The 227,634-nt window shown below is 72.4% G+C and carries 212 protein-coding genes, 1 pseudogene and 1 riboswitch (2 of these 214 cut by a window edge); of the genes and pseudogenes, 139 read left to right on the top strand and 74 right to left on the bottom strand.

The features are described 5' to 3' along the window. Both Cs7R123_RS35305 and Cs7R123_RS35300 read right to left on the bottom strand, forming a co-directional pair. Positions 1-2,228, bottom strand: partial view of an FAD-dependent oxidoreductase gene (locus tag Cs7R123_RS35305; RefSeq protein ID WP_212833074.1) — the 5' portion only. 247 nt of this gene lie to the left of the window's left edge; only the first 2,228 of its 2,475 coding nucleotides appear in the window; it begins with the start codon at positions 2,226-2,228; the stop codon falls past the left edge of the window. Positions 2,229-2,275: 47 nt separating this feature from the next. Continuing rightward, positions 2,276-2,968 (bottom strand): TetR/AcrR family transcriptional regulator, encoded by a 693-nt coding sequence (locus tag Cs7R123_RS35300; RefSeq protein WP_212833073.1) that lies wholly within the window; start codon positions 2,966-2,968, stop codon positions 2,276-2,278. A 100-nt stretch (positions 2,969-3,068) separates the two neighbouring features. Here Cs7R123_RS35300 and Cs7R123_RS35295 point away from each other — a divergent pair, with 100 nt between their 5' ends. The 6 genes from Cs7R123_RS35295 to ispG all read left to right on the top strand — a co-directional run bounded on the left by Cs7R123_RS35295 (position 3,069) and on the right by ispG (position 10,441). Beyond that, positions 3,069-5,180: an MMPL family transporter gene (locus Cs7R123_RS35295; protein ID WP_212833072.1), complete on the top strand. Its 2,112-nt coding sequence runs from the start codon at positions 3,069-3,071 to the stop codon at positions 5,178-5,180. Positions 5,181-5,407: 227 nt separating this feature from the next. Then, entirely contained in the window at positions 5,408-5,989 is a 582-nt protein-coding gene (locus Cs7R123_RS35290) for a GNAT family N-acetyltransferase (protein WP_212833071.1), read from the top strand. 225 nt (positions 5,990-6,214) lie between these two features. Then, positions 6,215-6,802 (top strand): Uma2 family endonuclease, encoded by a 588-nt coding sequence (locus tag Cs7R123_RS35285; RefSeq protein ID WP_212833069.1) that lies wholly within the window; start codon positions 6,215-6,217, stop codon positions 6,800-6,802. 42 nt (positions 6,803-6,844) lie between these two features. After that, positions 6,845-8,044: a 1-deoxy-D-xylulose-5-phosphate reductoisomerase gene (gene dxr, locus Cs7R123_RS35280; RefSeq protein WP_374707061.1), complete on the top strand. Its 1,200-nt coding sequence runs from the start codon at positions 6,845-6,847 to the stop codon at positions 8,042-8,044. Continuing rightward, complete coding sequence (locus tag Cs7R123_RS35275; RefSeq protein WP_212833067.1) at positions 8,044-9,267, top strand: RIP metalloprotease; 1,224 nt, start codon at positions 8,044-8,046, stop codon at positions 9,265-9,267. The genes dxr and Cs7R123_RS35275 overlap by 1 nt, the downstream gene beginning before the upstream one ends. Before the next feature lie 7 nt (positions 9,268-9,274). Continuing rightward, complete coding sequence (gene ispG / locus Cs7R123_RS35270) at positions 9,275-10,441, top strand: flavodoxin-dependent (E)-4-hydroxy-3-methylbut-2-enyl-diphosphate synthase (RefSeq protein ID WP_212833065.1); 1,167 nt, start codon at positions 9,275-9,277, stop codon at positions 10,439-10,441. Between the two features lie 251 nt (positions 10,442-10,692). Here the strand turns inward: ispG and Cs7R123_RS35265 are convergent, their stop codons facing one another. Beyond that, positions 10,693-11,310, bottom strand: coding sequence for a PadR family transcriptional regulator (locus Cs7R123_RS35265; protein ID WP_374707060.1), 618 nt, complete (start codon positions 11,308-11,310; stop codon positions 10,693-10,695). Between the two features lie 120 nt (positions 11,311-11,430). Here Cs7R123_RS35265 and Cs7R123_RS35260 point away from each other — a divergent pair, with 120 nt between their 5' ends. Continuing rightward, positions 11,431-12,267, top strand: coding sequence for a DUF4081 domain-containing GNAT family N-acetyltransferase (locus Cs7R123_RS35260; RefSeq protein ID WP_212833063.1), 837 nt, complete (start codon positions 11,431-11,433; stop codon positions 12,265-12,267). A gap of 161 nt (positions 12,268-12,428) precedes the next feature. After that, positions 12,429-12,944: a hypothetical protein gene (locus Cs7R123_RS35255; RefSeq protein WP_212833061.1), complete on the top strand. Its 516-nt coding sequence runs from the start codon at positions 12,429-12,431 to the stop codon at positions 12,942-12,944. A 205-nt stretch (positions 12,945-13,149) separates the two neighbouring features. Here Cs7R123_RS35255 and Cs7R123_RS35250 read toward each other — a convergent pair whose 3' ends face one another. Then, positions 13,150-14,373, bottom strand: a complete 1,224-nt coding sequence (locus Cs7R123_RS35250) for an FAD-binding oxidoreductase (protein WP_212833059.1) — start codon at positions 14,371-14,373, stop codon at positions 13,150-13,152. A gap of 143 nt (positions 14,374-14,516) precedes the next feature. Between Cs7R123_RS35250 and Cs7R123_RS35245 the strand changes: the two genes are divergently transcribed. The 7 genes from Cs7R123_RS35245 (at position 14,517) to Cs7R123_RS35215 (ending at position 21,048) form a co-directional block, all read left to right on the top strand. Beyond that, entirely contained in the window at positions 14,517-15,860 is a 1,344-nt protein-coding gene (locus tag Cs7R123_RS35245) for a glutamine synthetase family protein (protein ID WP_212833057.1), read from the top strand. Between the two features lie 2 nt (positions 15,861-15,862). Then, positions 15,863-17,206 (top strand): aldehyde dehydrogenase, encoded by a 1,344-nt coding sequence (locus Cs7R123_RS35240; protein WP_244872508.1) that lies wholly within the window; start codon positions 15,863-15,865, stop codon positions 17,204-17,206. Between the two features lie 8 nt (positions 17,207-17,214). Further along, the gene (locus Cs7R123_RS35235; RefSeq protein ID WP_212833053.1) at positions 17,215-17,979 is read left to right on the top strand and encodes a 3-oxoacyl-ACP reductase; all 765 of its coding nucleotides are present in this window, start codon (positions 17,215-17,217) and stop codon (positions 17,977-17,979) included. A gap of 5 nt (positions 17,980-17,984) precedes the next feature. After that, positions 17,985-18,731, top strand: coding sequence for a gamma-glutamyl-gamma-aminobutyrate hydrolase family protein (locus Cs7R123_RS35230; protein WP_308442907.1), 747 nt, complete (start codon positions 17,985-17,987; stop codon positions 18,729-18,731). A 206-nt stretch (positions 18,732-18,937) separates the two neighbouring features. After that, positions 18,938-19,795, top strand: coding sequence for a type I methionyl aminopeptidase (gene map / locus Cs7R123_RS35225; protein ID WP_212833049.1), 858 nt, complete (start codon positions 18,938-18,940; stop codon positions 19,793-19,795). Continuing rightward, the gene (locus Cs7R123_RS35220; RefSeq protein WP_212833047.1) at positions 19,792-20,529 is read left to right on the top strand and encodes a VIT1/CCC1 transporter family protein; all 738 of its coding nucleotides are present in this window, start codon (positions 19,792-19,794) and stop codon (positions 20,527-20,529) included. The genes map and Cs7R123_RS35220 overlap by 4 nt, the downstream gene beginning before the upstream one ends. A 54-nt stretch (positions 20,530-20,583) precedes the next feature. Further along, entirely contained in the window at positions 20,584-21,048 is a 465-nt protein-coding gene (locus Cs7R123_RS35215; protein WP_244872346.1) for a nitroreductase/quinone reductase family protein, read from the top strand. A gap of 111 nt (positions 21,049-21,159) precedes the next feature. On the opposite strand, the gene Cs7R123_RS35210 is transcribed toward Cs7R123_RS35215, so the two are convergent. The 5 genes from Cs7R123_RS35210 to Cs7R123_RS35190 form a co-directional block, all read right to left on the bottom strand. Then, positions 21,160-23,922, bottom strand: coding sequence for an ABC transporter permease (locus Cs7R123_RS35210; protein ID WP_212833045.1), 2,763 nt, complete (start codon positions 23,920-23,922; stop codon positions 21,160-21,162). After that, positions 23,919-24,638 (bottom strand): ABC transporter ATP-binding protein, encoded by a 720-nt coding sequence (locus Cs7R123_RS35205; protein ID WP_212833043.1) that lies wholly within the window; start codon positions 24,636-24,638, stop codon positions 23,919-23,921. Before Cs7R123_RS35205 ends, Cs7R123_RS35210 begins: the two co-directional genes overlap by 4 nt. Then, a complete protein-coding gene (locus tag Cs7R123_RS35200; RefSeq protein WP_212833041.1) occupies positions 24,635-25,207 on the bottom strand; it encodes a PadR family transcriptional regulator in 573 nt (190 codons plus the stop codon). The genes Cs7R123_RS35205 and Cs7R123_RS35200 overlap by 4 nt, the downstream gene beginning before the upstream one ends. 69 nt (positions 25,208-25,276) lie before the next feature. Further along, a complete protein-coding gene (locus Cs7R123_RS35195) occupies positions 25,277-25,711 on the bottom strand; it encodes a ferritin-like domain-containing protein (protein WP_212833038.1) in 435 nt (144 codons plus the stop codon). Continuing rightward, positions 25,708-26,232 carry a hypothetical protein gene (locus tag Cs7R123_RS35190; RefSeq protein ID WP_212833037.1) on the bottom strand — a complete coding sequence of 175 codons (525 nt, stop codon included), beginning with the start codon at positions 26,230-26,232 and terminating at the stop codon, positions 25,708-25,710. Before Cs7R123_RS35190 ends, Cs7R123_RS35195 begins: the two co-directional genes overlap by 4 nt. A 209-nt stretch (positions 26,233-26,441) precedes the next feature. Between Cs7R123_RS35190 and rimP the strand changes: the two genes are divergently transcribed. From rimP to dapB, 20 genes are all read left to right on the top strand, one after another. Further along, positions 26,442-27,110, top strand: a complete 669-nt coding sequence (gene rimP, locus Cs7R123_RS35185) for a ribosome maturation factor RimP (RefSeq protein WP_212833035.1) — start codon at positions 26,442-26,444, stop codon at positions 27,108-27,110. After that, positions 27,107-28,165 carry a transcription termination factor NusA gene (gene nusA, locus Cs7R123_RS35180; protein WP_244872345.1) on the top strand — a complete coding sequence of 353 codons (1,059 nt, stop codon included), beginning with the start codon at positions 27,107-27,109 and terminating at the stop codon, positions 28,163-28,165. Before rimP ends, nusA begins: the two co-directional genes overlap by 4 nt. Before the next feature lie 15 nt (positions 28,166-28,180). Beyond that, entirely contained in the window at positions 28,181-28,501 is a 321-nt protein-coding gene (locus Cs7R123_RS41020) for a YlxR family protein (RefSeq protein ID WP_308442906.1), read from the top strand. Between the two features lie 211 nt (positions 28,502-28,712). Further along, entirely contained in the window at positions 28,713-31,841 is a 3,129-nt protein-coding gene (gene infB / locus Cs7R123_RS35170; RefSeq protein ID WP_212833033.1) for a translation initiation factor IF-2, read from the top strand. Positions 31,842-31,929: 88 nt separating this feature from the next. After that, positions 31,930-32,946: a TRM11 family methyltransferase gene (locus Cs7R123_RS35165; protein ID WP_212833031.1), complete on the top strand. Its 1,017-nt coding sequence runs from the start codon at positions 31,930-31,932 to the stop codon at positions 32,944-32,946. A 21-nt stretch (positions 32,947-32,967) separates the two neighbouring features. Further along, positions 32,968-33,261 (top strand): DUF503 domain-containing protein, encoded by a 294-nt coding sequence (locus tag Cs7R123_RS35160; protein ID WP_212833029.1) that lies wholly within the window; start codon positions 32,968-32,970, stop codon positions 33,259-33,261. Between the two features lie 137 nt (positions 33,262-33,398). After that, positions 33,399-33,884 (top strand): 30S ribosome-binding factor RbfA, encoded by a 486-nt coding sequence (gene rbfA / locus Cs7R123_RS35155; protein ID WP_212833027.1) that lies wholly within the window; start codon positions 33,399-33,401, stop codon positions 33,882-33,884. Next, positions 33,884-34,918 (top strand): bifunctional oligoribonuclease/PAP phosphatase NrnA, encoded by a 1,035-nt coding sequence (locus Cs7R123_RS35150; protein ID WP_212834909.1) that lies wholly within the window; start codon positions 33,884-33,886, stop codon positions 34,916-34,918. Before rbfA ends, Cs7R123_RS35150 begins: the two co-directional genes overlap by 1 nt. A gap of 62 nt (positions 34,919-34,980) precedes the next feature. Next, on the top strand, positions 34,981-35,385 hold the full coding sequence (locus Cs7R123_RS35145) for a hypothetical protein (protein WP_212833025.1): 405 nt from the start codon (positions 34,981-34,983) through the stop codon (positions 35,383-35,385). Further along, complete coding sequence (locus Cs7R123_RS35140) at positions 35,382-35,600, top strand: DUF6186 family protein (RefSeq protein WP_212833023.1); 219 nt, start codon at positions 35,382-35,384, stop codon at positions 35,598-35,600. Before Cs7R123_RS35145 ends, Cs7R123_RS35140 begins: the two co-directional genes overlap by 4 nt. 804 nt (positions 35,601-36,404) lie before the next feature. Then, a complete protein-coding gene (locus tag Cs7R123_RS35135; RefSeq protein WP_212833021.1) occupies positions 36,405-37,124 on the top strand; it encodes a hypothetical protein in 720 nt (239 codons plus the stop codon). Then, positions 37,121-38,497, top strand: coding sequence for an MATE family efflux transporter (locus Cs7R123_RS35130; RefSeq protein WP_212833019.1), 1,377 nt, complete (start codon positions 37,121-37,123; stop codon positions 38,495-38,497). The genes Cs7R123_RS35135 and Cs7R123_RS35130 overlap by 4 nt, the downstream gene beginning before the upstream one ends. A gap of 11 nt (positions 38,498-38,508) precedes the next feature. Further along, a complete protein-coding gene (gene truB, locus Cs7R123_RS35125) occupies positions 38,509-39,417 on the top strand; it encodes a tRNA pseudouridine(55) synthase TruB (protein WP_212833017.1) in 909 nt (302 codons plus the stop codon). Beyond that, positions 39,417-40,352 (top strand): bifunctional riboflavin kinase/FAD synthetase, encoded by a 936-nt coding sequence (locus tag Cs7R123_RS35120; RefSeq protein WP_212833015.1) that lies wholly within the window; start codon positions 39,417-39,419, stop codon positions 40,350-40,352. Before truB ends, Cs7R123_RS35120 begins: the two co-directional genes overlap by 1 nt. Before the next feature lie 60 nt (positions 40,353-40,412). Then, positions 40,413-41,981 carry a trypsin-like serine protease gene (locus Cs7R123_RS35115; RefSeq protein WP_212833013.1) on the top strand — a complete coding sequence of 523 codons (1,569 nt, stop codon included), beginning with the start codon at positions 40,413-40,415 and terminating at the stop codon, positions 41,979-41,981. An 81-nt stretch (positions 41,982-42,062) separates the two neighbouring features. After that, positions 42,063-43,442: a Fic family protein gene (locus Cs7R123_RS35110; RefSeq protein WP_244872505.1), complete on the top strand. Its 1,380-nt coding sequence runs from the start codon at positions 42,063-42,065 to the stop codon at positions 43,440-43,442. A 152-nt stretch (positions 43,443-43,594) separates the two neighbouring features. Beyond that, positions 43,595-43,864: a 30S ribosomal protein S15 gene (rpsO, locus tag Cs7R123_RS35105; protein ID WP_212833009.1), complete on the top strand. Its 270-nt coding sequence runs from the start codon at positions 43,595-43,597 to the stop codon at positions 43,862-43,864. A gap of 199 nt (positions 43,865-44,063) precedes the next feature. Next, on the top strand, positions 44,064-46,391 hold the full coding sequence (locus Cs7R123_RS35100) for a polyribonucleotide nucleotidyltransferase (protein ID WP_212833007.1): 2,328 nt from the start codon (positions 44,064-44,066) through the stop codon (positions 46,389-46,391). A gap of 162 nt (positions 46,392-46,553) precedes the next feature. Continuing rightward, complete coding sequence (locus Cs7R123_RS35095) at positions 46,554-47,786, top strand: pitrilysin family protein (protein ID WP_212834906.1); 1,233 nt, start codon at positions 46,554-46,556, stop codon at positions 47,784-47,786. A 76-nt stretch (positions 47,787-47,862) separates the two neighbouring features. Continuing rightward, the gene (gene dapB / locus Cs7R123_RS35090) at positions 47,863-48,618 is read left to right on the top strand and encodes a 4-hydroxy-tetrahydrodipicolinate reductase (protein ID WP_212833005.1); all 756 of its coding nucleotides are present in this window, start codon (positions 47,863-47,865) and stop codon (positions 48,616-48,618) included. 253 nt (positions 48,619-48,871) lie between these two features. On the opposite strand, the gene Cs7R123_RS35085 is transcribed toward dapB, so the two are convergent. Next, on the bottom strand, positions 48,872-49,444 hold the full coding sequence (locus tag Cs7R123_RS35085) for a GNAT family N-acetyltransferase (RefSeq protein WP_212833003.1): 573 nt from the start codon (positions 49,442-49,444) through the stop codon (positions 48,872-48,874). 50 nt (positions 49,445-49,494) lie between these two features. Between Cs7R123_RS35085 and Cs7R123_RS35080 the strand changes: the two genes are divergently transcribed. Next, positions 49,495-50,736 (top strand): glycosyltransferase 87 family protein, encoded by a 1,242-nt coding sequence (locus Cs7R123_RS35080; RefSeq protein WP_244872343.1) that lies wholly within the window; start codon positions 49,495-49,497, stop codon positions 50,734-50,736. Here Cs7R123_RS35080 and Cs7R123_RS35075 read toward each other — a convergent pair. Then, positions 50,641-51,234 (bottom strand): GNAT family N-acetyltransferase, encoded by a 594-nt coding sequence (locus tag Cs7R123_RS35075; RefSeq protein WP_212833002.1) that lies wholly within the window; start codon positions 51,232-51,234, stop codon positions 50,641-50,643. The two genes, Cs7R123_RS35080 and Cs7R123_RS35075, sit on opposite strands and share 96 nt — an antisense overlap. Before the next feature lie 109 nt (positions 51,235-51,343). Between Cs7R123_RS35075 and Cs7R123_RS35070 the strand changes: the two genes are divergently transcribed. Next, a complete protein-coding gene (locus tag Cs7R123_RS35070) occupies positions 51,344-52,561 on the top strand; it encodes a winged helix-turn-helix domain-containing protein (RefSeq protein ID WP_212834902.1) in 1,218 nt (405 codons plus the stop codon). After that, positions 52,558-53,055: a DUF2752 domain-containing protein gene (locus Cs7R123_RS35065; protein ID WP_244872342.1), complete on the top strand. Its 498-nt coding sequence runs from the start codon at positions 52,558-52,560 to the stop codon at positions 53,053-53,055. The genes Cs7R123_RS35070 and Cs7R123_RS35065 overlap by 4 nt, the downstream gene beginning before the upstream one ends. Before the next feature lie 441 nt (positions 53,056-53,496). Here Cs7R123_RS35065 and Cs7R123_RS35060 read toward each other — a convergent pair whose 3' ends face one another. Both Cs7R123_RS35060 and Cs7R123_RS35055 read right to left on the bottom strand, forming a co-directional pair. Next, the gene (locus Cs7R123_RS35060) at positions 53,497-54,306 is read right to left on the bottom strand and encodes a DUF4097 family beta strand repeat-containing protein (protein ID WP_212833000.1); all 810 of its coding nucleotides are present in this window, start codon (positions 54,304-54,306) and stop codon (positions 53,497-53,499) included. Positions 54,307-54,323: 17 nt separating this feature from the next. Then, positions 54,324-54,809, bottom strand: a complete 486-nt coding sequence (locus Cs7R123_RS35055; RefSeq protein ID WP_212832998.1) for a toxin-antitoxin system HicB family antitoxin — start codon at positions 54,807-54,809, stop codon at positions 54,324-54,326. Positions 54,810-54,996: 187 nt separating this feature from the next. Here Cs7R123_RS35055 and thyX point away from each other — a divergent pair, with 187 nt between their 5' ends. From thyX to Cs7R123_RS35030, 5 genes are all read left to right on the top strand, one after another. After that, positions 54,997-55,740 (top strand): FAD-dependent thymidylate synthase, encoded by a 744-nt coding sequence (gene thyX, locus Cs7R123_RS35050; RefSeq protein ID WP_212834898.1) that lies wholly within the window; start codon positions 54,997-54,999, stop codon positions 55,738-55,740. 41 nt (positions 55,741-55,781) lie between these two features. Then, positions 55,782-56,678, top strand: a complete 897-nt coding sequence (gene dapA, locus Cs7R123_RS35045; protein WP_212832996.1) for a 4-hydroxy-tetrahydrodipicolinate synthase — start codon at positions 55,782-55,784, stop codon at positions 56,676-56,678. A 119-nt stretch (positions 56,679-56,797) separates the two neighbouring features. Further along, positions 56,798-58,483 carry a ribonuclease J gene (locus Cs7R123_RS35040; protein ID WP_212834896.1) on the top strand — a complete coding sequence of 562 codons (1,686 nt, stop codon included), beginning with the start codon at positions 56,798-56,800 and terminating at the stop codon, positions 58,481-58,483. A 118-nt stretch (positions 58,484-58,601) separates the two neighbouring features. Then, complete coding sequence (locus tag Cs7R123_RS35035) at positions 58,602-61,061, top strand: DNA translocase FtsK (protein WP_212832994.1); 2,460 nt, start codon at positions 58,602-58,604, stop codon at positions 61,059-61,061. A 17-nt stretch (positions 61,062-61,078) separates the two neighbouring features. Then, positions 61,079-62,203 (top strand): low temperature requirement protein A, encoded by a 1,125-nt coding sequence (locus tag Cs7R123_RS35030; protein ID WP_212832992.1) that lies wholly within the window; start codon positions 61,079-61,081, stop codon positions 62,201-62,203. Between the two features lie 98 nt (positions 62,204-62,301). Here Cs7R123_RS35030 and Cs7R123_RS35025 read toward each other — a convergent pair whose 3' ends face one another. After that, positions 62,302-62,580 carry a hypothetical protein gene (locus Cs7R123_RS35025; protein WP_212832990.1) on the bottom strand — a complete coding sequence of 93 codons (279 nt, stop codon included), beginning with the start codon at positions 62,578-62,580 and terminating at the stop codon, positions 62,302-62,304. Between the two features lie 11 nt (positions 62,581-62,591). Next, positions 62,592-62,651, bottom strand: a riboswitch (guanidine-III (ykkC-III) riboswitch). A 159-nt stretch (positions 62,652-62,810) separates the two neighbouring features. Here Cs7R123_RS35025 and rimO point away from each other — a divergent pair. The 5 genes from rimO to Cs7R123_RS35000 all read left to right on the top strand — a co-directional run bounded on the left by rimO (position 62,811) and on the right by Cs7R123_RS35000 (position 66,995). Beyond that, on the top strand, positions 62,811-64,316 hold the full coding sequence (gene rimO / locus Cs7R123_RS35020) for a 30S ribosomal protein S12 methylthiotransferase RimO (RefSeq protein ID WP_212832988.1): 1,506 nt from the start codon (positions 62,811-62,813) through the stop codon (positions 64,314-64,316). A 10-nt stretch (positions 64,317-64,326) separates the two neighbouring features. Continuing rightward, positions 64,327-64,917: a CDP-diacylglycerol--glycerol-3-phosphate 3-phosphatidyltransferase gene (gene pgsA, locus Cs7R123_RS35015; protein ID WP_244872341.1), complete on the top strand. Its 591-nt coding sequence runs from the start codon at positions 64,327-64,329 to the stop codon at positions 64,915-64,917. Further along, positions 64,914-65,753, top strand: a complete 840-nt coding sequence (locus Cs7R123_RS35010) for an arylamine N-acetyltransferase (RefSeq protein WP_212832984.1) — start codon at positions 64,914-64,916, stop codon at positions 65,751-65,753. The genes pgsA and Cs7R123_RS35010 overlap by 4 nt, the downstream gene beginning before the upstream one ends. 80 nt (positions 65,754-65,833) lie before the next feature. After that, on the top strand, positions 65,834-66,337 hold the full coding sequence (locus Cs7R123_RS35005) for a nicotinamide-nucleotide amidohydrolase family protein (RefSeq protein WP_212834894.1): 504 nt from the start codon (positions 65,834-65,836) through the stop codon (positions 66,335-66,337). A gap of 205 nt (positions 66,338-66,542) precedes the next feature. After that, on the top strand, positions 66,543-66,995 hold the full coding sequence (locus Cs7R123_RS35000) for a helix-turn-helix domain-containing protein (protein ID WP_212832981.1): 453 nt from the start codon (positions 66,543-66,545) through the stop codon (positions 66,993-66,995). 229 nt (positions 66,996-67,224) lie between these two features. Here the strand turns inward: Cs7R123_RS35000 and Cs7R123_RS34995 are convergent, their stop codons facing one another. The 3 genes from Cs7R123_RS34995 to Cs7R123_RS34985 form a co-directional block, all read right to left on the bottom strand. Next, a complete protein-coding gene (locus Cs7R123_RS34995) occupies positions 67,225-68,004 on the bottom strand; it encodes an S-adenosyl-l-methionine hydroxide adenosyltransferase family protein (RefSeq protein ID WP_212832979.1) in 780 nt (259 codons plus the stop codon). Positions 68,005-68,046: 42 nt separating this feature from the next. Continuing rightward, complete coding sequence (locus Cs7R123_RS34990; RefSeq protein WP_212832977.1) at positions 68,047-69,222, bottom strand: acyltransferase; 1,176 nt, start codon at positions 69,220-69,222, stop codon at positions 68,047-68,049. A gap of 108 nt (positions 69,223-69,330) precedes the next feature. After that, complete coding sequence (locus tag Cs7R123_RS34985; protein ID WP_212832975.1) at positions 69,331-73,797, bottom strand: ATP-dependent helicase; 4,467 nt, start codon at positions 73,795-73,797, stop codon at positions 69,331-69,333. A gap of 243 nt (positions 73,798-74,040) precedes the next feature. Between Cs7R123_RS34985 and Cs7R123_RS34980 the strand changes: the two genes are divergently transcribed. Continuing rightward, positions 74,041-74,340, top strand: a complete 300-nt coding sequence (locus Cs7R123_RS34980) for a hypothetical protein (protein WP_244872340.1) — start codon at positions 74,041-74,043, stop codon at positions 74,338-74,340. 120 nt (positions 74,341-74,460) lie between these two features. Here Cs7R123_RS34980 and leuE read toward each other — a convergent pair whose 3' ends face one another. Both leuE and Cs7R123_RS34970 read right to left on the bottom strand, forming a co-directional pair. Further along, positions 74,461-75,117, bottom strand: coding sequence for a leucine efflux protein LeuE (leuE, locus tag Cs7R123_RS34975; RefSeq protein WP_212832971.1), 657 nt, complete (start codon positions 75,115-75,117; stop codon positions 74,461-74,463). A gap of 9 nt (positions 75,118-75,126) precedes the next feature. After that, positions 75,127-76,332 (bottom strand): bifunctional pyridoxamine 5'-phosphate oxidase family protein/GNAT family N-acetyltransferase, encoded by a 1,206-nt coding sequence (locus Cs7R123_RS34970; RefSeq protein ID WP_212834892.1) that lies wholly within the window; start codon positions 76,330-76,332, stop codon positions 75,127-75,129. 85 nt (positions 76,333-76,417) lie between these two features. Between Cs7R123_RS34970 and Cs7R123_RS34965 the strand changes: the two genes are divergently transcribed. After that, positions 76,418-77,749, top strand: a complete 1,332-nt coding sequence (locus tag Cs7R123_RS34965; protein WP_212832969.1) for an aminotransferase class I/II-fold pyridoxal phosphate-dependent enzyme — start codon at positions 76,418-76,420, stop codon at positions 77,747-77,749. A gap of 11 nt (positions 77,750-77,760) precedes the next feature. Here Cs7R123_RS34965 and Cs7R123_RS34960 read toward each other — a convergent pair whose 3' ends face one another. Further along, positions 77,761-78,192: a zf-TFIIB domain-containing protein gene (locus Cs7R123_RS34960; protein ID WP_212832967.1), complete on the bottom strand. Its 432-nt coding sequence runs from the start codon at positions 78,190-78,192 to the stop codon at positions 77,761-77,763. Positions 78,193-78,279: 87 nt separating this feature from the next. Further along, positions 78,280-79,167 (bottom strand): phytanoyl-CoA dioxygenase family protein, encoded by an 888-nt coding sequence (locus Cs7R123_RS34955; protein WP_212832965.1) that lies wholly within the window; start codon positions 79,165-79,167, stop codon positions 78,280-78,282. 358 nt (positions 79,168-79,525) lie between these two features. Here Cs7R123_RS34955 and Cs7R123_RS34950 point away from each other — a divergent pair, with 358 nt between their 5' ends. The 5 genes from Cs7R123_RS34950 to rny all read left to right on the top strand — a co-directional run bounded on the left by Cs7R123_RS34950 (position 79,526) and on the right by rny (position 86,250). After that, positions 79,526-80,851 carry an MFS transporter gene (locus Cs7R123_RS34950; protein ID WP_374707059.1) on the top strand — a complete coding sequence of 442 codons (1,326 nt, stop codon included), beginning with the start codon at positions 79,526-79,528 and terminating at the stop codon, positions 80,849-80,851. A gap of 138 nt (positions 80,852-80,989) precedes the next feature. Further along, positions 80,990-81,190, top strand: a complete 201-nt coding sequence (locus tag Cs7R123_RS34945; RefSeq protein ID WP_212832963.1) for a DUF3046 domain-containing protein — start codon at positions 80,990-80,992, stop codon at positions 81,188-81,190. Positions 81,191-81,384: 194 nt separating this feature from the next. Continuing rightward, positions 81,385-82,437: a recombinase RecA gene (gene recA, locus Cs7R123_RS34940; protein WP_212832961.1), complete on the top strand. Its 1,053-nt coding sequence runs from the start codon at positions 81,385-81,387 to the stop codon at positions 82,435-82,437. Positions 82,438-82,463: 26 nt separating this feature from the next. After that, positions 82,464-83,126: a regulatory protein RecX gene (locus Cs7R123_RS34935; protein ID WP_212832959.1), complete on the top strand. Its 663-nt coding sequence runs from the start codon at positions 82,464-82,466 to the stop codon at positions 83,124-83,126. Positions 83,127-84,393: 1,267 nt separating this feature from the next. Further along, the gene (rny, locus tag Cs7R123_RS34930) at positions 84,394-86,250 is read left to right on the top strand and encodes a ribonuclease Y (RefSeq protein WP_212832957.1); all 1,857 of its coding nucleotides are present in this window, start codon (positions 84,394-84,396) and stop codon (positions 86,248-86,250) included. Positions 86,251-86,300: 50 nt separating this feature from the next. On the opposite strand, the gene Cs7R123_RS34925 is transcribed toward rny, so the two are convergent. The 4 genes from Cs7R123_RS34925 to Cs7R123_RS34910 form a co-directional block, all read right to left on the bottom strand. After that, positions 86,301-87,191: an amino acid ABC transporter permease gene (locus tag Cs7R123_RS34925; protein ID WP_212832955.1), complete on the bottom strand. Its 891-nt coding sequence runs from the start codon at positions 87,189-87,191 to the stop codon at positions 86,301-86,303. 28 nt (positions 87,192-87,219) lie between these two features. Continuing rightward, the gene (locus tag Cs7R123_RS34920) at positions 87,220-87,894 is read right to left on the bottom strand and encodes an amino acid ABC transporter permease (protein WP_212832953.1); all 675 of its coding nucleotides are present in this window, start codon (positions 87,892-87,894) and stop codon (positions 87,220-87,222) included. Positions 87,895-87,967: 73 nt separating this feature from the next. Then, complete coding sequence (locus tag Cs7R123_RS34915) at positions 87,968-88,822, bottom strand: glutamate ABC transporter substrate-binding protein (RefSeq protein ID WP_212832950.1); 855 nt, start codon at positions 88,820-88,822, stop codon at positions 87,968-87,970. 110 nt (positions 88,823-88,932) lie between these two features. Then, positions 88,933-89,676, bottom strand: a complete 744-nt coding sequence (locus tag Cs7R123_RS34910) for an amino acid ABC transporter ATP-binding protein (protein ID WP_212832948.1) — start codon at positions 89,674-89,676, stop codon at positions 88,933-88,935. Between the two features lie 146 nt (positions 89,677-89,822). On the opposite strand from Cs7R123_RS34910, the gene miaB reads away from it, so the two are divergent. The 8 genes from miaB (at position 89,823) to Cs7R123_RS34865 (ending at position 99,608) form a co-directional block, all read left to right on the top strand. Beyond that, the gene (gene miaB, locus Cs7R123_RS34905; RefSeq protein ID WP_212832946.1) at positions 89,823-91,388 is read left to right on the top strand and encodes a tRNA (N6-isopentenyl adenosine(37)-C2)-methylthiotransferase MiaB; all 1,566 of its coding nucleotides are present in this window, start codon (positions 89,823-89,825) and stop codon (positions 91,386-91,388) included. 134 nt (positions 91,389-91,522) lie between these two features. Beyond that, entirely contained in the window at positions 91,523-92,656 is a 1,134-nt protein-coding gene (locus Cs7R123_RS34900; RefSeq protein ID WP_212832944.1) for an inositol-3-phosphate synthase, read from the top strand. A gap of 65 nt (positions 92,657-92,721) precedes the next feature. Continuing rightward, a complete protein-coding gene (locus Cs7R123_RS34895) occupies positions 92,722-93,573 on the top strand; it encodes an SCO3242 family prenyltransferase (RefSeq protein WP_212834888.1) in 852 nt (283 codons plus the stop codon). Beyond that, positions 93,570-95,081 (top strand): EboA domain-containing protein, encoded by a 1,512-nt coding sequence (locus tag Cs7R123_RS41015; RefSeq protein WP_308442904.1) that lies wholly within the window; start codon positions 93,570-93,572, stop codon positions 95,079-95,081. The genes Cs7R123_RS34895 and Cs7R123_RS41015 overlap by 4 nt, the downstream gene beginning before the upstream one ends. Further along, positions 95,081-95,929 carry a TatD family hydrolase gene (locus tag Cs7R123_RS34880; RefSeq protein ID WP_212832942.1) on the top strand — a complete coding sequence of 283 codons (849 nt, stop codon included), beginning with the start codon at positions 95,081-95,083 and terminating at the stop codon, positions 95,927-95,929. The genes Cs7R123_RS41015 and Cs7R123_RS34880 overlap by 1 nt, the downstream gene beginning before the upstream one ends. Beyond that, the gene (gene eboE, locus Cs7R123_RS34875) at positions 95,929-97,206 is read left to right on the top strand and encodes a metabolite traffic protein EboE (protein ID WP_212832940.1); all 1,278 of its coding nucleotides are present in this window, start codon (positions 95,929-95,931) and stop codon (positions 97,204-97,206) included. Before Cs7R123_RS34880 ends, eboE begins: the two co-directional genes overlap by 1 nt. Further along, a complete protein-coding gene (locus tag Cs7R123_RS34870) occupies positions 97,203-98,591 on the top strand; it encodes a nucleotide pyrophosphatase/phosphodiesterase family protein (protein ID WP_212834884.1) in 1,389 nt (462 codons plus the stop codon). The genes eboE and Cs7R123_RS34870 overlap by 4 nt, the downstream gene beginning before the upstream one ends. Positions 98,592-98,672: 81 nt before the next feature. Continuing rightward, the gene (locus tag Cs7R123_RS34865) at positions 98,673-99,608 is read left to right on the top strand and encodes an aldo/keto reductase (RefSeq protein ID WP_244872338.1); all 936 of its coding nucleotides are present in this window, start codon (positions 98,673-98,675) and stop codon (positions 99,606-99,608) included. A 278-nt stretch (positions 99,609-99,886) separates the two neighbouring features. Here the strand turns inward: Cs7R123_RS34865 and Cs7R123_RS34860 are convergent, their stop codons facing one another. Then, positions 99,887-101,569 carry a cellulase family glycosylhydrolase gene (locus Cs7R123_RS34860; protein ID WP_212832938.1) on the bottom strand — a complete coding sequence of 561 codons (1,683 nt, stop codon included), beginning with the start codon at positions 101,567-101,569 and terminating at the stop codon, positions 99,887-99,889. Positions 101,570-101,719: 150 nt separating this feature from the next. Next, positions 101,720-102,928, bottom strand: coding sequence for a DUF349 domain-containing protein (locus Cs7R123_RS34855; protein ID WP_212832936.1), 1,209 nt, complete (start codon positions 102,926-102,928; stop codon positions 101,720-101,722). A 237-nt stretch (positions 102,929-103,165) separates the two neighbouring features. Between Cs7R123_RS34855 and miaA the strand changes: the two genes are divergently transcribed. Next, the gene (miaA, locus tag Cs7R123_RS34850) at positions 103,166-104,092 is read left to right on the top strand and encodes a tRNA (adenosine(37)-N6)-dimethylallyltransferase MiaA (protein WP_244872337.1); all 927 of its coding nucleotides are present in this window, start codon (positions 103,166-103,168) and stop codon (positions 104,090-104,092) included. Beyond that, entirely contained in the window at positions 104,089-104,877 is a 789-nt protein-coding gene (dapF, locus tag Cs7R123_RS34845) for a diaminopimelate epimerase (RefSeq protein ID WP_212832932.1), read from the top strand. Before miaA ends, dapF begins: the two co-directional genes overlap by 4 nt. Before the next feature lie 148 nt (positions 104,878-105,025). On the opposite strand, the gene Cs7R123_RS34840 is transcribed toward dapF, so the two are convergent. Then, positions 105,026-106,450, bottom strand: coding sequence for an NAD-dependent malic enzyme (locus Cs7R123_RS34840; protein WP_308442903.1), 1,425 nt, complete (start codon positions 106,448-106,450; stop codon positions 105,026-105,028). A gap of 168 nt (positions 106,451-106,618) precedes the next feature. Between Cs7R123_RS34840 and hflX the strand changes: the two genes are divergently transcribed. Together hflX and Cs7R123_RS40935 are read left to right on the top strand one after the other, a co-directional pair. Beyond that, complete coding sequence (hflX, locus tag Cs7R123_RS34835) at positions 106,619-108,055, top strand: GTPase HflX (protein WP_374707058.1); 1,437 nt, start codon at positions 106,619-106,621, stop codon at positions 108,053-108,055. Positions 108,056-108,106: 51 nt separating this feature from the next. Continuing rightward, entirely contained in the window at positions 108,107-109,756 is a 1,650-nt protein-coding gene (locus Cs7R123_RS40935) for a hypothetical protein (protein WP_212832927.1), read from the top strand. A gap of 89 nt (positions 109,757-109,845) precedes the next feature. On the opposite strand, the gene lexA is transcribed toward Cs7R123_RS40935, so the two are convergent. Then, positions 109,846-110,583 (bottom strand): transcriptional repressor LexA, encoded by a 738-nt coding sequence (lexA, locus tag Cs7R123_RS34825; protein WP_212832926.1) that lies wholly within the window; start codon positions 110,581-110,583, stop codon positions 109,846-109,848. A gap of 454 nt (positions 110,584-111,037) precedes the next feature. Between lexA and nrdR the strand changes: the two genes are divergently transcribed. The 6 genes from nrdR to Cs7R123_RS34795 all read left to right on the top strand — a co-directional run bounded on the left by nrdR (position 111,038) and on the right by Cs7R123_RS34795 (position 117,495). Further along, entirely contained in the window at positions 111,038-111,568 is a 531-nt protein-coding gene (nrdR, locus tag Cs7R123_RS34820) for a transcriptional regulator NrdR (RefSeq protein ID WP_212832925.1), read from the top strand. 73 nt (positions 111,569-111,641) lie between these two features. After that, positions 111,642-114,455, top strand: coding sequence for a vitamin B12-dependent ribonucleotide reductase (locus tag Cs7R123_RS34815; protein ID WP_212832924.1), 2,814 nt, complete (start codon positions 111,642-111,644; stop codon positions 114,453-114,455). 449 nt (positions 114,456-114,904) lie between these two features. Continuing rightward, positions 114,905-115,246 carry a DUF1508 domain-containing protein gene (locus tag Cs7R123_RS34810; RefSeq protein WP_212832923.1) on the top strand — a complete coding sequence of 114 codons (342 nt, stop codon included), beginning with the start codon at positions 114,905-114,907 and terminating at the stop codon, positions 115,244-115,246. Positions 115,247-115,333: 87 nt separating this feature from the next. Next, positions 115,334-116,476, top strand: coding sequence for an epoxide hydrolase family protein (locus tag Cs7R123_RS34805; RefSeq protein ID WP_212832922.1), 1,143 nt, complete (start codon positions 115,334-115,336; stop codon positions 116,474-116,476). Positions 116,477-116,641: 165 nt separating this feature from the next. Further along, positions 116,642-117,004: a hypothetical protein gene (locus Cs7R123_RS34800; RefSeq protein ID WP_212832920.1), complete on the top strand. Its 363-nt coding sequence runs from the start codon at positions 116,642-116,644 to the stop codon at positions 117,002-117,004. Next, positions 117,001-117,495: a hypothetical protein gene (locus Cs7R123_RS34795; protein WP_212832918.1), complete on the top strand. Its 495-nt coding sequence runs from the start codon at positions 117,001-117,003 to the stop codon at positions 117,493-117,495. The genes Cs7R123_RS34800 and Cs7R123_RS34795 overlap by 4 nt, the downstream gene beginning before the upstream one ends. Before the next feature lie 132 nt (positions 117,496-117,627). On the opposite strand, the gene Cs7R123_RS34790 is transcribed toward Cs7R123_RS34795, so the two are convergent. Then, positions 117,628-117,939, bottom strand: a complete 312-nt coding sequence (locus Cs7R123_RS34790) for a tetratricopeptide repeat protein (RefSeq protein WP_212832916.1) — start codon at positions 117,937-117,939, stop codon at positions 117,628-117,630. Positions 117,940-118,131: 192 nt separating this feature from the next. Between Cs7R123_RS34790 and Cs7R123_RS34785 the strand changes: the two genes are divergently transcribed. Beyond that, the gene (locus Cs7R123_RS34785) at positions 118,132-119,031 is read left to right on the top strand and encodes a DMT family transporter (RefSeq protein WP_212832915.1); all 900 of its coding nucleotides are present in this window, start codon (positions 118,132-118,134) and stop codon (positions 119,029-119,031) included. Between the two features lie 379 nt (positions 119,032-119,410). Here Cs7R123_RS34785 and Cs7R123_RS34780 read toward each other — a convergent pair whose 3' ends face one another. From Cs7R123_RS34780 to Cs7R123_RS34770, 3 genes are all read right to left on the bottom strand, one after another. After that, the gene (locus tag Cs7R123_RS34780; RefSeq protein WP_374707056.1) at positions 119,411-120,709 is read right to left on the bottom strand and encodes a cellulose-binding domain-containing protein; all 1,299 of its coding nucleotides are present in this window, start codon (positions 120,707-120,709) and stop codon (positions 119,411-119,413) included. Between the two features lie 205 nt (positions 120,710-120,914). Then, positions 120,915-121,916: an aldo/keto reductase gene (locus Cs7R123_RS34775; protein ID WP_212832914.1), complete on the bottom strand. Its 1,002-nt coding sequence runs from the start codon at positions 121,914-121,916 to the stop codon at positions 120,915-120,917. A 141-nt stretch (positions 121,917-122,057) separates the two neighbouring features. After that, entirely contained in the window at positions 122,058-122,435 is a 378-nt protein-coding gene (locus Cs7R123_RS34770; protein ID WP_212832913.1) for a VOC family protein, read from the bottom strand. A 73-nt stretch (positions 122,436-122,508) separates the two neighbouring features. Between Cs7R123_RS34770 and Cs7R123_RS34765 the strand changes: the two genes are divergently transcribed. Beyond that, positions 122,509-123,042 carry a hypothetical protein gene (locus Cs7R123_RS34765; protein ID WP_212832912.1) on the top strand — a complete coding sequence of 178 codons (534 nt, stop codon included), beginning with the start codon at positions 122,509-122,511 and terminating at the stop codon, positions 123,040-123,042. A gap of 7 nt (positions 123,043-123,049) precedes the next feature. Here the strand turns inward: Cs7R123_RS34765 and Cs7R123_RS34760 are convergent, their stop codons facing one another. Then, positions 123,050-123,739, bottom strand: coding sequence for a metal-dependent transcriptional regulator (locus Cs7R123_RS34760; RefSeq protein ID WP_212832911.1), 690 nt, complete (start codon positions 123,737-123,739; stop codon positions 123,050-123,052). A 195-nt stretch (positions 123,740-123,934) separates the two neighbouring features. Here Cs7R123_RS34760 and Cs7R123_RS34755 point away from each other — a divergent pair, with 195 nt between their 5' ends. Genes Cs7R123_RS34755 through Cs7R123_RS34745 form a run of 3 tightly spaced genes read left to right on the top strand, consistent with a single transcriptional unit; the run spans position 123,935 to position 128,418 of the window. Beyond that, positions 123,935-124,762: a sulfurtransferase gene (locus tag Cs7R123_RS34755; protein WP_212834877.1), complete on the top strand. Its 828-nt coding sequence runs from the start codon at positions 123,935-123,937 to the stop codon at positions 124,760-124,762. Beyond that, positions 124,759-125,934, top strand: coding sequence for an acetoin utilization protein AcuC (locus tag Cs7R123_RS34750; RefSeq protein ID WP_212832910.1), 1,176 nt, complete (start codon positions 124,759-124,761; stop codon positions 125,932-125,934). Before Cs7R123_RS34755 ends, Cs7R123_RS34750 begins: the two co-directional genes overlap by 4 nt. A gap of 3 nt (positions 125,935-125,937) precedes the next feature. Then, entirely contained in the window at positions 125,938-128,418 is a 2,481-nt protein-coding gene (locus Cs7R123_RS34745; RefSeq protein WP_244872334.1) for a GNAT family N-acetyltransferase, read from the top strand. A 190-nt stretch (positions 128,419-128,608) separates the two neighbouring features. Here Cs7R123_RS34745 and sigB read toward each other — a convergent pair whose 3' ends face one another. After that, on the bottom strand, positions 128,609-129,604 hold the full coding sequence (gene sigB, locus Cs7R123_RS34740) for an RNA polymerase sigma factor SigB (RefSeq protein ID WP_212832909.1): 996 nt from the start codon (positions 129,602-129,604) through the stop codon (positions 128,609-128,611). A gap of 130 nt (positions 129,605-129,734) precedes the next feature. Between sigB and Cs7R123_RS34735 the strand changes: the two genes are divergently transcribed. Then, on the top strand, positions 129,735-130,520 hold the full coding sequence (locus Cs7R123_RS34735; RefSeq protein ID WP_212832908.1) for a sporulation protein: 786 nt from the start codon (positions 129,735-129,737) through the stop codon (positions 130,518-130,520). On the opposite strand, the gene dtd is transcribed toward Cs7R123_RS34735, so the two are convergent. Together dtd and Cs7R123_RS34725 are read right to left on the bottom strand one after the other, a co-directional pair. Continuing rightward, entirely contained in the window at positions 130,517-130,939 is a 423-nt protein-coding gene (dtd, locus tag Cs7R123_RS34730) for a D-aminoacyl-tRNA deacylase (RefSeq protein WP_212832906.1), read from the bottom strand. The two genes, Cs7R123_RS34735 and dtd, sit on opposite strands and share 4 nt — an antisense overlap. 87 nt (positions 130,940-131,026) lie before the next feature. Continuing rightward, the gene (locus Cs7R123_RS34725; protein WP_212834873.1) at positions 131,027-132,496 is read right to left on the bottom strand and encodes a methyltransferase; all 1,470 of its coding nucleotides are present in this window, start codon (positions 132,494-132,496) and stop codon (positions 131,027-131,029) included. 34 nt (positions 132,497-132,530) lie between these two features. Between Cs7R123_RS34725 and Cs7R123_RS34720 the strand changes: the two genes are divergently transcribed. From Cs7R123_RS34720 to Cs7R123_RS34710, 3 genes are all read left to right on the top strand, one after another. Then, positions 132,531-133,133, top strand: coding sequence for a VanZ family protein (locus Cs7R123_RS34720; RefSeq protein WP_212832904.1), 603 nt, complete (start codon positions 132,531-132,533; stop codon positions 133,131-133,133). Between the two features lie 3 nt (positions 133,134-133,136). Beyond that, a complete protein-coding gene (locus tag Cs7R123_RS34715; RefSeq protein WP_212832902.1) occupies positions 133,137-133,718 on the top strand; it encodes an HhH-GPD-type base excision DNA repair protein in 582 nt (193 codons plus the stop codon). A 101-nt stretch (positions 133,719-133,819) separates the two neighbouring features. Further along, a complete protein-coding gene (locus Cs7R123_RS34710; protein WP_212832900.1) occupies positions 133,820-134,686 on the top strand; it encodes an AraC family transcriptional regulator in 867 nt (288 codons plus the stop codon). Positions 134,687-134,695: 9 nt separating this feature from the next. Here the strand turns inward: Cs7R123_RS34710 and Cs7R123_RS34705 are convergent, their stop codons facing one another. Genes Cs7R123_RS34705 through Cs7R123_RS34685 form a run of 5 tightly spaced genes read right to left on the bottom strand, consistent with a single transcriptional unit; the run spans position 134,696 to position 137,992 of the window. Continuing rightward, entirely contained in the window at positions 134,696-135,157 is a 462-nt protein-coding gene (locus tag Cs7R123_RS34705; RefSeq protein ID WP_212832898.1) for a GNAT family N-acetyltransferase, read from the bottom strand. Then, entirely contained in the window at positions 135,157-135,504 is a 348-nt protein-coding gene (locus Cs7R123_RS34700; RefSeq protein WP_212832896.1) for a type II toxin-antitoxin system PemK/MazF family toxin, read from the bottom strand. Before Cs7R123_RS34700 ends, Cs7R123_RS34705 begins: the two co-directional genes overlap by 1 nt. Further along, positions 135,491-135,727, bottom strand: a complete 237-nt coding sequence (locus Cs7R123_RS34695; RefSeq protein ID WP_212832894.1) for a ribbon-helix-helix domain-containing protein — start codon at positions 135,725-135,727, stop codon at positions 135,491-135,493. Before Cs7R123_RS34695 ends, Cs7R123_RS34700 begins: the two co-directional genes overlap by 14 nt. Further along, the gene (locus Cs7R123_RS34690; protein WP_244872333.1) at positions 135,724-137,292 is read right to left on the bottom strand and encodes an MFS transporter; all 1,569 of its coding nucleotides are present in this window, start codon (positions 137,290-137,292) and stop codon (positions 135,724-135,726) included. Before Cs7R123_RS34690 ends, Cs7R123_RS34695 begins: the two co-directional genes overlap by 4 nt. A gap of 4 nt (positions 137,293-137,296) precedes the next feature. Further along, a complete protein-coding gene (locus tag Cs7R123_RS34685) occupies positions 137,297-137,992 on the bottom strand; it encodes an LppX_LprAFG lipoprotein (RefSeq protein ID WP_212832892.1) in 696 nt (231 codons plus the stop codon). A gap of 256 nt (positions 137,993-138,248) precedes the next feature. On the opposite strand from Cs7R123_RS34685, the gene Cs7R123_RS34680 reads away from it, so the two are divergent. Genes Cs7R123_RS34680 through Cs7R123_RS34670 form a run of 3 tightly spaced genes read left to right on the top strand, consistent with a single transcriptional unit; the run spans position 138,249 to position 145,618 of the window. Further along, positions 138,249-139,682 (top strand): diaminobutyrate--2-oxoglutarate transaminase family protein, encoded by a 1,434-nt coding sequence (locus Cs7R123_RS34680; protein WP_212832890.1) that lies wholly within the window; start codon positions 138,249-138,251, stop codon positions 139,680-139,682. 45 nt (positions 139,683-139,727) lie between these two features. After that, the gene (locus tag Cs7R123_RS34675) at positions 139,728-144,872 is read left to right on the top strand and encodes a Pls/PosA family non-ribosomal peptide synthetase (protein ID WP_212832888.1); all 5,145 of its coding nucleotides are present in this window, start codon (positions 139,728-139,730) and stop codon (positions 144,870-144,872) included. A gap of 11 nt (positions 144,873-144,883) precedes the next feature. Beyond that, a complete protein-coding gene (locus Cs7R123_RS34670) occupies positions 144,884-145,618 on the top strand; it encodes an alanyl-tRNA editing protein (RefSeq protein ID WP_212832886.1) in 735 nt (244 codons plus the stop codon). A gap of 3 nt (positions 145,619-145,621) precedes the next feature. On the opposite strand, the gene Cs7R123_RS34665 is transcribed toward Cs7R123_RS34670, so the two are convergent. The 3 genes from Cs7R123_RS34665 to Cs7R123_RS34655 form a co-directional block, all read right to left on the bottom strand. Further along, positions 145,622-145,993, bottom strand: a complete 372-nt coding sequence (locus Cs7R123_RS34665; protein ID WP_212832884.1) for a DUF3099 domain-containing protein — start codon at positions 145,991-145,993, stop codon at positions 145,622-145,624. An 89-nt stretch (positions 145,994-146,082) separates the two neighbouring features. Continuing rightward, the gene (locus Cs7R123_RS34660) at positions 146,083-146,991 is read right to left on the bottom strand and encodes a carbohydrate kinase family protein (protein ID WP_212832882.1); all 909 of its coding nucleotides are present in this window, start codon (positions 146,989-146,991) and stop codon (positions 146,083-146,085) included. Continuing rightward, entirely contained in the window at positions 146,988-147,911 is a 924-nt protein-coding gene (locus tag Cs7R123_RS34655; protein WP_212832880.1) for a pseudouridine-5'-phosphate glycosidase, read from the bottom strand. Before Cs7R123_RS34655 ends, Cs7R123_RS34660 begins: the two co-directional genes overlap by 4 nt. A gap of 110 nt (positions 147,912-148,021) precedes the next feature. Here Cs7R123_RS34655 and Cs7R123_RS34650 point away from each other — a divergent pair, with 110 nt between their 5' ends. The 4 genes from Cs7R123_RS34650 (at position 148,022) to Cs7R123_RS34635 (ending at position 151,852) form a co-directional block, all read left to right on the top strand. After that, positions 148,022-148,267 (top strand): DUF3039 domain-containing protein, encoded by a 246-nt coding sequence (locus tag Cs7R123_RS34650; RefSeq protein WP_212832877.1) that lies wholly within the window; start codon positions 148,022-148,024, stop codon positions 148,265-148,267. Between the two features lie 96 nt (positions 148,268-148,363). After that, a complete protein-coding gene (locus tag Cs7R123_RS34645; RefSeq protein WP_212832875.1) occupies positions 148,364-149,278 on the top strand; it encodes a ribokinase in 915 nt (304 codons plus the stop codon). Between the two features lie 27 nt (positions 149,279-149,305). Then, positions 149,306-149,962 carry a trimeric intracellular cation channel family protein gene (locus Cs7R123_RS34640; RefSeq protein WP_212832873.1) on the top strand — a complete coding sequence of 219 codons (657 nt, stop codon included), beginning with the start codon at positions 149,306-149,308 and terminating at the stop codon, positions 149,960-149,962. 168 nt (positions 149,963-150,130) lie between these two features. Further along, the gene (locus Cs7R123_RS34635; protein ID WP_244872332.1) at positions 150,131-151,852 is read left to right on the top strand and encodes a DEAD/DEAH box helicase; all 1,722 of its coding nucleotides are present in this window, start codon (positions 150,131-150,133) and stop codon (positions 151,850-151,852) included. Positions 151,853-151,911: 59 nt separating this feature from the next. Here the strand turns inward: Cs7R123_RS34635 and Cs7R123_RS34630 are convergent, their stop codons facing one another. After that, positions 151,912-152,145 (bottom strand): hypothetical protein, encoded by a 234-nt coding sequence (locus tag Cs7R123_RS34630; RefSeq protein ID WP_212834869.1) that lies wholly within the window; start codon positions 152,143-152,145, stop codon positions 151,912-151,914. A gap of 392 nt (positions 152,146-152,537) precedes the next feature. After that, positions 152,538-154,256, bottom strand: a complete 1,719-nt coding sequence (locus Cs7R123_RS34625) for an RNA polymerase sigma factor (RefSeq protein ID WP_280517344.1) — start codon at positions 154,254-154,256, stop codon at positions 152,538-152,540. Between the two features lie 239 nt (positions 154,257-154,495). On the opposite strand from Cs7R123_RS34625, the gene Cs7R123_RS34620 reads away from it, so the two are divergent. Beyond that, positions 154,496-155,293, top strand: a complete 798-nt coding sequence (locus Cs7R123_RS34620) for an inositol monophosphatase family protein (protein WP_212832869.1) — start codon at positions 154,496-154,498, stop codon at positions 155,291-155,293. Positions 155,294-155,364: 71 nt separating this feature from the next. Here Cs7R123_RS34620 and Cs7R123_RS34615 read toward each other — a convergent pair whose 3' ends face one another. Continuing rightward, a complete protein-coding gene (locus Cs7R123_RS34615; protein ID WP_244872331.1) occupies positions 155,365-155,895 on the bottom strand; it encodes a LytR C-terminal domain-containing protein in 531 nt (176 codons plus the stop codon). Between the two features lie 350 nt (positions 155,896-156,245). Here Cs7R123_RS34615 and Cs7R123_RS34610 point away from each other — a divergent pair, with 350 nt between their 5' ends. Further along, entirely contained in the window at positions 156,246-156,542 is a 297-nt protein-coding gene (locus tag Cs7R123_RS34610) for a DUF4193 domain-containing protein (RefSeq protein ID WP_212832865.1), read from the top strand. A gap of 173 nt (positions 156,543-156,715) precedes the next feature. After that, positions 156,716-157,564 (top strand): hypothetical protein, encoded by an 849-nt coding sequence (locus tag Cs7R123_RS34605; RefSeq protein ID WP_244872330.1) that lies wholly within the window; start codon positions 156,716-156,718, stop codon positions 157,562-157,564. Here the strand turns inward: Cs7R123_RS34605 and Cs7R123_RS34600 are convergent. Then, the gene (locus Cs7R123_RS34600; protein ID WP_212832863.1) at positions 157,561-158,064 is read right to left on the bottom strand and encodes a DUF3093 domain-containing protein; all 504 of its coding nucleotides are present in this window, start codon (positions 158,062-158,064) and stop codon (positions 157,561-157,563) included. The genes Cs7R123_RS34605 and Cs7R123_RS34600 overlap by 4 nt on opposite strands. A gap of 145 nt (positions 158,065-158,209) precedes the next feature. On the opposite strand from Cs7R123_RS34600, the gene dut reads away from it, so the two are divergent. The 4 genes and pseudogenes from dut to Cs7R123_RS34580 all read left to right on the top strand — a co-directional run bounded on the left by dut (position 158,210) and on the right by Cs7R123_RS34580 (position 160,927). Then, positions 158,210-158,665 (top strand): dUTP diphosphatase, encoded by a 456-nt coding sequence (gene dut / locus Cs7R123_RS34595; RefSeq protein ID WP_212832861.1) that lies wholly within the window; start codon positions 158,210-158,212, stop codon positions 158,663-158,665. A gap of 9 nt (positions 158,666-158,674) precedes the next feature. Further along, positions 158,675-159,430 (top strand): annotated as a pseudogene (locus tag Cs7R123_RS34590) (DUF3710 domain-containing protein); the annotation flags it as partial. A gap of 400 nt (positions 159,431-159,830) precedes the next feature. Beyond that, complete coding sequence (locus tag Cs7R123_RS34585; protein ID WP_212832859.1) at positions 159,831-160,220, top strand: OB-fold nucleic acid binding domain-containing protein; 390 nt, start codon at positions 159,831-159,833, stop codon at positions 160,218-160,220. Next, complete coding sequence (locus Cs7R123_RS34580) at positions 160,217-160,927, top strand: DUF3159 domain-containing protein (protein WP_212832857.1); 711 nt, start codon at positions 160,217-160,219, stop codon at positions 160,925-160,927. The genes Cs7R123_RS34585 and Cs7R123_RS34580 overlap by 4 nt, the downstream gene beginning before the upstream one ends. Before the next feature lie 137 nt (positions 160,928-161,064). Here the strand turns inward: Cs7R123_RS34580 and Cs7R123_RS34575 are convergent, their stop codons facing one another. Beyond that, positions 161,065-161,763, bottom strand: coding sequence for a TrkA family potassium uptake protein (locus Cs7R123_RS34575; protein WP_212832855.1), 699 nt, complete (start codon positions 161,761-161,763; stop codon positions 161,065-161,067). A gap of 6 nt (positions 161,764-161,769) precedes the next feature. After that, on the bottom strand, positions 161,770-162,432 hold the full coding sequence (locus tag Cs7R123_RS34570) for a TrkA family potassium uptake protein (protein WP_212832854.1): 663 nt from the start codon (positions 162,430-162,432) through the stop codon (positions 161,770-161,772). A gap of 108 nt (positions 162,433-162,540) precedes the next feature. Between Cs7R123_RS34570 and Cs7R123_RS34565 the strand changes: the two genes are divergently transcribed. The 14 genes from Cs7R123_RS34565 to Cs7R123_RS34500 all read left to right on the top strand — a co-directional run bounded on the left by Cs7R123_RS34565 (position 162,541) and on the right by Cs7R123_RS34500 (position 180,012). Then, the gene (locus tag Cs7R123_RS34565) at positions 162,541-164,565 is read left to right on the top strand and encodes an APC family permease (protein WP_212832853.1); all 2,025 of its coding nucleotides are present in this window, start codon (positions 162,541-162,543) and stop codon (positions 164,563-164,565) included. After that, positions 164,558-165,775, top strand: a complete 1,218-nt coding sequence (locus tag Cs7R123_RS34560) for a class I SAM-dependent RNA methyltransferase (protein ID WP_212832852.1) — start codon at positions 164,558-164,560, stop codon at positions 165,773-165,775. Before Cs7R123_RS34565 ends, Cs7R123_RS34560 begins: the two co-directional genes overlap by 8 nt. Positions 165,776-165,951: 176 nt before the next feature. Beyond that, positions 165,952-167,889 (top strand): 1-deoxy-D-xylulose-5-phosphate synthase, encoded by a 1,938-nt coding sequence (gene dxs / locus Cs7R123_RS34555; RefSeq protein ID WP_212832851.1) that lies wholly within the window; start codon positions 165,952-165,954, stop codon positions 167,887-167,889. 133 nt (positions 167,890-168,022) lie between these two features. Continuing rightward, a complete protein-coding gene (locus tag Cs7R123_RS34550) occupies positions 168,023-169,357 on the top strand; it encodes a hypothetical protein (protein WP_212832850.1) in 1,335 nt (444 codons plus the stop codon). Further along, positions 169,354-170,673 carry a PQQ-binding-like beta-propeller repeat protein gene (locus Cs7R123_RS34545; RefSeq protein ID WP_212832849.1) on the top strand — a complete coding sequence of 440 codons (1,320 nt, stop codon included), beginning with the start codon at positions 169,354-169,356 and terminating at the stop codon, positions 170,671-170,673. The genes Cs7R123_RS34550 and Cs7R123_RS34545 overlap by 4 nt, the downstream gene beginning before the upstream one ends. Positions 170,674-170,737: 64 nt before the next feature. Continuing rightward, positions 170,738-172,090 (top strand): PQQ-binding-like beta-propeller repeat protein, encoded by a 1,353-nt coding sequence (locus Cs7R123_RS34540; RefSeq protein WP_212832847.1) that lies wholly within the window; start codon positions 170,738-170,740, stop codon positions 172,088-172,090. 8 nt (positions 172,091-172,098) lie between these two features. Beyond that, positions 172,099-173,460, top strand: a complete 1,362-nt coding sequence (locus tag Cs7R123_RS34535) for a PQQ-binding-like beta-propeller repeat protein (protein ID WP_212832845.1) — start codon at positions 172,099-172,101, stop codon at positions 173,458-173,460. A gap of 219 nt (positions 173,461-173,679) precedes the next feature. Further along, complete coding sequence (locus Cs7R123_RS34530; protein ID WP_212832843.1) at positions 173,680-174,972, top strand: PQQ-binding-like beta-propeller repeat protein; 1,293 nt, start codon at positions 173,680-173,682, stop codon at positions 174,970-174,972. Positions 174,973-175,064: 92 nt separating this feature from the next. Then, positions 175,065-175,745 carry a response regulator transcription factor gene (locus Cs7R123_RS34525; protein WP_212832841.1) on the top strand — a complete coding sequence of 227 codons (681 nt, stop codon included), beginning with the start codon at positions 175,065-175,067 and terminating at the stop codon, positions 175,743-175,745. 20 nt (positions 175,746-175,765) lie between these two features. Next, a complete protein-coding gene (locus Cs7R123_RS34520) occupies positions 175,766-176,908 on the top strand; it encodes a HAMP domain-containing sensor histidine kinase (RefSeq protein ID WP_212834861.1) in 1,143 nt (380 codons plus the stop codon). Next, on the top strand, positions 176,905-177,297 hold the full coding sequence (locus Cs7R123_RS34515; protein WP_212832839.1) for a VOC family protein: 393 nt from the start codon (positions 176,905-176,907) through the stop codon (positions 177,295-177,297). The genes Cs7R123_RS34520 and Cs7R123_RS34515 overlap by 4 nt, the downstream gene beginning before the upstream one ends. A 92-nt stretch (positions 177,298-177,389) precedes the next feature. After that, complete coding sequence (locus Cs7R123_RS34510; RefSeq protein ID WP_212832837.1) at positions 177,390-177,830, top strand: PIN domain-containing protein; 441 nt, start codon at positions 177,390-177,392, stop codon at positions 177,828-177,830. A 351-nt stretch (positions 177,831-178,181) separates the two neighbouring features. After that, entirely contained in the window at positions 178,182-179,102 is a 921-nt protein-coding gene (locus Cs7R123_RS34505) for a glycoside hydrolase family 16 protein (protein ID WP_244872329.1), read from the top strand. Positions 179,103-179,109: 7 nt separating this feature from the next. Beyond that, the gene (locus tag Cs7R123_RS34500) at positions 179,110-180,012 is read left to right on the top strand and encodes a glycoside hydrolase family 64 protein (RefSeq protein ID WP_244872328.1); all 903 of its coding nucleotides are present in this window, start codon (positions 179,110-179,112) and stop codon (positions 180,010-180,012) included. Between the two features lie 110 nt (positions 180,013-180,122). Here Cs7R123_RS34500 and Cs7R123_RS34495 read toward each other — a convergent pair whose 3' ends face one another. Beyond that, positions 180,123-182,150 (bottom strand): 3-hydroxyacyl-CoA dehydrogenase NAD-binding domain-containing protein, encoded by a 2,028-nt coding sequence (locus Cs7R123_RS34495; RefSeq protein WP_212832831.1) that lies wholly within the window; start codon positions 182,148-182,150, stop codon positions 180,123-180,125. Then, positions 182,147-183,343, bottom strand: coding sequence for a thiolase family protein (locus Cs7R123_RS34490; protein WP_212832830.1), 1,197 nt, complete (start codon positions 183,341-183,343; stop codon positions 182,147-182,149). The genes Cs7R123_RS34495 and Cs7R123_RS34490 overlap by 4 nt, the downstream gene beginning before the upstream one ends. 168 nt (positions 183,344-183,511) lie before the next feature. Here Cs7R123_RS34490 and Cs7R123_RS34485 point away from each other — a divergent pair, with 168 nt between their 5' ends. Together Cs7R123_RS34485 and Cs7R123_RS34480 are read left to right on the top strand one after the other, a co-directional pair. Next, on the top strand, positions 183,512-183,835 hold the full coding sequence (locus Cs7R123_RS34485) for a PadR family transcriptional regulator (RefSeq protein ID WP_212832829.1): 324 nt from the start codon (positions 183,512-183,514) through the stop codon (positions 183,833-183,835). Beyond that, positions 183,832-184,866: a hypothetical protein gene (locus Cs7R123_RS34480; protein ID WP_212832828.1), complete on the top strand. Its 1,035-nt coding sequence runs from the start codon at positions 183,832-183,834 to the stop codon at positions 184,864-184,866. The genes Cs7R123_RS34485 and Cs7R123_RS34480 overlap by 4 nt, the downstream gene beginning before the upstream one ends. Here Cs7R123_RS34480 and Cs7R123_RS34475 read toward each other — a convergent pair. Beyond that, on the bottom strand, positions 184,761-186,134 hold the full coding sequence (locus Cs7R123_RS34475; protein WP_212832827.1) for a ribonuclease D: 1,374 nt from the start codon (positions 186,132-186,134) through the stop codon (positions 184,761-184,763). The genes Cs7R123_RS34480 and Cs7R123_RS34475 overlap by 106 nt on opposite strands. A gap of 265 nt (positions 186,135-186,399) precedes the next feature. Here Cs7R123_RS34475 and Cs7R123_RS34470 point away from each other — a divergent pair, with 265 nt between their 5' ends. Both Cs7R123_RS34470 and Cs7R123_RS34465 read left to right on the top strand, forming a co-directional pair. Next, positions 186,400-187,542, top strand: coding sequence for a S1C family serine protease (locus tag Cs7R123_RS34470; protein ID WP_212832826.1), 1,143 nt, complete (start codon positions 186,400-186,402; stop codon positions 187,540-187,542). A 53-nt stretch (positions 187,543-187,595) separates the two neighbouring features. Further along, positions 187,596-188,420 (top strand): hypothetical protein, encoded by an 825-nt coding sequence (locus tag Cs7R123_RS34465; protein WP_212832825.1) that lies wholly within the window; start codon positions 187,596-187,598, stop codon positions 188,418-188,420. Positions 188,421-188,502: 82 nt separating this feature from the next. On the opposite strand, the gene Cs7R123_RS34460 is transcribed toward Cs7R123_RS34465, so the two are convergent. Beyond that, positions 188,503-189,066 (bottom strand): DUF3000 domain-containing protein, encoded by a 564-nt coding sequence (locus Cs7R123_RS34460; protein ID WP_212832823.1) that lies wholly within the window; start codon positions 189,064-189,066, stop codon positions 188,503-188,505. 104 nt (positions 189,067-189,170) lie between these two features. Here Cs7R123_RS34460 and hemE point away from each other — a divergent pair, with 104 nt between their 5' ends. The 10 genes from hemE to Cs7R123_RS34410 all read left to right on the top strand — a co-directional run bounded on the left by hemE (position 189,171) and on the right by Cs7R123_RS34410 (position 202,146). Further along, positions 189,171-190,241 (top strand): uroporphyrinogen decarboxylase, encoded by a 1,071-nt coding sequence (hemE, locus tag Cs7R123_RS34455; RefSeq protein ID WP_212832821.1) that lies wholly within the window; start codon positions 189,171-189,173, stop codon positions 190,239-190,241. Next, on the top strand, positions 190,238-191,635 hold the full coding sequence (gene hemG, locus Cs7R123_RS34450; protein WP_212832819.1) for a protoporphyrinogen oxidase: 1,398 nt from the start codon (positions 190,238-190,240) through the stop codon (positions 191,633-191,635). The genes hemE and hemG overlap by 4 nt, the downstream gene beginning before the upstream one ends. Continuing rightward, positions 191,635-192,336 (top strand): hydrogen peroxide-dependent heme synthase, encoded by a 702-nt coding sequence (gene hemQ / locus Cs7R123_RS34445; protein WP_212832817.1) that lies wholly within the window; start codon positions 191,635-191,637, stop codon positions 192,334-192,336. The genes hemG and hemQ overlap by 1 nt, the downstream gene beginning before the upstream one ends. Positions 192,337-192,463: 127 nt before the next feature. Next, positions 192,464-193,522, top strand: coding sequence for a LacI family DNA-binding transcriptional regulator (locus Cs7R123_RS34440; protein WP_212832815.1), 1,059 nt, complete (start codon positions 192,464-192,466; stop codon positions 193,520-193,522). A 654-nt stretch (positions 193,523-194,176) separates the two neighbouring features. Beyond that, positions 194,177-195,529, top strand: a complete 1,353-nt coding sequence (locus Cs7R123_RS34435; protein ID WP_212832814.1) for an ABC transporter substrate-binding protein — start codon at positions 194,177-194,179, stop codon at positions 195,527-195,529. 86 nt (positions 195,530-195,615) lie between these two features. Next, positions 195,616-196,554, top strand: a complete 939-nt coding sequence (locus Cs7R123_RS34430; RefSeq protein WP_212832813.1) for a carbohydrate ABC transporter permease — start codon at positions 195,616-195,618, stop codon at positions 196,552-196,554. 11 nt (positions 196,555-196,565) lie between these two features. Continuing rightward, the gene (locus Cs7R123_RS34425; RefSeq protein ID WP_212832812.1) at positions 196,566-197,453 is read left to right on the top strand and encodes a carbohydrate ABC transporter permease; all 888 of its coding nucleotides are present in this window, start codon (positions 196,566-196,568) and stop codon (positions 197,451-197,453) included. A 90-nt stretch (positions 197,454-197,543) separates the two neighbouring features. Next, positions 197,544-199,169 carry an alpha-amylase family glycosyl hydrolase gene (locus Cs7R123_RS34420; protein WP_212832811.1) on the top strand — a complete coding sequence of 542 codons (1,626 nt, stop codon included), beginning with the start codon at positions 197,544-197,546 and terminating at the stop codon, positions 199,167-199,169. A gap of 166 nt (positions 199,170-199,335) precedes the next feature. Continuing rightward, a complete protein-coding gene (locus tag Cs7R123_RS34415) occupies positions 199,336-201,126 on the top strand; it encodes a glycosyl hydrolase family 28-related protein (protein ID WP_212832810.1) in 1,791 nt (596 codons plus the stop codon). Positions 201,127-201,153: 27 nt separating this feature from the next. Next, positions 201,154-202,146, top strand: a complete 993-nt coding sequence (locus Cs7R123_RS34410) for a LacI family DNA-binding transcriptional regulator (protein ID WP_212832809.1) — start codon at positions 201,154-201,156, stop codon at positions 202,144-202,146. A gap of 166 nt (positions 202,147-202,312) precedes the next feature. Here Cs7R123_RS34410 and Cs7R123_RS34405 read toward each other — a convergent pair whose 3' ends face one another. After that, entirely contained in the window at positions 202,313-202,750 is a 438-nt protein-coding gene (locus tag Cs7R123_RS34405; protein WP_212832807.1) for a GNAT family N-acetyltransferase, read from the bottom strand. 121 nt (positions 202,751-202,871) lie between these two features. Between Cs7R123_RS34405 and Cs7R123_RS34400 the strand changes: the two genes are divergently transcribed. From Cs7R123_RS34400 to Cs7R123_RS34390, 3 genes are read left to right on the top strand one after another with little or no spacing between them, the layout of a single operon-like run. After that, positions 202,872-203,654 carry an ATP-binding cassette domain-containing protein gene (locus Cs7R123_RS34400; protein WP_212832805.1) on the top strand — a complete coding sequence of 261 codons (783 nt, stop codon included), beginning with the start codon at positions 202,872-202,874 and terminating at the stop codon, positions 203,652-203,654. Positions 203,655-203,691: 37 nt separating this feature from the next. Then, positions 203,692-205,839: a YhgE/Pip domain-containing protein gene (locus tag Cs7R123_RS34395; RefSeq protein WP_244872326.1), complete on the top strand. Its 2,148-nt coding sequence runs from the start codon at positions 203,692-203,694 to the stop codon at positions 205,837-205,839. A 32-nt stretch (positions 205,840-205,871) separates the two neighbouring features. Next, positions 205,872-206,471: a TetR/AcrR family transcriptional regulator gene (locus Cs7R123_RS34390; RefSeq protein ID WP_244872325.1), complete on the top strand. Its 600-nt coding sequence runs from the start codon at positions 205,872-205,874 to the stop codon at positions 206,469-206,471. A 4-nt stretch (positions 206,472-206,475) separates the two neighbouring features. Here Cs7R123_RS34390 and Cs7R123_RS34385 read toward each other — a convergent pair whose 3' ends face one another. The 3 genes from Cs7R123_RS34385 to Cs7R123_RS34375 all read right to left on the bottom strand — a co-directional run bounded on the left by Cs7R123_RS34385 (position 206,476) and on the right by Cs7R123_RS34375 (position 208,352). Further along, the gene (locus Cs7R123_RS34385; protein WP_212832804.1) at positions 206,476-207,009 is read right to left on the bottom strand and encodes a hypothetical protein; all 534 of its coding nucleotides are present in this window, start codon (positions 207,007-207,009) and stop codon (positions 206,476-206,478) included. A gap of 241 nt (positions 207,010-207,250) precedes the next feature. Beyond that, positions 207,251-207,799, bottom strand: coding sequence for a hypothetical protein (locus tag Cs7R123_RS34380; protein WP_212832802.1), 549 nt, complete (start codon positions 207,797-207,799; stop codon positions 207,251-207,253). Between the two features lie 79 nt (positions 207,800-207,878). Beyond that, positions 207,879-208,352, bottom strand: a complete 474-nt coding sequence (locus tag Cs7R123_RS34375) for a MarR family winged helix-turn-helix transcriptional regulator (RefSeq protein WP_212832800.1) — start codon at positions 208,350-208,352, stop codon at positions 207,879-207,881. A gap of 91 nt (positions 208,353-208,443) precedes the next feature. Here Cs7R123_RS34375 and Cs7R123_RS34370 point away from each other — a divergent pair, with 91 nt between their 5' ends. Together Cs7R123_RS34370 and Cs7R123_RS34365 are read left to right on the top strand one after the other, a co-directional pair. Beyond that, positions 208,444-209,634 (top strand): FAD-dependent monooxygenase, encoded by a 1,191-nt coding sequence (locus tag Cs7R123_RS34370; RefSeq protein ID WP_244872497.1) that lies wholly within the window; start codon positions 208,444-208,446, stop codon positions 209,632-209,634. 32 nt (positions 209,635-209,666) lie between these two features. Beyond that, the gene (locus Cs7R123_RS34365) at positions 209,667-209,909 is read left to right on the top strand and encodes an SCO4848 family membrane protein (RefSeq protein WP_212832796.1); all 243 of its coding nucleotides are present in this window, start codon (positions 209,667-209,669) and stop codon (positions 209,907-209,909) included. Between the two features lie 103 nt (positions 209,910-210,012). On the opposite strand, the gene Cs7R123_RS34360 is transcribed toward Cs7R123_RS34365, so the two are convergent. Then, positions 210,013-211,071 carry a 3-deoxy-7-phosphoheptulonate synthase gene (locus Cs7R123_RS34360; protein WP_212832794.1) on the bottom strand — a complete coding sequence of 353 codons (1,059 nt, stop codon included), beginning with the start codon at positions 211,069-211,071 and terminating at the stop codon, positions 210,013-210,015. A 386-nt stretch (positions 211,072-211,457) separates the two neighbouring features. On the opposite strand from Cs7R123_RS34360, the gene Cs7R123_RS34355 reads away from it, so the two are divergent. Then, positions 211,458-212,120: a GntR family transcriptional regulator gene (locus Cs7R123_RS34355; RefSeq protein WP_212832792.1), complete on the top strand. Its 663-nt coding sequence runs from the start codon at positions 211,458-211,460 to the stop codon at positions 212,118-212,120. Here Cs7R123_RS34355 and Cs7R123_RS34350 read toward each other — a convergent pair. Continuing rightward, complete coding sequence (locus Cs7R123_RS34350) at positions 212,117-212,704, bottom strand: TetR/AcrR family transcriptional regulator (RefSeq protein ID WP_244872324.1); 588 nt, start codon at positions 212,702-212,704, stop codon at positions 212,117-212,119. The two genes, Cs7R123_RS34355 and Cs7R123_RS34350, sit on opposite strands and share 4 nt — an antisense overlap. Before the next feature lie 200 nt (positions 212,705-212,904). Here Cs7R123_RS34350 and Cs7R123_RS34345 point away from each other — a divergent pair, with 200 nt between their 5' ends. After that, on the top strand, positions 212,905-213,558 hold the full coding sequence (locus Cs7R123_RS34345; RefSeq protein ID WP_212832790.1) for an MBL fold metallo-hydrolase: 654 nt from the start codon (positions 212,905-212,907) through the stop codon (positions 213,556-213,558). Positions 213,559-213,566: 8 nt separating this feature from the next. On the opposite strand, the gene Cs7R123_RS34340 is transcribed toward Cs7R123_RS34345, so the two are convergent. Continuing rightward, positions 213,567-214,076, bottom strand: a complete 510-nt coding sequence (locus tag Cs7R123_RS34340; RefSeq protein ID WP_212832788.1) for a hypothetical protein — start codon at positions 214,074-214,076, stop codon at positions 213,567-213,569. 199 nt (positions 214,077-214,275) lie between these two features. Between Cs7R123_RS34340 and Cs7R123_RS34335 the strand changes: the two genes are divergently transcribed. The 4 genes from Cs7R123_RS34335 (at position 214,276) to Cs7R123_RS34320 (ending at position 216,244) form a co-directional block, all read left to right on the top strand. Beyond that, entirely contained in the window at positions 214,276-214,479 is a 204-nt protein-coding gene (locus Cs7R123_RS34335) for a hypothetical protein (protein ID WP_212832786.1), read from the top strand. A gap of 50 nt (positions 214,480-214,529) precedes the next feature. Beyond that, the gene (locus tag Cs7R123_RS34330) at positions 214,530-215,492 is read left to right on the top strand and encodes a phosphotransferase family protein (RefSeq protein WP_212832784.1); all 963 of its coding nucleotides are present in this window, start codon (positions 214,530-214,532) and stop codon (positions 215,490-215,492) included. Between the two features lie 101 nt (positions 215,493-215,593). Next, positions 215,594-215,866 (top strand): hypothetical protein, encoded by a 273-nt coding sequence (locus Cs7R123_RS34325; RefSeq protein ID WP_212832782.1) that lies wholly within the window; start codon positions 215,594-215,596, stop codon positions 215,864-215,866. An 84-nt stretch (positions 215,867-215,950) separates the two neighbouring features. Beyond that, entirely contained in the window at positions 215,951-216,244 is a 294-nt protein-coding gene (locus Cs7R123_RS34320) for a hypothetical protein (RefSeq protein ID WP_212832780.1), read from the top strand. 7 nt (positions 216,245-216,251) lie between these two features. Here the strand turns inward: Cs7R123_RS34320 and Cs7R123_RS34315 are convergent, their stop codons facing one another. From Cs7R123_RS34315 to Cs7R123_RS34300, 4 genes are all read right to left on the bottom strand, one after another. Continuing rightward, positions 216,252-217,025: a trans-aconitate 2-methyltransferase gene (locus Cs7R123_RS34315; RefSeq protein ID WP_212832779.1), complete on the bottom strand. Its 774-nt coding sequence runs from the start codon at positions 217,023-217,025 to the stop codon at positions 216,252-216,254. Positions 217,026-217,081: 56 nt separating this feature from the next. Beyond that, positions 217,082-217,498 (bottom strand): hypothetical protein, encoded by a 417-nt coding sequence (locus tag Cs7R123_RS34310; RefSeq protein WP_212832778.1) that lies wholly within the window; start codon positions 217,496-217,498, stop codon positions 217,082-217,084. Between the two features lie 22 nt (positions 217,499-217,520). Then, positions 217,521-218,111 carry a DinB family protein gene (locus Cs7R123_RS34305; RefSeq protein ID WP_212832777.1) on the bottom strand — a complete coding sequence of 197 codons (591 nt, stop codon included), beginning with the start codon at positions 218,109-218,111 and terminating at the stop codon, positions 217,521-217,523. Between the two features lie 74 nt (positions 218,112-218,185). After that, positions 218,186-219,604, bottom strand: a complete 1,419-nt coding sequence (locus tag Cs7R123_RS34300) for a SigE family RNA polymerase sigma factor (RefSeq protein WP_212832776.1) — start codon at positions 219,602-219,604, stop codon at positions 218,186-218,188. An 85-nt stretch (positions 219,605-219,689) separates the two neighbouring features. Between Cs7R123_RS34300 and Cs7R123_RS34295 the strand changes: the two genes are divergently transcribed. After that, entirely contained in the window at positions 219,690-220,091 is a 402-nt protein-coding gene (locus tag Cs7R123_RS34295; RefSeq protein WP_244872323.1) for an ArsC/Spx/MgsR family protein, read from the top strand. Here the strand turns inward: Cs7R123_RS34295 and Cs7R123_RS34290 are convergent. Together Cs7R123_RS34290 and Cs7R123_RS34285 are read right to left on the bottom strand one after the other, a co-directional pair. After that, positions 220,088-220,570 carry a DUF4231 domain-containing protein gene (locus tag Cs7R123_RS34290; RefSeq protein ID WP_212832774.1) on the bottom strand — a complete coding sequence of 161 codons (483 nt, stop codon included), beginning with the start codon at positions 220,568-220,570 and terminating at the stop codon, positions 220,088-220,090. The two genes, Cs7R123_RS34295 and Cs7R123_RS34290, sit on opposite strands and share 4 nt — an antisense overlap. A gap of 77 nt (positions 220,571-220,647) precedes the next feature. Continuing rightward, complete coding sequence (locus Cs7R123_RS34285; RefSeq protein WP_212832772.1) at positions 220,648-220,809, bottom strand: hypothetical protein; 162 nt, start codon at positions 220,807-220,809, stop codon at positions 220,648-220,650. Between the two features lie 94 nt (positions 220,810-220,903). Between Cs7R123_RS34285 and Cs7R123_RS34280 the strand changes: the two genes are divergently transcribed. Further along, positions 220,904-221,191, top strand: coding sequence for a type II toxin-antitoxin system Phd/YefM family antitoxin (locus Cs7R123_RS34280; RefSeq protein WP_212832770.1), 288 nt, complete (start codon positions 220,904-220,906; stop codon positions 221,189-221,191). Next, the gene (locus Cs7R123_RS34275) at positions 221,188-221,454 is read left to right on the top strand and encodes a type II toxin-antitoxin system RelE/ParE family toxin (protein WP_244872322.1); all 267 of its coding nucleotides are present in this window, start codon (positions 221,188-221,190) and stop codon (positions 221,452-221,454) included. Before Cs7R123_RS34280 ends, Cs7R123_RS34275 begins: the two co-directional genes overlap by 4 nt. A gap of 51 nt (positions 221,455-221,505) precedes the next feature. Here the strand turns inward: Cs7R123_RS34275 and msrB are convergent, their stop codons facing one another. Continuing rightward, the gene (gene msrB, locus Cs7R123_RS34270) at positions 221,506-221,907 is read right to left on the bottom strand and encodes a peptide-methionine (R)-S-oxide reductase MsrB (protein ID WP_212832768.1); all 402 of its coding nucleotides are present in this window, start codon (positions 221,905-221,907) and stop codon (positions 221,506-221,508) included. A 29-nt stretch (positions 221,908-221,936) separates the two neighbouring features. Here msrB and ligD point away from each other — a divergent pair, with 29 nt between their 5' ends. Further along, positions 221,937-222,959, top strand: coding sequence for a non-homologous end-joining DNA ligase (gene ligD / locus Cs7R123_RS34265; protein ID WP_212832766.1), 1,023 nt, complete (start codon positions 221,937-221,939; stop codon positions 222,957-222,959). A 41-nt stretch (positions 222,960-223,000) separates the two neighbouring features. On the opposite strand, the gene Cs7R123_RS34260 is transcribed toward ligD, so the two are convergent. From Cs7R123_RS34260 to Cs7R123_RS34240, 5 genes are all read right to left on the bottom strand, one after another. Continuing rightward, positions 223,001-223,444, bottom strand: a complete 444-nt coding sequence (locus tag Cs7R123_RS34260) for a DUF5615 family PIN-like protein (protein ID WP_212832764.1) — start codon at positions 223,442-223,444, stop codon at positions 223,001-223,003. Further along, positions 223,441-224,076, bottom strand: a complete 636-nt coding sequence (locus tag Cs7R123_RS34255) for a DUF433 domain-containing protein (RefSeq protein WP_212832762.1) — start codon at positions 224,074-224,076, stop codon at positions 223,441-223,443. The genes Cs7R123_RS34260 and Cs7R123_RS34255 overlap by 4 nt, the downstream gene beginning before the upstream one ends. A gap of 286 nt (positions 224,077-224,362) precedes the next feature. Continuing rightward, a complete protein-coding gene (locus tag Cs7R123_RS34250) occupies positions 224,363-225,895 on the bottom strand; it encodes an alpha/beta hydrolase (protein WP_374707055.1) in 1,533 nt (510 codons plus the stop codon). A 36-nt stretch (positions 225,896-225,931) separates the two neighbouring features. Further along, positions 225,932-226,996 (bottom strand): ATP-dependent DNA ligase, encoded by a 1,065-nt coding sequence (locus Cs7R123_RS34245; RefSeq protein WP_212832760.1) that lies wholly within the window; start codon positions 226,994-226,996, stop codon positions 225,932-225,934. A 144-nt stretch (positions 226,997-227,140) separates the two neighbouring features. Next, positions 227,141-227,634: the 3' end of a cell wall metabolism sensor histidine kinase WalK gene (locus Cs7R123_RS34240; protein ID WP_212832758.1), read on the bottom strand. It continues 1,207 nt past the right edge of the window; only the last 494 of its 1,701 coding nucleotides appear in the window; its start codon lies off the right edge, out of view — the gene reads right to left on this strand; its stop codon occupies positions 227,141-227,143.

Below are 227,634 nucleotides of genomic sequence, written 5' to 3'. Positions count from 1 at the left end.
TCCGGGTCGGTGACCAGGATCTGCAGCAGCCGCCGGGTCAGCGGCCCCGAGGCCTTCTTCGCCAGCACCGCCTCGCGCCCGATGAACCCGCCCGGCTTGTCCGGCGCGACCGCGAACCCGAGTCCCGCCTCCAGCACCGAGTCGGTGTTGTCGATGTCGTGCCCGTAGTCGCGGTACCCCTTCTCCATCCGCAGGCTGGACAGCGCCTTGAGCCCGGCGTGGCGCAGTCCGAGCGGCGCACCGGCGGCGACCAGCCGGTCGTACACGTACACGGCCTGCTCGGCGGGGATGTAGAGCTCGTAGCCGAGCTCGCCCAGGTAGGTGATGCGGATGCACAGGGCGCGGGCGAACCCGAGGTCGATCTCGCGCGCGTGCCGGAACGGGAAGGCCTCGTTGCCCATGTCCGTCGTGGTCACGGCGGCGAGCAGCTCGCGCGAGCGGGGCCCCTGGATGTTGATCTGGGCGTACGCCCCGGTGACGTCGGTCGCGAACGCGTGCGCCCCGGTCGCTTCGAAGTGCCGTCGCATCCGCGTCTCGACGTGCCGGTGCGCGGTGTCGGAGGCGACCACCCAGAACTTCTCGTCGTCGAGCCTGGTCACGGTCAGGTCGGCCTCCAGCAGGCCGTGCTTGTTCAACCACTGGGTGTACGTGATCTGCCCGGTCTCCCCGGCGACCCGGTTGCCCGACAGCCGATCGAGCGCCGCGGCGGCGTCGCGTCCCTGCACCAGGAACTTCGCCATGAACGACATGTCCATGAGGATGACGCCCTCACGGGCGGCCCGGTGCTCCTGCGCCCAGTTCTCGAACCAGTTCTGCCGGCCCCAGGACAGCTGCTCCACCTTCGGCTCGGCGCCCTCCGAGGCGTACCAGTCGGGGCTCTCCCAGCCGCTGACGTCCTTGAAGTAGGCGCGCTGCGCGGCCAGGCGCTCGTGGATGGGGGACAGCTTCGCCCCGCGCGCGGTGTGCATGGCCCGGCCGGGGTAGTGCGGCTCGTAGACCAGGCCCAGCGACTCGACGGTGCGCACGGCCCGGTATTCGGGGTTGCTCTGGTACCGGTGCAGCCGGTCGATGTTCATGCCGGTGACGTCGATGTCGGGGGAGCCGTCGAGGATCCAGTGCGCCAGGGCCCGGCCGATGCCGCCGCCGGTGAGGATGCCGATCGAGTTGAGCCCGGCCGCGACGAAGTAGTTCTTCAGCTCGGGTGCCTCGCCGAAGACCGGGGCCAGGTCGGGGGTGAAGCTCTCCGGTCCGCAGAAGAACTTGCGCACGCCGACCTCGGCCGAGATCGGGATGCGGGCCATCGCCTTCTCCAGGTAGGGCGCCATCCGGTCCCAGTCCGGGGGCAGCTCGCCGAAGGAGAACGTGTCCGGGATGCCGTCGACCTTCCAGGGCGCGCACAGCGTCTCGAACAGGCCGATCATGAGCCCGGCGCCCTCCTCGCGGAAGTAGCCGTACGACGACGGGTCCTCCAGCACCGGCAGGTCGCCGTGCATGCCCTCGATGGGCTCGGTGATCAGGTAGTAGTGCTCGGCGGCCTGGAGCGGGATGCTGACCCCGGCCTGCTCGCCGAGCTGGCGGGCCCACATGCCGGCGCAGTTGACCACGACGTCGGCCTCGATGTCGCCGTACGCGGTGCGTACGCCGGTGACGGTGCTGCCGCGCTTGAGCACGCCGGTGACGGCCACGCCCTCGATGATCCGTACGCCCTGGAGCCGCGCGCCCTTGGCCAGTGACATCGTGACGTCGACGGGGTTGGCCCGGCCGTCCTCGGCCACGTAGAACCCGGCGAGCACGTCGTCGGTGTTCGCGAGCGGGAACAGGCCCTTGACCTCGCCGGGCGAGATCTCCTGCACGTTCACGCCGCAGTGCCGGTTGAACGCCGACACGCGCCGGTACTCCTCCAGCCGGTCGCGGTCGGTGGCGACCTGCACGAAGCCGACCTGCTTGAGCCCGGTGGCCAGGCCGGTCTCGGCCTCCAGCCGGCTGTACAGGTCGCGGGTGTATTTGCGCATCTCGGTCGAGGTCTCCGACAGCGAGCCGAAGGTGACCATGAGCCCGGCCGCGTGCCAGGTGGTGCCGGAGGTCAGCCGGTCGCGTTCGAGCAGCACGACGTCCTTGCAGCCCATGTGCGCCAGGTGGTACGCGACCGAGGTGCCGATGACCCCGCCGCCGACGACCACCACGCGGGCGCGGTCGGGCAGGTGGGGGGCGAGTGTGTTGCTCGTCATAGCGGGCGAGCCTACCTTCCTGAGCCGTCAATCAGGCAACGGGCCGCTTACAGCGGCTTGACCTGCGCCGAGAAGAACGCGATCTCCGCTTCGAACAGCGGTTCGGTATCCACGCCGGTCCAGCTCAGCTGGTCGAACAGCTCGGCCGCGATCACGCCGTAGAGCCGGGTCCAGGAGGTCAGGAAGACGGCGGCGACCTCGACCGGCAGCTCGGGGAGATTGGGCAGGGCCTGGCCCAGGTGCGACAGGTCGACGTGGTCGAGGGCCGGCAGGCGGCCGTCGCGCCACAGCTCCACCATCGGCTCGATGAAGATGATCCCGAAGCGGGCGCCGGCGTGCTCCAGGTCGACGCACAGCTCGTGGAACTGCCCCACCCCCGGCAGCGGCGGCCCGAAGATCAGCGTCGCCTCGGGGCGGTGCGCCAGCGCCCACCGGCGCAGCTCGCGGGCCATCGCGATCAGGCGGGGGACCGCGTCGGCGGCGGGGCCGAGCGCGTCGCGGGCGGCCTCGCAGGCCTGGCGCAGTTCGCCGTAGAGGTCCGTGCACAGGTCGATGACCAGGGCGTCCAGGGCGGGGAAGTAGCGGTAGAGCGCGGCGGCGGTCATACCCATGTCGCGGGCGATGGCCCGCAGGGAGACGGCTGCCGGACCGCCCGCCACCAGCTGTGCCCGCGCCAGCTCCTTGATCTCGGCCAGGGTGCGCTCGCGCAGGCGTTCGCGCCGGTGTGAGGTGTCCGACATGAGGCTCCCTTGACTGAAGTGAACGTCGTCCGCGAAAGTAAACGGCGTTCACTCAACTGAGTGGCGTAAACAGCATACCGAACGTTCCGGGGAGGAACTGATGTTCGCGTGGTGGGGGCGCGCCGTCGTACGGCTGCGCTGGTGGGTGCTGATCGCCGCGGCCGTGGTCGTCGGCCTCGGCGCGACCTGGGGCGGGGCCGTCTTCAACGACCTGACCAGCGGCGGGTTCAACGATCCCGGCAGCCCGTCCAGCAGGGCGCAGGAGCAGATCACCGCGGCGCTCGGGCGCCAGAACATCGACGTGCTCGCGCTGTACAGCTCCGGCACGCTCACCGTCGACGACCCCGCCTTCAGTCAGGCCGTCGGCGCCGTCGCCACCGGCCTGACCGGCCGCACCGAGGTCACCAGCATCGTCACCGGCTACGCCCCGGGCGCACCGCCGGTCTTCTTCTCCACCGACCGGCACGCCACGTACGTCGCGATCCAGCTGCGGGACGGGGACGAGAACCACAAGCTCGACGACCTCGCGGCGATCGAGTCGGCGCTGCGGGCCGGCGGCGGGCTCACCACCGAGGTCGGCGGGCTCATCCCGTTCCTCGACGACGCCAACGAGCAGATCAGCCAGGACATCACCAAGGCCGAGCTGATCAGCATGCCGATCCTGCTGCTCCTGCTGGTGTTCATCTTCCGCGGCCTGGTCGCCGCCGCGACCCCGCTGTTCGTCGGCATCCTCGCCGTGCTCGGCGCGTTCACCGCGGTACGGCTGATCGCCCAGGTCACCGAGGTCTCCGTGTTCGCCGTCAACATCATCACGATGCTGGGGCTGGGCATGGCGATCGACTACGCACTGTTCGTGGTGAACAGGTTCCGGGAGGAGCTCGCCGCGGGGCGGACCTCCGCCGAGGCCGTGGCCGCGACGATCACCACCGCCGGGCGTACCGTCGCGGTCTCCGGACTCACCGTGGCGCTCGCGCTGGCCAGCCTGCTGATCTTCCCGATGGCCTTCCTCAAGTCCATGGCCTGGGGCGGCATGGCCGCGGTCCTCGTGGCCATGGTCGCCGCGCTCACCGCCCTGCCCGCCCTGCTCGCGGTCCTCGGCCCGAAGGTCAACGCGCTGCGCGTGCCGCTGCCGCGCCTGTTCCGCCCCAGGCCGCAGGCCGAAGGCGGCTGGGCCCGCATCGCGCGCAGCGTCATGCGCCGCCCGGTGCTGTACGCGCTCGGCGTCGCCGCCGTGCTGCTGCTCACCGCCACGCCGTTCCTGCGCGCCCAGTTCGGCGGGTTCGACGAGCGGGTGCTGCCCGAGGGCACCGAGTCGCGCACCGTCACCGCGCGGCTGGCCGACGAGTTCCCCGGCGGCAGCGCGGCCCCGATCAGCGTCCTGGTCACCGGCCCCGGCGCCGACGGCCTCGCCGTCACGATCAAGACGATCCCCGACGTGACCGACGCGCGGATCACCGCCCAGCGCGGCGACAGCACGCTGATCTCGGTCGCGTACCCGGGCGAGGCCGCGTCGCCGCTCGCCCGCGACGTGGTCAGGGCCATCCGCGACCTGCCCGCACCCGCCGGGGCCACCGTCATGGTCGGCGGGCGGCCCGCAGCCGACCTCGACCAGCTCGACACCATCGGGCAGCGGCTGCCGTGGATGCTCGGCATGGTCGCGCTCAGCACGTTCCTGCTGCTCTTCCTGGCCTTCGGGTCGGTGGTGCTGCCGCTCAAGGCGATCGTCATGAACGTGATCTCGATCGGCGCGTCGTTCGGCATCGTCGTGTGGATCTTCCAGGACGGGCACCTGTCCGACTGGCTCGGCTTCACCGTCACCGGGTTCCTGGAACCCGGCAACCAGGTGCTGATGCTCGCGGTGCTGTTCGGGCTCGCCACCGACTACGAGGTGTTCCTGCTGTCGCGGATCCGCGAGGAGTGGGACGCCACCGGCGACAACACCCAGGCGGTGGCGTCGGGGCTGCAGCGGACCGGCGGGATCATCACCGCGGCCGCACTGCTGCTGATGGTCGTGCTGGGCGGCTTCGCCACCGGGGGTACGACCACGATCAAGGTGCTCGGGGTCGGCATGGTCGTGGCCGTGGCCATCGACGCGGCACTGGTGCGCGCGGTGCTGGTGCCCGCGACGATGCGGCTGCTGGGCCGCTGGAACTGGTGGGCGCCCGGCCGCCTGGGCGCCGTCTACCGCCGCTACGGCCTCAAGGAGGCCTGACCGGCGCCGGTGATCGCTGTCTCCGGTCAGAACCCGCGCTCGCAACGCAGCTTCCGACCGCTGACAGCGATCACCACGCCCGAGCGGCGACTTGATCGGCGTTTCGGGTCATGAACTGGCGCTGGGGTGCAGGGAACGACCGCGAACAGCGATCACCGTGTTGCGCGGACCTGGCACCGGTGCGCGAGCCCGTTGGCATAGCGCGGCGGCGTGGCGATACTGCCCGGATGCGGGAAGAGGATGAAGGCGGGCGCGGCGGCGCCGTCGCGGAGACCGAGCGGCTGATCGTCCGGGAGTGGGCGGACACGCCTGCCGATGTCGACCGGACGTTCGACATCTACCGGCGGGACGAGGTCACCCGCTGGCTCGGCATGCCGGTCCCGCTGGCGACGCGCGAGCAGGCACAGGCCGCGGTCGTACGGCGCGTCGAGGGGTACGCGGCCCAGCCCGGCTACGGCCTGTGGGCGGTGCAGGTGCGCGGGTCCGGCCTCGTCGCCGGTTCCGTGGCGCTCAAGCCGCTGCCCGAGCCCGACGACGGCGTCCCCGGTGCGGGGGAGGTGGAGATCGCGTGGCATCTCCACCCCGACTCGTGGGGGCGCGGCTACGCCACCGAGGCGGCGCGGGCCCTGCTCGGGTACGCGTTCACCCGCCTGGCCCTGCCCGAGGTCCACGCCATCGCGAAGCCCGACAACGCCCCGTCCCTGGCCGTGATGCGCCGCCTGGGCATGACCCACCTCGGCCGCACCGCCCGCTGGTACGCCATGCCCGCCGAGCACTACGTCGCCCACCCGGCCGCCCTTACACCGTAGGCCGTAGGTAGTTCGTGCAGTTTCGGGGAAAGTGCACGAATGCGGCTCAAGATTCCCGCACTTTCCCCGAAACTGCACCAGCCGCTCTGGGCGAGCGCGCCAAGATCAGTGGTTTCGGTCAGAAGCTGCTGTTTTGGTGTCCGATGGGTGACAAATGACGGGTCGTAGTGAGCGCGGTTAGGCTGTGGGCAGCAGACTCTCCCGGCGGAAGGGGGTGGATTCGCCATGGCGGCACCGATACGGCTGCGCTTGGACCGCATCGAAGAACTGACCGAGGTCCAGGAATGGACCGGTGAACTGGCGCTGCGTCTGCTCCCGGAAACGAACGGCCCCAAAGTCGAGGTCTTCCACGGGAGTGTGATCGTGTCCCCGCACGCCAACATGGACCACCAGTCGATCATGCGCGAGATCGTCTACCGCCTTCATGCGGCGGCCCGCGCAGTCGGCTACTGGGCATATCCGGAGAACAACCTGCTTTCCGGAGATGACCTGTTCATACCCGACTTCGGGGTCTACAGGGTGTCGGGCGCGGGCCGGGTGTCGATGGACATCGCGGATGCGGTGCTGCTGGGGGAGATCGTGTCGCCGGGGAACCGGCGCAAGGACATCATCGACCGGCCCAAGCAGTACGCCGACGCCGGAGTGCCGTGGTTCCTGCGGGTCGAGTGCCACAACCGGGTGCCGTCGCTCGTGCTGCACGAGCTGATCGACGGCGCGTACCGGACGGTGGCCTCGGCTACCGCTGGATCGACGTTCGTGATGCGCGAGCCGTTCGCGTTCGAGATCGACCCCGCGGTGCTGCTCGACGAGTAGCCCGGCAGGGGGAGCGGCGGGCGGCTCGGCGAGAATGGGCTGATGGACCCCCGCGAGATAGTGCTGCTCGGCTCGACCGGCTCGATCGGCACGCAGGCGATCGACATCGTGCGCCGCAACCCGGACCGGTTCCGCGTCGTGGCCCTCGGGGCCGGCGGCGGCAACGTGGAGCTGCTCGCCGCGCAGGCGCTGGAGCTGGGCGTCGAAGCGGTCGGCGTGGCGAAGGCGACCGCGGCGCAGGATCTCCAGCTGGCGTTCTACGCCGAGGCGCAGCGGCGCGGCTGGTCGTCCGGGGACTTCAAGCTTCCGAAGATCATGGCTGGCCCGCAGGCGATGACCGAGCTCGCCGAGTGGCCCGCGGATCTGGTGCTCAACGGGGTGGTCGGCTCACTGGGCCTGGCGCCGACGCTGGCCGCGCTGAAGGCCGGGCGGCTGCTCGCCCTGGCCAACAAGGAGTCGCTGGTCGCGGGTGGCCCGCTGGTGCGCGCGGCGGCGGCGCCGGGGCAGATCATCCCGGTCGACAGCGAGCACTCGGCGCTGGCGCAGTGCCTGCGCGGCGGCTCGCGGGCCGAGGTGCGGCGGCTGATCCTGACCGCGTCCGGCGGCGCGTTCCGGGGTCGGCGGCGCGAGGAGCTGACCGGGGTCACGGTCGAGGAGGCGCTCAAGCACCCGACCTGGGACATGGGCCCGGTGGTGACGATCAACTCGGCCACGCTGGTGAACAAGGGCCTTGAGGTGATCGAGGCGCACGAGCTTTTCGGGATCTCGTACGACGACATCGAGGTGATGGTGCACCCGCAGTCGGTGCTGCACTCCCTGGTCGAGTTCACCGACGGGTCGACGCTGGCGCAGGCCAGCCCGCCGGACATGCGGCTGCCGATCGCGCTGGGCCTGGGCTGGCCGGAGCGGGTGCCGGGAGCGGCCGCGCCGGTCGACTGGACCCTGGCGCACAACTGGGAGCTGCGCCCGCTGGACACCGAGGCCTTCCCGGCCGTCGAGCTGGCCAAGGCCGCGGGCCGGGCCGGGCGGTGCCGTCCGGCGATCTACAACGCGGCCAACGAGGAGTGTGTGGCGGCTTTCACAGCCGGGCGGCTGCCGTTCCTGGCGATCGTCGACACCGTGGCGGAGATCCTCTCCGGTGCGCCGGACTACGACGAACCGGGTACGGTCGATGACGTGCTCGCCGCCGAGCACTGGGCGCGTACCCGGGCTCACGAACTGATCAAGGAGAAAGGTGCCTGATGACCTACCTCGTCGGGTTGCTCCTGTTCGCGCTGGCGATCCTGATCTCGGTCAGTCTCCACGAGGCCGGGCACATGAGCACCGCCAAGGCCTTCGGCATGAAGGTCACGCGCTATTTCGTCGGCTTCGGGCCGACGCTCTGGTCGTTCAAGCGCGGTGAGACCGAGTACGGCGTCAAGGGCATCCCCCTCGGCGGCTTCGTGCGGATCACGGGCATGACCCCGCAGGACGAGGACGCCGACGACGAGCGCGCCATGTGGCGCTACCCGGTGTGGAAGCGGACGATCGTGATGTCGGCCGGGTCGATGGTGCACTTCATCCTCGCCGCGGTCGCCCTGTTCTTCGTGGCGATCTTCTCCGGCCTGCCGAACCCGGCGCTGCCGCGCGGCAACGAGATCAACGCCCAGCCCGCCGTGCTGGACGTGCAGCCGTGCGTCGTACCGGCGCTGCCCCTGCGCGACTGCGCCGCCGGTGACCCCCAGAGCCCGGCCACCACGGCGGGCCTGCGCAACGGCGACCGCATCACCGCGGTGAACGGGACCGAGGTCGGCACCTGGGAGCAGGCGGTCGCGAAGATCCGGCCGCTGGAGGCGGGCAAGCCCGCGACCCTGACCGTCGTCCGCGACGGCGCGGTGCAGCAGGTGACGGTGACCCCGGCGGCGGTCGAGCGGAAGATGACCGACGGCAGCACCAAGAAGGTGTCGGCCATCGGTGTGGGCCTGACCCCGACCATCCCGTTCACGGTCCGCTACTCGCCCGGTGCGGCCATCGGCGCCTCGGCCGACTTCGCCGGGGTGATGGCGAAGGGCACCTTCGAGGCGATGAAGGAGTTCCCGCAGCGGATCCCGAACCTGTTCTCGGCCATCGCGGGCGAGGAGCGGGACCCGAACACCCCGATCAGCGTGGTCGGCGCGAGCCGGCTGGGCGGCGAGGCCGTCGAGAAGGGCCTCTGGGACGTCTTCTGGATGCTGTTCATCTCGCTGAACCTGTTCGTGGGCGTGTTCAACCTGCTGCCGCTGCTTCCCCTTGACGGGGGACATATCGCGATCGCCTGGTTCGAGAGAATCAGGTCATGGGTCTACGCTCGGTTGCGCAAGCCCGACCCGGGCCGGGTCGACTACTTCAAGCTCATGCCCCTGACCTACACGGTCATCCTGATCTTCGGTGCGTTCACGCTACTGACCGTCACCGCGGACCTCGTCAACCCCATCACGATCAAGTGAGAGAACTGTGACTGCGATCAACCTGGGTATGCCGGCCGCTCCTCCCGCGCCGCTCTCGCCCCGGCGCCAGAGCCGGCAGATCATGGTCGGCTCGGTGCCGGTCGGCGGCGGTGCGCCGATCAGCGTCCAGTCGATGACGACCACGCTGACCTCGGACGTGAACGCGACCCTGCAGCAGATCGCGGAGCTGACCGCGTCCGGCTGCCAGATCGTGCGCGTGGCCGTGCCGTCCCAGGACGACGTGGAGGCGCTGCCCGCGATCGCGAGGAAGTCGCCGATCCCCGTGATCGCCGACATCCACTTCCAGCCGAAGTACGTCTTCGCGGCGATCGACGCGGGCTGCGCGGCCGTACGGGTCAACCCGGGCAACATCCGGCAGTTCGACGACAAGGTCAAGGAGATCGCGGCGGCCGCCTCGGCGGCCGGGACGCCGATCCGCATCGGCGTCAACGCCGGTTCGCTGGACAAGCGCCTGCTGGAGAAGTACGGCAAGGCCACGCCGGAGGCGCTGGTGGAGTCGGCGCTGTGGGAGTGCTCGCTGTTCGAGGAGCACGGGTTCCGTGACATCAAGATCAGCGTCAAGCACAACGACCCGGTCGTGATGGTCAAGGCCTACCGGCTGCTGGCGCAGAAGTGCGACTACCCGCTGCACCTCGGCGTCACCGAGGCGGGCCCGGCGTTCCAGGGCACCGTCAAGTCGGCGGTGGCGTTCGGCTCGCTGCTGGCCGACGGCATCGGCGACACCATCCGGGTGTCGCTGTCGGCCCCGCCGGTCGAGGAGATCAAGGTCGGCACCGCGATCCTGGAGGCGCTGGGCCTGAAGGAGCGCGGCCTGGAGATCGTCTCCTGCCCGTCCTGCGGCCGCGCCCAGGTCGACGTGTACACGCTGGCCGAGCAGGTCACCGCCGCGCTGGAGGGCTTCCCGGCCCCGCTGCGGGTCGCGGTCATGGGCTGCGTCGTGAACGGTCCGGGCGAGGCGCGCGAGGCCGACCTCGGGGTCGCCTCGGGCAACGGCAAGGGCCAGATCTTCGTCAAGGGCGTGGTCATCAAGACCGTGCCCGAGTCGATGATCGTGGAGACGCTGGTCGAGGAGGCGATGAAGATCGCCGAGGAGCTGGGCATCGACCCGCTGGGCGACGGCGAGCCCGCCAGCCCGCTGGTGACCGTGCACTGAAGTCACGCGCATACGGCTGAGGCCGCTGGATCCGAGCTCGGATCCAGCGGCCTCAGCCGTATCGGAACCGGCCGGCGCGGTAGGCCGCAGCTGTCGTCACGCCTGGGCCGCCCCGCTCGCACCTAGCATTGACGCTGGCCTATCTAGAAGACAGATCTTGGAGAATCGTCTTCTAGATAGGCCAGCGTCAATGAAAAAACGGGTGACGGTGGGCGCGCGTGCCGTGGGGGCGCGCGGCCCGGGTCACGTGGTCACTCGGCGAGGATGCCGTACAGGCGGCGGCGGGCGTCGACCAGGACCTCCAGGGCCTGCTGGCGCTGGGCCTCGGTGCCGCTGACGCCGATCTGCCGCAGCGCCTCCATCAGCGCCACGCCCGCCTGACGGAACTCCTGGGCCTGGGCGATGTGGTCGGCGTCGAACTGCTGCCAGGGCTGGCGGCCGCCGTTGTCGGCGGTCTGCGCCGCCTCGGTCTGGCCGGCCTCGGTGAGCGAGAACCGCTTGCGGCCGCCGCTCTCCTCGCTGACGATCAGGCCCTCGTCCTCCAGCAGCTGGAGGGTGGGGTAGATCGAGCCGGGGCTGGGGCGCCATACGCCGCCGGTGCGGTTCTCCAGCTCGGAGATCATCTCGTACCCGTGCATGGGCCTTTCCTTGAGCAGGCCCAGGACCGCCGCGCGGACATTGCCGCGCCGTCCCCGGCCCCCGCCCCGCCCGTGGCCGCGCCCGCCGGGACCGAAGCCGCCGCCGAACGGCGGGCGCATCGGGCCGAAGGCGAACAGCCGGGGGTCGTGGTGGCCGTGGCGGTGGCCGTCGTGGCCGTGCTCATGGCGGTCGTGGTGGCGCATCCGGCGCTCGTGGTGGTGTCGCAACATGTCGTACCCCTATCGGTGATGTGTCGGCGATACGTTAACGATATATCGGCAACGTATCGGAACGCAAGCACTCTCAGGGTTACCCCTGGCATGGCGCGAAGATCTCACTAGGCTGTGGTCATGCTCACCCTCCCGGTGCGGCAGTTGGCCGAGGCTGACCGCGCCGCAGTGGAACGTCTCCTCGCGGCGAATCCGATCGCGGCGGCGCAGGTGGCTGAGCGGGTGGCCGTGCGCGGTCTGGGCTGGCGCGCAGACGGGCGGCTGTACGGGTACGGCGGCCGCCGCCAGCCCGAGGCGGTGCTCTGGTCGGGCGGCCAGGTGTCCCCGGTCGGCGCGAACGCCGCCGCGGTCGACGCGTTCGCCGACATGATCAGCGTGCAGCCGCGCGTGTGCGCGTCGCTGGTCGGCGAGGCCGAGTCGGTGCTCGCCATGTGGGAGCGGCTGCGCCCGAGCTGGGGGCCGGAACGGACGGTCCGCACCTGCCAGCCGCTGCTGGTGCTGGACACCATCCCGTCGGTCAAGCCCGACCCGCTGGTGCGCCCGGTGCGGCCCGACGAGGTGGACCTGGTCTTCCCGGCGTCGGTGGCGATGTACACAGAGGAGGTCGGGGTGTCGCCGCTGGGCGAGGACGGCGGGCGCGGGTACCGGGGGCGGGTCGCGGAGCTGGCGCGCGCCGGCCGGTCGTACGCCCGGATCGTCGACGGCCAGGTGGTCTTCAAGGCCGAGCTGGCCGTCGTGACCCGGCACACCGCGCAGATCCAGGGGGTATGGGTCGCGCCCGGACACCGCGGGCACGGCTACGCCGCCGCCGGGATGGCCGCGGTGGTGCGCGACGCGCTGCGCCGGGTCGCCCCGACGGTCAGCCTGTACGTCAACGACTACAACGCCCCGGCCCGCCGCGTGTACGACCGCCTCGGGTTCCGCCAGGTCGGCGTCTTCGCGACCGTCCTGTTCTGACACCGCCCCGATCATGGCGCCGCGGTTGCGGCGATGGAACTTCCACGCGCGCCACGCCGCAGTCACGACCCCGGGTATCGTGACTTTCGGCACTTCGGTAACTACTTTGGGTAACGATTGGTGCTGACCACATGTGACGGGCCGGCGAGGTGACAACCCCGATGGGGCGGATCGTTAAACAACTCTCTGAAACCACCACGAAGTACTACTGGTATCCCGGAGAGAAGCAGGAGTGGATCCGCGCCGTCATCGCCGTCGGCAGCGGCGGCGCCGCCGGAGCGCTGATGATGCTGCTCACCCGCGACAGCCTCGTCGCCGTGACCGTGGGCTGCTCGGTCTGCCTGGCCGTGGCCGGGTTCAACTTCGGGCGGCGCGACGCCAAGGCGCTCGGCGGGTTCCCGGACCTCAACGACAAGGCGGCCCGGCGGGCGGCGGTGGCGCACACGGGCCGGGCGGTGTGGCGGGCGAGCGTGCACGGGCTGGGCGGGGCGGTCGCGGCGATCGTGGTGCTGAACCTGCCGCACACCGGCTGGCTGGCCGACTGGCTGCTGCCCGTCGTGCCCGCCGTGGTCGGCGCGCTGGCCCACCAGACCGGCATGATCTGGTCCCAGCTCGCCAGCACCGTCGAGACCACCGGCCCCGCCGCCGCCCCCACCCCCAAACCCTCCACCGACTGACCGCGCGCTTTGGTGGCCAAGTTGCCGGGCAATCGGGGGAAGACGGCCCGTCTTTCCCCTGATTGCCCGGCAACTTGCGCGAGGGCCGGGGCGGCCGGCTCGCCGCCGCGATGGTGATCACGGTGGTGGGGTGGGGACACGCCGTCGAACACGGCCATAAGTTCATGATCGACGGGGTAGAGCGGGGCCGGGCCGGGGGCCGGGGTCAGGCGCGGCGGAGGGTGTCGAGGGCGCGGGTGGTGAGCCAGTCGCGGGTGGCGGCGGGTGGGCCGAAACGGTCGGGGAGCAGGGCGGCCAGGTCCCAGGTGGAGGTGCCGGTGGTGATCCATTCGGCCAGGTGGCGGCCGAGGCCGCCCGCGAGGGCCATGCCGTGGAGGCCGCCGCCGGCCGCGATCCAGAGGCCGGGCACGGTGGTCGGGCCGGCCACGGGGGCGCCGTCGGGGGTGTAGGCCTCGACTCCGTGCATGATCTTCGCCAGCCGTACCCGGGCCAGTTCGGGCATCCGGCGCTGGGCCAGCTCCCACAGCGGCGCGAACGCCGCCTCGTCCGGCTCGGCCAGCTCGCGCGCCTTGGCCAGGGGTTCGGCATCCCCGGCGGGCCAAACCGCGCGCGGGTCGGGGCGGCTGCCGCCCACGATCACGGCGCCGTTGGCGGCGCGCAGGTAGAACTGCTGCTCGGGCACCCGGCAGGTGGGGGTGCGGTCGGCGTCGAGCGCGGGATGCAGCACCTCGGTCACGCCGTACTGGTGCAGGACCGGCACCACGGGCACCCCGATCCCGGCCAGCGCGCCGATCGCGCCCGCCGCCGCCCCGGCCGCGTTGACCACGACCGGGGTCTCGATCACGCCGTCGCTGGTATGGACGGCGCGCACCGCCCCGCCGGTGGTGTCGAGGCCGGTGACCCGTACCCCCGTGCGGATGTGCACGCCGTGCGTCCGGGCGCCCGCGGTCAGCGCGTTGACGAAGTCCTTGGGCCGGACGAACCCTTCGCCGGGCAGCCACGCCGCCGCCTGCACGTCGGCCAGGTCCAGCCGCGGGGCCAGGCCCATGGTGGCCGAGGCGCCGCGCAGCTCCAGCGGCACGCCGAGTTCGTCGGCGCGGCGGGCCAGCCGCCGCAGCTCGTCGACGTGGGCGTGCGTCAGGGCCAGCCGCAGCCCGCCGACCGGCCGCCAGCCCGGGTCCTGCCCCGTCTCGGCGCGCAGCGTCGCGGCCAGCGCGGGCAGGTAGCCGGCCAGCCGGGTGTGCCAGGCCGGGCCGTCGGGGCCGCGCATCGCGGTGACGAACCCGGCGGTGTGCCAGGTCGTCCCCTCGGTCAGTTCGTGCTGCTCCAGCAGCACCGTGTCGCGCCAGCCGGCCCGGCCGAGATGGTAGGCCAGCGAGCAGCCGATGACGCCGCCCCCGATGATGACCGCCGGTGCACTCGCTCCCATTCGGTCAGTGGTAATCGATCGGCCCGCATAACGGAAGGGCTCGGTCACGATTTTGCACCGAGTGGGGTCCGCGGATGACGGCGCGGAGAACGAATCATGCAAGTGGTTGACGCCGGTCAGCCGTGCCGGTAGACCTGGGAGGCATGTGGTCGGTGGAGCGCCTGCGCGCGCTGGTCGAGGCGGGCGACATCGACACGGTGCTGCTCGCGATGACGGACATGCAGGGGCGCCTGCAGGGCAAGCGCCTGCACGCGTCCTACTTCCTGGACGAGGTGGTGGGGCACGGCAGCGAGGCGTGCAACTACCTGCTCGCGGTCGACGTCGAGATGACCCCGGTCGACGGCTACGCCGTCTCCGGCTGGTCGCAGGGGTATGGCGACTTCGTGCTCGCCCCCGACTTCGACACCCTGCGCCCGCTGCCCTGGCTGCCCGGCACCGCGCTGGTGCTGGCCGACGTGACGTGGCTGGACGGCAGCCCGGTGGTGCAGTCGCCCCGGCAGATCCTGCGCCGCCAGCTCGACCGCCTGGCCGAGCGCGGCCTCACCGCGTACGTGGGGACGGAGCTGGAGTTCGTCGTCTACGCCGACACGTACGAGCAGGCGGCCGCGAAGCGCTACCAGGGGCTGACCCCCGCCAACGGGTACAACGTGGACTACTCGCTGCTGGGCACCACGAAGGTGGAGCCGCTGCTGCGGGGCATCCGGCTGGCGATGGCCGGGGCGGGGCTGGCGCCGGAGAGCGCCAAGGGCGAGTGCAACCTCGGCCAGCACGAGATCGCCTTCCGCTACGCCGAGGCGCTCAAGACCGCCGATCAGCACAGCATCTACAAGCACGGGGCCAAGGAGATCGCCGCCGCGCAGGGCATGTCGCTGACCTTCATGGCCAAGCCGAACCAGCGCGAGGGCAACTCGTGCCACATCCACTTCTCGCTGCGCGATGAGGACGGCCGGCCCGTGATGGCCGACGGGCACTCGCTGAGCACGCTGGGGGAGCGGGTGCTGGCCGGGCTGCTGGCGACCACGACCGAGCTGAGCGTGCTGTACGCGCCGAACATCAACTCGTACAAGCGCTACCAGGCGGGCTCGTTCGCGCCGACGGCGCTGCGCTGGGGCCGCGACAACCGCACCTGCGCGCTGCGCCTGGTCGGGCACGACCACTCGCTGCGGGTGGAGCACCGCTCGCCGGGCGGCGACGTGAACCCGTACCTGGCGATCGCGGCGCTGGTCGCGGGCGCGCTGCACGGCATCGACCGGGAGCTGGAGCTGGAGCCGGAGTTCCGCGGCAACGCGTACGGCGACCCCGGCGCGCCCCGGATGCCCGCCACGCTGCGCGACGCGCTGATGCGCTGGGAGTCCTCGGCGGTGGCCCGGGACGCGTTCGGCGACGAGGTGGTCGAGCACTACGGCCACGCCGCCAAGGTCGAGCTGGCCGCCTTCGACGCGGCCGTGACGGACTGGGAACTGGTACGGGGGTTCGAGCGCCTGTGAAGATCGTCAATCCGGTCACCGAGGAACTGATCACCTCGGTCGAGCCGGTCGATGCGGCGGGCGTGGACGCGGCGGTGCGCCGCGCGGCCAAGGCCTTCGAGAGCTGGCGGCACGTGTCTCCGGGCGACCGGGCGCGGCTGCTGCGCCGCTTCGCGGCCGTGGTCGACGCGCACGTCGAGGAGCTGGCCCAGCTGGAGATCGACAACGCGGGGCACACGGTCGGCAACGCCCGCTGGGAGGCGGGCAACGTCCGCGACCTGCTGGACTACTACGCGGGCGCGCCGGAGCGGCTGTGCGGGCGGCAGATCCCGGTGGCGGGCGGCTGGGACGTGACGTTCCACGAGCCGCTGGGCGTGGTCGGCGTGATCGTGCCGTGGAACTTCCCGATGCCGATCGCGGCCTGGGGCTTCGCGCCCGCGCTGGCCGCGGGCAACACCGTGATCGTGAAACCGGCCGAGGCGACCCCGCTGACCGCGCTGCGCCTGGCCGAGCTGGCGCTGGCGGCCGGACTGCCCGAGGGCGTGCTCCAGGTGCTGCCGGGGCACGGCGAGGTGACCGGGCACGCGCTGGTGACCCATCCGGGCGTACGCAAGATCTGCTTCACCGGCTCGCTGGAGGTCGGCCGCCAGATCATGGCCGACTGCGCCGCCGACCTGACCCGGGTGACCCTGGAACTGGGCGGCAAGAGCAGCACCCTGCTGTTCGCCGACGCGGACCTGCCGGCGGCCGCCGCCGCACTGCCCGGGGCCGTCTTCGACAACGCCGGACAGGACTGCTGCGCCCGCTCCCGCCTGCTCGTCCAGCGCTCGGTGTACGACGAGTTCCTGTCCCTGCTGGAGCCCGTCGTGGCGGCCTGGCGCTGCGGCGACCCGCGCGACCCGGCGACCGGCATGGGGCCGCTGATCACCGCCGAGCACCGCGAGCGGGTCCGGGCCGGGGTGGGCGACGCCCGGGTGCTGATGCGCGGCGAGGCGCCGCACGGTCCCGGCTGGTGGCACCCGGCCACGGTGCTGGCCGCGGGCGCCCCCGGCGAGCCGCACTGGCAGCAGGAGATCTTCGGGCCGGTGCTGTCGGTGCTGCCGTTCGACGACGAGGCCGAGGCGGTCCGGCTGGCCAACGACACGCCGTACGGGCTGTCGGGCTCGATCTGGACCCGGGATGTGGGTCGGGCGCTGCGGTTGGCGCGCGCGGTCGAGGCCGGGGTGCTCAGCGTCAACTCGCACTCGTCGGTGCGCTACTGGACGCCGTTCGGCGGGGCCAAGCAGTCCGGCATGGGCCGCGAGCTCGGCCCGGACGCCCCGCTGGCGTTCACCGAGACCAAGAACGTCTTCATCGCTACGAGCTAAGGACACAGGTGCAGCGACTTCAGGACCGGGTGGCGGTCATCAGCGGTGCGGCCAGCGGGATCGGCGCCGCCACGGCGCGGCGTTTCGCGGCCGAGGGGGCGTACGTGGTCTGCGTCGACCTCGCCGCCGACGCGGGCAAGCGGATCGCCGAGGAGGTGGGCGGCGAGTTCGTGCAGTGCGACGTCAGCGACGAGGCGCAGGTGCGCGAGCTGTTCGACGGCGTCGCCGCGCGGCGCGGGCGGCTCGACATCGCGTTCAACAACGCCGGGATCTCCCCGCCCGACGACGACTCGATCCTCGACACCGGCCTGGACGCCTGGGAGCGGGTGATCCGGGTCAACACCACCAGCGTCTACCTGTGCTGCAAGTACGCGCTGCCGCACATGCTCGCCGCGGGCAAGGGCTCGATCATCAACACGGCGAGTTTCGTCGCCCTGATGGGCGCCGCGACCAGTCAGATCGCTTACACCGCGAGCAAGGGCGGGGTACTGTCGATGAGCCGGGAGCTGGGCGTGCAGTTCGCCCGGCAGGGGGTGCGGGTCAACGCGCTGTGCCCCGGACCGGTGGCCACGCCGCTGCTGATGGAGCTGTTCGCGAAGGATCCGGAGCGGGCGGCTCGCCGACTTGTCCATGTACCGATGGGCCGGTTCGCCGAGCCCGAAGAGATCGCGGCGGCGGTAGCCTTTCTCGCCAGTGACGATTCATCCTTCGTCACCGCCTCCCAGTTCATCGTGGACGGAGGCATTACCGGCGCCTACGTGACACCGTTGTGAGCGATGTGACCAGACCGTTGATCGGCATCACCACGTATGTGGAGAGTGCCCGCTTTTCCGTGCACGACACCAGGGCTGCGGCGGTGCCCTGGGCCTATGTGGATCAGGTGAGCCGCGCGGGCGGTCGCCCCGTGCTCATCCCGCCGCAGGCCGACGGCGGCGTCGAGGTCCTCGACGGCCTGGACGGCCTCGTCATCTGCGGCGGCGCCGACGTCGACCCCGCCCGCTACGGCGAGGCGGCCCACCCGACGGTGTACACCGACGCCCTGCGCGACGCCGGTGAGCTGCCGCTGGTCCGGGTCGCGTTCAAGACCGGGCTGCCGCTGCTGGGCATCTGCCGCGGCATGCAGCTGATGGCGGTCGCGGCGGGCGGCACGCTGCACCAGCACCTGCCGGAGACCGTCGGGCACGACGGGCACCGGCCGCTCGGCGCGACCAAGGTGTACGCGCACCACCCGGTGCGCTTCGCCACGGGGTCGCGGTGCCGGGAGATGTTCGGGGCTGAGGCGGTCGTGAACTCGTACCACCACCAGGGGGTCAAGGATCCGGGGCGGCTGGTGCCGACCGCGTGGTGCGTGACCGACAACCTGATCGAGGCGCTGGAGCACCCGGACCACCCGTTCGCGGTGGGGGTGCAGTGGCACCCGGAGGACATGGCGGCGCCGGACCTGTTCGAGGCGCTGGTGGGCGCCTCGGTGAACACCCACGCGGCCCGTACGGCCACCCGCACCGAGTTCTTCGCCACGGTCTGACCCACCACCCGCCACCCACCACCCCTACCGCAGCCCCGGGGCAGCGCCCCGGCAACCGCCCCGTTTTTCATAGACGTTGGCCTATGACGTCGAGAATGATCGACCGCCAGTCGATGTAATAGGCCAGCGTCTATGAAAAACGCGGGGTGGGACGGGGGAGGGTGCAACCGGGCGCGGGGGCGGGTGGCGGCGCTAGAGTTCATGGCATGAACGGCCGCGCGACGTTGACCCCAGGCAAGCTCTCCCCGTGGCGGGACGTCCCCGCCGCCATCCCGCGTCCCGAGTATGTCGGCCGCAAGGCGCCCAAGCGCTGGGACGGCCCGCTCACCCAGGACGCCGAGTCGATCGAGAAGATGCGGGTCGCCGGCCGGATCGCCGCCCAGGCGACCCAGCTCGCGGGCGAGCACTGCAAGCCCGGCGTGACCACCGACGAGCTCGACCGGCTGGTGCACGAGTTCCTCTGCGACCACGGGGCCTACCCGTCGACGCTGGGCTACAAGGGCTTCCCGAAGTCGTGCTGCACCAGCCTCAACGAGGTCATCTGCCACGGCATCCCCGACTCGACGGTGATCGAGGACGGCGACATCATCAACGTCGACGTGACCGCGTTCAAGGACGGGGTGCACGGCGACACCGACGCGACGTTCTGCGTGGGCGACGTGGCCGAGGAGGCCCGTCTGCTGGTGGAGCGTACGCACGAGGCGCTGATGCGGGCGATCAAGGCGGTTGCGCCCGGCCGCCCGATCAACGTCATCGGCCGCGTCATCGAGTCGTACGCCAAGCGCTTCGGCTACGGCGTGGTGCGTGACTTCGGCGGCCACGGCATCGGCCAGTCGTTCCACAGCGGACTGTTCATTCCGCACTACGACAACCCCGCCGCCGACACGATCATGGAGACGGGGATGACGTTCACCATCGAGCCGATGATCACGCTCGGCGGCATCTCGTACGAGACCTGGCGCGACGGCTGGACCGTGGTCACCAAGGACCGCCGCTGGACCGCCCAGTTCGAGCACACGCTGGTCGTCACCGAGGACGGCGCGGAGATCCTGACCCTGCCATGAGCACCGAGCACCCCTCCTCGGCCGCCCCGGCACCGGACGTCCCGCAGATCGACCACGAGCACGCCGACGTCTCGGGCGGCTGGCTGCGCGCGGCCGTCTTCGGGGCCATGGACGGCCTGGTCACCAACATCGGCCTGATCGCGGGCGTCGGCGGTGCCGGCGTCGCCGCGCACACCATCGCGCTGACCGGCGTCGCGGGCCTGGTCGCGGGCGCCATCTCGATGGGCCTGGGCGAGTACGCCAGCGTCCGCACCGCCAACGAGCAGATCGAGGCCGAGGTCGCCAAGGAGCGCCGCGAGCTGCACCGCAACCCGGTGGCCGAGGCCGACGAGCTGGCCCAGCGGTGGATCGACCGGGGCATCTCGCCCGACCTGGCCCGCCAGATCGCGCAGGACCTGTCCCGGCAGCCCGACGAGGCGCTGCGCATGCACGTACGCGAGGAGCTGGGCATCGACCCGGACAGCAAGCCGAGCCCGTGGACGGCGGCGATCTCGTCGTTCATCTGCTTCTCGATCGGCGCGCTGATCCCGCTGCTGAGCTACCTGCTGGGCAGCCACTCGCTCTGGCTGGCGCTGGGCATCGGCGGCGTGGGCCTGTTCACGGCCGGAGCCCTGACGGCTCGCTTCACCCGCCGCCGCTGGTGGTCCACCGGCCTGCGCCAGCTCCTGCTCGGCGCCGCCGCCGCGGGCGCCACCTACCTCATCGGCGACGCCATCGGCGTCAGCGCAGCCTGACCCCGAGGTAAGGAAGGGCGACTCTTTCCGAAAGATCCTCGCGTACGGCAGACTGTGCGCGTGCTGACCCGTCTCGCCCGTACCCTCGGACATCGCCGCTGGTTCGCCCGTATGGGCAAGGCGATCGTGCCGCTCGACCGTGCCGTCGCCAAGCTGACCAAGGGCCGCGTGATCGCGCTCGGGCTGATGCCGACGCTGGTGCTGACCACCACCGGGCGCAAGTCCGGGCAGCCGCGCAACCAGCCGCTGGTGTACGTCCGCGACGGCGAGAACTACGTGGTCATCGGCTCGAACTGGGGCCAGACCAGCCACCCGGCCTGGTCGGTCAACCTGCTCGCCAACCCCGACGCGACGATCACGCTCGGCGGCCGGGAGGTGCCCGTGCGCGGCGTGCTGGCCACGGGCGCGGAACGGGAACGGCTGTTCGGGCTGCTGCTGTCGGTGTGGCCGGCGTACCAGACGTACACCGAGCGCGCCGGCGACCGCGTCCTGCGCGTCTTCAGCCTCACCCCGCGCTGACCCACCCCGCCGGACCCGCGCTGAGAAGGGCACCTTCTACCTCGCAATGCGAGCCGACGAAGGTGCCCTTCCTTACCTCGGGACCCTCGCGTGGCCCGGGGCGAGAGCGGGTCAGAGGCGGCGTTCGGAGGGTAGGCGGGAGCGGGTGAGCAGGCCCGCACCGGCCATGGCGATCAGCGGCACCGCCATGACGATGGCCAGGCTGCTCCACGGCATGACCAGGTGCAGCGGACGGCCGCTGACGGTGAATCCGTTGGTGCTGTTCAGAGCCAGGATCAGCGCGTACGCCGTGCCCAGTCCCGCCAGCACGCCGAGCAGCGCCCCGAGGCCGGAGATGACGCCCGACTGGCTCAGCGACAGCGTGCGCCGCACCCTCGGGCTGGCCCCGACCGCGGCCAGGGTGACCAGGTCGGCGCGGCTGTCCGCGGCGGCCAGGCCGGTGGCGACCCCGGCGGCGCCGAGCGCGACCATCGCCGCGATCAGCCCCAGGATCCAGATGATCGGCTCCTCGCGGTAGCTCGGGCCGTTCTCGACGATGAGGCCGACGGTGTCGCGTTCGGCCAGCTCGTGCAGCGCCGAGCCGATCGCCTCGACCTGCGCGCCGTCCGGCGTCTGGCCGTCGGCGACGAACCCGTCGGGCCGCAGGCCGAAACCGAGCCGCTGGGCCAGCGCGGGCGGCACCATCACGGTGAACCCGCCGGTTCCGCCGATCACCATGCCGGGCACGCTGGTGGTCTGCAGCGTGTCGGGATCGCCGGAGAACTCGCCGTTGATCGGGCTCAGCGCCACCTTGCCGTCGACCAGGTACAGCGGGTTCGTGACCACGACCCCGCCGGCGGCCAGCACCCGCCGGGCGGCGGCGATGTCGTCCGCGGACGCCCCGCTCAACGCCGCCAGGGCGTCCCCGTCGTCGACGGCCATGAACGTGAACTCGTTGTAGCCCTGGTCGCCGCAGCGCGGGTCGGCGGCCATCGCGTCCCAGTCACGTCCGTCGTCGGTCTGGTACTGCTGGAACGGGCACCGGTTCGCGACCGGCAGGAACATCTCGATCCCGCACTGGCGCGTGGAGGCCGAGGTGTCGGGCTGGGTGGTCGGCGTCGGGGTCGGCGCGGGCGTGCCCGACGGCGCGGGTTGCGGCGTGCCCGAGGGCGCGGGGCTGGCCGCCGGGTCGGGCAGGGTCTGCCAGGCGCAGGTCACACCCTGGTACGGGTGCAGCCGTGCTTGCGGCACGATCCGCTGGACAGCGCTGCGGAGCCTCGCCCAGTCGGTGTGCTTGTCGGCGTCGCCGCCGGCGTACCGCACGCCGAAGTTGCCGACGGGCAGCACCGGGTCGTAGACGTCGATGGAATGCTGCCGCTCGCTGCCGACGAACGCCCCGATCGCCACCGCGCCCGCCACCGCCGCCATCACCGCGGAGATGGCCGGGGCGGCCGAGCCCCGGTTGCGGGCGGTGTCGCGCAGGGCGATCCGCGGGGCCAGCGGCAGCCACCGGCCCAGCCGGGAGATCAGGCCGACCAGGGCCGGGGTGAGCAGCACCAGGCCGAGCTCGCCGACGATCACGCCGGTGAGGATCGTCGTCGTACCCATGCTGGAAGCCGCACCGGCGATGGCGATGACCGCGCCCGCGGCCGCCATGACCAGGCCGAGCGCGATCCAGCGCTTGCGGGAGCGGGTCACGCCGCGCCGCCCGGCCAGCACCGTCACCACGTCCTGCCGGGCCGCGGTGAACGCGGGCACCATGGCGGCGAGCAGGCCGGTGCCGACCGAGAGCACGATGAGCGCCGCCTGGGCGGGCAGGAAGAGGCGCACGGCACCGGCGCGGGCGTTGACGAGATACTGCTCCACCAGCGGGCGCAGCAGCACGGCGAGCAGCATGCCGCCGAGGACGCCGCCGACTGCGGCCAGGGCGCCCAGCACCACCCCGTCGGCGAGCACGATCCGGCGCAGGTGGCCAGGGGTGCCGCCCGCGGCGGCGACGAGCGCGAGGTCGCGGCGGCGCCGCCGGGCGCCCACCGCGAACGCCGGGCCGGCCAGCAGCACGACCTCCAGGACGACCAAACCGAACACGATGACGCTGAAGGTGATCTGGTCGCCCTGCGAACTCTGCTCGACCTGGAACAGCGGGGGCGTCGCGGGCGGGTCGAGCACCACCGCCCGGCTGAGCGCGACGATGCCCTGCTGGTTCAGTTTCTGTACGTCCGGCCAGGTCAGCGGCGACGGGGTGTCGACCAGCCACGCGCCGCCCGAGACGACCTGGCCGGGCCGGAAGGCGATGTTGCCGCTCAGCGAGTCGGGGAACTCGACCAGCGCGGTGACCTTGAAGGTCCGGTCCGGGGAGACGGTGCGCACGGTGCCGCCGATGCCGACGCCGAGCCGGTCGGACGCCGCGGCGTCGATCGCGACCTCGTCGTCGTGCTGCGGCACGGTGCCGGAGACCAGGTTCACCAGGCCGCGGAGCATGGGCTCGGCCAGGTCGACGGCGTGCCCGTCGATGGTGCCGATGCCGGACGGTGTGCGCAGGTCGACCGGCGCGTCGGCGACCCGGGTCAGCCGCGACCCCGGCGGCAGGACCGCGAGCAGGCTCTCGGCCGTCACCGGCGCCTTCAGGGGAACGGACTCCTTGGCCGAGTAGGCCTCGTCGGTCGGGTTCTGCTCTAGCGGACCGTCGAAGTACTTGGAGAGGCGGGCGTCGGCCTGGCCCATGGTCCGGTCCAGTTGCTCACCGGGGCGCAGGTCGTGCATGTCGTACGTCGCGGCGGCGAACGACAGCAGCAGCACCGGCAGCCCGATCATGGCGACGACCAGCGCCGACCTGCCCTTGGCTCGGCGTGCCTCGCGGCGGGCGACCCGCAGCGCGGGGATCCACGACCTCATGCCGTCGTCTCCAGCAACTGCTCCGGCCGCGCCAGCGGGCCCGAGGTGTCCACGATGACGCCGTCGCGCAGGAAGACCACCCGGTCCGCCCAGCCGGCGTGCCGGGCCTCGTGGGTGACCAGCACCGCGGCCGCCCCGGCGTCGACGCGGGCGCGCAGCAGCCGCAGCACCGCCTCGCCGGTCTGCGAGTCCAGCGCGCCGGTCGGCTCGTCGGCCAGCACCAGCCGCCGCTGCCCGACCAGCGCGCGGGCGATGGCGACGCGCTGCTGCTGGCCGCCGGACATCTCGTCGGGGAAGCGGTCGGCGTACCCGTCCAACTCGACCTCGGCCAGGGCGGCCTCGGCCTGCGGGCGGGCCTTGCGGGCCGAGACGCCGTCGAGTTCCAGCGGCAGGGCCACGTTCTCGGCGGCGGTGAGGCTGGGCAGCAGGTTGAGCGCCTGGAAGACGTATCCGACGCGGTGGCGGCGCAGCCCGGCCAGGTCGCGGCGGCTGAGCGTGGACAGGGCCCGGCCCTCGACCAGCACCTCGCCGGAACCGGGGGAGTCCAGGCCGCCCGCCAGGTTGAGCAGGGTGGACTTGCCGGAGCCGGACGGGCCCATGACGGCGACGAGCTCGCCCGCGGCCACTTCGAGGGTGACGCCGCGCAGCGCGTGCACGGCGGCCTCGCCGCTGCCGTGGGTGCGGTGCACTTCACGCAACTCCAGGATCGGGGTCATGCCTGGGCCTCCCGGGCCGTCGCGGGGGTGTCGTCGTGGGTCGGGAGCGGCGCCGGCGGGCCTGGCCGAAATCGCACCAGCGCGGTCTCGCAGTGGTCGAGCCAGCGCAGCTCGGCCTCGGACTGGAAGATCATCGCGTCGAGCACGAGCCGCCAGGGCAGCTCGGCGTCGCCGCGCTTGAGCCGGGTGTACTCCTGTAGCGCGCGCATCGTGGCGGTGCGCTGGGTCTGCACCACCGCCCGGACGTCGACGCCCGGGGTCGTCAGCGCCAGCGCGAGCTTGATCGCCAGCTCGTCGCGGGGGCGGTCGGCGCGGGCGATCGGGGTGGCGAACCAGAGTGCGAGCTCGGTCCGGCCGGTGTCGGTGATCTCGTACGGCCGCTGCCCCCCGTCGTTCTCCGGCAGCGCCCGCACCATCCCGTCACGTTCGAGTCGGTTGAGGGTCGTGTAGACCTGGCCGATGTTGAGCGGCCAGGTGGACCCGGTGGAGTCCTCGAACTCCGCCCTGAGCTGGTATCCGTAGCGCGGCCCGCGTTCGAGCAGCGCGAGCAGCCCGTGCCTGATTGACATGACTACTGAGTATGCATACGCGGTATGGTCAGCGCAACAGTGTCCTAAAGAAGCAGGTCGCTGCGGGGGTTAGGCGGGGCGGCCGGGATAGGTGACGGTGACGGGGGTGAGGCCCGCGAGGCGGCGCCAGTGGGCACCGCGCACCGCCGCGTCGGTGTAGGCCGCCAGCACCTGCTTGCGCACCTCGCCCTCGGCCGGGGCCAGCGCGGCGCGCCACGTCGCCGCCACCCTGTCCTCGATGTACGCGGCGAGCTTCAGCGCCGACGGCTTGTCGGTGACCGGGAACGGCATCGCGTAGCCCGCCTGGGCGGCGGGCGGATCCACCTTCAGGGCCGCCAGCTGCACCAGCAGCGCGTCGCGCCGCACCCGGTGCCCCTCCTGGACGGTCCGGGCCAGCTCCTTGCCCGCCTTGTCCAGCAGCACGCCCAGCCGCCCGTAGGCGAAGATCGCGGCATATTCCGCCGCCAGTGCGGCGGCGAGCCGCTCGCCCAGCACACTGCTCACGGGACCAGCACCTCCAGGTGCGTGGCGCGGGCCACGGCGATCTCGCCGACCAGCGTGGCGCGGGCGGCGGTGGTGGACACGCACACCTCGGCGGCCTGCTTGCCGCCGTTCAGCTCGGCGGTGCGCAGCGCGGTGATCACTGCTTTGCGGTCCCCGGCGGCCGGGGCGAGGCTGGCCGGGCCGAACGCCTGCGCCGACGGGCGCGGGCTCATCACGGCGGTCAGCGCCTCGGCGTGCGCGCGGTGCGTCTCGCGCAGCGGGCCCAGCAGGGGGCCGAGGTCGGGCATGGCGGTCAGTGCCGAGTCGTACGCCGCGATCAGGGACCAGGTGCCCGCGAGCAGGCCGGTCAGCGCGTCCGGCGGGGGCGGGGTGTCGGGCCCGCCGCCGAGCAGGCCGCAGCCCGACGCGGTGACGAGCACGCCGCCCGCCAGCACGCCGGCCAGCACCCCGCCGCGCAGCAGGTCGCGCCGATTGGCCTGCGGCCCGCCCGGCCCGCTACGATCATCTGCCCGTGTCCGCACCGCGCCAGTCTTCCCGATGGCGGCATGCTTTGCCTAATGGCGCAGCCAAGAGCTTCCCATCAGGCATAGGCGGTTGCAGGCCGCTCAGTGTCTTCCGGAGCGAAGGCGGAGGAAGACACCGATTAAGGCCGCAGAGCCTATGCCGAGACAGCCCAGCTCGCGGGTTACGCTCTGCGCAGTCGACATATCACCGAGAGGGGTGCCCTCAGATGGCTCAGCGTGGTCGTGCCGCAGGTCGTCAGACGGGTCGTCCGTCCGCCCGGCCGGCCGCCGCGCCGCCACCGCGCACCCCCGCGCCCGAGCTCGCCGCCCGGCGCGCCCGGCTGCGCGAGGTGATCGAGCCGGTGGTCGCCGAGACGGGCTACGACCTGGACGACCTGACGCTCAAGCAGGTCGGCCGCAGGCACCTGGTGCAGGTGGTGGTCGACGGCGACGGCGGGGTCGGCCTGGACGCGATCGCCGAGGTCTCCCGGGCGGTCTCCCGGGCCCTGGACGAGGCGGAGGAGTCCGGCGTCGACCTGATCCGGGGCGAGTACCAGCTGGAGGTCTCCTCGCCCGGGGTCGACCGGCCGCTGACGCTGCCCAGGCACTGGGCGCGCAACGTGGGCCGCCTGGTCAAGGTGAAGGCGGGCGACAAGACGCTGACGGGTCGGATCACCGACGCCGACGGCGCGGGCGTGACGTTCGACGTGGACGGCAAGGTGACCGAGATCGCGTACGACGCGCTGGGGCCGGGCCGGGTGCAGGTCGAGTTCAAGCGGATGAACGAGATCTCCGATGAGGAGCTCGCCGAGTTCGGTGACGACGGGGACGACGACGAGTCGGACGACCTCGACGACGACGAGGCTGGGCCGGATGACGAAGGAGAAGAGCGGTGAACATCGATCTTGCGGCCCTGCGGGCGCTGGCACGTGACAAGGAGATCTCGGAGGAGACCATCCTCCAGGCGATCGAATCGGCGCTGCTCACCGCATACCGGCACACCGACGGCGCGCAGTCGCACGCCCGCGTCGAGATCAACCGGCACTCCGGCGCGGCCGTCGTGTTCGCGCAGGAGTACGACGCCGACAGCGGCGACATGGTGCGCGAGTGGGACGACACCCCGCACGACTTCGGCCGCATCGCCGCGATGACCGCCAAGCAGGTCATCCTGCAGCGCCTGCGCGAGGCCACCGACGAGGTGCACTTCGGCGAGTACGTCAACCGCGACGGCGACCTGGTGACCGGCGTCATCCAGGCGCACGAGAGCCGCACGGAGAAGGGCATCGTCTCGGTCGACCTGGGCAAGGTCGAGGCGGTGCTGCCGCAGTCGGAGCAGGTGCCGGGCGAGACGTACCCGCACGGCCAGCGGATCCGGTGCGTGGTCGTACACGTCGCGAAGAGCTTCCGCGGCCCGCAGGTGACGCTGTCGCGCTCGCACCCGGCGCTGGTGAAGAAGCTGTTCGCGCTGGAGGTGCCCGAGATCGCCGACGGCACCGTGGAGATCGCCGCGATCGCGCGTGAGGCAGGTCACCGTACCAAGATCGCGGTGCGCTCGAACGTGCCCGGGGTGAACCCGAAGGGCGCCTGCATCGGGCCGATGGGCCAGCGTGTGCGCGCCGTCATGAGCGAGCTGCACGGTGAGAAGATCGACATTATCGACTGGTCGGACGACCCGGCCGAGTTCGTCGGCAACGCGCTGTCGCCCGCCAAGGCGCTCAAGATCGAGGTGGTGGATCTGGCCGCCCGCGCCGCCCGCGTGACCGTGCCGGACTACCAGCTGTCGCTGGCGATCGGCCGGGAGGGCCAGAACGCCAGGCTGGCGGCCCGGCTGACCGGCTGGCGGATCGACATCCGGTCCGACGCGGCGGACGTGCCCGGCGGCGCCGCCCGGCCGCCCCGAAGCGGTGCTGATCACGAGACGGAGCCGGGCGGCACCCCCGTCTCCGCATAGGGGTAGACTTATTCGGTGGTACGACGCACGCGGCCCGCACCGCAAGCGGCGGCCTCATCTGTTACGCCTGTGCCACCTCCGGTGCGCACGTGCGTCGGGTGTAGGCAACGGGCGTCTGCTATCGATTTACTACGTGTCGTCGCGGTGGAGTCGGGTGCTGACCAGTTCAGCCTCCGGCCCGATCGACGGCGTGCGATGACCGGCCGCGGGGCGCACATCCACCCGACTGCGGCCTGTCTCGAGTCGGCGCTGCGGCGCCGCGCCTTCGGGCGTGCGCTGCGTATCGCCGGTGTCCTGGACACCGGTGAGTTGACCGAGGCGATCCAGGGGCCGTGAGGCCTGCTGGGTCACGATCCGATCCGAAGGATCGTCGCCACCATCACTGGCGGACCACCGTAGACGCAGCACCTGTGCAGCGTCTGAGGATCAGAGCAAGGTAGGAAATCGACATGGGCACACGATGAAGTCGCTGAAATGATCAGGCTTCAAGTGCACAAGTGAGGTCGTGGCGGGTCAGTGCCCGCGCGGCCTCGGAGTGAGGAGTGCAGTGGCAGGCAAGGCCCGCGTACACGAGCTTGCGAAGGAGCTCGGCGTCGAGAGTAAGGACGTTCTCGCCAAACTCAAGGAGATGGGCGAGTTCGTCAAGACCGCGTCGAGCACCGTGGAAGCTCCCGTCGCCCGACGGCTGAAGAACGCCTTCGCGGCAGGCTCCGGGGGTTCCTCCCCGAGCTCGTCGCATTCGGCACCGGCCTCGGCGGCGACCGCAGCGGAGACCACGAACGAACCCCGGGTGACGGCCAGGCCGGCGCCCCCCAAGAAGCCCGCGGTGGCGCCTTCGGTGATGAAGCCGAAGCCGCCCGTGTCGATGGTGCCGCCGACGCCGGTCGCTAAGCCGGCCAGCGCCCACGACATCGAGGTCGCGGCGGCCGAGGCGCGTGCCTCGGCGCTCAAGGCCGAGCAGGAGGCCGCGCGCGCGGCCCAGCAGGCTGCTCGCAGCCAGCGCGAGGACACCCCTCGCGGTGACGGCCCCAAGCCCAGCTTCATGCCGCCCCGCCCCGGCTCGTCCGCGGCAGGCGGAGCCCGTCCGGGAGCCCCGGCCGGGCGTCCCGGCGCGCCCGGCGGCGACCGCCGTGACGGGCGTCCCAGCGGCCCCGGTGGTGGCCCGCGTCCCGAGGGCGGTCGTGACCGTGACCGCGATCGCGGTGACCGTCCGGCCGGTCCGCGCGGCGAGGGCGGCAACCGTGAGGGCCGTCCCGGCGCTCCGGGTGGCAACCGTCCGCCGCGCAGCGGCGGCAACAACCCGTTCGGCATCTCGTCGGGCGGCGCGGCTCCGTCGCGTCCGTCCCCGGCGGGCATGCCCCGGCCGAACCCGGCCTCCATGCCGCCTCGGCCCAGCCCGGCCTCGATGCCGCCTCGGCCCAACCCGGCCTCCATGCCCAGCCAGCGCCCGGCCCGTCCGGGTGGCCCCGGCGGCGGCGCGGGTCGTCCCGGTGGCGGCGGCGGCGCGGGTCGTCCCGGTGGCGGCGGCGGTGGCTTCCGCGGCGGTCCCGGTGGCGGCGGCGGTGGCGGCGGCTTCCGTGGCGGTCCTGGTGGCGGCGGTGCCGGCACCGGCTTCCGTCCCGGTGGTGCTCCCGGCGGCGGTGGCGGCTTCCGTGGCGGTCCCGGTGGTGGCACCGGTGCCCCGCCCGCGGGCGGCGCAGGCCGTCCCGGTGGCGGTGGCGGCGCGGGTGGTCGCGGTCGTGGCGGCGGTGCCGCAGGTGCCTTCGGTCGTGGCGGCGGCAAGTCGCGCGGCCGCAAGTCCAAGAAGCAGCGGCGTCAAGAGTTCGACAACCTGTCCGCGCCCACGATGAGCTCGGGCGCACCGCGTGGTCAGGGCCAGATGGTCCGGCTGCCGCGCGGCGCCTCGCTGTCGGACTTCGCCGACCGGATCAACGCCAACCCGGGCTCGCTCGTCCAGGAGATGTTCAACCTGAACATCATGGTGACGGCGACCCAGTCCTGCACCGACGACGACCTGATGCTGCTCGGTGAGCACCTCGGCTTCGAGGTGCAGATCGTCAGCCCGGAGGACGAGGACCGCGAGCTGCTCGCGCGGTTCAACATCGACCTCGACGCCGACGTCGACGAGGAGCGTCTGGTCAGCCGTCCGCCGGTGGTGACCGTCATGGGTCACGTCGACCACGGTAAGACCAAGCTGCTGGACGCGATCCGGTCGGCGAACGTGGTCGAGGGCGAGGCCGGCGGCATCACCCAGCACATCGGCGCGTACCAGGTGCACGTCGAGCACGACGGTGAGGACCGCGCGATCACGTTCATCGACACCCCGGGTCACGAGGCGTTCACCGCCATGCGTGCCCGTGGTGCCCAGGCCACCGACATCGTGGTGCTGGTCGTCGCGGCCGATGACGGCGTCATGCCGCAGACGATCGAGGCGCTCAACCACGCCAAGGCGGCCGACGTGCCGATCGTGGTCGCGGTGAACAAGATCGACAAGCCCGAGGCCAACCCCGGCAAGGTGCGCCAGCAGCTCACCGAGTACGGCCTGGTCGCCGAGGAGTACGGCGGCGAGACCATGTTCGTCGACATCTCCGCCAAGAGCCGTCTCAACATCGACGGCCTCCTGGAGGCGGTGCTGCTGACCGCGGACGCGTCGCTGGAGCTGCTCGCTCCGATCGACGGCCACGCCCAGGGTCTGGCCATCGAGGCCCGGCTCGACAAGGGCCGCGGCCCGGTGGCGACGGTCCTGGTGCAGAAGGGCACGCTCAACGTCGGCGATTCGATCGTGGCGGGCAACGCCTACGGTCGCGTCCGGGCGATGCTGGACGAGAACGGCCAGCCGCTCGCCTACGCGGGTCCGGCCCGACCGGTCATGGTGCTCGGTCTGACCGCGGTGCCGGGTGCGGGTGACACCTTCCTGGCGGCCGACGACGACCGCACGGTGCGCCAGATCGCCGAGCAGCGCCAGGCCCGCAAGCGGGCGGCCGAGCAGGCGAGCCTGCGCGGCCGGGTGTCGCTGGAGAACCTGCTCGAGAAGATCAAGGAGGGCGAGCGCACCTCGCTCGACCTCATCATCAAGGGCGATGTCTCCGGCTCCGTGGAAGCCCTCGAGGACGCGCTGGTCAAGCTGCCGATCCCGGAGGAGATCCAGCTTCGGATCATCCACCGCGGCGTCGGCGCGATCACCGAGAACGACGTCAACCTGGCGTCCGCCTCGGCGAACTCGACCGCGATCATCATCGGCTTCAACGTGCGCCCGATGGACCAGGCCCGCGACCTGGCCGACCGCGCCGGTGTGGAGATCCGTTACTACACGGTCATCTACCAGGCCATCGACGAGATCGAGGCGGCCCTCAAGGGCATGCTCAAGCCGGAGTACGAGGAGGTCGCCCTGGGTTCGGCGGAGGTCCGCGAGGTCTTCCGCTCGTCCAAGGTGGGTCTCATCGCCGGTTGCCTCGTGCGGTCCGGTCTGCTGCGGCGCAACGCCAAGGCCCGGGTGGTCCGCGACGGCACCGTCGTGGCGGAGCACGCGTCGATCAGCTCGCTCAAGCGGTTCAAGGACGACGCGACCGAGGTCCGCGAGGGCTTCGAGTGCGGTCTGACCCTGGGCGGCTACGGCAACCTGCAGGTCGGCGATGTCATCGAGACCTTCGAGATGCGGGAGAAGCCCCGCGCCTGAGGCTCGACCCAGGCGGCCGGTGCGACAGCACCGGCCGCCTGGCCATGTCTGGGGCATGCTGCCCTGATACTGGGTTCAAGGAGGGCACATGGCCAGATATGCGCTGCTGACGGCACCGTCGTCGAACCGGGTGTACACGCAGTCCGCACCCGACCTGGTCGCCGCGGAGCTGTCGGTGTTCGGCGAGCGGGCGCTGGAGGGGCGGCTGGAACCGGCCGAGACGGTCGAGTTCGCCGGGCTGCCGTACCTGGTCTTCGAGACCGAGGGCGGGCCGCTGTCCGACGACGAGCTGCGGGTGCTGGCGAACCTGTCCTCCGGCTACGCCCTGTTCGAGGTCACCGGCGACGACCTGTTCCGGCCGATCGGGCGGCCCGGCCTGGACCGGTTCGACGACGACCTGATCACGATCCAGAAGTACGCCGGCAAGACCAACGAGCACTTCACCAAGCTGCTGCTCAACGTGACCGTGCTGGCCACGAGTTGGGCCGACCAGCTGCTCACCCGCCGGTTCACCGTGCTGGACCCGGTGGCGGGCCGGGGCACCACGCTCAACCAGGCCCTGATGTACGGCTGGGACGCCGTCGGCATCGAACTGGACGGCAAGGACGTCGAGGCGTACTCGGCGTTCCTCAAGACGTGGCTCAAGCGCAAGCGGATCAAGCACACCGCCGAGATCACGCCGCTGCGCCGGGAGGGCAAGCGGCTCGGGCGGCGCTTCGACGCGCGCATCGGCGACGTACGGGAACAGCCCCAGCACCTGGCCCTGCTGGAAGCCGACACCACCTCGACCAGGGGCCTGCTCAAGGGCAACTCGATCGACGTGATCGTGGCCGACCTGCCGTACGGGGTGGTGCACGGCAGCCGTACCGGCAAGGGGCTCGCGCGCGGGCCGCAGGAGCTGCTGGAGGAGTCGCTGCCCGGCTGGACGGCGCTGCTGCGCCCCGGCGGCGCGCTGGGCATGTCGTGGAACACCCACGTCGCCCCGCGCGAGGACGCGCTGGACCTGCTGGAGGAGAACGGGCTGGAGGCCGTCGACTACGAGGGCTTCGAGCACCGCGTGGACCAGGGCATCAACCGCGACATTCTGGTGGCCCGCAAGGTGTGATCTCGCGTACGCTTCCGGCTCGTGCATACCGGAACGTCAGTCTTCGACCTGCTGCTGCCGGGTGACTCCCGGTCGCTGAAGGAGAAGCGCTCGTACGTGCGTCCGATCATCGCGGCGCTGAAGAAGTTCGAGGTCGCGGTCGCCGAGGTCGGCGCGCTCGACCTCCACGGCCGCGCCGAGATCGGGGTGGCCGTCGTGGCCGCGGACCCCGCCCACGTCACGGAGATCCTCGACCGCTGCGAGCGGCTGGTCGCCAACCGGCCGGAGGCCGAGCTCCTCTCGGTGAAGCGGCGCTGGTACGGGGACGACGACTAGGTCGCCTATGCGCGGCCGAGCGGGGTGTCGGGTACGGCAGGTAGTGTCATGGTGTTGGTTTCGACCCTGCTCGGGTTCGCGGGTCGGCGGTAGCCGGCGCGAGGTCGGGTGCGGTCGTCGGTCGCGGAGGTGACGTGATGGGTGATCCGGCCAAGGTGCGTAAGCACGCCGAACGAGTGCGGGAGTTGGTGGCCTCCGCGGTACGCACCCAGATCAAGGACCCCAGGCTCGGCATGATCACGATCACCGACGCCCGGATCACCAACGATCTGCGTGAGGCGACCGTCTTCTACACCGTGCTCGGTGACGCCGAGTCCCAGGCGGGCACGGCGGCCGCGCTGGAGAGCGCCAAGGGCATGCTGCGGGGCGTCGTCGGCCGGGCCCTCGGCCTGCGCCACTCGCCGTCGCTGGCGTTCGTCTCCGACGACGTCCAGGAGCACGTCAAGCACATCGACGACCTGCTGGCCGAGGCCAAGCAGCGCGACGCCCAGGTGCAGGAGCTGGCCGCCGGGGCGGAGTACGCGGGCGAGGCCCAGCCGTACCGGGTGGACTCCGACGACGAGGACGAGGACGCCGACGGCGACGAGGAGGAGCCTGCGCTGCGCGCGGCGGCTCAGCGGTGATCGGGGCGGAAGCGGCCGGTGCGGCGGTGTCGCGCCGGCCCACCGAACAGGACTGGGACGCCGCGGTCGCGGCCGTGCGCACCGGGCTGCGGCCCGGTGCCCGGGTCCTGCTGGTCTGCCACGTCAACCCCGACGGTGACGCGCTGGGCAGCATGCTCGGCTTCGCCCAGGGGCTGCGCCAGCTCGGGGTCGAGGCGCTCCAGTGCACCTTCCCCGGCCCGCCGAGCGTGCCGTCGCCGCTGCACATGCCCGCGATGGAGCTGCTGGTGCCCGAGAGCGAGGCCGATCCGGCCCCGGATCTCGTGGTCACCTTCGACGCCGCGAGCGAGGGCCGGCTGGGGTCGCTGGTCGACCGGCTGGAGACGGCCGAGGTGAGCCTGGTGCTCGACCACCACGCCTCCAACACCGGATTCGGCAAGGTGTCGCTGGTCGACCCGTACGCGGCCGCCACCGCGGTGGTCGCCGCCGAGCTGCTGCGGCGGCTCGACGTCACCCTCGACCGGGGTATCGCCGAGTGCCTCTACGTCGGGCTGGTCACCGACACGGGCTCGTTCAAGTTCGACCTGACCACGCCCGAGGTGCACGAACTGGCGGCCCGGCTGGTCGCCACCGGGATCAGCGTCGGCGAGATCTCGCGCCGCATCTTCGACAACCGCCCGTTCGGGGCGGTCCGCCTGTTCGGCGAGGTGCTGGGCCGCGCCGAGCTCGACCCCGCCGGGGCGGGCGGGCGCGGGCTGGTCACCGCCGTGGCGACCCTCGACGACCTCGCCAGGCACGACCAGCCGCCATACGTGCTGGAGGCCCTGATCGACTCGGTGCGCTGCACCGCCGAGGCGGACGTGGCACTGCTGCTCAAGCAGGTCGCCCCGGCCGAGTGGGCGGTGTCGATGCGCAGCAAGGGCGGCGCCGACGTCAGCCTGGTCGCGGTCGCGCTCGGCGGCGGCGGGCACCGGCTCGCGGCCGGTTTCACCGGGCGCGGCACGGCCGCCGAGGTCATCGCCGCGGTGCGGGAGCGGCTGGCCGAGCAGGACTGAGCCGGGGGGTCTGTCGTGCGGAAACTCCCCGGCACACCGGTCATCGGGGCACAATCGGGAGCATGGACTCACCGCCCGAGGCAGCCGCTCCGGCGCGGCCCTGGGCGCGGGCGCAGGTGATGCTGCCGGTGTTCGCCCCGCTGTCGCTGATCGGCGGGCTGCTGCCGTCGTTCTCGCTGGCCGGGAACCTGTACGTGCTGGCGCTGGGCGGCGGCATGCTCGTGGCCGGGATGTCCTCGCGCCTGCCCCGGCGGGCCGCGCCTGCCGGACTGCTGCCGGGCGTGGTCTGGTGGCTGCTGCCGATCGCGATCTTCGCGGCGGTGGAGGTGTTCACCTTCGCGATGGGCGCCACGGAGGACTATCCGACCCTGTCGCTGCTGGCCGATCCGGTGCTGGACGGCTACGCGGCCCGGTCGCTGGCGTACTTCGGCTGGCTGGCCGCCTTCTGGGCGCTGGTGCGCCGATGACGCTCAGCCGCGCGCTGGCCATCGCCGGGTTCGTCGTCGCCGGGCTGGCGCTGCTGGCGGTGGAATGGGCGGCCCGCCGCCCCGATTCCCGGGTGCCGACTCTCGGGGCCGTCGTCGCCCTGGTCATGCGGTACGACGTCGGCGGCCTGCCCGTCGGCCGCCTGGCCATCCTCCTCTTCTGGTTCTGGCTCGGCTGGCACTTCCTCGCCCGCTGACCCGCCCCCTCTGACCTCGCCTCGCCACCCCCTCCGCCAGTGGTGCAGTTTCGGGGAAAGTGCGGGAATCATGACCGGTATTGGTGCAGTTTCCCCGAAACTGCACCAATCGCGCCGCCGGTCGATCGCGACGGTGCGCCGGTGACCCGCCGCCACGCGCCGCGCGCCGGCGCAACCCGACTCGCCCGGCCGCGCACCCGCCCCAAGATCCTTTGTGCGACTTGCCGGGCAATCGGGCGTATTCGGGGCCGCATACGCCCGATTGCTCGGCAAGTCGGCCAGGAAGGGGCGGACCAGGGCGGGGAGGGCGGGGAGGCGGGTGGGGAGGAGGAGCGCACGTTGGAGGTGGGCTGTCGGGGATGTGACGGATAGCGGAACGGACATTTCCGACTGATAGCCCGTTAAGTAAGTGCTGAAGTGCAGAGAAACAGAAACGCGGTTCCGTGATGTGGGAACGTGCGTGCAAGATGTGGAACTGAACGATAGTTTTGTCTGGGCGTCGCTTCCGGTTCACCAAGACCGGCCCGGCGCGCGACAGTCACCACCGGCACGGCTCGGCGATCCCGAGGACGGCGGCGGCCAAGGACGGACCCAGGGCGTGCATCCGGCACGCAACCGGCGGTCCACGCACCAGCTGACCCGTTCTCTCGTAAAGGAAACCGCCATGCCCACGTCGAAGAAGCCCCAGCCGAAGCCGACCGAGGACGACCGCGAGCAGGCCCGCCGCGCGCTGCAGACCTCGATGGACACCCGCCAGTAGGCGAGGGTCCCCACCACGGCACCCCGGCCGTCTACGCTGTCGGCGTGCCGATCCCGATCGACGAATCCGCCGCCGCGACCCTGATCTCGCGGTTGCGCCTACAGGAACGTGCGCTCGGCCGCTTCGCCTGGCTCTACGGCCTGGTCGGCCTGGCCGCCACCGCCCTGTGGACCCGGTCGGCCCCCGCGCGGACCGGTTGGGTCGCCGACGTCGTCATCGCCGGAATCGCCCTGCTGTTCCTGGCCGCCTTCCTGATCACGGCAGCCCGGGTGCGGCAGGTGCGGATGCCGGTGGGGCTGGGCCTGCACGGCCGCCCGCCCGGCTTCAGCGCCGCCGACCGGCCCACGCTGTACGCCGGAGCGGTCTTCCTGCTCTGCCTGGCGGGCACGGCGGGCCAGGCGACGGAGTACGGCGCCGCGGCGGGAATGGCGGCCCTGGCCGCCCTGATCATCGCCCGGCCGCGCCGGGTGACGCTGCACCACGACAGACTCAGCGTGCGCCGCCTGCGCCGGGTCGACATCGCGTGGTCCTGGCTGACCGGCGTGGTGTGGACGCCCGAATACCCGCGCGAACTGCACCTGGCCCTGACCCGCCCCGACGGTCGCGAGGACGTGCTGCGGGTACGGGTCGACCCGCTGGAGGTCGAGCCGGGCTTCCTGGCATACCTGATCGAGCACTACCGCACCGTCCCGCACGACCGCACCGCGATCGGCACCTCCGCCGAGCTGGCCCGGCGTCTGGCGGCGTATCCTTCGGCCGCGTGAGCGCGACGGACATCGAAGCGGGCGGCTACCGCAGGATCGCGGCGCTGGCGCTGCCCGCACTGGTGGTGCTGGCGGCCGAACCGCTGTACGTACTGGTCGACACGGCCGTGGTCGGACATCTGGGCAGGGTGCCGCTGGCCGCGCTCGGGCTGGCGGGCACGCTGCTCGGGCTCGCCGTCTGGCTCGGCAACGTGCTGGCGTACGGCACCACCGGCCGCGCGGCCCGCCGCTTCGGCGCGGGCGACCGCCCCGGCGCGGTCGCCGAGGGCGTGCAGGCCTCCTGGCTCGCCGTGCTGACCGGCCTGGCGCTGCTCGCGGTCACCCAGCTGGCGGCCGGTCCACTGGCCCGCGCCCTGGCCGGGGGCGGCCCCGACGCCGCCGAGGTGGCCCGCGAGGCCGAGCTGTGGCTGCGGGTCGCGGTGCTCGGCGCCCCGTTCATCCTGCTCGCGCTGGCCGGCAACGGCTGGATGCGCGGCGTGCAGGACACCCGCCGCCCGCTGTACTACGTGCTCGGCGCCAACCTCGCCTCCGCCGCCCTGTGCCCGCTGCTGGTGTACGGCCTCGGCTGGGGCCTGGTCGGCTCGGCGGCCGCCAACGTGACCGCGCAGACCGTCTCCGGCCTGCTGTTCGTGCGCGCGCTGGTGGCCGAGCGGGTGCCGCTGGCGCCCCGGCCCGACCTGCTGCGCCACCAGCTCGCGGTCAGCCGGGATCTGATCGTGCGCGGCGCGGCGTTCCAGGCGTGCTTCCTGTCGGCGGCCGCCGTCGCGGCCCGGTTCGGCGCAGCCGCGCTCGCCGCCCACCAGGTGGCCCTGCAACTGTGGTTCTTCACCGCGCTGGTGCTGGACTCGGTGGCGATCGCGGCGCAGTCGCTGGTCGGCGCCGAGCTCGGCGCGGGCGACGCCGCGCGGGCCCGGCGCACCGCCCGCCAGATCACCTGGCTGGGCTGGTGGTGCGGGGTCGCGTTCGCCGTCGTGCTCGGGGCGGGTGTCGCGGTGCTGCCCGCGCTGTTCACCGACGACCCCGCGGTATGGGCGCAGTCCGCCCTCATCTGGCCCTGGTTCGCCCTGCTGCTGCCGATGGGCGGGATCGTGTTCGCCCTCGACGGGGTGATGATCGGGGCGGGCGACGTGGCGTACCTGCGCAACCTGACCATCGCGGCGGCGGTGGCCGGCTTCCTCCCGATGACCTGGGCCGCGTACGTGTTCGACCTCGGGCTGACCGGGGTGTGGGCGGGGCTGACGCTGTTCCTGGTGGTGCGGCTGGTCCTGCTGCTGCTGCGGCTGCGCACCGGCCGGTGGGCAGTGCCGAGCGCGGTGCCGAGCGCAGTGCCGAGCGCCGTGCCCAGCCCGGTCACCCCTTCGCCCCAGCCGTAGGCTGGTCGGCTGTGAGCAGCGCGAAGAACACCCGTCCCGTCACCGACGGCCTCATCGTGGTGGACAAGGCCCCGGGCATGACCTCGCACGACGTCGTGGCGAAGGTGCGCCGCATCGCGGGCACCCGCAAGGTCGGCCACGGCGGCACCCTGGACCCGATGGCGACTGGGGTGCTGGTGCTGGGCGTCGGCCGGGCCACCCGCCTGCTGACGTACGTCGTCGGCACGGACAAGGTCTACCGGGGCACGATCCGGCTCGGGCAGGCCACGGTCACCGACGACGCCGAAGGGGACGTGACCGCCACCGTGCCCGCCGGGCACGTGACCGAGGAGCAGATCCGGGCCGGGCTGGCCGCGCAGACCGGCGAGGTCGACCAGGTGCCGTCCGCGGTCAGCGCGATCAAGGTCAACGGGGTGCGCTCGTACCACCGGGTGCGGCAGGGCGAGCAGGTCGAGCTGCCCGCGCGCCGGGTGACCATCTCGCGGATCGACGTGCTGAACATCACGCCGGTCGATGACATGATCGACATCGAGGTGGAGGTGGCCTGCTCGTCGGGCACCTACATCCGGGCCATCGCCCGCGACCTCGGGGCGGGGCTGGGCGTGGGCGGGCACCTGACCGCGCTGCGGCGCAGCGCCGTGGGCGGGTTCACGCTGGCTGAGTCGTACACCCTGGAAGCGCTCGCGGAGCTCGCGGACCCGGTGGCGCTGCCGCTGGCGCAGGCTCTCGGCCGCGCGATGCCCGTGCGCACCGTGGACGCCGACGCCGCCAAGACCGTCTCCCACGGTGGGCCGCTGCCCGTGACCGGCCAGGCCGGGCCGTACGGTGTGGTGGGTCCCGACGGCACGGCGCTCGCGGTCATGTCCGAGCGCGCCGGCAAGGCCCGAGCCGAGATCGTCCTGGTGGGAGGCGAGCAGTGATGCAGCGGTGGCGTGGGTTCGACGCGGCGCCCGGCGGCTGGGGCCGCTCCGTGGTGACCATCGGCGTCTTCGACGGCGTGCACAGCGGGCACCAGCAGACCATCGGCCACGCGGTCAAGCGCGCCCGTGAGCTGGGCCTGCCCGCGGTCGTGGTGACCTTCGACCCGCACCCGTCCGAGGTGGTGCGGCCGGGCTCGCACCCGGCCGTGCTGACCCCGCCGCCGCGCAAGGCCGAGCTGATCGAGGGCCTGGGTGCGGACGTGCTGTGCGTGCAGCCGTTCACGTTGGACTTCTCGCGGCTGCCCGCCGACCGGTTCGTGCACGACATGCTGGTCGAGCACCTGCACACGGCCCTGGTCGTGGTCGGCGAGAACTTCCGGTTCGGGCACAAGGCCGCCGGGGACGTGGAGCTGCTGGCCCGGCTCGGGCGCACGTTCGGGTTCGCGGTCGAGCCCGCGCCGCTGGTGACCGGCGACGGCACCGTCTTCTCGTCGACCTACATCCGGGCCTGCGTGGACGCGGGCGACGTCGAGGCCGCCGCGGCGGTGCTGGGGCGGCCGCACCGGCTGGAGGGCGTCGTCGTCCGCGGCGACCAGCGCGGCCGCGAGATCGGCTTCCCGACGGCGAACCTGTTCACCGCCAAGTACGCCGCGGTGCCCGCCGACGGCGTCTACGCCTGCTGGCTGGTGCGCGGCACCGAGCGGCTGCCCGCCGCCGTCTCCATCGGCACCAACCCGACCTTCTCCGGCCAGGACCGCCGCGTCGAGGCGTACGTGCTCGACTTCTCCGGCGACCTGTACGGCGAGCGCCTGGCCCTCGACTTCGTCAGCCACCTGCGGCCGACCCTCAAGTTCGACGGCGTCGAGGCCCTGGTCGCCGCGATCGACGACGACGTGGCGCGCACCCGTGCCGTCCTGGGTGTGCCCGCGCCCTGACCCGAACCCGGCTATGCTGCCGGGGTTTTCCGCATACGCCGAGTACGGGGAGGTCTGGGCGTGTCGCGCAAGCGCATCATCGTGTCCCTGACAGTCATGGCGGTCCTTGCCGCCGGTGCCGCCGCCGTGGTCCTGCACGACCGCGGCTCGGCCGAACCGCAGCCGCAGGCGGCCTTCGTCGAGGGCGCCGGCTACGACATCACCGCGGCGCCGGAGCCGTCCTCGGCCGCGTCGCCGACCGCATCCGGCGCGGGCGGTGCGCCCGCCGCGCCGAGCGCCACCGGCACCGGCGTGGTCGCCCCCGCCTCCACCGCCTACCTGCGCACCAGGTACGGCGTCTCCGCCGCCGAGGCGCAGCGCCGCCTGGCCCTCCAGGAGACGGCCGGGCAGCTCGGCGACCGGCTCGCGGCCCGGTTCCCGGACCAGTACGCGGGCCTGTGGCTCGACCAGGCCGCGGGCGGTGTGCTCACCGTCGCGTCGACCGTGCCCGGCGCGCTCACCGCCGAGCTGGCGCGCACCGGCGACGCGGCCCACGTGCGCGTGGTCCGGGCCGAGCACTCGCTGCGCGAGCTCACCGACGCCGCGACCCGCGCCCGCACCGCACTCGGCGAGACCGACGGCGCGGCCGTCGCCGTCGACCCGGTCACCAACCGGGTGCTGGTCACCGCGAACGAGCAGGTGCCCGCCGGCGACCCGGCGCTGGCCGCGGCCCTGGCGGCCGCCGATGCGGCCGGGACGCTGCGCCGGGTCACCGGGCCGGTCGGGGTGCCCAAGTCGTGCAACCCGCTGAACTGCCACACCCCGCCGATGCGCGGCGGCATCCGGCTCGACGTGCCGCGCGACGACGGCACCGTCGGCGGCTGCACCACCGGCTACAACCTGCGCTCGCAGGTCACCGGGGCGTACTACGTGCTCACCGCCGGGCACTGCGTCAACAGCGACCGGCACACCCGCCGCGACGACACCTGGCACGACTACCTCGGCCAGAAGATCCCGGTCGGCATCGAGCCCGCCGACGCCACGCTGCGCGGCCAGCTGTCGGAGAACGTCGCGGGCATCGGCAGCGCGTACGACTACGCGGTGCTGCCGTACCAGCCGGGCGCCGAGCGCACGTGGAGCGCGGCGCTGGGCCTGATCAACAGCGTCCGGCCGGTGCCGAGCCTCAACTACTGGTGCCCCGGCGGCTGCGCGGGCAGCCACGACGTGCAGCTCACCGGCCTGCTGAAGCCGTCGGCGGTGCAGGTCGGCTGGGTCGTCTGCGCCAGCGGTGCGGGCTACACCCCGAAGGCCGGGGAGCAGTACGTCGACTCCGGCGCGGGCGCGGGCTACCAGCCGGGCACCCGCTGCGGCGAGGTCACCGCGGTCGGCACGCTGATCTCGGTGCGCATCTGCGCCCGTCCCGGCGACAGCGGCGGGCCGCTGTTCACCGAGGCCGACGGCAAGGCGCTGGGCATCCTCAAGTTCGGCGACCCCGGCAGCGGCCCGTGCACCAACGCCGCCGAGCTCAACCACTACTCACCGGTGGCGACGATCCTGGACCGGGTCAACGCCCGTACCGGCAACTCGCTGAAACTGGTCCTGTCGGTCACCGGTCCGGTCGTCGGCGCCCCGCCCAAACCCCAGCCCTGATCCGCGGGGCTTGCTCGACATAGTTGAGACCCGGGCGCGGTGCGCCGCGCCCGGGTCGTAGCATCGGCGGTTGTGAGCCTCATGCCCTGGCGGGAAGTGGAGCCGCTGCCCGCGCTCAACGGCACGGTCGAGCCGATCCGGTCCACCGTCGACTCCCTGCACAAGGCCTGGGAGCGGTCGATCGCGCAGGCGCCGACCGCCGAGTTCGCCCAGGCGCGCCAGCGCAGCCTGCGCCGCCACGCCATCGAGACCGGCATCATCGAGCGCCTGTACGACCTCGACTGGGGCGTCACCGAGGCGCTGGTCGCCGAGGGCATCACCGCCGAGGTCGCGGCGCGGCAGGGCGGGGTGCCCGGCGACGCCCTCGACCTGATGCGCGACCAGCTCGACGCGCTGGAGTTCCTGGTCGGTGCGGTCCGCGAAGGGCGGGACCTGTCCGTCTTCTTCATCCGTGAGCTGCATCAGCTCATCACCGCGCACCAGCCCGTATACGACGCGCGCGACGCGCTCGGGCGGGCGGTGCAGGTGCCGCTCCCGCGCGGGGAGTGGAAGACGCAGCCCAACCACGTGCGGCGGCCCGACGGCAGCCTGCTGGAGTACACCCCGCCCGAGCACGTGCCCGCGCAGATGGAGCGCCTGGTCGAGCTGTACCGGCAGACAGAGGGTGCGCATCCGGTGGTCCGGGCGACCTGGCTGCACCACCGTTTCATCCGCATCCACCCGTTCGCCGACGGTAACGGCCGGGTCGCCCGCGCGCTGACGCTGCTGGCCCTGCTCAGAGGCCGGTACGCGCCGCTCGTGGTCGATCGCCGCAACCGGCCCGACTACATCGCGGCCCTCGACGCGGCCAACGACGGCGACCTGCGCCCGCTGGTGCACCTGTTCGCTCAGCTGCAGATCGTCGCGATGCGGGCGGAACTGGAGCGGCCCGCGCTGGTCGCGCCGGTCCAGAGCGGCGCAGTGGCGGTGGTGCGCGCGCACGTGGAGCGGCTGCGCGGGCAGCGCGCCGAGGTCGAACCCGGAGCCGCGGCGCGTACCACGGCGGCCATGTCGGAGCTGGTGACCCGGTTCCACCGGATGCTGCAACCGGTGATCGAGGACATCGAGCGGGCCTTCCGCGAGCTCGACCCCGACGCCCGGACCGGGATGGAGGACGTCCGCGGCGCGAACGTCGACCTGGTGTCGGTCTTCGTCCGGGTGCTCGGCTACACGTTCCGGTACTCGGTGGCCGTGGGAGACCTGCGGGCATCCGGCGTCCTGGTGCTGGAGGCGGACGCGTACATGCTGCGGCCCGCGCCCGACCACGAGCAGTCCGTCCGGCTGCTCGACGACCTGCCGCCCACGGACATGGTGCTCATCGCCCCCGACGAGACCGTCGCCGAACGCTGGGACGACGCGGCGGAGCTGGTGGACCGTACGCTGACCGCCGCCGTGGGCCGGTTCTCGCAGCAGTTGTATTGACCCGGAAACGCACATTCCGTATACCGGCGGGCCCTCACCTCACCAACTGGTAACCTGGATTCGACACCGGGTCACCGGTGTTGGTCCGGGTATGCCTGCTCGACGCCGCGGGCTGCCGGGACGGTTAGGAAGACCCATCAGTTAGGGAGAACATGGCGCTCGACGCTGCTGTCAAGACCCAGATCATGGCGGACTACGCGACCACCGAGGGTGACACCGGTTCGCCGGAGGTCCAGGTGGCCGTGCTGACCAAGCGGATCCAGGACCTGACCGAGCACCTGAAGACGCACAAGCACGACCACCACAGCCGTCGTGGTCTGCTGCTGCTGGTCGGCCGCCGCAAGCGGCTGCTGGCCTACCTGTCGAAGTCGGACATCGCCCGCTACCGTGCGCTCATCGAGCGCCTCGGCCTGCGTCGATAGTTCGGATCCGGGGGAGCGGCGCCAGTCGCTCCCCCTCGGCTTAACCAAGAAGAAGGCACGTCACCCGCTCGTCGGGTGAACCGGGTCGGTCCTCGGTAGTGGTGTCCGGAGTCACACTCCGGGCGCTTCGATCGAAGACCGACTGTCTACCCGGGGTGTGGGCGGCGGCGTGCCGCAGACAGAAGGAGCACAAAGCTTCATGACCGAGAGCACACTCGGCGAGCAGCACAGCAAGGCAGTGATCGACAACGGCGCGTTCGGTACGCGTGAGATCACTTTCTCCACGGGCCGCCTGGCCCGTCAGGCCGCTGGTTCGGCCGTAGCCCGCCTGGGCGACACGGTGGTCCTCTCCGCGACCACCGCGAGCAAGACCCCGAAGGACCAGTTCGACTTCTTCCCGCTGACGGTGGACGTCGAGGAGCGGATGTACGCCGCGGGTCGCATCCCGGGCTCGTTCTTCCGCCGCGAGGGCCGTCCCAGCGAGGACGCCATCCTCACCTGCCGCCTGATCGACCGGCCGCTGCGCCCGTCGTTCGTCAAGGGCCTGCGCAACGAGGTCCAGGTCGTCGAGACGATCCTCTCGCTCGACCCGTCCCACCCGTACGACGTGGTGGCCATCAACGCGGCCAGCATGTCGACCAAGCTGGCGGGCCTGCCGTTCAGCGGCCCGATCGGTGCCACCCGCGTGGCGCACATCGACGGCCAGTGGGTCGCCTTCCCGACCCACGCCGAGCTGGAGCGGGCCACCTTCGACATGGTGGTCGCCGGCCGGACGCTGGAGGACGGCGACGTCGCGGTCATGATGGTCGAGGCGGAGGCCACCGAGCACACCGCCAAGCTGGTCGCCGGTGGCGCGGCCGCCCCGACCGAGGAGGTCGTGGCAGGCGGTCTGGAGGCCGCGAAGGCCGCCATCCGCGAGCTGTGCCGGGCGCAGAGCGAGCTGGCCGCGGTCGCCGCGAAGCCGGTGGGCGAGTTCCCGGTGTTCCTGGACTACCAGGACGACGTGTACGCGGCGGTCAAGGCCGCTGCGGGCACCGAGGTGGCCGAGGCGCTGAAGATCATCAGCAAGGCCGAGCGCGAGGAAGCCCTCGACCTGGTCAAGGAGAAGGTCCTGACCCAGGTCGCGCCCCAGTTCGAGGGGCGCGAGAAGGAGCTGCCGGCGGCGTTCCGCTCGCTGACGAAGTACGAGGTGCGCCACCGCGTGCTGCGTGACGGCGTCCGCATCGACGGCCGCGGCCTGCGCGACATCCGGCCGCTGACCGCCGAGGTGGGCGTGCTCCCGCGCGTGCACGGCTCGGCGCTGTTCGAGCGCGGCGAGACCCAGATCATGGGTGTCACCACGCTGAACATGCTGCGCATGGAGCAGGCGCTGGACACCCTGTCGCCGGCGAAGACCAAGCGCTACATGCACAACTACAACTTCCCGCCGTACTCGACCGGTGAGACCGGCCGGGTGGGCTCGCCCAAGCGCCGCGAGATCGGCCACGGCGCGCTGGCGGAGCGGGCGCTCGTCCCGGTGCTGCCGTCGCGCGAGGAGTTCCCGTACGCGATCCGGCAGGTGTCGGAGGCGCTGGGCTCCAACGGCTCGACCTCGATGGGCTCGGTCTGCGCGTCCACGATGTCGCTGCTGGCCGCCGGTGTGCCGCTGAAGGCGCCGGTCGCGGGCATCGCCATGGGCCTCATCTCGGACGACGTCGACGGCAAGATCAAGTACGTGACGCTGACCGACATCCTCGGAGCCGAGGACGCGTTCGGCGACATGGACTTCAAGGTCGCCGGTACGCCGGACTACGTGACCGCCCTGCAGCTGGACACCAAGCTCGACGGCATCCCGTCGGACGTGCTGGCCGGCGCGCTCCAGCAGGCGCACGAGGCCCGCGGCACCATCCTCGGCGTGATGGCCGCGGCCATCGCCGCGCCGGGCGAGATGAGCGACTACGCGCCGCGCGTCACGACCGTCAAGATCCCGGTCGACAAGATCGGCATGGTGATCGGGCCCAAGGGCCAGACCATCAACGCGATCCAGGACGAGACCGGCGCCGAGATCTCGATCGAGGACGACGGCACGATCTACGTCGGTGCGACCGACGGCCCCTCGGCCCAGGCCGCGGTGGACCGGATCAACGCTATCGCCAACCCGACCCTGCCGAAGGTGGGCGACCGGTTCCTGGGCACCGTGGTGAAGACCGCGGCGTTCGGTGCGTTCGTGTCGCTGACCCCGGGCCGCGACGGCCTGCTGCACATCTCCAAGGTGGGCGACGGCAAGCGGGTCGACAAGGTCGAGGACTTCCTCAACGTCGGCGACAAGGTCGAGGTGATCATCGCGGACGTGGACGCCCGCGGCAAGATCTACCTGGACAAGATCGGCCCCGACGGCAACCCGATCGTCAGCGACAAGGCGCCCCGTGAGGGCGGCGAGCGGCCTCCGCGCGAGGGCGGCGACCGTCCCCGCAGCGGCGACCGCGGCGACCGGCCGCGCAGCGGCGGCGACGACAGCGAGCGCCGCCGTCGCACCCGTCGCGACTGACCGTCGGTGACGGCAGAGCACGACAGCGCACAGCCCGCGCAGACCTCCGAGTCTGCGCGGGCTGTGCCCGTTGCCCGTACCTCCGAGCACAGGGCGGAACCCCGCGTGGACGACAGCGACCCGCTCGGCGGCACGGTCCGGCGCACGGTGCTGCCCAACGGCATGCGCATCCTCACCGAGGCCGTGCCCGCGATGCGCAGCGTCAGCGTCGGCATCTGGGTGGGCGTCGGCTCCCGCGACGAGGCCCCGCAGCTCGGCGGCGCGTCGCACTTCCTGGAGCACCTGCTGTTCAAGGGCACGCGCAAGCGCTCGGCCCTGGACATCTCCGCGGCGATCGAGGCGGTCGGCGGCGAGACCAACGCCTACACCGCCAAGGAGTACACCTGCTTCTACGCCCGGGTGCTCGACGCCGACCTGGGGCTGGCGATCGACGTCATGTGCGACGCGGTCGCCGACTCGGTGCTGGCGGAGGCCGACGTGGAGACCGAGCGCGGCGTGATCCTCGAAGAGATCGCGATGCACGCCGACGAGCCCGGTGACGAGGTGCACGACCTGCACGCCGAGGCGCTGTACGGCGACCACCCGCTGGGCCGGCTGATCTCGGGCACCGCCGAGACGATCACTCCGATGACCCGCAAGCAGATCCACAGCTTCTACCGGCGCCGGTACACCCCGCCGGTGATCGTGATCGCGGCCGCGGGCAACCTCGACCACGCGACCGTGGTCAAGCTGGTCAAGAAGGCCTTCGAGGGTACGCCGCTGGGCGAGGCCCCCGACGCCGTGCCCGAGCCCACCCGCTCACCCCTGACCAGGGTCAAGACCCTGCCCGCAGGTACCCTGCTGCGGGCCGACGACACCGAGCAGGCGCACCTGGTGCTCGGCGGCCCGGCGCTGGACCGCCACGACGAGCGGCGCTTCGCCCTCGGCGTGCTCAACAACGTGCTCGGCGGCGGCATGTCCAGCCGCCTGTTCCAGCAGATCCGCGAGACCCGCGGCCTGGCCTACTCGGTCTACTCCTACACCTCCCAGTACGCCGAGACCGGCTCGTTCGCCGTGTACGCCGGGTGCGCGCCGGGCAAGGCGCAGGAGGTGCTCGACCTGATCCGGGCCGGGCTCGCCGAGGTGGCCGCCGACGGGATCACCGCCGAGGAGCTGCGCCGGGGCAAGGGCATGCTCAAGGGGTCGCTGGTGCTCGGCCTGGAGGACACCGGCTCCCGCATGAGCCGCCTCGGCAAGGGCGAGCTGCTGTACGGCGACCTGATGGACGTCGACGAGCTGCTGTCGCGCATCGACGCGGTCACCCTCGACGACGCCAACGCGATCGCGGCGCAGGTGCTCACCGTGCCGATGTCGCTGGCCGTGGTCGGCCCGTTCGACGAGGGCGCGCTGTCCTGACCGACACCGGGTTCCGGTATGTGGCGACCTGCGTGGTCGCCGCACCGGAGTCCGGTGCATCGGCTAGGTTGGGCGCGTGACTGAAGCAGTGGAGCCGATCCGGGTCGGTGTCATCGGCGCACGTGGCCGGATGGGCGTCGAGGTGTGCCGCGCGGTCGACCGCGCCGAGGATCTCGACCTCGTCGCGATGATCGATCAGGGCGACTGGCTGTTCAACGCCTCCGACGCGGGCGCGCAGGTCATCGTCGACTTCACCAACCCCGACGTGGTGATGGACAACCTGCACTGGTGCATCGACCAGGGCATCAGCGTCGTGGTGGGCACCAGCGGCTTCACCGACGCCCGCATCGAGCAGGTCCAGGCCTGGCTCGCGGACAAGCCCGGCGTCGGCGTCGTGATCGCACCGAATTTCGGCATCGGCGCCGTACTGATGATGGAGTTCGCCGCCCGCGCCGCGAAGTACTTCGAGTCGATCGAGATCATCGAGCAGCACCACCCGCGCAAGCTCGACGCCCCCAGCGGCACCGCGCTGCACACCGCCCGCCTCATCTCGCAGGCCCGCGCGGCTGCGCAGATGGGCCCGATGCCCGACGCGACCGCCGACGAGATGGACGGCGCGCGCGGGACCGAGGTCGCGGGCGTACGCATCCACAGCGTGCGCGCGTCCGGGCTGGTCGCCCACCAGGAGGTGCTGTTCGGCGCCACCGGCGAGACGCTGACCATCCGGCACGACTCGTTCGACCGGGTGTCGTTCATGCCCGGCGTGCTGCTGGCGATCCGCGAGGTCGTCAAGCGCCCGGGGCTGACCCTGGGCCTCGACGCGCTGCTGTAGCGCCGTTTGGCGGGCATGCCCCAGCGCCCTCACCCGCCCCGCGTCACCGCCCCGGCCCGCCTCGCCACACCGCCCGCCCCGCCCCGCCCCGACCCGCCCCGCCCCGCCACACCGCCCCGCTTTTTATAGACGTTGGCCTATCACAGCGACTTCGATCTTCGTTCAGTCGATGTGATAGGCCAACGTCTATTGAAAACGGGGCGTGGGCGGGACCGCCGTGGGCCGCCGCGGGTCGCGGGTCGCGGGTCGCGGGTCAGAGCATGGTGTGCAGGCGGAGCTGGGGGACCAGCATGTCGTCGACGTCCAGGGCCCGGGTCGCGCCGTCGGGGGCCCAGCCCGCCGAGGTGAGGAACTTGCGGGTGGCCGGGTCGCGGTCGAACGCCCAGCACACCGCCGAGGCGTACCCGTCCCCGCGCCACAGGTCGACGCTGGCCGACAGCAGCCGACTGCCGTGCCCACGACGTCCCCAGCGCGGTTCGACCAGCAGATCCGTGACCGCCGCCACGGTGATCCCGGCGCCGATGTGATCCTCGCCGGGGGCCAGGGCCGCCTCGTCGAACGGGCCCGACGCCGCGAACCCCACCACGTATTCTTGGACCGCTTGATCGACGGCGTTCTGCTCGACCGCGACCAGCACCCGGTGCTCGGGGCTGGGCGGGGCGGAGACCGCCTCGGCCCAGCGCTCGCGCAGGAACGGCTCTTCGAGCTGTTCCAGCACGTGCGCAGGGAACAGGCGCTTGTAGGCGACCCGCCAGGTCGTCAACTGGATACGTGCTATCTCGCCGACGTCGCTAAGACGCGCCGGACGGACGAACCCGACTGCCACGCCGATGAGCGTACCGAGCGGCCGGACACACTGATCAGGAGGTACGAGGTTTGAGCCGGGCCCGGCAGATCACCATCGTCGTGGCGACCGCGTTCGCCGCCCTGGTGTTCGTGGCGCTGTTCGCCCAGCGGCACGGTTTCTTCGACCTCAACGTCTACTACGGGGCGATCCGGTACTGGATGTCCGGTGGTGAGATCTACGACTTCTTCCGCCCGCGCAGCACGTACGGCTTCACCTATCCGCCGTTCGCCGCGCTGGTCATGCTGCCGATGGCGCTGGTGCCCTGGCCGGTCGCGATCGTGTTCAGCTGCGTCGCCACCGCCCTGGTCACCTGGTGGCTGCTGCGCCTGCTGCTCACCCCGCTGGCGCGGCAGCAGGGCTGGCCCCGCTGGTACGTGCTGGCCCTGGCCCTGTGCCTGGTCGCCGTGTACGAGCCGATGCGGGAGACCTTCCTGTTCGGCCAGGTGAACGTGTACCTGCTGGGGCTGGCCGCGTTCGACCTGCTGGTGCTGGCCCGCCGGGGCAGCCGGTGGACCGGCGTCGCCATCGGCCTGGCCACGGCGATCAAGCTCACACCCGGCATCTTCATCGTGTACCTGCTGATCACCCGCCGCTGGCGGGCCGCGCTGACCGCCGCGGCCACCGCCGCCGCGGCGACGCTGCTGGCCGCCGCGGTCGCACCCGACGCCTCGCGTGAGTTCTGGACCAGCGCGCTGTGGGACACCGACCGGGTGGGGGTGCTGTCGTTCATCTCCAACCAGTCGCTCCAGGGCGTGATCGCCCGGATCGGGGAGGTGCCGGGCGGTAAGGCGATCTGGGCGGTGCTGGTCCTCGGGGTGCTCGCGCTGTGGTTCGTGCGCTGCCGCGAGGCGGTGCGCCGGGGTGACGAGGTCGCCGGGCTGGCGTTCACCGGCATCGTCGGCGTGCTGATCAGCCCGGTGACCTGGGTGCACCACCTGGTGTGGCTGATCCCGGCGCTGGTGCTGCTGGTCCAGCACGGCTTCGCGGCCGGCGGGCGGCGCCGCTGGGCGCTGCTGGGGCTGGCGGCGGTGTCGTACGTGATCCTGTCCAGCCGCGTGGTGTGGCTGTGGGAGGACCAGGTCGGCGGCTGGGCCGTGTTCCTCGGCGCCAACGCGTACGTCTGGATCTGCCTGGCCCTGCTCCTGGTGACCCCGATCGGGCGGCCCGCCCCCGGGCTACCCGATCTCCCGGACGAGGGCGCAGCGCAGCTCGGGGATGTCCACGTCGCTCCCGCGCGGCCGAAACGTCGAGTGCGTACCGTCCGGTACTAGCCCGTGGCGGGCGTAGAACCGCAGCGCCCGTACGTTGTCGGTCAGCGCCCACAGCCGCACCAGCGGCTGGGGCAGCCCGGCCAGCGCCGCCCCGATCAGCGCGTCGGCCACGCCGGTGCCCCACCGGTCGGGGTGCACGTACAGCGCCAGGATCTCGCCGACCCGCCCGTCCAGCTCCCCGTCGGGGCGATGGCCCTGCGCCCGGTACGGCCCGAAGCACACCCAGCCGACCGGCCCTCCGCCGTCGACGGCGATCAGGTTGGTGAACGGGTTGTCGGCGGTCAGCCGCTGGGCGCGCTCGCGGGCGCGCTGCTCGACGTCGAGGGCGGCGAGCACGGCGTCGGGCACGATCCCCGCGTACGCCGCCCGCCACGACGCGATGTGCATCGCCGCGACCGCCGCGCAGTCCGCCTGCGTCTCCGCCTGTACCGTCACCGCGCCCGTCACCGCGCGCTCCTCGCTGCCCATGCCCGGATTTCGCCCATGCCCGGATGTCATGCCCGGATGTTAGGAAGGGGCGCTTCTACCCCGCAATGCGATAAGAAGGTGCCCTTCCTTGCCCGAGGGGTGTCGGGGGGTGGGGGTAGCGTCGGGCGGCGTGGAGTCGATGACGGTCGCGCAGGCGCGGCGGATGGCGCTGGCAGCCCAGGGGTTCGCCGACCGGGCGCCCACGGGCGCCGTGGGGGCGCGGCAACTACGCAAGATCGTTGTCGGGCGTACGGGGCTGCTCCAGATCGACTCCGTCAACGTGCTCCAGCGGGCCCACTACCTGCCCGTCTACAGCCGCCTCGGGGCGTACGACCCCTCGGTGCTCGACGCGGCCAGCGGAAAGCGGCCCCGCTGGCTGTTCGAGTACTGGGGGCACGAGGCGTCGCTGCTGCCGGTCGAGCTGCAACCGCTGCTGCGGTGGCGGATGGCGCGCGCCGAGGGCGCCTGGGGCGGCCCGCGCAGCATCGCCGCGCAGCGCCCCGACCTCGTCGCCTGGGTGCTCAAGGAGGTCGGCGAGCGCGGCCCGGTCACCTCCGCGCAGATCGAGCAGGACGTGCCCAAGCCCAAGGACAACTGGGGCTGGAACTGGTCGGACGTGAAGAAGGCGCTGGAGTGGCTGTTCTACTCCGGCGACATCACCTCCGCCGGGCGCACCACCCAGTTCGCCCGGCTGTACGACCTGACCGAGCGGGTCCTGCCCGCCGCCGTGGTGCACACGCCGACGCCGGAACCGGCCGAGGCGTACCGGAAGCTGGTCGAGCTGTCCGCGCGCGGCCTGGGCGTGGCCGCCGAACCGGAGTTGCGCGACTACTTCCGGCTGCCGCTGGCCGGGGCGCGCACCGCCATCGCCGACCTGGTCGAGGAGGGGGTGCTGATCCCGGTGCAGGTGCAGGGGTGGAAGCAGCAGGCCTGGCGGCACCGCGACGCGGCCATGCCGCGCCGGGTGGCGGTGTCCACCCTGGTCAGCCCGTTCGATCCGCTGATCTGGGAACGGGGCCGCACCGAGCGGCTGTTCGACCTGCGCTACCGCATCGAGATCTACGTGCCGCAGGAGCAGCGGGTGCACGGGTACTACGTGCTGCCGTTCCTGCACGGCGACCGGTTCGCCGCCCGCGTCGACCTCAAGGCCGACCGGCGGGCCGGGGTGCTGCGGGTGCCCGCCGCCTGGTCCGAGCCGGGCACCGACCCGCACGCCACCGCCGAGGCGCTGGCGGTCGAGCTGCGGCGGCTCGCGGGCTGGCTCGGCCTGTCCGACGTGGCCCCGCCCGAGCGCGGGGACCTGGCTTCGGCGCTGGCCGATGCGGGTGTGCGGGGCAGTGTAAGTTCAGTGGTGTGACTGAGGCTCCCGCCTACCCCGACGCCGGGCACTTCGCCCCGCCGCCCGCCGACCGGTCCACCCGGTTCGTGGAGTGGATGCGCTCGCACACCCCGCGCTGGGTGATGCCGCTGGCGGCCCTGGGCTGCATCGGCGGCGCGCTCGGCTACACGGCGCTGGTCGACCCGACCAACAACCCCGCCGACGCGACGCCGACGTGCCTGGTCAAGCTGCTGACCGGGTTCGACTGCCCAGGCTGCGGGGGTACGCGCGCGGCGTGGTACCTGATGCACGGCGACCTGCCCGCCGCCGCCCGCCACCACCTGCTCTTCGTGTTCGCCGTCCCCTTCATGATCTACATGTACGTGGCCTGGGCCGGCAACACGTCCTTCGGCTGGAAGCTCCCTCAGCTGAAGGTCACCCCGAGGATGATCGGCATCTTCCTCGGCGCCTGGGGCGTCTTCATGGTCCTGCGCAACCTCCCCTGGGCCCCGTTCACCTACTTCTTCGTCTAACCCCACCGGCACCCGCTGCCACCCCCACCCAACGCCCCGTTGATCATGAACTTATGGCACGGCTCGACGGTGTGTCGACGGCACGGCTTCCTGATCGACTGCGGGGTCGCGCTGGCCGCGCCGGACGCGCGGGTGAACCCGGTGCCGTGGTGGAGAGATCGCCGTCTCCGGTCGCCGGGTGGTGCTGGAGCGCACATGGTGACCCGAAACGGCGATCATCCGCGCTCGCGGTAGACGGTTGCCGGCGTGACGCCGCGCCCCCGCCATGACATGCATAGACGCTGGCCTATTACGTCGACTGAGCGTCGCTCGGATTCAACGTAATAGGCCAGCGTCTATGTAAAGCTGGGCCTCGGCCCTGGCCCGGCCCGACCGACCGGCCCCGGCCTGGCTGGCGGGGTTCGGGGTGGGGCGAGGCCGAGGCCGTGGGGGGCGGGTGGGTTAGGCGGGGACGACGCGGCGGAGGGAGATGTCGCCGCTGGCGGTACGGGCCTTGACCGTCAGGTTGTGGGCCACCGCCGCCGGCGGGGCGCTGGCGGGCATGGACAGGTCGCTGGTGGTACGCCCCGAGGCCGTGTTCAGGTCGAGCCACACCCCGGTGCCGGCCGCGACGCCGATGACGACATCGCCGCTGGCCGTGTTGACCCGGATCTCGCCCTGCCGGGTGACCCCGAACGACACGTCCCCGCTGGCGGTGTTGACCTTGGCGTCGCCGTCGGCGGCGCCGATCTCGACGTCGCCGCTGGCGGTGTGCACCACCACGTTGCCGCCGACATGACCGGTGCGGATGTCGCCGGAGGCGCTGTTGACCCGCAGCGCGCCGCCGACGTCGCCCAGCCGGATCCGGCCGCTGGCGGTGTTGACGCTGGTGTCGCCGGTGACCTGCTCGACCTCGATGTCGCCGCTGGCGGTGTTGACGACCAGGTCGTGGTATCGCCCGGTGATGCTCGCGTCGGCCGAGGCGATGTGCACGGTCAGCGCGCTGTCGAGGGGCATCTCGACCCGCACCAGCAGCTTGGCGCGGCGGAACAGCCGCCAGCCGCCGTGCTCGGGGGCGCTGACCCGCAGGTGGCGGCCCTCGACCATCTCGACGCGGCTCTCGGCGACGGCCTGGATGCTGGCCTCGTTGTTGTCCAGCGCCGTGATGCTGACGGTGGCGGTGGTGCGCTCGCTGGCGACGATCTCCAGCCGGCCGGCGGACAGCTTCACTTCGGCGCGGATGGTGCCGTTGCAGGGGAATTCGCGGTTCATCGTCGGCTCCTGCCTGGTCAGGCCTGGGCGTAGCCGGTGATCCGGCGGCCGAGGTGGGTGGTGGGGGCGGCGGGCGCGGGCCCGCGCAGCGAGTTGGCGGTGGCCCGGACGAGCCACGCGTTGACGGAGATGCCCTCGGCGGCGGCGGCGCGCTCGACGCCCTCCTTGAGGCCTTCGGGCAGGCGCAGGGTGAGGCGGGTCAGGTCGCCGCCCTCCGTGATCGGCGCGGCCGGGGCGGGCTCGGGCGCGGCGGCGGGGGTGTCGGCGGCGGTGACCACCAGGTCGGCCTCGCGGCCGCGCAGGCGGACCTCCACGGTGGTGCCGTCGAGCTTGGTGGTGATCTCGGCCGTGGCGTCGGCGAGCACCTCGATCAGGCACAGCCGGGCCGAGGCGTCGAGGGCGGTGGCGAGCAGTTCCGCCACGCGGGCGGCCTCCTCGCCGCCGGGCGCGGCGGTGGCGGTGAGGTCCCGCCGCAGTGAGTCGAGGTACGGGGACAGGTCCATGACACCACTATGACGTCAGAAGTGACGTCATGCAAGTGTCAGTTCTGACGTCACTGCGACAGGTGTGACGTCACGTATGGCGTCACACATGGCGTCAAGGCGCCGTGATCGCACCGTCAGGGTGATGCGGACCTCCCGCGAGCAGCGAGAAGACGTCGATCCACTACCATCAGCCGTTGTGACTGAGATGGTGAAGCCTTCGGTGCAGTTGATCGCGTGGACGAACTTCCAGGCTCCGGCCGACGTGGAGTGGGACACCGACGCCGAGGGCGGTCAGGCGCTGGCGGAGTTCGCCGGCCGGGCCTGCTACCAGTCCTGGACCAAGCCGAACCCGGCCACCGCCACCAACGCGGGCTACCTCAGGCACATCCTTGAGGTGGGTCACCTGTCTGTGCTGGAGCACGGCACGGCCACGTTCTACTTCACCGGCGTGTCACGTTCATTCACGCACGAGCTGATCCGGCACCGGCACTTCTCGTACTCCCAGCTCTCGCAGCGGTATGTGCCCGAGCGCGACGCCGCCATGGTCGAGCCGGAGGTGATCGCGGCCAACCCGGAGCTGCACAAGAAGTTCGTCGAGGCCAGCGAGGCCGCGGTGCGGGCGTACAACGAGCTGCTGGAGGGCCTGGAGGCGACGTTCGCCGACGTGCCCAACGCCACCCTGCGGCGCAAGCAGGCCCGCCAGGCGGCCCGGGCGGTGCTGCCCAACGCCACCGAGACCCGGATCGTGGTCACCGGCAACTACCGTGCCTGGCGCCACTTCATCGCGATGCGGGCGACCGAGCACGCCGACGTCGAGATCCGCGAGCTGGCCGTGGCGACCCTGCGCGAGCTGCTGGAGCTGGCGCCGAACGTGTTCGGCGACTTCGTGATCAGCAAGCTTCCCGACGGCAGCGAGATCGCCGCGAGCGCCTACACCTGGGAGTCCTGAGGGCGGGGATGCCACGCAGGGTATTCCGCTAGGTTGTGTGCATGACGTACGACGCTCACCGGCCCTTCGGGCGCCTGATCACCGCGATGGTCACTCCGTTCCGCCAGGACGGCTCCCTCGACGTCGATGGAGCCGCCAAGCTTGCCGCGTACCTCGTGGACGAGCAGCGCAACGACGCGTTGGTCATCAACGGCACCGCCGGTGAGTCCCCGACCACGACCGACGCCGAGAAGGAGGCTCTCGTGCGCGCCGTGGCCGAGGCTGTCGGCGACCGGGCGCAGGTCCTGGCCGGGGTCGGCACGTTCGACACGCACCACACGATCGAGCTGGTCCGGGGGGCCCAGCGGGCAGGCGCGCACGGCCTGCTGCTCGTGACTCCGTACTACTCCCGCCCGCCGCAGGCGGGGCTGGAGCGTCACTTCCTGGCGGTGGCCGAGGCCGCCGAACTTCCGATCATGCTGTACGACATCCCGCACCGCACCGGCACGCCGATCACCACCGACACCTTCCGCCGCGTCGCCGAGCACGAGCGCATCGTGGCGGTGAAGGACGCCAAGGGCGATCTGACCGCGGCCTCCTGGGTCATGCGCGACACCGGGCTGGCCTTCTACTCCGGCGACGACGCCAACACGCTGCCGCTGCTGTCGGTCGGCGGGGTGGGCGTGGTCGGCACCTCCACCCACCTGATCGGTCCCGGCACCAAGGAGATGATCGAGGCGTTCGAGCGGGGCGACACCGCCACCGCGCTGCGCCTGCACCGGCAGCTGCTGCCGCTGTTCACCGGCATCTTCCGCACCGCGGGCACGATCCTGACCAAGGCGGCACTGAACGCGCGCGGGCTGCCCGCGGGCCCGGTGCGCTCGCCACTGGTCGATGCGACCGAGCCCGAGCTGGCCCAGCTGCGCGCCGACTGCGCGGCCGCGGGCGCGGCACTCTAGACGTACCGGCGGCGTGAGCCGTCCAGCAGTACGGCGCGCCCGGCGCGCCGACAGCGGCGGCATGTCGAGGCCGCCAAGCCCGAAGGAGAGAGATATTGACCGCAGCGAATTTGGACGCGGTGCGCAGTCCCCACCTGGGTACGCCGCCGCCGCTGCCTGAGGGCGGCCTGCGCATCATCCCGCTGGGCGGGCTGGGTGCCATCGGCCGCAACATGACCGTCTTCGAGTTCGGCGGCAAGCTGCTCGTCGTCGACTGCGGCGTGCTGTTCCCGGACACCGCCGACCAGCCCGGCGTCGACCTGATCCTGCCCGACTTCGCCCCGATCCTCGACCGGCTCGAGGACGTCCAGGCGATCGTGCTCACGCACGGGCACGAGGACCACATCGGCGCGGTGCCGTACCTGCTCGCGCACAAGAGCGACATCCCGCTGGTGGGCTCGCAGTTCACGCTGGCGCTGATCGAGGCCAAGCTGGCCGAGCGGCGCATCACGCCGTACACCCTGACCGTGACGGAGGGGCAGCGCGAGCGGCTCGGACCGTTCGAACTGGAGTTCTTCGCGGTCAACCACTCCATCCCGGACGCGCTGGCCGTGGCCATCCGCACCGACGCCGGGCTGGTGCTGCACACCGGCGACTTCAAGATGGACCAGCTGCCGCTGGACGGGCGCATCACCGACCTGGCCGGGTTCGCCCGGCTCGGTGCCGAGGGCGTCGACCTGCTGCTGTCGGACTCGACCAACGCCGAGATCCCCGGGTTCGTCACCCCGGAGAAGGAGATCGGCCCGGTGCTGGGGTCGATTTTCGCCAAGGCGAAGGGCCGCATCATCGTGGCCTCGTTCGCCTCGCACGTGCACCGGGTGCAGCAGGTGCTCGACGCCGCCGCCGAGAACGGCCGCAAGGTGGCGCTGATCGGCCGCAGCATGGTCCGCAACATGGGCATCGCCCGGGACCTCGGCCTGCTGCGGGTCAAGCCCGGCCAGGTGGTCAACCTGGAGGACGCGGCCGGCCTGCCGCCGGAAGAGATCGTGCTGATGTCGACCGGTTCGCAGGGCGAGCCGATGAGCGCCCTGGGCCGCATGGCCACCGGCGACCACCGCCACATCACGGTCGCCCCCGGTGACACGGTCGTGCTGGCCAGCTCGCTGGTGCCCGGCAACGAGACCAGCGTGTACCGGGTGATCAACCAGCTCGCCCGCGCCGGTGCCACGGTGATCCACAAGGACGTGGCGAAGGTGCACGTCAGCGGCCACGCCCCGGCGGGGGAGCTGCTCTACCTGCTGAACGTGGTCAAGCCGAGCAACCTGATGCCGGTGCACGGCGAGTGGCGCCACCTGCGCGCGCACGCCCGCCTCGGCGTCGAGTCGGGCGTCGAGCCCGACCGGGTGGTGCTCTGCGAGGACGGCGACGTCGTCGACCTGGTCGAGGGCCACGCCAAGCTGGTCGGCCACGTCAAGAGCCGGTACGTCTACGTCGACGGCCTGGCCATCGGCGACGTCGGCGAGAGCCTGCTGACGGAGCGCCGCGTGCTCGGCGACGGCGGCTTCATCGCCGTCACCGTGGTCGTGGACTCCGTCACCGGCAAGGTCGTCGGCGGCCCGCTGCTGTCGGCCAAGGGCTTCTCCGAGGACCCGGCCGCGTTCGACCCGGCCCTGCCCCTGGTCACCGAGGCCCTGGACCGGGCCGCCCTGGACGGCGTCACGGACAGCCACCAGCTCCAGCAGATCGTCCGCCGCGTGGTGGGCCGCTGGGTCAACGAGGCCTACCGCCGCCGCCCGATGATCGTCCCCACGGTCCTGGAGGTCTGACCGCCGGACACCCACCCCACCCCGTTGACCAGGGGTGGGCGTGGGGGGTCCAAGGCGGATGGCGAGACACGGTGGTAAAAGCGAGGACTTGTCGATGATCTCCACTACCGTGTGAGGCATGGCGGGCCGTACCTCCCAACCGAGCCGACGTCGAGCTGCCACGCCGACGAAGGCGACGGCCGCGCGCACCCGACAACCGGGCCGTACGCCCGCGCGGCGGCCCGCGGCCCGGTCGCGCGCCCGGCGGCCGCGGCTGACCGTGAACCCGCTCGCCCTGGTCGGACGGGTTCTCGGCGCGATCTGGATGGCCGCGGCGCACGGCGTCGGCTGGCTCGCGCGCGCCGCGGGCAGCCAGGCGGCCAAGGCCCGCGACCTGGACCCGGAGCACCGCCGCGACGGCGTCGGCCTGCTCATGCTCGGGGCGTCGATCCTGCTCGGGGTCGCCATCTGGGGCGGCGGGGCCGGTCCGTTCGGCACCTGGCTGTCCAGCACCACCAGGTTCTTCATCGGCGCCACCGCGGCGGCGCTGCCGCTGCTGCTGGCGGTGTCGGCGATCCGGGCGATGCGCTCCGAACCCGATCCGGCCCAGCGCGGCCGGGGCGTGGTCGGCTGGACCGCGCTGACCGTGTCGAGCACCGGCATCCTGCACATCGCGCAGCACCCGGTCGACCCGATCCAGATGGAGTTCGCCGGAGGACTGCTCGGCAAGCTGCTCGGCGGCGGCCTGGCCGGCGCGGTGACGGGCTGGGTGGCCATACCGCTGCTGCTGATCCTGTTCGGGTTCGGCGTGCTGGTGGTGACCGCGACGCCGGTCAACAAGATCCCGGAACGGCTGGCCGCGCTGCGCGACATGATGCTCGGCACCGGCGCACCGCCGCCGGAGGACGAGCCGCAGGAGATCCCGCCGCCGCGCCGCAAGCGGCTGACCCCGCCCGCCGCGTTCACCGCCCCCGAGCCGGGGGAGGACGACGACTTCGACGGGCCGCTGGCCGCGCAGGAGACCGTCGCGATCGACCGGCTGGCCAAGCCGCCGCGCAAGCGCCCGGAGCCGCCGCAGCACACCCCGCCGCCGACCAGGACCGAGCAGCTGCTGCTGCCCAGCCTCGGCGGCGACTACACCCTGCCGCCGCCGAACCTGCTCAAGCCGGGCGAGGCGGCCAAGACCCGGTCCAAGGCCAACGACGAGGTCATCGCGGCGCTGGCGCACGTGTTCGACCAGTTCGACGTGGACGCCGCCGTCACCGGCTTCACCCGCGGCCCGACGGTCACCCGGTACGAGGTGGAGCTGGGCCTGGGCGTGAAGGTGGAACGGATCACCGCCCTGTCCCGCAACATCGCGTACGCCGTGAAGAGCCCCGACGTGCGCATCCTCAGCCCGATCCCCGGCAAGAGCGCGGTCGGCGTGGAGATCCCCAACACCGACCGCGAGGACGTGGCCCTCGGCGACGTGCTGCGCTCGCGCACCGCCACGAGCGAGCAGCACCCGATGGTGGTGGCCCTGGGCAAGGACATCGAGGGCGGCTACGTGGTCGCCAACCTGGCCAAGATGCCGCACATCCTGATCGCGGGCGCCACCGGCGCCGGCAAGTCGAGCTGCCTCAACTCGCTGCTGGTGTCGGTCCTGGCCCGGGCCACGCCCGACCAGGTGCGGCTGCTGCTGGTCGACCCGAAGCGGGTGGAGCTCACCTCGTACGAGGGGATCCCGCACCTGGTCACCCCGATCGTCACCAACCCGAAGAAGGCGGCCGACGCCCTCGAATGGGTCGTGCGCGAGATGGACATGCGCTACGACGACCTCGCCGCCGCCGGGGTGCGCCACATCGACGACTACAACCGCAAGCTGCGGGCGGGGCAGATCAAGCCGCCGCCGGGCTCGGAGCGCGTGCTCAAGCCGTACCCCTATCTGCTGGTCATCGTCGACGAGCTGGCCGACCTGATGATGGTCGCCCCCCGCGACGTCGAGGACTCGATCGTGCGGATCACCCAGCTGGCCCGGGCGGCGGGCATCCACCTGGTGCTGGCCACCCAGCGGCCCTCGGTCGACGTCGTCACCGGCCTGATCAAGGCGAACGTGCCGTCCCGGCTGGCGTTCGCGACCAGCTCGCTGGCCGACTCCCGGGTCATCCTGGACCAGCCGGGTGCGGAGAAGCTGATCGGGCGCGGCGACGCCCTGTTCCTGCCCATGGGCGCCAGCAAGCCGCAGCGCATCCAGGGCGCCTGGGTGTCCGAGAACGAGATCGCCGACATCGTCGAGTTCTGCAAGCGGCAGCGCGAGCCCGAGTTCCGGCCCGAGGTGCTGGCCGTTCCGACCGAGGGCAAGAAGAAGGTCGACGAGGAGATCGGCGACGACCTCCAGTTGCTGATTCAGGCGATCGAGCTGGTGGTGGTGTCGCAGCTCGGCTCGACCAGCATGCTCCAGCGCAAGCTGCGGGTCGGCTTCGCCAAGGCCGGGCGCCTGATGGACCTGATGGAGACCCGCGGCATCGTCGGGCCGTCGGAGGGCTCCAAGGCCCGCGAAGTGCTGATCAAGCCGGACGAGCTGGCGGAGGTGCTCGCCGATCTGGGCGGTGACGAGTGAGCTCTTAGGATGGCGCGGTGACCGACCCCTCTGTCGGAGTCGACCGCGAGCCGGTCGTCCGCGTGTCCACCCTGGAACTCTTCTTCGACCTCGTCTTCGTCTTCACCGTCACCCAGCTCACCGCAGTGCTGGCCGGGCACCCCGACTGGGCCGGCGCCGGGCGCGTCGTGGTCCTGCTCCTCATGATCTGGTGGATGTACGACGGCTACGCCTGGCTGACCAACACCGTGGCCCCCACCGACCATGTCCGGCGCGGGCTGCTGCTGCTCGGCATGTTCGGCTTCCTGATGATCGCGCTGGCGGTGCCCGGGGCGTACGCGGGCAGCGGCTGGGTCTTCGGCGTCGGCTACTTCCTCGTCAACGCCATCCACAGCGGGCTGCTGCTGCGCGCCTCGCCCGCGGCCATGCGGCAGCTCGCCCCGCTCAACCTGCTCAGCGCCGCGCTGGTGCTCGGCGGCAGCATCGTGACCGGCCCGTGGCGGACGGGGCTGTGGGTGGCCGCGATCGCGGTCATGGCGGTCTCGCCGTACCTGCACCCGCTGTCGGAGTGGAACATCTCCTCGGCGCACTTCGTCGAGCGGCACGGGCTGATCGTGATCATCGCGCTCGGCGAGTCGGTGGTGGCGATCGGCGCCGGGGCGGCCGGGCTGGACCTCACCCCCGCGCGGCTGGGCGTCGCCGGGCTCGGCCTGGTGCTGTCGTTCCTGCTGTGGTGGCTGTACTTCGGCGGGGACGATGTGCGGGCCGAGCACGCGCTGGACTCGGTGCCGTCGATGCGGCGCGGCCGGACGGCGCTGCACGCGTTCGGCTGGGCGCACGTTCCGCTGCTGCTGGGCGTGGTCGTCTTCGCCGCCGGGGTGAAGAAGGCGGTGGTGTACGCCGGCGGGCACCTGTACCCGGCGTACGCGCTCCTGCTCGCGGGCGGCGTGGCGATCTTCCTGCTGGGCGACGTGCTGTTCCGGTACTTCCTGTGCATCGGGCCCCGCCGCTACCGCCTGATCGGCGCCTTCGCCGTGCTCGCCACCGTCCCGATCGGGCTGGTCAGCACGGTGGGCCAGGTGGCCGCCGTCGCGCTCCTGCTGGCCGCCGTCATCACCCTGGAAGCCCACCGCGCCCCGAACCCCGCCGCCACCGCACACTGAGGCGGGGGTTCCGCTCGTTGATCGCTGTTCGCGGTCACAACATCGGTTTGCAGCTGATGTTGTGACCGCAAACGGCGATCAACGCGCGGCGATCAGCGTCAGGACGGAGGTGTGGCGGGTTCGTCGTGGGCGGGTCGGGTGGGGGTGTGGCGCAGGGTCAGGGTCAGGGATACCGCCGAGACCGCGGCCCAGGTGCCCTCCAGCAGTAGGAAGCCCCAGTCGCGGCCGAGCCAGGCCAGCCAGGCGAGCAGGCCCGCGCCCACGGTGTTGGCGATCAGGTAGCCGATCGAGCGGGTGCTGGTGCGGCCCAGCTGGGCGGCCACGTAGCCGCCGAGGACGGTCAGCGCGCCGGCGATCTGCAGGACGTCATGGTTCATGATCGTTCTTCTGCGCGCCGTCTTGTCGCACCGGGTACGGCGAGCCCTCGTCCGGGAACGGCGCCGGTCCGGGCACCGCCGCGCCCAAGGCTAGCTCGCGCGGCACCCGTCGAGGAGGGGCCCGGTGCCTTCCCTCGCCCGCAAGCTTCACCCGGGAGAGTGCTGTGGGTTACATACACGGGGGTGGAGGTTGGGGTGGGTGTGTCAGGTGCGCCCGGTAGCCTTGTCGAGTGCCTGCAACCTCCCCGTCACCCACCGAACAGCCCGCGCGCCGGGTCGCTCTGCTGACCCTGGGCTGCGCCCGTAACGAGGTCGACTCCGAGGAGCTGGCCGCCCGGCTGGCCGCCGACGGTTGGCAGGTCAGCACCGACGGCGAGGGCGCCGATGTCGTCCTCGTCAACACCTGCGGCTTCGTCGAGAAGGCCAAGCAGGACTCGATCGACACGCTGCTGGCCGCCGCCGACACCGGCGCCAAGGTCGTGGCCGCCGGCTGCATGGCCGAGCGCTACGGCAAGGACCTGGCCGGCAGCCTGCCCGAGGCCGCGGCCGTGCTCGGCTTCGACCACTACCCGACCATCGCCGAGACCCTCGACGCGGTCCTGCGCGGCGAGCAGGTCGACTCGCACACCCCGCGCGATCGGCGCGAGCTGCTGCCCGTCGCGCCCGCCAAGCGCCGCGACACCGGTGTGATCGTGCCGGGGCACGCGGCGTTCACCAACGACGAGCACACCCCGGCGCACCTGCGCCCGGTGCTGCGGCACCGGCTCGACTCCAGCCCGGTGGCGTCGCTGAAGCTGGCCAGCGGCTGCGACCGGCGCTGCTCCTTCTGCGCGATCCCGGCGTTCCGGGGCTCGTTCGTCAGCCGTACGCCCGACGAGCTGCTCGCCGAGGCGGAGTGGCTGGCCCGCACGGGCGTGCGGGAGCTGGTGCTGGTCAGCGAGAACTCGACGTCGTACGGCAAGGATCTGGGCGATCCCCGCGCGCTGGAGAAGCTGCTGCCGCAGCTGGCCGCGATCACGGGCATCGTGCGGGTGCGGGTGAGCTACCTCCAGCCCGCCGAGACCCGGCCGGGCCTGGTCGAGGCGATCGCGACCACGCCGGGCGTGGCGCCGTACTTCGACCTGTCGTTCCAGCACTCGGCCGAGCCGGTGCTGCGGCGCATGCGGCGGTTCGGCTCGACCGAGCGGTTCCTGGAGCTGCTGGCCTCGGCCCGCGAGCTGGCCCCGGAGGCGGGCGCGCGCAGCAACTTCATCGTCGGCTTCCCGGGCGAGTCCCGGGCCGACTTCGAGGAGCTGGTGCGGTTCGTCAGCGCGGCGCGGCTGGACGCGATCGGCGTGTTCGACTACTCCGACGAGGACGGCACCGAGGCCGCGGGCATGGACGGCAAGATCGGTCCGGCGACGGTCAAGCGGCGCTACGACAAGATGCTCACCCTGGTCGAGGAGCTGTGCGGCCAGCGGGCCGAGGAGCGCCTGGGCACCTTCGTGGACGTGCTGGTCGACACCGTCGAGAACGGCGTGGTCGAGGGCCGCGGCGCCCACCAGGCGCCGGAGGTCGACGGCTCGACCACGCTGACCGCCGGGGACGATGGCGTCGATCTGGCCGCGCTGCGCCCCGGCGACCTGGTCCGGGCACGGGTGACCGGCACCGAGGGCGTGGACCTCGTCGCGGTGCCGACCCTGATGCTCGACGCCGCGCCCGGGAATCGCTCGCCGTTGCTGGCCGTGGCTGGCTAACGTGTCGGTCGTGCAGGAACGCTCACGCCGGGTGCCCCCGGTGCTCAACGCCGCCAACATCCTCACCGTGGTTCGGATCATCCTGGTCCCGGTCTTCGTGATGTTCGTGATCGTTTCTGACATGACCGACACGAAGTGGCGCATCGCCGCCGCGATCGCGTTCGGGGTCGCCTCGGCCACCGACTACATCGACGGCTGGATCGCCCGACGGTTCGAGCTGGTCACCTCGTTCGGGAAGGTGGCCGACCCGATCGCCGACAAGGCGCTCACCGGCTCGGCCCTGATCCTGCTCAGCGTGTACGACGCACTGCCCTGGTGGGTCACGATCGTGATCCTGGTCCGGGAGTGGGGCGTGACGCTGCTGCGCTTCCTGGTGATCCGCCGCGGCGGCGGCGTGATCGCGGCCAGCCGGGGCGGCAAGCTCAAGACGGTCCTGCAGATCGCGGCGATCGCCTGGTACCTGTGGCCGTTCCCGCAGCCGTGGGCCGCCGTCGGCCCGTGGCTGATGGGCGCGGCGCTGGTGGTGACCGTGGTGACCGGCATCGACTACGTCGTCGCGGCGGTGCGGACGCGGCGCCGGGCTCCCAAGCTGGAGTCGTGATCGACGCCTACCTGCGGCTGCTCGGGGTCAGCCGCAAGCCGCCGTCGCCGCAGTTCCTGCACGAGCTGCACCGCGCCCACGTCAACCGGGTGCCGTACACCAACATGGAGATCATGCTCGGCCGTCCGGGCACGGTCGACCAGGCCGAGTCGGTGGACCGGGTGGTGCGCCGCCGCGGCGGCTACTGCTTCCAGCTCAACGGCGCCTTCGCCGTGCTGCTGCGCGAACTCGGCTTCACGGTGACCATGCACCGGGGGTACGTCGTCAGCGACCTGGCCCAGACCGCGGCCGACCTGAACCACCTGGCCCTGCTGGTGCACGGCCTGCCGGACGAGCAGCACCCCGACGGGGTCTGGTTCGCCGACACCGGGCTGGGTGACGCGTTCAGCGACCCGCTGCCGCTGCGCCACGGCGACCACCGCCAGGGCCCGTTCGGGTACGCCCTGGCCGACACGCCCCGCGACGAGCCCGGCTGGCGGCTGCACCACGACCCGACCGGCTCGTTCCTGGCCTGCGACGTCATCGCCGCGCCCGCCGAGATCACCGACTTCGGCGGCGCGCACCAGCACCTGTCCACCTCGCCCGCGTCGCCGTTCACACAGGTCTTCACCGCGATGCGGCGCACCGGGCGGGAAGTGCAGATCCTGCGCGGCTGCGTGCTGACAGTGCTGGACGACTACGGCCGCGAGGAGCAGCAGCTGCTCAGCCGCGACGAGTGGCGCCAGGCGCTGGCCGACCTGTTCGGCCTGATCGACGACGGCCTCGACCGGCTGTGGCCGAGCGTGCGCGCCGCCCACGACACCTGGGCAGCCAAGCGCGCGGACCAGTCCGCGTGAGCACGGACGGCACCACCCCCGACACCGCAGCCGTCCGCGTGAGCACGGACGGCGCCACCCCCCAGGCCGCCGCGACGGAGCTGGACCGGCGCCGCCCCGGCGACGGCCCCACCGGCGCCGGCCGGGTCGATGCGCTGGTCGCGCGGCTGGTCGCGCGTGGCGAGACGGTCGCGGCGGCCGAGTCGCTGACCGGCGGCCTGCTGACCGCGACCCTGGTGACCGTGCCCGGGGTGAGCCGGGTGCTGCGCGGCGGCCTGGTCGTCTACGCCACGGACCTCAAGCACACCCTGGCCGGGGTCGACGCGGACCTGCTGGCCGAGCGCGGCCCGGTCGACCCGGACGTGGCCGTGGCGCTGGCCCGGGGCGCCCGGGAGCGCTGCGGCGCCGACTGGGGTCTGTCCACCACGGGCGTGGCGGGTCCCGGCCCGCAGGACGGCGTGCCGGCCGGAACCGTCTATGTCGGGCTGGCCGGTCCGGACGGGCGGACCGACGTGAAAAAGTTGTCCGTGCCCGCCGATCGGGCGACAGTGCGAGCGACCAGCGTCGATGTCGCGCTGGACCTTCTGTGGCGGGCGACCGCCTGATTCCGCGGTTCGGAAAGGGTGGCGCGGACCCCGGTGATCTGTGCCACTATGGCGGGAGGCGCTGGAAGAGTCGGGCACCCGCTTCGGCGGGGCGGGGTGTCGATCTGGCACGGAGAGAGTACGGTTCATCTCAGCCGTCGGTGACAACCGGCGGCTGACGGCATATCAGCTGTTGGTAACGGGGAACAAGAGCAGGGGGTGCGACATGGTGCTTTTGCGTCGAGTGATCGGTGATGCCCTCCGTGCCCGTCGGCAGGGACAGCATCGCACCCTGCGCGAGGTCTCCACGGCTGCCAACGTCAGCCTCGGTTACCTCTCGGAGATCGAACGAGGGCAGAAGGAAGCGTCCAGCGAGCTGCTGACGTCCATCTGCGACGCGCTGGGCGCCCGGCTGTCCGAGGTGCTGCGCGAGGTCAGCGACACGATGGCGGTCGCCGAAGCGGTCGAGGGTGTGCTCACGCCCCCGCTGCCGCGCGGAGGCCAGGACAAGGTACTGGAGCCGATGGCGGCCCGCCCCCGCACCGAGGTGGCCACCGATGGCCAGGTCTCGGTCACGGTGCGCCGCGACAACCCGCTGCGGACCACGCTGCGGACGACTCGCAACTCCCGACCCACCAACCCGGGTAGCACGCGCGGCCGCGAGGTCGTAGGCGTCTGACCTGGGCCGGGCACCTTCGTCGGCCCGACCCTGCCCATCGCCCGGCCCGTCACCGGACCGGGCGACCCCATCCCCAGGCAACCGATCCCGCCCGCCCGGCGACTCGACCCTGATCAGCCGAGTTGCCGGGCACTTGTGCGTATCTTGGACCGTCTTTCACCCGACTGCCCGGCAACTCGGCTGATCATGCCGCGCTGCGGCGGGCGCGGCGGGGTCAGGAGATGCGGGGTCAGGAGATGCGGACGATGTCGCCGGGGTTGACGGCGAGCATGACGGCCGCGCGGCCGCCGTTGACGGCGATCGCGATGCGGTCGGCCGAGTCCGCGAAGACCACCAGCCCGCCCGAGGGCACGTCGGCGAAGGTGGTGCCGCGTACGGCGCGGCAGCCGCCCACGGTCAGCCGGTCCGGCAGCGCCGTCAGCGCCTCGCCGGACGCCGCGAGCTGCACGTTGCCGAACCTGTCCACGGTCAGCACCTCCGCCTCCAGCCAGCCGTCGCCGACCGCGATCACCGGGTCGGGCAGCCGCACCAGGCTGTCGGCGTCGATCTCAGGCCCGGCCTCGCCCGGGTCGGCGCCGAGCGCGAGCCGGGCCGCGGCCGGGGCGAACACGTCGCGGCCGTGGAAGGTGCGCGAGACGGTCGGGGCGAACCAGTCGGTGCTGGCCAGCTCGACCGCCCGCTCGATCCCGCCGAGGGCGTCGGCGGCCCAGCCGAGCAGGCCGTTGTCGGGTCCGACGAGCAGGCCGTTCGGGGTCTGGAGCACGACGGCGCGGCGCACGGTGCCGACGCCGGGATCGACGACGGCCAGGTGCACCGACGGGGGCAGGTAGGGGACGGTCTGGGCCAGCACGGCGGCGCCCCGGGTGACGTCGCCGGGCGGGAGCTGGTGGCTGACGTCGATGATCCGCAGTTGCGGTGCGGTACGGGCGATCATGCCGTGGCAGGAGGCCACGAATCCGTCGGACAGCCCGTAGTCGGTGGTGAACGAGATCCAGTCGTATCCGGCCATACCCACTAACTTAGCGTCGCTGTCACGAACTCAGCGTCGCTGTCACGGTCGGCCGGGCGTGCCGATCTCCGACGGTGTGTCGGTCTGGGCCGGACCGGCCTGGACGGGGATGACGGCCTGGCCGAGGGCCCTGCGGCCGCGTTGCAGGCGCCGGAACAGCAGCAGGACGGGGACGGTGCAGATCAGGGGGCCGATGATGGCCAGCGGGCGGGTCAGCCACCAGCCGGAGTCCACATCGGCCGGCTTGTCCATGTCGAAGCCGAACAGCAGCCAGGTCAGGAACAGGAACAGCGCCATTCCGGTGGTGTGGACCAGGTACAGCGGCAGGGAGAACTCGTTGATCAGGTCGTTGGCGCGCTTCCAGCGGGGGCGTTGCAGCAGCTCCTGCATGCGCGGGCGGAGCAGCTCGACGAATCCGATCTGGAAGATCAGCAGGGCCACGATGACGAACGTGGGCGGGGCCATGTTGGAGAAGCGCTCGCCGGGCACACCGACCATCGAGCCCGGGTACAGGCCGGAGCCGACCAGGCCGGTGAGGCCGAACAGGCCCAGCCACAGCAGGGCCCAGTCGTTGCGGCGGGGCGAGTCGACCACGTTCTGGTAGAAGAAGCCCGCCTGGTGGCACAGCCCCCAGACCAGCACCATGTTCAGCCAGCCGATGTCCTCCAGGCCGCGGTCGAACCGCAGCACGTCCACCACCATCGCGGCCCCGGCCAGCCAGACCAGGGCGAGCAGCCCCGCCTTGCGGTGCAGCCACAGGCCGATCGGCAGCAGCGCGATCAGCATCAGGTACACGGCCAGGAACCACAGCGGGCTGACCACCAGCTTCACCGCCCGGCCGACGCCGGTGAGGTTGAAGTACGTGCCGATGAGGGAACCGAGCGCGATCCAGACCAGCAGGACGATCCCGGCCGGGATGGTCAGCTGCCGCACGCGCCGCCACACGAACGCGCGCATGGTGACCCCGCGCGCCTGCGCCCGTTCCCAGCTGCGCAGGTGCACGTAGCCGCCGATGAAGAAGAACAGCGGCATCACCTGGAACAGCCAGGTCGCCAGCCACAGGCCGCGGGTGAAGCCGAGCGGGCTGGTGGCGTGCGGGCCGTCCGGCCGCCAGTCGAGGATGGTGAAGGCCCAGTGCCACACCACGACCACGATCAGGCTCAACGCCCGCAGGAAGTCCACATAGGCGTCTCGCCGGGCGGGTGGTGCGCTGGTCATGACCGCAGCATGCCACCGCGCGCCCCCGACCCGCCAGGCTCTTTCCGCCCGCCGTTCCCGGGTGTTTCCCTGATCGTTCATCCAGGCGCCACCCAGGAAAGTTCAGGGTCAGCCGCGTATCCGCAGGCCGCGCGGGGTCATCCGGAAACCGGCCGCCTCCAGCGCCGCGCCCAGCGGGCTGCCCGTGATCGACTCGCCGTCGGCCCGTTCGACCGTGAGCGGCCCGAGCGCGCCCGCGCCCACCGCCTCCGCGAGCGCCGTGGCGGCCAGGCCCTGGGCGGTGCCGTCGCCGCCGAAGGTGAGCAGGGTGCGGCCGCCGCGTTCGACGTACAGGACGAGCTCGCCGGCGACGAGGACGACCAGCGCCCCGGCCTTGCGGCCGGGCCGGTGGCCGTCGGTGGTGTGCGGCCAGGGCAGCGCGGCGCCGTAGGGGTTGGCCGGGTCGGTCGAGGCCAGCACCAGGGCCCGCGAGCCGCCTTCCTCCGTGTACGACCGGAGCCGGTCCACCGCCCCCGGCAGCGCGAACTGCGCCGCCCCGAGCCCCTCCACGAAGTACCCGCGCCGGGCCGCGCCGCGCTCCTCCAGCGCCGCCAGCACCGGGTACACGGCCGCGAAGCCGCCCGGCCGCCCCTCGGCCGCGACCGCGCCCCGCGTCACCACGCCGTGCCGTTCCAGCAGCACGTCGGCCAGTGCCGCCGCGCAGGCGGTGGCGTCGGTCTCGCGCGGGGCCAGCGCGTGCCAGCGCCCGGCGGCCGTGGGCGAGGTCGCCCGCGCCGAGGCCAGCGACCGCCCGCCGGTGAGGCTGGGCCGCCGGTAGCGGGCCCGCGCCGGGGAAGGCTTGGCCCGGTGCGCGCCGCCGCCCCCGGCGACCAGCGCCCGCACCGGGGCCAGGGTGTCGTTGCCGACCAGCCCCGCCCAGACCAGGTCCCACAACGCGGCCAGCAGCTCGTCGGTGTCGGCGCCACCCTCGACCCGGTCGGCGAGCTGCCGGAAGAACAGCGCCCCCTCGCCGAGGGCGGTGAGCAGCGACTCGTGCAGCTCGGTGCGGGCGATGTCCAGCGGCGGTGGGAGCAGCAGCGGCGCGGCGTCGGCGAAGGCCAGCGTGACCCAGCCGTCGTTGCCGCCGATGGCGCCCGCCCCGGCCCAGACCACCTCGCCGGTGGCGCACAGCTCGTCGAGGTATGCCGGGGTGTAGTCGGAGACCCGTTGCGGCAGGACGAGCCGTTCCAGGGCGGAGGCGGGGACGGGTACGCCCTGGAGCTGGTCGATCGCGGCGGCGACGGCGTCGATGCCGGTGGACCGGCGGCCGATCTGCTGCCATACGGGGAGGAAGCGGCCCAGGACGGCGGGCGGGACCGGCTCGATCTCCTTGCGCAGCGCGGCCAGGCTGCGGCGCCGCAGCGTACGGAGCACCTCCGCGTCGCACCACTCCACGAACCCGCCGTCGGAGGCGGCCGTGAACTCGCCCGAGACCACCCGGCCCGAGGCCGACAGGCGCCGCAGCGTGTGCTCGACCACGGCCACGCCGAGGCCGAACCGCTGCGCGCAGGCGTCGGCGCGGAACGGGCCGCTGGTGCGGGCGAACCGTCCGATCAGGTCCGGCAGCGGATCGGTGACCTGCGCCGCGTACGCCGCGGGCAGCCCCGGTGGCAGCGCGACCCCGAGCGCGTCACGGTAGCGCCCGGCGTCCTCCGCGACGATCCAGCGGTCCTGCCCCGCCACCCGGATCGCCAGCACCCGCACCGCGCGGCCGAGTTCCGGCAGCCAAGCCGGGTCGACGCCGCGCTCGACCAGCTCGTCGAGGCTCAGATCGCCCAGGCGGCGCAGCAGCTCGACGGTGTCCTCGGCGTCGCGCACCCGCCGGTCGGCCCAGCGCAGGTGCGCGGCGGTGGCCTCGATGACGGCCGGGTCCAGCAGCTCGCGCAGCTCGACGCGGCCCAGCAGCTCGCTCAGCAGGGTCGGGTCCAGCGCCAGTGCGGCGGCGCGGCGCTCGGCCAGGGGCGCGTCCTCGCCGTAGAGGAACGCGCCGACGTAGCCGAACAGCAGCGAGCGTGCGAACGGGGACGGCTGCGGGGTCGACACCTCGACCATGCGGACCTTGCGGCCCGCGATCTCGCGCATCAGCCCGGTCAGCGACGGCAGGTCGAAGACGTCGCGCAGGCACTCGCGCGCCGCCTCCAGCGTCACCGGGAAGTCGGGGTACTCGCGCGCCACGTCCAGCAGCTGAGCGGCCCGCTGGCGCTGCTGCCACAGCGGCTGGCGGCGGCCCGGGTCGCGGCGGGGCAGCAGCAGCGACCTGGCCGCGCACTCGCGGAACCGGGACGCGAACAGCGCCGACGTGCCGACCGCGTCGGCCACCATCGGCTCGATCTCGTCGGGGTCGAAGGCGAACACGTCCGCGCCGGGCGGCTCCTCGGCCGTCTCCGGCAGCCGGATCACGATGCCGTCGTCGGCCGCGTGCACCTGCGCGTCCACGCCGTAGCGTTCCCGCAGGCGCTGGCCGATCGCCAGCGCCCACGGGGCGTTGACCGGTGCGCCGAGCACGCAGTGCAGCACGATCCGCCAGTCGCCGAGCTCGTCGCGGAACCGCTCGACCAGCACCGTCCGGTCGTCGGGCAGGTGCCGGGTCGCCTGCCGCTGCTCGTCCAGGTATGCCGCCAGATTGCGCTGCGCGGCCGGATCGAGGGTGTCCGGTTCGGACTGCTTGCGCAGGAACGCCCCCAGCGCCCGGCCCAGCGCCACCGGGCGCCCGGCCTGGTCGCCCTTCCAGAACGGCAGCCGCGCGGGCTGTCCCGGGGCGGGGGAGACCAGCACCCGGTCGGGCGTGATGTCCTCGATGCGCCACGAGCTGGTGCCCAGCGCGAAGACGTCGCCGACGCGCGACTCGTACACCATCTCCTCGTCGAGTTCGCCGACCCGGCTGGCCTTCTCGGAGCCCGCGAGGAAGACGCCGAACAGGCCGCGGTCGGGGATGGTGCCGCCGGAGGTGACGGCCAGGCGCTGGTTGCCGGGGCGGCCGGTGAGCAGGTCGGCGGCCCGGTCCCAGACGATGCGCGGGCGCAGCTCGGCGAAGGCCGTCGACGGGTATCGCCCGGCCAGCATGTCCAGCACCGCGTGCAGCGCCGACTCCGGCAGCGCCGCGAACGGCGCGGCCCGGCGCACCAGCTCGGCCAGGTCGGCCACGGTCCAGTCGTCCATCGCGGTCATCGCCACCACGTGCTGGGCCAGCACGTCCAGCGGGCTGTGCGGGAAGTCCAGCGGTTCGAGCTGCCCGGCGCCCATCCGCAGCGACACCACCGCGCACGACAGCAGGTCGCCGCGGTGCACCGGGAACACCACGCCGCGCGAGACCGCGCCGACCTGGTGCCCGGCCCGGCCGACGCGCTGGAGCCCGGCCGCCACGCTGGGCGGGGCGCCGACCTGCACCACCAGGTCGACCGCGCCCATGTCGATGCCGAGCTCCAGACTGGACGTCGCCACCACCGCGGGCAGCCGCCCGGATTTCAGCTCGTCCTCGATCTGCTTGCGCTCCTCCTTGGACACCGAGCCGTGGTGGGCGCGGGCGAGAAGCGGCGCGGCACCGTACCCGGTGCCGGACTGGGCCATGATCTGCGCGGGCGGCGGCACAGGCTGGACCACCGCCTCGGCCGCCAGCTCGTTGAGGCGCGCGCACAGGCGCTCGGCGCCGCGGCGGGAGTTGGTGAAGACGATGGTGGAGCGGTGCGCGCGGATGAGCTCGAACACCCGCTCCTCGACCGCGGGCCAGATCGACGAGCGGCGCGGGCCCTCGTCCTCGGGCTCGCTCTCGGCCAGGGCGGTCATGTCCTCGACCGGCACCTCGACGGTGACCTCGATGGTCTTCTCGGTGCGCGGCTGCACCACGTGCACCGGCGCGGCCCCGCCCAGGAAGCGGGCGGCCGACTCGACCGGCTCGACGGTCGCCGACAGGCCGATGCGCTGCGCGGGCTTCGGCAGCAGCGCGTCCAGCCGCTCCAGCGACAGGGCCAGGTGGGCGCCGCGCTTGGTGGCGGTGACCGCGTGCACCTCGTCGATGATCACGGTCTCGACGCCGCGCAGCGACTCGCGGGCGGCCGAGGTGAGCAGCAGGAACAGCGACTCCGGGGTGGTGATCAGGATGTCGGGCGGGCGGCGGGTGAAGGCGCGGCGCTCGTCGGCGGGCGTGTCGCCGGTGCGCATTCCGACAGTGATGTCCGGTTCGGCCAGGCCGAGCCGGTCGGCGGCGTGCCGGATGCCGGTCAGCGGCGTACGCAGGTTGCGTTCGACGTCGACGGCCAGCGCCTTGAGCGGGCTGATGTACAGCACGCGGCAGCGCGCGGCCGGGTCGTCGGGCACCGGCTCGTGGGCCAGCCGGTCCAGCGCCCACAGGAACGCCGCCAGGGTCTTGCCGGAGCCGGTCGGGGCCACGACCAGGGTGTTGTCCCCGGCGCTGATGGCACGCCAGGCGCCCGACTGGGCCGCTGTGGGCGCCGCGAAGGCCGCGTCGAACCAGGCCCGGGTGGCCGGGCCGAAGTTCGGGTCGAGGGTGGCGACAGCGCCGCCGGGCTGCTGCTTCATCACGACCATCCTGCCCGCCCGGTACGACAACTGCCGACATCATCCGAACGGAGGAGGCAAGATTCGGGTGTATGGACAGGTTCTATCGGGTAGATCCTGTCGGGTGAGATCGAACGGTTGCCAGGGTTGCCCGGAGTAGTCCGAATCACGTACCGTCTTGCTCACGGTAAGTAGCGCAACGAATACGGCGTGGGAGGTAGGGACGCAATGGCCGAGCGACGGAGCTTTCGTCACGAATCGGACGTGCTGCTACGGCAGCTCGACGGCCACCTGGCCCGGTTGCAGGCCGGGGAACCCCAGCCCAGTCACGAGATCGCCCTCTTCGAACGCATCGCGGCGCACCTGCGCCAGCTGATCCGGGAGACCGTCCGCGCCAGCGCGGTCGACCGCGCCCGGGTGCGGGCCGCGGTCCACTACGTGGTGATGCGCGGCCGCGACGCCCGCCACATCCGACCGGCCCATGTGGACGTCTGGGTCGTCAACGACATCATCCGCGACCTCGGCCGCCACGACCTCCTGATCCCGGAACCGGCCCTGAGCTGATCCGGCCCGCTTTCGCGCAAGCGGGCCGCGATTCGTGCAGTTTCGGGGAAACTGCACGAATCGCGGCCCTCTTTCGTGCACTTTCCCCGAAACTGCGCGATCAACCGCAGCGCGAGCGCGTCAGTTGAGGGAGGCGGTGGCCAGCTTGAGGCCGAAGCCGAGGAAGAGGGCGCCGATGGTGGTGGTGCCGGCGGCGGCCAGGCGACGGCGGCGGCGGAAGGCCTGGGCCAGCCGGTTCCCGCTGAAGATCAGCACGCTGAGGTATGCCGCGCTGAACAGCTGCGCGATGGTCGCCAGCAGCAGGAACGTGACCGCGGGGTAGGCGTACCCGGGGTCGACGAACTGGATGAAGAACGAGACGAAGAACAGGATCGCCTTCGGGTTCATCAAGCTGATCGTGAACGCCTTGCGGAACGGGTTGGTCGTGTCCGGTTCGGCGGCGGCGGTGGCGAGCGCCTCGGCCGCCTCACCGCGCGTACGCCAGCGCCGGATCGCGGCCAGCACCATCTTGACCCCGAGGTAGCCCAGGTACGCCGCACCGGCGTACTTGATCACGAGGAAGAGCGGCGGGTACGTGCGCAGCAGCGACGCCACGCCGGCCGCCGAGGCGAACATGAGCACGCTGTCGCCGGCGAACACGCCGAACGCGGCCCGGTAGCCCTGCCGCACACCGCGGCCGGCGGCGGTGGACAGCACGTACAGCGAGTTGGGGCCGGGGAGCAGGACGATGGCGACCGTCCCGAGGACGTACGTCCAGATGTCAGTGACGCCGAGCATGTCTCATCCTTACCGGACGTCGGCCCCGCCGAGAAGTCGGCTGGTCAGCTGCTTTTGTGCGTCCGGCCACTCGATCGCGAGCATGCTGTAGAGCGCGGAGTCGCGGGCCGAGCCGTCCTTGCGGTTGCGGTTGGCGCGCAGGGTCGCCTCGCGCACCGCGCCGAGCCGCTCGATCGCCGCCTGCGAGCGCAGGTTGCGCACGTCGGTCTGCCAGGTGACGCGCCGCGCCCCGAGCACCTCGAACGCGTGCGTGAGCAGCAGCAGCTTCGCCTCGGTGTTCACCGCCGTACGCCAGCGGGACCGGGCCAGGATGGTGCCGCCGATCTCCAGCGCCTGGACCTTCTCCTCCGGGTAGAGCGAGGTGGTGCCGAAGACCTCGCCGGTCACCGCGTCGCGCTGCACGTACGGCACGCGGCGGCCGGCCTCGTGGTCGGCGAGGATGCCGCGGACCACGTCGGCCATCTGCTCGCGGGTGTGCGGGCACGGGGTCGGCAGGTGCTCCCAGACCTGCTCGTCGCCGCCGAGCGCGGTGAACAGCCCGTCGGTGTGGGCCAGGTCGAGCGGCTCCAGGTGCACGTGCCGCCCGCGCAGCGGGGTGGCGGTGAGCCACGGCGAGGCGGCCGGGCGCAGGTGGTCGGGGACGGGCACGAGCACGCCCGGGGCGGGGTCGGGCAGGCCCGCGACGGTGCGCAGCGGGACGACGCCCGCCCAGTGCGGCAGGTCGAGGTCCTCGTCGTCGTCGTGGGCCGTGTCGGCGCGGCTGCGCACCGAGACCTCGGTCAGCGGCAGCGCCAGCACGGCGGTCTGCGCCAGCTCGCGGTCGTTCGGTCCGCGGCTCTGGGCGGCGCGCCCGGCCGCGATCTTCTCGGTGAGCGCGGTCAGCACCCGCCGCTTCTCCTCGTCGTCGGTGACCAGCACGGCGGTGCCGTGGGCGATCACCGAGCGGTAGTTGGCGCTGTGGTTGAACTGCGACCGGGCCAGCACCAGGCCGTCCAGGTGGGTGACGGTGACCGCCACGGGCAGGCCGCCGCCCCGGGCCTCCAGGCCCATCCGGCCGCCGCTCGAACCGTGCAGGTAGAGCGTGTCGCCGAGGCGCACGTGCAGGGTGGGCAGCACCTGGGGCAGCCCGTCGCGGACGAAGGCGAGGCTGCAGTGCCAACCCTCGTCGAGGATGGCGTGCGCGGCCTCGCGGTCGTACGACATGCGCTCGCGCATCCGCAGGGCGGTGGTGCGCGCGGTCCGCGGGTACTCGGTCACGGTCCTTGCCTTTCGCCGTCTGTACTAGTACATAATGGTGATTGTGTCAGAACAATATCGGATCACCGGTGGGTCGGCAATCGCGATCAGCGACTCCGTCGAGGCGGGGGTGCGTCACGGCGCGCTCGCCCCGGGTGCGGCGCTGCCCAGCGTGCGGGTGCTGGCCGAGGAGCTGCGCGTGAGCCCGGCCACGGTCGCCGCGGCGTACCAGCGGCTGCGCGGGCGCGGGATCGTGGTCACCGCGGGCCGCCACGGCACCCGGGTGCGGGCGGTCACCCCGATCGCCGCGAGCAGGGCGGCGCGGGCCTCGGTGCCGGTGCCGCCGGGGCTGCGCGACCTGGCCGCCGGTGACCCCGATCCGGCGCTGCTGCCCGACCTCGCCCCCATCCTGCGCGAGGTCGCCGACGAGCTGGCCGTGCTCGGGCCGGTCGGCTACGCCGGGGGCGGTCCGCTGCCCGAGCTGCTGGAACTGGCCCGGGAACGGTTGCCGCAGCTACCCGGCGACGCGTCGTACACGCTGGTGTCGGGCGCGCTCGACGGCCTGGACCGGCTGCTGGCGGCCCGGCTGCGGCCCGGTGACCGGGTGGCGGTCGAGGACCCGGGCTGGGCCGCGCTGCTCGACCTCGTCGCCGCGCAGGGCCTGGTGCCGGTGTCGATGCCGGTCGACGACGAGGGGCCCGTGGTCGACGGGGTGCGCGCGGCGCTGGCGGCCGGGGCGCGCGCCGTGATCGTCACCACCCGGGCGCAGAACCCGACCGGCGCGGCGGTGAGCGAGCAGCGCGCCCGCGAGCTGCGGCCGCTGCTGCGCGACGTCTTCGTGATCGAGGACGACCACGCCGGTGAGCTGGCCCCGGTGCCGCTGCACCCGGTCGGCGGCGGCGCGACCTGGGCGTTCCTGCGCAGCGCGGCCAAGCCCTACGGCCCCGACCTGCGCTGCGCGGTGCTGGCCGGGGACGCCGAGACGGTGTCGCGGGTCGAGGGCCGGCTGCGGCTGGGCGCGGGCTGGGTCTCCACCGTGTTGCAGCGCGCGCTGCTGCGGCTGTGGCGCGACGAGCGGGTCGCCGCCGGGATCGAGGCCGCCGGCCGGGCGTACGACCAGCGCCGGGCCGCCCTGCTCACCGCCCTGGCCGAGCGCGGTGTCGCCGCGAGCGGGCGCACCGGGATCAACGTGTGGGTGCCGGTGCCCGACGAGACCGGGGCCGTCGCGTCGCTGCGCGACGCCGGATACGCCGTCACCCCCGGCCACGTCTACCGCACCGCGACCGGCCCCGGCATCCGGCTGACCATCGCCACGCTGGCCCCGGACGAGGCGGGGCCGCTGGCCGCCGCGGTCGCCGCCGCGCTGGCCGGCGGCCCCGCGCCGATCAGCCGCTGATCAGCCGCTGATCAGTCGAACAGCTCCTCCAGGAAGCTCTCGTGCTTCTTGTGCTTCTTGTGGTGCCCGTGGCCGTACTTCGGGTACTCGTCGGAGTCGTAGTCGCGCCAGCCGTGCTGGGTGTGCTGCGGCTGGGCGTACCCGTGCTGGGGCTGGCCGTAGCCGTGCTGGGGCGGGTAGCCGGGCTGCGCGGCGGGCGGCGCGTACTGGCCGGGGTGCACGGGCTGGCCCGGGTGGGTGGGCTGGCCGGGCCCGGCGGTGTGCGGCGGCTGGGCGTGCTGCTGGGCGCGCGCCCCGTGCCAGGCGTTCTCGGCGTCGACCAGGCGCTCCAGCTCACCGCGGTCCAGGAAGATGCCGCGGCATTCGGTGCACTGGTCGAGGGTCACGCCGTTGCGCTCGTACTGTCGCATCGGGGCATGGCATTTGGGGCACGTCATGTCCATGCGCCCGAGCCTAGCCGCGCGTGCCAACCGGCCCCGTGACGGCGAGAGGCCGCCCCCGGGCGGGGACGGCCTCTCGTGCGCGTGCTGTCAGCGACGCAGCCAGGGGAAGGACGAGTCGAGCTGACCCTGCTCCTTCAGCTCGGTGTAGAGCGGAACCTCGTCGGGGAAGTAGCCCCACGCGTGGTCGCCGCCGTCCACCGGGTCGTCGATGCGGCCCTCGAGCGCGCCGACGAGCTGGCGCTGCACCGGGCTGAGCCGGGCGACGTCCTCCGCGGCCGGCTTCTGGTCGCGGGTGGCGATCCAGCGGAAGGTGTACCCGAAGAAGACCGCCTTGCGGGTGATCTCCGAGTAGTTGTTGGAGCGCGCGTGCCAGATGCGGCGGTCGAAGAAGACCACGTCGCCGGGGTGGACGCAGACCTCGATGGCGCCGGCGGGGTCGGGCCACTCGATGTCGCGGCTCGGCGGGCCGTCGATGCGGTTCATCTTGTGGCTGCCCGGGACGACCTTGAAGTTGCCGCGGCCCGGCTCGGACACGTCCGACAGCCAGAACGCCAGCTTCACCGACAGGCGCGGGCGCGGGTCGGTCTCCAGCTCGCCGTTCTGGCGGCCGCCGTCCTGGTGCCACTCGAAGCGGTACGGCTTGGTGGTGGGGATCGGCGGGTGCACGTCCAGGTGCGAGTGGTAGACGTGCACGTTCCAGCCGATCATCGACCACACCAGCGGGAACACCGCCGGGTGGTCGACCAGGCCGTTGAGCTCGGGGCAGCTGGCGACCGCGCTCAGCTTGTGCAGCGACGCGTCCGCGCCCAGCTTGCCGACAGCCTCGTGCTCGGCGTACACCCGGTCGACGGCCGCGGCGTAGTGCGCGACCTCCTCCGGCGAGAGCACGTTGCGGATGATCAGATAGCCGTCGCGCTCGAACTGCTCACGCTGTTCGGCAGTCATCGCGCGCGGCGTGACGGGGGTGATGGTCACGGGTTGTCCTTCCCCGATCGGCTGGGTGGCGCGCGGCGTCGCCCAGGTGCTTTACGGGGCAGCGGCACTGCCCTTGCGCACTGGACGTGCTGGTCGGGAGCGTCGTTGCCTCAGCGGTCAAGATCTGGCCGGACGTCCGATGGGGGCCCGGCCGGTTCAGTTGTGCGCGCCGCCGGGATCACGGCCCGTGTCGCGTGCACGTGCCGCGGAGGGACCCAGGTGGCATGCGTTTTCCTGCTGCGGGCAAGACGATACCCGAATCGTCTTCGGCTAGCCCGGGGCCGGTGCCGACCGGCACCATGGGGCAAGGTAGAGACAACGGCACCGCCCCTTACCCCGACCCCCCCCGGGAGCCCCCGTGAGCGCCACCCTGGCCGACCATGCGCGCGTGCAGTCCCGCACCGTCCGCGTGCTGATGAGTGCGGAGATCATCAGTGGTCTCGGCACGGCGATGGGCATCTCCATCGGCGCGCTGCTCGCGCAGGACATCACCGGCACCGCGGCCCTGTCCGGCCTGGCGCAGAGCGCGGCGGTCGTCGGCGGCGCGCTGTGGGCGATCCCCGCCACCAGCCTGATGAGCCGGTACGGCCGCCGCCCCGGCATCGCCGCGTGCTACCTCGTCGGCACCCTCGGCGCGGCGGGCGTGCTCGGCTCGGTGCTGCTGCGCTCCGGGCCGCTGCTGTTCGTCGGGTTCTTCCTGTTCGGGGCGGGCAGCGCGGCCAAGCTCCAGTCCCGGTACGCCGCCGCCGACCTGGCCGAGCCGCACCGGCGCGGGCGGCAGCTGTCGCTGGTGGTCTGGGCGACCACGCTCGGCTCGCTGGCCGGGCCGAACCTCGCCGCACCGCTCGGGCGGCTGCTGGAGCCGTACGGCATTCCGCTGATGGCGGGCCCGTTCGCCTTCTGCGCCCTGTCCTTCGTGCTGGCCGCCGCCCTGCTCACGCTCCTGCTGCGCCCCGACCCGCTGCTGCTGTCCACCTCGATCGCCCGCGCCGCCGCCGCCGCGGACGCGGTCCCGGGGCAGGCGCCGGCCCCGGCGGAGCGGCCGCGGTTCGGGGACGTGATGCGCGCGGTGCTCGCCTCGCCCGCCGCGCGGCTGGGCATGGCCTCGATGGCGCTCGGACACCTGGTCATGGTGGGCGTGATGTCCATGACACCCGTGCACATCGGCGCGACCCACTCCGGCCCGGACACGCTGCGCCTGGTCGGGCTGGTGCTCAGCGCCCACATCGCCGGCATGTACGCGCTGGCGCCGGTGGTCGGCTGGCTCACCGACCGGGTCGGCCGGCTGCGGGTCATCCTCGGCGGCGTCGCGCTCCTGCTGGCGGCCTGCGCCACGGCCGCCGCGGCGGGCGACCGCACCGACCTGATCACCGTGGCGCTGGTGCTGCTCGGGCTCGGCTGGTCCGGGACCATGGTCGGCGGGTCGACCCTGTTCGCCGAGTCGGTGCCGGTCGCGGTGAAGGCCCGCGCCCAGGGCGTGTCCGACCTGGTCATGGGCCTGGCGGCGGCCGGGTCCGGCGCGGTGTCGGGGGTGGTCGTGGAGCTGTCCGGGTACCGCGTGCTGGCGCTGCTGGCGGCGCTGGCCACGCTCCCGCTGATCGCCCTGGCCCTGCGCCCCTCCACCCTCGCCGCGCTGACCCCCGCCGCCCCCGCCCCCGCCCCCGCCGCCTCCGCCGCCCGCTGAGCGGCGGTGCGTGCAGTTTCGGGGAAAGTGCAGGAATCATGGCCGGAGTTCGTGCAGTTTCCCCGAAACTGCACGAACTCCTCCTGATCATGCAGGTGGGGACGGGCGGAGATCGGCGGCGAGTGGCAGACTGGCCCGATGCGACGGACGGACTTCTGGGAGCGCCTGGGCGAGGTGTTCGGCCCGGTGTACGCCACCAGCGTGGCCAAGGATCAGGTGTTCGCCACCCTGGGCGGGCGGACCATCGACAGGGCTATGGCCGAGGGTGAGGAAGTGCACGTCATCTGGCGCGCGGTGGTCGAGCAGTACTCCGATCGGGTGCCTGCCCGGCTTCGCTGACCCGGGTGTGGGCACGCCTACGGCGTGGCAGGATGGCGCTCGTACACGTGTTCGGCTAATGTCCTCACCCGTGCGCTTGTCCACAGGCGCGGCGTGCCCGTATTCGCTTTGTCGGACCCAGCGCCTAGCGTGACCGCGTGACGAAAAAGGCTGCGAAGTCGACTGACAGTGCACTGACAGAGGTGGCGACGAAGATGGCGACGACGAATCCCGACAAGACCAAGGCGTTGGACCTGGCGCTGGCGCAGATCGACAAGCAGTTCGGCAAGGGCTCCGTGATGCGCCTGGGTGAGCGTCCCCAGGTGCAGATGATGGTCATCCCGACCGGCTCCATCGCCCTCGACGTGGCGCTGGGCATCGGCGGCCTGCCGCGTGGCCGCATCGTCGAGATCTACGGCCCGGAGTCCAGCGGTAAGACCTCGCTGGCCCTGCACGCGATCGCCAACGTGCAGCGCAACGGCGGCATCGCCGCGATCGTCGACGCCGAGCACGCGCTCGACCCGGAGTACGCCAAGGCGCTCGGCGTCGACACCGACGCGCTGCTGGTCTCGCAGCCCGACACCGGTGAGCAGGCGCTGGAGATCGCCGACATGCTGGTGCGCTCGGGCGCGCTGGACCTGATCGTGATCGACTCGGTGGCCGCGCTGGTGCCGCGCGCCGAGATCGAGGGTGAGATGGGCGACAGCCACGTCGGTCTGCAGGCGCGCCTCATGAGCCAGGCGCTGCGCAAGATGACCGGTGGCCTGAGCAACTCCAACACCACCGCGATCTTCATCAACCAGCTGCGCGAGAAGATCGGCGTCATGTTCGGCAGCCCGGAGACCACCACCGGTGGTAAGGCGCTGAAGTTCTACGCCTCGGTCCGCCTGGACATCCGCCGCATCGAGAGCCTGAAGGACGGCACCGAGGTCGTGGGTAACCGCACCCGCGTCAAGGTCGTCAAGAACAAGGTCGCCTCGCCGTTCAAACAGGCCGAGTTCGACATCATGTACGGCAAGGGCATCTCGCGCGAGGGTTCGCTGATCGACGTCGGCGTCGAGCAGAACATCATCCGCAAGGCGGGCGCCTGGTACACGTACGAGGGCGACCAGCTGGGCCAGGGCAAGGAGAAGGCGCGCGAGTTCCTCAAGGAGAACCCGGACGTCGCCGCCGAGATCGAGAAGAAGATCCTGGAGAAGCTCGGCGTCGGCGTGTCCAGCGCCTCGGACGCCGCGGGCGGCCCGGCGCTGCCCCCGGTGGACTTCTGATCCGCCTGACCGGCTGAGACGCCACGATGGCAGGACGTCGGCGCGGCGCTCGCACCGGCCGGGGCTGGGATGCGAAGCCACCCGCCCCGCCCCGGACGCCGCGCACCGGGGAGTCCGCGACCGGGGAACAGGACCCGGACGACCCGTCGGCGGCAGCCCGGCCGCAGCCGGCGCCGCGTGATCCATACGAGCTGGCGCGGGAGATCTGCCTGCGCCAGCTCGCCGTCCGCCCCCGCACCCGGGCCGAGCTGGCCACGGCGCTGCGCACCCGGGGCGTCGACGACGAGGTCGCCGCAGCGGTGCTCGACCGCTACGACGAAGTCGGCATGATCGACGACGCGGCGTTCGCCCGAGCCTGGGTGAGCAGCCGCCACCACGGTCGCGGCCTGGCCGCGCGAGCGCTGGGGCAGGAGTTGCGCCGCCGCGGCGTCGACCAGGAAGTGGTCACCGAGGCCCTGTCGGAGCTCGACGACGAGACCCAGGCCCGCACCGCGTACGAGCTGGCCGAGCGCAAGCTGCGTACGGTGCACGGCGAGCCCGACGTGGTGTTCCGGCGGGTCGTGGGCATGCTCGCCCGCAAGGGGTACCCCGGCGGCATCGCCGTCCGGGCGGTCAAGGAGGCTCTCGCGGCCCGCAGCGCCGCCGACGCCGAACTCGCCGAACAGATCGACCCCGACATCTTCGACTGACCCCGCCCGCACCCGCCGCATCCGCGTCCCGCCACCGCAGCCCGGCATCCGCAGCCCGGCATCCGCGTCCCGCCACCGCGTCCCGCCACCGCAGCCCGGCATCCGCAGCCCGGCCCGGCAACCGCCGCCTTCCGCAGCCGCAGCCTCCCGCAACCGCAGCAGTCGGTTGCGTGGCGGTCCGCTTAGCGCGGCTCATGATCGGCGTTTGCGGTCGGAAGCAGCGCTAACGCCTTAGCTACTGACCACAGACGCTGATCATGGGGCTGGGAGGCAGCCGCAGTCCGGCCCGTCGACCGCCGCCGCTTCCCGCAGCCGCAGCAGTCGGTTGCGTGGCGGTCCGCTTAGCGCGGCTCATGATCGGCGTCTGCGGTCGGAAGCAGCGCTAACGCCTTAGCTTCCGACCGCAACCGGCGATCATGAGGCCGGCCCGGCCACCGCAGGCCGGCCCGGCCACCGCAGGCCGGCCCGGCCACCACAGGCCGGCCCGGCCACCACAGGCCGGCCCGGCAGCCGCAGGCCGGCCCGGCGACCTCCGCCTTCCGCAGCCGCAGCCTCCCGCAACCGCAGCAGTCGGCTGCGTGGCGATCCGCTCAACGCGGCTCATGATCGGCGTTTGCGGTCAGAAACAGCGCTAACGCCTTAGTTTCTGACCGGAGACGCCGATCATGCGCTGTGGGTGGCGATCGTGAGGGTCTTGGGGTGGGTGACAACGTTTTCCGGGAATCGGGGCGTTAGTTGGGGTGGGCTGGGTGGGGGAGGTCGGGGGGCGGGAGCGCGGACACGCGCGACACGCCGGGATAAAGAACTGTTACGGACAGCTCACATCGCTTGGCAACCGGACACAATGGGCGTTGCGTGCGACTTGGTGTCCGATCATGAGTTCTTGACCGGACCACCTCCGGCAACCTAGCCTCGCATGAAGAGGTATCACCGACCAGCTCGTGTTAAACCACACAACATAGAACGCGTAACAGTACGACAACAGTTTTGCCTGGTGAACACACTCGGCTGCGGGACACCCCAACGCGGCCGACCACATGAAGTCGCTGCTCCGCCGCGCATTGTCGCAGGCAGGCGGCGCGATGGGACGAGCCTACCCGCTGAACACAGCGGAATGTAGTCTCGTCACAACGCGCTGTACGCAGCGATCACCGTGCGGTGCCGTCACCCCCCACCCCTGGTCGGGTGCCTCCAAACCGGCACCACCGTGCCGGACGGTACCGAGCATCAGGAGGCGGGCCATGACCGAGCACGACGGGAACGCGCCATGAGCGCCGTCGAGGCAGCACTGCTCGCGGCGATCGTCGTGCTCGCCCTGCTGGTCGCCGCGACGCTGGTGCTCGGTGCCCGCCTGATGCGCCGGCTGACCGGGCCGACCGCCCCGACCGGCCTGCCGCTGAGCGTGGTCGTGGACGACCCGGAGGCGGTGGCCGAGCGCGAGCGGCAGCGCCAGACCCTGGTCGAGCTCCAGAACTCCGTCTCCGACGCGCAGGTCGCGCTGGAGGGCGAGCGCCGTTCGGTCGCGTCGGCCCGCGCCGAGGCCACCGCCGTACGGGCCGAGAACGCCGCGGCCAAGGCCGAGGTCGCGACGGCCCGCGCCGAGGCGCAGCGGGTGCTCGACGGCGCCCACGCCGAGGCCGACACCGTGCTGCAGCGCGCGCACCGCCAGGCCGAGGAGGACGCCGAGCAGGTCCGCAGCACCGCCCGCCGGACCGGTGAGCGCGAGATCGCGATGCTGACCTCGACCGCCAAGGATCAGTCGGCCGAGGCCGAGCGCCGGTTGCAGCGCCTCGACGAGCGTGAGCGGATGCACGCGGCCGAGGCCGAGCGGCTGGCCGAGCGGGAGCGGCAGAACGTGGAGGAGGCCGACCGGCTGGCCGAGCGCGACCGCCGCATCGCCGCCGCCGAGACCGAGCTGGCCAAGTGGGACCTGGCGTTGCAGTCCAAGGAGCAGGAGCTGGCGCAGGGGCAGGAGCAGCGCCGCCGCGAGCTGGAGCGGGTCGCCGGGCTGACCGCCGACGCGGCCAAGGTCGAGCTGGTCGAGACGATCGAGAACCAGGCCAAGCGGGAGGCCGCGCTGCTGGTGCGCGACATCGAGGCCGACGCCCGCGCCACCGGTGAGCAGCGCGCCCGGCACATCGTGGTCGACGCGATCCAGCGGGTGGCCAGCGAGCAGACCGCCGAGAGCGTGGTCAGCGTGCTGCACCTGCCCAGCGACGAGATGAAGGGCCGCATCATCGGCCGCGAGGGCCGCAACATCCGCGCCTTCGAGACCGTCACCGGCGTCAACCTGATCATCGACGACACCCCGGAGGCGGTGCTGCTGTCCTGCTTCGACCCGGTGCGGCGCGAGGTCGGGCGGCTCACGCTGGAGAAGCTGGTGCTCGACGGGCGCATCCACCCGCACCGCATCGAAGAGGTCTACGACGTGGCCCGCTTCGAGGTGGAGCGCATGTGCCAGCGCGCGGCGGAGGACGCGCTGGTCGAGGTCGGGATCACCGACATCCACCCGGAGCTGGTCACGCTGCTGGGGCGGCTGCGCTACCGGACGTCGTACGGGCAGAACGTGCTCAAGCATCTGGTCGAGACCGCGCACATCGCCGGGATCATGGCCGCCGAGCTGAAGCTGGACCCCGAACTGATCAAGCGGTCGGCGTTCCTGCACGACATCGGCAAGGCGCTCACCCACGAGGTGGAGGGCTCGCACGCGTTGATCGGCGCGGACGTGGCCCGCCGGTTCGGGGAGAGCGAGGAGGTCGTGCACGCGATCGAGGCGCACCACAACGAGGTGCCGCCGCAGACGATCGAGGCCGTGCTGACCCAGGCGTCGGACGCCTGCTCGGGCGGCCGCCCGGGAGCGCGGCGCGAGTCGCTGGAGGCGTACGTCAAGCGGCTGGAGCGGATCGAGGAGATCGCCGGGGCCAAGTCGGGCGTCGACAAGGTCTTCGCGATGCAGGCCGGCCGCGAGATCCGGGTGATGGTGCGCCCGGAGGAGGTCGACGAGATCGGTGCCGCCGTGCTGGCGCGGGACGTGGCCAAGCAGATCGAGGAGGAGCTGACCTACCCGGGTCAGATCCGGATCACGGTCGTCCGCGAGTCGCGTACCACCGAGATCGCCCGCTAGGTCCGAGCTCTCAGGCGCCGCCCGGCCAGGTCGGGCGGCGCCGTCGTGGGTCAGGCGCCGCCCGTGGCGGCCGGGCCGGCGGTGCCGGGGCGGACGGCGGCCGTGGCCACGCCGCGGCGGTTCGCCCGGCGCTCCAGCAGGTGCGCGATCAGCGTGAGCGTGCCGTTGATCAGGATGTAGATGGCGGCCAGCACGAGGAACACCGGCACCGGGTTGTTGTAGTTGGCGTAGATCTTGCTGCCTTCCAGCATCAGCTCCGAGTACGCCACGATGTAGCCCAGCGCGGTGTCCTTGAGCACGACCACGAGCTGGCTGACGATCACGGGCAGCATGCTGCGGGCGGCCTGCGGGATCAGGATCAGCCGCATCACCTGGCTCTTGACCAGCCCGAGGCTGTACGCGGCCTCGGACTGCCCGCCGGGCACGGCGCGGATGCCCGCGCGGAACGCCTCGGCCAGCACCGAGCCGTTGTAGAGCGTGAGCCCGATGACGACGGCCCAGAAGGCGGGCACGGCGGTGCCGAAGACGTAGTAACCGCCGTACACCAAAAAGAAGATCATGAGCAGCAGCGGGACGGCCCGGAAGAACTCGACCACCATGCCCGCCGGCACCCGCACCCAGGCGTGCTCGGAAAGCCGGGCCACGCTGAAGAGCAGGCCGAACGCCAGCGCCAGCACCATCGCCGTGGCGGCGGCGCTGAGCGTGCCGACCAGGCCGGGCACGATGTAGTCGGCCCACACGTTGACCGGCGGGCCGCCGGGGGTGGGCATCTCCTGGAAGAACGGCTGCCACTTCTTCCAGTCCCACTGGCCCTTGGCGTCGAGGGCCCGGTAGATCCAGTAGGCGCCGGCCAGGAGCAGGGCGGCGACGACGACGCTGAGCACCCGGTTGCGCAGCCGGGCGCGCGGGCCGGGGTGGTCGTAGAGGACGCTCGCGTTCATCGGATCTCCAGGTCTTCGGCGCGGCGGGTCACCGGCGCACCACCAGGCGGTTGGCCAGGGCACTGAAGCCGTACCCGACGGGGACCAGCAGGACCACGAAGGCGAGCGCGAAGACCGCGAAGATCTCCACGGCGGCGTCGCCGTTGTCGTTGATCAGCTGTTTCATCTGCGACGACGCCTCGGCGACGCCGATGACCCCGGCGATGGTGGCGTTCTTGGTCAGCGCGATGAGGATGCTGCCCAGCGGCGCCACCACCGAGCGCACCGCCTGCGGCAGGATGATCAGCCGCAGGTTCTGCGCGAAGGTGAGCCCGAGCGCGCGGGCCGCCTCGGCCTGCCCGATCGGCACGGTGTTGATGCCCGACCGGATCGCCTCACACACGAACGCCGCCGTGTACGCCGAGAGCCCGACCACCGCCAGCCAGTAGTTGTTGATGTCGATGTCGTCGGAGAACTTCACTCCCATCGCGCTGTACAGCCCGAAGAAGCAGAACGTGATGATCAGCGTCAGCGGGGTGTTGCGGAACAGGTGCACCCATCCCGCGCCCAGCGCGCGCAGCACCGGCACGGGGGAGACCCGGCAGGCGGCCAGCAGCAGTCCCAGCAGCAGCGACAGCAGGGCCGACGCCGCGGTCAGCTTCAGGATCATCGCGAAGCCGTCCAGGAAGGCCTGCCGGTTCAGCGGATCGGAGAAGACGTCCATCAGTTCCCTCGAATTGCCCGGTCTTCGGGTCCGGTGAGGCGGGCAGCCGGACTTCCCGCCTCACCGGGGATGGTCACGCGGGGCAGTTGGTCAGCTTGCTGGTGTCCAGCGTCGGCGCGGGCGTGCCGCTCTTGCCGAGCGTGGCGTTCCACGCGGCCGCGTACGAGCCGTCGGCCACGGCGGCCTTCAGGATCTCATTGATCTTGGTGCAGCCCGCCTTGTCCTCCAGCTTCACGCCGATGCCGTACGGCTCCGACGAGAACGGCTTGCCGAGCACCTTGAGCTTGCCCGCGAAGGCGTCCTGCGCGGCGTAGCCGGCCAGGATGATGTCGTCGGTGGTCACCGCGTCGACGGTGCCGTCGGACAGCGCCTGCACGCACTTGGAGTAGTTGTCGAACAGCTGGAGCTGCGCCTTCGGGTACTTCTCCGCGATGCGCTTGGCCGGGGTCGACCCGGTCACGGAGCAGACCTTCTTGCCGTCGAGCTGGTCCGGCCCGGTGATGGTCGAGTCGGCCTTCACCAGCAGGTCCTGGCCGGCGGTGTAGTACGGCCCGGCGAAGTTGACCTTCTTCTTGCGGTCGTCGTTGATGGTGTACGTCGCCACGACGACGTCGACCGTGCCCTGCTGCAGGAACGGCTCGCGGTTGGCGGACACGGTGGTGACGTACTGGTTCTTGGCCGGGTCGCCGCCGAGGCCCTTGGCGATGATCTTCGCGATCTCGATGTCGAAGCCCTCGTAGTTCGTGCCGACCTGAAGGCCGAGGCCCGGCTGGTCGGCCTTCACGCCGAACTTCAGCTGGCCGGCGGCCGCCTTCGACGTCAGCGGCGTGCCGCCGGCCGGAGTGGCCGGTTCGTCCTTGCCGCAGGCGGCGGTGCCGAATGCGAGCACCGCGACTGCGGCGATCGCCGCCATACGCGTGAAACGCATTGAATCGTCCCTCCTCGTCCAACGCCCCTCGCCACGGTGAGCGACGCCGGGCGTTTCCTGCCGTCGCCGGTCCGGCGACGGAGTCTGTCCAGACCCGTAGAGCGCCGCGGTCAGTGCTGGAGCACCTTCGACAGGAAATCCCGGGCCCGTTCGCTGCGGGGATTGGCGAAGAACTCCGCGGGCGGCGCCTGCTCGACGAGCTGGCCGTCGGCCATGAACGCCACCCGGTGGGCGGCGTGGCGGGCGAAGCCCATCTCGTGGGTGACGACGATCATCGTCATGCCGTCGCGAGCCAGCGCGGTCATCACGTCGAGCACCTCGCCGACCATCTCCGGGTCCAGTGCGCTGGTGGGCTCGTCGAACAGCATCGCCTTGGGCTGCATGGCCAGGGCGCGCGCGATCGCGGCGCGCTGCTGCTGGCCGCCGGACAGCTGCACCGGCAGCTTGCCCGCCTGGTCGGCGATGCCGACCCGGTCGAGCAGTTGCAGCGCGCGGTCGCGGGCGGCGGTGCGCGACTCGCTGCGGACCTTCACCGGCCCCAGCATCACGTTGTCGAGCACGCTCATGTGCGCGAACAGGTTGAACGACTGGAACACCATGCCGACCTCGCTGCGCAGGCGCGCCAGTGCGCGGCCCTCGGCGGGCAGGTCGCGGCCGTCGAAGCGGATGCTGCCGGAGTTGATCGTCTCCAGCCGGTTGATGGTGCGGCACAGGGTGGACTTGCCCGAACCCGAGGGGCCGATCACCACGACGACCTCGCCCCGCTCGACCGTGAGGCTCACGTCGCGCAGCACGTGCAGTTCTCCGAACCACTTGTTCACGGAGTCCAGCACGATCAGCGGTTCGTCGGACATGCCACCGTCCTTTCGGTGTCGGTACATCGTCTGACTAGTGAGACTAGAGGGACGGAAGTGAAAGTGGAGGCCCACTCGGGTCACATCCGGGTAACTTCCCTCGATTCCACCGTCGCATGCCTGACCGGATACCCTTTTCCGTTGAGATGACTACGCTGCCTGACACCCAGACCGCCGCCGCCGGCACCGCCGCAGCCGGCGAGGCCCAGCCGGTCCGCACCTACGAGGTGCGCACCTACGGCTGCCAGATGAACGTGCACGACTCCGAGCGCATCTCGGGGCTGCTCGACGGCGCCGGCTACGTGCGGCTCGACCCGGCGGCCGAGCCCGGCCGGGTGCCGGACGTGGTCGTCTTCAACACCTGCGCCGTGCGCGAGAACGCCGACAACCGCCTCTACGGCAACCTCGGCCACCTGCGCCCGGTCAAGGACAAGAACCCCGGCATGCAGATCGCCGTCGGCGGCTGCCTGGCGCAGAAGGACCAGGGCGAGATCGTCAAGAAGGCGCCCTGGGTCGACGTGGTGTTCGGCACCCACAACATCGGCTCGCTGCCGGTGCTGCTGGAGCGGGCCCGCCACAACGAGTCCGCCCAGGTGGAGCTGCTGGAGTCGCTGGAGGTCTTCCCCTCCACGCTGCCGACCCGGCGCGAGTCGACGTACTCGGGCTGGGTGTCGATCTCCGTCGGGTGCAACAACACCTGCACCTTCTGCATCGTGCCCAGCCTGCGCGGCAAGGAGAAGGACCGCCGTCCCGGCGAGATCCTGGCCGAGGTCGAGGCGCTGGTCGCGGCGGGCGTGCTGGAGGTGACCCTGCTCGGCCAGAACGTCAACACGTACGGGGTCGAGTTCGGGGACCGGCTCGCCTTCGGCAAGCTGCTGCGCGCCTGCGGGACGCTCCAGGACAGAGGGCTGGAGCGGGTCCGCTTCACCAGCCCGCACCCCGCCGCGTTCACCGACGACGTGATCGAGGCGATGGCGCAGACCCCGAACGTGTGCCACCAGCTGCACATGCCGCTCCAGTCGGGGTCCGACGCCGTCCTGCGGGCGATGAAGCGGTCCTACCGGTCCGACCGGTACCTGTCGATCATCGAGAACGTGCGCGCGGCCATGCCGGACGCGGCGATCACCACCGACATCATCGTGGGCTTCCCCGGCGAGACCGACGCCGACTTCGAGGAGACGCTGCGGGTGGTGCGCGAGTCGCGCTTCTCGTCGGCGTTCACGTTCCAGTACTCCAAGCGCCCCGGCACGCCCGCGGCGACGATGGAGGGCCAGGTGCCCAAGCAGGTGGTGCAGGAGCGCTACGAGCGCCTCGTCGCCACGCTGGAGGAGATCACCTGGTCGGAGAACAAGAGGCAGGTCGGGCGCGAGCTGGAGGTCCTTGTCGCCGTCGGCGAGGGCCGCAAGGACGAGGCCACCGGGCGTATGTCCGGACGCGCGCGCGACGGCCGCCTGGTGCACTTCGCGGTCACGCCCGAGCAGGCCGCCGCCGTGCGGCCAGGCGACGTGGTGCACACCGAGGTCAGCTACGCGGCGCCGCACCACCTCAACGCGGACGGCCCGCTGGTGTCGCACCGCCGGACCCGGGCCGGCGATGCGTACGAGGCGGGCCGCGCGGTCCGTACCCCCGGCGTGCTGCTCGGCCTGCCCACCATCGGCAAGCCCCCCACCCAGCCGACCCCGTCCTCCGACACCGCCTGCTCCACCTGCTGACCCGCTCCGAGAGGGGACACGCGGCGGTGAGCTGCGGGGATGTTCGGTAAACGGGCATAGCGCGCCTTACCGGGTATTGTGGCGAAATCACGTAATCTGGCGTGGTTTCTCCTCAATCTCCCCGGGAGACCGCAATGCGTACAGGTGTATGGCTGGTCGGCGGGCGGGGGTCGGTGGCCGTCACCAGCATCGTCGGGGCGGCCGGGCTGCGAGCGGGTCTCGCCGGGCCGACCGGGTGCGTCACCGAGCTGCCGCAGCTGTGCAGCCCCGCGCTGCCCGCCCTGTCCGACCTCGTCTTCGGCGGCCACGACCAGGTGTCGACGCCGCTGCTCAAGCGGGCTGACGAACTGGCCGCGGCCGGGGTGCTGCCCGCCCGCCTGGTCGGAGCGCTCCAGCCCGACCTGGCCGCGATCGAGTCCGAGCTGCGCCCGGCGCCGCGCGGGGACACCCAGGCCGTCGTCGCCGCCCGCGCGGCCGCCGACCTCACCGACTTCCGGCACCGGCACGGCCTGGACCGGGTGGTCGTGGTCAACGTGTCGGCCACCGAGCCCGCCGCGACTCCGCATCCCGCCCACGCGGACGCCGACGCGCTGGTCGCGGCGCTGGACGGCGACGGCGAGGTGCTGCCGCCGAGCTCGCTGTACGCGTACGCGGCGTTCGCCGCCGGGTGCTCGTACGTGGACTTCACGCCGTCGACCGGGGCGCGGCTGCCCGCGCTGCACGAGCTGGCGCTGCGGGCCGGGGTCCCCTACGGCGGGCACGACGGCAAGACGGGGGAGACCCTGGTCAAGTCGGTGCTCGCGCCGATGTTCGCCCAGCGCAACCTGCACGTGCGGTCCTGGTCGGGCACCAACCTGCTCGGCGGCGGGGACGGGGCCAACCTGGCCCGGCCCGACGCCAACGCGGCCAAGGCCGCCAGCAAGCAGCGGGTGCTGGCCGAGACGCTCGGCTACCAGCCCGAGGGCCACACCCGGATCGAGTACGTCGCCGACCTCGGCGACTTCAAGGCAGCCTGGGACCTGGTCACCTTCCAGGGCTTCCTCGGCACGCCGATGCGGCTGGAGTTCACCTGGCACGGCTGCGACTCGGCGCTGGCCGCACCGCTGGTGCTGGACCTGGCCCGGCTCACCGCCGCCGCGCACGCGGCCAGGCGCAGCGGGCCGCTGCCGGAGCTCGCCTTCTTCTTCAAGGACCCGATCGGCGAGGTCGGCCACGACCTCAGCGGCCAGTTCGAGGCCCTGCGCGCGTTCGTCGCGGGGCTGGCGTGAGCTGGTCGGACCTCGGGTCGCGGCGGCCGGTCCGGTCCGGTGCGCCGCGCTCGGGGCGGGCGACGCTGGGCGACCTGGCCGAGCTGGTCCGGGCGCCCGCCGCCCTGTCGGTGCCGGGTGACGTGCTGGTCGGGGCGGCCACCTCGGGCACGCTCGGGCGGCGTACGCCGGGGCTGGCGGCGGCGTCGGTGTGCCTGTACCTGGCCGGGATGGCCGCCAACGACTGGGCCGACCGGGAGGTCGACGCGGTCGAGCGGCCGCAGCGGCCCATCCCGAGCGGCCGGGTCAGCCCGAACACCGCGCTGGGCCTGGCCGCCGGGCTGACCGCGGCCGGGCTGGGCCTGGCCGCGTGGGCGGGCGGCAGGCGGGCCGTGGCGGTGGCGGCGCCGCTGGCCGGGGCGGTCTGGGTGTACGACCTGGTCGCCAAGAACAGTCCCGCGGGGCCGGCCGCGATGGCCGCCTGCCGGGGCCTGGACGTGCTCCTCGGTGCCTGCGGCGGCTCGGTCCGCCGGGCCCTGCCCGCGGCCGCGACGGTCGCCGCGCACACCTACACGGTGACCGCGCTGTCGCGGCGGGAGATGGCGGGCGCCGACCGCCGGCTGCCGGTGGCGACGCTGGCCGGGACGCTGGCCGTCGCCGCCACCGCAGCCGGCGCGAACCAGGCGAAGGGCTGGCGGGCGCTGCTGCCCGTCGCGCTGGCCGGGCTGTACCTCAACCACTACGGCCGCCCGCAGGTGCGGGCCGCCCGGCGACCGGACGCGCCGCAGGTGCGCGCCGCCGTCGGCTCGGGCATCACCGGCCTGCCCACGTTGCAGGCCGCGCTCACCGCCCGGCACGGCGCGAGTCTCGTCGCGCTGGTGCTGACCGCCGCCGCGCCGCTGGCCCGGCGCCTGGCCCGGAGGATCTCCCCCACATGACCCTGCGTTCCGGCAGTATCCGCTGGGGGTACGGCACCAACGGCTTCGCCGGCCACCGCCTCGCCGACGCCCTCGACGTGATCGCCGGGCTCGGCTACTGCGGAGTGGCGCTGACCCTGGACCACCACCACCTCGACCCGTACGCCCCGGGCCTGGCCCGCCGGGTCGCGGGGACCGCCGCCCGGCTGGGCTCGCTCGGCCTGTCGGTGGTGGTCGAGACCGGGGCCCGCTACCTGCTCGACCCGCGCCGCAAGCACGCGCCGACGCTGCTGGACGACGACCGCGAGGTGCGGCTGGACTTCCTGCGCCGGGCCGTGGCCATCGCCGCCGACCTGGGCGCCGAAGCCGTGTCGTGCTGGTCGGGGGTGCTGCCCGGCCACGTGTCGCGGCGCCAGGGCTGGGACCGGCTGCTCGACGGCTGCGAGCAGGTCGTCAAGGCCGCCCAGGCGGCCGGGGTGCCCGTGGGCTTCGAGCCCGAGCCGGGCATGCTCGTCGGCGACCTGGCGGGCTGGCGGGCGCTGCACCGGGCGCTGGGCGCCCCGGCCGGGTTCGGGCTGACCCTCGACGTCGGCCACTGCCGGGTCGACGAGCCGGACGACGTGGCCGAGTGCGTCCGGCAGGCCGGGCCGCACCTGGTGAACGTACAGATCGAGGACATGCGGCGCGGGGTGCACGAGCACCTGGAGTTCGGGCAGGGCGAGATCGACTTCCCGCCGGTGCTGCGCGCGCTGGCCGAGACGGGCTACCGGGGGCTGGTCGCCGTCGAGCTGCCCCGGCACTCGCACGCCGCGCCCGAGGTCGCCGCGCGCTCGCTGGCGTTCCTGCGGGCCGCCTCCGGGCAGCCGGTCGGCCCGCCCGGCCAGCGCCGCCCGGCCCGCGAGGCCCGCCCGCCCGGCCTGGACGAGCTGCGGGCCGCACTGCTGCACCCCCCGCCCGGCGTACCGGCGGAGGGCGCGTCCTGGCTGCGCGGGGCGCTCACGCGGGCCGCCGCCGAACCGGAGCGGATCGAGGGCTTCTTCGCCGCCGCCGGGCGCCGTTGCGGGCGCGGGCCGCTGGCCGCCGCGCCCGGCTGGACCGCCGACGAGGCGGCCCGAGCGCTGCTGCTGTCGGCGCTGCCCGCCGAGGAGGTCGCCCGCCAGGCGCGGGAGCTGTATCGGCACGGCGACGCCGCCGAGCGCCGGGCGGTGCTGCGGGCGCTGCCGCTGCTGCCCGTCGGCGCCGACGCGGTGGACCTGCTGCACGACGCGATCCGCACCAACGACACGCGGCTGGTGGCGGCGGCGCTGGGGCCGTACGCCCGGCACCTGGACGCCGCCGCGTGGCGGCAGGCGGTGCTCAAGTGCGTGTTCATGGGCATCGCCCTGTCCGCCGTGGACGGCCTGGACCGCCGCGCCGACCGGGAGCTGGCCGCGATGCTGGCCAGCCTGTCGGCCGAGCGGCAGGCGGCCGGGCGGAGCCTGCCCGCCGACGCGGCGCGGCTGCTGGAACGTCTGGAGAAGGGGAACTGATGCGCATCTTCGACCCGCACGTGCACATGACCTCCCGCACCACCGACGACTACGAGCGGATGGCCGCGGCCGGGGTGCGGGCCGTGGTGGAGCCCGCGTTCTGGCTGGGCCAGCCGCGTACCAGCGCGGGCTCGTTCACCGACTACTTCGACGGCCTGATCGGCTGGGAGCCGTTCCGGGCCGGGCAGTTCGGCATCCGGCACTACGCCACGATCGCGCTGAACCCGAAGGAGGCCAACGACCCGCGCTGCCGCGAGGTGCTGGACCTGGTGCCGCGCTACCTGGACAAGGACGGCGTGGTCGCGGTCGGCGAGATCGGGTACGACGCGATGACCCCCGCCGAGGACGAGGCGTTCGCCGCCCAGCTCGCGCTGGCCCTGGAGCACGGCCTGCCCGCGCTGGTGCACACCCCGCACCGGGACAAGGTCACCGGCACCCGGCGCAGCCTGGCCGTGGTCGCCGAGTCCGGCCTCGACCCGGGCGCGGTGGCCGTCGACCACCTGAACGAGGTGACCGTGGGGCTGGTCCGCGACACCGGCTGCTGGCTGGGCTTCTCGATCTACCCGGACACGAAGATGTCGCCGGAGCGGATGGTCGCGATCCTGCGCGAGTACGGCACCGAGCGGATGCTGGTCAACTCCGCCGCCGACTGGGGCCGCTCCGATCCGCTGCTCACCGCGCGGACCGGCGAGGCGATGCGCGCGGCCGGGTTCGGCGAGGACGACGTGGACCGGGTGCTGTGGCGCAACCCGGTCGAGTTCTACGGCCGGTCCGGGCGGCTGGACCTCGACACCGTCGCCGGGCAGGCGACGTACGCGGGCAACTCGATCATGCGCGGGGGTGCCTGATGCGGCTGGCCCATCGCGACGGGCAGACGGTGCACCTGAGCTACTGCACCAACGTGCACCCGGCCGAGGACCTCGACGGCATCGTGGCGCAGCTGGACACGTACGGGCTGGCGGTGCGCAAGAAGCTGGACGCCGACGTGCTCGGGCTGGGGCTGTGGCTGGCCGCGCCGGTCGCCGCCGCGCTGGCCCACGAGCCGGTGCTGCGCCGCCGGCTGCGCGCCGAACTGGACGCGCGCGGGCTGGAGGTGGTGACGCTCAACGGGTTCCCGTACCAGGCGTTCCACGCCGACGTGGTCAAGCACGACGTCTACCACCCGGACTGGACCACCCGGGAGCGGCTCAGTTACACCCTGGACCTGGCCCGGGTGCTGGCCGACCTGCTGCCCGACGACGCGGCGCGCGGCTCGATCTCCACCCTGCCGGTGGCCTGGCGCGAGCCGTGGAACCCGGAGCGGGCCGGGGCGGTGGACCGGGCGCTGGCGGAGCTGGCCGACGGGCTGGCCGAGATCGCCGGGCGTACCGGCCGCACCGTGCAGGTCGGGTTCGAGCCCGAGCCCGGCTGCGTGGTCGAGAACACCTACCAGGCGGCCCGGCTGTGGTCGGGCATGGACGGCGACTGGCTCGGCGTCTGCCTCGACCTGGCCCACCTGGCCTGCGCCTGGGAGGAGCCCGCCGCGGCGCTGGCCCGGCTGGCCCGCGCCGGGCTGCCGGTGGTCAAGGTGCAGGTCTCGGCGGCGCTCGCGGCCGAGGACCCGGTCGCGGCCGCGTCGGTGCTGCGGGGGTACGCCGAGCCGAAGTTCCTGCACCAGACCCGGGGTGCCCGCGGCGAGGCCGCCGACGACCTGCCCGAGGCCCTCGACCACCTGCTGCGCGCCCCGGCCGCCGTGGGCGCGGGCACCGACCGGGGCCTGCCCCGGGCCGGGCGCGGCCACCCGGCCCCGCCGGACGGGAAGGGCTGGCGGGTGCACTTCCACGTGCCGCTGCACACCGAACCCGCGCCGCCGCTGGCCTCGACCCTGCCCGTGCTGCGCACCGCGCTGCGCGAGCTGTACGGCGGCCCGACCATGTCCTGCGACCACGTGGACGTCGAGACGTACACCTGGAGCGTGCTGCCGCCCGGCCAGCGCCCGGACACCCCGGAGCAGCTGGCCGCGGGCATCGCCGCCGAGCTGGCGTTCGCCCGCGACGAGCTGCGCGGGCTGGGCCTGACCGACACCGTCCCGGGCGAGCCCGCCCCGGCCCGCTTCATCGCCGGAGGCGCGCCGTGGGCCCGGTGACGCCGCTGGTGGTGCTGAACACCGTGGGGCTGACCCCGCGCCTGCTGCCGCACATGCCCCGGCTGAGCGCGCTGGCCCGGACCGGGTTCGCCGCCCGGCTGGACCCGGTGCTGCCCGCGGTCACCTGCTCGGTGCAGGCGACGCTGCTCACCGGGGCCCCGCCGTCGGTGCACGGCATCGTCGGCAACGGCTGGTACTTCCGCGACCTCGGCGAGGTGCTGCTGTGGCGGCAGCACCACGCGCTGGTCGGCGGGCAGAAGGTGTGGGACGCCGCGCGCCTGGTCCACCCCGGCTACACGGTCGCCAACGTGTGCTGGTGGTACGCCATGGGCGCCGACGTCGACTGGACCGTCACGCCGAGGCCGGTCTACCGCGCCGACGGCCGCAAGGAGCCCGACTGCTACACCGACCCGCCCTCGCTGCACCGCGAGCTCACCGCCGAGCTGGGCACGTTCCCGCTGTTCCAGTTCTGGGGGCCGGGGGCGGGGATCGCCTCGTCGCGGTGGATCGCCGGGGCGGCCCGGCGGATCATGTCGGCGTACACCCCCGACCTGACCCTGGTCTACCTGCCGCACCTGGACTACGACCTCCAGCGCTTCGGCCCCGACGACCCGCGCGCCGCCGCGGCCGCCGCCGAGCTGGACACCGTCGTCGGCCCGCTGCTGGACGCCGCGGCGCGGCGGGGCGCCACCGTGCTGGCCCTGTCCGAGTACGGCATCACCCCCGCCGCCCGGCCCGTCGACGTCAACCGCGTGCTGCGCGCCGAGGGCCTGCTGCGGGTGCACACCCAGGCGGGCATGGAGTACCTCGACCCGTGGACCTCCCGGGCCTTCGCCGTCGCCGACCACCAGCTCGCCCACATGTACGTCCGCGACCCCGCCGACCTGCCGCTGGTCGGCAAGGTCTGCGCGGCGGTGCCCGGCGTCGGGCAGGTGCTCGACGGGCCGGGCAAGGCGGCGCACGGCCTGGACCATCCGCGCGCCGGGGAACTCGTCCTGGTCGCCGAGCCCGACGCCTGGTTCACGTACTACTACTGGCTCGACGACGCCCGCGCCCCCGACTTCGCCCGGCTCGTGGAGATCCACCGCAAGCCCGGCTACGACCCCGCCGAGCTGCTGTTCGACCCGGCCGGGCCGGGCGCGGCCAAGCGGCGGGCCGGGGTGGCCCTGCTGCGCAAGAAGCTGGGCATGCGGTACCTGATGCAGGTGGTGGGCCTGGACGCCGGGGCGGCGGCGGTGCGCGGCACACACGGGCGGCTGCCCGACGACCCGGCTGACGGACCGCTGCTGATCTGCTCGGACGGCTCGGCGGCCCGGGACGGCTTCGCCGCCACGGAGGTCAAGGACCTGATGCTGCGACTGTCCGGCTTGGCCCCTCTGCCATAAAAGTTAACAGAGCACACGGTTTTGCGGTATCGGGCGGCCGACCGGCTGTGCGGCGCTCCGGCCTGCGATTACGGTCGCCCGATGCCTACGAACCCGACGCCTGTGCATCCGGTCCCCACGAACGAGATCACCGCGGCCGCCGCGGGCAGCTGGCTCCTCGGCGACCGCACCGTCCACCGCATGGGCTTCGGGTCGATGCGCCTGACCGCCCGGCCCGACCGCGAGCGCGCGATCGCCGTGCTGCGGCGCGCCGTCGAGCTGGGCGTCAACCACGTCGACACGGCGGCGTTCTACTTCTCGCCCGGCGGCATCATCACCGGTGAGCCGGGCCCCGTGCGCTACGCGACCGAACTGATCCGCGAGGCGCTGTCGTCGCGCTACGACGAGCTCGTCGTCGCCACGAAGGTCGGGCCGGGCCTCGACGAGCACGGCGAGTGGGCCGAGGCGGTGACGTACGCGCAGCTGCGGGCGCAGGTGGAGGAGAACCTGCGGCGGCTCGGGCGCGACTGCCTGGATCTGGTGAACCTCCGGATCGTGAAACGGCCGGGGCGCGACTCGGTCGCCGAGCGGTTCGGGGCGCTGGCCCGCATGCGCGAGGAGGGGCTGATCCGGCAGCTCGGCCTGTCGAACGTCCGGCTGGACCATCTCGACGAGGCTCAGGCGATCGCACCCGTCGCGTGCGTGCAGAACGCGTACGCGCTGGATCTGAACCGCGCCGACGACGAGCTGGTGGCCGAGTGCGGGCGGCGCGGGGTGGCGTACACCCCCTTCTTCGCCGTCGCGGGCACCGGCCGCGAGTCGGGCGCCGCGGCCGACCACGACGGTGCCCTGGCCGAACTCGCCCGCGCCCACGACGCGACCCCGCACCAGCTCCGCCTGGCCTGGACCCTGCACCAGGGCCCGCACGTGCTCGCCATCCCCGGCACGGGCGACCCCGCCCACCTGGCGGCGAACATCGCCGCCGGCGCCCTGCGCCTGACCCCCGAAACCCTCACCACCCTCACCGCGCTCGGGTAGCGCGGGCGTCGCGTGCAGTCTCGGGGAAACTGCACGAATCTTGGCTCGGATTCCAGCACTTTCCCCGGAACTGCACGCTCGGCGGGGGCCGGAAAGTACTCGTCGGCCCGGACTCACGCTCGGAGGGGGCCGGAAAGTACTCGTCGGCCCGGACTGAGGCATGGTCCGGGCCGACGAGCCTGGCGCGGCCCGGTGGTCACCGGTGGATCGATGCGCTGCGCCAGGAGAGGGTTACCCACCGCCCCGGACGCGGTCGCGGTCCGGGGCGGTGAGTCGGGTCACGCGCAGGTGACGCCGTTGAGCTTGACGTTCGACGGCGCCGGGGACGACGGGCCGGTGGCCGTGTACCCGATGGCCACGCTGGCACCCGGCGCCAGCGACAGGCTCCAGCTCGGCGCGGCGGCCGTGATGGTGGTGCCGCTCTGGGTCACCGTGGCGTTCCAGCCGTTGGTGAGGCTCACTCCGCTGGGCACCGTCCAGGTGACCGCCCACGGGTTGACCGCGCTGGTGCTGGTGTTGGTCACCTTCACCTCGGCCTGGTAGCCGCCGTCCCACGCGTTCGTGATGGTCACGACCTTGGTGCAGCCGCCGCTGCCGCTGGGCGACGGCGACGCCGACCGCGACGGCGAGGGCGACGGGGATGCCGACCGCGACGGCGAGGGCGACGGCGACGCCGACCGGGACGGCGACGGGCTGGCCGACGACGGCTGCGGCGACGGGTTGCCCGACGGCGGGTTCAGGTACGGCTGGAGGATGTTGTACTTCTGGGTGTTGATCGAGTACCAGTCGTCGAGTGCGATACCCCCGGTGTCACCCGAGTTGGGGTTCCACGACCAGTACGTGAACGACAGCCCGTTGTCGCCGATGTAGCCCATCAGCTTGGTCAGCCACTGCACGTCGAGCGGGTTGGCCAGCGTGCTGCCGAACTCGCCGATCATGATCGGGGCCACGTTCTGCTTGGCGATCTTGCCCCAGAAGGCGTCCCAGACGGCCGGCAGGTTGTTCGGGAAGTTCGGGTCGTTGAACCAGGACTGCCGGTCGTAGACCGAGATGCCGTACTCGTGCGGCGAGTAGACCAGGCGGTTGGCGACGTTGAGCCGGACCGGCTTGTCGATCGCGGCGGACAGGTTGCCGCCCCACCAGTCGCAGGCCATCGGGTCGTCCGGGATGTTGTCCCAGACGTTGGCCACGCCGCCGGACAGGCAGCTCACGCCCTCGACGAAGATCAGCCAGTTCGCGTTCGTCTGGAGGATCGCGTTGCCGATGCGCTCGGCCGCCAGGCGCCAGTCGCGGGCCTGCACGTCGCAGCCCCAGCAGGCGCCGGTCGCGGCCGGGTCGGTGCCCTCGGCGTGCGGCTCGTTGAACAGGTCGGCCCCGATCACCGTCGGGTTGCCGGCGTACCGCGCGGCCAGCGACTGCCAGTCGGCGATCATGCTGGCCTCGGAGACCGACGCGGTGTACCACAGTGGGGTCTGCCCGGCCGCGGTCGGCCGGTGCCGGTCGAGGATGACGCGCATCCCCTTGGTCCCGGCGTACGCGATCACCTTGTCCAGGATCTGCAGGGGCGACAGCCCCACCAGGTCCGGGTTGGTGAAATCGTTGATGCCGGTGGCGGCGGCGCCGGCCTTCAGCGCGTCACCGGAGTACGGCACGCGCAGGGTGTTGAAGCCCAGCGACGCCATCCGGTCGAGCTGCCCCTTCCAGGTGGCCGGGGCGTTGGCCCACAGCCCGTGGAAGGTCTTGTTGTCGGTCTCCATGCCGAACCAGTTGATACCGGTCAGGCGGACGACCTTGCCGGCGCTGTCGACGATGTTGCGACCGTTGGTGTGCAGGTAACCGGTGCCGGTGTCGGCACTGGCCGGGCCTGCGGTGAGGGTGACCGCCACGAGGGCGGTGGCCGCTGCGGCGAGCGCGGCCGAGACGGCGGCCACGAGGGCAGCCGGACGGGACTTCCAACGCATTTCGGGTGTGCTCCATCCATAACGGACTTCTGCTTGATCGGGAAATGCGTGCCTGCCCTGGCTCCGGATACATCGTGCACCGTCCATGCCGGACACAGCAAGAGGGGCGGGCGCCGCAGCGCCCGCCCCTCTTGGTTGATCTGCTGAAACTCAGCTGGCCTTCTCGGCCAGCGCAAGAAAGTTTCGCTTGCCCGCGAGCGCCTGCTCGGCCTCCTTGATGCGCTTGGTGTCGCCGGCCGCCTGGGCCCGCTCCAGCCGCGCCTCGGCCTCGGCCACCTGCTCGCGCATCTGCGCCAGCAGCGGGTTGGCCGACGGCTCGGTCCGCCGCCACGCCGCGTCCATGGCCTCGCGCACCTTGTCCTCGACCGCGCGCAGGCGCCGGTCCAGCCCGGCGACCGACTCGCGCGGCACCCGGCCGGTGTCGTGCCACTGGCCCAGGATGTCGCGCAGCGTGTTCTGCGCGATCTTCGGGTCGGCGTCGACGTCGATCGCCTCGGCCTGCGACAGCAGCTCCTGGCGGCGGGTCAGCGCGGCCTTCTGCTCGTTGTCACGGGCGGAGAAGACCTCGCTGCGGCGGGAGAAGAAGGCGTCCTGCGCGGCCCGGAAACGGTCCCACAGCTTCTGCTCGGCCTCCTTGGAGGCGCGCGGCGCGGTCTTCCAGTCCGCCATCAGCTCCTTGAGCCGGGCCGCGGTGGCCGCCCAGTCGGTCGACTCGGCCAGCGACTCGGCCTCGGCCACCAGATCGTCCTTGACGGTCTGGGCCTGCTTGCGGGCCGCGTCCAGCGTGGCGAAGTGACCGCCGCGACGACGGGTGAAGCTGTCACGGGCGACGGAGAAGCGCTTCCACAGGTCGCCGTCGGTCTTCTTGTCGACCCCGCGGATGGTCTTCCACTCGTCGAGGATCTCCTTGAACCGGTCGCCGGTCGCCTTCCAGCTGGTCGACTCGGCGGCCAGCTTCTCGGCCTCTTCGACCAGGGTGGTCTTGCGGGCCACCGCCTCGGCGCGCGCGGCGTCACGGGCGGCCTTGGCGGCACCCGCCTTCTCGTCGGCCAGGCCCGACAGCCGCTCCAGGCGGGCGGCCAGGCCGTCGATGTCGCCGACCACGTGTGCCTCGTCCAGGCTCGCGCGCAGGCGCTTGACGGTGGTCAGGCTCTGGGCGGCGTCGGCCGCCCCGGAGTTGAGGCGCGTCTCGATCAGGTCGACCTCGGTGACGAGATCCTCGTACCGTCGGACGAAGTGCGCCAAACCCTCCTCGGGAGTGCCGGCCTGCCATGATCCGACGGCGCGCTCGCCCGCGGCCGACTTCACCCAGACCGTGCCGTCCGCGTCCACCCGGCCATACGATGCCCAGTCGCTCATGATGTCCATCCTCGTTCTTCCCGAACGAACCCCGCCACGTCCATGCCGAGGTCGCCGCCATAGCGCAGTCAAACCTGTGGTCCGGTGGGAGAGTACGCCGACGCTCCCAGAGCATTGTCACAGGTCCCGCCGGGCACGCGTCGCGCGCCCAGGACAAGGTGACCTTACGGGGTCGGCGGCCGTACCGCATCTGGTGTGGCCCCGCTGACAGAGCACGATCCGGTTACGGTTGTCCACGTGAGCCCCGAGCCTGTCGCCGCCGAGGTGGTCGCCGTCGTAGGCCCGACCGCCGCGGGCAAGTCCGCGCTGTCCATCGCCCTGGCGCACGCGCTGCGCGGCGAGGTGGTCAACTGCGACTCGATGCAGGTCTACCGGGGAATGGACATCGGCACCGCCAAGCTCACCGAGGCCGAGCGCGAGGGCGTGCCGCACCACCTGCTCGACGTGTGGCCCGTCACCGCCCCGGCCAGCGTGGCGGAGTTCCAGCGCCTGGCCCGCGCCGCCATCGACGACATCCGCTCGCGCGGGAAGGTGCCGCTGCTCGTCGGCGGCTCGGGGCTGTACCAGCGGGCGGTCCTGGAGGACTTCGAGTTCCCGGGCACCGACCCGGGCGTACGCGCCCGGCTGGAGGCGGAGCTGGAGGCGGCCGGCCCGGCGCCGCTGCACGCCCGGCTGGCCCAGGCCGACCCGGTCGCCGCCGCGAAGATCCTGCCCAGCAACGGGCGGCGCATCGTCCGCGCGCTGGAGGTGATCGAGCTCACGGGCAGGCCCTTCACCGCGTCGCTGCCCGATCCGGTGCCGGTCTACCGGTGCCTACAGCTCGCCGTCGACCGGGTCGACCTGGACGAGCGGGTCGAGACGCGGGTGGACCGGATGTGGGCGGCCGGGTTCGTCGACGAGGTGCGCGGGCTGCTGCCGTACGGGCTCGACGGCAGTCTCACCGCGTCGCGGGCGCTCGGATACCAGCAGGTCCTGGCCTTCCTGCGGGGCGAGTGCGCGGAGGATGAGGCACACCGGGACACGGTCACCGGCACGCGCCGGTTCGTCCGGCGGCAGCGCTCCTGGCTGCGCCGCGACCCCTCGGTACGCTGGCTCGACGGCGCCGCGCCCGACCTCGTCGAGCAGGCGATAAAGATCATCGACAGTGGTGGCGGAGTGGCATGAGGTTCACCAAGGGGCACGGCACCGGCAACGACTTCGTGATCATCGAGGATCTCGACGGCACGGTGGAGCTGACCCCGGCCCAGGTCGCCGCCCTGTGCGACCGCCGCTTCGGCGTCGGCGGCGACGGCGTGCTGCGGGTCCAGCGCTCGACCGACCCGGCCGCCGAGTTCTTCATGGACTACTGGAACTCCGACGGCTCCCTGTCCGAGATGTGCGGCAACGGGGTCCGCGTGTTCGCCCGGTACCTGCACACCCGCGGGCTGGCCGGCGAGGTCATCCCCGTCTCCACCCGCGGCGGCCTGCGCACCGCGTACGTCGAGGGCGACTGGATCCGGGTCGACATGGCCGCACCGGCGATCCTGGGCGAGTCCACCGCGATCGTGGACGGCGTCGAATACCGCGGGCTGGGCGTCTCCATGGGCAACCCGCACCTGGTCTGCGACGTCGACGCCGACACCCTCGCCTCGGTCGACCTGAGCCGGGCCCCGAAGACCGACGCGGGGATGTTCCCGGCCCTGGTCAACGTCGAGTTCTCGCTGAAGCTCGCCGCCGACCACCGCCGGATGCGGGTGTACGAGCGCGGCTCCGGCGAGACCATGTCCTGCGGTACGGGCGCGACGGCGGTGGGGGTGGCCGCCCTGTACACCTCGGGCCGCTCGTCCGGCACGGTCACCGTCGACGTCCCCGGCGGCCGCCTCGCCGTCACCCTCGACGCCAGTACCAGCTGGCTCGCCGGCCCCGCCGTCCTCACCTACACCGGCGACATCCCCCTCCCCCGACTCTGACCCCGTCCCGCCCCCTCCCGCCCCCTTCTGTGCCGTAAACGGCGATCTTCGCTGGGTGATCGCCGTTTACGGTCAGAAAGTGCGGAAATCGCCCCTACTTTGACCGTAAACGGCGATCATCGGCCCCTGAGGAGGCGTGGGGCGGGGGTCAGGGGGTGGAGTCGAGGGTGGAGGTGATGGTGGACTGCTGGGCTACGGCGCGGACGGCGGCGGCCACCGCGGGGGCGACGCGGGCGTCGAAGACGCTCGGGACGATGACGCTCGGGTTGAGCTTCTCCTCGCCGACCACGTCCGCGATGGCGATCGCGGCGGCCAGCGCCATCTCCTGGGTGAACTCGCGGGCCTGGGCGTCGAGCATGCCGCGGAACACGCCCGGGAACGCCAGCACGTTGTTGATCTGGTTGGGCTGGTCGGAGCGGCCGGTGGCCACGACCGCCGCGTGCTTGCGGGCCTCGCGCGGGTCGACCTCCGGGTCGGGGTTGGCCAGCGCGAACACGATCGAGTTCGGGGCCATTCGGGCGATGTCGTCGCCGGTGAGCAGGTTGGGCGCGCTCACGCCGATGAACACGTCGGCGCCCGCGATGGCGCCGGGCAGGTCGCCGGAGTAGTTCCCCTTGTTGGTGTGCTCGACCAGCCACTGCCAGTCCGGGCCGAGCCCGGCCATGTCGCGGTGCAGGGCGCCGCGGCGGTCGTACGCGATGACGTCGCCGACGCCCTGGCGCAGCAGCAGCTTCATGATCGCCGTACCGGCCGCGCCGGCGCCGGAGACCACGACCTTGACGTCCTCCAGCTTCTTGCCGACCACGCGCAGCGCGTTGGTCAGCGCGGCGAGCACGCAGATCGCGGTGCCGTGCTGGTCGTCGTGGAAGACCGGGATGTCGAGCATCTCGCGCAGCCGGGCCTCGATCTCGAAGCAGCGCGGGGCGGCGATGTCCTCCAGGTTGATGCCGCCGTACACCGGGGCGATGGCCCGGACGATCTGGATGATCTCCTCGGTGTCCTGGGTGTCGAGGCAGACCGGCCAGGCGTCGACGCCGCCGAAGCGCTTGAACAGGGCGGCCTTGCCCTCCATCACCGGCAGCGCGGCGGCCGGGCCGAGGTTGCCCAGGCCGAGCACGGCCGAGCCGTCGGTGACCACGGCGACGGTGTTGCGCTTGATGGTCAGGCGGCGGGCGTCGTCGGGGTTGTCGGCGATGGCCTGGCAGACCCGGGCCACCCCGGGGGTGTACGCCCGGGACAGCTCGTCGCGTGTGCGCAGGTTCACCTTCGAGGTGACCTCGATCTTGCCGCCGAGGTGGAGCAGGAAGGTGCGGTCGGAGACCTTGCGCACCTCGACGCCGTCCATCGCCTCCAGGGCCTTGACGACCTGGTCGGCGTGGGCGCTGTCGGCGGTGTCCGCGGTGACGTCGGCCACGATGCGCACGTGGTCGGAGTCGACCACGTCGACGGCGGTGACGATCGCGCCGGACTCGCCTACCGCCATGGTGAGTCGCCCGATCGCCGAGGAGTCGGCAATGACCGCCACTCGTACGGTGATGGAGTATCCGGCGCTGGGCAGGCGGGTTGTTGGCACGATGTCGCCTTTCGGGTCGATGGTCGGCCTCGATTTTCCCACTCGTTGGAACGAGGGGTTTGACGACCCCGCGACTGGCGGGTAACCAATCGGCATCGAATGCAGGTGCGTTCGAGCGCACAGCGTGCCAACCTTGAAGCCGTACCCCTAGTCGATGGAGGAGCAGATTTGCCTACATTTCCCGACACGCTGGTGGCCGACGCGACCACCGGTGACCTTGAGCTCGCCGAGCGTCACTCGCTTCGGCGCGTGGCCGGACTCTCCACCGAGCTCACGGACGTCACCGAGGTCGAATACCGGCAGCTGCGGCTCGAGCGGGTGGTGCTGGTAGGCGTCTGGACCTCCGGCACCGTCACCGACGCCGAGAACTCGCTCGCCGAGCTCGCGGCCCTGGCCGAGACGGCCGGGTCGCAGGTGCTGGAGGGCCTGATCCAGCGGCGCAGCCAGCCCGACGCGGCCACGTTCATCGGACGCGGCAAGGTCGACGAGTTGAAGGCGGCGGTCGAGTCCACCGGCGCCGACACCGTGATCTGCGACGGCGAGCTGTCGCCCAGCCAGCTGCGCAACCTGGAGGAGAAGATCAAGGTCAAGGTGGTCGACCGGACCGCCCTGATCCTGGACATCTTCGCCCAGCACGCCAAGAGCAAGGAGGGCAAGGCCCAGGTCGAACTGGCCCAGCTGCAGTACCTGGTACCCAGGCTGCGCGGTTGGGGTGAGGCGCTGTCCCGGCAGACCGGTGGTTCCGGTCGCGGCGGCGGCGCGGGCGGCGGCGTGGGTCTGCGCGGTCCCGGTGAGACGAAGCTGGAGACCGACCGCAGGCGCATCCGTACCCGGATCGCCAAGCTCAAGCGCGAGATCACCGCGATGGGCACCATCCGCGAGACCAAGCGGCACGGCCGCAAGGCCGCCGAGGTGCCGTCGGTGGCGATCGCGGGCTACACCAACGCGGGCAAGTCCAGCCTGCTCAACCGGCTCACCGGAGCCGGGGTGCTGGTCGAGGACGCGCTGTTCGCGACCCTGGACACGGCGACGCGGCGCACCACGGCCCGCGACGGCCGGCAGTACACGCTGTCGGACACCGTCGGGTTCGTGCGCCACCTGCCGCACCAGCTCGTGGAGGCGTTCCGCTCGACGCTGGAGGAGGTCGCCGGCGCGGACCTGGTCGTGCACGTGGTCGACGGGGCCCATCCGGACCCGGCCGAGCAGGTGCGGGCGGTGCGCGAGGTGCTGGCCGAGGTCGGCGCCGACCGGCTGCCCGAGCTGCTGGTGGTCAACAAGGCCGACGCCGCGTCCGCCGAGACGCTGCTGCGGCTCAAGCGCGAGTGGCCGGACGCGGTGTTCGTCTCGGCGCGCACCGGCGACGGCATCGACGAGCTGCGCGAGGTGATCGAGTCGAAGCTGCCGGTTCCGGCGGTGGAGGTGGTCGCGTGCGTGCCGTACGACCGGGGCGACCTGGTGGCGAAGGTCCACCGCAGGGGTGAGGTGCTCGCGTCGGGACACACCGCCGCGGGTACGCAGCTCAAGGTGCGGGTGGACCGCGAACTGGCCGCTGAGCTGGAGCGATTCGCAATCACCGAAAGTGACTGGGTCTCAGACGCATCGTGACGAATTAATCGCGTTACACGGTAGTGCGTCCGGTCGTGGCAAACTGTCCGGATGCGGTTAACGGGATTCCTGGTCAAGGCATGCGCGGCCACATTCGGTGTCGCGCTCGGAGCCGGGCTGCTCAGCGCCCCTGCCGGGGCGGAGCCGGGCCCGTCACCGAGCGCGGCACCGGCGGCCGTCCCGGGGACGAAGGTGTGCACGATCTCGGACCCCCGCCTGACCGAGCTGTCCGGCATGGTCGCCGTCGGCAACAACTACTACGTGATCAACGACGGCTCGACGATCGCGGGCCGGACGCGGATCTTCAAGCTGAACAAGCAGTGCGGGGTCGTCGGCAGCGCCATCGCCTACAAGGGCGACGGCGCGCGCGACCCCGAGGACATGGCGCTCTCGCCGGACGGCAAGACCATCTGGATCGCCGACACCGGCGACAACGACGAGAGCTTCAAGCAGACCCGGCCGACCGTCGCGCTGTGGAAGATGGTCAACGACAAGGTCTCCGGCCCGTACCGGCTGAAGTACCCGACGACGAAGTACGACGCCGAGGCGCTGCTGATCGACAAAGACGGCAACCCGCTCATCATCACGAAGAACTGGGACTTCAGCGAGAAGGGCACCACGCACCTCTTCGCCCCGGTCACCCCGCTGGGCGCCGAGGGCGCGACGGTGGAGCTGAAGGAGGTCGGCACCGTCAAGCTGCCGCTCACCCAGACCGAGGTGATCGGCGGTATGGCGGCCCGCCGCATGGTGACCGGCGCCGCGGCCTCGCCCGACGGCAAGAAGGTCGTGCTGCGCACCTACGCCGACGCGCTGGAGTACGACGTCACCGACGGCGACATCCTCGGCGCGCTGACCAAGGGCAAGGCGCGGGTCACCCCCGTCGCCGACGATCCGCGCCGCGGTGAGGCGATCACCTACACCACCGACGGCACCAAGTTCCTCACCGTCTCCGAGACCGAGCACCTCAAGAACACCGACCCGGCCCGCAAGGCGGTGATCTGGAGCTACACGCCCAGCGTGGAGCACTTCGTCGAGCAGGCGCCGCAGCAGGGGCCGAAGAAGGCCGGCAAGGCCTGGTATCTGAGCATCTTCAACAGCGTCAGCGACCTGTACCTCGCGCTCGGCGGCGTCGGCGTCTTCGGCGTGCTGCTGGTGCTGCTGGGCGTGTTCGGCATCGTGAAGGCGCGCAAGCGGCGGGGCCGCAAGGGCGGCGACGACGAGCCGCTGGACGACCTGGCGCCCGCCGACAACTCGGCCACCGCGATGCTCGCCCCGGTCGGCGGCTACCAGTCCGGCTACTACGCCGACGGCTACGGCCAGCAGCAGCAGGGCTACGGCGGCCAGCAGCAGGGCGGCGGCTACGACCAGTACGGCGGCCAGCAGCAGGGCGGCTACGACCAGTACGGCGGGCAGCAGTACGGCGGTCAGCAGCAGGGTGGCCAGCAGCAGGGCGGCTACGACCAGCAGGTGTACGCGGGCCAGGGCTACGGCGGCCAGCAGGGCGGCTACGGCGCGGACCCGTACGCGGGCCAGCAGTACGGCCAGGGCTACGGCCAGCAGCAGGGCTACGGCGGCGACTCCGGCTACGACCCGTACGCGGGCCAGCAGGGCGGCCAGGGCTACGGCCAGCAGCCGCCGGGCGGCCAGTACGGCAACCAGCCGCAGGACTACGGCAACGAGGGCTATCAGCAGTACCGCTGACCGCATCAGCGCGACGGCCCCGGCGGGTGCTCCCGCCGGGGCCGTGCCATGTCAGAGTGCCGCGTCAGAGTGCCGTGTCCGGGGCCGGGTCAGACCCGGCGCATCACGAACACGACCTTGCCGAGGATGACGGCGGCGTCGCCGGGGATCGGGTCGTAGGCCGGGTTGCGCGGCATGAGCTGCACGTGCCCCTCGCGCAGCCGGTAGACCTTCACCGTCGCCTCGCCGTCGATCATCGCCGCGACGATGTCGCCGTTCTCGGCGACCTGCTGCTGGCGCACGACGACCCAGTCGCCGTCGCAGATCGCGGCCTCGATCATCGAGTCGCCCTTGACCTGGAGCGAGAAGAGCGTGCCCTGGCCGACCAGCTCGCGCGGCAGCGGCAGCACCTCCTCGATCGACTCCTCGGCCAGGATCGGGCCACCGGCGGCGATGCGGCCGAGCAGCGGCACGTATACCGGGGTGGGGCGGGCGGGCACGGCCGTCTCGTCATCCGGCTCGGCCGCGGTGCGCACGTCGACGGCGCGCGGGCGCGACGGGTCGCGGCGCAGGAAGCCCTTCCGCTCCAGCTCCTTGAGCTGGTAGGCGACCGACGAGGGGGAGACGAGGCCGACGGCCTCGCCGATCTCGCGCACGGTGGGCGGGTAGCCGTACTGCTCCACCCACTCCTTGATCACGATGAGGATGCGCCGCTGGCGGCTGCTGAGCTCCCCGTTCTGCAGGTCGGCCGCGGTGCCGCTGGTCGCCGCCACCGCCCGCAAGGGTCCCGCTCCGGCGGGCGCGGACGGCGGCCGGCCAGGCCGCGACGCTCGCTCATTGGGGGACATTCGGACCTCCGGTGATGGGGCGGATGCGCAGCCGCCAAGTGGTCATCGGGGAGACGAGACTGGCGGTGAACGTTACGAGTGGTTCTTACCGGACACCTTAATGCGACTTGGTGTCAGTTTCAAACATCTGTACGATCCTCCATTTGTGTCGATGCTTGATCACCGGTTCGCCCCGGGCGGGTGACGGTGCGTGTTGTTGCTCGCGACACGTCCCAGAAATGGGCGCGCCAACTTGCGACCGGGGCCCGTGGGGCATAAGTTCAACCCCACATCTTGTGGTGGTGTCGAGCCGACCACCCACAGATTGGGTTTCAGAGCCCATCTCGTGGGGGAACGGCCGAGTCACTCTCCGTCGTTGTACCCGTTGGCGGCCGCGTTGGCGACCGTCGGCGAAGTCATGCCCGGAGCAGTGCCGCACCACCCGGACGGTGACGACGACGTGGAGGTGACAGCGATGCGATGCCCGTACTGCCGACACCCCGACTCCCGCGTGGTCGACTCCCGGGAGGCCGAGGACGGCGCCCTGATCCGGCGCCGCCGCCACTGCCCCGAGTGCGGCAAGCGGTTCACCACGGTCGAGGAGACGGTCCTGTCGGTGGTCAAGCGCAGCGGCGTGACCGAGCCGTTCAGCCGTTCGAAGATCATGAACGGGGTGCGCAAGGCGTGCCAGGGCCGGCCGGTCGCCGAGGACGCGATCGCGCTGCTGGCGCAGCGGGTCGAGGACGTGGTGCGCGCCCGGGGCGCCGCCGAGGTGCCCAGCCAGGAAGTCGGCCTGGCCATCCTGGGGCCGCTGCGGGACCTCGACGAGGTCGCCTACCTGCGGTTCGCCTCCGTCTATCAGGACTTCCAGTCCGCCGACGACTTCATCCGCGAGATCGAGTCGCTGCGGCGGCATAACCAGCCCGTCCCGGGGCAGGAAGCTGCCGGGCCGGACGTCACCGAGGACGCCGCCATGGGCGCCGGGGCCGGGCAGGTCGCGGGCTGAGGCCCGTACCAGAACGTGTTTGCAGTTTTTGCAGTTGAAGTTGTTGTTGAACCGTTGACCTTAGGGGGCTGACGTGGGGGAGAACGCAACAGCGAGCGCCAGGCGCACGCGGGCGGGCGCCGGTGGTCTGAAGATCGAGCGGGTCTGGACGACCGAGGGCGTCCACCCGTACGACGAGATCGCCTGGGAGCGCCGGGACGTCGTGATGACGAACTGGCGCGACGGCTCGATCAACTTCGAGCAGCGCGGGGTGGAGTTCCCCGAGTCCTGGAGCGTCAACGCGACCAACATCGTGACCACGAAGTACTTCCGGGGCGCGGTTGGCACCCCGGAGCGGGAGTGGAGCCTGCGCCAGCTCATCGACCGGGTGGTCAAGACCTACCGCAAGGCCGGTGAGGAGTACCGCTACTTCGCCACCGCCGCCGACGCCGAGGTCTTCGAGCACGAGCTGACCTGGATGCTGCTGCACCAGGTGTTCAGCTTCAACTCGCCGGTGTGGTTCAACGTCGGCACGGCCAGCCCGCAGCAGGTCAGCGCCTGCTTCATCCTGTCCGTGGACGACTCGGTCGACTCCATCATGGACTGGTACAAGGAAGAGGGGCTGATCTTCAAGGGCGGCTCCGGCTCCGGCATCAACCTGTCCCGCATCCGCGCCAGCAGGGAGCTGCTCTCCTCCGGCGGCACCGCCTCCGGCCCGGTCAGCTTCATGCGCGGCGCCGACGCCTCCGCGGGCACCATCAAGTCCGGCGGCGCCACCCGCCGCGCGGCCAAGATGGTCATCCTCGACGTGGACCACCCGGACATCGAGGAGTTCATCTCGACCAAGGCGCGCGAGGAGGACAAGATCCGCGCGCTGCGGGACGCGGGCTTCGACATGGACCTGGGCGGCCGCGACATCGTCAGCGTGCAGTACCAGAACGCCAACAACTCGGTGCGCGTCTCCGACGAGTTCATGCAGCGGGTCGCGGAGGGCAAGACCTTCGACCTGGTCGGCCGCCTCGACGGCCGCGTCATCGAGACCATCGACGCCAAGGGCCTGTTCCGCAAGCTCGCGAAGGCCGCGTGGGAGTGCGCCGACCCCGGCATCCAGTACGACGACACCATCAACGCCTGGCACACCTGCTCCGAGACCGGCCGCATCACCGCGAGCAACCCCTGCTCGGAGTACCTGCACCTGGACGACACCTCGTGCAACCTGGCGTCGCTGAACCTGATGAAGTTCCTCGGCACCGACGGCAGCTTCGACGTCGAGAAGTTCACCCGGTCGGTCGAGTTCGTCATCACGGCGATGGACATCTCGATCTGCTTCGCCGACTTCCCGACCGAGAAGATCACCGACAACACCCGGGCCTACCGGCAGCTCGGCATCGGCTACGCCAACCTCGGCGCCCTGCTGATGGCCTCGGGCCTGCCGTACGACTCCGAGGCGGGCCGCTCCCTGTCCGCCGCGATCACGGCCCTGATGACCGGTGCCGCCTACCGCCGCTCGGCCGAGCTGGCCGGCGTCGTCGGCGCGTACGACGGGTACGCCCGCAACGCGACCCCGCACCAGAAGGTCATGCGCAAGCACGCCGCCGCCGCCGAGGCGCTCGCCCCCCAGGGCCCGGTCGCCACCGCGGTGGCCTCGGCCGCCCGCCGGGAGTGGAAGTCCGGCAACAGCCTCGGCGAGAAGCAGGGCTGGCGCAACGCCCAGGCCAGCGTGCTCGCCCCCACCGGCACCATCGGCTTCATGATGGACTGCGACACCACCGGCGTGGAGCCGGACCTGGCGCTGGTCAAGTTCAAGAAGCTGGTCGGCGGCGGCTCGATGCAGATCGTCAACCAGACCGTGCCGCGCGCGCTGCGCAACCTGGGCTACCAGGAGGAGCAGATCGAGGCGATCACCGAGTTCATCTCGGAGAACGGCCACGTCGTGGACGCCCCCGGCCTCAAGCCGGAGCACTACGCCGTGTTCGACTGCGCGATGGGCGAGCGCTCGATCGCGCCGATGGGCCACGTGCTGATGATGGCCGCGGTGCAGCCGTTCATCTCCGGCGCCATCAGCAAGACCGTCAACATGCCGGAGTCGGCGACGGTCGAAGAGGTCGAGCAGATGTACTACGACGGCTGGAAGCTCGGCCTCAAGGCGCTGGCGATCTACCGCGACAACTGCAAGGTCGGCCAGCCGCTGTCGGTCGCCAAGAAGGACAAGGAGCCCGCCGCCGCGCAGGCGGTGGCCCCGGTCGCCACCCCGGTGATCGAGAAGGTCATCGAGTACCGCCCGGTCCGCAAGCGGCTGCCGAAGAAGCGCCCGTCGCAGACGGTGTCGTTCACCGTCGGCGACGCCGAGGGCTACCTGACCGCCTCGTCGTACCCCGACGACGGTCTCGGCGAGGTGTTCCTGAAGCTCGGCAAGCAGGGCTCGACCCTGGCCGGGGTCATGGACGCGTTCTCCATCGCCGTCTCGGTCGCCCTGCAGTACGGCGTGCCGCTCCAGACGTACGTCGAGAAGTTCATGAACATGAAGTTCGAGCCGGCCGGTATGACCGACGACCCGGACATCCGCCTGTCGAACTCGGTGATCGACTACGTCTTCCGGCGGCTGGCGCTGGACTTCCTGCCGTACGACCAGCGGGCCGAGCTGGGCGTCTTCACGGCCGCCGAGCGCGCCGCGCGCCTGCGGGCCGAGGAGGAGGGTGTCGAGTACGTCCCGGCGCCCGTCGCCGCGCCGCGGGCCGACTCGGTCGTGCTGCCGGTGACCCGGGTCGGCTCGTCGACCGAGGTGCTGGAGTCGATCACCGGGCGGGTCTCGGACGCGCCGCTGTGCTACACGTGCGGCACGAAGATGCGCCCGGCCGGCAGCTGCTACGTCTGCGAGGGCTGCGGCTCCACCAGCGGTTGCAGCTGACCAGTCAGGTAGTGCTTCCGCGTATGTGCTGAAGGAGTGGCTAGGACTGCTACGCCTGGACCTCGTGGAGTCCGAACAGTAGACGATGGCCTTGGTGCTCGTGAAACGCCACGAGCACCAAGGCCATCGTCTACTACATATTGTGGCATGAGCGGTAACTGCCTACCAGATGTTGTGGTTGAGGCCTTGACTGCGGTCGACTCAAGGCTTATGTTCTTCGATGAGACGAGTAGAGCCCCGACCAGATGTCGAGGCTCGACATCCACTCAGGGCTCAGTGCAACTTTGCGACGGCTGCACCGAGACCCTACACGGGTGTGTTCCCTGGTGTACACCACACCGGACATCCTGGGTCGTGGATGGCTTGTCTGCGTGATCGCGTACGTCGGTCAGGCAGGAAGGTGCACGGCCATGTCGAACTTGAGGTTCGAAGTCCACGACTCTGGGAGTGTGGCGCAGCCGTACTACTGGCGCATCGTGGGCCGGAACGGTTATGACGTCCTGGCAAGGTCAGAGACCCTGGTCCGGAAGGAGCACGCGCTTGAGATGGCGCGGCTTCTCAAGACCTCGGCGCGACAGCTCCGGTTCGAAGTCTTCAGGTCGAACGCGGGCTACCAGCCGTGGTCGTGGCGCGTCTGGGCGGATAACAACAAGATCCTCATCTCCGCATCCGAGACCTACACGAGCCACTCGGCAGCCAACGCGGCTGCGGAGTCCGTGAAGGGCAACGCCTGGTCGGCGGAGATCGTGGACAAGACGCGCTCGGCGGCTTCGAGCTCCGCGCGCTGGTAGGTAAACGCCCTCCTCGCTTGCTGTCGAAGTGGGGAGGGCGTTTGTTGTAGGCCTAGTGTCAACCGGACGGCGTGGCAGAATCTGCCTGTGCGGCCGTTCTTGATCGAGGTGTCTGATGGGGTTCTGGACGACCTGCGGGAGCGGGTGGTGCGGACGCGGTTCGGGCGGCGCAGCGGCGCCCAGGCGTGGGATGCGGGCACCGATCCCGACTACCTGGCCGAGCTGCTGGACTACTGGGCCGAGGAGTTCGACTGGCGGGCGCAGGAGCAGCGGCTCAACGCGTACCCCCAGTTCCTGACCGAGGTCGACGGGCAGACGGTGCACTTCGTGCATGTGCGCGGCAGGCGGCCCGAGGGCGGGCCGGAGCCGCTGCCGGTGATCGTGACGCACGGCTGGCCGTACTCCTTCGCGGAGATGCTGAAACTGGTGCCGCTGCTGACCGATCCGGCGGCATCCGGGGCCGACCGGGCGGACGCGTTCGACGTGGTTATCCCGTCGCTGCCTGGGTACGCGTTCAGCGACCTGCCGCACGACGGCCCGTCCACGAAACCGAGGACCGCCGACATGTGGGCGAAACTGATGACCCGGCTCGGCTACCGCCGGTTCGGGACGTCCGGTGAGGACGTCGGCGCGGGCGTGAGCGATTGGCTCGCGGCCCGCCACCCCGAAAAGATCATCGGTTTGTACGCGGCACACGCCGCCTACCCGCCCCGCTCCCGCCGCACCGGCCTGTCCCCGGCCGAGGACGCGTTCCTGGACTGGCTGAAGGCGAAGTGGGAGGGCGGCGAGGCCTACGCCGAGCTGCAGAGCACCAGGCCGGACACGCTCACGGCGGCCCTGCTGGACTCGCCCGCCGGACTGGCGGCGTGGCTGGTCGAGAAGTTCCGGGCGTGGAGCGACTGCGGCGGCGAGATCGAGCGCCGCTGGAGCAAGGACGACCTGCTCACCGTGATCACGCTGTACTGGGTGACCGAGACCGTCGGGACCGCGATGCGGCCGTACTACGACGAGCACCACGAGCCGGTGCTGCCGCAGGTCAAGGTGCCCGCTGGGGTGAGCGTCAGCCTGGCCGATCAGGGCATGCCTCGCGAGCTGGCCGAACGCACCTACACCGACCTGCGCTTCTTCCATCCGCTGGTCTCCGGCGGCCACTTCGTCGCGTTCGAGGAACCGGACCAGGTGGCCGAGGACATGCGCGAGTTCTTCCGCCCCCTGCGCGCCGACGGCTGACCGCGCGCGCGGTGCGTCCTGCGGGGCGCGGTGGGTTCGTGCAGTTTCGGGGAAACTGCACGAACTCCGGCCGAAATTCCAGCACTTTCCCCGAAACTGCAGCGTGAGTCGGCGCCGCCCGAGGCTCAGCGGGGACTGTCGGGGGTGCGATTTAGCGTGCGCGCCATGAATTCGTGGCACCACGCGCAGTCGGCCGCCCGCAAGTGGGGCGGCGAGCCGGAGGACTACCTGGCGATCGAGGAGTTCATCGACTCCTCCAAGCAGGTCATCGGGGACGTGCGGCACCGGGCGATGTACCACCACACCATGGGCGTGTACCTCTGCCAGCGGATCTTCGGCACCACGCTGGAGGTCGGCCGCAAGCGCGTCCCGGTGCGGCTGATCGCCGAACGGCACATCCTGGAGGACCTGGGCTGGCTGCCGTCGCCCGCCGACTACCTCGACGGGATGCCGATCAAGCCGTGGATGTCCGGTGCGCAGCGCAGGCAGGTGCCGCTGTCGGTACTGCTCGGAGAGGACAACCGTTGAGCCACACCAGTTTCCTGGGCATCCCGGTCGAGGGGACCATCACGAAGTCCGACCGGGTGCCGCAGCGCCCGCTGTCGGAGCTGCAGCCGCTGCTGCGGGCACTGCTGGACGACGAGAAGATCGTGGAGTTCGGCTGGCGGCAGTACACGCCGTACTTCAACGACGGCGACCCGTGCGTGTTCGGGATCTACGGGTTCTGGGTGCGTACCGCCGCCGACGACGATGAGCTCGACCGGGACGAGCTGCGGGTGGCCGAATACGAGGACCCGCACCCCTCGCTGGGCGGCCACCGCCGGGAGGGCGACGGCTGGTCCCGGCAGCTCGGGCCGTACGAGGGCGAGCAGCAGGAGCGCTACGGCCGGGTGCGGGAGCTGGGCGACGCCCTGCTCGCGGACGTCTTCGCCGACGTGCTGCTGGAGGCGTTCGGCGACCATGCTCAGGTGACCGTGCGCCGCACCGGCATCGTGGTCGAGTCGTACAAGCACGGCTGACCGGCTCCATCCGGGCCGGTCGGCCGTTCCGGATCAGCGATCACGCTGGGTAGATCGCTGATCCGGGTCAAGATGTGCCGTCCAGCTGCCAGATCTGACCGAAAACGGTGATCATGCCAACCCCGGCCGAGGTCAGCAGGCGCCCATCGCCTCGGCCAGGCGCAGGTGGCGGCGGGCCTCGTCGTGGCGGCTCTGGCGCTGGAGGGTGCGGCCCAGCATCAGGTGGGCGTAGTGCTCGGCCGGGTCGCGGTCGATGACCAGCCGCAGCTGCTCCTCGGCCCGGTGCAGCTGGGCCGAGTGGTAGTAGGCGCGCGCCAGCAGCAGGCGCGGGGCGACGTCCTCGGGCACCTCGGCGACGACGTCGGCGAGGATGCCGGCCGCGGTGATGTAGTCGCCGTAGTCGAAGAACAGGCGGCCGCGTTCGTACTCCTCCAGGATTCTCACGATGTGGTGTAACCGTTTGGCGGTCCGCCGCATTCCGGGGCAGCATCGGTGCCATGGCGCACTCCATCATCTCCCCGCCGGTCCGCTGAGCGGACGGCGTCGCCCACTGCCGTGACGGCCTAGGCCGCACGCCGGTGGCCCGTCCGCGTACGCGGAATCCGACGGCCATCGAGACAGTGGAGAAGCAGGAAAATGGAGTCCTCAACCGGGCTCGCGCTGGACCGCGCGAGCACGACCGCGTCGTACGGGCGCGGCTTGTTCTTCGTCGGCACCGCCGCGGTCGCCTGGGGCACCGGCGGCGCCGTCGCCACGGTGCTCTACCGCACCAGCGGCCTCGGGCCGCTCGCGGTGTCGTTCTGGCGCCTGGTCTGCGGCATCCTCATGCTGTACGGCCTGCGCGCCCTCACCCGCGACCGCACCCCCGTCCGCCCGCGCCACGCCCTCGTCCTCGGCGTCGGGCTGGCGATCTACCAGACCGCCTACTACGGCTCCATCGCGTACGCCGGGCTCGCCGTCGGCACCGTGGTGACCCTCGGGGCCTGCCCCGTGGTGATCGCCCTGGCGGCGCGGGTGGTGCTCGGGGAGGCGCTGACCGTCGCGCGGGCGGCCTACATCGGCGCCGCGCTGGCCGGGCTGGTGCCGCTGGTCGGCTCGGCCGGGACGGCGGGGGAGAACCCGCTGCTCGGGGCGGCGTTCGGGGTGCTGTCGGCGGCCGGGTACGCGGTGGTCACGATCTACTCGCGGCGTACCGGCGGAGACCTGTCCTCGGTCACGGCGGCGGCGTTCGTGGTGGCGGCGCTGTGCGTGGCGCCGCTGGCGGCGTGGGAGGGGCTGCTGCCCGCCGCGTCCGCGGTCGCGGTCACGGGGGCCTGGCTGCTGTACCTCGGGGCGGTGCCGACGGCGCTGGCATACCGGCTGTTCTTCGCCGGGGTGACGGCGGTCCCGGCGACGGTGACAGCGGTGGTGACGCTGCTGGAGCCGGTGGCGGGGGTGCTGATCGCGGTCGGGCTGCTGGGGGAGCGGCTGACGGCGCTGGCCGCCGCCGGAGCGGGCCTGATGCTGGCCGCAGTCGCAGGCCTATCCCGCCGCTGACCCCGGCTGCCGCTGACCCCGGCTGCCGCTGACCCCGGCTGCCGCTGACCCCGGCTGCCGCTGACCCCGGCTGCCGCTGTCAGCCGCCGTCGGCGTTCGTTTCCTCGGTCAAGATCGCCGTTTCGGGTCGTTTGCTGACCTGGAAGTGCGCATTCTGACCGAGAACGCCGATCACCATGCCGTCCGCTGCTGCCGGGGCGGCGCTTTTGATAGACGCTGGCCTATTACGTGGACTGGGGCAAGATCGAAGTCGATGTGATAGGCCAGCGTCAATGTGAAGAGTCAGTGTAAAGCGGGGTGGGGTGTGGGTGGAGGGGGCGAGGTGGGGCGGGGCGCGCCCGTCGGGGAAGGGTGGGAGCGCCCCGGGTCCGGGGTGGGGTCAGTAGCCCCAGCGGGACTTCAGGTGGCGCCACCAGTCGCGCAGCATCCACTTGTCGAACTCGGTGATGTACGTCGCGCTGCCCGCGTTCATGATGAAGCAGCACTGGCCGGTCGGCGTCCAGTCGTAGAAGTCGTCCAGCCCGAAGCTGTGGCCCATCTCGTGCAGCAGGATGTGGATGTTGTCGGTGTTCAGGTTGCCGGTGAAGTACTCGCTGCCGATCCGCTGACCCCAGTCGCCGCCGGCCCCGCCGGTCATGCCCGCGGTGAGCCACAGCGACATGTCGTAGTGGTGCGAGGCGCCGCCGGGGCAGCCGGAGTAGTTGCCGTCCTGGTGGAAGAAGCGCCCGCACGGCTCGCCGCACTGCGGCGCGTTCTCGCGGATGTTGTTGACGTACACGTCGACGGAGTTGTCGGTCCACTCCAGCGTCGCGCGGTCGCGTACGGCCCAGCCGACGACCTTGACCGGCACGTTCGCGTACGGCCAGCCGTTGTGCCCGGCCATCACGTCCATCCACTTCTTGAACTGCCGGGCGAGCGCGGTCTGGATCTGGTCGCGCTGGGTGGCGGTGACGTGGGCGGCGGAGTCCCAGCGTACGCAGTAGTTGATCTGGCCGCCCCCGGCCATGACCTGGTCCCAGCCGTAGTTGCGGAACGTGTAGAGCTGGTTGTACGTGCTCTCGTAGTGCGCCCACACCTCGTTGAGCGGCTGCACCAGGTTCGCGGGCGGGTTCCAGCCGCTGCTGGGACTCGGGCTGCTGCTGGGACTCGGGCTCGCCGACCGCGAGGGCGACGGCGACGGCGAGGCGCTGCGCGAGGGGGACGGCGACGGCGAGGCGCTGCGGGTGGGCGAGGCCGACGGCGAGGTCGGGGTGGTCGTCCCGGTGCAGGTCACGCCGTTGAGCGTGAAGCTCGCGGGTACGGGGTTGGCCGCGGTCCACGCCCCGTTGAACCCGACCGAGGTGCTGGCGCCGGTGCCGAGGCTGCCGTTGTAGCCGAGGTCGACGGCGGTGACCTGGCTGCCGCTCTGGCTGAACGTGGCGTTCCAGCCCTGCGTGACGGCCTGTCCGGCCGCCGGGAAGGTCCACTTGAGGGTCCAGGCGGTGACCGGGTCACCGAGGTTGGTCAGGGCGACGTCGGCGGTGAAGCCGCCGCCCCACTGGGACGAGACGCGGTAGGTGACCTGGCAGCCCGCGGCCGCGGCCTGCGCGGTGGGCACGAACAGGCCCCAGGCGACGGTGGCGAAACCGGCCGCGGCGGCGATGGCGGACGCGAAGAGGCGCCTTCGGATGGGGGACACGGTGACTCCCGGAGCGGATTCGGGCGCGCGGGGGGGCGCGCTGACGGGTGATCCGCGTGGGCGAGATACCCGGTCTCGGCGACACGCATTGACGCGCGACGAATCCTATAGGAATGGGAGCGATCCCACAAGCGGCATGATCGCCGTTTCGGGTCAGAGGATGGCTAATAACGCCATGTTCTGACCGGAAACAGCGATCATCCGGTCAGTGGCCGACCGTCTGCATGCCCTGGGGGTTGTAGCGGTCGCCCGCGACGGCGTCGGCGGGGACGGCTGCGGAGAGGCGGGCGAGGTGGTCGGGGGTGAGTGTCAGGTCCTGGGCGGCCGTGTTCTCCTCCAGGTACGACACGTGCTTCGTGCCCGGGATGGGCAGGATGTCGTCGCCCTGCGCCAGCAGCCAGGCCAGCGCGGTCTGGGCCGGGGTGGCCCCGACCTCCTCGGCCACCGCGCGCACCGCCTCCACCAGGGCGAGGTTGTGGGCGAAGTTCTCCTCCGCGAAGCGCGGCACGCTGCGGCGGAAGTCGTCGTCGGCCAGGTCGTCGCGCGAGGTCACCTTGCCCGTGAGCCAGCCCCGGCCCACCGGCGAGTACGCCACCAGGCTCACGCCCAGCTCCCGGCACGTCGCCAGCATCTCGTCCTCGACGAACCTGGTGAACAGCGAGTACTCCATCTGCACGGCGGCGATGGGGTGGACCGCGTGCGCGGTGCGCAGCGTCTGCGGGCTCACCTCGGACAGGCCGAGGTGCCGGACCTTGCCCTGGGCGACGAACTCGGCCATCGCCCCGACGGTCTCCTCGATCGGGGTGTCGGGATCGCGGCGGTGCATGTAGTACAGGTCGATCACGTCGGTGCCCAGCCGCCGCAGCGAGTCCTCCAGCGCCTGGCGGGCCCAGGCGGCCGAGGAGTCCACGAAGCGGCGCACGAGCTGGCCGTCGGGGCCGAGCTCGGCGCGGTTGGCGAACTTGGTGGCCAGCACGTACTCGTCGCGGCGGCTGCCCAGGGTGCGCCCGATCAGCTCCTCGTTGTGGCCGAAGCCGTACATGTCGGCGGTGTCGAGGTGGGTCACGCCCAGGTCGAGGGCGCGGCGCAGGGTGGCGGCCGACTGCTCGTCGTCGCGCTGCCCGTACGCGAAACTCATGCCCATGCAGCCCAGGCCGATCGCGCTGACCTCGGGTCCGTCGGTGCCGATACGCCGTGTCTTGCTCATGGTCGACTCCTCACTCTTCGTGTGGTCGAACTCCTCGGCTTCACTGATCATTCCCGTCGGCCGGGTCGGGATCGGATCGGTCGTCCGGAGCCGGTGGTTCGTCATCGGACTGCGAGCCGCCGCTGTCGCGGGAGGAGTGCGTCAGGCGTTCTGCCACAGGCCGAGCGGGTTGCCCTCGGTGTCGGCGATGTACGCGGTGAACCCCATCTCGCCGACCGCCTGCCGCTCCTGGAGCACCGTGCCGCCCACCGCCACCACCTTGGCCAGCGCGGTGTCGATGTCCTCGACCTCGACAGTGATCATCGGCTGCGTCACCGGCGCCGCGCGCCTGGTCATGCCGCCGTTGATGGCGCCCGGCTCGGCGGGCATGCCGCGGTCGTCGGTACGCGTCGTGCGTACCCAGATGTAGTCGAAACCGGGCATGTCGTCGAGTTGCCAGCCGAAGGCGTCGGTGTAGAAGGTCCGGGCCCGCTCCACGTCGTCGACGGGCACCTCGAAATGCACCACTTTGCCGCTCATGGCACCAGGCTAGGCAGCTCTGCCCCATCGGGTGCGACTTTCGGCGGACCGGCCCGGCGGCTAGGTTATGCGGGTGCGAACGACGGTCCTGACCCTGGCGATCGGCGCGTCCCTGCTCGCGGGCTGCTCCGGCCCGGCCGGTGCCGACCCCGCGCCCGCCCCGTCCGTGCCGGTGCGCGCGACGGCGGCCGCCGGGGGCGCCTGCCGCCTGCTGGACCAGGCCCGCATCGCGGAGCGGCTCGGGCTCGACCTCACCGTGGCCGGGTCGGCCCGGCAGGGCAAGACCAACACGTGTGTGGCCCGCCAGGCCGACGCGGCGCTGCCCGAGCTGAGCCTGTCGGTCACGCCGACCACCGCCGACGTGGCCGTGTTCAAGGACACCATCCCGCCCGACGGCGCCACGGCGGTGACCGCGCTGGGCAAGGCCGCTTTCCAGGCGATACGGCCCGCAGCCTCGGGCCGCGGGCCGTACGTGGAGATCGGATGGCTGGCGGGCAACGCCCGCCTGATGCTGCTGAAGGTGGTCCTGCCCGCGGGCGGGGACTCCGCCGCGATCGCCCCGAAGCTGGTCGACCTCGCGCGCGAGATCGACCGGGCCGGGGTCTGACCCGCCCCTAGCGGGACGTCGAGACGAACACCCGCGAGGCGACCTCGCGGGGCAGGCGCACCGGCTCGCCGCCGTGGTCGATGGCGACGCCGTCGCGCTCCTGCGCCACGGTGACCGTGGCACCCGGGTCGACCCCGGCGGCGTGCAGCTGGCGCAGCACCTCGGAGTCGGTCTGCACGCTCTCGCAGATGCGCCGCACCACGACCTGGCCGGTCAGGCCGGGGAAGGCCAGGTTGCGCTCCGGGTCGCCGTGGCCGGCGGTGTCGCGCGGGCTGATGTCCAGCGCGTCCAGGCCGGGGATCGGGTTGCCGTACGGCGAGCGGGTCGGCCGGTTGAGCAGGTCGTAGACCCGCTTCTCGACCGCGTCGCTCATCACGTGCTCCCAGCGGCAGGCCTCCTCGTGGGCCTCCTCGTACGGCATGCCGATGACGTTGACCAGCAGCAGCTCGGCGAGGCGGTGCTTGCGCATGACGGCGACGGCGTGCGCCCGGCCGGCCTCGGACAGCTGCAGGTGGCGGTCGGTCTCCACGACGGTGAGCAGCCCGTCGCGCTCCATCCGGGCCACCGTCTGGCTGACGGTGGGGCCGCTCTGGTGCAGCCGCTCGGCGATGCGGGCGCGCAGCGGCGGCACGCCCTCCTCCTCAAGTTCGAGGATGGTCCGCAAGTACATCTCGGTGGTGTCAATGAGGTCGGACATGAAATGGTCCTCTCCAAGTCGCTGGAAGCGATTCTATTGCGCGTCACCGTGGTGACACCTTCCAGGTCCTACGCGTTGATCATGTACGGCCCGGCCGTCCGGCGCGTCGTCGGGGCGGCATCGCACCCGCCGAAGTGTGGCAGGTGCGTGGGACGGTTCGCACCGACACGCGTGGGTCCGCCCCGATGGTGTTGACTGACGGATGTGCGTACACCTCTGATCAGTGCGGCAGACCTGGTGGCGCTGCTGCGCGCCCCCGAGCCGCCGACCGTGCTGGACATCCGCTGGCGGCTGGCCGGGCCGCCGGGGCGCGACGACTACGACGCCGGGCACGTGCCGGGCGCGGTCTTCGTGGACCTGGACCGCGACCTGTGCGGGCCGCCCGGATCGGGTGGGCGCCACCCGCTGCCCCACCCGCAGGCCCTGGAGGGCGCGCTGCGCGCCGCGGGCCTGCGCGAGAACCACCCGGTCGTCGTGTACGACGGCGGCGACGGCCTAGCCGCCGCGCGCGCCTGGTGGACGCTGCGCTGGGCCGGCGTCGCCGACGTGCGGGTGCTCGACGGCGGCTTCCCGGCGTGGACCGCGGCCGGCGGTGCCGTCGACGCGACGCAGCCCACGGTGACCCGTGGCGACCTGGTGGTGCGGCCCGGCGGCCTGCCGGTGCTCGACGCCGAGGGCGCCGCCGCGCTGGCCGGGCACGGCGCGCTGCTGGACGCCCGCACCGCGCCCCGGTTCCGGGGCGAGACCGAGCCGGTCGACCCGGTCGCCGGGCACATCCCGGGAGCGCGCAACCTGCCCTACGGCGACCTGGTCAACGCCGACGGCACGCTGCGGGCCGACCTGGCCGAGATCTTCGCCGCGTACGACGGCGAGCCCGTCGGGGCGTACTGCGGCTCCGGGGTGACGGCCGCGCACACCGTGCTGGCGCTGCACGCGGCCGGTCGCACCGACGCCGCGCTGTACGTCGGCTCGTGGAGCCACTGGATCACCGACCCGTCCCGCCCCATCGGCACGGGCGCATGAACGCGCTGGTGGTGTGGAGCGACAAGCTCCTGGCGTACGACCTCGGCGACCACCCGCTGGACCCGGTCCGGGTCGAGCTGACCATGGCGCTGGCCCGCGAGCTGGGCGTGCTCGACCGCCCCGGCGTCCGCCTGGTGTCACCCGAACCTGCCACCGACGACGAGCTGCTGCGGGTGCACCGGCGCGACTACCTGGAGGCGGTCCGGGCCGCCCCGGACGACCCCTTCTTCCGGGGGTACGGCCTCAACACCCCCGACAACCCGGTCTTCGACGGCATGCACGAGGCGTCGGCGCTGGTCTGCGGCGCCACCCTGGCCGCCGCGCGGGCGGTGTGGCGGGGCGAGGTCCAGCGCGCGGTCAACGTCTCGGGCGGCCTGCACCACGCCATGCCCGCCCGCGCCGCCGGCTTCTGCGTCTACGACGACCCCGCCGTGGCCATCGCCGACCTGCTCGCGCAGGGCGCGCAGCGGATCGCGTACATCGACATCGACGTGCACCACGGCGACGGGGTGCAGGAGATCTTCTACGACGACCCGCGCGTGCTCACCGTCAGCCTGCACGAGAGCCCGCTGTCGCTGTTCCCGGGCACCGGCTTCCCCGACGAGACCGGCGGCCCGAACGCCGCGGGCAGCGCGGTCAACGTGGCCCTGCCCGGCGGCACCGGCGACGCGGGCTGGCTGCGCGCCTTCCACGCGGTGGTGCCGTCGGTGGTGCGGGCGTTCCGGCCGCAGCTGATCGTGCTCCAGGCGGGGGCGGACAGCCACCGGCTGGACCCGCTGGCCAACCTGCGGCTGAGCGTGGACGGGCAGCGGGCGGCGCAACTGGCCGTGCGCGACCTGGCCGACGAGCTGTGCGACGGCCGCCTGGTCGCCACCGGCGGCGGCGGGTACGCGCTGGTCGAGGTGGTGCCCCGGACGTGGACCCACCTGCTGGCGATGATCACCGGCGAGCCGCTGGACCCGGCCACGCCCACCCCGCCCGCGTGGCGGGAGCTGGCCGCCCGGCTGCGCCCGGAACGGGCCGTGCCCGCGTCGCTGACCGACGGCGGCACCCCCGGCTACACGCCGTGGGAGCCCGGCGCCGAGGCCGACGCGCTGGACCGGGCGGTCATGGCGACCCGGCGGGCGGTGTTCCCGCCGCACGGGCTCGACCCGCACGATCCGAGGGACTGAGCGGTGCGCAGCGCGGACGTCCTGCTCGCCGACGGCACCGCGGTCCACCTGCGCCAGGTGGAGCCGACCGACGCCGACGCGGTGGTGGCGATGCACGCCCGGTTCTCCGAGCGCACCCGCTACCTGCGCTACTTCTCGCCGTACCCCCGGATTCCCGCCCGCGACCTGCACCGGTTCGTCAACGTCGACCACGTCGACCGGGAGGCGTTCGTGGTCGCCGCGGGCGACCGGCTGATCGCCGTCGGCCGCTACGAGCGGCTCGGCGAGGGCGCGCCCACCGCCGAGGTCGCGTTCGTGGTCGAGGACGCCTACCAGGGCCGCGGCGTCGGCTCGGTGCTGCTGGAATACCTGGCCGCCGCCGCGGGCGAGGTCGGCATCAGCCGGTTCGTGGCCGAGGTGCTGCCGGAGAACGGCGCCATGCTGCGCGTGTTCACCGATGCCGGATACGAGGTCAGCCGCAAGTTCGCCGACGGCGTGGTGGCGCTGACGTTCCCGGTCGCGCCGACCGAGCGCTCGCGGGCCGTGCAGGCCGAGCGTGAGCAGCGCACCGAGGCCCGCTCGGTGGCCCGGCTGCTGCGCCCCGGCGCGATCGCCGTCTACGGCGCCAGCGCGTCCGGCCGGGGTGTCGGCGCGGCGGTGCTGGCCCACCTGCGCGGGGCCGGGTTCGCCGGCCCGGTGCACGAGATCCACCCCAAGGCCATGGTCACCTCGGCGTCGCAGGTGGACGGCCCGATCGACCTGGCCGTGGTGGCGGTGCCGCCCGACGCGATCGCCGACGTGGTCGCCGACGCCGCCGCCGCGGGCGTGCACGGCCTGCTGACCCTGACCGAGCTGGACCCCGCCGCGCGGCGCGAGCTGGTGCGGTCGGCGCGGGCCGCGGGCATGCGGGTGATCGGTCCGGGCAGCCTGGGCGTCGCCGACGCCACGGTACGGCTCAACGCCACGCTCGTGCCCCGGCTGCCCTGGCCCGCCCCGCCCGCGCCGCCGGGCCGGGTCGGCCTGTTCTGCCACTCCGGCACCCTCGGCCTGCTGCTGCTGGCCGAGGCCGACCGCCGGCGGCTGGGCGTGTCGGTGTTCGTGAGCGCGGGCCGCCGCGCCGACGTCTCCGGCAACGACCTGCTCCAGTTCTGGGCCCAGGACCCGCACACCGACGTCATCGCGATGTACCTGGAGACCTTCGGCAACCCGCGTAAGTTCGCCCGCATCGCCCGCGCCGTCGGGCGGCACAAGCCGATCGTGATGCTCGCCGGGCACACGGGCGTCGGCGGATCGGGCCTCGACGACGCCGCCATGCAGGCGCTGCGCGCCCACTCCGGCGTGATCGAGACCGGCACCGTCGGCGAGCTGTTCGACGTGGCGATGGTGCTGGCTGCCCAGCCGGTGCCGACCGGCGCGCGCATCGGCGTCATCGCCAACGCGTTCCCGCTGGCCGCGCTGGCCGCCGCCGAGATCCGCGCCGCCGGGCTGCCGGTCGGGCGCTCCGGCGCCGTGGGGCCCGGCGCGAGCCCCGCCGAGTTCGGCGCGGCGGTGCGCGACATCGTGCGCAGCGACGACGTGGACGCGCTGGTGGTGGTCGTGGCGCCGCCGCTGCCGACCGGGCCGGTGGCCGCCGACCAGAGCGCCGAGACGGCGCTGCTGGAGCCGTACGCGGCGGCGCTGGCCGACGCGGTGGCCGACGCGGACAAGCCGGTGGTGGCGAGCTTCCTGGCCGGGCAGGGGCCCGCCGGGGTGCCGTCGTTCCGGTCCATCGAGGAGGCGGTGCGGGCCCTGGCCCAGGTGATCCGCCGCGCCGCCTGGCTGCGGGTGCCCCCGGGCGCGCTGCCGCCCTCACCGCCCGGCGCCGACCCGGACGCCCCCACGATCGAGGCACTGCTCGCGTCGTACGGCGTCGAGGTGGTCGGGGCGGTGCGCGCCCGGGGCGCCGCCGAGGTGGCCGCCGCGGCTGACGTGGCCGGGGCGGTGGCGCTGAAGGTGTCCGACCGGCCGCACCGCATCGATCTGGGCGCCGTACGGCTCAACGTCGCCGGGCCCGCCGAGGCCCGCCGTGCCTACGCCGACCTGGAGGAGCTGTTCGGCGCGCAGGTCGAGGTGCTGGTGCAGCCGATGGTCGCGCCGGGGGTGGCGGTCGTGGTCGAGGTGGTCGATGATCCGGCGTTCGGGCCGGTGGTCGGGTTCGGGCTCGGCGGGCCGGTGACCGAGCTGGTCGGCGACCGGGCCTGGCGGGCCGCCCCGCTCACCGACACCGACGCCGCCGCCCTGGTACGCGCGCCGAGGGCGTTCCCACTGCTACAGGGGTGCGATCTGGACGGGCTGGCGGAGCTGCTGGTGCGGGTCGGCCAGCTGGCCGACGAGGCGCCCCGGCTGCGGCGGCTGACCCTGAACCCGGTGCTGGTACGCGGCTCGGGCCTGTCGGTGCTGGGTGCCGCGGGCGAACTCGCCGACCCTCAGCCCCGCCCCGACACCGGCCCCCGCCACCTCCGCTGACCCCCGCCCCGTCCAGCGTCGCCTGCCTCGTCCAGCGTCGCCCGCCCGCCCGCGCCCACGCCCCGATTTTCATAGACGTTGGCCTATTACGTCGACTTCGATCTACTCGAACTCGATGTGATAGGCCAACGTCTATCTAAAACCGGGTGGGGCGGCGGTGTGCGGGGGCAGCCGTCCGTGGGGCACGGGGTCAGGCGGCGTACACCGAGAGGCGCTCGGCGCGGTCGCCGCTGCGCAGCTTGAGCAGCGTGGTCTTCTCGATCTGGCGGATGCGCTCGCGGGACAGGCCGAACTCCTTGCCGACCTCGTCCAGCGTGCGCTGGCGGCCGTCGTCCAGGCCGAAGCGCAGCCGGATGACCTCCTGCTCGCGCAGCGACAGGGTGGCCAGCACGATCTCCACCTCGCCGCGCAGCTGCCCCTGGGCCAGCGCGTCGGCGGCGTCGCCCCGGGGGTCGACGGCGGCGACGAAGTCGCCCAGCGCGCTCTCGCCGTCCTCGCCGACCGCCTGGTCCAGGCTCACCGGCTCGCGGTCGTACGAGATGAGCTCGATGACCTGGTATTCGGGCACCTCGAGCGCCTGCGCGATCTGCACGATGGACGGCTCGCGGCCCAGCGCGGCGGCGAGGTCGCGGCGCACCCGGACCATGCGGTTGACCTGCTCCACCATGTGCACCGGGATGCGGATGGTGCGGGCCTGGTCGGCCATGGCGCGGGTGATGGCCTGGCGGATCCACCAGGTGGCGTAGGTGGAGAACTTGTAGCCCTTGGTGTAGTCGAACTTCTCGACGGCGCGGATGAGGCCGAGGTTGCCCTCCTGGATCAGGTCCAGGAACGCCATGCCGCGACCGGTGTAGCGCTTGGCGATGCTGACCACCAGGCGGAGGTTCGCCTCCAGCAGGTGGTCCTTGGCCGCCTTGCCCTCACGGGCCACGATCTCCAGCTCGCGGTGCAGGGTCTCGGCGCGGGGGTCGTCTTCGGACTCCAGGATGTACTCGGCCATCAGGCCCGCCTCGATCCGGCGGGCCAGCGCCACCTCCTGCTCGGCGGTGAGCAGCTTGGTGCGGCCGATCAGGTTGAGGTACGCCCGGACGAGGTCGGTGGATACGCCGCGGTCGTCCGTCTCGTCCAGATCAACCGTGATCTCGGTCACGATGGCCATGTCCATGGTCTCGACGTTCTCGGTCATTGCCGTTCCTCCCCGTGTTCCCTTGCACTGCTGTGCCGTACTGGCAACTGTTTGACAGCTTGGTGCATGGCGCGTGAGGCGGCGGTGAGACGATTCTCGGATTCGGCGGACACAGACTCGGGGAGGACGTGTGGTCGTGAAGCGCCTGATGCGGTTGTTCGGGGTCGGTGGCCCGACGGTCCGGACGGAGCTGTCGGTGTCGCGGGCCAAGCCCGGCGGCACGTTCAAGGGCACGGTCGAGGTCACCGGCGGCGACCACCAGGTCGCCATCGGGTACGTGGCGCTGGCGCTGGTCGCCGACGCCGGTGTGCAGGGCGGCCTGCCGGGCCGGGAGTCCGCGGTGGAGTTCCACCGCCAGCGGGTGGTGGAGGGGTTCACGCTGGCCGCGCGGGAGCGCCGCGTCTTCGACGTCAGCTGCGCCGTGCCGCTGGAGACGCCGCTGACCCGCGCCTTCGGGCAGCCGCTGGCGGGGATGAAGGTCGGGCTGCGCACCGAGCTGGAGGTGGCGCGGGAGGTCGACCGTACCGACGAGGATCCGGTCGAGATCGACCCGATGCCGGCGCAGCAGCACATCCTGGACGCGCTGGTGAAGCTGGGCTTCCAGTTCGTCAAGGCGGACCTGGAGCGGGGGCGGCTGCGCAGCCTGCCCCAGACGCTGCCGTTCTACCAGGAGATCGAGTTCCTGCCCGGCCCGGCGTACGCCCAGGCGGTGCGCCACCTGGAGGTCAGCTTCGTCGCCACGGACCGCAAGCTGCACGTGGTGGTCGAGCTGGACCGCCGCGTCGGCCTGCTCGCCGACCGCGACATCTTCGGCCGCTTCACCGTCGACCCCGCCACCATCGCCGACACCGACTGGAAGGGCCTGCTCGGCGACTGGCTGACCCAGTCCACCACCCGCCGCGGCCCCCTGCTCTAGAGGTCGAGAATGATGGTGTTGGGGCCGTTGTTGACGCTTTCGACCAGCATGTGAGTGCGGAAGCGTCCGGTCTCGACGGTGGCGCCGCGGGCGCGCAGGGCTGCCACGAATGCGGTGAAGAGCGGTTCGGCGAGCTCTGCGGGGGCCGCCGCCAGCCAGGTGGGGCGGCGGCCTTTGCGGGCGTCGCCGTACAGCGTGAACTGGCTCACCACCAGCAGCGGGGCGCCCGCGTCGGAGGCGGAGCGCTCGCCTTCGAGGATGCGCAGCTCGTACACCTTGCGGGCCATCGTCTCGACGGTCTCCTGGGTGTCGCCGTGCGTGACACCCAGCAGGACCAGCAACCCGTCCTTGATCTCGCCGACGATCTCGTCGGCGACGGTCACCTTCGCCCGGCTGACCGTCTGCACCACCGCACGCATCCTGCTACCTCCGGTCCACCGTGTTGATCAGGAAGTTGTGCCCACGACACGCCGTCGAACCTTGCCATAAGTTCATGATCAACGGGGTCAGGGGGTGGGGGTGGGGGTGGGGAGGAGGATGCCGCGTTCGACGAGGTGGTCCAGGACGGGGAGGAGGGCTTCGGTGAGGTCGGCGGCGGGGGCGTCGTGGGCGGTGGCCAGGAGGGTGAGTTGGTCGTGGAGGGGGAGGGTGGCGGTGGAGCCGCTGACGAGGGCGAGGATGAGGGGGTCGATCTCCTCGGTCCAGCGGAGGCCTTGGGGGAGGGTGAGGTATTGGCGGTCTACGGCCCAGCCGTCTTCGCCCATGGTGGCGTCCTGGCGCAGTTGCAGGCCGGGGGCGGTGCGGTAGCGGGCTGCCAGGAGGTCGTCGGCGGTACGGGCGTCGAGCCAGTCGCGGCGGGTGAACCACTCGGCGACGCGGTCGCCCAGGGGCGGCTGCACCTGCTGGCGCAGGTCCTCGCAGACCACGGCCGGGTCGGCCTTGCCGCTGTGGCGGGCCGTGATCAGGCCGAACCCGATCGCCTCGACGCCGTGCTCGGCGAACCAGTCCAGCCACTGCGCGGCCCGGTGCGCGTCGTGCTTCTCGCTGGCGTCGGCCAGCCACAGCCGTACGTAGTCCAGCGGGTCGCTGACCTCGCGCTGGATCGCCCACACGTCCATGCCGGTGCCCGCGAACCAGCCCGCGACCCGGTCCTCCCAGTGCTCGTCCTTCACGTGCACCCAGTTGGCCAGGAACTGGAGCGTGCCGCCGGGGTTGAGCAGCGTCGGCGCGGCGGCGGCCAGCTCGGCGCAGACGCCGTCGCCCGCGCGGCCGGAGTCGCGGTAGACGTGGGTCGCGGTGCCCGGCCCGACCACGAACGGCGGGTTGCTGACCACCAGGTCGAAGCTGCGGTCGGCGACCGGGGCGAGCATGTCGCCCTGGAGCAGCTCCCAGCTGAGCCCGTTGAGCGCGGCGGTGGTGGCGGCGAAGCGCAGCGCACGCGGCGACAGGTCGGTCGCGGTGACCGCGTCGGCGTGGGTGCTCAGGTGCAGGGCCTGCACGCCGCAGCCGGTGCCGAGATCCAGGGCGGAGCCGATCTTGGTGCGCACCGTGGCGGCGGACAGGGTGGTGGAGGCGCCGCCGACGCCCAGGACGTGGTCGGCGGGCAGCTGGCGGCCCGGCTGGGCGGGCAGGTCGGACAGGACCCACCAGTCGCCGTACGGCTCCAGGTCCACGCCCGCGCGCAGCCCGCCGCCCTCCAGCACCAACAGCCCGGCGGCGCGCGCCGCCGGCAGGGGCAGCGGGGACAGCGCCCGCGTCACGGCGGGCTCGGGCTCGGTGACCCCGCAGATGAACACGCGGATCAGGGTGTCCAGCGGGTCGCCGGAGCCGGTGGCGCGCAGCGCGGCCCGGAAGTCGTGCCGGGCGGCGTCGGCCGTGGCGGCCGGGCCGAGGCGGGTGGCGACGCCGTCGGCGGTGAAGCCCGCGGCGGTCAGCGCCGTACGCAGGCGGTCGAGGTCAGCGGGCTCCAGCAGCATCTGCACCCTGACATCGTGCACTAAGGTGCTCCGCATGATGCAGCAGCTCTGGCAGCGCTGGCACGTCGTGTGGATCACGATGACGGCGCTGGCACCCCTGGTGCTGCTCACGATCGCCGCGCTGACCCGGTGGCGGGTGCGGGCGGGGCTCGATCCGGCCCTGGCCCGGCGCCGCTCGGCCGCCGAGGTGCTCGCGGTGGCGGGGACCGTGCCGTGGGTATGGATGATCATGACGCCGGTACAGGTGCCGCCGGACTTCACCCGCGTCTACCTGATCCCGCTCAGCGACCTGCGGGTGCAGATGATCCAGCCGATCGGGTTCATCGTGCCGCAGATCGTCGGCAACCTGCTGGTGCTGTTCGCGCTCGGTGCCGGGGCGCCGGTGCGCTCGGCCGTGTTCGCGTCGCCGGGACGGCTGTTCGCGCTGGGCGCCGCGTGCTCGTTCGCGCTGGAGGTGATCCAGCACCTGTTCGTCGCAGGCCGCGTGTTCAGCGTCGACGACGTCCTGGTCAACGCGCTCGGCTGCCTGCTCGGCGGCCTGGCCGTCCGCCGCTGGTGGGCTGGCGGGCGCGCGCCGGGGCTCGCCGGGGTGAGCGGGAGTGGGGCGGGCGGGGCAGGGGCGTCTGGCAGGCTGTAGGGCATGACGACGCTGTGGCTCGCGCAGGACTCCGACGCCGACAAGCTGCTGGCGGAGGATCCGTTCGCCCTGATCCTCGGGATGCTCCTGGACCAGCAGCAGCCCCTGGAGAAGGCGTTCAAGGGGCCGTACCTGCTGGCGCAGCGGATGGGGGTGTCCCGGCTCGACCCCGCCGAGATCGCGGACTACGACCCGGAGCGCTTCGCCGCCCTGTACGCGACCCCGCCCGCGATCCACCGCTTCCCCGGTTCGATGGCCGAGCGCAGCCAGAAGCTGGCCAGGGCGATCGTCGACGGCTACGGCGGGGACACCGCCACGCTGTGGACCGGGGCCGGGGACGGCAAGGACCTGCTCAAGCGCCTGGGCGACCTGCCCGGCTTCGGCAAGATGAAGGCGCAGATCTTCACCGCGCTGCTGGGCAAGCAGTTCGCGGTCCAGCCTGCGGGCTGGCGCGAGGCGGCCGGGCCGTACGGCGAGGAGGGTGCGCTGCGCTCGGTGGCCGACATCGTCGACGCCGGCTCGCTGGCGCGCGTGCGCGAGTTCAAGAAGGCGATGAAGGCCGAGGCGAAGGCGGCCAAGGGCTGACCCGCACCCTGCCGCACCCGACCGCACCGGGCACCGGATGTCGGGTCCGGTGCCCTTCCCCGCGCCTAGCGTGAACGGCGTCAGAGGGAAGGAGTCCGCAGGTGCTCGAACGGCTCAACGAGGCGATGGCGTACATCGAGGAGCGTCTCGACGGCGAGATCGACGCGGCCGAGCTGGCCCGGATCGCGGTGACGTCGGAGTACCACTTCCGGCGGCTGTTCTCGGCGCTGGCCGGGGTGCCGCTGTCGGAGTACGTGCGCCGCCGCCGGATGACCGTCGCCGGGGCCGAGGTGCTGTCGGGGCAGCGGACGCTGCTCGACATCGCCGTGCGCTACGGCTACGGCTCGGGTGAGGCGTTCGCGCGGGCGTTCCGGGCCGTGCACGGCGTCGGTCCGGGCGAGGCCCGCCGCGACGGCGCGGCGCTGCGCGCGTACCCGCGGATGTCCTTCCGGCTCGTGGTCGAAGGGAGTGCGCAGATGCGCTATCGCGTGGTGGACAAGGAAGAGTTCCGGCTGGTCGGGCTGAAGGCCCGGGTGCCGCTGGTGCACGAGGGGATGAACCCGGCGATCGTCGCGTTCCTGAAGGGGATTCCGAAGGAGACGGTCGCGCGGATCGAGGCGCTGGGCGACCAGGAGCCGCGCGGGATCGTCAACGTCAGCGCCGGGCTCGGCGACGACCGGTCCGAGGGGGTCGAGCTGGACTTCTGGCACGCGGTGGCGACCGGCGCCGACGTGCCGTCGGACCTGGCGGCGCTGCCGGTGGCGGCGGGGACCTGGGCGGTGTTCGAGAGCTCGGGGCCGTTCCCGCAGACCCTGCAGCACCTGTGGCGCGACGTGTTCACGCAGTGGTTCCCGTCGAATCCGTACCGCAGCCGGCCCGGCCCGGAGCTGGTGCAGACCCGGATCTCGGCCGACGGCGCGCACGCCGACGCGCAGCTGTGGATCCCGGTGGAGCGGGCCGCGGCCTAGCGGCGCCGGTCAGGCCACGTAGTCGTCGTCGAGGCTGGTGATCAGCAGCCCGTCGGCGTCGTGGAACCCGGCCCGCCGGTAGAACGGCACCGAGCGCTCCGACGGGCTGAGCAGCACCCGGACCAGCTTCTCGGCGCGGGCGCGGGCCAGCAGGGCGTCCATCATGGCCGCGCCCACGCCCGCGTCGCGCTGGGCGGGCAGCACGAAGGCGTTGCTCAGGTAGCCCCACCGCCCGGCCGGGAACCCGGGCTTGGGCATCCGCTCGAACAGCACCAGGTTGACCATGCCCACCGGGGCGCCGTCGAGCTCGGCCAGCCAGAACAGGCGGCGGCCGAGTTCGACGGCGTACCAGGCGGCGAACTGGGCGTCGAAGCCGGGATCGTCGGTGCCGTGCTGCTCGGCGGTCCACGCCCGGCGCAGGGCGGTCAGCGCGGCCACGTCGTCGGGCCCGGCCAGCCGCACGGTCACCATCACAGCCCCAGGTGGGTGCGCAGCGCGTCGTCCAGGCGCGCCAGCAGTTCGGGCGGGAGCGTGCCGACGTGTCGGTGCAGGCGCTGCACCGACACCGTGCGGACCTGCTCGGCCTGGGCCTTGGAGTCCTGCCGCAGGCCGCACTCGGCCGCGGGCAGCAGCACCTGGAACGGGTACACCCGCTCGGTGCTGGTGGTCACCGGGACGACGGTGACCACGCCGCGGCCGGTCCGCCGGGCGACGCGGTTGGCGGCGTCGTTGCTGACCAGCACGGCGGGCCGGACCTTGTCGGCCTCGGCCCCCCGGTGTGGTTCCAGGTCGACCAGGTAGACGTCACCGCGCCGCATCGGCGAGCCCGTCGCCGGCGACCACGTCCCAGCCGGGGCCGGGGGCGTCGGTGCCTTCCTCCCACTCGTCGAAGGCGTCGGCGTACGCCGCTTCCAGGTCGCGTTCGCGCAGCAGGTCTATGGCGCGGTGCAGCACCGACGAGCGCGTCGACATGCCGGTGCGCTCGGCGTAGTCGTCGACGAAGTCCACGTCCTCGTCGGGGAGGCTGACGCTGAGCTTCATGACACTGATGCTACCGACGGTGCCACCTCAGGTGCCACCTCGTCGGTGTGCCGTCCGGTCCGCAGGGCCAGGGCGATGACCGCACCGACCAGGCAGATCACGGAGGTGGCGACGAAGATCTCACGGTATTCCGCGCGCAGGGCGTCCTGCAGGGCCGCGGTGTACGCCGCGAGCTGCCGCCGGTACTCGTCCTCGGTCAGCCCGAACGGGAACGGCGTGTCCAGGTCCGCGGTGAACTGCTGGAACCGGTAGAGGCCCCACGCGGTCAGCGCGGCGACCCCGGCCAGCATGCCGGTCATCCGGGCCACCACGACTGCGGCCGAGGCCACGCCGTGCTGGGCCGCGGGGACGACCCGCAGCACGATCGCCGACAGCGGCGCGATGACCAGGCCGAGCCCGAGACCGGCCAGCACCAGGTCGGTGTCCAGCCGGGGCAGGCTCACCACGCCGAGGTCGTGCCGGGCCGCGAGCAGGTCGGCGGGCCAGCCCGCGATCAGGGCGTACGCTCCGGCCGCCAGCAGCAGCCCGAGCACCGTCAGCCAGCGCTCGCCCAGCCGCCGGATCAGCAGGCCGCCGAGCACCGCGCCGACCGGCAGCGCGACCAGGAAGCGGGTCAGCAGCAGCGTCGCCTCGAACGCGTCCACGCGCAGCAGCGTCTGCGCGACGAGCTCCACGTCGACCAGGGTCGTCATCAGCGCGGCCCCGGCGCAGAGGCTGGCGCCCAGGGCGGCCAGGAACGGGCGCATCCGCACCCCGGCCGGGTCGAGCAGGCGGGTGCGGGCGCGCCGCTCCCACAGCACGAACGCGACCAGCATCACGGCGGCCGCGGCCAGCACGGGCACGCCCCAGCTCGGCAGCATGGCGTGCTGCGGGTCCGGGTTGTACAGGCCGACCACCAGCAGCCCGAGGGCCAGCGCCAGCAGCAGCCCGCCGACGACGTCGACCCTGCCCACACGCGGGACGGCCGGGTCGCGGCGGGGGACCAGGAACCACACCGCCACCGCCGCGACCAGCGCCAGCGGCAGGTTGAGCCAGAAGATGCCGCGCCAGCCGAGCCACGCGGCGACCCCGGCCCCGAACAGCGGCCCGAGCACCGCGCCGAGCTCCTGGGCGCCGCCGACCCAGCCCAGCGCGGTCGGCCGGGAGGCGGGCGGGAACAGGTCGGCGATCAGTGCCATGGTGACCGGCAGCAGGGCGCCGCCGGCCATGCCGGTGACCGCCCGCCCGGCCGTGAGCGGCACCAGGCCGGTGGCGGTGGCGGTGAGCGCCGAGCCGGCGGCGAACCCGGCCAGGCACACGATGATCACCACGCGGCGGCCGTACCGGTCGGACAGGCTGCCCAGCAGCGGCATCGCCGCGAGGTAGCCCAGCAGGTATCCCGTGACCAGCGGAGTGGCCCGCTCCAGGTGGTTGATCGGGACGCCGATGTCGGTGATCACCTGGACCAGGACCGACACCAGCACGTACGTGTCGAGGGCGCCGAGCAGGACGGCGAGCCCGCCGACACCGACGGCCAGGCGGTGGCGCGTCGGTGCGGCGGGCGCGGGGTGCAGGGGTGCGGTCACGGCGTCAGGGCTTGGTGACGGTGACCGGGTCGTTGTACTTGCTGAACTCGACGGTGACCTTGCCGGCCGGGTCGCTGCCCGAGGCGGGCAGGTTGAACTCGCCCTTGACCAGCTGCTTGGTGGCGGCGTCGAGCCAGAGGAAGCCGGTGACGCCCGCGGGCGCGTTCGGGATCAGCCCGGCGAGCGCGGCCTGGTCGGGCTCGACCTTCACCTTGAAGCTGTCGTGGCCGTCGACGGTCTCGCGCGCCTCGGTGGTCGCACTCTTGACGGTGCTGAGCACCTTGGCCACGCCCCGCTGCGGGTCGAGGATCGCCGACGGGTCGTAGATCGAGGCCGCCGTCGCCAGCGGGAACTCCAGATACTTGCCGGTCGGGCCCTGCATGTACGCCGAGGTGCCGACGATGACGAACTTGGCCTCGACCAGCGTGCCGAACTGCTCGATCTTCACCGTGCCGGCGGCCTCGCCCTTGGCGGTGAGGTCGCCGTCGGCGTGCTTGAGGCTGAGCCCGCTGATCTTGCCGTCGACGTCGATGACGAAGTGGGCCGTCGTCACCTGGGCCATCGCCGCGGTGCCCTCCGCGAGCAGCTGCTTCGCGTCGGGCAGTGCTGCGGCGGGGGTGTCGGCCTTCTTGGGGGAGCAGCCCGTGAGGGCCAGGGCGGTGAGGGCGAGCGCGGCGAGCGCGAGCTTGGTCCTGGACATACCGCGCATGCTAACGGTGCCCGCCACTTCGCGCCCCCGCTGGCGGCACCGACGTCCTTGAACTGGGAATCAGCTCAGGGAAAGGACTTACACCCGGAAAACCGGAGCGATCGGACAGTCCGTGGGTAGCATCACGAGGGGTGAGCAAACGATTTCAAACAGTAATCGTTATGGCGCGGTGTCCAGGACCGGGCACCTCTGCCGCGCTCACCGGACCCGGTGACCACCGGTTCCGTGCGCCCATAAGGAGAATGCAATGACAATGCTCAGCCAGCCTGAGACATTGACCGGGCCGTCCGTGCAGGGGGAGCTGCCCGGCCCCCGTTCGGCCGAGCTGCTCACCCGCCAGCAGCGCCGCGAGTCCAACGCCCGCACGTACCCCCGCCACCTGCCCATCGCCCTGGCCGAGGGCAGCGGCAGCTACGTCCGCGACGTCGACGGCAACGTCTTCATCGACTTCCTGACCGGCGCGGGCGTGCTGTCGCTCGGCCACAACCACCCCGAGCTGGTACGGGTCGTCGCCCAGCAGGTCGCGACGCTCACCCACGCGCTGGACTTCCCGACCCCCGCCAAGGACGACTTCGTCGACGCGCAGCTGTCCATGCTGGCCCCCGGGCTGCGCGAGCGGATGAAGGTGCACTTCTGCGGCCCGACCGGCGCCAACGCGATCGAGGCCGCGATCAAGCTGTGCAAGACCGCGACCGGCCGGGGCGACATCGTGTCGTTCCAGGGCGGCTACCACGGCGGCAGCCACGCCGCGATGGCGCTGTCCGGGCTGGTCGCGCAGAAGCGGCCCATCGCCAACGGGATGCCGGGGGTGCACTTCTTCCCGTACTCGTACTGCACGCGCTGCCCGCTGGGTCTGCAACCCGACAGCTGCCAGACCAACTGCGCCTCGGTGCTGGAGAACGCGCTGCTGGACCCCAACGGCGGCATCGCGCTGCCCGCGGCGGTGATCCTGGAGCTGGTGCAGGGCGAGGGCGGGGTGATCCCGGCCGAGCGCGACTTCGTGCGGCGGGTGCGGGCGCTGACCCGGGCCCTGGACGTCCCGCTGATCGTCGACGAGGTGCAGACCGGCTGCGGCCGCACCGGCACCTGGTTCGCGTTCGAGCAGTACGACATCGAGCCCGACGTGATCGTGGCGTCCAAGGCGCTGTCGGGTATCGGCAGCCCGGTCGCGATCATCATGTACGACGAGCGCCTCGACGTCTGGGCCCCCGGCGCCCACACCGGCACCTTCCGCGGCAACCAGCTCGCCTTCGCGGCCGGGGCCGAGGCGGTGCGGATCATGCACCGCGACGGCGTGCTGGCCAACGTGGCCGTCCGGGGCGAGCAGATCTCGCACCGGCTGCACCCGCTGCGCGAGCACGCGGCCGTGCGCGAGGTGCGCGGGCGGGGCCTGATGTGGGGCGTCGAGCTGGCCGACCCCGGCGACGGGCGCACCGCCGGTGAGCTGGCCCGCCAGGTCCAGGCGCACGCGCTGCGGCACGGTCTGATCATCGAGCTCGGCGGCCGCGACGACAGCGTGGTGCGCATCCTGCCGCCGCTCAACGTCACCGCCGAGGTCGTCGACCTCGCCTGCCAGATCCTGCTCGACGCGGTGCGGGCCTGCTGCCCCGTGCCCCCGTTCCAGCACGAGGCCGAGCAGCTGCTGCGCGAGGCGATCCAGCTCGGAGCCGGCGCCGACTGACCGCTGACCGCCTGCCGTCCGCGCCGCCGAGGGGAAGGATCGACCGTGAGCAGTGGCCTTGTCACCGACGACCTGTCCGAGCTGGACCCCGGCGGCGCGGACGGGCTGGTGGTGACCTGCCCGGGGTTCAGCCACGAGCCGCGCTGGCGGCCGGGCGAGCGGCTGTCCGACCTGTTCGAGCAGCAGTGCGACCGGCTGCGCCGCTACGGTCGCGGCGACCAGCTCGCGGTGGACGCCGGGGACGTCCGGCTCACCTATGACGAGCTGGACGTGCGGGCCAACCGGCTCGCACGCCACCTGCTGGCCCGGGGCGTACGCCCCGGCGACCGGATCGCGCTGCTGTTCGACCAGGCGGTGCCCGCGTACGTCGGCATGCTCGCCGTCCTGAAGGTCCGCGCCGCGTACGTGCCGCTGGACGCGGGCTTCCCCGCCGACCGCCTGGCCTACATCACCGCCGACGCCGGGGCGCGGCTGGTGCTGACCCTGTCGCACCTGCGCGACCGGCTCGCCGACACCGGCGCCGAGCCGCTGTGCGTCGACGACGAGGCCGACGCGATCGAGGCGCTGGCCGGATACCGGCTGGCCGGCCGCGAGCGCGGGGAGCCGGCCGGCGAGCTGGCGTACATCATCTACACCTCCGGCTCGACCGGGCGGCCCAAGGGCGTCGCCGTCGAGCACGCCTCGATCTGCAACTTCGTCCGCGTCGCCGCCGAGTGCTACGAGGTGCACCCCGGCGACCGCATGTACCAGGGCATGACCATCGCGTTCGACTTCTCGGTCGAGGAGATCTGGGTGCCGTGGCTGGTCGGCGCGACCCTGGTGCCCAAGCCCGGCGGCGCCAGCCTGCTCGGGCAGGACCTGTGGGACTTCCTGGACGGCCGCGAGGTCACCGCGATGTGCTGCGTGCCGACGCTGCTGGCCACCCTGGACGCCGACCTGCCCCGGCTGCGCTTCCTGCTGGTCTCCGGCGAGGCGTGCCCGCAGGACCTGGTCACCCGCTGGCACCGGCCGGGCAGACGCTTCCTCAACGTGTACGGCCCGACGGAGGCCACCGTCACCGCGACCTGGTCCGTGGTGCACCCCGACAAGCCGATCACGCTGGGGCTGCCGCTGCCGACGTACGCGGCGGTGATCCTCGACCCGGACTCCCCGCGCGCCCTGCCCCCGGGCGAGTACGGCGAGATCGGCATCACCGGCGTCGGGCTGGCCGCCGGGTACGTCAACCGCGACGACCTCACCGCGCGCGCCTTCATCCCCGACTTCCTGGAGCTGGACCACAACCCGTCCGGCCGCATCTACCGCACCGGCGACCTGGGCCGGGTCAACGCCGACGGCGAGATCGAATACCACGGGCGCATCGACACCCAGGTCAAGGTCCGGGGCTACCGGATCGAGCTGACCGAGATCGAGTCGGTGCTGCTCCAGGTGCCGGGCATCGCCGCCGCCGTGGTGGCCACGCACGAGCCCGAACCCGGCGCGGTGGAGCTGGTCGGCTACTACAGCCTGCGCGCCGACACCCCGGAGCTGGACCGCAGGCTCGTCTACGCGCGGCTGCGCGACCGGCTGCCCGGCTACATGATCCCGGCGTACCTGGAGCAGCTCGACGCGATCCCGATGCTGCCCAGCGACAAGGCCGACCGCAAGGCCCTGCCGCCGCCGAGCGGCGACCGCAGCCTCACCGGACCGCAGACCACCACCGAGCCGGTCGGGCCGGTCGAGCGCGGCCTGGCCGAACTGCTCGCCGAGACCGTACGCGTCGACCGGGTCGGGGTGGACAGCCACTTCTTCGACGAGCTCGGCGCCGACTCGCTGCTGATGGCGAGGTTCTGCGCGAAGGTGCGGGCGCGGGGCGACCTGCCGCCGGTGTCGATGCGCGAGGTCTACCTGCATCCGACCGTACGGGCGCTGGCCGCCGCCGCCGGGCCCGCCCCGGCCGACGTGCCCGCCGGGACGCCGGTGGCGCGGCCGGTGCCCGCGCGGGCCGTGCCGCGCACCGCGCAGCGCGCCGCCACCGCCCGCTACGTGCTGACCGGCGCCGCGCAGGTGCTGCTCATGGTCGCGGGTGCCTATCTGGGAGCCGTGCTGCTGGTCGCGGGCTACCTGTTCACCTCGGCCGCCACCGGCTGGGTGGAACTGTACCTGCGCTGCGCCGCGTTCACCGCCGCCGCCTTCGTGGTCGGCTGCGCGCTGCCGATCGGGCTGAAGTGGCTGCTCATCGGCCGCTGGAAGGCCCGCGAGGTGCCCGTGTGGGGCCTGGGCTACCTGCGGTTCTGGCTCGGGCGCGCCGCGGTGCGCGGCAACCCGCTGACCGGCTTCGCGGGCACCCCGCTCTACAACGTCTACCTGCGGCTGCTCGGCGCGAAGATCGGCCCCGGCGCGGTCGTCATGTCCACCACCGTGCCGGTCTGCACCGACCTGCTCACCATCGGCGCGGGCGCGGTCGTGCGCAAGGACGTCCAGTTCAGCGGGTACCGCGCGCACGCCGGCCTGATCCAGACCGGGCCCGTCGGCATCGGCGCCGGGGCGGTCGTCGGCGAGCAGGCGGTGCTCGACATCGACACCCGCATCGGCGACGGCGCCCGGCTCGGGCACGCCTCGTCGCTGCACGCGGCGCAGGAGGTCCCGGCGGGGGAGTACTGGCAGGGCAGCCCGGCCCAGCGCGCGGGCGGCGACCTGCCGACCGTGCCGCCGATGCGGATCGGGCCGGTGCGCAAGACCGTGTACTGCACGCTGAAACTGCTCAACCTGCTGCTGCTCACCGGCCCGCTGGCCTGGGGCTTCCTGGTCGTGCTGCTGACCCGGGTGCCGGTGCTGACCCGGATGCTGGGCGCGGCGGACCTGACGATCACGCGGGGGTACTACTACCGCGACGTCGCGATCATCACCGCGATCCTGTACCTCGGCGGCGCCCTGCTCGCGCTGGCCGTGATCCTGACCGTGCCCCGGCTGTTCAACCTGTTCCTGAAGCCCGGCCGGGTCTACCGGCTCTACGGCATCCACCACTGGTTGCAGGTCGCGGTCGGCCGGTGGAGCAACTCGGCGTACTTCATGCGGCTGTTCGGCGACAGCTCGTACATCGTGCACTACCTGCGCTGGCTGGGCTACGACCTGGGCCGGGTGGTGCAGACCGGCTCGAACTTCGGCAACGAGCTCAAGCACGACTCGCCGTACCTGTGCAGCGTGGGCCCCGGGACCATGGTCTCCGACGGGCTCTCGCTGATCAACAGCGACGTGTCGGCGACCTCGTTCCGGCTGTCGCGCACCGCGGTGCCGCCGCGCAGCTTCCTCGGCAACAACCTGGCCTACCCGCCGCAGGCGACCGTGGGCGAGGACTGCCTGTTCGGCACCAAGACGGCGGTGCCGGTCACCGGACCGCAGCACACCGGCACCGGCCTGCTCGGGTCGCCGTCGTTCGAGATCCCGCGCGGGACGGCCCGCGAGCCCGGCGACCGGCCCACCGGCGCCGAGCTGGCGCGGCGGCTGCGCGCCAAGAACCGCTACAACCTGGCCACCATCGGGCTCTACCTGCTGGTCGGGCTGGTCTACGCGTACGGCGCGTTCCTGCTCACCCTGGCGAGCCTGGACCTGCTGTCGGACTGGGGGCTGTCGGTGCTGCCCGCCGCCGGGGTGGCCGGGCTGGTCTACCACACGGCGTTCACGGTGCTGGTCGAGCGCGCGGTGGGCCGGTTCCGGCGGCTGCGGCCGATGCGCTGCTCCATCTACGACCCGTACTACTGGTGGCACGAGCGGCTGTGGAAGCTGGAGGCGGCCGTGCCGTTCGCGGGCACGCCGTTCCGGGGCATGATCTGGCGGGCGCTGGGCGTGCGGGTCGGCCGGCGGCTGTTCGACGACGGCTGCTACATCCCGGAGAAGACGCTGGTCAGCATCGGCGACGAGGCCACCCTCAACGCCACCAGCGTGATCCAGTGCCACTCGCAGGAGGACGGGATCTTCCGCTCCGAGCCCAGCGAGGTCGGCTCCGGCTGCACCCTCGGCGTCGGCGCGTTCGTCCACTACGGCGTACGCATCGACGACGGCGGGGTGCTCGGGCCGCACTCGTTCCTGATGAAGGGCGAGCAGATCCCGGCCGGGCAGGTATGGGACGGCAACCCGGCCCACCAGGTCCGGGTGGAGCTGCCCGCGCCGTCGGTGTGCGAGCTCGCGGCGCAGCTGGCCGACGAACTCGCGGCCGAACTCGCGGCCGAGGCCGCCGGGTCCGCCGCCGAACCCGCCGCCGAGGCCGTCGGCGTGACCGTCGCCGCGACCGCACCGGCCGGTCCGCGCAGCGGGTCGCGTGCCGCCGCCCGGCTGCTGCTGGCCGAGCTGCGCGCCACCCCGGCCCAGCGGCGCGGGCAGGCCGCCGAGCTGGCGCTGTCGCTGTTCCGGGCCCAGGAGTGCCACCGCCGCCAGGGCGAGCTGGCCCAGTTCCTCAGCGCCGACGAGATCGCGGAGGCGGCGACCCTGCGCTCCGGCGAGCGGCGCAGCGCGTACGTGGTGACCCGGGCGCTGATCCGCATGATCCTGTCGATCGAGTGGCACGGCGAGGTCGCCCCGCGCGACTGGGTGCTGGGACGCAGCGGCTTCGGCAAGCTCGCGGTGTTCGGGCCGGTCAGCGGGATCGACCTGAGTTTCGCCCAGACGCCCACGCTGCTGGCGATCGCGGTGTCGGAGTCGTACGACGTCGGCGTCGACCTGGGCACCGCCGAGCGCACGCCGGACGCGCTGCCCTGGCCGCTGCTGTCCGCCGACGAGCAGACCCGGCTCGCGCAGACCGACGCCGAGCAGCGCCCGGAGCGCTTCCTGCGCATGTGGACGCTCAAGGAGGCGTACGCCCGCTGCGCCGGCACCGCCGACCTGGACCGCCTGGACGGCCTCGACACCCGCCTGGACCCGCCCGAGGTGCTGGTGCCGGGGGCGACCGGGGCGAAGTGCTGGTTCCACCAGGAGCAGTGGGGAAACGACGACCAGCAGTGCTGGCTCACCGTCGCGGTGCGGCCCAGGGCGCGCCGGGCCGACCGCCGCGGCGGCAGGTCGCCGCGGCCCGCCGTCGCCAAGTCGGTGGGGCGGCCCGGCCGCAGGGCGAAGGCGGCCAAGCCCCGGCCCGAGACGCAGGAGGTGCTGCTGCACATCCTCGCCGACGGCACCGTCGAGGCCCGCAACGTCGAACCCGCCCACCGGGAACGGGGATAGACTGCGCGGTCATGGGCGTCACACACCACGGGCGCACCGAGCGCCTCGACCTGGCCGATCCCACCCTGCGCGAGTGGACCTGCACCGTCGTGTACAGCGACCCCGAGCAGGGGATCGTGCTCGACCGCTCCGCGTTCTACCCGGGCGGCGGGGGCCAGCCGCCGGACCACGGCGTGCTGCTGTGGCAGGGCGTGCAGACCCGGATCGCGGGCACCCGCAAGGGCGACGACCTGTGGCTGATCCCCGAGGAAGGCGACCCGGTGCCGCCCGCGGGCACGGCCGTCGCCGGAGCGGTCGAGGACACCCGCCGCAGCCTGCTGATGCGCACCCACTCGGGCCTGCACGTGCTGTGCGGGGTGGTGTTCCGCGACTTCGGGGCGCTGGTCACCGGCGGGAACATGGAGCCGGGCGAGGCCCGGATGGACTTCAACCTGCCCGAGGTGCCGGGCGACTTCAAGGCCCGGCTGGAGGAGCTGGTCAACGCCGAGGTGGGCGCGGACCGGCAGGTGGTGACCCGGGTGCTGGGCCGCGAGGAGGCGCTGGCGCTGCCGGACATCATCCGCACCCAGTCGAACCTGATCCCGGCCGACGAGCAGGAGATCCGCATCGTCGACATCGTCGGGCTGGACGTGCAGGCCGACGGCGGCACCCACGTGGCCTCGACGTCGCAGATCGGCAAGCTCCAGGTGGTCAAGGTGGAGAGCAAGGGCAAGGCCAACCGGCGGGTACGCGTCCGGCTGGGCTAGCCGCTACCGCTGGTCGTCGACGGTCACGCCGTCCAGCGTCTCGCCCTCGAACGTCTCGCCCGCAGGCTTGCTGGGCAGGGCGTTCGGGGGCAGCGTCTGGCGGCGGTAGCGCTTGAACCGGTGCTCCTCCTTGGGCGCCCGGTCGTTGGCCAGGAGCACCGCCAACCAGGGCAGCAGCACCATGCCCACGCCGCACAGCGGCAGCCACAGCCACAGCAGCGGTGCGTGGACGATGGCCAGCACGCCCGCGAGGATCAGGCAGGCGGCGCGCAGCAGCATCATCGCGATGTAGCGCCGCTCGCGGAACTTGAGCTCCTCGTCCTGGCTGGGCGCCGCATCCGTGATCAGCACCGGCTGGTTCTCCTGCCGCTTCACGCGCGCCTCCCTGCTCCGAGCTTCCCCCTCCATCCTGCTCCTGCCGGCCCGTCCCTGCCGCCCCGGGGCGGCGATCAGGGCAGCGGGGATCAGGGCAGCGGTGGGCGGGCGCCGACCAGGCCGATCGCCTGGGCGCCGAGGTGGCAGGCGGCCTGGAGGCACTGCACGGGGTCGGCGCCGGACATCCAGGCGTGCAGCAGCCCGGCCGCGAACGCGTCGCCCGCGCCGGTCGCGTCGACCATCGGCGCCGGTTCGGTCGGCAGGTGCACGACCCCCGCCGGTCCCGCCCACAGCGCCCCGTACGGCCCGAGCTTGACGACGACCTGACCGCCGATCGCGTACGACAGCGCCATGGCCTGGTCGGCGGGCAGGCCCGGCCCGGCCAGCGCGGTCGCCTCGTCGGCGTTGGCCAGCAGCAGGTCGACCCCGCGGATCCAGTCCAGGAACGGGTGCCCGGTCGGCCCGTCGTCGATCAGCTCCGTGGTGACCGCGTGCAGCGGCGCCGCCGAGGCCGCGTCCACGCTGGTACGCAGCCCCGCCGCCCGGGCGGCGGCCAGCGCCCGGCGCCCGGCCGGGCGGGACGGCTGGTCCAGCAGCGTGTACCCGGACAGGTGCAGCAGCTGGCCGCCCCGCTCGATCGCCGCGTCGACGTCGGTCGAGGCGAGCAGCAGGTTCGCGCCCCGGTCGCTGATGAAGGTGCGCTCGCCGCCGTGGGTGAGCACCACGATGCTGCCGGTGGACGCCCCGGGGCGGACGCTGACCTGCGTGCGTACGCCCGCCTGGTGCAGTTCGGCGAGCCGGTCGCGCCCGGCCTGGTCGTCGCCGACGGCGCCCACGAAGGTCACCGGCGCGCCGATCGCGGCCAGCCAGGCGGCGGTGTTGGCGGCCTGGCCGCCCCCGGCCACGTGCACGGTGGCCGGGGTGTCGGAGCCGGGCGCCAGCGGCGCCCGCAGCACCGCCAGGACGTCGGTGACCAGGTCGCCGACGGTGAGGATCACCGGTTCGCCGCCGCGACCGCGATCTGGGCGGCCAGGGCCGCGTTGCGCAGGATGATCCGTACGTTGACCGCCAGGCTCTCTCCGTGCGTGGCCGAGTGGAAGTGCGACAGCAGCACCGGCGTCACCTGCTTGCCGGTGACGCTGTCGCGCTCGACGATGGCCAGGCCCTCGGCCAGGACCCGGTCGTGCAGGGCGGGGTCGAGCTGCTCGTCCAGCGGCAGCGGGTTGGCCACCACGATCGCGCCGCGGTGCACGCCCTGGTCCCGCTGGGCGCGCATGGCCAGCGCGACCTGCTCCGGGGAGTCGACCCGCCAGTCGACGCCGAACCCGCTGTCCCGGATGAAGAAGCCGGGGAAGCGGTCGGTCTGGTAGCCCGCCACGCCGACGCCGAGGGTCTCCAGCCGCTCCAGGGTCGCGCCCACGTCGAGGATCGACTTGACCCCGGCGCAGACCACCACGATGGGCGTCTCCGACAGCGTGGTCAGGTCGGCCGACTCGTCGAACGTCTGCGCCGCCTCCCGGTGTACGCCGCCGAGCCCGCCGGTGGCGAAGACGCCGATCCCGGCGGCCGCCGCGATCGCGCTGGTGCTGGCCACGGTGGTGGCCCCGTCGGCGCCCAGCGCCGCGGCGATGGCCAGATCCCGGACGGAGAGCTTCGCCACGTTCTCGCCCACGGCCAGGCGGGTCAGCGACTCGTCGTCGATGCCGACGACGATCCGGCCGCCCACCATGCCGATGGTGGCGGGCACGGCGCCGTTGTCGCGGACGATCTGCTCGATCTCGCGGGCCACGCGCAGGTTGTCGGGCCGGGGCAGCCCGTGCGAGACGATGGTGCTCTCCAGCGCGACGACGGGCTGCCCGGTCGCCAGGGCCGCCTTCACCTCCGCGCCGAGGTTGATGCTCAGCTCAGTCACGATCATGACGCTACCCGATCGACGCGGCCCGGTTCCGGTCGCGCTCCGGCGCCGGTCACCGGCCCGGCGGGGATATCAGACTGGGACTCGCGCCGCTCACCTGAGACAATGTTCGGGTGACCACACCAGTGACTACTCCCAGCACCACACTTGATGAGCGCGTCGCCACCGACTACCGGTTGGACGAGGGCGATCACGAGCGCCTGTCGCACTACGCGCCGAAGGACAAACTCCTCCAGGCGATGGTCGAGGGAACCCCGGTCCGGGCCCTGTGCGGCAAGGTCTGGGTGCCCAGCCGCGACCCCAACCGCTTCCCCGTCTGTCCCGAGTGCCGCGAGATATACGAGACCCTCTCCGAGTGACGTGCTGGTGAGACCGTGCCGGTGTCCCGCCGGCACACACGGGGGGTTCGCTGGCCCGAGGTCGCGGCGCGTGCGGCGCCGCCGACGGGAGTGGCCGTGACCGCCGACGTGGTCGTCGTGGGCAGCGCGAACATGGACCTCGTGGTCAGTACGGCCACGCTCCCGCGCCCCGGCGAGACGGTGCTGGGCACCGACTTCCTCAGCGTTCCCGGCGGCAAGGGCGCCAACCAGGCCGTCGCCGCCGCCCGCGCCGGTGCGCGGTGCCACTTCATCGGCGCCGTCGGGCGCGACGCCTTCGGTGACGAACTGCGCGGCAGCCTCGCCGCCGCCGGGGTGGACCTGGACGGCCTGCGCCGCGTGGACGGCCCGTCAGGCGTGGCCCTGATCGCCGTCGACGCCGCCGCCGAGAACATCATCGTCGTCGCCCCCGGCGCGAACGCTCAGCTCACCGCGCTGGACGAGGCCGACCTGGCCCTGGTCGCGGGCGGCGACGCGGTCGTCTGCCAGCTGGAGATCCCGCCCGAGGCGGTGGCCCAGGCGCTGCGCGCGGGCCGTGGCGGCGGGATCCTCACCATCCTCAACGCGGCCCCCGTGCGCCCGCTCCCGGACGGCCTGCTCGACGCGGTGGACGTGCTGGTGGTCAACCGGGGCGAGGCCGCGGCGCTGGCCGGTGCCGACGGCAGCCCCGGCGAGCTGCTGGAGCGGCTGCTGGCGGCGGTCCCGCGGGTGGTGCTCACCCTGGGCGCGGCCGGTGCGGCCTACGCCGACCGCACGGGGGTACGGCTCCAGGTGCCCGCGCCGCGGGTCGAGGCCGTCGACTCCACCGCCGCCGGGGACGCCTTCACCGGAGCCCTGGCCGTCGCCCTGGCCGAGGGGCGCCCGGTGCTCGACGCGCTGCGCTGGGCCTGCGCCGCCGGTGCCTGCTGCGCCCGCCGGCGCGGCGCCTCCCCGTCCCTGCCCACCGTCGCCGAGATCACCACCCTCTACACGGCGACCTACGTCACGGGTTGACCCGGGCGGGTGCAGTAGCCTGCGGCGGTGGAGAGTACGTCGGTGGCGCTGCTGGTCGGCGATCTGACCGGGGTGGCCGTCTTCGCCGCGTCGGGCGGCTCGGCCGCGGTCGGCAAGCGGCTGGACATCTTCGGCGTGGTCTTCGTCGGCTTCGTGGCCGCTCTCGGCGGCGGGATCCTGCGAGACCTGGTCATCAACCAGGTGCCGCCGCTGGCGTTCGCGAACTGGCTCTACCCGGCCACCGCGATCACCGCCTCGCTGGCCGTGTTCTGGCTGCACCCGCACCTGGACCGGCTGCGCCGCACCGTGTACGGCCTCGACGCGGCCGGGCTGGGCCTGTTCACCGTCACCAGCACCCTCAAGGCCCTCGACGCCGGGGTGCCCGCGTTCGGGGCGTGCCTGCTGGGCATGCTCACCGGCATCGGCGGCGGCCTGATCCGCGACCTGCTGCTGGGCGAGATCCCGGTGGTGCTGCGCCGCGAGATCTACGCCGTGGCGTCGCTGCTGGGCGCGATCGTGGTGGCGGGCCTGGCCCGCAGCGGCTGGGGCAACGCGGCCACGTACACCGCCGCCGCGCTGCTGGTGTTCGTGGTGCGGATCACGGCGCTGTACCGGCACTGGTCGGCGCCGCGCCCGAGGCTGAACGCGGGAGCGACACCCGGCGGCCGCACCGGCGCGCCGTGACTAGCCGATAGACTCCATCCGCAGCCCTCGTGGCGTCGCCGCCGTCCCACCCGGACGGCTGGGGTCGTGCCCGGGGGCCGAACCATGGCCAGTCGCACGGCGTGCCGCGAGCGGACGCCGCGACCGGCCGTGTGCGACTTTCGATCCCGAGCCCCAGGAGGCTGTCGCGTGGCGCCGCCCCGCCCTGTACCCGAGTCGTTCCCGGCGCTGCGCGCCTGGCAGCGCAAGGCACTGGTCGAGTACCTGCGCCGGCGTTCGCCCGATTACCTCGCGGTGGCCACGCCCGGCGCCGGCAAGACCACGTTCGCGCTGCGCATCGCGGCCGAGCTGCTGGCCGACGGGACCGTCGACGCGGTGACGGTCGTCGCACCGACCGAGCACCTGAAGCTCCAGTGGGCGCAGGCGGGAGCCCGGGTGGGCATCCAGCTCGACTGCGCCTTCCGCAACGCCGACGTGTACAGCGGCGCCGACTTCCACGGCGTCGTGGTGACGTACGCCCAGGTGGGCATGGCTCCGCACGTGCACCTGCGGCGGACCCTGACCCGCAAGACGCTGGTCATCCTGGATGAGATCCATCACGCCGGCGACTCGCGCAGCTGGGGCGACGGCGTGAAGTCGGCGTTCGAGCCCGCGGTGCGGCGCCTGATGCTGACCGGGACGCCGTTCCGCTCCGACGAGAACCCGATCCCGTTCGTGACGTACGAGAGCGTGGGGGAGGTGCAGCGCTCCCGCGCCGACTCCGTGTACGGCTACTCCGACGCGCTGGCCGACGGCGTCGTGCGCCCGGTCATCTTCCTGGCGTACTCGGGGGAGACCCGGTGGCGCACCAGCGCGGGCGACGAGCTCGCGGTGCGGCTGGGCGAGCCGCTGACGCAGGACCTCGTCGCGCAGGCCTGGCGCACCGCGCTGGACCCGGGCGGCGACTGGATGCCGCAGGTGCTGCGGGCGGCCGATGCGCGGCTCCAGGTGCTGCGCGAGGGCGGCATCGGCGACGCGGGCGGTCTGGTCATCGCCTCCGATCAGCAGACGGCACGGGCGTACGCGAAGCTGCTGGAGGCTGTCAGCGGCGAGAAGGCCGTGGTGGTCCTCTCCGACGACGTGGGCGCCTCGGCGAAGATCGGCGAGTTCGCCCGGTCGCAGCAGCGCTGGATGGTCGCGGTCCGGATGGTGTCCGAGGGCGTCGACATCCCGCGCCTGGCCGTCGGGGTCTACGCCACCAGCGCCTCCACCCCGCTCTACTTCGCGCAGGCCATCGGCCGGTTCGTGCGGGCGCGGCGTCCCGGGGAGACCGCGAGCGTCTTCCTGCCCAGCGTGCCGCAGCTGCTGGGCCTGGCCAGCGAGATGGAGCTGGCGCGCGACCACGTGCTCGGCGGCCCCAAGGTCAAGGAGGACGGCCTCGACGACGAGCTGCTGGCCCGGGCGAACGAGTCCGAGCAGGCCAGCGGCGAGCTGACCAAGAAGTTCGAGGCGCTGTCCGCGACCGCCGAGCTGGACCAGGTGATCTTCGACGGGGCGACGTTCGGGCTGCCCGCCCAGGCGGGCACCCCCGAGGAGGAGGACTTCCTGGGCCTGCCGGGCCTGCTCAGCGCCGACCAGGTGTCCGCGCTGCTGACCAAGCGCCAGGCGGAACAGGCGGCGACGATCCGCCGCAACCGCGCCCAGGCGCCCGCTCAGGCCGAGCGTGAGCCGGTCCGGGACATGTCCGCCGCCGAGCGCCGCATCCACCTGCGCCGCCAGCTCAACGCCCTGGTCGCGGCGCACCATCACCGCACCGGCCTGCCGCACGGAAAGATCCACTCAGAGCTGCGCACCAAGTGCGGCGGCCCGCCCAGCGCCCAGGCCACCATCGAACAGCTCGAAGAGCGCATCGCCACGATCCAGAGCTTCTAGCCCGGAACACACAAAAGAGGTGCCGCTGGGTGCGGCACCTCTTTTGGCAAGCCTGGTTGTTACTTCGCCATCATGTCGGCGCCCCGCCACGTGAACTCGGGGTCGGCCGCCACGTCCACGGCAATCTTGACAAGGTCCTCGGCGAACTTGTTGGCGTGGTGTCCGCAGAACACCAGCTCGCCCCCACCGGCCAGCTTCACCCGCAATTTGCCCGCCGCGTTGCAGCGGTCGCACCGTTCATCGGCGGCTGGGGCAGCCGCCGTTTCCGGCGGCGGCGTGAGGGTCTGGGTCATCGCCTTCCTCCTCTGGTCGTCACCGATGTTGACATCCATCGTGCCGGAGAGTCCAGCGTTGCTGAACCCGCCATTGTCATTCAGCTCGTTACCCACGAAGACCTCAACGCCGATCGCGTCGGGGGCCTTCCCGGAAGGGCCTCGGGGGGACCGGGGTCACATCCGGTGGGCGGTGGAGCCTACCTGGTCAGGCGGCCATCGGGGTGATGAGCGCCTCCTGGACAGTGTGCCGTCCCCCCAGAGTGCCACGTCAACGCATCCGCGTCGAACAGAAACCATGGGCCTACGCGTATCTGTACGCAAGGTGACCGGTTCTGTACGTTCGGTGGACACCAAATGACCGAATTGGGTTATTTGGTGTCCGCTACGCGACCACTGACGGGCGATATGACCTAGTCGAGGTAGTCTCGCAGCACCTGCGACCGCGACGGGTGGCGCAGCTTCGACATGGTCTTCGACTCGATCTGGCGGATGCGCTCGCGGGTGACGCCGTACACCTGGCCGATCTCGTCTAAAGTCCGCGGCTGGCCGTCGGTGAGACCGAAGCGCAGCCGGACCACGCCCGCCTCGCGCTCGCTCAGCGTCTGCAGCACCTGCTGGAGCTGGTCCTGCAGCAGCGAGAACGAGACCGCGTCGACGGCCACGACCGCCTCGGAGTCCTCGATGAAGTCGCCGAGCTGGCTGTCGCCCTCGTCGCCGATGGTCTGGTCCAGCGAGATGGGCTCCCGGGCATACTGCTGGATCTCCAGCACCTTCTCGGGAGTGATGTCCATCTCCTTGGCCAGCTCCTCCGGGGTGGGTTCGCGACCCAGGTCCTGGAGCAGCTCACGCTGTATGCGGCCGAGCTTGTTGATGACCTCGACCATGTGCACCGGGATGCGGATGGTGCGGGCCTGGTCGGCCATGGCGCGGGTGATGGCCTGGCGGATCCACCAGGTGGCGTACGTGGAGAACTTGTAGCCCTTGGTGTAGTCGAACTTCTCGACGGCGCGGATGAGGCCGAGGTTGCCCTCCTGGATCAGGTCCAGGAACGCCATGCCGCGGCCGGTGTAGCGCTTGGCCAGCGAGACCACCAGGCGGAGGTTCGCCTCCAGCAGGTGGTTCTTGGCGCGCTCGCCGTCCCGGGAGACCCACAGCAGGTCGCGCTGCATGTCGCGGGTGAGCTGGAGCTCCTCCTCCTCGGCCTGGCGCAGCCGCTCGGCGGCGTACAGCCCGGCCTCGATGCGCTTGGCGAGCTCGACCTCCTGCTCGGCGTTGAGCAGCGGCACCTTGCCGATCTGCTTCAGGTACGCCCGGACCGAGTCGGCGGAGGCGGTCAGCTCGGCGTCCTTGCGGGCCTGCTTGAGGGCCTCGGACTCCTCGGCGTCCCACTCGAAGTCGTCGGCGGTGGCGGCGTCGGCCTCGGCGGCCTGCACCATCTCCACCGGCTCGTCGACCACGACGTCCTCAAGGTCGGCGGCGAGGTCCTCGACCGCCAGGTCGACGCCGTCCGGCTCGTCCTCGCCGCCCTCGCCCTTGGCCTTGGCGGCCTTGGCCGGGACGGCCTTGTCGCCTGTCTTCTTCTCGACAGCCTTCTTCACGGCGCCGGGCGCGGCCTTCTTCACGGCGGCGGCCTTGGCCGCTCCGTCGCCCTCGGCCGGCTTCGCGGCGACCTTGGCGGGCGCCTCCTTCGCCGGGGCGGCCTTGGCGGCCTTCACCGGCGCGACCTTGGCCGGGGTGGCCTTCGGTGCGAGCTTGACCGGCGCCGCCTCCGCGCCGTCGAGCCCGGCGCCCGGGGACTGCGGCGGCGCGGACTGCTTGGGTGCGGCGCTCTTGACGGGCGCGGCGGGCTTGGGTGCGGCCTTGGCCGTGGTCACCTTCGACGCCGGCGTCGAGGCGCGGGCGGCGGCGACCTTGCGGCGGCCGTTGGCCGAGTCGTCGACCTCGACGGTCACGCCGGCTTCGAGAAGCGCGCGCAGCAGCTTCTTGGCCTGGGCGGGCGTGACGTCGGCGGCCTCCACGGTACGTGCCACGTCCGCTGGCGTGAGCCGACCGCCGCTCCCTGAGGCTTGGGCGATCAGCATGTCGGTGAGCGAGCGAACGTCGGCGCTGATCTGGCGGGCTTCAGTCACGGACGACCTTCCGGAGGCGAGGATCGAGCAGAGTCTGCGGCCGACCGCCGGAGGCGCGGATCGCGTCCCGGTGGGGTCAGCCAGTGTGATGTGTGGATGCGCCCCGCGCTGTCGGCACGTGGCAGGCGTGAATTGTAGCGCCGTACTCGGCGATCATCTCGTTGCGCACGCCGAATGACATCCTGCGGGCCCCTCGGGACCGCTTGGCAGGATGGCACCGAATGCTTGAGAGGACGGTCATGAACGAGGAAGAACTGCTGGACATCGCCGTACAGGTGGCCGCGGACGCGGCCGTCACGGCCGTCCGGATGCGGTCCGAGGCCATCACGCAGGTGGGCACGAAATCGACCATCACCGACGTGGTCACGGCCGCCGACCGGGCGGTCGAGCAACAGGTGGTCGCCGCACTGGCGGCGCGACGCCCAGGTGACACAGTACTCGGTGAGGAGTTCGGCGGCGCGTCCGTTTCGGCCGGGGGCGTGCGATGGATCGTGGACCCGATCGACGGCACGGTCAACTACCTCTACGGACTGCCCCAGTACGCGGTGTCGATCGCGGCTGAGGTGGACGGCGAGGTCGTCGCCGGGGTGGTGCACAACGCGGCCACCGGGCAGGTCTGGACCGCCGCGCGCGGCCGCGGGGCGTGGCACCAGGGGCGGCGGCTGGGCGGGTCGGCGGCGACCGAGCTGCCGGTCGCGCTGGTGGGGACCGGTTTCGCGTACGCCCGGGAGCGGCGCGCCTACCAGGCGGCGGTCGTGGCCGAGCTGCTGCCGCGGGTCCGCGACATCCGCCGGCTGGGCGCCGCCTCGCTGGACCTGTGCGCGGCGGCCGACGGCCAGCTCGACGCGTACTACGAGAAGGGCCTGGCGGAGTGGGACCTGGCCGCCGGCGGCCTGATCGCCCGGGAGGCGGGCCTGCTGGTCACCGGGCTGTCGGGCCGGGCGGCCGGGCCGGACATGGTGCTCGCCGCACCCCCGGCCCTGCACGGGCCGCTGCACGACCTGCTGGTGGAGCTGGCGGCCGACAGCGGGCCGTAGGGCGGCGAAACGGGGCGGGCCCCGGTCGACCGTCACCGGTCGCCGGGGCCCGCCGCCACGTGTCGCTCAGCTCACTTCTCGTCCGGGTTGGCGCAGGTGCCGTCCGGCGCTTCCGGGTTGCCCAGCTGGGCCACTGCCTGCCGCATCTCCGTCGGCGTGGCAAGCTGGCGGTATCCGCCACCGATGACCACGTCAACGATGTCGTCCTCACGGTGGATGTCGAACTGGTTGTCCGTGTTGTTCAGGAAGTACGCCCGCAGCAACTGGGCGGCTCCGACGGCCTTCGGGCCGTAGCGCAGCACGGCGACGGTGTCGGCGAGCTTCTTCTTCTCGTCGGCTACCTTCTTGACCTTGAACTTGCGGTTCGTGAAGTCCGCCGCGACATTGGAGGCGAGATTGGGAGTGTTCGTGGCGTTGAAGACGTTGATGTTCACGTCGCTCTCGGCCTGCGGCAGCTTGATGTTGGCGGGTACGTACCCGTCGGGGCAGCGCTGGACCGCGGGGGGCTCACTCTGGGTGTCACGGGTGAGTGTGACCACCGCCAGAACGAGGGCGATGAGCGCCAGCGTGCTGACGATGGCGATCGCCCGAATTCTTGCCATTTGCATCTCGTGCGCTCCCCGTGAGCTGGAGTCGGTCAGCCGCCACAATTGACGGCATGGGCCAGAGGTTATCGGTTGACCGGCCCGGTAGGGGCCGCGACCCGACAGACGGCCGGAATTGGCCGGACGTTCCCGGCGCGCCGACAGTGATCGGCGACCGGCTACCCCTACCTTTGTGACGCCTGAACCAACGGTCGAAGTCGGCTGTCGGCTCAGTCACATCGGGAACAACTTCGCGTGCGAGAGCGTACAAATCCCACACGGGCGCGCTAGAGTACCGCGCTCGTTGGGAACACGGATACGTCGACGTACGCCGACGGCAACAACACTGATTGGGAGTGTGACAATCGATGGCCACCGACTACGACGCCCCGCGCCGTGACGAGGCCGATCTCGGCGAGGACAGCCTTGAGGAGCTCAAGGCTCGGCGAGTCGATTCACAGTCGGGCAGCGTGGATGTGGATGAAGTCGACCTCGCGGAGGCGTTCGAGCTTCCCGGCGGCGACCTCGCCGACGAGGAGCTGACCGTGAAGGTCGTGCCCATGCAGGCCGACGAGTTCCGCTGCTCGCGCTGCTTCCTCGTCCACCACCGCAGCCAGCTGGCCGGTGAGCGCAACGGCGAGCCCATCTGCAGGGAGTGCGCCTGACGCTCAGGTCCTGCGGGGCTTGACGCGATGGGGTGAGATGGCGCAGAACATCAGGGGGCACGGATCGGAGGGCACGCCGCCGGGATACGCGGCGTGCCGGACGAGTCGCCGGGCCCCCGTTGCCTGTGGCCCTGTGGCCGCCGGCGCCGTCTCAGCTGACAGGAGGGCGCGCCATGACCACCAGCCACCAAGAACCGGTGCCCGACGATCCGTCCCCGTCGGGCACTGCGGTTTCTGCCGGCAGCCAGCCTGAGGGCACGGGTGCCCGGCCGGACGCGCTGGCCGTGGCGGTGGCCGGGCTCGCCGAGAACGAGCTGGACACCGCCGGACGCCGCAAACTGCTGGGCCGACTACTGGTCGGCCTGAAGGAGCGCGGCGTCAAAGAGGTCTTCATGCCGCGTAAGGCGATCAACTGGATCACCGAGGCGGTGGGCGACATCGCCCCGCACATCCCGATCCGGGACCTGGAGACCCTGCGGCGGCACTACCCCGGCCTCGACGACGAGGCCCTGGCGGAGCGGCTGATCCGCAACGCGGCGCGGTCGGCCGCGGGCATCGGGGCGGTCGGCGGCGGTGTGGCCGCCGTGGAGTGGGCGGCGCCGCCGACGCTGCTCAGCACGCCGGTCCTGCTGGCGACCGAGACCGTCGCCGTGGTCGGGATCGAGCTCAAGCTCATCGGCGAGCTGCACGAGGTGTACGGCCACCCGGTGGTGGGCGGCGGCGGGCAGCGCGCGATCAGCCTGCTCCAGGCATGGGCCAGCCATCGCGGCATCAACCCGATGGTGCCCGCCGGGGCGACCGCGATCGTGCTCGGCACGGCGACCCGCAAGCAGCTGCGCGACATGGTCCTCAAGCGGTTCGGGCGCAACCTGACCACGCTCGGGCCGCTGTTCACGGGCGCGGCCGTGGCCAGCTACCTCAACCGCAAGGCCACCCGCAGGCTCGGTGACGACCTGCGCCGGGACCTGCGCCTGCGCCGCGGCGGCCAGCAGCAGCAGCCGCCGCAGCTGCCGTCCGCCTAGCGGGCGGCGGCCGCCGCCTCGTTGAGGGCGCGGGCCAGCGCGTCGGGACGGCGGGTGCTGACCACCCAGTAGGGCGTGATGTCGTCGGGGTCGTCCAGGACCACCTGGACCGCCTCGGCGATCCAGGGCCGCTGCACGACGAAGGCGAGCGGGTCGGCGCTGGGGCCGAGCAGCTCGCGGCGGGTCGCGCCGTCCAGCGCGATGGCCCGGGAGACCGCCCGCAGCGGCAGCCGGGCGTCGTCGACCTGGAACTCGTCCCCGGTCACCGCGACCCGGATGCGGCCCAGCCGCCACAGCCCGGCCAGCGCCAGCGGCAGCAGCACCGCGTACGGCATCCAGGTGCGCAGGCCCGGGGCGCCCAGCCCGATCTCGGCGGCGAGCACGCCCGCCACCAGCACCGCGACCGGCCACATCCACAGCGGCACCGTCAGCCGCTCGGTGTGCCGTGCCGCAGGCCGTGCCGCGCCGACCCCCGTCGCCGTTGTGCCTGAGGATGCCATGCCGCCTGGTTGTGTCACAGCACCGAGGGTAGGTCCCCGCGGGCCGGCCCGACGCGGCAGGATGGACGTGAAGAGACGCAGCTCCCTGGTCGGAGCGGCGTCGCGAGGACTCCCCCCGGAGGTTTGACCGTTGTACCCGACCGCGATGCCCGCTGCCCCGGGCGAGCCTGTCGTGATCCCGATCCGCAGGCTCGACCCGCAGGTGCCGCTCCCGTCGTACGCCCACCCGGGTGACGCCGGCGCCGACCTGCACGCGGCCGAGGACGCCGTGATCGCCCCGGGCGAGCGCCGCCTGGTGCGGACCGGGGTGGCGGTGGCCATCCCGCACGGATTCGTGGGACTGGTGCACCCGCGCTCGGGTCTGGCCGCCAGACTGGGAGTGACCGTGCTCAACGCGCCCGGCACCGTCGACTCGGGCTACCGGGGCGAGATCCTGGTGAACCTGATCAACCACGACCGGGCGAACGAGGCGAAGATCGTGCGAGGGGACCGCATCGCGCAACTTGTCGTGCAGCGGGTGGAGCGGGCACACTTCCACGACGTCGCCGAGCTGCCGGACTCCGAACGGGGGACCGGCGGGCACGGTTCGACCGGGAACTGAGGAGGAACAGTGATCTTCTCGCGACGACGTGCGGCCGCTGGCGGCCGGCACGCCAAGGCCGAGGAGGCGCCGCGTTTCGAGGACGCCCGCGCCGCCCGGCGCGCCGCGCTGCTCGGCGAGGACTATCAGCCCGACGGGCCGAAGGCGCGCAGCGGCGCCCCGGCCGCCGACTCCCCGTCCCGTGGCTCGATCTTCGGCGACGACGGCCCGTACGACCAGTACGACGACGTGCCCGATGCGCCCCGGCTGGACCTGGGCAGCCTCCAGGTGCCCGCGATCGACGGGGTCGAGATCCGGGTGCAGGCCGGTGAGCAGGGCTCCATCGGCCAGATCGCGCTCGTGCACGGGCCCAGCGCGCTCCAGCTCGGCGTGTTCGCCGCGCCGCGCACCGAGGGCATCTGGGACGAGGTGCGCGAGGAGATCCGGCGCTCCCTGTTCGCCGACGGCGTCGGGGCCGAGGAGAGCCGCGGCGACTGGGGGGTCGAGCTGCGGGCTCGCATCCGTACCCCCGACGGCTTCAACGACCTGCGGTTCGTCGGTGTCGACGGGCCGCGCTGGATGGTCCGGGCCGTGTTCCAGGGCCCGGCCGCGGTCGACCTGGACCAGGCCGGACCGCTGCTGCAGTGCCTGACGGGGCTGGTGGTGTTCCGCGACGAGCAGGCCCGCCCGGTCCGCGAGGCGCTGCCGCTGCGGCTGCCGCCGCACCTGGCCCAGCAGGCCGCCGCCGCCCAGGCCGCGCAGTCGGGGCAGCCCGCCCCGGACGAGGAGGCTTTCGAGCAGGCCCGGCAGGAGCAGGCGCGCCTGGCCGAGGCGCAGGCCCGGTTCGAGGCGGCCCGCTCCGGGCTGGTGCCCGGCCGCGTCCCGCCGCCGCCCGCGCCGACCCCGTTCGGCTCCATCGCGCCCGCGGGCCAGCCCGCCCCGGGCGCCGCGTCCAGCGGCGACGCGCCGCGGCGCAAGCCCTCCCCGCGCCCGCGCCGCGACTGACCGGCGCCGGACGAACATCACACCCTCGGTGCGCCGCCGATCACGCGGCGCACCGAGCGGTGTCGCGCCTTCCGGCGTACGCTGCTGCGGGGCTCGCCGGTCGGGCCCCCGCCGCGAAGTAGGCTGGTTGGTACGAATCCGCCGGGCCACCCACCCGGCGGGGAGGGAATGAGACCAGGTCATGTCGACCGACGAACCACGACAACGTCCGCGCGGCCTGCGAGGGATGCTCCACCGCCTCACCGCCTCCGACCAGGAGTTGGAGTCCGAGGAGCTGCGTCGCGACAGCGAGCGGGCCGGCTGCGTCTGCGCCGACACCGTGCACCGCGGCGACCTGGTCAACCTCACCGGCCGCCTGCGCACCGTCGTGTACACCCCCCGCACCAACCTGCCGACGCTGGAGGCCGACCTCTACGACGGCACGGACCTGATCACGCTGGTCTTCCTGGGCCGCCGGCACATCAACGGCATCGAGCCCGGCCGGGGCCTCCAGGTGCGAGGCCGGGTCGCGGTGCGCGACGGACGCAAGGTCATCTACAACCCGTACTACGAGTTGGAAGCGGCGGCATGAGCGAGCGGAATCTGAGCCGGGCCGACGTCGGCGTCGACGAGCAGGAGGAGGAGCAGCTTCCTCCGTTCGCGGTGCAGATGTCCCAGCAGCTCGGCGGCTGGCGGGGCCTGTTCGAGTCCAGCATCCCGGTGGTCGTGTTCGTGCTGGCCAACGTGCTGCTGGGGCTGAAGTGGCCCGCGGAGCACGGCGACCAGCGGGCGCTGAAGTGGGCGGTCGGCGCGGCCGTGGCGACGGCCCTGAGCATCGCGGTGGTCCGGCTCGCCCAGCGGCGGCCGATCCGGCACGCGATCAACGGCCTGTTCGGCATCGGCATCGGCGCCTGGCTGGCCTGGAACTCCGGCGACGCCCGCGACTTCTACCTGCCCGGCATCCTGCTGAGCGTGGCGTACGGCGTGGCGATGCTCGTCTCGATCACGGTCCGGCAGCCGCTGGTCGGCTGGATCTGGACGGTGGTGGCCAACGGCGGCCTCAGCGACTGGCGCCAGGACCAGCGGATGGTCCGCACGTTCGGCTGGCTGACCGGGCTGTGGGCGGCGATCTACCTGCTCAAGGCGGCGGTGCAGAGCGCGCTCTACGTGGCCGACCAGGCGACGGCGCTGGGCGTGGCCCGCATCGTGCTGGGCTACCCGCCGTACGCGCTGCTGCTGGCGATCAGCATCTGGGCCGTCCGCCGCGTCCGCCGCGACCAGGCCGCCCAGCCCGCCTGACCCTTTCCCCGACTACGGGCCCGCGCCGCTTCCGGCGTCGGGCCCGTTGTTCGTCTCGGGCGGCGCGATGATCGCCGCTTCCGGTCAGATGGAAGCCTCGGGGCACACATCCTGGCCGAAGACGGCGATCAAGGGGGTCAGCGGCGGCGGGAGCGGGTGCGTTCGACGCTGTCGGCGCCGAGCATGACCGAGCGCACCTGCTCCTCGACCTCGACCGTGCACACGAACACCAGCTCGTCACCGGCCTCGACCGGGTCGTCGGGGCTGGGCGTGAGCACCCGGCGGCCGCGCACGATGGCGACCAGGGCGCTGTCGTGCGGCAGCGGGATGTCGCGGATCGGCTGGCCCACGTGCGGCGCGTCCTGCGGCAGGGTGATCTCGACGAGGTTCGCCTCGCCCTGCCGGAAGGTCATCAGCCGGACCAGGTCGCCTACGGTCACCGCCTCCTCGACCAGCGCCGCCATCAGGCGCGGCTTGCTGACGGAGACGTCGACGCCCCACTGCTCGGTGAACAGCCACTCGTTCTCGGCGCGGTTGACCCGGGCGACCACGCGCGGCACCGCGAACTCGGTCTTGGCCAGCAGCGACACGACCAGGTTGACCTTGTCGTCACCGGTGGCGGCCACGACCACGTCGCAGGCGGCCAGGTTGACCTCCTGGAGGCTGGACAGCTCGCACGCGTCGGCGAGCACCCACTCGGCGGCGGGCACCCGCTCGGGGCGCAGCATCCGGGGCTGGCGCTCCAGGAGCATGACCTGGTGGCCGTTCTCGATCAGTTCCTGGGCGATGGAGCGCCCGACGTTGCCGGCACCGGCGATGGCGACACGCATGGTCATGCTCCTTTAAGCGGCGGCCGGCGGGGCGGCGGCGATCTTGCTGACCGTGCCCGCGATCTCGTCGGTGACCAGCATGAACACCTGGTCGCCATCCTGCAGCACGGTCGAGTCGGTGGTCAGCACGCCCAGCCCGAACCGCATCAGGAAGGCGGTTCGGGTGCCGGTGGCCTCCTCCAGCTCCCGCAGGGGGTGGCCGACCCAGGCCGGGTTGATCGGCGTCTCGATGATCGCCACGGTGCTGGTGGGGTCGCGGTACAGCTCGGTCGCGCCCTCGGGCACGAGGTGGCGCACGATCCGGTCGGCGGTCCAGCGCACGGTCGCGACGGTGGGGATGCCCAGCCGCTCGTATACCTCGGCGCGGCGCTGGTCGTAGATGCGGGCGACCACGCGCTGCACGCCGAAGGTCTCCCGGGCCAGCCGGGCGGAGATGATGTTGGAGTTGTCGCCGCTGGACACGGCCGCGAAGGCGTCGGCCCGCTCTACGCCGGCCTGGACGAGCACCTCGCGGTCGAAGCCGACGCCGGTGACGGTGGTGCCGGCGAAGTCGGGGGACAGGCGCCGGAACGCGTCGGCGTCCTGATCGATGATCGAGACCGAGTGCCCGCGCGCCTCCAGGCTGTGCGCCAGTGTCGAACCGACCCGGCCGCATCCCATGATCACAACGTGCACGTCGCCGCCTTTCGAGCCTGCTTCGCCCCCAGCCTCCCATGACCGGAGTACTCGCGCGACATCAGAGTGCCACGGCGGGAAAGGCGGGCGCGCCGTAGGCTCCCTCCTGTGGCGAGCCCTACCTCCCTGCTGAAGCGTCTGCTGCTCGGCAGGCCCTTCCGGTCCGACCGGCTGCAGCACACGCTGCTGCCCAAGCGCATCGCTCTGCCGATCTTCGCCTCGGACGCGCTGTCCAGCGTCGCCTACGCGCCCGGCGAGATCCTGCTGACCCTGTCGGTGGCGGGTGCCGCCGCCTACGCGTACTCCCCCTGGGTGGCGCTGGCGGTCGTGGTGGTGATGCTCACCGTGGTCGCGAGCTACCGCCAGAACGTGCACGCGTATCCGTCCGGCGGTGGCGACTACGAGGTCGCCACGGTCAACCTCGGCCCGAAGGCGGGTCTGGGCGTGGCCAGCGCGCTGCTGGTCGACTACGTGCTCACCGTGGCGGTGTCGATCTCGTCCGGCGTGGACAGCCTCGGCGACGCGATCCCGTTGATCGGCCAGCACAAGGTGATCACGGCGGTGGTGCTGATCGCCGTCCTGGCCGCGCTCAACCTGCGCGGACTCAAGGAGTCGGGGCTGCTCTTCGCGATCCCGACCTACCTGTTCATGTTCTCCATCGTCGGGCTGGTCGGCTGGGGCCTGTTCCGCATCCTGGTGCTGGGCCAGGACCTGAAGGCGTCCAGCGCCGGCCTGACCATCCTGCCCGAGCACGGCATGAGCGTCGCGACCAGCTTCGCCTTCGCGTTCCTGCTGGTACGGGCGTTCTCCTCCGGCTGCGCCGCCCTCACCGGCGTCGAGGCGATCTCCAACGGCGTGCCCGCGTTCAAGGCGCCCAAGAGCAAGAACGCCGCCACCACGCTGCTGCTGTTGGGCACCATCTCGATCGCGATGATGCTCGGCATCGTGGCGCTGAGCCTGATGACCGGCTTGCAGTACGTCGAGAGCCCCAAGGACCAGATCGTCGGCGCGACCGCCAACTACAAGCAGCCGACCGTCATCGCGCAGCTCGCCGAGGTGGTCTTCAACCACTTCCCGCCCGGCTTCTACCTGGTCATCGCGGTGACCGCGCTGATCCTGGTGCTGGCGGCCAACACCGCCTTCAACGGCTTCCCGGTGCTGGGCTCGATCCTGGCGCAGGACCGCTACCTGCCGCGCCAGCTGCACACCCGCGGCGACCGGCTGGCCTTCTCCAACGGCATCATGTTCCTGGCCGCCTTCGCGGCGGTGCTGGTGGTCGCGTTCCAGGCGCAGACGACGCGGCTGATCCAGCTCTACATCGTGGGCGTGTTCGTGTCGTTCACGCTGTCGCAGATCGGCATGCTGCGGCACTGGAACCGGCTGCTGCGCACCGAGCGCGACCCGGTGGCGCGGCGGCGGATGAACCGCTCCAAGGCGATCAACGGCTTCGGTGCGGTCATGACCGGCTTCGTGCTGATCCTGGTGCTGCTGACGAAGTTCACCCACGGCGCCTGGATCTCGCTGGCGGCGATGGCGGTGATCTACGCGGTGATGCTGGCGATCCGCAAGCACTACGACACGGTCGCCCGGGAGCTCGTGCCCTCGGAGGAGCGGCCGGTGCTGCCCGCCCGCAACCACGCGGTGGTGCTGGTCAGCAAGGTCCACCTGCCGACGATGCGGGCGCTGGCGTACGCCAAGGCGACCCGGCCGGACACGCTGACCGCGCTGACGGTCAACGTCGACACCGCCGACACCCGGGCCATCCAGGCAGAGTGGGACCGGCGCGGCATCAGCGTCCCGCTGACCGTGGTCGACTCGCCGTACCGGGAGATCTCGCGGCCCATCATTGACTATGTCAAGTCGCTGCGCCGCGAGTCGCCGCGCGACGTGGTCACCGTCTTCATCCCCGAGTACGTCGTCGGCCGCTGGTGGGAGCACCTGCTGCACAACCAGTCCGCGCTGCGGATCAAGGGCCGGCTGCTGTACGAGTCGGGCGTCATGGTCGTCAGCGTGCCCTGGCAGCTCGACTCGACCAGCGCCACCAACCTCGACCGGCTCGACCGCAGCCTGGCGCGCACCCCCGCCCGCGGCCCCCGTCCGGGGGAGGATGGATACGTGAAGACGCATGACTGAGACCGCTCTGACCGCCCCGGCCGAGCAGCTGTACGAGGGCGACCGGGTCGAGGTGACCGTCGGGCCGATCGCGCACGGCGGCCACTGCGTGGCCCGGCACGCCGGACAGGTGATCTTCGTCCGGCACGCCCTGCCCGGCGAGCGCGTGGTGGCCGAGATCACCGAGGTGCACAAGAAGAACCTGCGCGCCGAGGCGGTGACGGTGCTGGAGGCCTCGGCCGACCGGATCACCCCGCGCTGCCCGTACGCCCATGCCGACGGCTGCGGCGGCTGCGACCTCCAGCACGTCGCCCGGCCCGCCCAGCTGGAGTGGAAGGCCGCGGTCGTGCGCGAGCAGCTCGCGCGCCTGGGCGGCCTGGCCGCCGAGGAGATCGAGGCGCTGGACGTGACGGTGGCGCAGCTGCCGGGCGGCGACGAGGGCTGGCGCACCCGGGTGAGCTACCACGTCGACGCGGCCGGGCGGGCGGGGCTGCTCAAGCACCGCTCCAACGAGGTGGTGGCGATCGACCGCTGCCGCATCGCGCACCCCGACATCCAGGCGCTGGACGTGCTGTCGCGCCGCTGGCCGGACACCGCCGAGATCGACGTGGTGCGCCCGGCCGACGGCGGCGCCCAGCCGGTGCAGCACCCGCCGCAGCAGATCACCGAGCGGGCGGCCGGGCACGACTTCGCCATCTCGGCCGACGGGTTCTGGCAGGTGCACCCGGCCGCCGCCGACACGCTGGTCCAGGCGGTGCTGGACCTGCTGGCCCCGGCCCCCGGCGAGCACGCCTGGGACCTGTACGGCGGTGCGGGCCTGTTCGCCGCCGGGCTGGCCGACCGAGTGGGCGTCACCGGCCACGTGACCCTGGTCGAGGCGGCCCGCGAGGGGGCCGCCGCCGCCCGCGCGAACCTGGCCGGGCGTCCGGTGAGCGTGGTCGCCGCGCCGGTGGAGAAGGCCCTGCACCAGGACCGCCGACCGCAGCAGCGGCTGCCCCGGCCCGACGTCGTCGTGCTGGACCCGCCGCGCAAGGGCGCCGGTGCCGCCGTGGTCCGCGGGCTGGTCGCCGCGGCGCCCCGCGCGGTGGCGTACGTCGCCTGCGACCCCGCGGCGTTCGCCCGCGACGTGCGCACCTTCCGGGAGGCGGGCTGGCAGCTGAAGGAGCTGCGCGCCTTCGACTGCTTCCCGCAGACCCACCACGTGGAGTGCGTGGCGCTGCTGGTCCCGTGACCGCAGGAGGCCGCCGCCCGGCCGTGTCGCCGGGGGCGGCCCCCGCGGGGCCCCTAGACTTCGACCGGCCCACTCAGGAGTGAAGGTTCGGTGGAGGGGGTACCCGAGCCGGTGAGACCCGGTGCGGCCTGCCGATAGACTTCCCACACCATGAGCGAGCGGATTGAGGTGGCGGTGTGAACGAGCGCACGAGCCTGTTGAGCACGGTGCAGGGGCCGCAGGACCTCAAGGCCCTGACCCCGGAGCAGCTGGCGGGCCTGGCGGCGGAGATCCGGGACTTCCTGATCGCCAAGGTGGCGCGCACCGGCGGCCACCTCGGCCCGAACCTGGGTGTGGTCGAGCTCACCCTCGCGATGCACCGGGTGTTCGACTCCCCGGTGGACCGGTTCGTGTTCGACACCGGCCACCAGGCGTACGTGCACAAGATCGTCACCGGCCGCCAGGACGGGTTCGACCTGCTGCGCCAGCGCGGCGGCCTCACCGGCTACCCGAGCCAGGCCGAGAGCGAGCACGACCTCGTCGAGAACTGCCACGCCTCGACCGCCCTCTCCTACGCCGACGGCATCGCCAAGGCGTACGCGCTGCGCGGTGAGAAGCGCCACGTGGTCGCCGTCGTCGGCGACGGGGCGCTCACGGGCGGCATGTGCTGGGAGGCGCTGAACAACATCGCCGCCACCGAGAACCCGCTCGTGATCATCGTGAACGACAACGGGCGCTCGTACGCCCCGACCATCGGCGGCCTGGCCGACCACCTGGCCACGCTGCGCCTCAACCCGGGCTACGAGAAGGTCCTCGACCTGGTCAAGGACGCGCTGGAGAAGACCCCGCTGGTCGGCAAGCCGCTGTTCGACGCCCTGCACGCGGTCAAGAAGGGCATCAAGGACGCCGTCGCCCCGCAGGCGATGTTCGAGGACCTGGGCCTGAAGTACATCGGCCCGGTCGACGGGCACGACCAGGTGGCGCTGGAGTCGGCGCTGGCGCGGGCGAAGCGGTTCAGCGGCCCGGTCATCGTGCACGCGGTCACCGCCAAGGGCTACGGCTACCAGCCGGCCCTGGACGACGAGGCCGACCACCTGCACTCGCCCGGCGCGTTCGACCCGCTCACCGGCCGCCTGCTGGCCGCCCCGAGCCTGAAGTGGACCAGCGTCTTCGGCGACGAGCTGGTCACCATCGCCGCGCAGCGGCCCGACGTCGTCGGCATCACCGCCGCGATGCCCGAGTCGACCGGCATCGACAAGCTCGCCGCCGCGTTCCCGCGGCGCGCCTTCGACGTCGGCATCGCCGAGCAGCACGCCACCACGTCGGCGGCCGGCCTGGCCCTGGCCGGGCTGCACCCGGTCGTCGCCGTGTACGCCACGTTCCTCAACCGGGCCTTCGACCAGGTGCTGCTCGACGTGGCCCTGCACCGGCTGCCGGTGACGTTCGTGCTCGACCGGGCGGGCATCACCGGCCCCGACGGCCCCAGCCACTACGGCATCTGGGACATGGCGGTGTTCGGCGTGGTCCCGGGCCTGCGGGTGGCGGCGCCGCGCGACGCCGAGACGCTGCGCGAGGAGCTGCGCGAGGCCGTCGACATCAACGACGGCCCGACCATCGTCCGGTTCCCGACTGGCTCGGTGCCCGCCGCGCTGCCCGCGCTGCGCCGCCTCGGCGGCAGCGACGGCCTGGGCGGCGTGGACGTGCTGGCCGAGACCGACCGCCGCGACGTGCTGCTGGTGGCCGTGGGCGCGTTCGCGCACCTGGCCGTGCAGGTGGCGGGCAGGCTCGCCGAGCGCGGCTACGGCGTGACCGTGGTCGACCCGCGCTGGGTGCGGCCGGTGCCGGTCGAGATCGTCGGACTGGCCCGCGAACACAAGATCGTGGTCACCATCGAGGACGGCGTACGGGCGGGCGGTGTCGGCGACGCGGTGTCCAAGCTGCTGCGCGACAACGAGCTCGACGTGCCCGTCCGCGACCTCGGCGTGCCGTCGCAGTGGATCGACCACGGCACCCGCGCCGAGATCCTGACCGAGATCGGCCTGACCGCGCCCGAGATCACCGAGAAGGTCACCAAGTGGGCCGCGGCGGTCACCGCCCCGGCCGAGCAGCCGCTGAGCAGCGCGGTGCGCGGCTGACCCAGGCAAGACCCAGGATGAACGCCGCAGGGCCGCCCGACCGGGCGGCCCTGCGGCGTTCAGGGCGCGGCAACCGATCGCGCGGGCCGAGGCGTTCCCTCACGCGAACACATCGTGAGGCGGTGCGGGGCAGATGCAGGGGCAGGGTGCGGGCGGCCGGGCGACCGGCGTGATCGACCTCGGCGACGGCTGGAGCGACGAGGACGAGGTGATCCTGCCCGCCAAGCCCGGCCTGGGCTGGCGCCGGCGGACCGCGCTCGGCGCCGCGGTGCTGGCGGTGCTGACCGGGGCCGCGGCCGCGGCCCGGCCGCAGGGCGCGGGGCTGCACCAACTCGCGCTGCGCCAGGCGGTCGTCTCGGCCATCACGCTGGTCGGGTCGGACACCGTGGCGGTGCAGAGCCGCGAGGTGATCACCGGCTGGGACTTGGCCACCGGCGCGATGCGCTGGCAGGCTCCGGTCGGCCGGGAGATCTACGGCTTCTTCAGCATCGCCGACCTGGTGGTCGTCAGCCGCGCCAGCGGCGTCCCGGCCGACCGGGACCAGCAGCCGCCCATCGAGACCACCGCGTACGACGCGCACACCGGCAAGCCCCGCTGGTTCGCCGTCGGGGCTCCGCAGCCGGTCGCGGGGCGGTGGCTGCTGAGCTACCGCTGGCACGCCGACGGCACCCAGGAGCTGGAGGTGCACGACGCGCGCGACTACCGCCTGCTCTGGCGCCTGCCCCCGTCGGTGGCGGACGCCGTCGACGCCGGGGCCGCGACGCTGTGGCGGCTGTCGCCCGAGGGCGACCTCGTCGAGCACGACCTGGCCGACGGCACGGTCCGGCGGTCGGCCCGGATCAGCGTGCCCCCGGGGCGGCCGGTCAGCCTGACCTACGGCGACGACGTCGTCGGGGTGGTCAGCCAGGACGACGGCCTCGCCGACCCGCCGCCGCCCCGCCTCGAACTGTGGTTCTCCCGGGCCACGCTCCAGCCCTCGGCGGCCGGTCCCCGCTGGACCAGCCTGACCGACTGCGGCGGCGGCATCACCTGCGCGGTGAACACGCGGCCGGGGGGTGCCCGCTACTGGATGCTCGACGCGGTCACCGGCCGGCCCATCGTCACGCTCGCGGCCAATGACCGGGGGTTCATGCCCAGCGCCGCCGGCCCGCTGGCGGTGGGCTTCTCCTCGCTGTGGACCGGCCCCCGCGTCGAGGGCACGTTCGACGCGGCCACCGGCGGCGTCCGTCCGGCCTACCAGGACTGGTACGCCGTATCGGACGGCACCGGCTTCGTCTCCTACCTGGTCCGGCCGGGCCGGGCCACCGACTCGTCGTACCTGGGGCAGCTGCGGCGCGGCGGGGAGCTGCGGCCGGTGGGCGAGATCCCGTACGAGCTGAAGCTGTGCGTCTCCACCCCGCAGGCGCTGGCCTGCAGCACCAACGACGACCGGTTCGGCATCTGGCGAGTGGAGGCGGGTCCCCGGTGAACGTCGACGTCATCGAGCTCGGCGAGCACTGGTCGGCGCCGCGGCCCGAGCCCGAGGGCACGCCGCTGCTGCGCTACCGCAGGCCGGTCCTGCTGGCACTGGCGCTGGTGCTGACCGGCACGACGGCCGCGGCGGCACTGCCGCAGCGCCGGGTGGCCGCCCTGGGCGACTACCGGATCTCCGGCGTGACGCGGTCCGAGTCGAGGGCGGTCGTCCTGGACGATCTGCTGGTCGCGCAGGGTGCCGACACGCTGGCGGCGTTCTCGCCCGGCGACGGCACCCGGCTCTGGCAGGTGCCGTACCGCTCCTCGGTGCCCGGCGCGGCGCAGTTCGACGTCCGCGACGGCGTGCTGCTGGTGTCGGAGGTCGGCACCGCGACCGACGTACGGGACCGGGCGACGGGCGCGCTGCTGTGGCAGGCGCCGCACCCGCCCGCCGTCGTCGGCGGCCTGGGGGTCGTCGTGAGCAGCGACCCGCTGGTCGTCGATGGTGACGGCAGGGCTGTCAGCGGCGCCGAACCGAACGCCGCGGAGGAGGCGACCGGCCACGACCTGCGCACCGGCAGGCTGCTGTGGCGGGTGCCCGGGGCGCCGTTCGCCGCGCTCGACTCCGTGCGGGGCGAGGTGTGGTCCGTCGACCCCTCGGGTGTCTTCACGGTCCACGCGGTCCGGGACGGGCGGGCGGTGCGTACGGGTGAGCTCGCGTTCCCGCCCGGGACACCGGCGGACGTCGCGGCGGACCCCGATCGGATCGAGCTGTCGTCGGTCGGCGCCGACGGCATGGTCAGGCAGCTCGGCTACGACCCGGCCACGCTGCGGCCGCTCGGCCCCGTCAGCAGTCCCGCAGCCGTGACCATGCCGAACGTCTACCGGTGCGGGCAGGTGCAGTGCGTGACGGAGGCGGAGGGCGGCGGCTTCCGGATCAGCATCCAGGACCCGGCCACCGCCGCGGTGAGCTACCGGTTCGACCCGAACGTGAACCCGGTGCCCGTCGGCGGCGGGTTCGTCACCGTCGACCTGCGTTCCCTGCCCGGTCGGCTCGGCTCCGCCGCCAGGGACCTCGTGGACCAGGCCAGCGGCCGCAGGATGCAGGATCTGCGCGGCTGGGACGTGCTGTCGTCGTCATACGATCAGGACGGCCGGGTCCTGCTGCTGCGGGAGGTCGGCCACGCCACCCAGGTGGCGCGGATCGACGGCGGCGCCGTCACGGTGCTCGGCGAGCTGCCGTACCGCGTGCGGTGGTGCGCCTACCGGCCCGGCCGGCTCAGCTGCCTGTACGACCGCGACCGCCTGGGCATCTGGCGGGTCGAGGACTGATGGAAGACCATGTTGGACAGACCGGGCCGGCGGAGCTCCGGCACCTCGGACAGTGAGGCGGACGATGCCGACCGAGACGATCGACCTGCGCGAGGACTGGGCACAGGCGCCCGAGGACCCGGGCAGCCCGCCGCTGCCGCCGCTGCGGGAGCTGCGCAGGCCCGCCGGGTTCGCGCTGGCCCTGCTGCTGGCGGCCGCGCCGGCCGCCTCGGCGGCACCGGTGCGGCAGGTCGCCGAGCTGGCGACGTTCGAGCTCGCGGGAGTGGCGAACGTGGGCAGCGACATCTCTCCCGCGCAGGTCGTGGGCGACCTGCTGCTGTCGCGCGGCGGCCAGACCCTGACCGCGTACCGGATGACCGACGGCACCCTGCGCTGGCGCGTGCCCTTCCCGAGCTCCGATCCCAGCCAGGGCTATGCGACGGCCGGGAACGGGGTGGTGGTGGCCCTGTCCGGAAACCAGGCGGCGGCCACCACGGTGTTCGACGAGCAGACCGGCGCGCAGCTCTGGACGACGGAGGCCAGCGTGTACGCCCTCGGCGACGTGGGCGTCCAGATCGTCGACTACACCTCCGGGTACGACCCGAGCATCGCCCCGGCGGACCAGCCGAAACGGGAGTCCGACCTGGTCCGGGGCTACGAGCTGCGCACCGGCCGGGTGCTGTGGGAGCTGCGGGGCACCCCGTTCGCCACCGTCAACGCCGAGCAGCGGCAGGTGCTGACGATCACGAACGACGGCGCGGTCGCGTTCTACGACGTAGGCGACGGGCGGCTGCTGCGCCGGGGCGAGGTGACGTGGCCCGCGGGGCAGCCGGTGTACGTCAACACGTACGGGGACCTGCTCCAGCTGAACGCGGTCGTGCCGGGAAAGGAACCCGTCGACGCCGAGTACGACCTGACGACGCTGCGTGCCCGGCCGGTGGACGCCGCCGTGCACAACAGCTATCCCTACCCGTGCGGGGCCTTCCGGTGCGTCAACAGATTCGGCAAGGACGGCGGGGACTTCCAGGTCTCGGTCACGGACCCGGCCACGGGCGCGACCCGCTGGCAGGTCGAGCAGAACCTGGGGCTGGTGGCGGTCGCGGACGGGTTCGTCACCATCGACCCCAACCAGTCGCCGATCGGCGACTTCGGCGCCGCCGCGGTCCGGCTGGCCGACCCGGCCACCGGTCGCACGCTGCTGGACCTGACCGGCTGGCTGATCCTGGTCCCGATGGCGGACGGGACCGGCCGCGCGACACAGGACTACGTGCTGCTGCGCCAGGTCGGCAGGACGGCCCAGGTCGCCCGGATCGTGGACGGCGAGGTCCGGGTGCTGGGCTCGCTGCGGCACGAGATCCAGCGGTGCTTCTACGTGCCGGGTAGCCTGAGCTGCGTCTACGGCGGCAACCATCTCGCGTTCTGGCGAGTCGGAGAGTGATGCGGACGATGCCGACCAGCCTGGGCGACAGGACCGAGATGATCGACCTGAGCGACGACTGGGCGCTGCCGGCCGAGGACCCGGGCAGCCCGCCGCTGCCGCCGCTGCGGGACCTGCGCAGACGCGCCGGGTATGCGGTGGCGCTGGCGCTCGCGGCAGTGCTGGGCGCCTCGGCGGCGCCGGTGCGCGACATCGCCGAGCTGGCCGCTTTCGAGCTGCCGGGGGTGTCGCAGTACACCGGCTCGGAGGCCGTGCAGCACTCGGGCGATCTGCTGCTGGTGCTGGGCACGACGTCCCTGACGGCGTACGCGTCCGCCGACGGCGCGCTGCGCTGGAGCACGCCCTACGCCACGCCCGTGCCCGGCCAGGGCTTCGCGACGGCGGCGGCCGGGGTGGTGCTGGCGGTGAGCGACACGGGGGTGACCAGCGTGTTCGACCGGGAGACCGGGGCGCCGCTGTGGTCGGCCCCGCGGCAGGTGTATCCGGTCGACGGCGTGGGTGTGCAGGTCGCCGTCTACGGCGACTGGTTCGACCCCGCCACCCCGGCGCCGGGCGCGCCGGACCGCCGGGCCGACGAGGTGACCGGCTACGACCTGCGCACCGGCCGGACGCTGTGGACGCTGCGGGGGACGCCGTTCGCGGCGGTCAACTCCGAGCGGGGCGTGGTCCTCACCGCCACGGCCCAGGGCGAGGTCGCGGTCCACGACGTGCACGACGGGCACGTGGTGCGCCGGGGGCAGGCCGGGTTCCCGCCGGGGCGGCCGGTGTTCCTGTACTCGTTCCAGGACTCGGTCCAGCTGGGGTCGATGCCGCCGGTCCGCGAACCGGCCGCGCCCGACGTCACCATCCAGCAGTTCGAGTACGACCTGGTCACACTCAAGGCGCTGCCCCAGGGTTCGTACGCGGTTCCGTGCGGGCGGTACCGGTGCGTCAGCCAGTCGGACGGGACCGAGGGCGAGTTCCGGATGCTCGTGACGGACCCGGCGACGGGCGCCGACCGCTGGCGCACCGGCCCGGACCAGGCGCTGCTGCCGACCGGGGACGGGTTCGTCGTGCTGGACGTCTCGGGCACCTCCAACATGCGCGGGGTCGACGCCGTGTACCTGGCGGACCCGGACACGGGCCGCCCGCTGGTGGACCTCGACGGCTGGCTGGTGCTCGGCGCCGAGGACGGCAGCGGGGACTACGTGCTCCTGCGCGACGTCGGCCAGACCGTGCAGGTGGCCAGGATCGTCGAGGGCGGCGTGCGGGTGCTGGGCGTGCTGCCGCGCCGGGCTCAGCGCTGCTTCTACCGCGCATCCAGGCTGGCCTGTGTCTTCGGTGGCAACCACCTGGCACTCTGGCGGATCGGCACGCCGGGCGGCCGCTGACGCCGCCTGCCGCCGCCGTCGCACCTGTGCTGGTAGCGTCGCCGGGTCCAGATCGGACGGCAGCGTCGCCGACCGCGCAATTCCGGCACTGGCCGAACCGCCGTCCGGTGTGCGACGGTGTTCAGTACCTGTCCGGTCCGCCGGCGTCGCGCACCGCCGCTGGTGGCCCGGATCGCGCCGTGGCGTTGGCCGGCTGCCGCCGGCAGGCAGGAGGTCGCGATGACCGCTCTCATCGACCTCGGCGAGGAGCACGCGCCCGCCGACGACGACCCGCCGGGCGCGCCGCGCCTGTCGCGGTGGCAGCGCCGCTGGACCGGCCTGGCCGTCTGCCTGGCTCTGCTGGTCGCCGGGGTGAGCGCCGAACGGGTGCCGCCCGGCCCGCTGCGGGGGCCGGTGCACGTTCAGGACGCCGTCGTGGGCTCGGTCGCGCTCGTCGACGACCTGCTGCTGCTGGCCCGCCGCCGCGACGACGGCACCCGCGACCTGGTCGCCGTGGACACCGGCGACGGCAGCCAGCGCTGGCGGGTGCCGCTGACGGGCGGCTCGCCCGAGGTGTACGCCGCCTGGGCCGCCGACGGGGTGCTGCTGGTCTCGGTGATCGACGGTTCGTCGGCCGAGCAGGCGTGGTCGACGTACGCGGTGGATCGGCGGACCGGGGCGCTCTACTGGCAGGACCGGTCGATCGCGGTGGGCACCCGGGTCGACGGCGGCCAGCCGGTGACGCTGATGGTGGGCGTCGATCCGAAAGCCGACTGGTTCGTCAGCCGCGACATCCGCACCGGCCGTGAGCTGTGGCGGGTCTCCTACACCACCGGCCAGGACTGGAGCCTGTACGAGGTGGGCGGCCGGATCGCCGGGTTCGTGCTGGTCGACACGGTCCCGCCACGCCGGGTGCGGCTGATCGGCGTCGACGGGACGGTCCAGGCGGAGCGGGAGCTGCCCGCGGGCACCGGGGCGGTGCAGCAGGCCGACGGGCGGCTGCTGGTGTCGTACGAGTACGACGACGTGCGCCGGATCACCTCGCTGAGCCTGCCCGGCCTGGAACCGGGCTGGAACGTGCCCAACCCCGCCCCCCGCAGCTCGGTGTACGTCTCCGACTGCCGCCCGTCGGTCTGCGTCAACGACGGCGACCTGCTCTGGCTGCTCGACTCCGCCACCGGCGAGGTCCGCTGGTACGGCCGCATGGACGGCTTCTTCCCGGCCGCGCCCGGGGTGCTCAACGCGGGCCTGCACGACACCCCCGGCTACAGCCTGCTGCGCGACTCGCGCACCGGCGAGGTGCTGATGCGCCTGCGCGACTGGCAGGTCGTCGGATACGACGGCAGCCTGCTGGTGCTGTCGAACCAGCAGGCCCGGCGCACCTGGTTCGGCACCTTCGACCCGGCGCACCCCGCCCCGGTGCGGGTGCTCGGCACGGGCGGCCCGACCCTGGACCGGTGCTGGCTGACCCAGGGCACCGTGGCCTGCCGTGCCCTGCTCGGCGGCCTCGACGTGTACCGCTACCTGCCCTGATCCGTCCCACCGAAACGTGGCAGGATTTCACGTCCTGGCGGCGGCCCTCTATCTTCGTTGGCGACGGGGACGTCGAAAGGGGAGTGCTGGGCGTGCGGGTGCTGGTGGTGGAGGACGAGCGGCATCTGGCCGACGCGATCGCGCGCGGGCTGCGGCGGCAGGGCCTGGCCGTCGACGTGGCGTACGACGGCAGCACCGGCCACGAGATGGCCTTCGTCACCCGGTACGACGTGGTGGTGCTGGACCGGGACCTGCCGGGCATGCACGGCGACCAGCTCTGCGCCGCGCTCGTCGGCTCGGGGCAGCTGACCCGGGTGCTGATGCTGACCGCCAGCGGCAGCGTCGCGGAGCGGGTCGAGGGCCTGCGCCTGGGCGCCGACGACTACCTGCCCAAACCGTTCGCCTTCGACGAGCTGGTGGCGCGGGTGCACGCGCTGGGCCGCCGGGCGACGCCGGTCACCCCGCCGGTGCTGCGCGCCGCCGACCTGGAGCTCGACCCCGCCAAGCGCACCGTGACCCGGGCCGGGACGCTGATCGACCTGACCAACAAGGAGTTCGGCGTGCTGGAGGAGCTGCTGCGGGCACGCGGCGGGGTCGTCTCCACCGAGGAGCTGCTGGAGCGGGTCTGGGACGCCAACACCGACCCGTTCACCACCATCGTGCGGGTGACCATGCGCACGCTGCGGATGAAGATCGGCACCCCGGCGCTGATCGAGACGCTGGTCGGGGCCGGCTACCGGATCCCGCTGGCGGGGCAGGAGCCGGAGGCGTGATGCGGCAGCGTGCCCAGCGGGTGCGGCCCCGGCGACGGCTGCGCCCCACGCTGCGGCTGCGGCTGACCCTGCTCAACGCGGTGCTGCTGGCCGGTGCGGGCGCGCTGCTGCTGCTGATGACCTGGCTGGTCATGGCCGACCTGCTCAACCCGGCCGACTCGCTGCCCCCGGGCACCACGGTCACCCTGGCCGACGGCCAGGTGATGGAGGCGCAGCAGTGGCAGGACTCGCTGCTGGCCACGGCGCAGATCGAGCTGTTCGCCAAGGGGGCCGCGGCGATCCTGGCCATCACCGTGGTCGGCGTGCTCGGGGCGTACGCCGTGGTCGGCCGCGCGCTGCGCCCGCTGCACCGGGTCACCGCGACCGCGCAGAAACTCGGCGGCGAGACCATGGACCAGCGCATCAACTACGCCGGTGCCGACGACGAGGTGGCCGAGCTCGCCGACACGTTCGACGAGATGCTGGACCGGCTCGGGGCCGCGTTCACGGCGCAGCAGCGGTTCGTCGCCAACGCGTCGCACGAGCTGCGTACGCCGCTGGCGGTGATGCGCACCGAGATCGACGTGACGATGTCCGACCCCGGGGTGGACACCGCCGAGCTCAAGCGGATGGCCAACGTGGTCCGCGACGCGTCCGAACGCGCCAACGCGCTGGTCGACGCGCTGCTCATGCTGGCCCGCAGCGAGGGCCGCACCGGCCTGCGCGCCGAACCGCTCGATCTGGGCATGGGTGTGCGCGGAGCGCTTTCGGCGATGGACCGCGAGGTGCAGCGCATCAAGATCAACGTCAGCACCGACCTGGGCCCGGCCCCGGTCATCGGCGATCCGAGCCTGCTCGACCGCCTCGCCGGCAACCTGATCGAGAACGCCGTCCGCTACAACCACCTCGGCGGCCGGATCTGGGTCAGCAGCAGCGTCGACGGCGAATACGCCCGGCTCATGGTCGGCAACACCGGGTTCGAGGTCGACCAGGCCGACGTGGCCGGGCTGTTCGAGCCGTTCCGGCGGGGCGGCCGCGAGCGCACCGGGGCCCGAGGGTCCGGCCTGGGGCTGTCCATCGTGCGGGCCGTGTGCCAGGCGCACGGCGGCACCGTCGGCGCGGTGGCGCTGAAGGGCGGCGGGATGGAGGTCACCATCGCGCTGCCCCTAGCATCAGCGCAATGACATCCCGCATCCGGCACATCACCGTGGACTGCGTCGACCCGTACCGACTGGCGAGCTTCTGGAGCGACGTCACCGGCTACCCGCACCACCCCGACGACCGCCCGGACGAACCGGCGGCGATGCTGATGTCCACCGAGGACGACAGCCCCGACCTGCTGTTCATCGTCGTGCCCGAGGGCAAGGCGGTGAAGAACCGGCTCCACCTCGACGTCCAGCCCGACGACCGCACCCGCGACGAGGAGGTCGAGCGGCTGCTCGGCGTCGGCGCGGCCATGCTCGGCGACTTCCGCAACCCTGACGGCACCGGCTGGGTCGTCCTGGCCGACCCGGAGGGCAACGAGTTCTGCGTCGAACGCTCCGCGGCGGAACGGGCCACCGCGCCCGCCTGAGCGGGGGTCCGGCTGGACGCGATGATCGCCGTCTGCGGTCAGAACCTCGCCAGCCACCGCACGTTTCGACCGCAGGCCGCGATCATCCGCGCATGATCGCGGCCTGCGGCCGCTTCTGTCCGTTTCCGATCTATCTGGTCGACACGTCCGTGTGGGCCCGCCGCACGCTGCCGTCCGTGGCCGAGGCGATCACCGACCTCACCAGGTCGGGGGAGCTCGGCACCTGTGCGCTGCTGACCGCCGAGGTCTGCTACAGCGCGCGCAACGGTGCGGAGTACCGGCAGCTGCGCGCGCTGCTCGACGCCACGATCATGCTGAACGGCGACGATCTCGTCGAGGAGAAGGCCCTGGCCGCGCAGGCGAAGCTGGCAGCCGAGGGACAGCACCGCACCTCGGTCGTGGACCTGTTCGTCGCCGCGACCGCCGCCGCGCACGAGGCCGTGGTCCTGCACTACGACAGCGACTACGAGCGTATCTGCGCGGCCGTCGGCGCTCGGACCCGCTGGGTCGTGCCGCGCGGCTCCGTCGCCTAGCTGAAATGAGCGCGGTGGCCACCGTCATCGCCGCCGCGCTGCCCGCTGGCCGGGCTCGCTGACCGCGATCAGGCGGTGATGATCGCCGTTTGCGGTACTAAGAACGGCTTGAAGGCTGCCTTCTGACCGCAGACGGCGATCATCGCCGGGACGGCATCCGTGCGGGCGGGCCGTGGCCGCCTGCGGCGCTGCGGGTTAGCATGGCCAGGCGCGGTAATCGATTTCTTGCAGAACTCTTACCTGTAAAATATTGACGTATGCCTATCTAGCTCTCATATCGTGGATGGAATTTCGGCCCTGCTGTGCGGCGACGGCGGGCGGAGCCGGCCATTCAGGATGTGGGAGACGATCATGTCAGTGCAGGCATCGCCACTGCTCCGAAGGCTGGCGAGGGCTACGGCCGTCGTCAGCCTGCTGACCGTGGGGGCCGTGGTGCCGAGCAGCGCGGCCGGTGCGGCGGTCCCGGCGCCGCCCGCGGGCTTCACCGAGATCTGGAGCACCGATTTCAACGGCCCGGCCAACACCGGCGTCGACACCGGTGAGTGGATCTACGACACCGGTCCGGGCAGCAGCTTCGGCACCGGCGAGATCGAGACCATGACCAGCAGCACGCAGAACGTCTACCGCGACGGCAACGGCCACCTCGTGCTCAAGGCGAAGCACGCGGGCACCGCCCCGCGCGACGGCTGGACCTCCGGCCGGATCGAGACGAAGGCGACCTTCGGCGCCGGGCCGAACGGGATCCTGCTGGTCAAGGCCGCGATCTGGCAGCCGGACGTGACCACGGCCAACGGCGCCGGATACTGGCCGGCATTCTGGATGCTCGGCGCCCCGCTGCGCAACGGCGTGCCGTGGCCGACCTCCGGCGAGGTCGACATCATGGAGGACGTCAACGGCCGCAGCTCCGTCTTCGGCACGCTGCACTGCGGCACCAACCCGGGCGGCCCGTGCAACGAGTCCACCGGCATCGGCAGCGGCGAGCGCGCGTGCAACGGCTGCCAGACGGGCTACCACACGTACGCGGTCCAGATCGACCGGTCGGTCAGTCCGGAGCAGATCCGCTGGTATCGCGACGGCGTCAACTACTTCACCGTGAACGCCAACCAGGTGCCCGCCGCGACCTGGTCCAACGCGGTCGACCACCCGTTCTTCATCATCCTCGACCTGGCCATCGGCGGCGGCTTCCCCGACGCCTTCGGCGGCGGTCCCAACGCCGCCACCGAGGGCGGCCACGCCATGAAGATCGACTATGTCGCCGTCTACCGGAAGTAGGTCCGCGATGACCCGTCTGACCCGCCTCGCCGCCCTCGCCTGCGCCGCGGCCACCGCCGCCGGCGCGCTCCTGTCCGCCCCGCAGGCCGTCGCGGCAGACGACTTCTGGGGCCCCACCGCGGGGATCCCGGTGTCGAGCCACGTCATGACGTTCAAGGTGCTCAACCGCACCAACGGCCAGTACCCGGACAGCAAGGTCTTCTGGACCTTCAACGGCCAGACCCACTCGATCGCCGAGAAGCAGTACGTCGACGTCCCGGTGATCTCGGCCGCGCGGATGTACTTCCACCTCGGCTCACCGGACAGCCAGTACTCCGACTTCATCGAGCTCAACACCACGGCCGCGTGGATCGGCGTCAACACGACCCGGGTGGACGGGTTCGGGCTCAAGCTCGCCCTGCGCGTGCACACCAAGGGCGGCAAGGAGTCGACGGTGGGGGAGACCCAGGCGGTCTTCGCGCAGGGGCGCGACGCCACGTTCCAGGAGTTCGCCGACGCGATGCCCGCGCAGTTCAAGCACCTGGCGCAGGCGCCGTACCGGATCATCGCGCCGAGCAGGTCCGCCGCGTTCGCGCCGGGCGGCCAGTACCAGAACTACTTCAAGAACTACACCTCGTCGCTGGGCTACAACGTCTCCACCAGCGACGTCTTCGGCTGCGCCGGACCGCTCGCGTCCAACGCCGCCCTGTGCGGCGCGCTCAACCGCCACGTCGCGCAGCTCCCGCAGGCGCAGTGGGGCGACGTGAGCCGGTTCTACCAGGCGGCCCCGGCCAACTACTACGCCCGGTTCTGGCACAACCACGCCGTCGGCGACAAGGCCTACGGCTTCCCCTACGACGACGTGGCCAACCAGTCCAGCTTCATCGCCCTCGACAACCCGCAGTACATGCTCATCGCCGTGGGCTGGTGACAGCGTGATCGCCGCCGTCGGCTGGTGACAGCATGATCGCCGCCTGCGGTCGGAACGTGGTCTGAGACCTCGTCTTCCGACCGCAGGCGGCGATCATCCCTAGCGCGAGGTCAGGCGAAGGTACGGCCGGTGACGGCGCGGGAGACGCCGGAGCGGTCCAGGTACGGCGTGATGCCGCCCAGGTGGAACGGCCAGCCCGCGCCCATGATCATGCACAGGTCGATGTCGGCGGCCTCGGCCACCACACCCTCGTCCAGCATCAGCCGGATCTCCTGCGCCAGCGCCGCCAGCGCCCGCTCGCGGACCTGCTCGCCGGTGAGCGGGCTGTCGCCCTGCACCAGCAGGCCTTCGACCTCCGGGTTGAGCCGGTCGTCGACCATCAGCGGCACGCCGGAGGCGGCGATCGCGGCCAGGCTCGCGCTGGCCGGGAACCGGTCCGGGAACGCGTGGTGCAGCGTCCCGCCGACGTGCGCGGCCACGGCCGGGCCGACGAGCTGGAGCAGCGCCAGCGGCCGCATCGGCAGGCCCAGCGGGTCCAGCGCCCGGTCGGCGGTCTTCAGCGGGGTGCCCGCGTCGACGGCGTTCCAGATCTCGCCGAACAGGCGGGTCAGCACCCGGTTGACCACGAACGCGGGAGCGTCCTTGACCAGTACGCAGCTCTTCTTCAGCGTCCGGCCGACGGCGAACGCTGTGGCCAGCGCCGCGTCGTCGGTGCGCTCGCCGCGCACGATCTCCAGCAGCGGCATCAGCGCGACCGGGTTGAAGAAGTGGAAGCCGACCACCCGCTCGGGGTGGGCCAGCTCGGCGGCCATCTCGGTGACCGACAGCGACGAGGTGTTGGTGGCCAGCACCGCCTCGGGCTTGACGATGGTCTCCAGCTCGGCCCAGACCTTCTTCTTGACCGACAGCTCCTCGAACACGGCCTCGATGACGAAGTCGGCGTCGGCGAAGACGGACTTGTCGACCGAGCCGCTGACCAGGCCGCGCAGCTTGGCGGCCTTGCCCGCGGACATGCGGCCCTTGGCCACGGCCTTGTCCAGCTCGGCGTGCACGTAGCCGACGCCCTTGTCCACCCGCGTGGAGTCGAGGTCGGTGAGGACCACCGGCACCTCCAGGCGCTTGGCGAACAGCAGCGCCAGCTGCGAGGCCATCAGGCCCGCGCCGACGATGCCGACCTTGGTGACGCTGCGGGCCAGCGACTTGTCCGGCGCCCCGGCCGGTCGCTTGGCCCGCCGCTGCACCAGGTCGAACGCGTACAGGCCGCTGCGCAGCTCCGGCGTGACCGCGAGGTCGGCCAGGGCCTGGATCTCGGCCTCGATGCCCTCGGCGGTGACGCCGTTCTTGGCCAGCAGCAGCAGGTCCAGCGCGCGGCTGGCGGACGGGACGGCCCCGTGCAGCCGCTTGTCCAGCTCGGTGCGCGCGAAGCCGATGACGGCGTCCCACATCTCCGAGCGGTCGACCTCGGGCCGGTCCACGGTGATCGTGCCGTTGACGACGCCCGCGGCCCACTCCAGCGAGCGCTCCAGGAAGTCGGCGGGCTCCAGCAGCACGTCGGCCACGCCCAGCTCGGCGGCCTGCGCGGGCTTGAGCATCTTGTTCTGCATCAGCGGGTTCTGCACCACGACCTGGGCGGCCGGGACGACGCCGATGATGTTCGGCAGCAGCTGCGAGCCGCCCCAGCCGGGGATGAGGCCCAGCGACACCTCGGGCAGCGCCAGCGCGGCCGCGCCGGACGACAGGGTCCGGTAGTGGCAGTGCAGGGCCACCTCCAGGCCGCCGCCCATGGCCGCGCCGTTGACGAACGCGAACGTGGGCACGCTGCTCTCGCGCAGCTTGGCGAAGGTGGCGTGGCCGAGGCGGCCGATCTCGACGACCTGGTCGCGCGAGGTCAGCGAGGCGAAGCCGGTCAGGTCGGCGCCGACGCAGAAGATGTACGGCTTGCCGGTGACGGCGATGAAGGACGGGTTCGCCGCCTGCGCCTCGTCGATCGCCTGCGACAGCGAGGTCAGGCCGCCGGGCCCGAAGGTGTTGGGCTTGGTGTGGTCCAGGCCGTTGTCGAGCGTGATGACCGCCGCGGGCCGGTCCAGCCCGGGTACGGCGACCAGCCGCAGCTTGGCCTGCGTGACGATCTCGCTCACTTGTCCCCCTGGTAGTTCGGGTTCTCCCAGATCACGGTGCCGCCCATGCCGATGCCGATGCACATGGCGGTCAGGCCGTAGCGCACCTCGGGGTGCTCGGCGAACTGGCGCGACAGCTGGGTCATCAGCCGTACGCCCGAAGAGGCCAGCGGGTGGCCGACGGCGATCGCGCCGCCCCACGGGTTGACCCGCGGGTCGTCGTCGGCGATGCCGAAGTGGTCCAGGAACGCCAGCACCTGCACCGCGAACGCCTCGTTCAGCTCGAACAGGCCGATGTCGGCGATGGTCAGCCCGGCCAGCCGCAGCGCCCGCTCGGTCGACGGGATCGGGCCGACGCCCATGACCTCGGGCTCGACGCCGACGAAGCCGAAGGAGACCAGCCGCATGCCGATCGGCAGGCCCAGCTCGCGGGCCACGTCCTCGGCGGCGAGCAGGCAGCTCGTGGCGCCGTCGTTGAGACCGGCCGCGTTGCCCGCGGTGACCTTGCCGTGCGGGCGGAACGGGGTCTTCAGCCCGGCCAGCTTCTCCATGCTGGTCTCGCGCGGCGCCTCGTCGACCGAGGCCAGGCCCCAGCCTGCCTCGGGGTCGCGGGTGGCGACGGTGACCAGGTCGCCCTGGAGCTTGCCCGCGGCGTACGCGGCGGCGGTCTTGCGCTGGCTGTGCAGGCCGAACGTGTCGGCCCGCTCCTTGGTCAGCTGCGGGTACCGGTCGTGCAGGTTCTCCGCGGTCGCGCCCATGACCAGGGCGGACGGGTCGACGATCTTCTCGGCGAGGAAGCGCGGGTTCGGGTCGACGCCCTCGCCCATCGGGTGGCGGCCCATGTGCTCGACCCCGCCCGCGATGGCCACGTCGTACGCGCCCACCGCGATGCCCGAGGCGACCGTGGTGACCGCGGTCATCGCACCGGCGCACATGCGGTCGATCGCGTACCCGGGGACCGTCTTGGGCAGGCCCGCCAGCAGTGCGGCGGTGCGGCCGATGGTCAGGCCCTGGTCGCCGATCTGGGTGGTGGCGGCGATGGCCACCTCGTCGACGCGCTCCGGCGGCAGCTGGGGGTTGCGGCGCAGGAGCTCGCGGATGCAGCGCACGACCAGGTCGTCGGCGCGGGTGTTGGCGTAGATGCCTCCGTTCGCCTTGCCGAACGGGGTGCGTACGCCGTCGACGAAGACGACGTCGCGGACTTCACGGGGCACGGTCTGCCTCCTTGCAGTAGGGAGCCGATCCGGATGCTACTCGTGGGTAACTATCGGACGGTAGCGACCCGCTATGGTCTGGCTCACAATCGGCGGCCGGTCACGTGTCCGACCCTATGTAGAAAACGGATCTTGCCCTATGTAGGGCAGCGGCATAGACTGCCGCGCATGCGGATCACCGTGCCGGTGGCCAGAGTGCTGGCAGCGCTGCTGGCCGAGCCCGAAGCCGAGCGCTACGGCCTCGACCTGATGAACCTCACCGGCCTGCCCAGCGGCACGCTGTACCCGATCCTCCAGCGGCTGACCGGGGCCGGCTGGCTCGCGGCCGAGTGGGAGCAGATCGACCCGGTGGTGCAGGGGCGGCCGGCGCGCCGCTACTACCGGCTCACCCCGCTGGGCGTGACCGAGGCCCGGCAGGCGCTGGCCGAACTGCACGCCGCGACCCGGCCGACCGCGCCGCTGCGGCCGCGCACCGAACCGGGGCGCGCATGATCGCCCGGCGGCTGGGCGCCGCCCTGCTCGCGTTCGCGGCACGCCGCTGGCCCGCCGGGCTGCGCGACGACCTGCACCGCGAATGGCTCGCCGAGCTGCACGTGCTGGCCGCCGAGGGCAGGTCCGCACGCATCGTGGCGTACGCCCTCAGCCTCGCCGTCTCCCGCCCCGCCGCCGACCCGCTCATCGATCGGAGCCTCATGACCAGGCGTTTCTGGGTCACCGCCGCCACCGTCCTGCTGGCGCCGCTGCTGTGCGTCGTGCTCGGCGCCGTCGGGCTGCTCGGCGCGAACACGGTCGCCGGGGTGCTGCGGTTGCAGGAGCTGACCGGCTCCAGCCTGGATCCGTTCGTCGCTGCCACCATCGGCGGGCTCGCGCTGTTGCTGGGGCTCGGGGCGACCCGGCTGGGCGCCCGCACCGCGCTGCGGGGCCCGGTGCGCCTGGCCGTCGCGGCGGTCCTGCCGTGCCTGCTGACGGCCGCGTTCGTCATCTACCTGCTGGGCAGCGCGAACAAGCTGGACCGGGTCGTGCCGGAGCTGTTGTGGTGGGGTGCGGGCATGGTCGGCGTGCTCGGGGTGGCCGGCCGGCTGGCCGCCCGGGGCCGGACCGCCGCCGCATGGTGGGTCGGGGTGCTGGGCGCCCTGCTGGTCGCCGACGTCGCGATCGCGATCACCGTGTTCGCCCACACCGGGCCGTACGAGTACCTCTCCGTCGACGGCGGGCCGGGCGGCTACGACGGGGTGAACCGGATCTGGGCGCCGCTGTGGCTGTTCACGATGTACAGCGGCGGGATGCACGGGCTGCCCGGCCCCGGCGACTGGGAGGTCACCCAGGTCGCCGACGTCGTCGAGCTCACCCCGTACCTGTACCCGCTGTTCGGGGCGTATCTGCTGGCGTACGCGATCCGGGCCGGGCGCGGCCGGGTTCAGCCCGCCGCCGGCTCCGCCCCGGTGTCCCCGGTGTCCCCGGAGTCGTCGGCGGCCTCGGCCAACTCGGTCGGCTCGGTCGGCTCCGGCTCGACCAGCGCCTGAGCCAGCTCCGCGGCGAGCAGGTCGCACTGCCACTGCCGGGCGCCGAACCCGGCGAGCACCGCGGCCACGGCCGCCTCGTCGGCGGCGGGCGGCTCCCACGCCAGGCGGCGCACGAAGTCCGGGGTGATCAGGTTCTCCGGCGGCAGGTGGTGCTGCTCGGCGGTCTTGGTCACCACCTCGCGGCACCGGGCCAGCCGGGCCGCCGCCACCGGGTCCTTGTCGGCCCAGCGGTGCGGCGGGGGCGGCCCCTCGAACTGCGGTGACGTGGGCAGGGCGTCGTCGGGCAGGTTGCGCGCCTCCTCCAGCGCGTCCAGCCAGGTTGCGGCCAGGCGGCGCACCGAGCGGCCGCCGAAGCCGGGCAGCAGCAGCAGCTCCCGCTCGCTCTTGGGGTTCATCTCGGCGGCGGCCACGATCGCAGCGTCGGGCAGCACCCGGCCCGGGGCGGTGTCCCGGCGGGTGGCGATGGCGTCGCGGGCATACCAGAGCGCCCGCACCCGCGACTGCGCCCGCGCGCCGCGCACGCGGTGCATGCCCGAGGTACGCCGCCACGGGTCGACCCGCGGCTTGGGCGGCCGGGCCCCGTTGGCGACCAGCGCGGCGAACTCCTGGCCGGCCCAGGCCGTCTTGCCCTGCCGGGCCAGCTCGGCCTCCAGCGCGTCGCGCAGCTCGACCAGCAGCTCCACGTCGAGCGCGGCGTAGGTCAGCCAGTCCTGCGGCAGCGGGCGGGTGGACCAGTCCGCCGCCGAGTGGTGCTTCTCCAGCGTCCGGCCCAGCAGCTGCTCGGTGAGGGCGGCCAGGCCGACCCGCTCGAAGTCGGCCAGCCGGGCGGCGAGCTCGGTGTCGAACAGTCGGCGCGGGCGCAGGCCCAGCTCGGCCAGGCACGGCAGGTCCTGGCTCGCGGCGTGCAGCACCCATTCGGCGTCGGCGAGGACCTCGTCCAGCGCGGACAGGTCGCCCAGCGGCACCGGGTCGATCAGCGCCGTGCCCGCGCCGCGGCGGCGGATCTGCACCAGGTAGGCCCGCTGGCTGTAGCGGAAGCCGGAGGCGCGCTCGGCGTCCACGGCAACCGGGCCCGTCCCGGCGGCGAACCGGGCCAGCACCTCGGCCAGCCCCTCCGCCGTCTCCACCGGGGCGGGGGTGCCGCCTGCGGGTTCGGTCAGCAGCGTCGGGCCGTCGCCATGCGTGGTGCCTTGCGTGGCTGCGTCCGGCGTGCCGTCGCCCGTGCGGTGGCGGGTCCGACGGCGCAGCAGTGCGTCCTCGTCGGTCATGGATCACACCGTACGTGCATGGCAGGGGTCGTCGCCGCACCCGGTCCCGTGGCGCGTCGTAACGATCCGGCCAAAAATGAAACTTCCCCCGGTTAATTCACCTCATCTGTGCCTGATCAACCGAGTTGCCCGGGTAGCGGAACGGCCGATTCGCCGCCTCGACCGGTTCAGTGACTCCGCCCTTCGGCGGGGCTGCTGGACGTGCGCAGGCCGTGTACGGTGCGGGCGCCCGGTGATCACGTCAGCACCGGCACGGGGAGGAAAGATGACTACGGGCCCCGAGCCCGCGGCGCCGGTCGCGCCGGCCACTGTCCCGGTTCACCCGCAGGTCGCGGTGCCTGTCCAAGCGGCGCCGGTCGATCAGCGGATGCCGCAGGTGCCGATGCCGCCCGGTTCCGGCCACCCGGCCCCGGCCCAGCCGGTGCCGGTGCCGGCTCAGCCGATCCCGGCCCAGCCTCAGCCGTACGGTGCGGTGCCGACTCAACCGCTCGGACCTTTTCCGCCCCGGCCGCTGACCGCAGCGCCGGGCGGCGTCCCGCACGCGGTCCCGATCCCGGTCCCGTCGGCGATCCCGGCCCCGCCCGCGGTGCCGATGCCGCCCGCGCCGCCGCGAAGCCGGGGCGGCCTGCGCCGCCTGGCGCGCTGGGACGTGCTCACGTCGATCCTGACGGTGCTGCTGGTCGCGACCGTGGTCTGGCAGTCGGTCACCATCGCGGGGCTGTCGTCCGACCTGGACGGCCTGCGCTCGCGCCTCGACGCCGACCGGCAGGCCGCGGCCCAGGCGCAGCAGGCGGCGGACACCCGGATCGGCGCGCTGGAGAAGAAGGCGGGCGAGGCGTTCGACGCCGAGCACGTCGCCGCGGCGGTGCTGCCCAGCGTGTTCCGGGTCGAGGCCGGGGACTACACCGGCACCGCCTTCGCCGTCGGCCCCGCCGCGGCCGGTGGCGGCACCAACCTGTTCACCAACTTCCACGTCGTCGCGCAGGTCTGGAACCAGGGCGGCCGCACGGTGAAAATCACTCGCGACGGCCAGCGCTTCGACGCGAAGATCCTCGCCGTGAACAAGCTCCGGGATGTGGCCCACCTGCAGACCACGGCGAAGTTCACCGGTCTGACCGTGGCCACCGAGACCGTACGGCCCGGTCAGCAGATCGTGGTCGTGGGCGCACCGCTCGGCCTCACCGACACGGTGACCACGGGAGTCGTCAGCGCGCTGCGCGAGGACGAGGACGAGGCCGGTCCGATGATCCAGTTCGACGCCGCCATCAACCCCGGCAACTCCGGCGGCCCAGTGATCAACGGCAGCAGCCAGGTCGTCGGCATCGCCGTCGCCAAGTACACCGGCGCGGAAGGGCTCGGCCTGGCGATCCCGATCGCCGATGCCTGCAAGCAGTTCAAGGTGTGCTGACCGGAAGTGTTCCGGCAGCCCATGCAACACCCCATCACGGAGGAGAGCACCACATGACCAACCCCGAGCAGGCCGCGGCCCCCGCCGGTGCGTCCGAGCCGCAGGCGTACGCGCCCGCGCCCGTCGCGCCCGAGGCGACGCAGCCCGTCCCGGTCGCCACCCCGACCCCGGCGGCCGACCCGGCTCCGGTCTACACCCCGGCTCCGGCCGCGCCGGTCGCCACCCCGGCGCCCGTCTACGCCCCGGCTCCCGTCGCCGCGCCGGTCGCCACCCCGGCGCCGGTCGCCGCGCCCGCCGCCGAGGCCACGACCGCCATGGCCACCGCGGTGCTGCCGCAGGCCGCGCCCGCCGCCGACGCGTACCAGGCGGGCTACGCCCCGGCCGCGCCGCAGCAGTACCAGGCCGCGCCGCAGCAGTACCCGGCCGCCGACTCCTACCCGGTCTCGGCGATGCCGGTCTCGGCGTACCCGACCTCGGGCTACCCCGGCTTCGTGGCGCCGGTCCCGGCCGCGCCCAAGAAGTCCAAGGCCGTGCTGGTCCTCAGCATCCTCACCGGCGTGCTGGTGCTGGCCACCGGCGTGATGACGACCCTGTTCGTGCTCAAGTCCAACGACCTGACCTCGACCCGGACCACGCTGACCCAGCAGGTCGCCGAGCGCGACAAGTCGCTCCAGCAGAAGGAGAGCGCGCTCGACTCGGCCAACCGCCAGCTGTCGTCGGTCAAGGACGACCTGAGCAAGGCCAAGCAGGACCTTGAGGGCGTGCAGAACGAGAACAAGGCGATGACCAACTGCCTGGACAAGCTGGACGCGTTCTTCAGCGGCCCGACCCAGGCCAAGGGCAAGGCCGTCGACAAGGCCTGCAAGGCGTACCTCTGATCCCGTCCCGGCCGTAGGCCGGACGAGCCGAAGGGCGGCCCGGAGTGATCCGGCCGCCCTTCGGCTTCTCGCTGTCGTCCGGCTAGTTGCGTCGCAGCGGCAGGGCCGAGACGCCGACCGGCGGCAGGCCCGCGGTGGAGGCCAGCGCCGTGCACCAAGCGGTCACGTGGCCCTCCAGATCGAGGTCCAGCGGCGTCCAGGACGCCCGCAGCTCCAGGTCGGTGGTGGGCGGACCGTCGGCGGCCAGCGCGCCGAACCGGCTGGAGATGGTCTGCGTCACGGTGCCGCCGATCGCGGCGTAGCCGGAGGTGTGCGCGTCGAGCGCGTCCACCAGCCAGCTCCAGCCCACCTGGGGCAGCAGCGGGTCGGTGGCCAGCTCGGGTTCCAACTCCGCGGTGACGTACGTGACCAGCCGGGTGTCGCCCTGCCAGGCGTCGTGCCCGGCCGGGTCGTGCAGCAGGATCAGCCGCCCCGTGGTGACCTCCTCGCCCCGGCGGAGCACCGACGCGCCCAGCGCGAACGCGTACGGCGCGAGCTTGCCGGGGGCGGGCACCTCTTCCAGGGAGATCTCGTCACGGGGGTGGACCGAGCGCAGCGCGGTGACGGCGCGCGTGAACGTCTCGGGGAGTACGGTCGTCAGCGCCATAGCCGTACCCTAGGGCGCCCGCGCCTCCGTGTGGTGGCACGCCGCGCCGATACGGCTCACATCCGCACTACCCATGCGGCGGACACCCCTCGTCCAGTGGCACGATGGCGACGATGAACACTGCAGCCACGGGCGGCCTCAACCGCCTCACCTTGGCCGGATCGACATTCGTACGCGCCTGCCGGGGGCAGGCCGTGCCGCATACCCCCGTGTGGTTCATGCGGCAGGCGGGCCGGTCCCTGCCCGAATACCGCGAACTGCGGGCCGGCGTGCGCATGCTCGAATCGTGCCGCCGCCCCGACCTGGTCACCGAGATCACCATGCAACCGGTCCGCCGCCACGGCGTCGACGCGGCGATCCTGTTCAGCGACATCATGGTGCCGCTGGACGCCGCCGGGGTCGACCTCGACATCGTCGCCGGCACCGGCCCGGTCGTGGCCGAACCGGTGCGCACGATGGCCGACCTGGACCGGGTGCGACCGCTCGACCCCGGCGCCGTGTCGTACGTCGGCGACGCCGTCGCCCTGCTGCTGCGCGAGCTGAAGGCCACCCCGCTGATCGGCTTCGCGGGCGCCCCGTTCACGCTGGCCAGCTACCTGGTCGAGGGCGGCCCGTCGCGCAACCACACCAAGACCAAGGCCCTGATGTACGGCGACCCCGAGCTGTGGCACGCCCTGCTCGCCCGCCTCGCCGAGATCACGCTCACCTTCCTCAAGGTGCAGATTGACGCCGGGGTCGCCGCGGTCCAGCTGTTCGACTCCTGGGTCGGCGCCCTCTCGGAGGCCGACTACCGCCAGTACGTCCTGCCGCACTCGCAGCAGGTGCTGTCGGGGCTGGCCGACGCGGGCATCCCGCGGATCCACTTCGGCGTCGGGACCGGCCTGCTGCTGCCCGCGATGGCCGAGGCGGGCGCCGACGTCGTCGGCGTCGACTGGCGCACCCCGCTGGACACGGCCGCCCGGCAGCTGCCCGGCAAGCCGGTGCAGGGCAACCTCGACCCCGCGGTGCTGTTCGCGCCGTGGGAGGTGATCGAGCGCGAGGTGCGCCGGGTGCTCGACGAGGGCGGCGCCGCGCCGGGCCACGTCTTCAACCTCGGCCACGGCGTGCTGCCGGAGACCGACCCGACCGTGCTCACCCGCGTGGTCGAGCTGGTGCACGAGGTCAGCAAGCGATGACCCGCCACGTGGCAGTAATCGGCGGGGGCATCTCGGGCCTGGCCGCCGCGCTACGGCTGTCCGAGTCGGGCGTCGCGGTCACGATCGTGGAGCAGGCCGACCGTCTGGGCGGCAAGCTGCACACCCGCGCCGACGGCGTGGAACTGGGCGCCGAGCAGTTCCTGATGCGCGACCCGGCCTGGGGCCCGAGCGGCGCGATGCGCCTGGTCTCGGCCCTGAAGCTGGAGCACCTGCTGGAGCACCCGATCGCGGGCGGCGCCGGGCTGTGGGTGGCCGGAGCACTGCGCCCGCTGCCCACCGGCACCGTGATGGGCGTGCCGGGCCCGGACACCGACCTGGTCGGCGTGGCCACCCTGAGCCAGGGCGACGTCGACCGGGGCGCGCCGGTGCTGGCCCCGCGCGAGGACCGCGCCGTGGGCGACGTGGTGCGCGAGCGGCTGGGCGACGAGGTGGTCACCCACCTGGTCGACCCGCTGCTGGGCGGCGTGTACGCCGGCAGCGCCGACGGCCTCTCGCTGGCGGCCACCATGCCCGCGCTGCACCGCTTCCTCGGCCGCGAGCACACCCTGCGCGCGGCCGTGCAGCGGGCCGCCGGGACCAGCCGGGCGCACCAGCCCGGCACGCCGGTCTTCGGCACGCTGCGCGGCGGCCTCGGCACGCTGGTCCAGGCGGCCCGCGCCGAGCTGGAGCGGCGCGGCGTCGAGATCCACCTCGGCATGCCGGTACGCGAGCTGGTCCGCACCGCCGACGGCTGGACCCTGACCGTCGGCGCGGCCACCGACGACGCCCCGCGCGCCGCCCGCCCGTGGCGGCTGGACGCCGACGCGGTGGTGCTCGCCGTGCCCGCCCGTCCCGCCGCGCGCCTGCTGGCGCCGACCGCGCCGGAGGCCGCCGAGCACCTCGGGGTGCTGGAATACGCCAACGTCGGGCTGGTCACGCTGACCCTGCCCGGCGTCGACCTGCCCGCGCTCAGCGGCTTCCTGGTCCCGGCCGACCAGGGGCTGACCATCAAGGCCGCGACGTTCTTCAGCACCAAGTGGGAGCACCACCGCCGGTCTGACGGCTCGGTGCTGCTGCGCGCCAGCGTCGGCCGCCACGGCGACCACGCGGTCCTGCAGCGCCCCGACGCGGAGATCGTCGCCACGGTGCGCGCCGACCTGTCGGCGGTGCTCGGCACCTCGCTGCCCGAACCGGCGGCCGCGACGGTCACCCGCTGGGGCGGGGCGCTGCCGCAGTACGCCCCCGGCCATGTCGAGCGGGTGGCGAACGCGCGTGAGGCGCTGGCCGAGCTGCCGCTGGTGCTGGTGGGCGCCGCCTTCGACGGCGTGGGCATCCCCGCCTGCGTCAACTCGGCCGAGCTGGCCGCCGACCTGCTGCTACGAGGATGGGAATAATGACCGAACAGACCAACGCCTCCCGGCTGCGCGAGCTCAACGACACCATCCGGTACACCATGTGGTCGGTGTTCCGGGCCACCGGCCCGCTGCCGTCGATCCGCTCCGAGGTCGCCGGGGAGGTCGACCAGCTCTTCGGGCAGCTCGCGGAGAAGGACGTCACCATCCGCGGCGTGTACGACGTGGCCGGGCTGCGCGCCGACGCCGACATCATGATCTGGTGGCACTCGGCCTCCTCCGACGCGCTGCAGGACGCCTACGGCCGGTTCCGGCGCACCGCGCTGGGCAAGTGCCTGACGCCGGTCTGGTCGCAGATGGCGCTGCACCGCCCGGCGGAGTTCAACAAGAGCCACATCCCGGCGTTCCTGGCCGGCGAGGAGGCCCGCGGCTACGTCTGCGTGTATCCGTTCGTGCGGTCGTACGAGTGGTATCTGCTGCCGGACGAGGAGCGGCGCGAGATGCTGGCCGAGCACGGGCGGATGGCGCGCGGCTACCCGGACGTGCGGGCCAACACGGTGGCCTCGTTCGCACTGGGCGACTACGAGTGGATGCTCGCGTTCGAGGCCGACGAGCTGCACCGCATCGTCGACCTGATGCGCGACCTGCGGGCCTCGTCGGCGCGCCGTCACGTGCGCGAGGAGGTGCCGTTCTACACCGGGCGGCGGCGCTCGATGGAGGAGATCGTCTCCGCGTTGCCCTGATAAGGCGGAGGAAAATACCACATATCACGTTGCCGTAACCGCTTGCGGTGGGTCATGCGTTTGGTCTGCAAAACGTCAGCCAACCCGTGCAACTCATTTGCACGATTGTGCTCTACACTTGCGTACCATGACGCGCAGACTCGCCGAAGTGGCGAAGTACGTGGGGGTGAGCACGGCCACCGTGAGCAGGGTGCTCAACGGGCGGCCGGGCATCTCCGAGGCCACCCGGACGGCCGTTCTCACCGCCCTGGACGTGCTCGGTTACGAGCGCCCCACCAAGTTGCGCGGGGAGCGGGCGCGTCTGGTCGGGCTGGTCCTGCCCGAACTTCAGAACCCGATCTTCCCCGCGTTCGCCGAGGTCGTGGCCGGGGCACTGGCCAAACGGGGGTTCACCCCCGTGCTGTGCACCCGCACGGCCGACGGCGTGGCCGAGTCGGACTACGTCGACATGCTGCTGGAACAGCAGGTGTCCGGCGTGATCTTCGCGGGCGGCAACTACGCCCAGGCCGATGCCGAGCACGAGCACTACCGCCGCCTGCTCGACCGGGGCCTGCCCGCGATACTGGTCAACGCCGGTATCGAGGATCTGGGCTTCCCCCGGGTCTCCGCCGACGACGCCGTCGCGGTCGAGCAGGCCTACAACCACCTGGCCTCCCTGGGCCACGAGCGGATCGGGCTGATCCTCGGCCCGCCCGACCACGTGCCCTCCTCACGCAAGCACCAGGCGTTCCTGACCCGCCTGGCCCTCGACGGGCCGCCCGTGGGCATCGACCCCGAGGACCTCATCGAGCGCACCATCTTCTCGATGGAGGGCGGCCACGCGGCCGCGGCGCGGCTGATCGGCCGCGGCGTGACCGGCCTGGTGTGCGCCAGCGACGTGCTCGCGCTGGGCGCGGTGCGCGGCGTGCGCCGGCTCGGCAAGAGCGTGCCCGGCGACGTCTCCATCGTCGGGTACGACGACTCGTCCGTCATGGCCTGCACGGACCCGCCGCTGACCACGGTGCGCCAGCCGATCGAGTCGATGGGGCAGGCCGCCGTCGCCCTGCTCATCAGCGAGATCGCGGGCAACACCGTGCCCGCCGACGAGCTGCTGTTCGAGACCGAGCTGGTGGTGCGCGGCTCGACCGGTTCAGGTGCGGCCGTGCCGTCGCGCCCCGTCCCCGCCCAGACCGCCCGCACCCTCTGACCTCGCCGACCGGCCGGCCCCTCAAGACCACCGAAGTTGCCGGGCAATCGGGCGTATGAAGCGCCCAGGTGCGCCCGATTGCCCGGCAACTTGCGTGGTCTGGGCCGTGCAGGCCTGGCGGCGTGACCGGTGGGCGCCGCCTCCGCAGCCGCCGGACGTTCGACGGAACGTCCGGCGGCTGCACTGTTTCCGGGTTCAAGAACTCGACGGACGAACGTTGTGTTGCCGCGCGGTTTCCCCCGAGCCGGTGCAACGTTGCGCAGGGCCTGGCCCCACAAAACCGTTTCAGCAGGTCAGGTGTCCTCTGGTGAGCCCTCCCGAGGCGTGGCCCGACGGCTGGCCGTACGCGTCCTGCCGGTCTTGCGTTCCTGCCTTGCGCTGCTGTGAGCTGGGACGGAATAGTCGATCATTACGTTCTTGCAAAGGACTATAGACTTCTTGCGTACTCGCGGCCTACGCTGCTCACCATCGTCATCGGGGGAAACCCCGGGGCGACGGCACGGAAACAAAGACGAAATCGGGGCCGTCAGCGTGTACACCGCGCGGCAGCGGTCCGGTGCTTTGCCCGAACTGAATGGAAGAACCCCCATGCGGGGCGGAACTTGTCCAGGGTGACCGCCCCGCATGCCTCCGCAAGGAAGGACCTCCAATCCTATGGACAGAAGAAGGTTCAGCAAGGCGGTTGGCCTGCTGCTTACCGCCAGCGTGGCCGTGCTCCCGGCTGCCTGCTCCGAGAAGGAGCCGGAGAAGCCCAGCGGTCCGGTGACCATCACGGTCAACGGCCTCCCGCCGGAGTCGGACCCGGTGAACCGCAAGTCGTTCCTCGACGACGTGAAGGCCTTCGAAGCGGCCAACGCGAACATCAAGATCGACGCCAAAGAGGGGTTCATGGACCCCCAGACGTTCGCCACCAAGCTGGCCGGCGGCCAGCTGGAGGACGTCTTCTACACGTACTTCACCGACCCGGGCAACCTGATCGCCAAGCGCCAGGTCGCGGACATCTCCGCGTACACCGGTGAGTTCCCGGCGATCGCGCAGCTGCGCCCCGACCTGATGAAGGTCTACTCGGGCGCGGACGGCAAGGTCTACGGCATCCCGACGAAGAACTACTCGATGGGTCTGCTGTACAACCGGACGCTGTTCACCAAGGCCGGTCTCGACCCGAACAGCCCGCCGAAGACCTGGGAAGAGGTCCGCACCGCGGCCCAGAAGATCGCGGCGCTGGGTGGCGGCACGGTCGGCTACGGCGACTACAGCAAGAGCAACACCGGTGGCTGGCACTTCACCGCCGAGATCTACTCGCTCGGCGGGGACATCGCGGTCAAGGACGGCGACACCTGGAAGGCCGCCTTCAACAGCGACAAGGGCAAGCAGGTCCTGCAGCAGCTGAAGGACATGCGCTGGACCGACAACACCATGGGCGCCCGTCAGCAGCTCGAGTGGGCTGACCTGCTCCAGATGATGGCGTCGGGCAAGCTGGGCATGTACGTCGCGACCAGCGACAACATCCCCACGATCGTCAACCAGTTCAAGGGTGACTTCAAGGAGTACGGCCTGGGCCCGGTCCCCGGCGGTGCCGGCACCCTGGCCGGTGGCGAGGGCTTCATGTTCAACGCCAAGGCGACCCCGGAGAAGATCCGGGCCGGCCTGAAGTGGCTGACCTTCCGCTACACGAACCCGGACCGGATCGAGCAGCAGAACAAGACCGCCGCTGACGCCAAGCAGCCGGTCGGCCTGCCCGAGCCGCTGATCTGGACCGGTGCCGCCGCGGAGAAGCAGGCCGCTTCCTCCAAGTCGCTGGCCAACGTCCCGACGGAGAACTACGCCCCGTTCGTGAGCGCCACCGCGAGCATCCCGCTGAAGCTCGAGCCGCCGCAGGCTCAGCAGATCTACGCGGTGCTCGACACGGCGATGCTGAAGGTGCTGACCGACAAGAACGCGGACATCGCCGCCCTGCTCGCCGACGCGGAGAAGCAGGTCAACACGATTCTGGCCGCGGTCAAGTAAAGCAACACCCGATGGGCCGCCGGCCTCGCGCCGGCGGCCCACTCGACTGACTGGTACCCCAAGGAAGGTCACCTGCGATGGCGGTTATGACGAGCGAGCGGCCGAAGGCGCGCACGCCGTACTCCGGTGGCGCGAGTCCCGCGTCACGGCGCGACAAGCTGCGCCGCAAAGTCGGAGACAACGTTCTCGGCTACGCGTTCATGGCCGCGGGCATCGCGTGCTTCGCGCTCTTCTCCTGGTATCCGCTGGTGCGCGGTGTCATCCTGAGCTTCCAGCAGGTGAACTTCGTCACCGACCCGATCTGGGTCGGGTTCGACAACTTCAAGGCGATCTTCGACGACCCGCTGTTCTACACGGCGTGGTGGAACACCCTCAAGTTCACCGTCCTGGCGCTGATCCTGGGCTACCTGGTGCCGTTCGCCATCGCGGTGATCCTCAACGAGATCCGGCACTTCAAGGGCTTCTTCCGGATCGCGATCTACCTGCCGGTGATGCTGCCGCCGATCGTGGTGGTGCTGCTGTGGAAGTTCTTCTACGACCCGGGCAACGGCCTGTTCAACACCGTGCTGAGCTTCCTGCACCTGCCGACGTCGGACTGGACCCAGTCGCCCAAGATGTCGATGATCTCGCTGGTGCTGGTCTCCACGTGGGCCAACATGGGCGGCGCCACCATCATGTACCTGGCCGCGCTGCAGAACATCCCCGGCGAGCTGTACGAGGCCGCCGAGCTGGAGGGCGCCAGCGTCTGGCAGCGGCTGCGGCACATCACCATCCCGCAGATGCGCTTCATCATGCTGGTGCTGCTGCTGCTCCAGATCGTGGCCACCATGCAGGTGTTCATCGAGCCCTACCAGCTCACCGGCACCACGAACCCGGACACCATCACCGTGATGGTGCTGATCTACCGGTACGCCTTCACCGTCAACAACGACTTCGGCCTGGCCGCCGCGATGAGCGTGCTGCTCTTCATCGTGCTGGGCGTCTTCTCCGCCGTCTACCTGCGCGTCACGCGCGACCAGGACTGAGGGAGCCCGCGATGACCTCCGACACCCGGACCCTGATCTCCGGCACCGACCTCAACCGGCGGCGCAACAAGGTGATCTACTACACGGTCCTCACCGTACTGATGATCACCTTTGTGGTGGTGTTCTTCTTCCCCTTCTACTGGATGGTCACCGGCGCGGTGAAGCACCCGGCCGAGCTGGTGCGCCCGACGCCGACCTTCATCCCGGAGTCGTGGCACTGGGACACCTACAAGCTCGCCTGGGACCAGCTCAACATCGCGCACTTCTTCCTGAACACGCTGTACTACTCGATCGGCGGCTGGTTCGTGCAGCTGCTGGTCGACGTGACCGCGGCGTACGCGCTGTCGAAGCTGAAGCCGGTCGGCGGCAAGCTCATCCTCGGCGGCATGCTCGCCAGCCTGATGCTGCCCGCCGCGGCGCTGCTGGTCCCGGCATACCTGACCGTCACCGACGTCCCGATCTTCGGCTGGAACCTGCTGAACTCGCCGTGGGCGCTGTGGCTGCCGGGCGCGGCCAACGCGTTCAACATCTACGTGCTCAAGCGGTTCTTCGACCAGATCCCCAACGACCTGCTCGACTCGGCGTCGATGGACGGTGCCGGCCGGGTGCGGGTGCTGTGGCACATCGTCCTGCCGCTGTCGCGGCCGGTGCTCGCGGTGGTCTCCATCTTCGCCGTGATCGGCATGTGGAAGGACTTCCTGTGGCCGCTGCTGGTGCTGCAGGACCCGGATGCGCAGACGTTGAGCGTGGCGCTGAGCCGCCTGTCGGCCACCAACCAGGTGCCGCTCACCGAGATGCTCGCCGGCCTGGTCATCGCCAGCATCCCGATGATCGTCGTGTTCATGGTGTTCCAGCGCAGCATCCTCGGCGGCCTGCAGGCAGGCAGTCTCAAGGGTTGAACCCAGGCATTGTCCATCCGGACAGCGCGCGTGGTTCTCGCAAGGCCGCTTGACCCCGTTCGCACTACCCGCACAAGAAAGCAGGCTCCTGTGTCTCAGCCAGACACTCGCGCATGGTGGCGCGACGCCGCCATCTACCAGGTCTATGTCCGCAGCTTCGCCGACGGCAACGGCGACGGCGTGGGTGACCTGGCCGGAGTCCGGGCGCGCCTTCCGTATCTGAAGGACCTGGGGATCGACGCCATCTGGTTCAACCCCTGGTATGTCTCGCCGCAGGCAGACGGCGGCTACGACGTCACCGACTACCGCGAGATCGATCCGCTGTTCGGCTCGCTGGCCGAGGCCGAGCAGCTGATCGCCGAGGCGCACGCGCTGGGCATCCGGGTCATCGTCGACGTCGTGCCCAACCACTGCTCCGACCAGACCCCGTGGTTCCAGGCGGCCCTGGCCGCCGGGCCCGGCTCGCCGGAGCGCGAGCGGTTCTGGTTCCGGCCCGGCAAGGGCGAGCACGGCGAGCTGCCCCCCACCAACTGGACGTCGAACTTCGGCGGCGGCACCTGGACCCGGGTGACCGAGCCGGACGGCACCCCCGGCGAGTGGTACCTGCACCTGTTCGACGGCGCCCAGCCCGACTTCAACTGGGACCACCCGGACGTGCGGCAGGAGTTCGAGGACGTGCTGCGGTTCTGGTTCGACCGGGGTGCCGACGGCATCCGGATCGACTCGGCGGCGCTGCTGACCAAGGACGCGACCCTGCCCGAGGTGGGCACGGTCGACAAGCACCCGTTCGAGGACCGCGACGACGTCCACGAGGTCTACCGGGCCTGGCGCCGGATCGCCGAGGAGTACGGCGGCCGCGCGCTGATCGGCGAGGTGTGGATGCCCGACGTGCAGCGCTTCACCAACTACCTGCGCCCGGACGAGATGCACACGGCGTTCAACCTGAACTACCTGTGCGCCCCGTGGGACGCCGACAAGCTGCGCGAGGTCATCGACGAGACGCTGAGCTCGCACGCGCCCGTGCAGGCCCCGGCGACCTGGGTGCTGTCCAACCACGACGTCACCCGGCACATCAGCCGGTACGGCCGCGAGGACACCTCGTTCAGCTTCAAGGGCCGCGACTTCGGCACGCCGTTCGACCTGGAGCTCGGCACCCGCCGCGCCCGCGCCGCGATCCTGCTCTCGCTGGCCCTGCCCGGCTCGTCCTACCTCTACCAGGGCGAGGAGCTCGGCCTGTGGGAGGTCGAGGACATCCCGGACGCGCTCAAGCAGGACCCGATGTGGCACCGCACCGGCGGGGTCGACCCGGGCCGGGACGGCTGCCGGGTGCCGCTGCCCTGGTCCGGCGACGAGGCGCCGTTCGGCTTCAGCCCCGACGACGCGGCCACCGAGCCGTGGCTGCCGCAGCCCGCGGCGTGGAAGGCGTACACCGCCCAGGCGCAGACCGGTGACCCGGCCTCGATGCTGGAGCTGTACCGCAAGGCGCTGCACACCCGCCACGCCGAGCCCGCGCTCGGCGACGGCCCGATGTCCTGGCTCGACAGCGCCCCGCAGGTGCTGGCCTTCAGCCGCCCCGGCAACCCCGACGTGATCTGCGTGGCGAACCTGTCCACCGAGTCGGCCAAGCTGCCCGCCCACAGCGCGGTCCTGGTCGCCAGCGGCGACCTCGACGGCGACAACCTGCCGCCGGACACCACCGTCTGGCTGCGCCCCTGAGACCCCGGTGGGGAGGGTGAGCGGCCCTCCCCACCGGCCTTGCAACAGGGAAGGGCACCTTCGTCGACTGGCGTCAGCCAGACGAGCAGCAACTCTGCTCGGGATCTGATGGAGAAGGTGCCCTTCCTGACGTCTTTGATCTGAGCTGCTCGGGAGGGCGGAGAACATGCGGACCCGGATTTCGGCGCTGGCGGCCCTGCTGCTCCTCGGCGCCACCGCGGCGGGGTGCTCGGCGGACGAGCCGAAGCCCGCCCCGCCGCCCCCGCCCGCGCTGTCGCCGTTCGCGATCACCGGCCGCGGCGCCACCGTCCCGTTCACCGAGTACGAGGCCGAGGCCGCCGCCTACCAGGGCAAGCTGGTCGGGCCGGACCGGACCGCGAAGACGCTGGCCGCCGAGGCGTCCGGGCGGCAGGCCGTCACCCTGTCCGCGACCGGCGACTACGTCGAGTTCACCCTGGCCAAGCCCGCGAACGCGCTCACCCTGCGCTACAGCGTCCCGGACTCGGCCGACGGCGCGGGCGCCGACGCGACCCTCTCGGTGCACGTCGACGGCGCCGACACCCTCGACCTGCCGGTGACCTCCCGGTACGGCTGGTTCTACGGCGGGTTCCCGTTCACGAACAACCCGGCCGACGGCTCCGGCCACCACTTCTACGACCACGCGCGCACCCTGTTCGACAGGGAGATCCCGGCGGGGGCGAAGGTCCGGATCACCAAGGACGCGGCCGACACGGCTGCTTCGTACACGATCGATCTGGCCGACTTCGAGCAGGTGGCGCCCCCGGCGGCCAAGCCCGACGGCGCCCTCGACGTGGTCGACTTCGGGGCCGACCCGACCGGCAAGGCCGACTCGGCCCCCGCGATCACCGCCGCCCTGGCCGAAGGAAAGGCCAAGAAGCGGCCGGTATGGCTGCCGCCGGGCACGTTCCAGGTCAACCAGCACCTGATCGTCGACCAGGTGACCCTGAGCGGCGCGGGCATGTGGCACAGCGTGCTGCACGGCAAGGACGTCGGCCTCTACGGGAACTACGCGCCCAAGCCGAGCAGGGGGGTCGCCCTCAGCGACTTCTCGATCATCGGTGAGACCGGCGAGCGCGACGACAACGCGCAGGTCAACGGCGTCGGCGGCGCCCTGGGCGGCGGCTCCAAGGTGCAGAACCTGTGGATCCAGCACACCAAGGTCGGCATGTGGCTGGACGGGCCGTTCGACGGCCTCACCATCAGCGGCAACCGGATCTACGACCAGACCGCCGACGGCATCAACCTGCACCGGGGCGTCAGCAACACCGTCATCGAGCACAACGTCATCCGCAACACCGGCGACGACGGCATCGCGACCTGGGCCGACGAGTTCCCCGACCACCACAACACGATCCGGTTCAACACGGTGCTGCTGCCGATGCTGGCCAACGGCATCGCGATCTACGGCGGGCACGACAACACGGTCAGCGACAACGTCGTGGCCGACACCCTGGTCGAGGGCGGCGGCCTGCACGTGGCCAACCGGTTCGGCGGCACGGTCTTCCTGTCCGGCACCACCACGCTGACGCGCAACACCACCCTGCGGGCCGGCGGCCGCTTCGAGGGACTCCAGGCCCAGATCGCGGCGGTATGGCTCTACGCCAAGGACGGCCCGATCGACGCCGACATCCGGATCACCGACAACGAGCTGCTCGACAGCACGTACGGCGGGCTCATGTTCTTCGCCTCGACGATCCGGGGCGTGACCGTCGACAAGCTGCTGGTCGACAGCCCCGGCACCTTCGGGGTGGCGCTGCTGTCCATGGGTGAGGCCAAGATCTCGCAGGTCAAGGTGGTGACACCCGGCAAGGCGGGCCTCTACACCTGCCCCGACGGGATCGCCTTCACCCTGACGGCCAGTGACAGCACCGGACTGGAGGACACGTACTGCGGACCCCTGCCCGAGCCGGTTTACCGGTTCGCCCGGCACGCGTGACTCGTCACGCCGGTTACAGTAACCGGCGTGACGCGCAGACTCGCCGAAGTGGCGAAGTACGTGGGGGTGAGCGAGGCGACGGTCAGCCGCGTGCTCAACGGCAAGCCCGGAATCTCCGAGGCGACCCGGACGGCCGTCCTGACCGCGCTTGACGTGCTCGGCTACGAGCGGCCGACCAAGCTGCGGGGCGAACGCGCCCGGCTGGTCGGCCTCGTGCTGCCCGAACTTTCCAACCCGATCTTCCCGGCGTTCGCCGAGATCGTCGCGGGGGCACTGGCCCAGCGCGGCTTCACGCCGGTGCTGTGCACCCGCACCGAGGAGGGCGTGGCCGAGTCCGCGTACGTCGACATCATGCTGGAACAGCAGGTGTCCGGCGTGATCTTCGCCGGCGGCCTGTACGCCCAGGCCGACGCCGAGCACGACCACTACCACCGGCTGCGCCAGCGCGGCCTGCCCGTGGTGCTGGTCAACGCGGCCATCGACGGGCTCGGCTTCCCGATCGTGACCGCCGACGACGCGATCGCGGTGGACCAGGCGTACAGCCACCTGTCCTCGCTCGGGCACACCCGCATCGGGCTGCTGCTCGGCCCGGCCGACCACGTGCCGTCGGCACGCAAGCTGGCCGCGTTCAAGGCCCGCACCCGGCAGGAGGACCCGGCGGTCTCGCGCACCATCTACTCGATGGAGGCGGCGCAGGCCGCGGCCGTGCGCCTGTTCAAGGACGGCGTGACCGGGCTGATCTGCGCCTCCGACGTGTTCGCCCTCGGGGCGATCCGGGCGGCGCGGCGGCTCGGGCTCAGCGTGCCCACGGACGTCTCGGTGGTCGGGTATGACGACTCGCTGTTCATGGCGTGCACCGACCCGCCGCTGACCACGGTGCGCCAGCCGATCGGCGCGATGGGGCAGGCGGCGGTGGCGATGCTGGTGGCGCAGGTCGACGGGGGAGAGGTGACCCCGGACGAGTACCTGTTCGACACCGAGCTGGTCGTCCGCGGTTCCACGGCGGTCGTCGCCTCCTGACCCCACACGACCGGCCGGCACCCCACCCCGGCACCCCGTTTTTAATTGACGCTGGCCTATCTGGAGGACGGATTCTCCGAACCGGTCCTCTAGATAGGCCAGCGTCAATGCTAAGTCCGGCGCCCCGCGCCGGTCCCGCCCCGTTGCGGTGCTGGTGCTGGGTGGGTCAGCCGCGGCGCATGGGGACGTGCGGGATGCCGTCCTCCAGGTATTCGGGGCCCGTCGGGGCGAAGCCGTACTTGGCGTAGAAGTCGACCAGGTGCGACTGCGCGTCCAGCACCACGGGGTGCTCGCCGATCGCGGCCAGCGCCGCCGTCAGCAGCTGCCCGGCCAGGCCGACGCCGCGCGCCTCGGGGGCGGTCACCACCCGCCCGATCCGGTACACCTGCGCGCCCTGTTCGGTGTCGGCAAGCATGCGCAGGTATGCCACGGGCCGCCGGTCCACCTCGTACCACAGGTGGCGGGCGCCCGGTTCCAGGTCGCGCCCGTCGAGTTCCGGGTACGCGCACTCCTGTTCCACGACGAACACGTCCACGCGCAGTTTGAGCAGCCGGTAGAGGGTCGCGCCGTCCAGGTCGTGAAACGACGCGGTTCTGAAGATCATGGGATCTGCCGAGATCACCGCTGAATCGTAGTCCGTGAAACGGCTCACCCTCACTTTCCGGCCCGATCCGATGTGAGTATGTTTTTGAACTGACCGGTCAGTTCAATAAGTGGAGGCGGCTGTGGCCACCGAGGCGGAGACCCCGCTCGACGAGCCGGACGAGGATCGGACCGTGCTGCGGGCACGCGGGCTGGGGCTGCGTACCCGGCGCGGGTGGGTGTTCCGGGACCTGGACCTGGCGGTGCGGCCGGGCGAGCTGATCGCGCTGACCGGCCCGGCGGGAGGCGGGCGCACCAGCGCACTGCTGGCGCTGGGCGACCGGTTCCAGACCGGCGCGGGCAGCCGCGAGGCATCGGGGCGTACGGCGTTCGCCCTGGTCCCCGGCGTGAACGATCCCGACCCCGCCCTCACCGCCGCCGAGCACGTCGCCGAGCGCCGCCGCCTGCTCGGCCACCCCCGCCGCGGCATCCACCGCCCCCGCCTGCTCCGCCGCCCCCGCAACCCCCGCGCCCCCCACAACCCCAGCCGAGTTGCCGGGCAATCGGGCGAAAGCGCGGCCAAGATACGCCCGATTGCCCGGCAACTCGGTGGATCAACGGGCGGACCCGGGCCGGTGGGCGCGGTCGGGTGGGACGGGGCCGTTGAGCGGTGGGCCGGGGACGGGCGGCTGGTGCGGGAGCTGGCGCCGGTGGAGCGGCACCGGCTGATGCTGGCGCTGGCGCTGCTGGAGGAGCCGGACGTGCTGCTCGTCGACGACATCGACGTCGGGCTGACCCCGGCCGAGTCGGCCGAGCTGCTCGGTGAGCTGGCCGCGACCGGGTGCGCGGTGGTCGCGGTGGCCCGGCTGCTGCCGCCGCTGCTGCCCAGCCTGCGCGCGGTCACGAACGTCGAGGTGAAGCAGTGAGCGGATACGGAATGCACGCGTGGAGTGAGGAGAAGCCGTGAGCCTCGGACGGTTGGAGCTGCGCCGGTTCCGGCGGCACCGGATGACCCGGGCCGCCCTGGCGGTGCTGACCCTGGTCCCGCTGCTGTACGGGGCCCTGTACCTGTGGGCGTTCTGGGACCCGTACGGCAACATGCACCGCATCCCGGTCGCGCTGGTGCTGGAGGACCGCCCCGCCGCCGACCCCGACGGCAACGAGGTGCACGCCGGGCGAGACCTGGCCGACGAGCTGTCGCAGCGGCAGGTGTTCGGCTGGCAGCGCGTCGACGAGGCGGCCGCCGAGCGCGGCATGCGCGACGGGGCGTACCAGCTGATCCTGCGCATCCCGGCCGGCTTCTCCACCGCCCTGGTCACCGGGCCCGACCCGGCGGCCGCGCCGCACGCCGGGCAGCTCACCGTGGTCAGCGACGACGCGGTCAACTACATCTCCGGCATGCTGGCGCGCAGCGCGTTCAGCGAGATCCGGGCGGCGGCGGCCGAGTCGGCCGCGTCGAAGTACTTCGACGGGATGCTGGTCGGGTTCGCCGATCTGAAGACGGCGCTGGGCGATGCGGCCGACGGCGCCGGGCAGCTCGCGACCGGGGCCGGACAGGCACACGACGGTGCGGACGCGCTCGCGGGTGGCGCGGGCACCGCGGCGGCGGGGGCGGGCACGCTCGCCGACGGGCTGGCACAGGCCGAGTCCGGGTCGCGGGAACTGGCCAACGGGCTGGCCACGCTGGAGGCCGGGTCGGCGCAGCTGGCCGACGGGGCGGCGCGGGCGGCGGCGGGCGGGCGGCAGCTCGCCGACAAGGTCGACGCGGTGACGGGCAGGGTCGAGCCGGTGCTGCGGGAGCACGCCGCCACCATCGAGCGCGCCGCCGACGCGATCGCCGAGGCGGCGCAGACGCTGGCCGAGGGCGTCGACACGCTGCCGCGGCTGGCGCAGCAGGCGGTGACCCGTACCCAGGCGGTGGTGGACGCCCTGGACGCGCTGGCCGCGCAGCATCCCGAACTCGCCGACGACCCGGCGTTCGCCGCCGCCCGCACGGCGGCGGCGCGGGCCGCCGCCAGCGCGGTCGAGCTGTCGCACCGGCTGGACGAGTCCGGTCTGCCGCAGGTACGGGCGAAGCTGCTCGCGGTCGCCGCGACCGCCCGCGAGGTGGCGCAGGCCGCCCCGCACCTGGCCGACGACGTGGCGGCCGCGCGGGCGAGCGTGGACGCGCTGGCCACCGGGCTGGCCGACCTGTCGACCGGAGCCGACCGGCTGCACGGCGGCATCGCCTCAGCCGCCGACGGCGCGGCCGGCCTGCACGGCGGGGTCTACCGGCTGGCCACGGGCGCGCGCCAGCTCGACAGCGGCCTGGCCCAGCTGTCCGGCGGCGCCGGTGACCTGGCCACCGGCCTGGCCAAGCTCGACTCCGGCGCGCACGAGCTGGCCGTCGGCCTGAACGACGGCGCGGCGCAGGTCCCCGGCTATGACGCCGACACCCGCGCCGAGCGCGCCGGGGTGCTGGCCGACCCGGTCACCCTCGACCGCGACGTCCGCCACGCCGCCTCGGTGTACGGGGTGGGCTTCGCGCCGTACTTCCTGTCGCTGGCGCTGTGGGTCGGGGCGATGCTGACGTACATGCTGCTGCGGCCGCTGAACCGGCGGCACCTGCTCACCGGGGCGCCCGCCTGGCGGGTCGCGCTCGCGGGCTGGAAGCCCGGCGTGATCATCGGCGTCGCCCAGGCCACCTTCCTGTACGCCGTCCTGGTCCTGGCCCTGGGCCTGTCCCCGGTGCACCCGTGGGGCATGTACGGCTACCTGCTGCTGACCGTGCTCGCCTTCACTGCGGTGCTCCAGCTGCTCGGAGCCGCGCTGGGCGCCTCCGGCCGGGTCGTGTCGCTGATCCTGCTGATGCTCCAGCTCACCGGCTCCGGCGGGACGTATCCGGTGGTCACCAGTCCCGGGTTCTTCCAGGCGCTGCACCCGTACCTGCCGATGACGTACGTGGTGGACGGGCTGCGGCAGCTCGTGCTCGGCGGGTCGAGCGGTACGGTGCTCACGGGAGCGGCGGTGCTGCTCGGCACGGCGGCGGCCGCACTGGCCCTGACCGTACGCACCGCGGCGCGCACCCGGCGGCTCACCCCGGACCGGCTGCACCCCGCGCTGACGATGTAGGGCGGCGCTCGCGCCGCGCGGAGAGGACGGACGTGGACGGACGGACCGCGCGGCGCGACGCCACCCGGCAGAAGCTGTTCGAGGCGACCATGGAGCTCATCGCCGAACAGGGCTTCAGTGACACCACCGTCGACCAGATCGCCGAGCGGGCCGGGGTCGCCAAGGGCACCGTCTACTACAACTTCGCGTCCAAGAGCACGCTCTTCGAGGAGCTGCTGCGCTACGGCATCGGGCTGCTCAAGGCCGAGTTCGAGGCGGCGGTGCGCGACCGGGCCCCGGCCGACGCGGTGGCGGCGCTGATCCGGGCGCAGCTCGGGTTCATCCAGCGGTACCGGTCGTTCGCGCAGCTGCTGCTGTCGGAGATGTGGCGGACCCAGCGCGACTGGCAGCAGGCACTGCGGCTGCTGCGCGAGGACGCGATCACGGTGATCGCGGGGGTGCTCCAGGCGGGGGTGGACGGCGGCGACTTCGCCGCCGATCTGGACGTACGGCTGTCGGCGTCGGCTCTGTTCGGCGTGTGCCTGGTGACGGCCCTGGACTGGCTGGTGTTCACCCCGGAGCGCCCGATCGAGCAGGTCGAGGCGGCGGTGCTCGCGATCGTCCGCGGCCGCGCCGCCGTCAACCCGTCCTGACCGGTTAGGCCCAGGCCAGCTGGCCGATCAGCGTCTTGAACTGGTCCAGGGACAGCTTCTGTCCCTCCGACGGCTGGCCGACCATGCGGTACAGCAGGTCGCCCACGCGCCAGCGCACCTCGTACGTGCCGCTGGGCAGCGGGTAGACGTAGCCGGTGTACGAGCCGAGCCGCACCGTGGCCACGGGCGTCTGGCCGCGGTATGCGCTCGGCTCGGCGGGAGCGGCCATCACCTCGGCGTCGAACACGACGTCCGGACCGCCCGGCCGGGTGTACGGCAGAAATGCGTGGTCGCCGGAGACCTGGGCCTCCTGCACCTTCCACCAGGGGTCCGGGACCTGCGGCAGGTTCGCGGTGAACGCCTTCAGCTCGGGTGCGCGGCCCGGCGCCGCCGCTTCCAGCGAGGGCGAGAGCGAGGGCGAGGCGGCCGCGGAGGGCGGCGGGGTCGGATCCGCATCCGCGCCCGCTGTTCCCGCGCAGGCCGCGGTGAGCGCGGCCAGGCCGAGACCGAGCGCGGCGCGGATCAGAGTGGTACGCACAGTGCATTCTCCCCGTGGTCGGCGTGTCCGCACCGGACACGCGTTCACCGCCGGATCATGCCACCCGCCTGCCGTCCCCACTCGCCCCCTGAGCCGTCAGGGGAGGGGGAGGTGCAGTTTCGGGGAAAGTGTTGGAATCTTGACTCCTATTCCGACAGTTTCCCCGAAACTGCATGATCGCCCCCGGCCCGTGCGGCGCCCCCGGCCCGCGCGGCGCGGCGGCGGGCGGGTGCGGCGCGGGTCAGGGCCAGCGGAGGAGGTTGAGGAGGCTGCGGAAGGTGTCCAGGTCCAGGGACTGGCCGCGGCCGGGGATGGCGACGAGGCTGTAGAGCACGTCGCCGACGCGCCAGCGCACCTCGTGCAGGTAGGTGCGGCCGTACGCCATGGCGTGGCCGGGGACCTGGTAGACGTAGCCGAGCCGGGAGCCGAGGCGGATCCGCGCCACGGGGGCGTCGGTGGCGTCGGGATCGGTCGGCTCGGGCATCACGAACGCGTGGAAGTCCAGGTCGGGGCCGCCGGGCCGGAGGTAGCGCAGCCCCTGCTCGCCGGCGGCGCGGGCGCTGCCGGGCTCGGGCCGCCAGCCCGCCTCGGCGGGCACGCGCGGCAGGTCGTGGGCCAGGTCGATGCGGTTGCCACTGCGGGCCGAGCCCACCGCGGCGGGCGCCGCGGGCGGAGCGGCGATGGCGGCACTCGCGAAGCCGGTGCCGAACATGAGCGCGCCCGCGAACAGGGTGGCGGTGCTGTGCGCGAGCACCCGCAGGTGGCGCCGTACGTGGTCGATGCGGTTCATCTGCGCCCCCTCCCCGTCGTGATCCGGGCGTGGCGCCGATTCTGTCACAGCCGGGCAGGGAGCTGCCTGTGCGTGACCCTCAATCTTGCTGGGAGAGACGGGCGGTGGCCGTGCGCTGGCGGGCGGCGCACTCGGTGAGGAAGTCGATGATCACGGCCAGCTCGGCGTCGCTGTAGCGGGCGAGCAGCTCGTTGAGGGAGCACACCCAGTCGGCGAACAGGGGGCCGAGGTCGCCCGCGCGGTCGAGCGCGATCTCGACCAGCACGCTGCGCCGGTCCTGCGGGTGCGGGGCGCGGCGGGCGAATCCCTTGCGCTCCAGCCGGTCGATCAGCCCGGTGACCGAGGCCGGGGCCAGGCCGGAGGCGGTGCCCAGCTCGCGCGGGGTCATCGGGCCGTGCCGGTCGAGCAGGTCGAGGGCCTTCTCCTCGGTGGCGCTGAGTCCGTGCCGGGCTGCCAGTGCGGTGTGGAACATCACGGCGGCGGCGCTGATCTCGCGCCCGGCCAGGTGCATGCGCTCGATGAGCGCGGCGCGAGCGTCGTCAGGTTCGGGCACGGGTCGAGGTTAGCAACTTGCCAATTCGTTTCGGCTCACCATATATTTCGTTCGGCCGAACGAAATATATGGGAGGACCGTCGTGCGAATCATGATCATGGGAGCGGGCGTGGCCGGCACGGTCGCGGCCATCGCGTGCAAGCAGGCCGGCTACGACCCGGTGATCTACGAGGCGTACGACGCCAGCGCGGGCCTGGTCCACGGCGTCTACCTCACCGTCGCCGTCAACGGGCTCGACGCCCTGCGCGCCGTCGACGCGCACCGCCCGGTGACCGCCGCCGGGTTCCCGACCAGCTCCATCGACTTCTTCACCGGCACGGGCCGCCGCCTGGGCGCCGTCCCGCTCGGACCGGTGCTGCCCGACGGCACCACCACCAACACGATCCGCCGGTCCGACCTGTACGGCGGCCTCTACGACGAGGCGGTGCGCCGGGGCGTGCCGGTCGAGCACCGCAAGCGGATGACCACGGCCCGGGAGCTGCCGGGCGGGGGCGTGCGGGTCGAGTTCGCCGACGGCACCCACGCCGAGGGCGACCTGCTCGTCGGCGCCGACGGCATCCACTCGGCCACCCGCACCGCGATCGACCCGGCCGCGCCCGGTCCCCGCTACACCGGCCTGGGCAACGTCGGCGGCTTCGCGCGGGTCGACGACGTGGCGGCGCTCGGTGCCGCGTACGCCATGATCTGGGGAAAGCGCTGCTTCTTCGGGTACACGGTGAGCCCCGACGGGGAGGTGTGGTGGTTCGCCAACCCGCCCCGCCGGGCCGAGCGGCCCCGCGCCGAGCTCGCCGCGATGACCGACGCGCAGGTGCGCGCCGAACTGGCCGAGCTGCTGTCGGTCGACCGTGGCCCCGCCGCGCGCATCGTCGCGGGCACCCCGCACGAGCTGCGCATCAGCAACCAGTACGACCTGCCGACCGTCCCGCGCTGGCGCAGCGGGCACATGGTGGTCATCGGTGACGCCGCGCACGCGGTGTCCCCGTCCTCGGGGCAGGGCGCGTCGCTGGCCGCCGAGGACGCCGTCACCCTGGCCCACTGCCTGCGCGAGGTCCCGGGCATCCCGGCCGCCCTGGCCGAGTACGAGCGGCGCCGCCGGGCCCGGGTGGAGCGGGTCGTCGCGTGGGGCGCGTCGACGGGCTCGGCCAAGCAGGCCGGGCCGGTGGCCCGGACGGTCCGGGACCTGGTGCTGCCGCTGATCTTCCGGCGCAGCGGCAGCCCGCAGGCCATGGCGCGGATGTCGTGGCTGTTCGACCACCGCCTGCCCCCGGTGCCGGTCGGCTGAGCGGCCGGGCGCGGCTGGCATACTCGCCGGTTATGAGGCTGACGCGCGGCTGGTCGATCTTCCTGACCCTGGTCGGGGTGTGGACCTGGGTGATCTGGCCCCGGTTCGCCCTGGCGATCTGGAACGACCCCCGGGCCTGGTCCGGCGGCGTCGTCGGGCAGGGCTCGCCCACGAGCTTCCTCTGGGTGCACGCCCTGCTCATCGCCGCGTCGCTGGCGATCGGCACCACCGTCGGCGTCCTCGGCATCCGCGCCTGGCGCGCCACCCGCCGCTGACGCCCCGCGCGAAACGTCCCAAGATCAGCCAAGTTGCCGGGCAATCGGGCGTATCAACGGTCAAGATACGCCCGATTGCCCGGCAACTTGCCGAGGGCTGGGGTCAGAGGGCGCGCCGCCGGGCGACGACCGCCTGCGCCAGCGTCTGGAGCGCCTGCTCGGTGGTCTCCCAGCTCATGCAGGCGTCGGTGACGCTCTGGCCGTACGTCAGCGGCTTGCCGGAGTCGAGCTCCTGGCGGCCGGCGACGATGAAGCTCTCCAGCATGACGCCGCCGATGCCGGTCTGCCCGCCCGCGATCTGCGCGGCGATCTCGTCGGAGACCACCGCCTGCCGCTCGTGGCTCTTGCCGCTGTTGCCGTGGCTGGCGTCGATGACCAGGTTGTGCTTCAGACCGGCCTTCTCGGTCAGGGCGAGCGTGGCCGCCACCGACTCCGGGCCGTAGTTCGGGCCGCCGCGGCCGCCGCGCAGGATCACGTGGCAGTCCTCGTTGCCGGTGGTGGTGACCACCGCGGCACGGCCGTCGGGGTCGGCGCCGAAGAAGACGTGGCTGTTGCGGCCGACCTGGCAGGCGTCGATCGCGCCCTGGATGTCGCCGTCGGTGGTGTTCTTGAAGCCGATCGGCATGGACAGGCCGGAGGCGAGCTGCCGGTGCACCTGGCTCTCGGTGGTCCGCGCGCCGATGGCGCCCCAGGTCACCGCGTCGGCGATGTACTGCGGGCTGGTCGGGTCGAGGAACTCGCAGCCCACCGGCACGCCCAGGTCGAGGATGTCCAGCAGCAGGGTGCGCGCGGTGCGCAGGCCGCGCTGCACCTCGTACGTCCCGTCGAGGCCGGGGTCGTTGATGAGGCCCTTCCAGCCGATCGTGGTGCGCGGCTTCTCGAAGTAGACGCGCATCACCAGGCACAGCTCGCTGCTGAACCGGGTCGCGGCGTCGGCCAGGCGACGGGCGTAGTCGAGGGCGGCCTCGGTGTCGTGCACCGAGCACGGCCCGACGACCACCAGCAGGCGGCTGTCGCGGCCGGTCAGCACCTCGCGCACCTCGTGCCGGCTGCGCTCGACCAGGGCGGCCCGGCCGACGCCCAGCGGTAGGTCGGCCAGCAGTTCGCGCGGTGACTGCAGCGTCTCGAACGAGACCACGTGCACGTCGTTGGTCTGGGTCATTGGAGTCGTCTCCCGATCGGCTGGGGACGGGCCCCGCACACTGGTCATCCAGGCCAGCCCGTCCATGACATGGCAAAGGGCGAAGACGAGCCGTCTCCGCCCTGCTGGCTCTGGGTGTGGTTGCGGTCAGCGCAAAGGACCGCCGGCTCCACCCAGAGCCAGCGTAAAGCGCCAATACCGCCTAACCACGAGACGAAGTCTACCGGATCTAGGGCCACGCGGAAGGGCTCGCATCGATGGATCGGGTGTCCCGTGCCACGTCGGCAATCTGGAAGAAGGGACGAACGGGCACAACGGGCCCGTTGTGGTGACCGACTCATGGCCACCTGCCCGGGTCTGCGCCTACGCTGGGCGCTCGGAAGTCGGTACGGCGAAGGGGAGGGCACGTGTCGACCGCGCAGGAGCTGCCGCCCGCGCCCATGCACGCCACCCGCACGCTGTCGGACAACGTCTACCGGTGGCTGCGCGACCAGATCGTGCTGGGCAAGCTAGGGCCGAACGAGCCGCTGGTCGAGGCGGCGATCGCAGAGAAGTTGCAGGTCAGCCGTACGCCCATTCGGGAGAGCATGCAGCGGCTGGCCGCCGACGGGCTGATCGTGTCGCACCGCCGCCGCTGGATCGTGCGCCAGCACGACCGCGACGAGATCGTCGCCATCTACGAGGTGCGCATGGCGCTGGAGTCGTTCGCGGCCCGGTTCGCCTGCCAGCGCGCCACCGACGCCGAACTCGCGGCCGTCGCGCAGCTGTGCGGGGCATGGACCGAGGGCACCGGCGGCGGCGACTTCGTGGTGTTCAACGACCGGTTCCACAGCCTGATCGTCGACGCGGCGCACAACGCGCGGCTGGCCCGCACCATCGAGCAGAACCACCTCTACTACTTCAACAGCCAGGTCGCCGAGCACTACGCGGCCCAGGACGTGCAGGCCTCGCACGACGAGCACATCGCACTGGTGGCGAGCCTGCGCGAGCGCGACGGCGACCGGGCCGCCGAGATCTCCCGGCGGCACGCCGAGGACGCGCTCGCGCTGATCCTGGAGCGGATGTTCTAAGACTGCCGCGGCCAGGCCTGTAGTGCGGCGTCGGCGCCGTCGACGAGCCGGTCGAACGAGCGGTCCACCGACTGCGGCAGCCCGAACCCGCCGGCCAGCTCCAGGCTGACGAACCCGTGCAGCGTGCTGCGCAGCATCCTGGTCGCGTCCACGGCCGCGTCGCCCTCGATGCCGTAGCCGTGCAGCACCGCGAAGATCGCGCCGACGGCCCGCTGCCCGGCGGCGGCGTGCGCCGGGTCGGCCTGGTCGGGCACCCGCTGCGCGAACGGGTAGCGGCCGGGCAGGTCGTGGGCGTACGCGCGGTATGCCGCCGCCACGGCCCGCAGCGCGTCCGCGCCCGCCCGCCCGGCCGCCGCCCGCTCCAGCACCCCGGCGAACTGCTCGGTCACCGCCGCCGACACCAGCTGCTCCAGCGCGTCCAGCCCGCGCACGTGCTTGTACAGCGAGGGCGTCGCCACGCCCGTGCGAGCCGCCACCGCCGCCAGCGTCAGCGCCCCCGCCCCCTGCTCGTCGACGAGAGCCAGCGCAGCCTCGACGACCCCGCCGGTAGACAACCCCGCCCTAGGCACAGCCAGCCCATCCATCGAAGCTAATACACATAGCCCTCAAGCTAACGAGGATAGCCCTGTGTGTCAACCACGCGGTCGGTCGTGCAGTTTCGGGGAAAGTGCTGGAATCTTGGCGGGCTTTCGTGCAGTTTCCCCGAAAGTGCAGCGATCAGCTGCGATCAGCGCAGCAATGTGCGGCGGGGCGTGGGGTGCGGCGGGCTCGTTAGGGTGAGGGAATGGCATATTCCGGAGATGTGAGCCGCGGGGGCGGCGCCGATGTGCGGGAACTCGACCAGCTGACCGTCAGCAAGGTGTCGGTCGGCCCGCACGACAACAACGCGTACCTGCTGCGCTGCCGCCAGACCGGCGAGCAGCTGCTCATCGACGCCGCCAACGACGCGGACACCCTCGTCGCGCTCGCCGGGGACGCGGGTCTGGCGACCGTCGTGACCACCCACCGGCACGGCGACCACTGGCAGGCGCTGGCCGAGGTCGTCGCCGCGACCGGCGCGGTCGCGATCGCGCACCCGGCCGACGCGGGCGAGCTGCCGGTCAAGGCCGAGACCGTCGAGGAAGGACAGACGGTCCGGGTCGGTGCCGCCGAGCTGGAGGTCATCCACCTCGTCGGGCACACCCCGGGCTCGATCGCGCTGCTCTACCGCGACCCGCACGGGCACCCGCACCTGTTCACCGGCGACTCGCTGTTCCCCGGCGGCGTCGGCAACACCTGGGGCGACCCGGCCGCGTTCGCGTCGCTGATCCGCGACGTCGAGACGAAGGTCTTCGGCCGGCTGCCCGACGAGACCTGGTTCTACCCCGGTCACGGCAAGGACGGCACCCTGGGCCGCGAGCGCCCGTCGCTGCCGGAGTGGCACGCCCGCGGCTGGTGACAGCCGGGTCAGGTGCCGGAGATGAACACGTCGCGGAACGTGTCCGGGGCGGCACCGCAGGCCAGGCCGAACTTCTCGCCGATCTCGCCCGCCGTGGGCTGGATGATCAGGAAGGCGGAGTTCTTCACGACGTACCGCACGGGTTCGGCGTCGGGGTTGGTCCGCACCAGGACCTCCCCGGCGTCGCAGCCCGCCAGGACCACGACGACGCCGAACAGGCGGGTGGCCTGGTCGGCCTTGCCGTCACCGCAGGCGCCGACGGTGTTCGCACCGCCCTTCTTCGGCTGGTTGGTGACGTGCCAGCAGAACGTCTCGGCCGGGTCGGTCCAGAGCACGACCTTGCCGCCGCGGATCGCGGCCTCGGCCAGCACGACCGCCTTGGCGGGTATCGCCGCCTGCGCGGCCGGCTGCTGCGCCGCCGGCGGTGCGGGGGCGCCGGCGCAGCTCGTGATGACGGCGGCCGCGACCGCGGCGGTGAGGCCGAGCACGACCGACAGAAGACGGTGCCTGTTGTCCACCCGTACCCCCTGGGGCTGTGCTGTGGGTCACGACGGGTAGACCGTACCGGGTCGGGCGGCCGGGCCGAAGACCTCTGCGGGCACGGGTTGCACCGCGCGGGCGCTGTGGTGCCGGGCACGAATCGACGCCGGGGACTTCCCCGGCGGCCCGGCGGTGGCTAGCGTGACCAGTCCGTACCCCCGATGACGAGGTCTTCTCATGGTCACCACCGCGCCCGCCACCGCCGACCGGCTGCTGCTGGTCAGCGTCGTCGCGGCCGGGGAGTGGATGGTCGAGCTGGCCGAGACCGTCATGATCCGTCCCGGGCAGCGGCACTGGTTCGACGACGGCACGCTGCACGTCCAGTCGCCGGGAGGCGCGCTGCGGACCGTGCGCGGCGTCGGCTTCCACCGCTGCGTCTGATATCCGTTATCCGTTCGCGCCACGGCCGGTGCTGCCCCTAGCCTGGGCCGATGCGTGCTGAGCAGTGGGCGCTGGCCCAGGACTGGATCACGGTGGCGCTGGCCGAGCGCGGTGGGCCGGCCGTCGGCCCGGCCGTGGTGGACCGGGTACGCCCCTGGTCGACGACGGCGCGGGTGCCCGTCGCGGGCGGGCAGGTGTGGTTCAAGTACAACAACGCGGGCTCCCGCTACGAGGCGGCGCTGATGCGCCTGCTGGCCTCGGTGGCGCCGCACGACGTGCTGGTGCCGCTGGCCGTCGACCCCGAACGGGGCTGGATGCTGCTGCCCGACGGCGGTCCGACGCTGCGCGAGCTGACCGGCGACACGTTCGACCGCGGGCGCTGGGAGGACCTGCTGCGCCGGTACGCCGCCCTCCAGCGCGCCGTGGCCCCGCACGCCGCCGACCTGCTCGCCGCCGGGGTGCCCGACTTCCGCCCGCACACCGTGGCCGCGCAGTACGAGAAGCTGCTCGCCGATCCGTACGTGCTGGCCAATCTCGACGCGGAGAAGGTGGCCGGGCTGCACGGGTGGCTGCCCCGGATCGAGCGGCTGGGCGACCGGCTGGCCGCCTCGGGCATCGCGCCGAGCGTCCAGCACGACGACCTGCACGGCAACAACGTCTTCGCCGCCGCGGACGGCAGCCTGCGCTTCTTCGACTTCGGCGACGCGAGCGTGGCGCACCCGTTCGGGTCGATGCTGGTAGCGCTGCGGGTCGTGCACCGCGACGCCAAGGTCGAGCACCGGGACCCGCTGCTGTACGAGCTGCGCGACCACTACCTGTCCGCGTGGGCCGCCGACGGCCGCGACCTGCCGGAACTGCGCGAGATCTGCCAGGACGCCATCGTCGTCGCGAAGATCGGCAAAGCCCTGTCCTACCAGCGCTCCCTGGTCGACGCCACCCCCGAGGCCCTGGCCGAATACGGCGAGGGCATCTACGGCTGGCTGGAGGAGCTCCTCGGCCCCGACGTGCTCTGACCCCGGGCCCCGTCCGGAAGGGCCCGCGTGGCGCGGGTGGTGGGCGGTGGGTAGGTTCGGGGCGCGGAGTTCAGCAGCGCGGGTCGATGGGATGGTGCGCCGTGTCGAGTGGGTCGGCCGTGCTGTGGACGCTGCTCGCGCTGTCGGCGCTGGCCGTGATCGGTTTCCTGGCCATCGTGGTCAAGTTCATCGCCCGGGCCGCCGTCAGGTATTCGCGGCGCAGACCCGTTCAGGCGGCGGCGTTCTTCACCGTCCCGGGCGGGCTGGCCACCTTCACCGCCACCTTCTTCGACCTGGCGCTGGTGCCCGCGATGGTGATCGGTGTCGTCGCGGGCCTGGCGGTGTTCCTGCTGGTGGCGATGGAACTCGGCTGACCGGTGCCGGTCCGCGCTCGGGCCAGGACTGATGTTTTTGGACACAGTGGCCGGTCACCGGCGGTCGTGGGGCACAATGGCGCCATGGTTCGCTGGGAATACGCACGCTTCGAGTACCGCTCGGCGGGGTCGCTGGGCGGTGACCGGTTCATGGACTGGGACGCCTCGTTCCACCACGTGCGCGGCGTGGAGCGCTGGGGCACCGACGAGCGCTTCGACGACCTGCGCCACCTCAACCGGCTCGGCCGCGACGGCTGGCAGGTGTACGACCGGGGCGCGGTCTACCTCGCCTCCGACCCGCACCGGATGCACTCGGTGACGTACTCCCTGCGCCGCGCCATCAAGGTCGGTCCGCCGCCGGGCGCGGCGCAGGGCTGAGCCCGGCTCAGGCGGCGCGCCGCCCCAGGTACAGCAGCGTCTCGACCGACAGCGTGAGCTTCTCGGGCAGCCGCTGGAGCAGGGCGGCGAACAGCGCCTCGCGGGTGTCCTCCGGCAGCATCCGGTAGGTCGGCTGGGTGGACAGGTAGGACACGTAGTCGTCGGCCGACAGCGTGCGCTCCCACAGGTAGATCTTCTCGGCCAGGTCGCCGAACTCGGGCAGCGCGGCCAGGTCGGGGCCGGGCCAGTACTGCGACAGGTCGGTGCCGTCGGCCGGTTCCTCGTCGAGCATCGCGTGCGGCGCGTACGGCTCGTGCACCTGGCGGACCAGGGCGCGCAGGTCGTCGTCGGCGATGCGGTCGAAGTTCCAGAACAGCGCCAGCGCGCCGCCGGGGGCCAGCGCGGCGGCCGCGCGCGCCCAGCGCTGCGACGAGTCCGTCCACTGCCACGCCTGCGCGCAGTAGAGCAGGTCGAACGGGGCGTCCGGGGTGTAGCCCTCGAACAGCGCCGCCACGATCCGCACCGCGGACCGCTCGCCCAGCCGCTGCTCCAGCAGCGCCGCCATGGCCGGATCCGGCTCCACGGCGGTGATGTCCAGCCCGCGTACGGCGAACGCGGTGGTGGCCTTGCCCGTGCCCGCGCCCACCTCCAGCGCGCGGGTGCCCGGACCCGCGTAGGCCAGCACGTCGTCGACCAGAGCCGACGGGTAACCCGGCCGGATCCGGTCGAACTCCTCGGCGACTTCTCCGAACACCAGACCCTGGGGGCGCGCAGCACTCATGCGCCAGAGATTAGCGTCATCCGAATCCGTGCGGTATTCGGGGAAACCCGTACGGATCAGTCGTCCCCGGCGTCGAGGCGCCGCTGGAGCATGACCTCCAGCGGCATCGACTCGCCGTCCTTGCCGCCCGCCCCGATGACCAGCGGCGGATCGGTCGGGCGCACCTGCGCGCCGAGCAGCCGCGCCCGCAGCGAGGACGGGACGCCGAGGATGTAGTAGTTGCCGTCGACGTCCACGGCCAGGCCCTTGCCGCGGTGCACGTACCAGCCGCGCAGGGTGGTGCGGTAGCGGGCGCTCCCGTCGTACGCGAACGCGGTCAGTGCGGTCGGGCGCAGGCCGCGCTCGCGCGCCTGCGCGACGAACCGCTCGACCATCGCGCGGGCCTTGGCGGCCTCGGCCGCGCGGCGGCGCTCGTCGGCCGCGGCGTGCTGCGCCACGGCATGGTCACGCTGCTGCCGCCACTGCTCGTCCACGGCACGACAGTAGCGCGGGTGATCAGAGCATCGACACCGGCGGCCGCTGCGGCCGCCAGGGCTTCATCCAGGGCGTCTCCGGCCAGCCCTCGGCCGCCGCCATCAGCGGGAACGCGGTCGCGCCGTCGATGCTCTCGCGCACGATGTCGGCGTGACCGGCGTGCCGGGCCGTCTCCTCGATCAGGTGCAGCAGCACCCAGCACACCGACCAGGCGTCCACGTCGGCCGGGAACCACGGCACGCCCTTGGGCACCGGCACCGGGTCGTCCAGGTCCGGGATCAGCGCCACGGCGGCTGCCGTCGCGGTGGCGACCGCGTCGTAGCGCTCGATCACCCCGGCCAGGGTCTCGTCGTCGGCCAGTTGGAAGGTCGCCGCGTAGTCCTGCGGCACGCCCATGGCCGGTCGCTGGAGCAAGATGTCGATCCAGTGCGTCTCGGTCGCGGCGCAGTGCTTGATCAGCCCGCCGACGCTCAGCGGCCCGGCGGTGGCGGCCAGCCGGGCCTGGTCGTCGGTGAGGCCGTACGCGGCGAGCTTGAGCACCTGCCGCTGGTGGGCGAGGAAGGCCAGCAGGCCTTCGCGCTCGTCGGCGACGGGCGGCACGAGTCCGGGCATGGTCGACATCTCCCTGTTCAGGTTGATTAATGCTAATCCACCTGCCCGGCTGCCCAGGTGCCCCATGCCGGGGCTCAACCCCAGGCCTGGACGATCGCGACGAACCAGTCCCCGGTGAAGCCCACCGGCTCGATCGACACCGTGACCTGGTCCTCGGCGGCGATCGACGGGAAGTCGTTCGGCCCGCCGACGTAATAGCTGAGGGTGCGCTGGTCGTAGTCCCACCAGTTCATGTCCTGCACGGGCACGCCGTTGACGCTGATCCGCAGCACGCCGGGCGTCTGCGCGCGGCCGATGATCTGCAAGCCGCCGGTCCATTGCAGCTTGACCGGCCGGTTCGTGCCCTGGTCCAGCACGACCGCGTGCGGCGGGGCGTCAGTGGGATCGCGCACCAGCGGTTCCAGCACCGGGGGAGGCGAGGGCAGCGGGTACTGGTCGAACGGGACCGGCTCGCCGATGCCGACCTCCATCTTCCCCAGCCGGTCCAGCGTGGTCTGGGCCTCGCCCCTTTCGAGTTGGACGGTCACCTCGACCGGTCTGCCCGGCCGCAGACCCAGGGCTGCGAGGTTGAGCCGGTCTGTGGTGTAGCCGCCGGTCGCGGACCCGGAGGCGCACCTGACCCGCAGCACCTTGGCGCCGTTGACCCTTGCGATCATGATCAGGGTGTCCGGTCCGGCCGCCTGGTTGCAGGCGCCGTAGACGATGGCCGGATCGACCGCCGAGGGCGTCCAGGTGAAACGCATGGTGTTACCCAGGGCGTACGGCTGGGAGGCCTGTGCCACGACGTGGTTGCCGTCGACGTACACCGCCCCGTCCAGGTCGAGCCCGGCCGAGCAGGAGACGGCGGGGTCGGGCAGGCTGTGCCGCCGTACCCCCGGAACCAGCAGCAGGCCCAGCACCACCGCGACCACCAGGGCCGCCGTCGCGGCGGCCGCCAGGCGGCCGTTGCGGCGCTGCCGGACGCGCGCGCGGACCCCCGCCAGCCGCTCGTTGCCGACCGGGGCGTCGTCGACCGGCACCGGCAGCAGCGTCGGGTCCAGCCGCAGCCGGGCCAGGCCCTTGGCGGCGTGGCTCTTCACCGCGCCCGCCGAGATGCCCAGCGCCCACGCGATGTCAGCCTCGCTCATGTCCTCGAAGTAGCGCAGCACCAGCACCGTCCGCTGCTGCCGCGACAGCCGCCCCAGCGCCTGCCACACCCCGTCGCGCTCGGCCACCCGGTCCTGCGGCGCGCCGCCGACGGTCTCGGGCAGCACCTCGGTCGGCTGCTCACCGTGCCAGCGGCGGCGCCACCACGAGTTGTAGGTGTTGGCCAGGACCGCGCGCACGTACGGCTCCGGGTCGCCATCGATGCGCCGCCACGCCGACCAGGACCGGGCCAGCGCGGTCTGGAGCAGGTCCTCGGCCAGCGCGTGATCCCTGGTCAGCGCGTACGCCGTGCGCAGCAGCACGTGCGACCGCACCCGCACGAACTCCTCGAACCCCGAGTCAGCCATTCCCCGCCCCGTCTCCTGTCGGTTGGACAGGATGACGTACCGGGTCGGGGCCCGGCCAGGTTGCCCCTACGGCGAAGAAATCTCGGTGCGCGAAGATGGCCGGGTGGAGATGTGGAACAACCCGTCGTGCTCGAAGTGCGCCACCGCGCGGGAGACGTTCGAGCTGGCCGGGGTGCCGGTGCGGCTGCGGTCGTACCTGACGCGGCCGCCGACCGCCGACGAGTTCGCCGAGGTGCTGGACCGCCTCGGCGCCCAGCCGTGGGACGTGTGCCGCCTGGGCGAGCCGGTCGCCGCCGAACTGGGCCTGGCGGACTGGGACCGCGACCCGGCGAGCCGCCGGCGCTGGATCGACGCCATGGCCGCGCACCCGCAGCTCATCCAGCGTCCGATCATCCTGCTCGACGACGGCGGCGCGGTCGTGGGCCGCAGCCCCGAGGCGCTGCGGTCGGCGGTCGAGCGGGCAGGGGAGAGCTCGGGGCAGAGCTAGGCGGGCTGGCGCTCCGGGTCGGCCGCGGCGCGGCGGGCGCTGCGCTGGTCGGCCCAGCGCATCGCCTCGTCGGCGACCAGCGCCTCCACGTTCTCGACCAGGGCGGCGTCGGGCTTGTCGCCGTCGTATGGCGCGCGGCCCGCGCTCCACAGCACGGCCTCCCGCTGCAACGCGACCAGGGTGCCGCTGCTGCGGATCCAGTTCTCACCCGGCCGCAGCAGCTGGCGCAGCCCGGCCAGGACCGCGACCAGCGCGCCGAGCACCGCGGTCACCGCCGCGGGTGCGCCCAGGGCGGCCGCGGCGGGGATGCCCGCGGCGAGCACGACCGTCGTGGCCTCCAGGGTGTGGTTGCCGCGGCGCTGCTTGCGCACCTGGCGCTCATACCAGGACAGGCGCTCGGTGACGCTCAGCGGCAGCGTGCCGCCGCCGGGGCTGGTCAGCCGCTGCCACCAGTGCGTGCCCGCCGTGCCGTCCGCCACCGCCGGTCCTCCCGTCCCAGGAATTCCCGATGATGGTGGCACGGCATACGGCCGGGCACCAGTCCATACCCGACAGGTCAGCTGTTCTTGTTGCGGCGGCCGAGAGCGTATGCACCGAAACCGAATCCGATGAGTACGAGCACGCAAAGGCAGCAGGCCGGGCCGCCCTCGATCCGCAGGAATGCGTCTTGAGTGGCCAATGACGCGGCCTGAGCCGCTGTTCCCCCGAGCATCATCATGGCGCTCAAGGTAAGGCGGCTGTCAACCAGCGATCAGCAGTCCGGCTGGGGGGTGGGTTGCGGCCCTCCGCACGAGAGCGCCATAATTCTGTACATGACTACCACGCTGCCGCTCGCCGATGTCAGAGACCGCCTCTCGCCACTGGTCACCTCGGTCGAGACGACCCACGAGCGTGTTGTGATCACGAAGAACGGCAGGCCCGCTGCTGTGCTCATCTCGTACGAGGATCTTGAATCGCTCCAGGAGACGCTGGAGATCCTCTCCGAACCCGGGATCGTCGAGGAGATCAGGGATGCGCTGACCGATTCGGAGCGGTTCAGCATGGATGACATCCGTCGTGACCTCGAAGCACGCAGTGCGCGAGCCGGTGAGACGGAGTGACGTATCGCGTCGAGTTCACTGCCGCCGCGCGGCGTGACATCGCAAAGCTGCCTGAGCGGATTGCGTGGGCGGTGCTGGAGTTCTGCGCCGGGCCGCTGGCTGAGAACCCGCAGCGGGTGGGGAAACCGCTGATCGCGGAGCTGACTGGCCTTCATTCCGCCCGGCGGGGAGAATATCGGATCATCTATGCCATACACGATGAACTAGTGCTGGTAGAGGTCGCCAACGTGCAACGCCGGTCGACCGTCTACCGCACTCGATGAATCCCCGCCGCCTCCGGGACCGCAGGTGGCCCTGGACGCGGCGGGCATCTGTTACGCCTGCTCTTCCAGATCGATGCTGATCGAGTTGATGCAGTAGCGGGCGTTCTTGGCGGTGAAGCCCTCGCCGTCGAAGCGGTGGCCGAGGTGGGAGTCGCAGTTGGCGCAGCGCACCTCCACGCGCACCATGCCGTGCGAGCGGTCCTCTATATAGCGGATCGTGCCCGGGATGGCCTCGTCGAAGGACGGCCAGCCGCAGTGGCTGTCGAACTTGGTGACGCTCTCGAACAGCTTCACGCCGCAGGCGCGGCAGCGGTACGTGCCCGGGGTCTTGGTCTCGACGTACTTGCCGGTCCAGGGCGCCTCCGTGCCGGCCTGGCGCAGCACCCGGAACTCCTCCGGATTGAGCCGGACGCGCCACTCGTCCTCGGTCAGGTGGCTGATGTTCTGCTCCATACCCGCACAGTACGCGGTAGGTTCGTGCCATGCCCAAGGCGGAAGCGCTCGAGTACGAGGTCGGTAATCGATCGGTAAGACTCAGCAGCCCGGACAAGATCTACTTCCCCGGACCCGGCTACACCAAGCGGGACGTGTTCGAGTACTACCTGGCCGTCTCCGAGCCGATGCTGCGGTACATGCGCGAGCGCCCCACCGCCCTCCAGCGCTTCCCCGAGGGCATCGACGGCGAGATGTTCTACCAGAAGCGCGTGCCCACCCGGGGCGTGCCCGACTGGATCACCACCGCCGAGATCAAGTTCCCGTCCGGGCGCAAGGCCGACGAGCTGTGCCCGAGGGAGCCCGGCGCGCTGCTGTGGGCCGCCCAGATGGGCACGATCGTGTTCCACCCCTGGCCGGTGCGGGCGCCCGAGACCGAGCAGCCGGACGAGCTGCGCATCGACCTCGACCCGCAGCCGGGCACCGACTTCACCGACGCCGTACACGTGGCGGGGCTGGCCCGGGAGGTGCTCGCCGATGCGGGGCTGACCGGCTTCCCGAAGACCTCCGGCGGTCGGGGGGTGCACGTCTACGTGCGGATCGAGCCGCGGTGGTCGTTCATCGACGTGCGGCACGCCGTGATCGCGTTCGCGCGGGAGCTGGAGCGGCGCGACCCCGACCGGATCACCACGGCGTGGTGGAAGGAGGAACGGGGGGAGAAGGTGTTCATCGACTTCAACCAGATGGCGCGGGACCGGACCATCGCGGCGCCGTACTCGTTGCGGGCCAACCCCCGGGCGACGGTGAGCACGCCGGTGAGCTGGGACGAGTTGAAGTCGGTCGAGCCGGACGACTTCGATCTGCGTACGGTGCCGGTGCGGCTGGCGCAGGTGGGGGATCTGTACGCCGAGCTGGACGGGGTCGCGCATGACCTGTCGGTGCTGCTGGAGTGGTGGGAGCGGGACGAGCGGGATCGCGGGCTCGGCGAGATGCCGTACCCGCCGGACTACCCGAAGATGCCGGGCGAACCGATGCGCGTCCAGCCCAGCCGTGCGCGCGACACGGGGGAGTGAGGAGTTCCGGCACCTGACTGCCTGTGTGGCCGTTCGCCGTTTCAGGCTGGCCAGAACTTGGGCGGGCTGGTCGCGGGATCGGTCATCTTGAGGCGTGCACGGCTCGTCGGGTCGACGCCCTGCAGGTAGACCAGCTGCTGCGATGGCGCGTCCGCGAGTTCGGCCAGCGCCACCGGTAGACCGGCGCACACCGTGCCGATCGCGACGCCCAGCCCCACCAGTCCGGCATGCCGCTGCGAGTATTCGATGCGGTGGATGCCCGACGCCGCGATCGCCGCCACCTCGTTGGCCCGCTGCATCTGCTTGGCGTCGGTGGTGAGGACCGCGTCGTAGCCCTCCTGGGCCGCCCGCTTGTACAGCTCCACGTCGGGGGTGCCGGACCAGGCAGCTTCCTCGCTCACGTGGCGCAGGTCGTGGGTGAAGAGGAACGAGCGCAGCGCGTTGGTCAGCGGCATGGCGACGTTCTCGTCGAGCAGGATCTTCAAGCCGCGGCCCGCCGCAGGTAGCTGTCGGCGTAGTTCGCGAAATCGACGGCGTCCTCGGCGGCGGCCGCGCTGACGCCCGGGTAGATGGAGGCGACCTGCTGCGGCTCGACGCCGTCGCGCACGAGGCTGGCGACCTGGAGGGCGGGCACGCGAGTGCCCGTGATCACGGGTTCGCCGCCGCGTACGGCAGGGCTGACACTGAGGTGACGGCGCGGCTGGAACAGCGCGGGCACATGACGTCCGTCGTAGTAGTACGGGCCGAGGACCTCGACCATCTGATGGATGACGATGTTGCCGCGGCTGCGGACGAGGTCGACCGCTTCGTCGTGGGTCACCAGGTAGATCGTCTCGCCGTCGGAGACCAGCGTGTAACGCGAGAGGTGGTCGCGCTCGCCGAGATCGCCGCGCAGCGTCATCAGGGCGCGCCGGATCTTCTGGAGCGAGGAGGCGCGGCGCAGGGTGATGCACATGCGCAGCGCGACGATGTCGCGAAACGAGTACAGGATGGGCCGGTTCGGGGACAGCTCGGGGAGCAGGATCGCGCCGTCGCCGTCGGTGCCTTTCCGCCAGTGCGCGAGCTGAGCCATCGTCGCCCCGGACAGAGCTGCTGCCAGCTTCGGTTCGTACGACATTCACACCTCCTCACCTCGTCCGTGCCGCTGGCGGGTCGCTTCGGCCATCCTGTCACCACGCGGGCGTCGCCGAGGGGCACCAGCCGGGGCGATCAGCCTCGTCACCCGTTCGCGATACGCATACAACAGTCGAAATACCTGCACCCCGCACTGTACGACTTAGTCAACCTGGTGTCCAGCGGAGATGGTTGATGACTGACTGGTGCTGTCATCACGAGCCCGAGGATGAAGAAGGGCACCTTCGCCCTCGCGATGCGAGCCGACGAAGGTGCCCTTCCTTACCTCGCTACTGGGCGGGGCAGACCGTGCCGGCGGCGGGGACCTTGAGGTCGATCAGGTAGCGGTTCACCGCGCTGGTGATGCACCGGGTCTCCGGATACGCCGTGTGCCCCTCGCCGTCCCAGGTGAGGACGACGCCGGTGCCGAGCATGTCGGCGAGCTTCTGGGTCTGCTCGTACGGCGTGGCCGGGTCGCCCTTCGTGCCCACGACCAGGATCGGCGGGGCGCCCTTGGCCTGCCCGGTCGGGAACGGGTCACGCGGCCCCGGCCAGACCGCGCAGGTCAGCATGCCGACGGCCAGCGGTGCCCCGAACATCGGGTACTTGGGCCGCCACTCCTCCTGGTACTTGCGGATCTGCTCGACGGGGACCGGCTTGGCCTCGTCGGCGCAGTTGACGGCCGCGTTGGCGTCGAACAGGTTGGTGTAGACGCCGTTGGCGTCGCGGTCGGCGTACGAGTCGGCCAGCGCCATGATCGGTCCGGCCTTGCCCTGCTGGAGGTCGCCGATCGCCTGCCCCAGGTCGGGCCAGCGCGCCTTGGTGTACAGCGCCGACACGACGCCCCAGAAGATCCAGCCCGGGGTGGCGTACCGGCCGTCGCTGTTGCCGACGGGCTTGGTGCGCGCCTCCTCCATCAGCTTCATGACGACCTCGCGCGCGTTGCCGTCGATCGGGCAGCGGCTGTGGTTGTCGTCGCACCAGGTGGTGAAGTTGTCGAAGGCCCGCTCGAAGCCCATCGCCTGGCTCTGCGCCGAGGCGGTCGAGTCGAGGGTCGGGTCGACGGCGCCGTCGAGCACCATGGCCCGGATCCTGTCGGGGAACAGCTGGGCGTAGACGGCGCCGAGCAGGGTGCCGTACGAGTAGCCCAGGTAGTTGACCTTGTCCTCGCCCAGATCCTGGCGGATCTTGTCCATGTCGCGGGCGGCCTGCTCGGTGGAGAACTTGTTCAGGCGGTCGCCGAGCTTGGCCTTGCAGCCGTCGACCATCCGCTTGGTGAGGTCGACGTTGGCGTCGAACTCGGCCTGCGTACGCGGGTCGGGGTCGGCGCCGAACGTGGCGTCGAGGTCGGCGTCGGTGTAGCAGTCCACCGGATCGGAGCGGCCCACGCCCCGCGGGTCGAAGCCGACGATGTCGAACCGGCGCGTGACCTCGGCGGGCAGGCCCCGGGTCAGGTACGACGCCAGGTCGATGCCGGAGGCGCCCGGCCCGCCCGGGTTGACCATGAGCGACCCGATGCGGTCGCGCTGGTCGGTGGCGCGGGCGCGCATCACCGCGATGTCGAAGGTGTTGCCGTCGTCGGGCTTGTTCCAGTCCTGCGGCACCTTCACCGTGCGGCATTCGAAGGTGTATCCGGAAGGGGCCTTGCCGAGCAGCTCGGCGGGCACCTCCGGGCAAAGCCGCCAGCCCGGCTCCGGGCTGCGGGCGGCTTGCGGGCGGCCTCCGAAGTCCGGCAGCGGCAGCACACACCCGGTCAGGGTGGTGGCGGCGGCCAGCAACGCGACGGACAGCCGCACCACGCGGTGATCGATCCTGAGACGCACGAGCGTGTTCACTCCCCCCAGTGGGTTCGCCCGAGCCTACGGGGTAGCCAGTACCTCGTCGACGTTGAGGCTGATAGGACGGTCGAGCTGGTCGTAGCGGCAGGACTCCGGTTCGCGGTCGGGCCGCCAGCGCTGGAACTGGGCGGTGTGCCGGAACCGGTCGCCCTCCATCGCGTCGTACCCGACCTCGACGACGAGCCCGGGACGCAGCGGTTCGAACGAGAGGTCCTTGGTGCCGCTCCAGCGGCTCGGCGCACCGGGCACCCGCTGGCCCTCGCCCGCGACGGCCCACGGATGCTCGTCCGGGTTGCGGTAGGGCTCCAGCTCGTCGAGCAGCTCCTTGCGGCGCGCGGCCGTGAACGACGAGCTGACCCCGACGTGGTGCAGGGTGCCGTGGTCGTCGTACAGGCCGAGCAGCAGCGAGCCGACGATCGGCCCGGACGTGTGGTAGCGGAACCCGGCGACGACGACGTCGGCGGTACGCGAGTGCTTGAACTTGAACATCAGCCGCTTGCCCGGGGCGTACGGCATGTCGGCGGGCTTGGCGATCAGCCCGTCGAGCCCGGCGCCCTCGAACGCGGTGAACCACTCGCGGGCGGTGCCGGTGTCGGTCGTGACCGGCGTCAGGTGCACCGGCGGGGTCACGCCGCTGAGCACCTGCTCCAGCAGGGCCCGGCGGGCGGCGTACGGCTCGTCCATGAGCAGGCGGTCGTCCAGCGCCAGCAGGTCGAACGCGATCACGTCGGCGGGCGTCTCGACGGCCAGCTTCTTCACCCGGGACGCGGCCGGGTGGATGCGCTGCCCGAGCAGGTCGAAGTTCAGCCGGGGGAGCTGCCCTTCCTCGCGCCGGATCACCACGATCTCGCAGTCGATCACCGACCGTTGCGGGAACTGCTTCCTGACCAGCTCGACAACCTCGGGGAAATACCTGGTCAGCGACTTTCCGCCCCGGCTGGCGAGCTCGACCTCGTCACCGTCGCGGAACACGATGCACCGGTAGCCGTCCCACTTCGGCTCGAACGTCATACCCGGTTCGTCTGGCAGCTTCGACACCGGCTTGGCCAGCATCGGCTCCAGCGGGGGGAGTACGGGCAAATCCATACCCCCAGTCAACCAGCAAACCCCCCACCCCGTGCGCAACCACCCGTATTCCCAGCTCCCTCCCCGCCACCTCCCCGCCCCCTCCCAGGTTGATCATGAACCTGAAGCCGTGTTCGACGGTGTGTCCCCACCCTGGCGCCGTGATCACCTTTCCGGGTCGGGGGGCGGGTCGTCGTGGACGGGGAGGCGGATGGTGACGGCGGTGCCGTGGCCCAGCTCGCTGGTCAGGGAGATGTCGCCCTGGTGGTCGAGGACGATCTGGCGGGTGATGGCCAGGCCGAGGCCGCTGCCGCCGCTGCTGCGGCTGCGGGCGCGGTCGGCGCGCCAGAACCGGTCGAAGACGTGCGCCCGGTCGGCGGCCGCGATGCCGCTGCCCCGGTCGGTGACCGTCAGCAGCGCGTCCGGCCCGGACCGGGCGGCCGCGAGGGTGACCACCGATCCCGCCGCCGAGTGCCGGACCGCGTTGGTGACGAGGTTGCCGAGGGCCTGGCGCAGGCGGTACGCGTCGGCGTGTACGAACACCGCCGGCTCGGCGGCCACCACCTCCAGCTCGACGGCGGCCGCCGACGCCGACGGCTGATGCGCCGTCCGGCAGCTCTCCAGCAGCTCCCGGAGGTCGACCGTCGACCAGTGGTACT

The sequence above is a fragment of the Catellatospora sp. TT07R-123 genome (genome assembly GCF_018327705.1).
Taxonomy (GTDB): domain Bacteria; phylum Actinomycetota; class Actinomycetes; order Mycobacteriales; family Micromonosporaceae; genus Catellatospora.
The sequence above is the reverse complement of the archived record's forward strand: the minus strand, read 5'-3'. Positions and strand labels throughout refer to the sequence as shown.

Bases quoted from the DNA above. Each gene is read 5' to 3' on its own strand.
- Cs7R123_RS34530 (WP_212832843.1), top strand. From the start codon at position 173,680: ATGACCGCTCTCATCGACCTCGGCGAGGAGCACGCGCCCGCCGACGAC.
- Cs7R123_RS34405 (WP_212832807.1), bottom strand. From the start codon at position 202,750: ATGATCTTCAGAACCGCGTCGTTTCACGACCTGGACGGCGCGACCCTC.
- Cs7R123_RS34800 (WP_212832920.1), top strand. From the start codon at position 116,642: ATGAATTCGTGGCACCACGCGCAGTCGGCCGCCCGCAAGTGGGGCGGC.
- Cs7R123_RS35070 (WP_212834902.1), top strand. From the start codon at position 51,344: ATGACGGTCGCGCAGGCGCGGCGGATGGCGCTGGCAGCCCAGGGGTTC.
- Cs7R123_RS34760 (WP_212832911.1), bottom strand. From the start codon at position 123,739: ATGTCCGACCTCATTGACACCACCGAGATGTACTTGCGGACCATCCTC.
- Cs7R123_RS34430 (WP_212832813.1), top strand. From the start codon at position 195,616: ATGACGAGCGAGCGGCCGAAGGCGCGCACGCCGTACTCCGGTGGCGCG.
- Cs7R123_RS34485 (WP_212832829.1), top strand. From the start codon at position 183,512: ATGCGGATCACCGTGCCGGTGGCCAGAGTGCTGGCAGCGCTGCTGGCC.
- Cs7R123_RS34505 (WP_244872329.1), top strand. From the start codon at position 178,182: ATGTCAGTGCAGGCATCGCCACTGCTCCGAAGGCTGGCGAGGGCTACG.
- map (WP_212833049.1), top strand. From the start codon at position 18,938: ATGAACGGCCGCGCGACGTTGACCCCAGGCAAGCTCTCCCCGTGGCGG.
- Cs7R123_RS34985 (WP_212832975.1), bottom strand. From the start codon at position 73,797: ATGAAGCAGCAGCCCGGCGGCGCTGTCGCCACCCTCGACCCGAACTTC.
- Cs7R123_RS34280 (WP_212832770.1), top strand. From the start codon at position 220,904: ATGACTACCACGCTGCCGCTCGCCGATGTCAGAGACCGCCTCTCGCCA.
- Cs7R123_RS34370 (WP_244872497.1), top strand. From the start codon at position 208,444: ATGATCATGGGAGCGGGCGTGGCCGGCACGGTCGCGGCCATCGCGTGC.
- dxr (WP_374707061.1), top strand. From the start codon at position 6,845: ATGGACCCCCGCGAGATAGTGCTGCTCGGCTCGACCGGCTCGATCGGC.
- rbfA (WP_212833027.1), top strand. From the start codon at position 33,399: ATGGGTGATCCGGCCAAGGTGCGTAAGCACGCCGAACGAGTGCGGGAG.
- Cs7R123_RS34350 (WP_244872324.1), bottom strand. From the start codon at position 212,704: ATGGATGGGCTGGCTGTGCCTAGGGCGGGGTTGTCTACCGGCGGGGTC.
- Cs7R123_RS35110 (WP_244872505.1), top strand. From the start codon at position 42,063: ATGCCCTGGCGGGAAGTGGAGCCGCTGCCCGCGCTCAACGGCACGGTC.
- Cs7R123_RS34425 (WP_212832812.1), top strand. From the start codon at position 196,566: ATGACCTCCGACACCCGGACCCTGATCTCCGGCACCGACCTCAACCGG.
- Cs7R123_RS34560 (WP_212832852.1), top strand. From the start codon at position 164,558: ATGACTGAGACCGCTCTGACCGCCCCGGCCGAGCAGCTGTACGAGGGC.
- Cs7R123_RS34750 (WP_212832910.1), top strand. From the start codon at position 124,759: ATGAACGCGCTGGTGGTGTGGAGCGACAAGCTCCTGGCGTACGACCTC.
- Cs7R123_RS34960 (WP_212832967.1), bottom strand. From the start codon at position 78,192: ATGGACATGACGTGCCCCAAATGCCATGCCCCGATGCGACAGTACGAG.
- Cs7R123_RS34720 (WP_212832904.1), top strand. From the start codon at position 132,531: ATGATGCAGCAGCTCTGGCAGCGCTGGCACGTCGTGTGGATCACGATG.
- Cs7R123_RS34685 (WP_212832892.1), bottom strand. From the start codon at position 137,992: ATGTCCAGGACCAAGCTCGCGCTCGCCGCGCTCGCCCTCACCGCCCTG.
- Cs7R123_RS34345 (WP_212832790.1), top strand. From the start codon at position 212,905: ATGGCATATTCCGGAGATGTGAGCCGCGGGGGCGGCGCCGATGTGCGG.
- Cs7R123_RS34775 (WP_212832914.1), bottom strand. From the start codon at position 121,916: ATGAGCAAGACACGGCGTATCGGCACCGACGGACCCGAGGTCAGCGCG.
- Cs7R123_RS34255 (WP_212832762.1), bottom strand. From the start codon at position 224,076: ATGTCGTACGAACCGAAGCTGGCAGCAGCTCTGTCCGGGGCGACGATG.
- Cs7R123_RS34470 (WP_212832826.1), top strand. From the start codon at position 186,400: ATGACTACGGGCCCCGAGCCCGCGGCGCCGGTCGCGCCGGCCACTGTC.
- Cs7R123_RS34855 (WP_212832936.1), bottom strand. From the start codon at position 102,928: ATGAGCGACTGGGCATCGTATGGCCGGGTGGACGCGGACGGCACGGTC.
- Cs7R123_RS34245 (WP_212832760.1), bottom strand. From the start codon at position 226,996: ATGGATTTGCCCGTACTCCCCCCGCTGGAGCCGATGCTGGCCAAGCCG.
- dapF (WP_212832932.1), top strand. From the start codon at position 104,089: ATGAGGTTCACCAAGGGGCACGGCACCGGCAACGACTTCGTGATCATC.
- rimP (WP_212833035.1), top strand. From the start codon at position 26,442: ATGGCTCAGCGTGGTCGTGCCGCAGGTCGTCAGACGGGTCGTCCGTCC.
- Cs7R123_RS34585 (WP_212832859.1), top strand. From the start codon at position 159,831: ATGTCGACCGACGAACCACGACAACGTCCGCGCGGCCTGCGAGGGATG.
- Cs7R123_RS35220 (WP_212833047.1), top strand. From the start codon at position 19,792: ATGAGCACCGAGCACCCCTCCTCGGCCGCCCCGGCACCGGACGTCCCG.
- Cs7R123_RS34480 (WP_212832828.1), top strand. From the start codon at position 183,832: ATGATCGCCCGGCGGCTGGGCGCCGCCCTGCTCGCGTTCGCGGCACGC.
- Cs7R123_RS34305 (WP_212832777.1), bottom strand. From the start codon at position 218,111: ATGCCCGGACTCGTGCCGCCCGTCGCCGACGAGCGCGAAGGCCTGCTG.
- Cs7R123_RS34865 (WP_244872338.1), top strand. From the start codon at position 98,673: ATGCCTACGAACCCGACGCCTGTGCATCCGGTCCCCACGAACGAGATC.
- Cs7R123_RS34535 (WP_212832845.1), top strand. From the start codon at position 172,099: ATGCCGACCAGCCTGGGCGACAGGACCGAGATGATCGACCTGAGCGAC.
- Cs7R123_RS34360 (WP_212832794.1), bottom strand. From the start codon at position 211,071: ATGACCCAGACCAACGACGTGCACGTGGTCTCGTTCGAGACGCTGCAG.
- hemG (WP_212832819.1), top strand. From the start codon at position 190,238: ATGACCCGCCACGTGGCAGTAATCGGCGGGGGCATCTCGGGCCTGGCC.
- Cs7R123_RS35255 (WP_212833061.1), top strand. From the start codon at position 12,429: ATGGGGCGGATCGTTAAACAACTCTCTGAAACCACCACGAAGTACTAC.
- Cs7R123_RS35060 (WP_212833000.1), bottom strand. From the start codon at position 54,306: ATGAACCGCGAATTCCCCTGCAACGGCACCATCCGCGCCGAAGTGAAG.
- Cs7R123_RS35210 (WP_212833045.1), bottom strand. From the start codon at position 23,922: ATGAGGTCGTGGATCCCCGCGCTGCGGGTCGCCCGCCGCGAGGCACGC.
- Cs7R123_RS34695 (WP_212832894.1), bottom strand. From the start codon at position 135,727: ATGAAGCTCAGCGTCAGCCTCCCCGACGAGGACGTGGACTTCGTCGAC.
- ligD (WP_212832766.1), top strand. From the start codon at position 221,937: ATGCCCAAGGCGGAAGCGCTCGAGTACGAGGTCGGTAATCGATCGGTA.
- Cs7R123_RS34945 (WP_212832963.1), top strand. From the start codon at position 80,990: ATGCGACGGACGGACTTCTGGGAGCGCCTGGGCGAGGTGTTCGGCCCG.
- Cs7R123_RS34315 (WP_212832779.1), bottom strand. From the start codon at position 217,025: ATGAGTGCTGCGCGCCCCCAGGGTCTGGTGTTCGGAGAAGTCGCCGAG.
- Cs7R123_RS34770 (WP_212832913.1), bottom strand. From the start codon at position 122,435: ATGAGCGGCAAAGTGGTGCATTTCGAGGTGCCCGTCGACGACGTGGAG.
- Cs7R123_RS40935 (WP_212832927.1), top strand. From the start codon at position 108,107: ATGCGGTTAACGGGATTCCTGGTCAAGGCATGCGCGGCCACATTCGGT.
- Cs7R123_RS34465 (WP_212832825.1), top strand. From the start codon at position 187,596: ATGACCAACCCCGAGCAGGCCGCGGCCCCCGCCGGTGCGTCCGAGCCG.
- Cs7R123_RS34705 (WP_212832898.1), bottom strand. From the start codon at position 135,157: ATGGTGACCGTGCGGCTGGCCGGGCCCGACGACGTGGCCGCGCTGACC.
- Cs7R123_RS34970 (WP_212834892.1), bottom strand. From the start codon at position 76,332: ATGCGCGAGCGCATGTCGTACGACCGCGAGGCCGCGCACGCCATCCTC.
- Cs7R123_RS34620 (WP_212832869.1), top strand. From the start codon at position 154,496: ATGAACGAGGAAGAACTGCTGGACATCGCCGTACAGGTGGCCGCGGAC.
- Cs7R123_RS35075 (WP_212833002.1), bottom strand. From the start codon at position 51,234: ATGACATCCGGGCATGGGCGAAATCCGGGCATGGGCAGCGAGGAGCGC.
- Cs7R123_RS34510 (WP_212832837.1), top strand. From the start codon at position 177,390: ATGATCGCGGCCTGCGGCCGCTTCTGTCCGTTTCCGATCTATCTGGTC.
- Cs7R123_RS35205 (WP_212833043.1), bottom strand. From the start codon at position 24,638: ATGACCCCGATCCTGGAGTTGCGTGAAGTGCACCGCACCCACGGCAGC.
- Cs7R123_RS35145 (WP_212833025.1), top strand. From the start codon at position 34,981: ATGGACTCACCGCCCGAGGCAGCCGCTCCGGCGCGGCCCTGGGCGCGG.
- hemQ (WP_212832817.1), top strand. From the start codon at position 191,635: ATGACCGAACAGACCAACGCCTCCCGGCTGCGCGAGCTCAACGACACC.
- Cs7R123_RS34500 (WP_244872328.1), top strand. From the start codon at position 179,110: ATGACCCGTCTGACCCGCCTCGCCGCCCTCGCCTGCGCCGCGGCCACC.
- Cs7R123_RS35140 (WP_212833023.1), top strand. From the start codon at position 35,382: ATGACGCTCAGCCGCGCGCTGGCCATCGCCGGGTTCGTCGTCGCCGGG.
- Cs7R123_RS34320 (WP_212832780.1), top strand. From the start codon at position 215,951: ATGGTTCGCTGGGAATACGCACGCTTCGAGTACCGCTCGGCGGGGTCG.
- miaB (WP_212832946.1), top strand. From the start codon at position 89,823: ATGACTACGCTGCCTGACACCCAGACCGCCGCCGCCGGCACCGCCGCA.
- nrdR (WP_212832925.1), top strand. From the start codon at position 111,038: ATGCGATGCCCGTACTGCCGACACCCCGACTCCCGCGTGGTCGACTCC.
- Cs7R123_RS34415 (WP_212832810.1), top strand. From the start codon at position 199,336: ATGCGGACCCGGATTTCGGCGCTGGCGGCCCTGCTGCTCCTCGGCGCC.
- sigB (WP_212832909.1), bottom strand. From the start codon at position 129,604: ATGACCGAGAACGTCGAGACCATGGACATGGCCATCGTGACCGAGATC.
- msrB (WP_212832768.1), bottom strand. From the start codon at position 221,907: ATGGAGCAGAACATCAGCCACCTGACCGAGGACGAGTGGCGCGTCCGG.
- Cs7R123_RS41015 (WP_308442904.1), top strand. From the start codon at position 93,570: ATGACCCTGCGTTCCGGCAGTATCCGCTGGGGGTACGGCACCAACGGC.
- Cs7R123_RS34605 (WP_244872330.1), top strand. From the start codon at position 156,716: ATGACCACCAGCCACCAAGAACCGGTGCCCGACGATCCGTCCCCGTCG.
- Cs7R123_RS34880 (WP_212832942.1), top strand. From the start codon at position 95,081: ATGCGCATCTTCGACCCGCACGTGCACATGACCTCCCGCACCACCGAC.
- Cs7R123_RS34515 (WP_212832839.1), top strand. From the start codon at position 176,905: ATGACATCCCGCATCCGGCACATCACCGTGGACTGCGTCGACCCGTAC.
- dtd (WP_212832906.1), bottom strand. From the start codon at position 130,939: ATGCGTGCGGTGGTGCAGACGGTCAGCCGGGCGAAGGTGACCGTCGCC.
- Cs7R123_RS34380 (WP_212832802.1), bottom strand. From the start codon at position 207,799: ATGAACCGCATCGACCACGTACGGCGCCACCTGCGGGTGCTCGCGCAC.
- Cs7R123_RS35295 (WP_212833072.1), top strand. From the start codon at position 3,069: ATGTTCGCGTGGTGGGGGCGCGCCGTCGTACGGCTGCGCTGGTGGGTG.
- Cs7R123_RS34580 (WP_212832857.1), top strand. From the start codon at position 160,217: ATGAGCGAGCGGAATCTGAGCCGGGCCGACGTCGGCGTCGACGAGCAG.
- Cs7R123_RS34600 (WP_212832863.1), bottom strand. From the start codon at position 158,064: ATGGCATCCTCAGGCACAACGGCGACGGGGGTCGGCGCGGCACGGCCT.
- Cs7R123_RS35265 (WP_374707060.1), bottom strand. From the start codon at position 11,310: ATGTTGCGACACCACCACGAGCGCCGGATGCGCCACCACGACCGCCAT.
- Cs7R123_RS34910 (WP_212832948.1), bottom strand. From the start codon at position 89,676: ATGTCCGACGAACCGCTGATCGTGCTGGACTCCGTGAACAAGTGGTTC.
- thyX (WP_212834898.1), top strand. From the start codon at position 54,997: ATGGTGAAGCCTTCGGTGCAGTTGATCGCGTGGACGAACTTCCAGGCT.
- Cs7R123_RS34925 (WP_212832955.1), bottom strand. From the start codon at position 87,191: ATGAACGCGAGCGTCCTCTACGACCACCCCGGCCCGCGCGCCCGGCTG.
- Cs7R123_RS34365 (WP_212832796.1), top strand. From the start codon at position 209,667: ATGAGGCTGACGCGCGGCTGGTCGATCTTCCTGACCCTGGTCGGGGTG.
- Cs7R123_RS34330 (WP_212832784.1), top strand. From the start codon at position 214,530: ATGCGTGCTGAGCAGTGGGCGCTGGCCCAGGACTGGATCACGGTGGCG.
- Cs7R123_RS34715 (WP_212832902.1), top strand. From the start codon at position 133,137: ATGACGACGCTGTGGCTCGCGCAGGACTCCGACGCCGACAAGCTGCTG.
- recA (WP_212832961.1), top strand. From the start codon at position 81,385: ATGGCGACGACGAATCCCGACAAGACCAAGGCGTTGGACCTGGCGCTG.
- Cs7R123_RS34300 (WP_212832776.1), bottom strand. From the start codon at position 219,604: ATGGCTGACTCGGGGTTCGAGGAGTTCGTGCGGGTGCGGTCGCACGTG.
- Cs7R123_RS34725 (WP_212834873.1), bottom strand. From the start codon at position 132,496: ATGCTGCTGGAGCCCGCTGACCTCGACCGCCTGCGTACGGCGCTGACC.
- Cs7R123_RS34655 (WP_212832880.1), bottom strand. From the start codon at position 147,911: ATGATCGTGACTGAGCTGAGCATCAACCTCGGCGCGGAGGTGAAGGCG.
- Cs7R123_RS34550 (WP_212832850.1), top strand. From the start codon at position 168,023: ATGCAGGGGCAGGGTGCGGGCGGCCGGGCGACCGGCGTGATCGACCTC.
- Cs7R123_RS35120 (WP_212833015.1), top strand. From the start codon at position 39,417: ATGCAGCGGTGGCGTGGGTTCGACGCGGCGCCCGGCGGCTGGGGCCGC.
- Cs7R123_RS35025 (WP_212832990.1), bottom strand. From the start codon at position 62,580: ATGAACCATGACGTCCTGCAGATCGCCGGCGCGCTGACCGTCCTCGGC.
- rpsO (WP_212833009.1), top strand. From the start codon at position 43,595: ATGGCGCTCGACGCTGCTGTCAAGACCCAGATCATGGCGGACTACGCG.
- Cs7R123_RS35100 (WP_212833007.1), top strand. From the start codon at position 44,064: ATGACCGAGAGCACACTCGGCGAGCAGCACAGCAAGGCAGTGATCGAC.
- Cs7R123_RS34860 (WP_212832938.1), bottom strand. From the start codon at position 101,569: ATGCGTTGGAAGTCCCGTCCGGCTGCCCTCGTGGCCGCCGTCTCGGCC.
- Cs7R123_RS34680 (WP_212832890.1), top strand. From the start codon at position 138,249: ATGACAATGCTCAGCCAGCCTGAGACATTGACCGGGCCGTCCGTGCAG.
- Cs7R123_RS34435 (WP_212832814.1), top strand. From the start codon at position 194,177: ATGGACAGAAGAAGGTTCAGCAAGGCGGTTGGCCTGCTGCTTACCGCC.
- Cs7R123_RS34440 (WP_212832815.1), top strand. From the start codon at position 192,464: ATGACGCGCAGACTCGCCGAAGTGGCGAAGTACGTGGGGGTGAGCACG.
- Cs7R123_RS34610 (WP_212832865.1), top strand. From the start codon at position 156,246: ATGGCCACCGACTACGACGCCCCGCGCCGTGACGAGGCCGATCTCGGC.
- Cs7R123_RS35300 (WP_212833073.1), bottom strand. From the start codon at position 2,968: ATGTCGGACACCTCACACCGGCGCGAACGCCTGCGCGAGCGCACCCTG.
- Cs7R123_RS34630 (WP_212834869.1), bottom strand. From the start codon at position 152,145: ATGACCCAGACCCTCACGCCGCCGCCGGAAACGGCGGCTGCCCCAGCC.
- leuE (WP_212832971.1), bottom strand. From the start codon at position 75,117: ATGCTCGGCGTCACTGACATCTGGACGTACGTCCTCGGGACGGTCGCC.
- Cs7R123_RS34900 (WP_212832944.1), top strand. From the start codon at position 91,523: ATGCGTACAGGTGTATGGCTGGTCGGCGGGCGGGGGTCGGTGGCCGTC.
- Cs7R123_RS35285 (WP_212833069.1), top strand. From the start codon at position 6,215: ATGGCGGCACCGATACGGCTGCGCTTGGACCGCATCGAAGAACTGACC.
- Cs7R123_RS35200 (WP_212833041.1), bottom strand. From the start codon at position 25,207: ATGTCAATCAGGCACGGGCTGCTCGCGCTGCTCGAACGCGGGCCGCGC.
- eboE (WP_212832940.1), top strand. From the start codon at position 95,929: ATGCGGCTGGCCCATCGCGACGGGCAGACGGTGCACCTGAGCTACTGC.
- Cs7R123_RS34575 (WP_212832855.1), bottom strand. From the start codon at position 161,763: ATGACCATGCGTGTCGCCATCGCCGGTGCCGGCAACGTCGGGCGCTCC.
- Cs7R123_RS34540 (WP_212832847.1), top strand. From the start codon at position 170,738: ATGCCGACCGAGACGATCGACCTGCGCGAGGACTGGGCACAGGCGCCC.
- Cs7R123_RS35245 (WP_212833057.1), top strand. From the start codon at position 14,517: ATGTGGTCGGTGGAGCGCCTGCGCGCGCTGGTCGAGGCGGGCGACATC.
- Cs7R123_RS35290 (WP_212833071.1), top strand. From the start codon at position 5,408: ATGCGGGAAGAGGATGAAGGCGGGCGCGGCGGCGCCGTCGCGGAGACC.
- hemE (WP_212832821.1), top strand. From the start codon at position 189,171: ATGGCGACGATGAACACTGCAGCCACGGGCGGCCTCAACCGCCTCACC.
- Cs7R123_RS34615 (WP_244872331.1), bottom strand. From the start codon at position 155,895: ATGGCAAGAATTCGGGCGATCGCCATCGTCAGCACGCTGGCGCTCATC.
- Cs7R123_RS35095 (WP_212834906.1), top strand. From the start codon at position 46,554: ATGCGCATCCTCACCGAGGCCGTGCCCGCGATGCGCAGCGTCAGCGTC.
- Cs7R123_RS35275 (WP_212833067.1), top strand. From the start codon at position 8,044: ATGACCTACCTCGTCGGGTTGCTCCTGTTCGCGCTGGCGATCCTGATC.
- lexA (WP_212832926.1), bottom strand. From the start codon at position 110,583: ATGTCCCCCAATGAGCGAGCGTCGCGGCCTGGCCGGCCGCCGTCCGCG.
- Cs7R123_RS35035 (WP_212832994.1), top strand. From the start codon at position 58,602: ATGGCGGGCCGTACCTCCCAACCGAGCCGACGTCGAGCTGCCACGCCG.
- Cs7R123_RS35260 (WP_212833063.1), top strand. From the start codon at position 11,431: ATGCTCACCCTCCCGGTGCGGCAGTTGGCCGAGGCTGACCGCGCCGCA.
- Cs7R123_RS34995 (WP_212832979.1), bottom strand. From the start codon at position 68,004: ATGGCCGGATACGACTGGATCTCGTTCACCACCGACTACGGGCTGTCC.
- Cs7R123_RS35000 (WP_212832981.1), top strand. From the start codon at position 66,543: ATGGTGCTTTTGCGTCGAGTGATCGGTGATGCCCTCCGTGCCCGTCGG.
- Cs7R123_RS34935 (WP_212832959.1), top strand. From the start codon at position 82,464: ATGGCAGGACGTCGGCGCGGCGCTCGCACCGGCCGGGGCTGGGATGCG.
- dapA (WP_212832996.1), top strand. From the start codon at position 55,782: ATGACGTACGACGCTCACCGGCCCTTCGGGCGCCTGATCACCGCGATG.
- Cs7R123_RS34285 (WP_212832772.1), bottom strand. From the start codon at position 220,809: ATGATGATGCTCGGGGGAACAGCGGCTCAGGCCGCGTCATTGGCCACT.
- Cs7R123_RS34475 (WP_212832827.1), bottom strand. From the start codon at position 186,134: ATGACCGACGAGGACGCACTGCTGCGCCGTCGGACCCGCCACCGCACG.
- Cs7R123_RS34920 (WP_212832953.1), bottom strand. From the start codon at position 87,894: ATGGACGTCTTCTCCGATCCGCTGAACCGGCAGGCCTTCCTGGACGGC.
- Cs7R123_RS34785 (WP_212832915.1), top strand. From the start codon at position 118,132: ATGGAGTCCTCAACCGGGCTCGCGCTGGACCGCGCGAGCACGACCGCG.
- Cs7R123_RS35165 (WP_212833031.1), top strand. From the start codon at position 31,930: ATGGCCAGATATGCGCTGCTGACGGCACCGTCGTCGAACCGGGTGTAC.
- Cs7R123_RS34990 (WP_212832977.1), bottom strand. From the start codon at position 69,222: ATGACCAGCGCACCACCCGCCCGGCGAGACGCCTATGTGGACTTCCTG.
- Cs7R123_RS34700 (WP_212832896.1), bottom strand. From the start codon at position 135,504: ATGCGGCGCGGTGACGTCTACCTGGTCGACCTGGAACCACACCGGGGG.
- dut (WP_212832861.1), top strand. From the start codon at position 158,210: ATGCCCGCTGCCCCGGGCGAGCCTGTCGTGATCCCGATCCGCAGGCTC.
- Cs7R123_RS35250 (WP_212833059.1), bottom strand. From the start codon at position 14,373: ATGGGAGCGAGTGCACCGGCGGTCATCATCGGGGGCGGCGTCATCGGC.
- rny (WP_212832957.1), top strand. From the start codon at position 84,394: ATGAGCGCCGTCGAGGCAGCACTGCTCGCGGCGATCGTCGTGCTCGCC.
- Cs7R123_RS35055 (WP_212832998.1), bottom strand. From the start codon at position 54,809: ATGGACCTGTCCCCGTACCTCGACTCACTGCGGCGGGACCTCACCGCC.
- Cs7R123_RS34460 (WP_212832823.1), bottom strand. From the start codon at position 189,066: ATGGCGCTGACGACCGTACTCCCCGAGACGTTCACGCGCGCCGTCACC.
- Cs7R123_RS34915 (WP_212832950.1), bottom strand. From the start codon at position 88,822: ATGCGTTTCACGCGTATGGCGGCGATCGCCGCAGTCGCGGTGCTCGCA.
- Cs7R123_RS34670 (WP_212832886.1), top strand. From the start codon at position 144,884: ATGGGCGTCACACACCACGGGCGCACCGAGCGCCTCGACCTGGCCGAT.
- Cs7R123_RS34335 (WP_212832786.1), top strand. From the start codon at position 214,276: ATGGTCACCACCGCGCCCGCCACCGCCGACCGGCTGCTGCTGGTCAGC.